A 230,686-nucleotide genomic window follows, 5' to 3' on the forward strand; every position below is an offset into this window, starting at 1 on the left:
AGGCATTATCGGGATTACCTCGTATGACTGAACGCATGCAGCGCCTGGCGCAGTTCTGCGTCGACACCCGTTTTGAAGACTTGCCGCCGGCCTTGGTGGCGCAAGCCAAGCGGCACGTTCTCGACACCTTCGGCGTGACCCTGGCCGGGGCCGACAGCGAAGTGGCGAAACAGGCACGTCAGATATTTGCAGGTGAAGCCGGCGACACCTTGGTCTGGGGCACCGACCTGCGCGTCGGTGCAGCTCAGGCGGCGATACTCAACGGCATCGCCGCCCATGCCCTGGAACTGGACGATACCGGTGGCTGCGATCACTCCGGCGCGGTGGTGCTGCCGGCGGTCATGGCCGCCGTTTCGATGCAGACGGAACCGGTCAACGGTCGCGAGTTGATTACTGCCGTGGTGATTGGCTACGAAGTCAGCCGTCGCGTGCTTGAAGCCTGCGGCGGTTACTCGGCGCACAACGGCGCTGGCTGGCATTCGACCGCGACCTGCGGGGTGTTCGGCGCCGCGGCGGCCAGTGCGCGAATTCTCGGACTGGACGCCGCGCAAACCGTGTCGGCGCTGGGCATCGCTGGAAGTTTCAGCGGTGGTTTGTGGGCCTTCATTCACGATGGCTCGCAGAGTAAAAAGCTGCACAGCGGTCGCGCGGCTGAAGGTGGATTGCTCGCGGCGCGGTTTGCGCAACAAGGCATCAGCGGTCCGAAGAAGTTGTTTGAGGATGTCTGGGGCGGTTTTCTCAGAACCCTGGCCGGCGTGGCTTCAGACCCGAGCGCGCTCGATGCGGATCTGGGCGTCGTGTGGAAGCTCGCCCGCTGTTCGATCAAGCCCTACGCCGCGTGCCGGGGGACGCATTCGGCGATCGATGCGTTGGGGTTGCTGCTGGATCAACTGCAGGTCGACACCGCTCAAGTTGAAGACATCGAAGTCTCGCTGTGCGGGTTTCTGCAAGACATGTGCGGCGGTCAGGATGTCAGCACACTGGCGGCGGCGCAGATGAGTTTGCCATATGCCCTCTCCGCCCGGCTGGTGCATGGTCATTGCCGGCTGGAGGCTTATGACGAGACACAACGGAGCGATCCGCGGATTGCTCACTGGATGTCGCGCATTCGTCTTGAAGTGGATCCGCAACTGTCAGAGGATGGCGAGCCCGTTATCAGCGTGCGGACCGTGGACGGTCGGCGCGTGAGCCTTTGTGTTGAGGTGCCTTTGGGCGCTCCGGGGAATCCGTTGAGTGATGAGGCGCTGGAGGCGAAGTTTTTCAGCCTGGCGATGCGGGTGATGCCGCGGGCGCAGGCTGGGGAATTGCTCGAACAGTTGTGGCGATTGGATGAGCTGGAGTCGGTTCGCTCTCTGGATCGGTGGCTGACTTGAAACCTGTATTTCCATTGACGCCCCCGTCGCGACTCGGTCCCGCGTCGAACACTACAACATCTAAATAAGGACATTTGCCCCACCGTGGCCACTTACTCGCTCGTAATCCGCCGGTTGATGATCGTCTCGCTGACCATCGTCGTCAGCCGCGCCATCACCAGCCCGTTGCTCACGTTGTTCCTGAGCAACAAGCTCGGCCTCAACCAACAGGATGTCGGTTTGCTGCTGGGCATCGCGGTGTTTATTGCCACCCTGCTCGCGCTCTATGGCGGTTACATCATCGACCGCCTCGAGAAGCGTCGGCTGCTGATCCTCGCCATGCTCTCCAGCGCCATCGGCTTCGTGCTGCTGACCTTCGCCGAAAACCTTTACCTGACCACCGCCACCCTGGTGATCACCGAAACCGCCTCGGCGCTGTTCCTGATCGGCTCGAAGGCGATCCTCAGCGAAAACCTGCCCATGGGCCAGCGCGCCAAAGCCTTTTCGCTGCGCTACACCCTGACCAACATCGGCTACGCCACCGGCCCGATGCTCGGCGTGGTGATTGCCGGTGTGTACCCGATTGCGCCGTTCCTGATTGCCGGCGGCATTGCGTTCTTCAGTATTTTCCTGATGATCGGGATCCCCAGGGACTCGGCTCCGACACCCGCGATCGGCCAGCCCCAGAGTTTTCTCAAGACACTGATCACCCTGAAAAACGACCGCACGCTGATCATGTTCACCTGCGGCTGCCTGCTCAGTACCGTGGTCCACGGCCGTTTCACCCTGTACCTGTCGCAATACCTGCTGGTGACTCACGATTCCAAGCGCGCCCTGGAAACCATGGCCGCCCTGCTCGCGTGCAACGCCATCAGTGTGATTCTGCTGCAATACCAGATCGGCCGTTTCCTCAAGCGCGAACAACTGCGTTACTGGATCGCGGGCGGCACCAGCCTGTTTATCGTCGGGCTGATCGGCTTCAGTCTGGCCGACAGCCTGGTGAGCTGGTGCGTGGCGATGTTCATCTTCACCCTCGGTGAAATGATCATTTACCCCGCCGAATTCCTCTTCGTCGACACCCTGGCGCCGGAAGAGCTGCGCGGCAGTTACTACGGCGCACAGAACCTCGCGGCCCTCGGCGGTGCACTAAGCCCGGTGATTTGCGGATTCCTGCTGATGCACACACCGGCGCCCACGATGTTTTATGCCCTGAGCGCGCTGACAGCCATGGGCGGGTTCCTGTGCTTCATGAGCGGTCGGAGAGTCGCCTTACAGCAAAAATAATGCACTCAAACTGCATTTATATGAATTTGTCAGTATCGGTAATGGACGGCACACTGTGCCCCGTTCCTCCCCCAATAGTTGGAACACCTTCAAGGGCTTTCTGGGTTTCCCAGCTAAGCCTTTTTTTTGCATCGCTTTTTGCTGACGGATCGTTTGCCTCATGTTCGCTCGCTGGTTTCCCGCCGCCATCAACACCCGTCCTTCAGAATGGAGCCGCGCCGCTATCGGCATGTCCTTGGGTACGATGCTCAGCGTCTGGATTTGCGCGCAGGTGTTCGGCATGGAAGTAGCCCAGCATTTGATCGGGCCGTTGGGTGCATCCGCCGTGTTGCTGTTCGCGGTCTCTTCCGGTGCACTCGCCCAACCGTGGTCGATTCTTGGCGGGTACTTGAGCGCCGGCGTCATTTCGCTGCTGATCGCCCACGTACTCGGACGAACCCTCGGCAGCGCCTGCCTGGCGGCCGGCATGGCGCTGGTTCTGATGTGCTGGTTGCGTTGCCTGCATCCGCCAGCCGGAGCACTGGCGCTGCTGTTAGTGTTGGCAGACCCGGCGACGATCGCGCTGGACTGGAAAGCCCTCGGCCCGGTGATGCTCGGCGCATCGACCATGCTGCTCAGCGCCCTGGCCTATAACAACCTGACACGCATTTGTTACCCCAAACGCGCCAGCGAACCGGTGACCAGGGTACCTGCCGATCTTCCGCCGATCGACATCCAGGCCATCACCGCCCAAGACCTGAAACTGGCCTTGGCAGATATGGAAGCGTTCTTCGATGTCACACCGGAAGACCTTGAACAACTGATCAAAATCAGTGAGTTGCACGCCAAACGTCGCAGTATTGGTGAAGTGTTGTCTCGTAGCGCATAGCATCAAAGGGACCGACCGACGGTCTGTGCAGCACCTTGTCTGTCGATAATCTGCGACTACAGTCTCCAATGTACCGCATAGAGTTGTCTGTCTTTCACTACGAAGTCTGGCCCGCCGTAACGTCCAGTAGCGATGACATGGAAGAAGTCTGGCTATGGAGAAACACTCGACAATGTCGAGTGGCGACGCTGCCTTCGCGCTTTGACAGAACCGCACCTCCCAGAAGAAACAACACCTTCGCGTATTTTGCTGTTCGTGATGCTCCGGGTACATGACTCGTACTTGAAGGATTCTGTTGTTCTCTGCTCTGCCAGCCCTCTGCTCTGGTGGTTTCGAAACCGTTTTTTTCGAAATCTACGAGAGGGAAGTCTCATGAGCGATCCACTGCTGAAAATGCTGCAAGGACCCGAGTTCGATCCGCGGATCCGCCATCAACTGCCATTACGCAAATACATGGACCTGACCATCAGGCGCATGCGGGAAATTGTCCAGTCCGGTCTGATCACCAATGACATGTGGTGCGGCCAAACCCGCCAGTCAGACTTCCGGCAAATGATTGAGCGCACCGCAACCGTTGGTGCTTTCGACTACGCGCTGTTTTCCTCGATCGTCGACCACATGATCGCCGGCAACGCGCTGTTTGCTCAGGGTGATGCACTGCAGCTCGCGCGCTACCGTCAGGAAGTCATCGAGATGAGCGCGGTCTATGCCTTTGGCTGTACCGAGATCAGCAGTGGCTCCGACGTGCGCAACCTGCAAACCACTGTCACCTTTGATCCCCTGAATAATTGCCTGACTCTGCACACACCCTCACCCGCCGCCTGCAAATTCTGGATCGGCAATGCGCTGCACGCGGCGCAGGTCGTCATGGTGTTGGCGCGCTTGATCATCAGTGGCAAGGACGAAGGACTGCACTGGTTCCGGGTGGTGATCCGCGAGCAAGAAAATGGCCCGCTGTTGTCCGGCGTCAAGGTCATGGCTTGCGACCCCAAAGGCGGGATCCACGCCAATCAAGTGGCCGGCATTCGCTTCTGTGAGATGAGATTACCGCTGGACGCGATGATGCAACGGCATGCCCGGTTCACCGCTGACGGCCAATTTATCAGCGATGTTCAAAGAGACCAGCGGGCGACCCGCGCCATGGAGACGTTCATTCAGGAGCGTTTGTTTCTGCTGGCGGCGGCTCGTGGCGGCGCGCAGCTGTGCGCTCATTTGGCGTACCGCTTTGTCTGCCATCGCGTGGTCAAAAACGCCGAAGCCAACGAACCCCTCCTGGCCAAACCGCTGATTCGGCAACGGCTGTACGTCGAACAGCTGAAGGCACTCGCGCTGAAGCTTTTGGAGCAAGCCATCCTGTCGCGGTTCGAAGCCATGTGGGATCAGCCGGACAAACGCAAAGAGCTGCATATTCTCGCGGCCATCGCCAAAAGTATCGGCACCTGGATGGGGCTGGACGTGATGCGCATGTGCCGAGAACTCTGCGGTTCTCAGGGATTTCACCATTACAACCAGATCGTCACGCTGTGCATGGATTGCGAAATCAGCATCACGTTTGCTGGCGACAACAGTGTCATGGCCTATCAAGTGGCCAGGGATGCGGTGACCCGACCGCGGTTTGCGTCCCGGCCCACCGCCAACATCGGCCAGCGCATTGAAATGAACATTGTCGAGCAGTGTTGCAGTCCGAGCGAAGTATCACATCGTCAGGCATTGGCCCTGACCTATGCCCGTGCCCTTGATCTGATCATCGCGGAGGTCGAGAGCAATCAGCTGGTCTCGCAGGAAATACTCGAAGACGTTATCAAGGTGTTTGCAACGCCGTTGAGCGAAGGAGGACTGGCCGCTGACAGCGCCGATCTGATTGCTCACGCCACAGAACCCCGGCTTTCCTTGCTGACCACGTTGCTGGAGCCGCCGCAGGAACTGATCAGCGCGCCGATCGATAATCCGCACTACCTCCAGCAATTCACCGCTGCTTTGTACGAGGAGCAGTGAAATGGACATTGAATTGCTGCTCGACTTCACCCGTCGCGAGACAGTCCGAAACCCCTACCCAGCCTATGCCTGGCTGCGCGAGCATCAGCCAGTGTATTGGTGTCCTCACTTCAAGGCTTGGTTCTTGACCCGCTACAGCGAGGTGTTCGCCGCGCAGGCAGACACCGAACGCTATTCCTCGAACCGCATGCAACAACTGGTCGATGCCCAGGTTCCACCGGAAAAGCGCGCGCAACTGGCAACGTTCGTCAGACTCGCGTCCGAATGGATGTACTCGCAGGATGGCAAGGCGCACAAGAGCAGTCGCCATCTGCTGGGCAAAGCGTTCACGCCGCGCGCCATGGAAGCCTTGCGTCAAACCATTCAGGAGATCACCGACGCAGAGCTGTCCCGGCTGGAACCCCAAACGGATCTGATGGCGAAGCTGTTCAACCGCGTTCCGGCGCTGATACTCGCCCATCTCTATGGCATCCCTCGTGAAGACGCGCTAAAGCTCAGGCGCTGGACAGATTGCATCCTGATCTTTCTGGTTGGCAGCCTGGACAACGACTTTGGGCCTGCACAGGCGCTGATAGGCGTTGAAGAGATGTACGCCTATTTCGCCGAGGTCATCGAGCAGCGTCGAAAGCTGCCTGAAGATGACCTGGTCAGCCGGGTACTCGAGGCCAGCATGGAGAGCGATTCGAGCACCAATCAGGTGCTGGCGCAGATCGTCTTCATCCTGGTCGCGGGCTACACCACCAGCGCGGATCAGTTGTGCATCGGCTTTTTGCACCTGCTTGAGCATCCCGATCAGTTTGCAGCCCTGATGGCAGACCTGAACCTGGTTAAACCAGCCATCGAAGAGATGCTGCGCTTCGATTCTGCCGGCTCGTTCAGCCATCGGGTGCTCAACGAAAATGTGTTGATCCATGGCGTTACGATGAAAAAAGGCGATCTGGTTTACCTGATGCGCGCCTCCGCCAATCGTGATCCCGCGAAATTCCCCGCCCCCGACCGTTTCGATATTCGCCGTGAACGCAACGATCACTTGGCGTTTGGTCGGGGGGAGCACTTCTGCATGGGGACCGCGTTGTTCCGCCTCGAAGCCGAAGTCGTTTTCACCTCGCTGTTCAAGCGCTTTCCCGAGTTGAGCCTGATTGCCGACAAACCTGCGATCTGGCGTGACAACAATTTGCAGTTTCGTGGACTGAAATCACTGCCCATTGATCTGGGCAAAGGAGATGGACAATGAAAATCCAACGTGTTTTTTCACAAGCGCCATGGGAGAAAATTGCCGGGTACTGCAGGGCAATTCGGGTCGGTGAGCGGATTTTGATGGGAGGCACCGTGGCGTTCGATGACAAAGGAAAACCCTATAAACCGGGCAATGCGTATAAGCAGACCCTGCGTTGCCTGGAGATCATTGAAGACTCCATCAAACAGCTTGGCGTCGATCGGCGAAGCATTATCGGGATCCGCATCTACACCACCAGCATGAAGTTCTGGCCGGACATTGCCAAAGCGCACAAGAAGTTTTTCAAGGGGCACCCGCCGACTTTGATGTGCCTGGCGGTCAGCGATTTGATCAGTAAAGAATATGTGGTTGAGCTCACCACCGAGGCAACAGCCTGCGAGATAGAGCTATGACGATCCAAAAGCAAGATTCCGCACCCGGCGTGGAAAGTGTCAGAACTGCGTTGCGGGAGTTAATGGTCGTCAGCGTTCGCAACCTATCGATCCAAAGCCACGGTCGAGCGCTCCCCCTGCGGCTGTACACCCCTGCTGGCTCTGGCTCCTTCCCGGTGCTGATGTTTTTCCATGGTGGCGGCTGGGTCACCGGTGATCTGGACACCCACGACGGCTTTTGCCGACACATGTGTGAATGGGCGGGTTGTGCCGTGGTCGCCGTGGACTACGCACGGCCACCGGAGCACGTGTTTCCTGCTGCAGTAGAAGATTGCTGCGCTGCGACCGAATGGGTTGTCGAACACGGCCCGGTCATGGGTCTGGATCCTTCGCGAATGGCGGTGGCCGGCGGCGGCTCAGGCGGTGGAATGGCGGCCGTCATTTGCCAGTGGGCCCTTGCTCGGGGCTCACCACGCATCGTGTTCCAATTGCTGCTTTACCCCTTGCTCGATTGCCTGACGAACAACCCTTCCCACACCGAATTCGCTGAAGGACACGGGCTGACGGCAGAAATGCTCGAATGGTATATCGCGCACTACGTGCCGCCAGACGTATCGCGCGCGGACACGAGGCTTTCGCCAGTGCGGCATGAAAACCTGCAAGACTTGCCGCGAGCGCTGATCATCACCTCTGAGTGTGACGTGTTGCGGGACGAAGGCCGGGAGTATGCGCGTCGACTGACGCAGGCTGATGTGCCGGTTCAGCACAAGGAGTACATCGGGATGCCTCATGGTTTCGTCAACTACCCGGCCCGTTACGATGACGCTAAACACGCGCTGTTGTTGTGCGCTCAAGTTCTGCAAACGCATTTGTTCGGAAAACAGGACTTGATGCGTTCATAAGGCAAAAACGCAAACTGAGCCTGCACATATCCCGGTTGTACATCACAAATTTGCACTGGTACGATCCGGGATCGCTCGCGCGCGAGCTTGTCTATAAAGAACAATAAAAGCAGGGAGTTAGTGATGACTGCTCAGGTTTCATCGAAGGGGACTTCGTCCATGGATGCCACGCAAAACGAAGTGCTGGCCGAGGTTCGCAACCACATCGGTCACCTGACCCTCAACCGCCCCGCCGGCCTCAACGCCATTACCCTCGACATGGTCCGCCTCCTTCAGCGTCAGCTCGACGTGTGGGCACAGGATCCGCAGGTTCACGCCGTGGTCTTGCGCGGTGCCGGTGAGAAAGCGTTCTGTGCCGGCGGCGATATTCGCTCGCTGTACGACAGCTTCAAAAGCGGCGACACGCTGCACAAAGATTTCTTCGTCGAGGAATACGCCCTCGACCTCGCCATTCACCATTACCGCAAACCGGTGCTGGCCTTGATGGACGGCTTTGTCCTGGGCGGCGGCATGGGTTTGGTGCAAGGCGCTGATTTGAGGGTGGTCACCGAGAAGAGCCGTCTGGCGATGCCGGAAGTGGCCATCGGTTATTTCCCGGACGTCGGTGGCAGTCACTTCCTGCCACGGGTTCCCGGTGAACTGGGGATTTATCTCGGCGTCAGCGGCGTGCAGATACGCGCGGCCGATGCGCTCTATTGCGGTCTGGCCGACTGGTATCTGGAAAGCGACAAACTGGGCTCCCTCGACGAGCAACTCGATCAGCTTGAATGGCGTGAAACGCCGCTCAAGGACCTTCAGGGCCTGCTGGCGAAATTCGCGGTGCAACAACTTCCCGATGCACCTTTGAAAGCCCTGCGCCCGGCCATCGATCACTTCTTCGCCCTGCCCGATGTGCCGAGTATTGTTGAGCAACTGCGTGAAGTAACAGTCGCCGACAGCCATGAATGGGCGACGGCCACGGCTGATCTGCTGGAGAGCCGTTCACCGCTGGCAATGGGTGTGACCCTGGAAATGCTGCGTCGCGGTCGGCACTTGAGTCTGGAGGACTGCTTCGCCCTTGAGCTGCACCTGGACCGTCAGTGGTTCGAGCGCGGCGACCTGATCGAAGGCGTGCGCGCCTTGCTGATCGATAAAGACAAGAAACCACGCTGGAACCCGCCGACCTTGCAGGCGCTGGACGCCGAGCACGTCGCAAGTTTCTTCAGCGGTTTTGACCAGAGCGGGAACTGAGCCATGCACGATATCGAATTGAGCGAAGAACAAGTCATGATCCGCGACATGGCCCGGGACTTTGCCCGCGGCGAAATCGCGCCCCATGCGCAAGCCTGGGAAAAGGCCGGCTGGATCGATGACGGTCTGGTGGCGAAGATGGGCGAACTGGGCCTGTTGGGCATGGTAGTGCCGGAAGAATGGGGCGGCACCTATGTCGACTACGTCGCCTACGCCCTGGCAGTGGAAGAGATTTCGGCCGGCGACGGCGCCACGGGTGCACTGATGAGCATCCACAACTCCGTGGGCTGCGGCCCGGTGCTCAATTACGGCACTGAAGAACAGAAACAAGCGTGGTTGCCGGACTTGGCCAGCGGCCAGGCAATCGGCTGCTTCTGCCTGACCGAACCGCAAGCCGGTTCCGAAGCGCACAACCTGCGCACCCGCGCCGAACTGCGCGACGGCCAATGGGTGATCAACGGCGCCAAGCAATTCGTCAGCAATGGCAAACGGGCGAAACTGGCAATTGTGTTTGCCGTGACCGATCCGGACTTGGGCAAGCGCGGCATCTCGGCGTTCCTCGTGCCGACTGATACTGCCGGTTTTATCGTCGACCGCACCGAACATAAGATGGGCATTCGTGCTTCCGACACCTGTGCGGTGACGTTGAGCAACTGCACGATTCCCGAAGCCAACCTGCTGGGTGATCGCGGCAAAGGTTTGGCCATCGCCCTGTCCAACCTCGAAGGCGGCCGCATCGGCATCGCCGCGCAGGCGCTGGGGATTGCACGGGCGGCGTTTGAAGCCGCACTGGCTTATTCGCGGGATCGGGTGCAGTTCGACAAGCCGATCATCGAACACCAGAGCATCGCCAATATGCTGGCCGACATGCACACCCGGCTTAACGCCGCGCGTTTGCTGATCTTGCACGCAGCGCGGTTACGCAGCGCCGGCAAGCCGTGTCTGTCAGAGGCTTCGCAAGCGAAGTTGTTTGCATCGGAGATGGCCGAGAAGGTCTGCTCGTCGGCGATGCAGATTCATGGCGGGTATGGGTATCTGGAGGATTACCCGGTGGAGCGCTACTACCGGGATGCGCGGATCACGCAGATTTATGAAGGGTCGAGCGAGATACAGCGGATGGTGATTGCTCGCGAGTTGAAAAACTATCTTGTGTGACCTTTAAAAGCATCGCGGGCAAGCCCGCTCCCACAGGGTTCTCGGTCGGTCACAAATATCATGTACACCCCGAAACCTGTGGGAGCGGGCTTGCCCGCGATGGCGTCATTGAAAACGCCGCGTTACTTCCCTTGAAACTCAGCTTCACGCTTGGCAATAAACGCCGCCATCCCTTCCTTCTGATCCTGCGTCGCAAACGCCGCATGGAACACCCGGCGCTCAAAGCGCACGCCTTCCGACAGGCTCACTTCAAACGCGCGGTTGACGCTTTCCTTGACCATCATCGCAATCGGCAGCGACTTCTTGGCGATCAACGCCGCGACTTTCAGCGCTTCTTCCAGCAGTTCATCCGCCGGAACGATCCGCGCGACAATCCCGCAGCGTTCTGCTTCTACCGCATCGATCAAACGCCCGCTCAGGCACATTTCCATGGCCTTGGCCTTGCCCACGGCACGTGTCAGGCGCTGGGTGCCGCCCATGCCCGGCAGCACGCCGAGGTTGATTTCCGGCTGACCGAATCGGGCGTTGTCGCCGGCCAGGATGAAATCGCACATCAGCGCCAGTTCACAGCCACCGCCCAGGGCGAAACCGTTGACCGCAGCGATGATCGGCTTGCGGCGGTTGGCCACGCGATCGCTGTCGCTGAACAGGTCGTCGAGGTAGATCTGCGGGTAGGTCAGCTCGGCCATTTCCTTGATGTCAGCGCCGGCGGCAAAGGCTTTTTTCGAGCCGGTCAGCACGATGCAGCCGATGTTCGAGTCAGCTTCCAGACCATCGAGGGCGTGGTTCAGTTCGCTGACGATCTGCGCATTCAACGCGTTCAGCGCTTGCGGACGGTTGAGTGTAATCAGGCCTACGCGGCCGTGGGTTTCCAGCAAAATCGTTTCATACGTCATAAAGATTTCCTTCTTAAAGATTGCGCGAAATAACCATGCGCTGAATATCGCTGGTGCCTTCGTAGATCTGGCAAACCCGCACGTCGCGGTAGATCCGCTCCAGCGGGAAGTCGTTCAGGTAACCGTAACCGCCGAGGGTTTGCAACGCTGAGGAGCAGACCTTCTCGGCCATTTCCGAGGCGAACAGTTTGGCCATGGAGGCTTCGACCAGGGCCGGTTTGCCGCTGTCACGCAGCGCGGCGGCGTAATGCACCATTTGCCGGGCGACGGCGATTTGGGTTGCCATGTCTGCCAGGCGGAACGCGACCGCCTGGTGTTCGATGATCGGCTCGCCGAAGCTCTCACGCTCACGGGCGTAGTCGCGGGCCGCTTCAAACGCGGCGCGGGCCATGCCCACCGACTGAGAGGCGATGCCGACACGGCCGCCTTCGAGGTTAGCCAGGGCGATGCGGTAACCTTCGCCCTCCTCGCCCAATCGATTGGCGACCGGGACTTTCACGTCTTCGAACAGGATCTGACAGGTGTCGGAGGCGTGCTGACCGAGTTTGTCTTCGACCCGCGCGACTTTGTAGCCCGGCGAATCGGTCGGCACGATCAGCGCCGTGATGCCACGCTTGCCGGCGCTCGGGTCGGTCACCGCAAATACGATCACCACTCCGGCGTTCTGCCCGGAGGTGATGAACTGCTTGCAGCCGTTGAGTACGTAGTGATCGCCTTCCAGGCGCGCGCGGGTTTTCAGGCCGCTCGCATCGGAGCCGGCTTGCGGCTCGGTCAGGGCAAAGGCACCGAGCATCGCGCCGCTGGCCAGGGGCTTGAGGAAGCGTTCTTTCTGATCGTCGTTGCCGTACTTGAGGATCGGCACGCAACCCACCGAGTTGTGCACGCTCATGATGGTCGAGCAGGCGCCGTCACCGGCCGCGATCTCTTCCAGGGCCATGGCGTAGGCCAGGTAGCCGGTGTCGCAACCGCCCCACTCTTCCGGCACCAGCATGCCGAAGAAGCCCAGTTCGGCCATCTCGCCGATGGCTTCCTTGGGAAAGCGATGCTCGCGGTCCCACTCGGCGGCGAACGGTTTCAGCCGTTCCTGGGCGAATTGCCGGGCCGCGTCGCTGATCTGAAGTTGTTCGTCATTGGGAATCATGACCAATCCTTAACTTGGTTGAAATACGGCCCCTGTGGGAGCGGGCTTGCCCGCGATGAGGCCGTGTCAGTAGACATCCATGTTGGATGACACACCGCAATCGCGGGCAAGCCCGCTCCCACAGTTATCGGTGGAGCCTTCAGTACAGGCATTCCACGGCCATGGCCGTGGCTTCACCGCCGCCGATGCAGATCGCTGCAACGCCGCGTTTCAGGCCTTTCTGGCGCAGGGCCGAGAGCAAGGTCACAAGGATCCGCGCGCCAGATGCACCAATCGGGTGGCCCAACGCGCAAGCGCCGCCGTGCACGTTGAGCTTCTCATGGGGAATTTCCAGGTGGGTCATCGCTGCCATGCCGACCACGGCGAACGCTTCGTTGACTTCGACCAGATCGACGTCGTTCAGCGACCAGCCGGTTTTCTTCATCAGCCGCTTGATCGCGCCGATCGGTGCCACCGGGAACAGGCCCGGCGTATCGGCGAATGCCGCGTGGCCATGGATCACCGCCAGCGGTTTGAGGCCGCGTTTGTCGGCTTCGGAACGACGCATCAACACCAATGCCGCCGCACCGTCGGAGATCGAACTGGAGTTGGCCGCTGTGACGGTACCGCCTTCTCGGAACGCCGGTTTCAGCGAGGCGATCTTGTCCAGTTTGGCCTTTGGCGGCTGTTCATCGTTGCTGATCAGTACCTGCTCTTTTCCGACAGTCACGGTGAGCGGCACGATCTCGTCTTTAAAGCTACCGTCGTTGATCGCTTGCTGCGCACGAGTGGTCGAGGCAATGGCAAACGCATCCTGGGCTTCGCGGCTGAAACCGTTGGTTTCGGCGCAATCCTCGGCAAAGGTACCCATCAGGCGGCCCTTGTCGTAGGCATCTTCCAGGCCATCGAGAAACATGGAATCGAGCACGCGGCCATGGCCCATGCGGTAACCGCTGCGGGCGCGGTCCAGCAGATACGGCGCGTTGGACATGCTTTCCATACCGCCCGCAACGACCACATCAGCGCTGCCGGCGACGAGCATGTCATGGGCCAGAATCGCCGCTTCCATGCCCGAACCACACATCTTGTTCAGGGTGGTGCAGCGGGTCGATTTATCCAGCCCCGCGCCCAACGCGGCTTGCCGCGCCGGTGCCTGGCCGAGGCCAGCGGGCAGTACGCAGCCAAACAGCACTTCTTCGACCGAATCAGGGGCGATACCGGCGCGTTCGACCGCCGCGCGAATCGCGGCAGCACCCAGTTGCGGTGCGGTCAGGCTTTTCAGTTCGCCCTGGAAAGCGCCCATCGGGGTGCGGACGGCGCTGACGATTACGATGGGATCGTTGGCAATTGTCATGACAAATCTCCTTACTTGGCGGCCATGCGCAAGGCACCGTCGAGACGGATCACCTCGCCATTGAGCATGCTGTTTTCAATGATATGCCTGACGAGCGCGGCATACTCGCCCGGTTTGCCCAGACGTGGCGGAAATGGCACGCCGGCCGCCAGGGATGCGCGGACTTCCGGGGTCATGCCGGCCATCATCGGGGTTTCGAAAATCCCGGGGGCGATGGTCATTACGCGGATACCGAAGCGCGCCAGTTCACGGGCGGCAGGCAAGGTCAGACTGACGATCGCGCCTTTGGACGCGGCGTACGCGGCCTGGCCGATCTGGCCATCGTACGCCGCCGCCGAAGCGGTGTTGATGATCACACCGCGCTCGCCGTCGGCATCCGCTTCGGTTTCGGCAATGGCCGCCGACGCCAGACGCAGCATATTGAAGCTGCCGATCAGGTTGACGTTGATCACCTGGCTGAAACTGGCCAGCGCGTGCGGGCCGGTCTTGCCGAGGATCTTCTCGCCACGCACGATGCCGGCGCAGTTGACCAGCCCGTTGAGGCCGCCGAAAGCTTTCACCGTCGCCTGTACGGCGGCTTCGGCTGCGGCTTCGTCACTGATGTCGGCCACCACGCTTTGCGCGCCGAGGCGTTCAGCCTGGGCCGCAACGGCTTCGGCGTTCATGTCCACCAGCATCACCTTGGCGCCGGCCGCGACCAGCATTTCAGCGGTGGCGGCACCGAGGCCCGACGCACCGCCGGTGATGAGAAAAACCTTGTTTTCGATCTGCATCATTGTTTCCTTGGATTCAAGCTGAAACGTTCTTCGCGGCGGCCTCTTGAGCCTTTGCGATTTCCTGGTTGCGCAAGATAAAGCGCTGCAATTTGCCGCTTGGGGTTTTCGGCAACTCGCTGACAAATTCGATTTCACGCGGGTATGAATGCGCCGCTAGACGCTTGCGCACGTGTTGGCGCAGTTCTTCAGCCAATTCCGGCGTCGGGCGATATTGCGAACCGATGACCACGAAGGCTTTCACCAGCTCGGTGCGCTCCGGATCTGGCTTGCCGACCACGGCGGCTTCTATTACCGCCGGGTGTTCGATCAGCGCGCTTTCCACGTCGAACGGACCCACGCGATAGCCGGAAGTGGTGATCACGTCATCGCTACGGCCGACGAAACTGATGCTGCCATCCGGGTTCCATTCGACGGTGTCGCCGCTCAGGTAATAGTTGCCGACGAAGGCCTTGGTCGGTGCGCCTTCATAACCGGCGAACCAGCACATCGGCGACTGGGTGCGGTCGATGGCCAGGATGCCCGGCTGGCCGACGCCGAGTTCTTTGTATTCGTCGTCGAGCACCACGATGCGATGGCCCGGCGAAGCAAACCCGGCGGCGCCCATGTGGATCGGGTGTTCAATGCCGTGGTGATTGCACAGGACCATGCCCAGTTCGGTCTGGCCATAATGGTCGTGAATGACCACGCCGAGGTTGTCGGCAAACCAGCGGATCACTTCCGGGTTCAGCGGCTCGCCGGCGCTGCTGACAATGCGCAGTTTGCCCTTGATCGAACGGGCGAATTCGTCACCCCCGGCAATCAACAGGCGGTAGGCCGTCGGTGATCCGGTGAGGTTGGTGATTCCGTACTTGTTGATGACCCGGCAGGTGCTTTCGAGGGTGAAAGGGCCGTCGTAAAAGGTGATCGGATGCCCCATCGCCATCGGACCGGTGACGCCGAAATAGATGCCGTAGGCCCAGCCCGGATCCGCTACGTTCCAGAATGCGTCTTCGGGGCGCAAGTCCACGGCATCGCGGGTGTAGCTCTGAAAGGCGACGATCGCCTTGAGCGGCACCGACAAGGCTTTCGACGGGCCGGTGGTGCCCGAGGTGAACATCAGCAGGAACGGGTCTTCGCCGGTCAGCAGCACCGGTTCGCACGCAGGGGAATAATTGGCCAGTTCGGCCCAGAAGCTGTTATCGCCGCGGACGATGCCTTGGCCTTTGGGGCCGGCAACGGTAACGATGGTCGGGCAGTCGGTAACTTCAGCCAGTTTTGAACGATTGACTGCGTCGGTGACCACCACTTTGGCACCGGAACAGCTCAATCGGTGTTCGATGGCTTTCGGGCCGAAGGCGGTGAACAGCGGCTGATAGACCGCGCCGATGCGCCAGGTTGCGAAGACGGTGATCAGCAACTCGATGTTCCGTGGCAAGAGACCGGCAACCTTGTCGCCCTTCTTCACGCCTTGGGCCAGGAGGAAATTGGCAAACCGCGCGGCTTTGTCCTGCAAGTCGCTGAAGGTGTACGTCGCGCTGGCGCCGTCGCGACCTTCCCAGAACAGCGCAATGCGCCCCGGCAAGGCGTGCCGGTCGCAACACTCGACGCAGGCGTTGAGGGCGGTCAAATCACCGGCAAGTGCGGCGTCGACGGTGTGCTGATAATTGAACTGTGACGTGGCAGACAAGTAATCGCGCATTGCCAGAATCCCTCTGTATTTTTATTAGGTTGGGGGAACCGTAAAAAACCACAGAAATACTCGCTCCGCGCGGGGATCGGGGCAATGGTCAAAGCTATCAAGTTGTTTGACTGGTTTGGCCAAGGTAGCCAATGATCGTTCCCACGCAGAGCGTGGGAACGATCGGTGTCTAGCTCGATTCGTTAAGGATCAGGCTACGGTAATGCCCAGGATTGGACCCCGACCACTTGCGAAACGCCTTATAAAACGAACTCGCATCAGCAAACCCCAACCGCGTAGCAATTTCGGCAAAGCTGATATGCGCCTCGGCCAGCCACACAATCGCCAATTCCTTGCGTACGCTGTCCTTGAGCCCTTGGTAAGTCTGCCCTTCTTCCGCCAGTCGCCGGCGCAAGGTCGAGGCCGACATGCACAGTTGCTGCGCCAGCGGTTCGGTCTCCGGCCACTGCTCAGCGGGCAACTGGCGCAAATCATGTTTGATCCGGCTCGCCAGGCTTTCAGGGTCGCGATACTTGACCAGAATATTCGCCGGCGCGTGGGCCAGGAACCGCTTGAGTTCTTCGGGGCTGCGCTTGATCGGCAAATCCAGGCAGTCCGCCGAGAAAATCATCCGCGTGCGTGGCCGGTCGAAACGCAGGTTCTCGGAAAACATCACCTGATAGTCATCGCAGAAATCCGGCTCTGAACAACGCAACTCGATGGCCAGAATCGGTATGCGCCGCCCCGCCAGCCAACAGGCAACGCCGTGAACGATCATCCAGTAGGTGAAATAGGTAAAGGCACGGTGCGGGTCCTGGTCGTCTTCCAGCAACACAATCTCCGCCAGGCTTTGCTGACGAACCAGCTGCGCGGGCATGCGTTCAAGCATCAACGACAGAAAGCTCAGGCCAGACGTCAGACCGGCCGCGAGACTCGGCTGGATCATCGAACTGCGACAGAGAAATTCAAGGCTTCCGGATTTGAGCTTGCGCGGGTCCATGCCAAAAAACTCATCGTCTCCGCGCCGGGCGAGCAAGCGCCATAACCGCGCATAGGCGGTGGCCGGAACCCGGGCATCGCTGGTTTGCAGCAATGCAGGGTCGATACCGACCTTATTCAACACCTCGTCGGTGGCGGCTCCGGGGGCGCAGCTTTGCAACAGTGCTTCGCGCACCAGTTGAATGGCGATGGTGTCTTTTTCCGACATTGAGCGAGGCAAGCCTTGTTCTTGTTTGAGTGCCGGCATCTTAGCGCAGCCGCCAGCCCAATGCAGATCCTCTGGGCAGCGAAAATCCATGTGGGAGCGGGCTTGCCCGCGATGGCGGAGTGTCAGTCGACATATATTTTGAATGGGCAGCCGTCATCGCGGGCAAGCCCGCTCCCACAGGGTTTAATGTGATATTCAGGGTTGTTCAGGTTAGGTTCAGGTAAATGTCAATGAATGCCATTTGGGAATGAGTGTCATTATGTTACAAATTAGCACCCTATCTAATCCCGAGACGGTGCTGAATGCTTGTCCCTTTTCTGATCATGCTGCGCGAAGGTATTGAAGCCGCGTTGATCGTTGGCATCATCGCCAGCTACCTCAAGCAGACCGGCCGTGGCCAGTGGATGCCGGCCGTGTGGATCGGCGTGTTCCTCGCCGTTGCGCTGGCCCTGCTGGTGGGTGGTGGTCTGGAACTGGTCAGCGCCGAGTTTCCGCAGAAACAACAGGAACTGTTTGAAGGCGTGGTCGGCCTGGTGGCTGTCGGCATTCTCAGCTCCATGGTGTTCTGGATGCGCAAAGTGGCGCGTTCGATCAAGCACTCGCTGCACGTCTCCCTCGATCACGCGCTGACCGGCTCCAGACACCAGGTGACCGCGTTGATCGCCATGGTGTTTTTCGCCGTCGCCCGTGAAGGCCTGGAAACGGTGTTCTTCCTGCTCGCCGTGTTCCAGCAGAGCGAAGGCCCGGCGGCACCGATTGGCGCCCTCCTCGGCCTGATCCTGGCGATCATCGTCGGCTTCCTGATCTACACCGGCAGCATGCGCTTGAACCTCGGCGCGTTCTTCCGCTGGACCGGTCTTTTCATCCTCGTGGTCGCTGCCGGCATTCTCGCCAACTCGGTGCAGGCCCTGCATGAAGCCGGGGTGTGGAATTACCTGCAAACCGTGCTCTTCGACTTCAGTGCGACCCTGCCGATGGACGGCCCGGTGGGCTCGGTGCTGGCCGGCATGTTCGGTTACCAGGACGCGCCGACGGTCAGCACCCTCGGGGCGTATCTGATTTACCTGGTGGTGGCGCTGGTGATGTTTTTTCTACCCACGCCGGCGCCGGCTAAACAACCTTCTTCCGTTTCCAGCCAGTAAGGGCACCCATGCCAAATCAAGCCCCTCCCCAGGCTTCGCCTCCCCGCGCCTTGCGCTGGGCGGTGGCCGGTTCGGTGATCGTGATGATCGCCGCCGGTGGCCTGTTCTACTACGCCTCGAAAATGGCCGCAGCCAAGCGTCAGACCAACCATGATGAGGTGGTGGTGACCATTCACTCGCACAGTTGCGAGCCGAATGCGCTGACCGTTCCAGCAGGCCGCGCCAGTTTCCGCATCGTCAATCGCTCGGACCGGGCCGTTGAATGGGAAATCCTCGACGGCGTGCTGGTGGTCGAAGAACGGGAAAACATCGCACCGGGCCTGAGTCAGGTGATCAATGCCAACCTGGTGCCCGGCGACTATGCGATCACCTGCGGACTGCTGAGCAACCCGCGCGGCACCTTGCACGTGACCCCGACGGCCGCTTCCGAAGCGGCGGCCAAGGCCAAACCGTCGATGGTCGCTTTCGTGGGGCCGTTGTCGGAATTCCGGGTGTACCTGAGCAGGCAGGGCAGCGCGCTGATCAAATCCGTCAACGCACTTGAACAGGCGATTGCTTCCGGCGACCTGAGCCAGGCACAAGCGCTGTATGTGCCCGCTCGCGAAGCCTATCAACGGATCGCCCCGGCCGCCCAGCGTCTGGCCGAACTGGACAACGCGATCAACGCCCGCGCCGATTACTTCGAGAAACGCGAACAGGATCCGGCCTTCAGCGGTTTTCACCGCATCGAGTACGCGCTGTTCCAGCAACGCAACCTCGACGGTCTGACACCGGTTGCCCAGCGCCTGAGCAGCGATGTCACCACGCTCAAACAGCAACTGCTCGCCCGGTCGCTGCCACCGGAGCAACTGGTGAGCATTGTCGCGCGCAATCTCCACAGCCTCGCCGATGTGCGCGCCAGCAGCGGTGAAGAGGAACGCTACAGCCACGCTGACCTCAACGGTTTCGCCGCCAACCTTTTTGCAGCCCGCAAAGTCGTCGACCTGTTGCGCCCGCTGCTGACCAAGTCTGCCGCCGAGTTGCTGCCGAACATCGACAGTGCAGTCACCGCCCTCGACGCCGAACTCAATGGCCTCAAGGTCAAGGACGGCTACGCGAGCTACGACACGGTGAGCGCCGAACAGCGCAAACAGATCGCCGACAAGGCCAAGGCGCTGGCCGACGCACTCGATGGAATCGATCCCGCCCTTGGCCTTTCCGGCCTTTAAGCAGAAGACTCAAAACCGATGAACGATTCAGAACACTTCAATCTCCAGCGTCGCCGCGTATTGATGGGCATGGGCGCCGCCGGTGTCGCGCTGGCAGGCTCCGCACTGAGCTGCCCGGCGATGGCCGCGAGCCCCGCGCAAGTCACCGAAGCGCCGAGCAGCGACAAGACCGAAGACCGCCACGCGTTCCACGGCAAACACCAGACCGGCATCGTCACCCCGCGCCCGGCGTCCGGCATGCTGGTGTCGTTTGATGTGCTGGCCAGTGATCGCGAAGACCTGGAGCGGCTGTTCCGCACCCTCAACGAGCGTATTGCGTTTCTGATGCAGGGCGGCCCGGTGGCTCAGGTCGATCCAAAGCTGCCGCCGGTGGATTCAGGAATCCTCGGCCCGGTGGTCACGCCGGACAACCTGACCATCACCGTATCGGTGGGCGAATCGCTGTTCGACGAGCGCTTCGGTCTGGCAGGTGCGAAACCGAAACGACTGATGCGCATGGTCGGTTTTCCCAACGACGCACTGGAAGCCGATTGCTGCCACGGCGACCTGAGCTTGCAGTTCTGCTCCAACACCACCGACACCAACATCCACGCCCTGCGCGACATCGTGAAAAACCTGCCGGACCTGCTGCTGGTGCGTTGGAAACAGGAAGGCAGCGTGCCGCCACAAGCCCCGACGAAACCCAGTGCGCCGGCACAGAGCGCACGCAATTTCCTCGGTTTTCGCGATGGCTCGGCGAACCCGGACTCCAACGACGCCAAGGCCATGGACAGCATCGTCTGGGTGCAACCGGGCAGCGACGAACCGACTTGGGCCGCCAATGGCAGCTACCAGGCGGTGCGGATCATCCGCAACTTCGTCGAGCGCTGGGACCGCACGCCATTGCAGGAACAGGAAAGCATTCTCGGCCGCCTCAAAAGCACCGGCGCGCCCATGGGCGGTGCCCATGAAACCCAGGTCCCGGACTACGCCAAGGACCCGGAAGGCAAGCTGACCAAACTCGACGCGCATATCCGTCTGGCCAACCCACGCACCGCCGCGACCCAGGCCAACCTGATCCTGCGCCGGCCGTTCAACTACTCCAACGGCGTGAATAAGAACGGTCAGCTGGACATGGGCTTGCTGTTCATCTGCTACCAGGCCGATCTGGAAAAAGGCTTTATCACCGTGCAGACCCGACTCAACGGCGAGCCGCTGGAGGAGTACCTCAAGCCGGTCGGCGGCGGTTACTTCTTCACCCTGCCGGGTGTGACGGGCGACAAGGACTTCATCGGTCGCTCGCTGCTTACCGCTACCTCACCCAAAACCAACGCCTGAACAACCCTCACACGGAACCGTCCCATGATAAAGTCGCCACTCGCGTTATTGCTGACCCTTGGCCTGCTCAATACCCCGCTTTCGGCTTTCGCGGCGACGGCGCCGCTGGAGCTGGTGCAGCCGATTTCGGATTACAAAATCTACGTCACCGAGCAACTGGATGAGCTCGCCAGCCATACCCAACAGTTCACCGACGCGGTGAAAAAAGGTGACCTGGCCACCGCCAAGAAACTCTATGCGCCGACCCGGGTTTACTACGAGTCGATTGAGCCGATTGCCGAGCTGTTCAGTGACCTGGACGCTTCCATCGATTCGCGGGTGGATGACCACGAAAAAGGCGTGAAAGCCGAAGACTTCACCGGTTTTCACCGCATCGAGTATTCGCTGTTCTCGGAAAACAGCACCAAGGGGCTTGATGAACTGGCTGATGGCTTGAACAAAGACGTCAAGGACCTGCAAACCCGCGTAGCCGGCCTGACCTTCCCGCCGGAGAAAGTAGTGGGCGGCGCTGCCGCGTTGCTGGAAGAAGTGGCGGCGACCAAGATCTCCGGTGAAGAAGATCGCTACAGCCACACCGACCTGTATGACTTCCAGGGCAACATCGATGGCGCGAAGAAAATCGTCGACCTGTTCCGTCCGCAGATCGAGAAGCAGGACGCGGCGTTTATTGCCAAGGTCGACAAGAACTTCGCCAGCGTGAACAAGATTCTGGCGAAGTACAAAACCAGGGATGGCGGTTTTGAGACGTATGACAAGGTGAAAGAGAACGACCGCAAGGCGTTGGTTGGGCCGGTGAATACGTTGGCTGAAGATTTGTCGACGTTGCGCGGGAAGCTGGGGTTGAACTGAGGCTTTTCTAGCGTCTGGGCTGTCCCCATCGCGGGCAAGCCCGCTCCCACAGGAGTTTTGTGTCGTACACAAATCCAATGTGGGAGCGGGCTTGCTCGCGAAGGCATTATCACAGTCACCAATAATCCATCCTGGTTCACACAAGCCGCGCTAACATCCCCCGCCAATAACAAAAGCTCACGGAAGACTCACCCATGACCACCCCAGCCTTCGACCTGCGCCCCCTCATGGTCGCCAACATGGCCTGTTCCATGTCGATGATGGCGTTCGTTTCCCTGATCGGGCCGATCGCCCGGGTGTTGGGCCTGGCCACCTGGCAGGCCGGCGCGGCGGTGACGGTGTCCGGGGTGATCTGGATGTTGCTCGCCCGCCCTTGGGGCCAGGCCAGTGATCGCTATGGCCGGCGACGGATTCTGCTGATCGCCACGGCCGGTTTCACCCTCGCCTACTGGGCTTTGTGCCTGTTCATCGACGCCTCGCTGCGGTTTCTGCCGTCAGCGCTTCTGGGCTTCATCGGATTGATGATCGGGCGCGGCCTGATCGGCGTGTTCTATGCGGCGATTCCGGTGGGTGGCAACGCGTTGATCGCCGACAACATCGAGCCGCAACACCGCGCCAAAGCCATGGCCGCCCTGGGCGCGGCCAACGCCTGCGGCCTGGTGATCGGCCCGGCAATCGCGGCGTTGTTGTCGCGCTTCAGCCTGAGCCTGCCGTTCTATGCCATGGCGATCTTGCCGCTGCTGGCGTTTGTGGTGCTGCGCTACAAGCTCAAAGGTCAGGAACTGCACCTGCGACAAGCACCGCGCAAGGTTCACCTGAACGATCCACGACTGCGTCGCCCTATGGCGGTCGCGTTCGTGGCGATGCTGTGCGTGTCGATTGCGCAGATCACCGTTGGCTTCTTCGCCCTCGACAGACTCGGCATGAGCCCGGCCGACGCCGCGCAAACCGCTGGCATCGCCTTGACCATGGTCGGTTTCGCATTGATCTGTTCGCAATTGGTGGTGCGACGGCTCGAATGGCCACCGCTGCGGCTGATCCGTGCGGGCGCACTGGTGGCGGCCGTGGGCTTTGCCGGCAGCATCCTGGCGGATACCGCGTGGGGGTTGTGGCTGTGCTTTTTCGTGTCGGCGGGCGGGATGGGGCTGATCTTTCCGTCGTTCGCCGCCCTGGCCGCCAACGCGGTCGATGCCTCGGAACAAGGCGCCACCGCCGGCTCCATTGGTGCCGCGCAGGGCTTTGGCGTGGTCATCGGACCGCTGGCGGCGACGTTGATCTACGACATCGAACCGCGCCTGCCCTATCTGGTGGCTGCCGGGTTGTTGCTGCTGGTGGCGGTGTGGCCACAGCCCAGGCAGCACTGAGCCTTACAGGATGCGATAGAGCAACCGCTCGATCCGTACCCGACTGACGCGCTTGAGGAACTTGGCCACTGCCGCCGGGTATTCCAGCAGCGTCTCCAGGTCCTGATAACGCTGGATGCGCGTGGTGTTCTGGAAAATCTCGCCCAGTTCTTTGCTGCGCGGTTCCAGCAGTTCGCCTTTCGGGTCGTCGATCAGCAGTGCGTTTTCCAGATCCAGACGGAACGCCCGTGGATTCAGGTTATTACCGGTCAGCAAGGTGTAGCGCTGGTCGATCCACATGCCTTTGAGGTGATAGGTGTTGTCGCCGTCCTTCCACAAATGCAGGTTCAGCTTGCCGCTGTCGATGCTGTGCTGATGGCGCTTGGCAAAGCGCCGCAGGCTGATCTCATAGAGATACGGCAGCGCGGCGATCACCTTGAACGGCTCGCTCGGCGGGATGAAGAAGTCATTGGCGGTCTTGTCGCCGATCACGATATCGATCTTCACACCACGGCCCAAAGCCCGGTTGATTTCCCGGGTCACCGCCAACGGCAGGTTGAAGTACGGCGTGCAGATGGTCAGCTGATGCTGCGCGCTGGCGATCAATTCGCAGATCACCCGGCTTAACGGGTTGTTTTTGCCGACGCCCAGCAATGGACTTACGGACAAACCGCCCTTCGCCGTGCTGCCGGCCGTGGTGTCATAGGCCGCGTGCTTGAGGCGGCTGCGCAAATCGCCGATGTCGTTGCGCAGGCTGCGGGTGGTCGGCAGGTTCGGCAGGTCGAGACGATGCACCGCTTTGGAGGCGACCAGGCCATGCTGGATCAGGTGCTGCATGGAATCGGCCAGCGCGTGGTTCTGCAGCAGGTGATAACGGTCGTAGCGGTATTTGTCGAACTTGTGCAGGTAAACGTTGTTCAGGCTCGCGCCGCTGTAGATCACGCAGTCGTCGATCACGAAGCCTTTCAAATGCAGCACGCCGAACAGCTCGCGGGTCTGCACCGGCACGCCATACACCGGCACAACACTTTCGTGAGTGCGAGTCGCTTCCTGATACCAGGCCGAGTTGCCCGGTTGTTTGCCGGCACCGATCAAACCGCGCTGGGCGCGCAGCCAGTCCACCACCACGACCACGTCCAGTTGCGGACGCGCCAGTTTGGCGGCGTGCAAGGCATCAAGGATTTCCTGACCGGCCTCGTCCTGTTGCAGGTACAGCGCGACGATATAGATGCGCTGGGTGGCACTGGCGATTTTTTCCAGCAGGCAACGACGGAACTCGGCGGCGCCGGAAAGAATGGTGACGGCATCGGCGGTCAGCGGAAAACTGCGCAGTTTAGGCAGCAGAGAGCGTTTGAAAAGCGACGGCATAGGGCTCGCAAAGGGTCAATTCCGAATAGCCCGAGAGCTTACACCATGGATGGGCTTGGGTCTTGCTGGCGTCTGTACTGCCCCCATCGCTAGCAGGCTAGCTCCCACAGTGGAATGCATTTCAAATGTGGGAGCTAGCCTGCTAGCAATGGCTTTCCAATCAACAAGAAAATATCCGCTTGACCAAGGAGAACGATCGTTCTACTGTTTGCCACATGAACGAAATCACTAGCAACGACACACGCGACATCATTCTGGATGTCACCGAAAAGTTGATCTACAAAAGTGGCATCGCTGCCACCGGCATGGATCTTCTGGTGAAAACTGCCGGCGTCTCCAGAAAAAGTATCTACCGCTACTTCGCCAACAAGGAGGAGCTGACCGTCGCCGCCCTGCAACGCCGCGACGTGCGCTGGATGCACTGGTACAAAAGCGAGGTCGATCAGGCTGAAACCCCGGCCGACCGCCTGCTCAACCTGTTTACCGTGCTCAAGGCCTGGTTCGCCTCCGAAGGCTTCCGCGGCTGCGCGTTCATTAACACCAGCGGTGAAACCGGCGACCCGCAAGACCCGGTTCGCCTAGTCGCCAAAGACCATAAACAAAAGCTGCTCGACTACGTGCGCGAGCTCTGCACCGAACATGGCGCTACCGAACCGGAGACGCTGGCCAAACAGCTGCTGATCCTGATCGATGGCGCCATTACCGTGGCGCTTGTCATGGGTGATCACAGTGCCGCCGATAATGCGCAATGCATGGCGCGAAAGTTATTGGACCTGTAACACTTACACCAAGCCCGACAACTTGCTTGAACTTTAAATTTAGAGGGAAACTTTAAATGTCCAACACCGAAGTTCGTCCGCCATTGCCGCCCTTCACCCGTGAATCGGCCATCGAAAAAGTTCGCCTGGCCGAAGACGGCTGGAACTCCCGCGACCCGGAACGCGTGTCGCTGGCCTACACCCTGGACACCCAGTGGCGTAACCGCGCCGAGTTCGCTTACAACCGTGAAGAGGCCAAAGGTTTCCTGACCCGTAAATGGGCCAAGGAGCTGGATTATCGTCTGATCAAGGAACTCTGGGCCTTTACCGACAACCGCATCGCTGTGCGTTACGCCTATGAGTGGCACGACGACTCGGGCAACTGGTTCCGTTCCTACGGCAACGAAAACTGGGAGTTCGCCGAGAACGGTCTGATGGCCAACCGGTTTGCCTGCATCAACGACATGCCGATCAAGGAAAGCGACCGCAAGTTCCACTGGCCGCTGGGTCGTCGTCCGGATGATCATCCAAGCCTGTCCGACCTGGGCCTGTAAACTCACCTAGACTGATCGTTCCCACGCTCTGCGTGGGAATGCCTCACAGGACGCTCCGCGTCCGCTTCAGGGACGCAGAGCGTCCCGGGCTGCATTCCCACGCGGGAGCGTGGGAACGATCAGTGGTGTTCAGGCGACTGCGGTTTGCGGCTTCACCTGCGCTTTTGCTTCGAGTTCGCGCACCAACGGCAACACCCGCTTGCCGAAATACTCCACCTCTTCCTGAAAGTGCAGAAACCCCGCCAACACCAAATCAACGCCCACCGCTTTCAACCCCACGATGCGCTCGGCAATCTGTTGCGGCGTGCCGATCAGGTTGGTCTTGAAGCCATCGTTGTACTGCACCAAGTCCTCAAATGTCGATTTGGCCCAGTTGCCCTCACCCTCTGGCGACGCCCTGCCCGCTTGCTTCGCCGCATCACCAAAGGCATTCACCGCTTCCGGATCGGCCTGATCGATGATTTGCGCCAACACTGCCCGCGCCTCTTCTTCCGTGTCCCGAGCGATGACAAACGCGTTCACCCCGATCTTCACCGAATGATTATTGGCCGCCGCCTTGACGCGGATGTCATCGACCTGGGCCTTGATGCCTTCAGGCGTGTTGCCATTGGTGAAGTACCAGTCCGAGACTCGCGCCGCCATGTCCCGGGCAGCGCGCGAACTGCCGCCCTGGAAGATTTCCGGCTGGCCCAGTGGCTTGGGCTTGAGGCTGTAGTTGTCGAAGCGGTAGAAGTCGCCGCGGAACGTGAAGTTGTCCTGACTCCAGATCCCTTTGAGCGAGCGGATGAACTCCTCTGAACGACGATAGCGTTCGTCGTGCTCCAGCCAGTGTTCACCAATCGCCTGGAATTCGCCCTTGAACCAGCCGCTGACGATGTTCACCGCCCCCCGACCATTAGTCAGTTGATCGATGGTCGCCAGTTGCTTGGCTGCCAACGCCGGTTGCCAAGGCCCCGGCAGGATCGCCGCGATCACTTTCAGTTTGGTCGTAGCGGCGAGCAATGCATGGCTGAAGGCGACCGATTCGTGTTGGAACTCGGCACCATAACCGGCGGTGAAACGAATCTGGGTCAGGGCGTATTCGAACCCGGCCTCTTCGGCCAGTTGCGCCAGTTTGCGGTTGTAGTCGATGCCCCAGTGGGTGCGTTGTTCGATCTTGCTGACCACCAGCCCGCCGCTGACGTTCGGTACCCAGTAGGCAAATTTGACGGCTTGCTGACTCATTGGCTTGTCCTCTGGACGTTGGGTAGTCCTTGGGGCAGAGCAGCAACCGTGCCAGTGCTGAATCGCGACCCGCGACACAACTGTCTCAAGCCAGGCGAAATCCCTGTGGGAGCGGGCTTGCTCGCGAAAGCGGTATGTCAGTTAACGATATGTTGAATGGCACACCGCATTCGCGAGCAAGCCCGCTCCCACAGGGATCTCGGTTTGTCTGGGGCAATTTGCGGATGCACTGTTGGCGCAGCAACAGTTGCGGCAGGGGAAAAACCGGGCAAGCCCGCAATGGCAGGGCTTCGAATTTCGGCATGGACCGTGCAATCCCCTTTGGCATCCACTGCCGTTCCAAGGAGCCATCCCATGTCCGAACACCAGGTAATCAATCCTCTGTCCATTGGCACTGACTATGAGGCACTGGCCTCAAGATTCCGCCCTATATTCCAGCGAATCGCCGCCGGTGCCGTTGAGCGCGAGCAAACCCGCAGCCTGCCCTTCGAGCCGGTTCAATGGCTCAAGGAAGCCGGGGTCGGCGCCGTGCGGGTTCCGGTGGAATATGGCGGTGGCGGCGCGTCCCTGCCGCAGTTGTTCGAGTTGCTGATCGAATTGGCCGAAGCCGATTCCAACGTGCCCCAGGCTTTGCGCGGGCATTTCGCCTTTGTCGAGGACCGCTTGAACTCACCGACGGGGCCGGGCCGAGATCTATGGTTCAAGCGCTTTGTCGACGGTGACATCGTCGGCAATGCCTGGACTGAAATCGGCAGCGTGGCGATCGGCGACGTGATCACCAAAGTTTCGCCCCACGCAGATCAGTGGCGGCTCAATGGCGAGAAGTTCTACAGCACCGGCAGCCTGTTTTCCGACTGGATCGACGTGTATGCCCAGCGCAGCGACACCGGCGGCGATGTGATTGCCGCGGTCCGCACCCGCCAGCCCGGGATCGTGCAGAGCGATGACTGGGACGGTTTCGGCCAGCGCACCACCGGCAGTGGCACCTCGCGGTTTATCGACGCTGAAGTCGACGCCGAGAACATCATCGACTTCGCTACCCGGTTCAAATACCAGACCGCGTTCTATCAGTTGGTGTTGCTGGCCGCCCTGGCCGGGATCGGTCGCGCGGCACTGCGCGACGTGGCTCATCAGGTCCGCGAGCGCAAACGCATTTACAGCCACGGCAATGCACAGCATGTCAGCCAGGATTCTCAGGTTCAGCAAGTGGTCGGTGACATTGCCGCGTGGGTGTATGCCGCCGAGGCAAGTGCGCTGAAGGCCGCAGAACCGGCGCAACGGGCGTATCTGGCGCGATTCTCGGGTGATGCGCAGCTGGAACGGGCGGCGAATGTCGTGGCGGAGATCGAATCGGCCAAGGCGCAGGTCGTGGTTTCCGAGTTGATCCTGCGAGCGACCACGCAGTTGTTCAATGCGCTGGGGGCCTCGGATGTGCGAGAGGGTAAATCGCTGGATCGGCATTGGCGCAATGCGCGGACGGTGTCGTCGCACAATCCGCTGATCTACAAGGCGCGGATAGTCGGGGACTGGACGATCAACGGGACGGAGCCGCCGTTTGTGTGGCAGATCGGGAATGGACCTGCCAGCAAGTGATGTAGTGCCCTTAAGTCAATCATCGCGAGCAGGCTCGCTCCCACACTGGATCTGTGGCGTCCATAAATCCCCTGTAGGAGCGAGCCTGAACTGGCCTAATAATTCCGGACACCTCTTAAGGGCGATATGATTTCGCCAATTTGGAGGTTCCATGAACGAAAGAAAGGTCTATTCCCGCGAATTCAAGCATCGTGCAGCCAGCATGGTAATTGACGATAATTGCCCCGTTCCAGATGTCTGCGCGTCTTTAGGTATTGGACCTACCGCCCTGCGGCGGTGGGTCGAGCAGGTTCGCAAGGAGCGCAAAGGGCAACCCGTTCAGGGCACCAAGGCAATTACTGAGGATCAGCGCCAGATTCAGGAATTGAAAGCCAAGATCAAACGCCTGGAACTGGAAGCCGAAATCTTAAAAAAGGCTACCGCTCTCTTGATGTCGGACCCCGATCGTTTTCGATGATCGCGGAGCTAAGAGAGTCATTTCCGACCGCCACCCTGTGTCGCGTTTTCGATGTGAAGCGCAGCAGCTTTTATGAATGGATGCAGCGGCGCGCCAAGCCAAAGATCAGACGCGAAGAACTCAAAGAGAAAGTGGTCGAGTTGCACAGCGAAAGTCGGGAAGCCCTGGGCTCCAGAGCGATCAGCAAAAACCTGAAGGCACTAGATATATCTGCCGGAAGAAGCCTTGTTAGAGCATTGATGAGAGAGGCCAACATTGTCAGTAAACAACGCCAGCCGCACCTATTCAGATCCAAAGGGGTTGAAGCATTCGTCGCACCCAATTTGCTCAAGCGCAATTTCAAACCGACCGCAGTCAATCAGGTCTGGTGTGGCGATGTTACAAGCCTGATGGTGGGTAAACGTTGGGTTCATCTGGCCATCGTGATCGACTTGTATGCACGCCGGGTCATCGGTTGGGCATTCTCTCTGGTCAACGACGCGAACCTGGTCAGCAAGGCGCTACGGATGGCGACAGAGCTTCGTAAATGCCCGTCAGGAGTAATGTTCCATTCGGATCAGGGTTGTCAGTACACCAGTCGCAAGTTTCAAGAAGAGCTGAGACGCCATGACATTTTGCAAAGCATGAGTCGTCGCGGGCAGTGCTGGGACAATGCGCCGACAGAACGCTTTTTCGGCACGCTAAAGTCAGAATGGGTCCCTCGTAACGGCTACAGCACGGTCAAGGAAGCCGAAACTGATATGACGCGTTTCTTCATGTACTACAACCGCACCAGGCTCCACAGCTACAACAACTACCTGTCGCCACTAGCTATGGAGCAAAAAGCGGCATAAGCACCGTAACCGGTGTCCGGATTTACTTGACCAGTTCAGCCTGCTCGCGAAGGGGTCGGACGGGTCGCCGCAAAGGGCGGATATGCGTAAGATGTCGGCCCTTCCCCGCACCCCGCCGAATAAGCCGATTTCCATGCCTTTCGAACTCAGCGTTGACCTCACCACCCTGGCCATTCTGGCCTTTGTTGCCTTCATTGCCGGTTTCATCGACGCCATTGCCGGCGGTGGTGGTCTGCTGACCACCCCGGCGCTATTGACCGCCGGCCTGCCGCCGCACCTGGTGCTGGGCACCAACAAACTGAGTTCGACCTTCGGCTCCGCCACCGCCAGTTTCACCTTCTACCGGCGCAAGCTGTTCCATCCAAGGCAGTGGGTGCACGCCATCGTCGGCACGCTGATTGGTGCGCTGACCGGTGCCGTCGTCGCGCATTACCTGCCAGCCGAATGGCTGAACAAGATGCTGCCGGTGATCGTCTTTGCCTGCGGCCTGTACCTGTTGTTCGGTGGCACGCCGAAAGCGCCGCTGGACAGCGACGCACCGATCAAGAAAAAGTGGCAATCGACCCAAGGCTTCAGCCTCGGTTTCTACGACGGTGTGGCCGGTCCGGGCACCGGCGCGTTTTGGACTGTCAGCAGTATGCTGATGTATCCCATTGACCTGGTGAAGGCCAGCGGCGTGGCGCGCAGCATGAACTTCGTCAGCAACATCGCGGCGTTGTCGGTGTTCGTGTTTTCCGGGCAAGTGGACTGGATCATCGGCCTGAGCATGGGCCTGTCGGTGATGGTCGGCGCGTTTTTCGGGGCTCGCACCGCCATCAGCGGCGGCGCGAAGTTCATTCGCCCGGTGTTCATCACCGTGGTGCTGGGCTTGACCGTGCGGTTAGCCTGGCAGCACTGGTTCAGCGTGGCCTAAGCGCCGCGCCACGTAGACATCGATGAGGTAACGGGCAATCGAGCGCGACGCCGGTAAGGGTGGCAACGCGTGAACGTTGAACCACTGGGCGTCTTCGATCTCGTCTTCCTGGCAGACAATCTCGCCACCGGCGTATTCGGCGTGAAAGCCGAGCATCATCGAATGCGGGAACGGCCAGCACTGGCTGCCCAGGTACTGGATATTTTTGACCTCGATCTGCACCTCCTCGCGCACCTCGCGAATCAGGCAGTCCTCGGCTGACTCACCCGGCTCGGCGAACCCCGCCAACGTGCTGTAGACCCCTGGCACAAAGCGCGGCGAACGCCCCAGCAGAATCTCGTCACCCCGGGTGACCAGCACAATCATGCTCGGCGAGATGCGCGGGTAATACCGCAAATCACACGGCTCGCAGTACATCGCCCGCTCACGCGGAACCTGATGGGTTGCCTGACCGCAATTGCCGCAGAAGCGGTGCTCGCGATACCACGTCCCGATCTGAGCGGCGTAGCCGAGCACCTTGTAGACCGTGTGATCGCCCTCGAGCATGAACGCCCGCAAGCCTTTCCAGTTGCAGCCCGGCACGTCGCTATGGCTGCGCAATTCCAGCAAGTAGACCGGTTCGCCATCCAGGTGACCGATGCCATGTTCGGCAAGGATCGACAGGTCCTGGCGCTTGAGCCATTCGCGAGGGAACAGCGCGCCATTGTCATCGAACAGAAAGCCTTCGGGGCTGCGAGCTACGGCCCAACCGCCGGGTTGATCGGTGTCCAGTACTGCGGTGGTCCAGCGTGAAATCATTTTTAATCAATCCAGAAATTCGGGTTTCTGTTTGCTCATATGGGCGGCCATGGCCACGCGCAAATCGGTGGATTGCAGCATGGCGGCGTTCCAGGTGGCGACGTATTCAAGGCCGTCGTCGATGCGGTGGTCGCGCATGTAGCTGATCATCTCTTTGGTGCCGGTGACCGCAATCGGCGACTTGCTGGCGATTTCGCGGGCAATGCCCATCACACCGTCCAGCAGGCTGGCATTGTCGCTGTAAACGCGATTGACCAGGCCGATGCTGCGCGCTTCCTCGGCGCCAAAGGTGCGACCAGTGTAAGCCAGTTCACGCAGCATGCCGTCACCGATGATCCGCGGCAAGCGTTGCAAAGTGCCAACGTCGGCGGCCATGCCGATGTCGATTTCCTTGATCGAAAATTGGGCGTCCTCGGCGGCGTAACGCATGTCACACGCGGCAATCAGGTCGATGGCGCCGCCCAGGCAATAGCCCTGAATCGCTGCCAGCACGGGCTTGCGGCAATTGTCGACAGCATTGAACGACGCTTGCAGGGCGAGGATCTTGCGGCGCAGCAGGCGGGCATTGCGGCCGACGTCTTTGCCCAGTTCATTGGCCACCCCGGCCAGCATCATCAGATCGATGCCGGAGGAAAAGTGCTTGCCGGCGCCGCTGAGGACCACCACCCGGGCTTCATCGGTGTCGTCGATCCACTGGAAAATCTCGATGATCTCGCTCCAGAACGCGGCGTTCATCGAATTGATCTTTTCCGGGCGGTTGATCTGCACGTGGGCGATTTTATCGACCAGTTCGACGGTGAACGCGGTGTACTGAGACATGGCAGTGATCCTTTACCGGGGTAGAAAATGAGGCCCGGACTATAACAAGGCATTGCCTGGGGGAGTAAGGCAGTGGTTCGGCCAAAAGCGGGACTGGTTTTTGGATCTCTAGTGCCTGGACGGGCCTCTTCGACTTGCCCGCGAAGGCCGCAACACCGATCTAACGGCCCTTCACCGCCACAAACGCCACATAGGTGTCGGCGCCGGCTTTATAGCCCGCCGCCGCAGAATGATGGACCTGATCTTTCATGGCAGTACTCCCACAACGAATGCTGTCGAGCATAGCGCCTGGATTTGAGCTTTCCCTGCAAAGACCGCCAGAAAGAAATGAATAATTGTTCACGCTACAGTGTTCTCTAATCAACGCCCCATGAGAATCGCCCGTGAACAACCTGCCCCCCCATTCACCTCTACGCGATGCTGCCGGGGCGTGGTTTAAACTGAAACGTATTAACCCGTGGAGCATTGTCCATGACTTTCCGTTTTGCTGTTTTCACTGCCCCACTGCTGCTCGCCTTTGCCTTGGCCAGTTCGCTGGCCCTGGCCAACGGCGACGATGACGCCCCGGCCAAACCTAACTGCCCCAAAGGTCAGGTGTTCGACACCAAATCGCAGAGGTGCGTCATGCGGACCAGCAGCCTGGTCCCGGACGCCGATCGCACCGATTACGCCTATCGCCTGGCCAAGAACGGACGTTACGAAGAAGCCTTGGCGCTGCTCGACACGCTAAAGAATCCGAACACTGCCAAGGCCCTTAACTATCGCGGCTACGCCACGCGTAAACTGGGTCGCACCGACGAAGGTATCGGTTATTACCTGCAATCGGTCAAACTCGATCCGCAGTATGCGCAAGTGCGTGAATACCTCGGCGAGGCCTACGTGGTCAAAGGCCGACTGGACTTGGCGCAAGAGCAGTTGCAGCAGATCAAATCGATCTGTGGAAGCACGTGCGAGGAATACCGGGACCTGGCCGAAGCCATCAACGATTCATCGAAAACCTGACACACCGAACAGACGGAGGTCGCTATCGCCAGCGATCAGGCAATACGAGCAGAGCTGGGCCAGCATTTGGCGCGTTTATGGCGTTACGGACTGCTGCTGTCCAGGCAACGGCATGTCGCCGAAGATCTGGTGCAAGCCACCTGCGTGCGGGCACTTGAGCGTGCCGGGCAGTTTGTCCCCGGCACCCGCATGGACCGCTGGCTGCTGAGCATTCTGCATTCGATCTGGCTCAACGAAGTGCGCGCCCGGCGGGTGCGCCAGGGTCAGGGCCTGGTCGATGCCGAGAGCCAGTTGTCGTTTGACGGAGAATCCGCGGCGCAGACCCATGTGCTCGCCGCCCAGGTCATCCGCCGCGTCGACGCCCTGCCCGAGGCGCAGCGTGAAACGGTGTACCTGGCTTACGTCGAAGGCTTGTCGTATCGCGAAGTCGCCGAGGTGCTGCAGGTGCCCATCGGCACCGTTATGAGCCGCCTAGCCGCCGCCCGGGTGAAACTGGCCGAATACCCGCCATTGCACACGGTACCGAACCCTTTCACGGGAGAACGTCGATGAACGAACACGCGACACCTTCGGATGAGCAACTGGTGGCGTACCTCGACGATCAACTCGATGTCGACCAGCGCACCCGCATCGACGCGGCCATTGCCGAAGACTCGACACTCAACCTGCGCCTGCAATGGCTGGCCCGCAGCAGCCTGCCGTTCAAAGAAGCCTACGACGAACTGGCCCAAAAAGCGCCCGTCGACCGCTTGCAATCGATGCTCGACACCTTGCCTTCGCCGGAACGCCCGGCCATGAATCGACGCTGGTTTCTCGCCGCTGCAGCAAGCCTGGTGGTGAGCGGTGTGGTGGCGGATCGATTGTTTATTGGCTGGCAATCGAGCCAGCAAAAGAGCAACTGGCGAGGCCTTGTCGCGGACTATATGTCGCTGTACGTGCCGCAAACCCTGGAACACCTGCCCGTCGATGAAGCTTCACAACGGGCGCAATTGCGCACCATCGACGCGCGTCTGGGCCTGAGCCTGACGCCTGCGCAATTGGCCCTGCCACGGTCCGAATTGAAGCGCGCGCAAATCCTTGAATATGACGGCATGCCCATCGCACAGATAACTTATCTGGACCCGGCACATGGTCCGATTGCCTTGTGCGCCAAGCGTTCCAACAGCGGCAGCCGGCATTTCGCCCATGAGATTCGCCACGAGATGAATGTGGTCTATTGGGCGGACATGGAACATGCGTGGATGCTGATCGGGCATAACCCGGCGGCTGAATTGGAGGGCATGGCGAAGTTGTTGCGCAGCCGACTCAGCGCGTGAGCGAACAGGAACATTGCGTAACCCGGACTTGCGAGGACTGCGGTCGAGCGCTACCCCGGCTCGAACGCAGCCTCGCTTCGGCCTGTACGCTAATCAGCCACCCTGAAATTATCCATGGAGAACCAGTCCGGCGTTGGGCAGTGAAAATCCAGGCGGCCAATTCCCTGCGCACTGAACGAGACATTCACGGGTCCGCCGTACGAGGTCCCCAGTTTCTGAGTCCCCAGTAACAATCCTGCGGCGGTGTAGTACGACACCGTGCTGTTGTCGTAATTGGAGCTGACATGCCAGAAGCTGATCCGGGAGCAGCTGTTCCTGAGTTTCAACTCGACGTTTACCGGCGCCGCGCCGGATGCTTCACGCCCGATGCTCAACACCTGTTCTTCCACCTGCCCGGGAAACGATTCACCAATTTCAGTGCGAGGGGTCACGGCGACTTCGCCTTCTCCCGATTTGAACGTGATCTGCATACTGGACAGATTGATGACACCGCCCTGCCGTACCGTTTGGCTGGGTACGCCGTCGAAATCTTCCAGTAGTTGAGCGGGCAGGTTCAGTACCGTGAGTTCTAGCGCGGGGAACACCACGGCAGTGCTTTCGTCGTCCTTGCCGTCGAACGCCACTTTCAACACCACCCGCAGTTGACTGCCGGGTTTGAATTTCAGCAGCAGATCCCGGGGCAGCGTATTGTCGAGGCCGCTGACTACCTCAACGGACGTGACAGGGGCGCTCTGAGCGATGGGGATCATGTACTCGGTGCCATTCACATCAACCCCGTGTACGCGAAACCATCGCAATTGCCCAACCGCTACCCCGGACCATGGCACACATTGCACCTGTCCTGGCCCCGTGAAAGAGCCGAGGTCCAGCACTTTATTGTCGGGGGCTTGAGGGATTGATGGTGTCGGCAGGCGCCGATCTGCGTCTGCTATTCGTTCGATCGTCACGGCTAGTGCATCGCTGGCTTGCGCCGGGGTAGCGCGCAGCAATTCCCAGGACAGGCTCATGACTTTGCCATGATTGGCCATCAAGACTTGCGGTTTGAGCAGGAAGTTCGCCCGCTGGTTTTTGTTGAAGGCTATCGCGCCAAACTCCGGCGAGCCGAGACCGGGTGTGCCCTCGACCTTCAGCCGGGCCCGATCGCCGGGAAGATGTTCGAGGAACTCCACACGAGCGGTTAAACCCTCGGGAAATCCCAGCGGGTCCAGTGTCGTGCCAGCCCCTACAAGAGTGGGCGGTTGCAGCAGGGAGGCGGCCTTACCTTTGACGTCGACCTTCAATGAAATGGAACGATCGAGCATGCTCCCCAGACTCATGCGGGTATAACTGAACACGGCAGTCCCGCCCGCTAGCCGGGCGAATCGTTCGTATGGAACGGCCAGCGAATACATGAACGGGACATTCTTGATTTTTTCAACGAGCGTCAACACGTCTTCCGGCACCGATGTGTCGGCGCTACGGAAGCGGCAAGTCAGGTGGATTTCGTCGTCTTTCAACCAACCGCGCGGCACGTAAATCTGTGCCGTGGCCGGTTTGCCCGCCAGTTTTTCAAGATCGATGGTATCGGGATCGTCCTCGGCATCGGCCGGGTCTTCGCTGACGATCGGTGGGTCATACCACGTGCCGTTCAGGTTGACGTACAGGTACAGGCTGGCCGAGTACGGGCTGTTGACATCCGGCCCGTTACCCACGCGGTCGATCACCGTGTACTGGATAGGGAAAAGGGGATCGTCGCCAGCCGCAACGAACGTCGCTTCATCGATTGCCATCTCGATCCGACCCTGATCGACTTCAGCCTGAGTCACCGTGTGGTTCAGCACAATGGAATGGCAATCGAGGCGGATCTGGTCAAACGCCCTCATCAATGGATAGGACAGCGTGACGGCAACGCCCAGACGCGCCCGCTCAGAATCCACGCCTTGATCCAGCACCTCAGTGTCGACTTCACGCGACAGCTCTGAATGCCCCTCCTCGCTGGGAAACAGGTCGACGAGACCCGGGCGCCGTGCGTGAAACAACACTCGCAACGGCGCCGAAGTGTCGATCTCGGTGCCTGCGCGATCAAGTACGTAGTCGAGCGTGTTGATTCCGTCCTTCCAGTGCCTGGTTTGCACATAAACCACCGCACGCTGGTCCTCTTCACCCGCCACGACAGGGTATGTGGCCACCACATCACCGTTCAGCCGCAACCGGAAGGTGTCACCTGCCTGCGCACTGGTCGACGGTTCGATGAACACTTTGACCCCTTCCGGATACAAGTAAGTCAGCGCCAGTGGCAGGCCTGCGTCGGCGCCGTCCGGCCCCGGAATCGGAGCTTTCATTCCCGGAATGAGGGGTCTATCGAGCGTCAACGCGGTCATCGTATTCATTGGAAAGTCCCTGTAAGACCGGGCTCCGGTGGCTGGATGGGAAAGGAGCACGCCCTTTTCATTCAACACCGCCCAACCAATGACCGCTACTGTCAGATCTGACAGGTAAAGCGACACAGCCAGCGTGAATGGCGACCGTTCGTCTGGAATGGCTGCAAACCTACATCAATTCGTTTGCGGGTGTCGGCAACCACAATTTGAACCGCGCACCACCGAGAGGCGACGCCTCGACAGTCAACGTGCCGCCCTGCGCTTCCAGCGCCCGACGGCTGATTGCCAACCCCAGACCAAACCCACCCGTGGCCCTATCTCGGCTGCGGTCCAGCCGATAGAACGGTTCAAAGATACGATCACGCTCATCCTCGGGAATGCCGATCCCGTCGTCATCGACCCAGATTTCGCAACCTTTGGGACAGACCTGAACGCCAATCTGAATGCGCTTTTCGCAATAGCGCATGGCATTGCGCAGCAAATTCTGAATGGCGCGAGCCGTCAGCCTTGGGTCCAACACAAAACGTTCAAGTTGCCCGTGCAGCAGCACGTCGATCACGATTTCTGGCGAATCGAGCTCTTCATCGACGCTGCCCAAAATGCTGTCGATGAACTCATCCAGCGACACTTCGACCTGTTCCGGCGACCGCGCCGGGTTTTGCAGGCGGCTATAAGACAGCAGCTCCAGGACCAATTCATCCAGTTCCCGGATGTGCGCGACCAGCCCTAGCAGACGCTCGCGGCTGGCGACCGGCAAGTCGTCGGACAGCGCCAGGGCCAGGCCGAAATCCAGACGCGTCAGCGGTGTGCGCAGTTCGTGGGACACGGCGTTGAGCAGGTCGCGCTGCTGGTTGAGCAGGTTTTCGATATCGCCGGCCATGGTGTCGAAGACGTTGGCCAGGCTGCCGATGTTGGAATGCGGGGAAATCTGCGTGCGCTCACCGAGGTGGCCTTTGCCGAAACGCTCGGCCGCGCCTTTGAGGCGCTCCAGATCGCGCCAGTGCGGGCGCAGCCAAAGCAACAGGCAGGCGAGCATAGTCGCACCGATCAGCACGTTGATGCTCCAGTACAACAGGCTGACGTCCATCGGGTCCGGCGGCACGACCATTTGCACCACCGTCGTGTTGTTCAACGGCGCCACAGCCAGAGTCCGCCAGCCCCAGTCGCCGATGCGCACGACCTTCTCGCCGCGCTGCAAACGCTCCTGCTCATCGAGGGTGAAATCGGGGTCGTCATTGCGGGTCAGGACGATGTGCAGCGGGGAGAATTCCTTGTCCATCTCACTCGCCAGCGCCGGCCATTGCGTTTCGGGCACGGCGTGGAACTGTTTGACGATGAGGGTTTGCAGCCCGCGCGAATAATCGAGGTTGTAGGTGACGAACCGCTCATGGAAAACCTTGATCACCAGGTCCGGCACCAGGTAAATCGCCGCGCTGTACGAGACGATCATCACCAGATACAGGCGAAAGAGGATTCTGAACATGGTTTCAGCATTCCCACTCGGAACGGCTGAACAGGTAGCCCTTGCCCCACACGGTCTTGATTTTGCGCGCCTCGCCCGCGTGGTCGTCGAACTTGCGCCGCAATTTGGAAATCGCCACGTCCACCGAGCGGTCGGTGCCGTTGAATTCGATACCGCGCAGGCGTTGCAGGATCTGGTCGCGGCTCAGCACTTCGCCGGCATGCCGGGCCAGCACCACCAGCAGGTTGTATTCACCGCTGGACAATTCCACCAATTGTTCGCGCCAGGTCACGGTGCGTTCCGACAGGTCGATGCACAGGTTGCCCATGAGGATGCGGTCGTTGGCGGTCTGCGGTTCGCTGAGGCTGCTGCGGCGCAACAGCGTGCGCACACGGGCCAGCAACACCCGGGGCTCGCAGGGTTTGGTGACGTAGTCGTCAGCGCCCATTTCCAGGCCCAGCACCTGGTCGTGGCTGTCGTCGCGGGCGGTTAGCATCAGGATCGGCAGCGTCGCCGAATCCGCCCGCAGCAAGCGGCAGACTTGCAGGCCATCGAGCCCCGGCAGCATCAGGTCGAGGATCACCAGGTCCGGCGGATTGACCCGCGCCCGCTCGCGCACGTGGTCGCCACGGCTGATCACACTGACGCAATAGCCATTGCGTTCCAGGTAGCTGGCAATCAGTTCGGAGAGCGCGGTGTCGTCTTCGACCAGGAGGATGTTGGGCATGGGGTGTTTCCAGAAAGTGCAGTGGCGACTGTCATGCCGCCATCGCTAGCAGGCTAGCTCCCACAGTAGATTGGGGATGTTCACAAAATCTGTGCTCACATCAAACCCCTGTGGGAGCTAGCCTGCTAGCGATGGCGGCCTGACCATCGCAAAAAGTTTCAAGCTGCGAAGGATATACGCCCACACACGCCCGTGAGTAAAACCCTTACACAATTTCACACAGCACCAACAAAGCTTCACCGCTACTCTCCTCGCCTCCCCGTAGGATGCGGGCAGTCATTATTGGGGTATTTACATGTCAAAGAACCTGCTTGCCAAGCTCAGCCTGGTGGCTCTGGCGTTGACGCTGAGCGCTTGTGACAAGTCCTCGAGCGCCGAGGAACAGGCGCCTCTGGCCACGGTTCGCGTCGAAACCGTCGAAGCACGGCCCCTGTCGATCACCAGCGAATTGAGCGGGCGGATTGCCGCGCCACGGATTGCCGAAGTCCGCGCCCGGGTTGCCGGCGTCGTGTTGCAACGCGCCTTTCGCGAAGGCAGCGACGTAAAAAAAGGCGATGTGCTGTTCCGTATCGACCCGGCGCCCTTCAAGGCCGACCTGGACAGTGCCGAAGCCGCGCTGCGCAAGGCTGAAGCCAACGCATTTCAAGCAAAGCTGCAAGAACAGCGTTACGCCCAGTTGATCGAAGGCAACGCCATCAGCGGCCAGGATTACGACAACGCCCGGGCCAGTGCCCGGCAAACCGCCGCCGATGTCGCCGCCAGCAAAGCCGCGGTGGACCGGGCGAAACTCAACCTCGGTTACGCCACCGTCACTGCGCCGATTTCCGGACGCATCGGCCGTGCGCTGGTGACCGAAGGTGCGCTGGTCGGGCAGAACGAAACCACGCCACTGGCACTGATTCAGCAACTCAACCCCATTCATGCCGACCTGACCCAATCGACCCGCGAGCTCAACGACCTGCGCCGTGCCTTCCGTTCCGGCCAGTTAAAGGAAGTGGGCCAAGGCCAGGCCAAGGCCACGCTGATTCAGGATGACGGCAGCCTCTACCCGCTGCCGGGCAAGTTGCTGTTCACCGACATCACCGTCGACCCGGGCACCGGCCAGATCATCGTGCGCAGCGAGTTTCCCAACCCGGACCTCGACTTGCTGCCGGGCAGCTTCGTGCGTGTACGCCTGGAGCAAGCGGTGAATCAGCAAGGCATCAGCGTGCCGCAGCGGGCCATTCAGCGTGACAGCGCCGGTGTTGCCCAAGTGCTGGTGCTCGACGCCGAGCAGCGCATCGGCCAGCAACCGGTAGAGCTGGGCGCCGTGCAGAACGATCGCTGGATCGTCATCGGAGGCCTGAAACCCGGCGACCGCATCGTCACCGAAGGCCTGCAACACGCCAAGCCCGGTGAAAAAGTCCAGATCGACAACACCCCTCTTCCACTTGCCCAGGTTTCTGGTCAGTAAGCAGGACGCTTTTTATGCCGCAGTTCTTTATCGATCGCCCGGTATTCGCTTGGGTGGTTGCCCTGTTCATCCTGCTGGCTGGCGCGTTGGCCATTCCACAGTTGCCGGTGGCGCAATACCCCGATGTCGCTCCGCCGCAGATCGAAATCTATGCCGTGTACCCCGGCGCCTCAGCGCAAACCATCGATGAAAGCGTGGTCAGCCTGATCGAGGAAGAGCTCAACGGCGCCGATCATCTGTTGTATTTCGAATCCCAAAGCAGCCTCGGCAGCGCCACCATCAAAGCCACTTTTCAGCCGGGCACCAACCCGGAGATGGCCCAGGTCGACGTGCAAAACCGCCTGAAAGTGGTGGAATCGCGCTTGCCCCAAGCGGTCAATCAGCAAGGTTTGCAGGTGGAGAAAGTCTCCGCCGGTTTCCTGTTGCTGATCACCCTGACCTCCAGCGACGGCAAGCTCGACGATGTGGCGCTCAGTGATTACCTGGCGCGCAACGTGATGAACGAGATCAAGCGTCTGGACGGTGTCGGCAAGGCCCAGTTATACGGCGCCGAACGGGCGATGCGCATCTGGATCGACCCGCAGAAGCTGATCGGTTTCAACCTGACCCCAGCCGACGTCAACGCCGCCATCGTCGCGCAGAACGCCCAGGTCTCGGCCGGCAGCATCGGCGATTTGCCGACGCGCACCACGCAGGAAATCACCGCGACGATTCTGGTGAAAGGCCAATTGTCGACGCCGGAAGAATTCGCCGACATCGTCCTCAAGGCCAATCCCGACGGTTCCACCGTGCGCATCAAGGACGTGGCGCGGGTCGAGATCGGCAGCCAGGAATACCAGTTTGGCACGCGCCTGAACGGCAAGCCTTCCACCGCCGTCAGCGTGCAGTTAGCGCCGGGCGCCAATGCGCTGAACACCGCAACCCTGGTGCGGGCGAAGATGGATGAATTGGCGCGTTACTTCCCGGCGGGCGTGGAATACAAGATCCCGTACGACACCTCGCCTTTCGTCAAAGTCTCGATCACCAAAGTGGTTTACACCCTTGGCGAAGCGATGCTGCTGGTGTTTGCGGTGATGTTCCTGTTTCTGCAGAACATCCGCTACACGCTGATTCCGACGCTGGTAGTGCCGGTGGCGCTGATGGGCACGTTTGCGACGATGCTCGCGCTGGGCTTCTCGATCAACGTGCTGACCATGTTTGGCATGGTGCTGGCCATCGGCATTCTGGTGGACGACGCCATCGTGGTGGTGGAAAACGTCGAGCGGATCATGGCCACCGAAGGCCTGTCGCCCAAAGAGGCGACACGCAAGGCGATGAAGCAGATTACCGGAGCGATCATCGGCATCACCCTGGTGCTGGTGGCGGTGTTTATTCCGATGGCGTTCATGCAGGGTTCGGTCGGGGTGATTTACCGCCAGTTCTCGCTGTCGATGGCCACTTCGATTCTGTTCTCGGCGTTCCTTGCGCTGACCTTGACACCGGCGTTGTGCGCGACGCTGCTCAAGCCGATTGCCAAGGGCGAGCATCACGAAAAGAGTGGTTTCTTTGGCTGGTTCAACCGTGGTTTCGAACGGTTGACCGAGCGTTATCAAGGCTGGGTCGCCTATGCGCTGAAGCGCACGGGCCGTTATCTGCTGATCTACGGCGTGCTGCTGATCGGTCTGGGCCTGTGTTTCAGTCGCCTGCCCTCCTCGTTCCTGCCGGTTGAGGATCAGGGCTACACCATCACCGATATTCAGCTACCACCGGGCGCGAGTAAAAACCGCACGGTGCAGGTCGTGGAGCAAATTGAAGCGCACAACGCCACTGAACCGGGTGTTGGCGACAGCACGGTGATTCTCGGTTTCAGCTTTTCCGGCAGTGGACAGAACGCAGCGCTGGCATTTACCACGCTGAAGGACTGGTCGGATCGGGGCAGCGACGACTCGGCGAGTTCGATTGCCGACCGTGCCAACATCGCGCTGAGCCAGATCAAGGAAGCCGTGGCCTTCTCGGTGCTGCCTCCACCGGTTGACGGTCTCGGCACGTCCAGCGGTTTCGAGTTCCGCCTGCAGGACCGTGGCGGCCTCGGTCATGCCACGCTGATGAAAGCGCGCAGCGATTTGCTCGCCGCCGCCGAGAAAAGCCCGATCCTGATGAACGTGCGCGAAAGCGCGCTGGCCGAAGCGCCGCAAGTGCAGCTGGAGGTCGACCGTAAACAAGCCAACGCACTGGGCGTGTCCTTTGCCGACATCGGCAACGTGCTGTCCACGGCGGTCGGTTCGGCCTACATCAACGACTTCCCCAATCAGGGGCGGATGCAGCGGGTGGTGGTTCAGGCTGAAGGCGATCAACGCAGTCAGGTCGCCGATCTGCTGAAGATCCACGTGCGTAATGATGCTGGAAAAATGGTGCCGTTGTCGGCCTTTGTCCAGGCGAAATGGACCCAAGGCCCGGCGCAGTTGACCCGTTACAACGGCTACCCGGCGATCAGCATTTCCGGCGAACCTTCGCCCGGTCACAGCACCGGGGAAGCCATGGCCGAAATCGAGCGGTTGGTTGCACTAGGACCTGCCGGGTTAGGCCAGGAGTGGACCGGGTTGTCGTTGCAGGAACGTTTATCCGGCAGCCAGGCGCCGATTCTGCTCGGGTTGTCGCTGCTGATTGTGTTCCTGTGCCTGGCGGCGCTGTATGAGAGTTGGTCGATACCGACCTCGGTGTTGCTGGTGGTGCCGCTGGGTGTGCTCGGTGCCGTGCTGGCGGTGACGTTCCGTGGAATGCCCAATGACGTGTTCTTCAAGGTCGGGCTGATCACCATCATCGGCCTGTCGGCGAAGAACGCGATCCTGATCATCGAGTTCGCCAAGAGCCTGTACGACGAAGGTCATGACCTGATCGACGCCACCCTGCAAGCCGCGCGCCTGCGACTGCGGCCGATTGTGATGACCTCGCTGGCGTTCATTCTGGGCGTGGTGCCGTTGGCAATTGCCACGGGCGCCAGCTCGGCCAGCCAGCAAGCGATCGGTACCGGGGTGATTGGCGGGATGATTACGGCGACGCTGGCGGTGGTGTTTGTGCCGGTGTTTTTTGTGGTGGTGATGAAGCTGGTCCGCAAACGCCATAAAGTCACCTAAACAACACACATCCCCTGTGGGAGCGGGCTTGCCCGCGATGACGGTGTAACAGCCGACGGTGATGTTGAATGTTATGCCCTCATCGCGGGCAAGCCCGCTCCCACAAGGGCCGTGTTGTTTTCTCTAGTGTGGTCACAGCGGACCGCGCTGGGCTAAGGTATTGGCATCACCTTGGCCCATCGAGCACTCATGCCTTTCCTCGCCCGCACCCACCCTCGCCTGTCCGCCGCCACCACCCTCGGTGTTGCGGCAGGCATTCTGGCTCCGGCCGATTCGGTCATCAGCAAAATCCTCATTGGCTGGAATGTCGGGGTCTGGACCTACCTGATCCTGATGATCTGGCTCGCCGCCCGCGCCAAGGCGACTGACGTGAAACGCATTGCCGAGGTCGAAGACGAAAACGCCGGGCTGGTGTTGTTCGTGGTGTGCATCGCCGCGATTGCCAGCCTCGCGACCATCACCTTCGAACTGGCTGGCAGCAAAGAGCTGGGAACCAATCTCAAGTTGCTGCATTACGGCTTTACCGCGCTGACCGTCATTGGGTCATGGTTGTTGATCGGGGTGATTTTCAGCGTCCACTACGCTCGCCTGTTCTACACCTGGGACGGCAAAGACTTGGCGTTGCGTTTCGCTGAAGGCCTGGAAACCCCCAATTACTGGGACTTCCTGTATTTTTCTTTCACCATCGGCGTGGCGGTGCAGACTTCGGATGTCGGCGTGGCAACACGGAGCATGCGCAAGATTGTGCTGGCGCAATCGTTGATCGGTTTTCTGTTCAATACGGCGATTCTCGGGTTCTCGATCAACATCGCGGCAGGGTTATTTGGCTGATTGCTGCACAAACGTTCTAGTCATTGTTCCTGGCGTTGGCGTTAAATGAGTTGGCAATTCGTCTCGCAGGTGCAGCATGTCTACTCACAACTGGCTCGATTTGGCCCAGGACGCCGACACCGGCATCGAGACCCTGCGCGCGCATTTCGAGGGCCACGCTTACGACCCGCACTGGCACGACAGTTTTCTGGTGGGTGTGACCGAGCAAGGCGTTCAGCAATTCAATTGCCGGCGGGCGAAGCATCAGAGCACGCCGGGCAAGGTGTTCCTGCTCGAACCGGGTGACATTCATGACGGTGAAGCACCCACCGAAGATGGATTCACCTACCGCATGCTCTACCTCGATCCGCAATGGCTGAAGCGTGAACTCAGCGCAGTGTTCGACAATGCGCCAGACAACAGCCAATTGAGTTTTGCCAACACGCTGGCCAGTGATACAAGACTGGCTCACGCCACCAGCCTCGCCTTTCAAGCCTTGCACGGTGGGGAACTGAAGATCGTGCGCCAGAGCGCTCTCGACAGTTTGCTCGAACGCCTGACCAGTCACTTGCACTGGCGCACCCGTTACGGCGAAGACCCGCGCCTGCCGCTGGTGGCGCAGAAAGCCCGGGAATACCTGCACGCCAACGCTCGACACGACATAGGTCTCGACCAACTGGCCGCCGTTACGGGCGTAGACCGCTTCCGTTTGACCCGCGCTTTCAAGGCCGCCTATGGCATGGCGCCTCATGCTTATCTGGTGCAATTACGCCTGGCCATGGCGCGTCGCCTGTTGGCCCGAGGCGAGCAACCGGCGAGCGTCGCCATGGAATTGGGATTCGCCGATCAAAGTCATCTGGGCCGCTGGTTTGTCCGGGCCTATGGCCTGACACCCGCGCTGTACCGCAAGCGCTGCTCAAATCTTCCAGACAGGTAACACGCCGATTGTGAAGATCGTCATCACCGATCTTCTCCGGAGTTTGCCTGCGATGCTGTCCTCTTTTCCGACGTTTCTGCCGTTCCTGTTGTTTGCTTTCGTGGCCTCGATCACGCCCGGGCCGACCAATATTCTGGTGCTGAGCAACAGCGCCCGATATGGATTCACTGCCGCCCTGCCGATCATCCTCGGTGCCTGTGCCAGCGCCGCCACCCTTGTTTTAGTGGTGGGCACCGGAGCCGGTTCGTCGTTGAGCGCGTTGCCCGCCGTGCAAACTGCCATGCAATGGATTGGAGTGACGTGGCTGAGCTACCTCGCGTGGCAAATTTTCAGCACCCCGGCCCAAGCCCTTGCCACTCAGGAAACCAAACCGCGACTTGGCTTGATGGGTGCCGCCGGCCTGCAATTGATCAACCCGAAAACCTGGATGATGGCGCTTGCGGTCGTCAGCGTGTTTGCCGGTTCCGGTGAACATCGGCTGGTGCATGTGGCGTATCTGTCGCTGGCATTTTTCCTGATTTCCCTGCCTTGCCTGGGCGTGTGGGCATTGCTCGGCGCAGGCTCGACGCGCTGGTTACGCTCGCCGCGGGCGATGCAACGGTTCAACCGCTGCATGGCCTTGTTGCTGCTGGCGTCGGCCTGGTTGAGTGTCTGGAGGTGACTTCCATCCGTCGGCGCTCATCGGCTCATCGCTTATTCACTACTTGACGGGGGATTCGTTTCTGGTGTCTTCTGAAACCGGTTTCAGTGCTTGGCACTTGACCGTATAAATCCAATAAGAAGGTTTCAGACCGTGAACGATTTTTCCGCCGCCCAGCGCAGCCGCGTCACCATGCTCGACGTGGCCGAACACGCGGGCGTCTCCAAGGCCAGCGTTTCGCGCTTCATCGGCGACGACCGCGCTCTGCTCTCCGATGCCATTGCCTTGCGCATCGAGCAAGCAATTGCGCAACTTGGCTATCGCCCCAACCAGATGGCCCGCGGCCTGAAGCGTGGGCGCACTCGCCTGATCGGCATGCTGGTGGCCGATATCCGTAACCCTTATTCGATTGCCGTGATGCACGGGGTGGAAACCGCCTGCCGTCAGCACGGTTACAGCCTGGTGGTGTGCAACACCGATCGCGATGACGAGCAGGAACGCCAGCATCTGGCGCTGCTGCGCTCGTACAACATCGAAGGCTTGATCGTGAACACCCTTGGCCACCACCGCGATGAGTTGCGAGAACTGCATCGGGAAATGCCTATGGTGCTGGTGGATCGCAAGGTCGAGCAGCTTGAGAGTGATCTGGTCGGTCTGGACAACCCGGCCGCGGTGGAAATGGCCATCGCCCATTTGCAGGAACGCGGTTATCGCGACGTGCTGATGGTGACGGAACCGTTTGACGGCACCAGTTCGCGGATTGAGCGGGTCAGCAGTTTCAAGGCGCAAATCGGGCAGCGTCCGACGCTGGCAGGTGCGGTGGTGGAAACCGGTAGTGAGCTGACTGCGCAGCTGAAAACCTTCCTGGACACCCCTGGCCCTGGTCCGAAAGCGTTGTTCTGTGCCAATGGCATCGCGGCGTTGGCCGCTACTCATTCCTTGCGTAAGTTGCAGTGCAATCTGTTTGAGGAGGTCGGGCTGATCGCTTTGGATGATCTGGATTGGTATCCGCTGGTGGGCAGTGGGATTACGGCGCTTGCCCAGCCGACGGCGGAGATTGGCGCGCGTGCGTTTGAGTGTTTGCTCAAGCGGTTGCGCGGGGATGACGGGCCGGTGCGGACGATGGATTTTGCGCCTGTACTGGTTGAGCGTGGTTCGACCTGGGGGCTTCGCGGTGACTGAACCGGCCTCTTCGCGAGCAAGCCCGCTCCCACAGTTTTTATGGCGTTCGCAGGTTTTATGTTCGACACGGACATTGTGGGAGCGGGCTTGCCCGCGAAGAGGCCTGAAAGAACAACACATCAACCACTGATATTTTTTTTTGAACAAAAATGAAACCGGTTTCAGAGGTGTAGAACAATGAATAAACCACCCGTTTCCATCAGCCTGTCGAGCTACGGCGCCGACCTGGTCCGCCAACGCGGCCAAGGCAGTTTTATCGCCGTGTTGGCTGCGGCCAGCGCCACGCACATTGAATGGCGCGAAGAGTTGCTGACCGACGAAGACCCGCTGCAACTGGCCGAAGCAACCCAATCCCAGGGACTGGAAAGCATCTATTCGTCGCCGATGGAGTTGTGGCTGGCCGGCCAATCGAAACCCAACCCTGAACTGCTCATCACCCTTCAGCGCGCCGAAACGTTCGGTGCCAAATGGCTGAAAGTCTCCCTGGGTTACTTCACCGATAACAACGATCTCCAGGCCCTGAGCCGAATCCTCGCGCAAAGCCCCGTGCGGTTGCTGGTGGAAAACGACCAGACCCTGCACGGCGGCCGTATCGAACCGTTTCAACGCTTCTTCGGCGAGGTCGAGCAACATCACCTGCCGATCAAAATGACCTTCGACATCGGCAACTGGCAATGGCAGGACCAGTCTGCCGCCAGCGCTGCGCGGTTGCTTGGCCGGCATGTTGGCTACGTGCATTGCAAAGCCGTTGCACGCCGGGCCGACGGCAAACTGGTCGCCATCCCGCCAGCTGCCAGCGACGTGCATCTGTGGGAACAACTGCTGCGGCACATGGCCCAAGGCGTTATGCGTGCGGCGGAATATCCGCTGCAAGGCGATGACCTGGTGCAGTTGACCACCGAACACGTCGCCACCCTCGTCCGCCTCGGCCAATCCCGCCTGGAGAGTGCTCATGCCTGAGTTCGATATCCTCTCGTTCGGCGAAACCATGGCGATGTTTGTCGCCGAGCAGAACGGTGATCTGGCGGCCGTCAGTCAATTCCACAAGCGCATTGCCGGGGCGGACAGCAACGTCGCGATCGGCCTGTCGCGGCTGGGTTTCAACGTGGCGTGGTTGAGCCGGGTGGGCGCCGATTCGCTGGGCCGGTTTGTCGTAGATACTTTGGAAAAAGAAGGCCTGGACTGCAGCCATGTCGCCATCGACCCGGCACACCCGACCGGGTTTCAGCTCAAGTCCCGCACCGAGGATGGCAGCGATCCGGCGGTCGAGTACTTCCGTCGCGGATCGGCGGCCAGTCTGTTGTCGGTGCAGTCGATTGACCCGCCATTGCTCAACGCTCGGCATTTGCACGCCACCGGTATACCTCCGGCGCTGTCGGCGTCTGCCCGGGAAATGTCGTTTGAACTCATGGCCCGCATGCGCAATGCCGGGCGCAGCGTGTCCTTCGACCCGAACCTGCGCCCGAGCCTGTGGGCCAATGAGCAACTGATGATCAGCGAAATCAATCGACTCGCCGCCCTCGCGCATTGGGTGCTTCCGGGGTTGAGTGAAGGCCGGTTACTGACTGGTTTTGAAGACCCGGCAGACATCGCGGCGTTTTATCTCGACCAAGGTGCAGAAGCGGTGGCCATCAAGCTCGGGCCGAATGGCGCGTATTACCGCACGCATCAGGATGAGGGGTTTGTCGCCGGTGTGCCGGTGGCAACCGTGGTCGACACGGTCGGGGCTGGCGATGGATTCGCCGTCGGCATGATCAGTGCCCTGCTGGAAAACTACAGCTTTGCCGAGGCCGTGCAGCGGGCCAACTGGATTGGCAGCCGCGCGGTGCAGAGTCGGGGGGATATGGAGGGGTTGCCGACCCGAGCCGAGATGTCTCTCCCACTCACTGATCGTTCCCACGCTCCAGCGTGGGAATGCAGCCCGTGACGCTCCGCGTCACAGGGGGCGCTCCGCGTCCCTAGAGGCATTCCCACGCGGAGCGTGGGAACGATCACCGTTACCTGCTGCGACAAAAACAACAAGCTCAGGAGCACCATCATGAAAACCGCATCACTCGCCGCCCGCCGCTGGTGGTACATCATGCCCATCGTCTTCATCACTTACAGCCTGGCGTATCTGGACCGCGCCAATTACGGGTTTGCCGCCGCCTCCGGGATGGCCGCCGACCTGATGATCACGCCCGGTTTGTCGTCGATGCTCGGCGCGCTGTTCTTCCTCGGCTATTTTTTCTTCCAGGTGCCGGGCGCGATCTATGCGCAGAAGCACAGCGTGAAGAAGCTGATTTTCGTCAGCCTGATCCTCTGGGGCGGTCTGGCGACCCTGACCGGCATCGTGTCCAACGCTTACTGGCTGATTGTGATCCGCTTCATGCTCGGCGTGGTCGAAGCCGCGGTGATGCCGGCGATGCTGGTGTACCTGTGCCACTGGTTCACCCGTGCCGAACGCTCGCGGGCCAATACCTTTCTGATCCTCGGCAACCCCGTGACCATGCTCTGGATGTCGGTGGTGTCGGGTTACCTGGTGCAGCATTACAGCTGGCGCTGGATGTTCATCATCGAAGGGTTGCCGGCGGTGCTGTGGGCGTTTATCTGGTGGCGTCTGGCCGACGACCGTCCGGCCCAGGCCAAGTGGCTGACTGACCAGGAGAAGCAGGATCTGGAAAGCGCCCTCGCCGCCGAACAGGTCGGCATCAAAGCAGTGAAGAATTACGCCGAAGCCTTCCGCTCGCCGAAAGTAATCATCCTGGCGTTGCAGTTTTTCTGCTGGAGCATTGGTGTCTACGGTTTCGTGTTGTGGCTGCCGTCGATCCTCAAGGCCGGCGCGCAGATGGACATGATCGAAGCCGGCTGGCTCTCGGCGCTGCCGTACCTGGCTGCGGTGATCGGCATGCTGTTGGTGTCCTGGGGCTCGGACAAATTGCAGAAGCGCAAACGCTTCGTCTGGCCGCCGCTGCTGATTGCCTCCATTGCGTTCTACGGCTCCTACGCCTTGGGCGCCGAACATTTCTGGTGGTCCTACACCCTGCTGGTAATCGCCGGTGCCTGCATGTATGCGCCGTATGGACCGTTTTTCGCCATCGTCCCGGAAATCCTCCCGGCCAACGTTGCCGGCGGTGCCATGGCGCTGATCAACAGCATGGGCGCGCTGGGTTCGTTTGGCGGTTCGTATCTGGTCGGTTACCTGAACAGCTCCACCGGGTCGCCCGGCGCTTCTTACCTCCTGATGAGCGGCGCGTTGATGCTCTCGGTGGTGCTGACGATTTTCCTCAAGCCCGGCGCCAGTGACCGGGTCGTGGCCAAGCCTGCAGCGCAACGGCCAGTGACGGCTCACCCTTGATTTGAAGTTGAGATGATGACGATGAAAAAGCAGGTCGTGCTGTACAAGAAACTCTCACCGCTGTTGATGGCTCGCCTGCATGAGCACACCGACGTGACACTGATCGACAACCTCAAGCCGGAGGGCATCGCACACCTGCGCGACGCCCTGCCCCGCGCCCATGGCTTGCTCGGCGCGAGCCTGAAACTGGACGCGGAGTTACTCGACCTGGCGCCGAATCTGCAGGCCATCGCCAGCGTCTCCGTGGGTGTCGACAACTACGACATCGACTACCTGACCGAGCGGCGCATCCTGCTCAGCAACACGCCCGACGTGCTGACCGAAACCACGGCTGACACGGGTTTTGCGCTGATTCTGGCAACGGCCCGGCGGGTTGTGGAACTGGCCAATTTGGTGCGTGCCGGTCAGTGGAACCGCAACATTGGCCCGGTGCATTTCGGCACCGATGTGCATGGCAAGACCTTGGGCATCATTGGTATGGGACGGATTGGCGAGGCGTTGGCACAGCGTGGGCATTTTGGCTTTGGCATGCCGGTGATCTATCACAGCCACTCGCCGAAACCGGCGGTTGAACAACGCTTTGATGCTCAGTACCGCAGCCTGACCGAGTTGTTGCAACAGGCCGATTTCATTTGCCTGACGTTGCCGCTGACGGCCGAAACCGAAGGCTTGATTGGCGCTGAAGAGTTCGCCTTGATGCGCCCGGAGAGCATTTTCATCAATATTTCCCGGGGGAAGGTCGTGAATGAGGCCGCGCTGATTGAAGCGTTGCGCACCGGGCAGATTCGTGCGGCCGGGCTGGATGTGTTTGAGCGTGAGCCGCTGAATCTGGATTCGCCGTTGTTGGCGTTGAACAACGTGGTGGCGACGCCGCACATGGGGTCGGCGACGCATGAAACGCGGGAGGCGATGGCGGAGTGTGCGGTGGAAAATCTGTTGATGGCGTTGGCTGGGGAGCGGCCGAAGAATCTGGTGAATGTCGGGGCGTGGCAGGCCTGACGACGATCGTTCCCACGCTCCGCGTGGGAATGCAGCCCGTGACGCTCTGCGTCACATGGGACGCGGAGCGTCCCCAGAGGCATTCCCACGCAGAGCGTGGGAACGATCTGTCTCTCTGGTCAGGCGCGCCGTGCTTCCAGCAAATCCGCCGCACACAACGCAATCCGCCGGCACGCATCTGCCAGTTTCACTTGGTCCACCACCAACCCGATCCGGATATGCCCCGCAGCACTCGGTCCAAACGCCTCCCCGGCAAGCACTGACACTCCGTACCCCTCTAGCAAGCGCTCGGCGAAGCCTTGGGCGCACAACCCGGTCAAACGCACATCCACCATCACAAACATCCCGCCATCCGGCCGGATCGGGCGAATACCTGCGCAACCGCTCAACCTGGCGCACACCAGATCGCGACGCTGGCGATATTCCTCACGCATCAGCGCCACTTCCGGCAGGTCTTCATCCAGCGCCACTTGCGCGGCTTTCTGCACAAAATCCGGGATGCCAAACAGCATGCACAACGACAAATGCACCAGGTGCTCGGCCAACATTTTCGGGCCGATCGACCAACCGACGCGCCAGCCGCTCATGGCGTGGGATTTGGACAGGCTGTTGATCGTCGCGGTGCGTTCGGCCATGCCCGGCAGACTCGCCGGGCTGATGTGTTCGCCCTCGAACAACAGATCGCTGTAGACCTCGTCGCTGATCAGCCACAGGTCATGGCGCACGCACAACGCGGCCAGCGCTTGCCAGGTCTTCAGAGACAGGCTGGCACCCGACGGATTGTTCGGACTGTTGAGCAACAGGACCCGGGTCTTCGGCGTGATCAGCGCCGCAACATCCGCCGGATCAACGCGAAAGCCGTTTTCCGGCCGCACCGCCACTGGCACCACTTTGGCGGAGCAGGCACCGAACACGCCTTCGTAGGTCACGTACATCGGCTCAGCGACGATCACCTCATCACCTGGATCGAGCAGGCATTGCGCAACCGAATACACCGCACACTGCGCCCCCGGAAACACGATCACATGATCGGCATCCACCGCCTGACCACAGCGCTGTCGATGGCGCCGGGCGATGCTGTTGCGCAATCCGCGACTGCCGCGCACCTCCGGGTAATGCGTGTCGCCAGCCCGCAAGCTGTCGATGGCCGCCTGGACGATGGACGGCGGCGTGTCGAAATCCGGATCACCGATAGACAACAGCAACACGTCGATTCCTTGTTCGCGCATTTCCAGCGCTCGGTCATGAATCTGCCAGGCTGCCGCTCCATCGCCGGCGATTCGTTCGGTCAAGGCTGAATAGCGCATGTGTTTCTCCTGTCGCGCGCGGACTCCCAGACTCAACCCTATCTCAAATCACGAAACGCGCCAGCTATTTGGCATCAGCCAGGACTCACTGAGTGAAACCCGTCAACTTGAACGCGTTTTTCGACCCTGTCTAGCTGATAACTCTGACAGTAGACGAACATTTTTTGAGGCCGCTAAATGAACGCAGGAATTTCGATTTCGATGCTGTTTCCTTTCATAACCATCCAGCTTTGGAGAATCGAAATGTCGAATTTTGATAAAACATCTCAGAAACAAATACCTGTATTACCAGTGTTACCAAAGGAAGTGTTGGATAACGGCCTCACTCAGAAATACCTCTCAGAAAACGGCAATCAATTGAAAGTCACTATAAAACCCTATGCTGATAAATCGTACGACATCGTCTCGTTAAAATTTGGTGAACCGCCCAGAAGTTTTACTGTTAATGCGGGCATTTCCAGCTCGGGCTCTGACACGGTTGTCATATTCACGGCTAACGAGATTCGCGAGGTAGGCGACGGTGATCATTTAATGGACTATGTATTGGTCAATGCGGCAGACAACAACACTTCACCGAGATCGCCCTCTCAAAAAATCACAGTGAAGGGCATGTAAATGCAAAAAGGCTATATAGGCATTTTTCAAACTTAGAACCGCACTACTAATTAAAGTTGGAGCACAAAACTGCTCCAACTTTATTACATCTGCTTCGACTCATACATTTCAAATCACAAACCGCGCCACCATCGCATTCAAATCCACCGCCAAACGCGACAGTTCATGCGTCGCGGCGCTGGTCTGATTGGCACCGGCGGCGGACTGGGTGGCGAGGTCGCGGATATTCACCAGGTTGCGGTCGACTTCACGGGACACCTGGGCCTGTTCTTCCGAAGCGCTGGCGATCACCAGGTTGCGTTCGTTGATCAAGTGGATCGACTGGGTGATTTGCTCCAACGCAACACCGGCGGCGCGGGCCATCTCCAGCGTGCTCTGGGTGCGTTGATTGCTTTGCTGCATCGACGAAACGGCTTCGCCCGTGCCGTTCTGAATGCCGGCGACCATTTTTTCGATTTCCTGGGTCGATTGCGCGGTGCGATGGGCCAGGGCCCGGACTTCGTCCGCGACCACGGCAAAACCTCGTCCGGCTTCACCGGCACGGGCCGCTTCAATCGCCGCGTTGAGGGCCAGCAGGTTGGTTTGCTCGGCGATGGCGCGGATCACGTCCAGCACTTTGCCAATGTCGCGCCCCTGAGCGGCCAGGCCTTCAATCATCAACGACGTATTTTGCACGTCGTGGGTCATGGTCTGGATCGCGTCGACGGTTTCCACCACGCGGTCGCGCCCTTCGCGCGCGGCCTGGGTCGACTGATTGGAGGCTTCGGAAGTCGACACGGCGTTGCGCGCGACTTCTTCCACGGCGGCGGTCATTTCGTTGACCGCTGTCGCAGCCTGTTCGATTTCGTTGTTCTGTTGCTGCAGGCCGCGAGACGCTTCCTGGGTGACGGTGCTCAACTCTTCAGCCGCCGCGCCCAGTTGCGTGGCGGAGCCGGCGATCTGTTCGATGGTTTTGCGCAGGTTGGCCTGCATGACGGACAAGGCGCCGAGCAACTTCGCCGGTTCGTCCTTGCCGTCGACTTCAATGGCTTTGGTCAGGTTGCCGCTGGCAATGGTTTCGGCTGCCTGCACGGCGCGATTGAGCGGCGTAACGATGCTGCGGGTCAACAGCCAGGCCAGCAGCACGGTCAAGAGAGAAGCCACCACCGACACCGCAATGATTCCGTTCACGGCGGTGTTGTAGTTTTCTTCAGCGACAATACCCGCCGCTTTGGCGCCATCATTGTTGTACGCCACCAGTTTATTGAGCTGTTCGCCCATCAGGTCGGTGCCTTCCTTGATCCGCGTGTTGATCAAGGTGCGCATCTCATCCACCTTGTTCTGGCGCGACAGGTCCATCATCTCGCGCTGCGCTTGCATGTAACTGTCCAGCGTCGCGCTGAACACCTTATACAGCGCCGCTTCGTCAGGGCCTGCCGGCAACTCGGCATAGCTGGCCTGGGCCTTGCGCGCCTTGTCGGTGAGCACGCCGATGCGGGTTTCAGCCTCTTGCAAGCTCGCCGGCTCGCGGTTAACCAAAATCCGGAACGACAAAATGCGCATGCGCAGGATATTTTCGGTGACATTGCCCAGGTAGCTGACGCTGGGCAGTTGGTTGCTGCCCATGTCGATCGAGGACTGGCGAATGATCGACATGCGATTCACCGCAAACACACCCAGTACGATGACGAGCAAGGCAATGAAGGCAAAACCCAGGAAAGCTCGAGGCGCGATATTCAGATTACGCAGGGACATAGGACGATACTCGGGTGATTGAGGCGGCGAGCGTCCTTGCGGGGATTGCTGAGTGGCGGGCGTTGGGGCGCGCAGGGTCAGCTTGGCGCCACTGTTGTAATAGGTTTGTGTGCGCCTATTGGGGGTATCGGCTGGGGATGAGGTTTTATGCGGGGAGTTGAGAAAAATATTTCACGGGGCTGCAATTGTTTCAGCCGTGAAACACCAGTGGCCCTGATGAACATTTGTGGCGAGGGAGCTTGCTCCCGTCCGGCTGCGCAGCGGCCGTAGATTTTGGGGCCGCTTCGCAGCCCAGCGGGAGCAAGCTCCCTCGCCACAAGATTCCTGTGTGCTGACAGTTTTGTTTAGGGCTTGCGGCTGGCGATTCGCCAAACCCGTGCGATATCACTGGCGCGATCTTGCAACAACCGCGGTGTCTCGGCACACGCCTGCTCCAGCGTCATCGGCCCACTGGCCAACGCAAACGCCGCATCGATGCCATGCGCATACAACTCCTGATACCCCTCGCCCAACGTCCCCGCGATCACAATCACCGGCACGCCTTGCTCTCGGGCAATACGCGCCACGCCGAACGGGGTCTTGCCGCGCAAGGTCTGCGCATCGAAACGCCCTTCGCCGGTGATCACCAGGTCGGCACCCTTTACCGCGTCAGCCAACCCGACCAACTCGGCGACGACTTCCACGCCTGCCTGAAATTGCGCATCCAGAAACGCCTTGGCCGCAAAGCCCAAACCGCCCGCAGCGCCGCTGCCCGGCTCGTCCTTGACGTCTTTGCCCAGTGCCTGGGCGCACAGTTCGGCAAAGTGGCCCAGCGCTGCATCCAACTGCTGAACTTGCTCGGGCGATGCACCTTTCTGCGGACCGAAAATCGCTGAAGCGCCGTGTGGACCGCACAGTGGATTGTTGACGTCGGCCGCGATGTCGAAGCGCACATTGGCCAGGCGCGGATCGATTTCACTCAGATCGATCCGAGCCAGTTGCGCCAACGCCAGACCGCCCGGTGCCAGCGTTTGCTCTTGGGCGTCCAGCAACTTCACGCCGAGCGCCTGCATCGCCCCGGCGCCGCCGTCGTTCGTGGCGCTGCCGCCAATGGCCAGGATCACCCGTTGCGCCCCGGCATCCAGCGCCGCGCGAATCAGCTCACCGGTGCCGAACGTGCTGCTGACGCACGCATTGCGTTGCCCCGGCGGCACCAGTTGCAAGCCGCTGGCTTCGGCCATTTCGATGATCGCGGTATGGCTTTGCGGCAACCAGCCCCACGCGGCATCGACGGTTACGCCGAGCGGTCCGCGAACTTGCGTCCTGCGTAATTGACCTTCGCACGCCGCCAGAATCGACTCGACCGTGCCTTCACCGCCGTCGGCCATCGGGCATTTGACCAGTTGTGCATCCGGCCAGACCTGCGCCAAACCGAGGGCAATGGCGTCGGCCACACCCTGGGCACTCAGGCTGTCCTTGAACGAATCGGGGGCGATGACGATTTTCATGCGAATTCTCCAGTTCCAATGCGTTCCATGCTGCCAGCAGCCCCGAACAATAACGCCGGTCCGCTGCACAAGCGGGTGTGGCGTTTATTGTTCATTTCCACAAAGTCCTGCCGACCTACACACTTGTTTTAGCAGCTGCGTTGTGGCGAGGGGATTGGGGAGCTCAGTCGGTTTGGGGCAGAAGCTGCACGCCAAGGTACAGCGCAAGCATCCCGTCCAGCTTCAGCGGATCAACCCCACTCAACTCGGCAATCCGCTCCATCCGGTAGCGCAAACTGTTGCGATGAATCCCCAACGCCTCCGCACACGCCTGGCTTTGTCCATCGTGGTCGCACCAACTGCGCAAGGTCGCCAGCAGTTGGCCGTTGCCGTCCTTGGCAATGACTTTGCGCAGTGGCTTGAGCAATTCATCCAGCGCGTCATCATTGCGGTGGCGCCACAGCATCACCGGCAGCCGATAACGGTTGAGCGTCAGCAAGCGCGAGCGCGGCAACACATCTCGCCCATAGGCCAGCAAGTCGCCGACCCGTCGATAGCAACGACGCAGCCCGGACAATCCATCCGCTTGCCCACCCACGGCAATGCGCAAAATATTCCAGCCCAGACCGTCGAGTTTTTCCAGCAGCCGATCATTCTCGATCGCCTGACTCGCCGGCCGGCACCACAGCAACGAAGACTTGGCCGAGCTCACGCACCAACTGTCCGGGTAACGCGAAGTCAGCCACGCACTCAGCGCATCCACCGTTTGCCCGGGACCGTGTTCCATGCCCAACTCGAACAGATAAGGCACCCGCGTCATCTGCGGTTTCAGGCCCAACTGCTGCGCTTCGTCCAGCAAGCGCGGGGAATCTCCGGCCTCGCTCAGCAGCAACGCCAGCAGATCATCGCAACGCTGCCGGCGCCATTGCTGCTCGGCCTGCTGATTGCGCTGGCCCACCAGCATTTCGGCGGTCATCCGCACCAGCTCGGCATAGGTGCGCAATTGCTCGGGTTCACCGGTAATCCCCAGCACGCCGATCAAGCGCTGATCGAGCAGCAACGGCAAGTTAATCCCCGGCTGCACGCCTTTGAGATGAATCGCGGTTTGCGCGTCGATTTCCACCACCCGCCCGTTGGCCAGCACCAGCTGCGCGCCTTCATGGCGAGTGTTGATCCGCTCCGGTTCGCCGCTGCCGAGAATCAATCCCTGGCTGTCCATGACGTTGACGTTGTACGGCAGGATGGCCATCGCCCGGTCGACGATGTCCTGGGCCAGGTCGTGATCGAGTTCGAACATATCGGGATCCTTGAAAGCGTGATGGGACGGGGTTGTTCACCCGCACAGGGCTGGGATGCAAACCCTGTGCTCAGGCACAAAGACAGCAACCCCGAGGGTGGCCGAGACTCTCTGGGCGATCAACGTTACCCTGCGCATCGCAAAAAATCATAATAAAGAGAGAGCCCGCCATGTCACAGAGCGCCGCCGCTACCCAGGCCATCGTTGACGACAAAAACGCCGTCTACAAGCGCATTACCCTGCGTTTGATCCCCTTCATCTTCATCTGCTACCTGTTCAACTACCTCGACCGGGTCAACGTTGGATTCGCCAAACTGCAGATGCTCGACGCGCTGAAATTCAGCGAAACCGTGTACGGCCTCGGGGCCGGGATCTTCTTTATCGGCTACGTGCTGTGCGGCGTGCCAAGCAACCTTGCCCTGACCAAATTCGGCCCACGGCGCTGGATCGCGCTGATGATGATCGTCTGGGGCACGCTGTCGACCTGCCTGCTGTTCGTCACCACCCCGACCGAGTTCTACACCTTGCGCCTGTTCACCGGCGCGGCCGAAGCCGGGTTCTTCCCGGGGGTGGTGCTCTACCTCTCGCAGTGGTTCCCGACCTTCCGCCGTGGCCGCATCATGGCGCTGTTCATGTCGGCGATCCCGGTGTCCGGCCTGCTCGGCAGCCCGTTCTCCGGCTGGATCCTCAACCACTTCGCCGCAGGTCAGGGCGGTTTGGCCGGCTGGCAGTGGATGTTTCTGTTGCAAGGCATTCCGACTGTGATCCTCGGCGCCCTCGCCTATTTCTTGCTGAGCGACAGTTACGCCAATGCCAAGTGGCTCACGCCGTTCGAGCGCTCGGTGCTGGAAGCCGACCACGCCGAAGACCTGGCCAACAAACCGAAAACCACCACCGACTCGCTGCTGGCCGTATTCAAGAATCCGGCGATCTGGGCGTTCGGCTTGATCTACTTCTGCATCCAGAGCGGCGTCTACGCGATCAACTTCTGGCTGCCGTCGATCATCAAGAACCTGGGTTTCAGCGATAACCTGGTGATCGGCTGGTTGAGTGCGATTCCGTACCTGCTGGCAGCCGTGTTCATGTTGATGGTCGGCCGCTCGGCGGACTTGCGCAAAGAACGCCGCTGGCACTTGGTGGTGCCGATGTTGATGGGCGCGGTCGGTCTGCTGATCGCCGTGAACTTTGCCACCACACCGGCCATTGCGATCCTCGGCCTGACCATCGCCACCATGGGCGCCCTCACCGGTTTGCCGATGTTCTGGCCAGTGCCGACAGCAATGCTGAGTGCGGGCGCAGCAGCGGGCGGTTTGGCGTTGATCAACTCCATGGGGCAGATGGCGGGTTTCCTGAGCCCGTACCTGGTGGGTTGGGTCAAGGACAGCACCGGCTCGACCGATGCCGCGCTGTATCTGCTGGCGGGTGTGATTGTGTGCGGGAGCATCTTGGCGCTACGCATGACACGCACGTTACGGGTGTAATGATCGTTCCCACGCTCCGCGTGGGAATGCCTCTAGGGACGCTCCGCGTTCCAGCTCTGGAATGGGACGCGGAGCGTCCCGGGCTGCATTCCTTTGCTGCGCGTGGGAACGATCAACAAAAAAATCGGCCCTTTCGGGCCGTTTCTCATTTTGCACATGCACACACGCTTATGTGGTCAGACACACTTTTGTGATCACACAGGCTTTTGTGGCGAGGGAGCTTGCTCCCGCTGGGCTGCGAAGCGGCCCCAAAAGCAGCAACCGCAAGCTTTCAGGCACATCGCGTAATCCGGTTTTACGACTGCTACGCAGCCGAGCGGGAGCAAGCTCCCTCGCCACAGGTCGTGCTCTCTACAGAAGTTGCTTTAGCCCTGCAGTCCGACATTATCCAACACCCGGTTCGCCGCAATCTCCGCCACCATGATGCTGTTGGAAATCCCCAAAAGCGCATAACGCGACTCACCCTCCAGATGATCCACCAACTGGTGCACCATCACATCAACCGAGGCCAGCGTCTCGACCAGATAAACCGCCAGGGTTTCGGTCGTAGCCTCTGGGTCCACGGAAAACAGGGTGCTGCGGGTTCGCGGGGTGGCTTTGATGTCGGCATTCGACGGGAAGTGGAAGTCGAGCGCGCGTTCGGCGGCCTCGTTGAGCTTTTTGGAATCGGCGGTTTCGTAGGGGGAAACGTCGTCCGCTTCTGGTGGATTGGGTGTTGGTTTGAACATTGATGGTGCTCCAGGTAATACATTAAGGAGCCATCACCCTCGCTACCAACGAAGGGTGGCGGCCATACGCAGGTTGGTAGACCGGTTACCTGGTGCAAAACCCGGCGCATCCGAGGATGCCCTACGCATGACAGCCATAAAACAGAGGACGAAAATGATCTCTGCATTACGTTGCGTTATGCGACAGGTAACCGGGCTACCAAACCCCATCGCTGTTCTTCAGCGACGGGGTAACGATAAAACCCAGGCCCAAGGCGCACAAGCCGGCGGATTCTGGCGCAGTCGTAGGCAACGGCGCAAGGATGTGTAGCCTGAGAGAGTGTCTGGAGATGTGTGTTAAACATCTCTGTTTAATTCTCCATTTCAGATCGGTTATGAAGGCAGAGGCGCGTAAATAGATCTGTCCCCTTAACTGATGCTTAACTGATGCTTAACTGATGGGAGATCGGACAGATAAATAGATGCCCCCCTTTTCCTCTCCGTACTAACCCTTGGCGCGGGTCAGGGTGCTGTGAGTGCAATGCATAGGTTTGCGTACCCAACGCTTTCCTCATACAGTCCGGAGACTTCGTGGAAGGTGTTACCGGGGGAGTTCCCAAAGAGGCCGTAAGGGTAAGGGTAGGGGGAGTCGGGGGACCGTTGGTTGGTGGTGCGGTAGAGTTGCTGTATTTTGGGATGGTATTTGGCGTTGAGTGCGTGGATGTGGGTTTGGATTTTGCTGTGGTCCAGGAAGGATCCGCTGACCCTTGTGACCCAGTCAAGGTACGCGCGATGATGCATTCCGGTGGGATTGTAAAGATAGGTAATCACATTGGAGGTGGTGACTTGATAGCTCTTGGTTTGATGTTGGTCGGATACATAAATCGTGGCTGATCCGTTTCCCTCGCTGCGCACCCGGCCATTGCTATCGACTGATGCGATGTTTGGGTGGGAGGACCGGTAGGTGAACGGCGGGTTGCCACCGGTAGGGACGCGGGTGTCAGCGGTGCCGTCTGGGTCATTTCCGGTGAGGACCCAATCGAGCCCGGTGCCCGCGATAGAAATGTTAAAGCCGTCGAGGACCATTGCGGACGGATCCAGGATCAACTCCAGCGCCTGGCCAACCACAAACTCCAACCCATTCGAATAACTCGTCTCATCCGTCGCCGCCCGCCAGATCCGGTAACTCACCGTCACCTGCTTGCCGCGGTTCGGTCCGATATGCTCGGCGACGAACGCGGCGCTTAGGGTGAAGCGCACATCCTTGTCCTTGGTCAGCGCATTGAGGAGGATGTCGTCTTCCTTGATGCCCGTCGCCTCGCCTACCCACTTGTAGAACACCTTGTCACCGGCCTGAGTCGGGTTGACGGTCGGTCTTGGTGCGGTCAGCCAGCCGACGCCGTTAGGCCAATCGTTGGGTTCCAGCGCCCCCTCCTGTTCACCCAGCACGATGGGCTTGACCAGTTCAAACTGCGGCTCGCCCACCTTCAGCTGCGTCGCATGCAGCGATTCGCGCCGCACGATCTCACCGTTCGGGCCTTCGCTGAGCAGGTAGTACGACAGATCCAGCGTGCCGCCCTCCAGGGTTTTCAGGTGCTTGCCGTCCACCGTGATGAAGAGGTCTTTCCCGGCCTCGATTTCTTCCTTGCTGAGAATGTGCCATTCCAGCTCAGGGGTATAACTGCTCTTGTCGGGGCGCATACCGGACCAGATCAGCTCGATGCCCATGCCCAGCAGCATGATCAGGTCGAACGGAATCCGCACGCGAGGGGACAGCAAGTTCGGGTCAATCGCGCCGTTTTGCTCAGCTTCGGCACTGGGGGCGGCCAGGCGTTTCGGTTCGCCGATGAAGCTGACGAATTGACCCTTGGACGGCAAAGGCTCGGGTATGCCGGGGCGTTCCACGTGGCAGGAAAAGGTCACCTGGGTTTTCGCCAGTTGGCGCACGTCGGCGTTGGACAGGCTGACTTCGTAGGTGTGCGGCAGGTTGTCCACCGTCTGGGGCGGCGTGGTGATTTCCACTGCCTCGCCCTCGACCGTGGTGCCGCGCATCTTCACAACAATATGGTCTCCCAGCTGGAACGCCGGCTTTTTGGCCCATACCTGGACCGTGAGGTTTTTTTCGCCCAGCGTATCGAGGTCAAGGACGTTGTTCACGGCCTCCTTGGCGATCGGCGCGTCCAGCAAATCGGTGCCGGTCATGACCACCAGCCGCGTGGCCTTGCACCAGTCTTCCGAGTAGTTGTGCACCACGTCGCGCACCCGGAAGGTGACCGCCAGCCCGTCGCCATCGGTGTCGCCGGCCTCAAGAATGATGGCTTTGTGGAAGAGTATCTCGGTCGGATGACTGACCGGGTCGCTGATCTGCTCGGCGGTCAACGGCGCGGACTCCACGTACACACCGCCCCAGCTGCACACGATGACATCACCCTCCGCCGCGTCCGGATAAGGCGCGCCGGTTCCGGCTTCGGCCCGCACGAGAATGGGCACCCCGTCCTCGGCGATATCCTTGTCGACGATGCCCTCGACGATGGCCGGGTCGATGAACATGTACAGGTTCGAGTGGCTGCCTTCTGCCTCGTCCGTGTCCTGGCCGGCGGGGATCTCGAGTTTGGCGTAGAGCTTGAGCGGCGGCGCGTAAGTCTCGGGGCCCTGATTGAAGCGGGTCACCCGATAGGCCAGCGTATGCGGCCCCGTCAGCCAATGCTTTGGCGCCACCCACAAGGTCACGCGCTCGCCGACTTCAGTGTCTGCGGTGAGGGTGTGCTGGTCGACCACCAGGCCGTTGAACAGCAGCTCGGCCTTGTCGCCTTTGCCCATGGCCGACCAGGCCGGGACATAGACTTTCAGCCCGTTGTCGGGAAAGTTGTCGAGTGCGGCCGCGCGGTTGATGCCCCATACGTCAGCGGAAGACTCCAGCTTGTGGGCACCAGGGATTTCCGGTGGACGCAGCAGCAAAGACACGGGCTGGCGAGTGGGTTGCACGAGCATGGTGAGGACTCCTGTCGGATGAGTTGGGCGACGGAGTCATTTAAGGCGTGAAGCAATCCTGGCGGCTACTGTCAGAAATAACAGGTAGGAACGTTTTTCCGACAAGCGGTAGCCCCAACAAAAAGCAACGCGCCACCTCGCCTTCTACTCAAATCCTTACCAATCAACAAAAAACCCCGGTAAAAACGCCAGATCTTTAAAGGATTTTTACCAATGAGCTCGATCCTCGACCTGGAGATCTTCGTCCGCACCGTCGACTCCGGCAGCATTTCCGCCGCCGCCCGCTCCCTGGAACTCACCCCCGCCGCCGCCAGCATTGCCCTAAAAAGCCTGGAAACCCGCCTCGGCAGCCGCTTGTTCGCCCGCTCGACGCGCAGCATGCGTCTGACCGAAGAAGGCCGGCGTTATCTGGAAAGCGTGCGTCTGGCCCTGGCCGCGCTGGCGGAAGGTGAGCAAGCGCTCAAGCATCAAACCCAAGGCTTGAGCGGCGTGTTGCAACTGGCCGCGCCTTCGGATTTCGGGCGCAATGTGTTGCTGCCGTGGCTGGATGATTTCAAGCGCCTACACCCGAATATCCAGCTGCAATTGCTGCTCAATGACCGCCACTCCGATCTCTTCCGCGAAACCATCGACGTCGCGTTGCGTTTCGGTGTGCCCAGCGATTCGACGCTGGTGGCGTTGCCGATTCTGCCCGGGCATCGTCGTGTGGCCTGCGCCAGTCCTGATTACCTCGCACGCAGCGGCGCGCCGAAGTCGCCGGCTGACCTCCGCGAACACAGCGCCCTGCTCTACCTGCGCAACGGCCGGCCTTATAACAGTTGGCGTTTCAGTCGCAACGATGAAGTGATGGACATCGAAGTACGCGGCGACTACCTCACCGACGACGGCGAAGTCGCGCGCCGCTGGGCGTTGGCCGGGCATGGCATCGCCTACAAAGCCTGGCTGGATGTCGCCGCCGATGTTCAGGCCGGGCGGCTGGTGACGCTGTTCGATGACTGGCAAGGCGAAAGCGTGCCGTTCAATTTGCTGTGCCCGCACCGGGTGCAGGTCTCGGAGCGGGTCAAGGTGTTGCAGGCGTTTCTGCAAGAACGTTGTCATGCACTGTGTCGATAATTTCACTTTTCTGCGCACAGGCGTTCTGGTATTTGATTGAAGCTTTCCCACCAGTAAAAGGATTTCGTCATGAGCTATCGCACGCTGGGTCATTCGGGTTTACAGGTGTCGACCCTGACACTGGGCACCATGATGTTCGGCGAACAGACCAGCACCGAAGATTCCCTGCGAATCATCGATAAGGCCTGGGACCAAGGCATCAATTTCATCGACACCGCGGACGTCTACACCGGCGGCCGTTCCGAAGAGATTGTCGGCGAAGCGATTGCCGGCAACCGTCACGAATGGGTATTGGCGACCAAGGTCGGTTTCGGCCCGGTGGACGGTGTGCCGAACCGCAGCGGTTTGAGCCGCAAGCATATTTTCAATGGCCTCGACGCCAGCCTGACGCGTCTGGGCACTGACTATCTCGACATCTATTACCTGCACCGCGAAGACCACAACACGCCGCTGGAAGTGACCGTGTCGGCGATTGGCGACCTGATTCGCCAGGGCAAGATTCGCTATTGGGGGTTGTCGAACTACCGTGGCTGGCGGATTGCCGAGGTGGTTCGTGTGGCGGACCAATTGGGTGTTGATCGACCGGTGATCAGTCAGCCGCTTTACAACATCGTTAATCGTCAGGCCGAGACCGAGCAGATTACCGCCGCGCAAAACTATGGTCTGGGCGTGGTGCCTTACAGTCCCCTGGCTCGCGGTGTGCTCAGCGGCAAGTACGCACCCGACGTGAAACCGGACGCCAACAGCCGCGCCGGTCGCGCTGACAAACGCATTCTGGAAACCGAGTGGCGGGTGGAGTCGTTGCGTATTGCCCAGCAGATTCAGCGGTACACCCAGGAACGCGGCGTGGGCATTGTCGAGTTCGCGATTGCCTGGGTGCTGAACAACGGCGCCGTGACGTCGGCGATTGTCGGGCCGCGCACCGAGGAACAGTGGGATGCGTACACCAAGGCGCAGGCCGTGAAGATTACGGTTGAAGATGAGGCGTTCATTGATTCGCTGGTCACGCCGGGGCATTCCTCGACGCAGGGGTTTAATGATGTGAGTCATTTTGTGTCAGGGCGTAAACCGCGTACGGCATGAGCATTTTCGCGAGCGGGCTCGCACGTTGGATCTGTGTCGTTTACACATCCCTGCGGCAGCGAGCCCACTTGCGAAGGCATCAGCCGTAATGACCAGGTAGAACCGGATCAATAAACGCTGGTCAGCAGAACCTGACGCAGGACTGAATTAAGACTAAACTCGGTCCTATTCAATCTCGCGAGGCTCACCCATGAAGCTTTCATCTCAAATCAAGCCGATCAGCTACCTGAAAAGTCACACTGCCGAAATCGTCAAGACACTCACAGAGAGCCGCGAGCCCTTGGTGATCACCCAAAACGGTGAAGCGAAGCTTGTGGTCATGGACGTAAAAAGTTTCGAAGAGCAGGAAGACACCATGGCCTTGCTTAAGCTCTTGGCGATGGGAAATCGTGAAGTAGAAGAAGGCAAGTTTCGCGATGCCGAAGATGTCTTTGCAGAAATGGACAGGGCTGACCATCAATGAGTTTAAAGGTCGTCATTCTTAAGTCTGCCGAGATGGACCTGAAAGAACTTCGTATTTATCTCATCCAACAGTGCTCTCCCCAAACCTGGCAAAGCACCTATGCCGACCTGAAGGCCGTCATCCGCAATTTGGGAATACAGCCCTATTCAGGATCGATTCCGGAGGAAATCAAGAAGCTTAATCTTAGTCAGTATCGACAAATCCTGTCAGGGATGAACCGAATCATCTATGAGATTCGAGAGCAGACGATCTATGTCCACATCATTGCTGATACCCGAAAGAGTCTGCCTGCACTGCTGATGAAGCGGCTGCTTCAAGGGTAGTCCCGCCACTCCTTCAAGCCTGAAAATACAAGCGAGCCCGCTCGCGAAGAAGCCCTCAAACCCAACATCTCTCGCACCGCAATGGTGCGCCAGCCTTCAATCCACGCCCATTTCAGTGACTCCCCAGTCCCGTTTTGACCCACCCTCAAAAATAAACCTGCCCTTCGTCGGTGCGTTTCCCCCTCAAAGCGCTGTGCCTTTACCCTCTTCTCACCGATTGTCGAACAATTTCGCCACTTGACCTGTCCCGCTCTAGGATCTGGCCTAGACTCATTTTCGCGAGGTAAAACCGGTCAGTCATCTGGTGGTAAGAAACTCGAAACTTTTGGTCCTGACAGGGGGTCAGGTTAAAGGTAGGGCCACAGCGACTGGTGCATTCCTTGCAACGGCCCCTCCACCCTTTCTGCATTTAGCGCATTGGGCAGCATTGCTCACCGATGCGAAGCGCGTTTGCGCCCGGCCACAGGATTTGGCCACGAACACCGTTTGTGCCTGACCTGGAATTAGATCAACAACACGGGAGATTCATATGATTAGTGCGGCTTTAGATATTCAGGGAGAGCGTGCTCATCAGCAGGTCGGCGAATCGAGCGTCGTGAATGCTCCGAGCGCCCAATCGATCAGCGTACCGGGCACCAAGACGCTGACACCGGCTGCCAGTCAGAATCCGAACAGAAAGAAAGTGTTGTTCGTCACCTCCGAGATCGCCGACCTGGTCAAGACCGGCGGTTTGGGTGACGTTTCCGCAGCGCTGCCCCGCGCAATGGCTCAATTGCACGATGTGCGGGTGCTGATCCCCGGTTACCCGCAAGTGCTGCACAGCGAAAACCCGATTCATATCATCGGTGAACTCGGTGGGCACGCCGCACTGCCGCCCTGCAAGATCGGGCGCATGGACATGCCGGACGGTCTGGTCATTTACGTGTTGATCTGCCCCGAGCTCTACGAGCGCGAAGGTTCGCCTTACGGCGCCAACAACGGCCGCGACTGGCCGGACAATCACATTCGTTTCGCTCGCTTGGGCCTTGCCGCCGCCGATATCGCCGCCAATCTTGCACAAATTCACTGGTGCCCGGATCTGGTGCATGCCCACGACTGGCCGGCCGGACTGGCGCCTGCCTACATGCACTGGCGTGGACAGCGCACCCCGACGCTGTTCACCATTCACAACCTGGCCTATCAGGGCGTCACCAGCCTTGGCTCCTGCCCGGAACTCGGTATTCCAAACCATGCCTTGCAACAGGAAGGCATGGAGTTCTACGGCAAGATGTCGTTCCTCAAGGCCGGCATGGCCTACTCGAGCCACATCACCACCGTCAGCGCCACCTACGCTCAGGAAATCACCACGCCGGCCTTCGGCTGTGGTCTCGACGGCTTTCTTGCCGCCAAGACCCAGCAAGGTCTGCTCAGCGGTATTCCCAACGGCATTGATGAAAGCTGGGACGCCGCCACCGACACGCACCTGTTTCGTCCATTCAGCATCGGCGACTGGGAAGGCAAAGCGGTCAACGCTGCCCATGTCCGTGAACTGTTCGGCCTGGAAGACTCCGAAGGCCCGCTGTTCGCCGTGGTCTCGCGTCTGGTCTATCAGAAAGGCCTGGACCTGACCGAAGGGGTTTCCGAATACATCGTCAAAAATAGCGGCCAGATCGCGATCATCGGTCGTGGCGAGCCTGAAGAAGAACAAGCCATGCGTGAACTGGCCCTGCGCTTCCCCGGGCAAATCGGTGTGCGCATCGGCTTCAATGAAACCGACGCCCGTCGCATGTTCGCCGGCAGTGATTTCCTGTTGATGCCGTCGCGTTACGAGCCGTGCGGCCTGAGCCAGATGTACGCCCAGCGCTTCGGTTCGTTGCCGGTGGCACGCAATACCGGCGGTCTGGCCGACACCATTGAAAACGGCGTGACCGGTTTCCTTTTCGACGAATCCACAGTCGAGAGTTACCAGGAAGCCCTGAGCCGTGCATTCAAGGTGTTCGCCTTCCCTGGCCTGCTCAACGCCATGCGTTGCCGCGCCATGGCCGCGCCTTTCAACTGGTGCAAGGCGGTAGAACCCTACGCCGAACTCTACGAACAACTTGTCGCCAAAGCCCTGGGTAAATCGGGCAAACAGTAAAAAGAGGTTTTCAAAGATGCCGTTACGGACCCTTGAGACCTGGCCCCACGGCGCAATCATGCTGGACGCAGAACACACGCGTTTTGCCTTGTGGGCGCCAGATGCGTTTTACGTCAGTGTCGAACTGGAAGATGGACAATCCTTGCCCCTCCTGCCTCAGGCAGATGGCTGGTTCGTGATCAAGACCCGCTGCCCGGCGGGTACGCGTTACCGCTACAACATTGATGGCGAGCTGGAGGTGCCGGACCCGGCCTCCCGCGCGCAGGCTGGCGATATCGGCGACCACAGCGTGGTCGTCGACCCCCTCGCCTATCAATGGCAAAACAGCGCCTGGACCGGCCGCCCCTGGAACGAGGCGGTCATCTACGAATTGCACGTCGGTGCACTCGGCGGCTTCCGTGACGTCGAACAGCACCTGGCGCGTCTGGTCGATTTGGGCATCACCGCAATCGAACTGATGCCGCTGGCGCAGTTCCCCGGCGATCGCAACTGGGGCTACGACGGGGTTCTGCCCTACGCGCCCCAAGCCTCCTACGGCACTCCCGAACAACTCAAGCACCTGATCGACACCGCCCACGGCCATGGCCTGGCGGTGATTCTCGACGTGGTTTACAACCACTTCGGCCCTGACGGCAATTACCTGCATCACTACGCCAAGGGTTTCTTTCGCGAAGACAAACACACGCCGTGGGGCGCCGCCATCGACTTCCGGCGGCGCGAGGTGCGGGACTTCTTCATCGACAACGCGCTGATGTGGTTGCTGGAATACCGCTTCGATGGCTTGCGCCTGGATGCCGTGCACGCCATTGAGAGCCCGGACTTTCTCCAGGAACTGGCGCTACGGGTTCGGCAACAGACCGATCCGGCGCGGCATGTCTGGCTGACGGTCGAGAACGAACACAATCAGGCCAGCTTGTTGGAAGAAGGCTTCGACGCGCAGTGGAACGATGACGGCCACAACGCTTTGCACGTTTTGCTGACCGGTGAAACCGACGCGTATTACGCCGACTATGCCGACAACCCCACCGAACAACTGGCGCGCTGCCTGAGTCAGGGATTCGTGTTTCAGGGCCATGTGACCCGCCACGGTACGACCCGGGGCGAGCCCAGCGGTCACTTGCCGCCCAGCGCGTTTGTTCTGTTTTTGCAGAACCACGACCAGATCGGCAACCGTGCCTTTGGCGAACGCCTGCATCAACTGGCCCACCTCGATGCCTTGAAAGCCGCGACCGCGCTGTTGCTGCTTTCACCGATGATCCCGCTGATGTTCATGGGCGATGAGTTCGCCGCCGAGGAGCCGTTCCTGTTCTTTACCAGCCACCACGGTGAACTGGCGGAGCTGGTGCGCGAAGGCCGACGTAACGAATTTGCAGCGTTCAGCGCGTTTACTGATCCTCATAAACGCGAACTGATCCCCGATCCCAACGCACAACAGACCTTTGAAGCGTCGCGGCCGAAACTGACCGCCACCCGGCAATCGGCCATGCAGGGCCTGTATCACCAGCTGTTGCAGATTCGCCATGACCACATCATCCCGAATCTGCCGGGTGCTCAAGCCCTGGGTGCCGAGGTGTTGGCCGAAGGTGCAGTGACGGCGCGCTGGTTGCTGGGCAATGGCCGACAGCTGCGCATTGACCTGAACCTCAGCGACACGCCAGTGGTCCACTCCCCACAGGCCGACGCCAGGTTGTTGTTTGAAACGCCGCCTCAGTCAGCCGGCCTGTTGGAACAGGGCACCCTCGCCCCGTATTGCGCGCTAGTCAGCCTCACGGCCGCAGCCCCTTTGCTACCCCTGGATGGAGAGCGCCAATGAGTGATGCGCAACTTGAAATACTGGCCAGCCGTGCCGGATTGGCAGTCGACTGGATCGACGCCAACGGCCGCCCGCAGAAAGTCGCCCCATCGGTCTTGCGCAATGTCCTGACCGGGCTCGGCCACCCTGCCGGCACCGCCCAGGAAATCGACGCCAGCCTCCTGCAATTGCAGCAAGTCCAACAGACCCGGCGTCTACCACCGCTGATCACCGCAGACTTCGGCGTCAGCCTCGATCTGGCCCATTTTTTCGAGCCAGAAACACCGTGCGAAATCCACCTTGAAGATGGCTCACGGCTCAACCTGAAACTGGATGCCGAGGCGATGCTGCCGGGCCTGGTCCCGGTCGGTTATCAGCACGTCAGCATCGATGGGCAATCTTTTACGCTGGCCGTGGCACCGACGCGTTGCTACAGCGTCGGCGATGCCGTCGACAGTCCGATTCCGCGCACTTGGGGCCTTAGCGTGCAGTTGTACTCTCTGCGTCGCCCCGGCGATGGCGGCTTCGGCGATACCCAGGCGTTGGAAGACCTCGCTCGTGTGGCCGGCGAACGCGGCGCCGAGGCGTTGGCGATCAGTCCGCTGCATGCGATGTTCGGCAGCGACACTCAGCGTTACAGCCCGTATTCACCGTCCAGCCGTTTGTTCCTCAACAGCCTCTATACCGCACCGGGCGCGATTCTCGGCGAGCGCGCGTGGCGTGCCGCGATTGACGCCACCGGCCTGGCCGCCGAACTGCAACAGCTGGAAGAACAGCCGCTGATTAACTGGCCCGTGGCCGCCGAAGCCAAGCATCGTTTGCTGCAAGCCTTGTACGAAGGCTTCGTCCAGGGCGAACACCCGTTGCATGCCGACTTCAGCAGCTACCGCCACGCGGCGGGTGAAGCGCTGGAAAACCACTGCCGCTTCGAAGCCATTCAAGAAGCCCGCGCCGCCAAGGGTGAAACCCTCGACTGGCGCGAGTGGCCGGAACAATGGCGCGACCCACGCAGTGCCGCCCTCGCCGAATTTGCCGAAGAGAACGCTGGCCGCATCGGCTTCTTCGCCTTCAGCCAATGGCTGATCACTCGCTGCCTGGAGCGTGCACAAACCGCCGCCCGTAGCGCGGGGATGAGCATCGGCCTGATCGCTGATTTGGCGGTGGGTGCCGACGGCGGTGGCAGTCAGGCCTGGAGTCGCCAGGACGAATTGCTCGCTTCGCTGACAGTGGGCGCGCCGCCGGACATTCTTAACCGCACCGGCCAAGGCTGGGGCATTTCCGCGTTTTCCCCTGAAGGTTTGGTGCGCAACGGCTTTCGCGCATTCATCGAAATGCTCCGGGCCAATTTCGCCCACGCCGGCGGCCTGCGCATTGACCACGTCATGGGCCTGCAACGGTTGTGGGTGATCCCCAATGGTTCGCCGCCCGCCGATGGCGCCTACCTCTATTACCCGGTGGACGACTTGCTGCGTTTGCTCAGCCTCGAATCCCATCGCCATCAGGCGATCGTCCTGGGTGAAGACCTCGGGACCGTGGCGGATGGCCTGCGGGAAAAACTTATCGCTCGCGCCATCCTCGGCATGCGGGTGTTGTTGTTTGAACAGGACAACGCGCACTTCAAATCGATTCTCGACTGGCCGGACAACGCCCTCGCGACCACCAGCACCCATGACCTGCCGACACTCAATGGCTGGTGGCATGGCCGCGATATCGACTGGAATGCCCGACTGGGCCTGGTCGACGCCACGAGTGAAATCGAATGGCGCCACCACCGTGAACGCGAGCGCGAAGGCCTGCGTCGGGTGTTGAGCGAGGACCCGCAGAACTTTCGCGAAGAGTCCCATGAAACCGATCAGGTGCTCGACGCCGCGATACGTTTTCTCGGGCATACCCGAGCGCCGCTGGTGTTGTTGCCGCTGGAAGATGCCCTTGGCATTGAACAGCAGGCGAACCTGCCGGGCACCATCGACACGCACCCCAACTGGTCGCGGCGCCTGCCCGGCGGCAGCGAAGCGCTGCTCGATGACCCGGACGCCGCCCGGCGCCTGGAATTGCTCGCCTGTGCGCGACTTCAGGCTGGCGAGCGTGACCAATGAATCACCCGTTTATACAACCGCTGCGTGCGACCCTGCGGCTGCAATTTCATAAAGGCTTCACGCTGGATCAAGCCGTGCCGCTGGTGCCGTACTTCGCCAGCCTGGGCATCAGCCACGTCTATGCCTCGCCACTGCTCGCCGCCCGTGCCGGATCCATGCATGGCTACGACGTGGTGGACCCGACCACGGTCAACCCTGAGCTGGGGGGCGAAGTAGCCCTGCGCCGATTGGTCGGTGCCCTGCGCGAACACAAGATGGGGATGATCCTCGACATCGTCTCCAACCATATGGCCGTTGGTGGCAGTGATAACCCGTGGTGGCTGGACTTGCTGGAATGGGGACGCCTGAGCCCTTACGGCGAGTTCTTCGACATTCAATGGCACTCGCCCGACCCGTTGATGGAGGGCCAGTTGCTGCTGCCTTTCCTTGGCAGCGATTACGGCATCGCGCTGCAGGACGGCACCCTGCCCTTACGCTTCGATGCCCAGCGCGGCGCGTTTTATGTCGAGCACTACGAGCATCATTTCCCGATTTGCCCGTCGAGCTACGGTGAACTGCTGCGGACCGACGACGAACCGCTCAAGTTTCTCGCCGACCGCTTCAGTGCCTTGAGCTACCAGACCGATGCGCACAGCCTGGCGCAACCGCTGAAGGCGGAGCTGCGTGAGCTGGCCAGCGACCCTGCGGTGCTCAAGTGCATCCAGCAGAATCTCAGCGCCTACGATTCGCTGACACCCGACGGTTTCCAGCGTCTGCACCACTTGCTCGAACGCCAGAGTTACCGCCTGGCCAGTTGGCGCACGGCGGCGGATGACATCAACTGGCGGCGTTTTTTCGATATCAACGAACTGGGCGGACTGCGCGTTGAACGGCCCGCGGTGTTCGAAGCGACCCACGCAAAAATATTCGAGCTGGTGGCTGAAGGCCTGGTCGACGGTTTGCGCATCGACCATATCGACGGCCTCGCCGACCCGCGTGGCTACTGCCGCAAACTGCGGCGTCGGGTCGATACGCTGTCGCCGGATCGGCACTTGCCGATCTACGTCGAGAAGATTCTCGGCGAAGGCGAAACCCTGCACCGCGACTGGTCGGTTGACGGCACCACCGGTTACGAATTCATGAATCAGCTGTCGTTGCTGCAACATGATCCCGACGGCGCCCAGCCCCTCGGCGAGCTGTGGAATCGCTACAGCGAACGACCCGCTGACTTCCGTCAGGAAGCGCAGCTGGCGCGCCAGCAGATTCTCAACGGCTCATTGGCCGGTGATTTCGAGAGTGTTGCCAAGGCGCTGTTGCAGGTGGCCCGGGACGACTTGATGACCCGCGACCTGACCCTGGGCGCGATCCGTCGGGCGTTGCAGGAACTGATTGTGCATTTCCCGGTGTACCGCACCTACATCAGCCCACGTGGCCGTTCTGCCGAAGACGATGTGTTTTTCCAGCAAGCCATGGACGGTGCCCGGCAAACCCTCGGCGAGGCCGATTGGCCAGTGCTCGATTGCCTGGCCGGTTGGCTTGGGGGTGAGCCGTGGCGCAAACGCCCGGTGGGTCGCCAGCGCAAGATTCTCAAACATGCCTGCGTACGCTTCCAGCAGCTGACGTCACCGGCCGCCGCCAAAGCTGTGGAAGACACCGCGTTCTATCGCTCGGCCGTGTTGCTGTCGCGCAATGACGTGGGGTTCAGCACCGAGCAATTCAGTGCGCCGGGTGCCGATTTCCATGCGGTCTGCCTCCAACGACTGGAACAGTTTCCGGACAACCTGCTGGCGACCGCCACCCACGACCACAAACGCGGCGAAGACACCCGCGCACGGTTGGCGGTGCTGAGCGAGCGCAGCGCCTGGTATGCCGAACAGGTTCCGTTATGGAGAACACTCGCCCGCCCCCTGCGTGACGACGATCAAATGCCCTCGGCAGGTGATGAATTGATCCTGTATCAGGCGATCCTCGGCAGTTGGCCGCTGGACCTGCGCGTTGACGATCAGTCGGCACTTGAGGACTACGCCAAACGCCTGTGGCAGTGGCAACAGAAAGCCCTGCGTGAAGCCAAGCTGCAAAGCAGCTGGAGCGCGGCGAACGAGCCTTACGAAAAAGCCATGCAGGTCTTTATCGAACGCCTGCTGCTAAGCCCGGAGGGCGAACTGTTGCGTGCAGCCCTCGGCAAAGCGGTGCAGACGATTACCGCTCCCGGCGCGCTTAACGGCTTGGCGCAAACCTTGCTGCGCATGACCGTACCGGGGATCCCGGACCTCTACCAGGGCAACGAGTATTGGGACTTCTCGCTGGTAGATCCTGACAACCGCCGGCCGGTGGATTACGCCAACCGCGAACAGGCGATGCGGGTGCAGTTGAATCTGCCCGATCTTTTGGCCAACTGGCGTGACGGGCGGATCAAGCAAACCCTGATCAAGCAGGTGTTGAACCGGCGGGCCGAGCATGCCGATCTGTTTCGGCGAGGATCGTATCAAGCCCTTGAGGTCGTCGGCAGTCAGGCTCTGCGGGTGCTGGCGTTTGCTCGCGAACATGAAGGAACACGGGCCATCGTGATCGTCCCGATCCGTTGTGCCCCACTGCTGGAAAACAGTGCCGAACCCCGGGTTGACGCGCTGCGTTGGGGCGATACGCGGGTCAAACTGCCGTTCACCGCCTCTGAGGAAAATCTGAAGGGACTTTTCTCGAGCACAGCAGTCACACCCCACAGGGAGCTGAACATCAGCGCCGCGCTGGGGGATTTCCCGGTCAATCTCTTTATTCAAACGTTTACCCAAGCTTGAGTTCAGTTCAGGAGTATTGCGATGAGTACCGACGATAAACGCGTTCGCGAATTTGCCTACCAAATCTGGGAGTCGGAAGGGAAACCCGAAGGCCAGGAAGCCCGACACTGGGAGATGGCTCGCAAACTGGCTGAAGCCGAAGCGCTGCCCCCCAAAAAATCGCCGAAGGCTACCGGCGGTAAAACCGCTGTCAAACCTGCGGTGCCCAAAGCTGCCAATGGCAAGGTTCCCGAGCTGAAAGCCAAATCCAAGCCTGCGGCCTCGAAGGTGATTCCGCCCGGCGAAAAAACTGCAGAGAAGAAGCCTCGCGCCGCGAAAAAACCTCCGGCAGTCTGACGCTTCACTATCGCTTCCTGATTGACCTCGTGGCCAACCCCCTGGCCACCGTGGGCTCGCTCGCCCGCGAAAACCCTGTAGGAGCGAGGCTTGCCCACGAAGGCGGCATGTCAGTCGATTCAAATGTGACTGAAACACCGCCTTCGCGGGCAAGCCTCGCTCCTACAAAGAATCCCCTTTTTGCAGGAGCATCTATGACCAGTCCAAAGAAAGCCGCGCCAGAACCTCACGCCGAGGCCTCTCGAATCCGTGAAGGCCTGCCCTTCCCGCTGGGCGCGACCTGGGATGGCCTGGGGGTCAACTTTGCCTTGTTTTCCGCCAACGCCACCAAGGTCGAACTGTGCATCTTCGACGATGCCGGCGAGGTCGAACTCGAGCGGATCGAACTGCCGGAATACACCGACGAGATCTACCACGGCTACTTGCCCGACGCCCATCCAGGGTTGATCTACGGCTACCGCGTCTATGGCGCGTACGACCCGGCCAACGGTCATCGCTTCAACCACAACAAACTGCTGATCGACCCCTACGCCAAGCAATTGGTCGGCCAGCTGAAATGGTCCGAAGCGCTGTTCGGCTACACCATCGGGCATCCCGATGCCGATTTGAGTTTCGATGAGCGTGACAGCGCGCCCTTCGTGCCCAAGTGCAAAGTCATCGACCCGGCTCACACCTGGGGCAATGATCAACGGGTCAGCATCCCGTGGGACAAGACAATCATTTATGAAACCCACCTGCGTGGCATCAGCATGCGTCACCCCTCCGTCCCCGAGAATGTGCGCGGCACCTGCGCCGGGTTGATGGTCGATGACGTGCTGGAACACATTCGTAAACTCGGGGTGTCGTCGGTGGAGTTGCTGCCGATCCACGCCTTCGTCAATGACCAGCATCTGCTGCACAAAGGCATGACCAATTACTGGGGCTACAACAGCATCGCCTTCTTCGCCCCGGACCCGCGCTACCTCGCCAGCGGCAAGATCGCCGAGTTCAAGGAGATGGTCGCGCACCTGCACGAGGCCAATCTGGAAGTGATCCTCGACGTGGTCTACAACCACACCGCAGAGGGCAACGAGCAAGGCCCGACCCTGTCCATGCGCGGCATCGACAACGCCTCGTACTACCGCTTGATGCCCGATGACAAGCGCTACTACATCAACGATTCCGGCACCGGCAACACCCTCGACCTCAGTCACCCGTGCGTGCTGCAAATGGTCACCGACTCCCTGCGTTACTGGGCCACGGAAATGCACGTCGACGGTTTCCGCTTCGACCTGGCGACCATTCTCGGCCGCTACCACGAGGGCTTCGACGAACGTCACAGCTTCCTCGTCGCCTGCCGCCAGGACCCGGTGCTGCGTCAGGTGAAAATGATCGCCGAGCCTTGGGATTGTGGCCCCGGCGGCTATCAGGTCGGTGGGTTTCCGCCGGGCTGGGTCGAGTGGAACGATAAATTCCGCGACACCGTGCGTGCGTTCTGGAAAGGCGATGACGGCCAACTGGCCGACTTCGCCAGCCGCATGACAGCGTCCGGCGAGATGTTCAACCAGCGCGGTCGTCGTCCTTATGCTTCGTTGAACTTCATCACGGCCCATGACGGTTTCACCCTCAATGACCTGGTGTCGTACAACGACAAGCACAACGAAGCCAACGACGAGAACAATCAGGACGGCAGCAACAACAACCTGTCCTGGAACCACGGCGTCGAGGGCCCGACCGACGACCCGGAAATCAACGAACTACGTCAGCGGCAAATGCGCAATTTCTTCGCAACGTTGCTGCTGTCCCAAGGCACGCCGATGCTGGTGGCCGGCGACGAATTCGCCCGCACCCAGGAAGGCAACAACAACGCCTATTGCCAGGACAGCGAGATCGGTTGGGTCAACTGGGATCTGAGCGAAGACGGCAAGGCCCTGCTCAAGTTCGTCAAACGCCTGATCAAGTTGCGCCTGGCCTATCCGATCCTGCGTCGCGGACGCTTCCTGGTGGGCAATTACAACGAGGACATCGGCGTCAAGGACGTGACCTGGCTCGCCCCGGATGGCAGCGAAATGTCCACCGAACAATGGGAAGAAGGCCATGGCCGCTGCCTCGGCATGCTGCTCGATGGTCGCGCACAGGAAACCGGTATCCGCCGCAAGGGGGGTGACGCGACTCTGTTGCTGGTGGTCAACGCGCACCACGACATCGTTAACTTCACGTTGCCGGAAGTGCCGGACGGCTATCACTGGACGTGCATGATCGACACCAATCAACCGAAGATTCGCGGGCAGGAGCTTTTCGAGTTCGGTCACGAATATTCCGTCACCGGTCGTTCGCTGCTGCTGTTCGAATTGCAGCATGAGGAAGAAGAGTGAAATGGACCTTCAGGCGTTTCTCACTCGCCAGCCACCGGACTACGCCGATACTCAGGCGCTAGGCCGGTGCCTGCGGGCGCTGGTGGAGGCTGGACTCGATCAGCTTCCGCTGCCGGGCAGCGGCCAGACGCTGGAGCGATTCCAGCGGCTGGCCGAGGTCGGTGGCCATGACCTCGGGTTGTGCAAATTGTACGAAGGCCATACCGATGCGCTGGCGATCATCCAGCAACTCGGCGGCTCGCCAACCCCCGGCAGCACGTGGGGCATGTGGGCGGCCGAACCGCCACAGGCGCGGGTGCGCGTCCGTCCGCAAGGCCATATGGTCGTGTTGAGCGGGCGCAAGGCTTGGTGCTCGGGCGCGGCGGTGTTGAGTCATGCGTTGCTCACGGCCTGGGATCATCAGGATTGCCAGCAATTGGTCGCGGTGGCGCTGGATCAACCCGGTGTGACCGTGACCGATCAGGGCTGGCAAGCGGTCGGCATGGGCGCCACCGGCAGTGTCGAAGTGCTGTTCGAAGGCGCTGAAGCACAAGCCATCGGCTACCGCGGCGATTACCTGAATCGGCCCGGTTTCTGGCAAGGCGGCATCGGCATTGCGGCCTGCTGGTACGGCGCGGCACAGAGCATCGCCGAACGCCTGCGCGACCATTGCGCCCAACGCGAAGAACCCCATGCCCTTGCTCACCTGGGCGCTGTCGACAGTGCGCTGCACGCTGCCGCCGAAGTGCTGCGGGTTAGCGCATTGATGATCGACGCCGCACCGCTGGACGACACCGAACTGCTGGCCCGGCGTGCCCGGGCGGCGGTGGAACATGCCGCCGAACACGTCATGCTGCACGTCGGCCACGCCCTCGGTGCGGGTCCCTATTGCAGGGATCGGCAGTTCGCCCGATTGATCGCCGACCTCCCGGTATTCCTGCGCCAAAGCCACGCCGAGCGGGACCTCGCCGCCCTCGGACAGCAAGTCATCACCGGGACATGGACGTTATGAAAACCAACCCAATTGTCGGCCAGGGTACGCCGCTTCATGTCTGGCAGACTTCCAGTCACCTGGCGCAGTTGCCGGTCATCGACATCCTGAACCTCGTGCCTGAAGGCGCCCGCGCGGTGATTATTGCCCCGCATCCGGATGACGAAGTGCTGGGCTGCGGCGGCTTCCTGCAACTGCTGGCCGCCGCCGGCCGCCCTTTGCAACTGATTTCGGTCACTGACGGCAGCGCCAGCCACCCCGGTTCCAAGCGCTGGCCGGTGGAGCGTTTGAGTGCGGTCCGGCCTCAGGAATCGGTCGAAGCCTTGCGTCGTCTCGGCCTGCCACTGCACAGCCTGAAATGGCTGCGCGGCGGTTTCAAGGACAGTCAGGTCGCGGCGCGGGAAACCGAATTGAGCGAGTTCATCGAACGTCATCTGCGCCCCAGCGACGTGGTGTTCACCACGTGGAGCGAAGACGGCCATTGCGATCACGAAGCCGTGGGCCGGGCCAGTGCCATAGCGGCGAAACGCGCCGGTGCAACCGTGCATGAATTGCCCGTGTGGACCTGGCACTGGGCAGCACCTGAAGACAGTTTCGTACCCTGGCACCGGGCGCGAAAAATCCTCCTGGCGCCGCATCTGGTAGCCCGCAAGCGCCACGCGATCCACGCCTTTGCCAGCCAGTTGGAAGGTGACCCGCAAATCGGCTTGCCGCCGGTGCTGGCGCCCTATGTGCTGGAGCGGCTTCTGCAACCGTTCGAAGTGGTGTTTCTATGAGCGTCGAGGATCGCTATTTCGACGGTTTATTTGCCGGCAACGACGATCCCTGGTCCTTTCGCCAGCGCTGGTATGAGCAGCGCAAACGCGCGATCACCCTCGCCGCTTTGCCGCGTCCACATTACCGGGCGATCTTCGAACCCGGCTGTGCCAACGGCGAACTGAGCTTTGACCTGGCCAGCCGTTGCGATCGTCTGCTGTGTTGCGACACCGCCGCCGCGGCCGTCACCCTGGCCCGCACCCGACTCGGTCCGTTTGACCACGCCGAAGTTCGCCAAAGCCGTTTGCCGGCCGATTGGCCGGACGAAAAATTCGACCTGATCGTGCTCAGCGAAATCGGCTATTACCTCGACACCGACGACCTGAAGCGCCTGATCGAACAGGCCGGACAGTCGCTGACCGCCGACGGCCAACTCCTGGCCTGCCACTGGCGCCCGCCCATCGACGGTTGCCCGCTGAATGCCCGGCAAGTCCATGATTTGCTCCACGAACATTTGCATTTGCCGCGCCTGGTCCTGCATCAGGAGGCGGATTTTCTGCTGGAACTCTGGAGTCGTGAACCACGCTCCGTGGCGGCTCTGGAGGGCTTGCGATGATTGGAATTCTGATCCCCGCGCATAACGAAGAAGACTTGCTCGGAGATTGCCTCGAAGCGGCCCTGCTCGCCGCGCAACACGAACTGCTGGACGGTGAGACCGTCGAGGTGCTGGTGGTCCTCGACAGTTGCACCGACCGATCCTCGGAGGTCGTCAGTGCTTACCCTGTGCACAGTCTGGCGATCGAGGCGCGTAACGTCGGCCAGGCCCGCGCGGCCGGTGCGCGGTTTCTGCTGGAGCGCGGGGTGCGCTGGATTTCCTGTTCCGATGCCGATAGCCGTGTGGCGCAGGATTGGCTGGTGGCGCAATTGGCCCTCGACGTCGATGCCGTGTGCGGCACAGTCACGGTGGACGAATGGCACGAGTCAATCGATGAGTCGGCACAGATTCGTTTTCACCAGAATTATCAGGCCCGTGACGGCCATCGGCACATTCACGGCGCCAATCTGGGCATCAGTGCTGACGCCTATCAGCGCGCGGGCGGTTTCGAACCGCTGGCCTGTGATGAAGACGTGCAACTGGTGCGACAACTCGAACGCTGCGGCGCCAACATTGCCTGGAGCCATCGCCCGCAAGTGCTCACCAGTGCTCGGCTGGACAGTCGGGCGCGCGGTGGTTTCGGCGATTATTTGCGAGGTCTGGCACAGCTCGGTTAAAAAAAGCCGGATCAGATGTCACCACCACGCGACGAATAGCCTTACTTGAGCAATACTCTGCTCGCGGCAATCCAGGGTACGGAGCGCTGCACATTGCTATCAAACAGAACAAGGACGTAGCCCGATGAAATCCGTTTCCATCCTCGAAAGCAGCCCGCCAGGACAGATCTGGAACAGCGCCCGGCAACTGGACAACATCCCCGTCATCAACACCCAGACCCTGGTCCCCTTCGGCGCGCGCGCCGTGGTGATCGCGCCGCATCCCGGCGATGAAGTGGTCACCTGCGGCGGTTTGCTGCAGCTGCTGTCCACCCTCGGTCATCCCCTGCAACTGATCTCGATCACCGATGGCAGCGCCAGCCATCCGGGCTCGCAACAATGGTCAGAGAAGCGCCTGAGTGTGTTTCGCGGGCAGGAAAGCGTCGAAGCCTTGCGCCGGCTGGGATTGCCGATGCACAGCCTGAAGTGGATTCGCGGCGGCTTCACCGACAACGCCCTGGCCGAACGTGAAACGCAACTGACCCAATTCATCGCCCGATATTTGCGCCCCGGCGACGTGGTGTTCAGCACCTGGCGCGAAGACGGTACCTCCGATCATGACGCCGTCGGCCGTGCCAGCGCCAATGCGGCGAGCATGGTCGGGGCAACGCTCAACGAACTGCCGGTCTGGGCCTGGCACTGGCCGATGCGCGATCAAGGACTCTTTCCCTGGCATCGTGCACGCAAAATCCGCCTCGACACCTGGACCGTCGCCCGCAAAAGCCACGCCACCCACGCCTACGCCAGCCAGCTCGACGGCGAACCGGCCATCGGCATCGCGCCGCTGCTGCCCCGGGTGATTCTGGAGCGCATGCGCCTGCCGTATGAAGTCGTGTTCGTCTGACCCGATTCCCTCATCCAACCCAAATCCCCTGTGGGAGTGAGCCTAGGGCAATGCATGGCGTTTGCGCTATGAAATTGTCTTCGCCTGACTGACCAGCCTTGTAGCAGCTGTCGAGCCTGCGAGGCTGCGTCCGGCTGCGCAGCAGTCGTAAATCCTGAATGCACGGTTTATCTGAAGAACCGCGTTGCCTGATTTTACGACTGCTGCGCAGCCGGACGCAGCCTCGCAAGCTCGACAGCTGCTACATTTTTTGTGTGAAGGCTGCTGGCGACGAATCACTCTGAACTGCCTGCCGCTGAATCAGTCGCATACATAAGCAGCCCAGATTCAGAGGAGTGAATGTGACCAGCGATTCCGAGCAGCGAGCCGTCGAATCAGTGCCCTTGAATACGCCCCCGGCGGTTCATCGTTTGAGAGTGCTGACGGTCAACACCCACAAGGGGTTTACCGCCTTCAACCGGCGTTTCATCCTCCCGGAGCTGCGTGAAGCGGTGCGCAGTACGTCGGCCGATATTGTCTTCCTGCAAGAGGTGGTCGGCGAACATGATCGGCATTCTTCCCGCTACAACGACTGGCCGCAGACTTCGCAATACGAGTTCCTGGCCGACAGTATGTGGAGCGATTTCGCCTACGGCCGTAACGCCGTTTACCCCGACGGTCATCACGGCAACGCGTTGCTGTCGAAATACCCGATTCGCGAACACCGCAACCTCGACGTCTCGATCACCGGTCCCGAACGGCGTGGGCTGCTGCACTGCGTACTGGACGTGCCGGGGCACGCTGAAGTCCACGCGATCTGCGTGCACCTGAGCCTGCTGGAAAGCCATCGCCAGTTGCAGCTTCAACTGCTCTGCCAACTGCTCGAATCCTTGCCCGACGATGCGCCGGTGATCATCGCCGGTGACTTCAACGACTGGCAGTTGCAAGGCAACGCCGCCCTCGCCCGTCGCGATTATTTGCACGAAGCCTTCGAACGCCACAATGGCAGACCCGCGAAAACCTACCCCGCGCGGTTTCCACTGCTGCGCCTGGACCGGGTCTACCTGCGCAACGCCAGCAGCCACAACCCGCGCATTCTCGGCAACAAACCCTGGACGCATCTATCGGATCATTTGCCGTTGGCGGTGGAAGTGCGCCTCTGAGCACAGCCCGACGAATGACCGTGTAAACCGCGTTCTAAAGCCTGTCACCTTGAAAAACCCTACTAGGCTTCCACATTAGCCTTGAATAGTGCATGGGAATTCCTATTCAGAAGTTAGCTGGTTTCCAGAACTGTCCAGGCTCGTCGTTGGGTGGTCCCTCACAAGATCCTTATTGTTTTGCACGTGTTGTGTTGAGTCGTGAGCAGCAAGGATCGACTTTCGAGAAAGGAAACCGGGTATGAAAAGGCTCTCGCACCGCTCCAGGTTTTACGTTGCGTGTTCATTTCTGATGGCACTCAACGGTGTTGCCCAAGCCGCACAAACAGAAAAACCCAATATTCTTTTTATTGTCTCTGACGATACTGGCTACGGTGATTTGGGGCCGTATGGTGGGGGCGTGGGTCGAGGCATGCCGACGCCGAGCATTGATGAGTTGGCCGCAGAAGGCACAACGTTTTACTCGTTTTATGCCCAACCCAGCTGCACGCCGGGCCGCGCTGCCATGCAAACCGGACGTATCCCGAACCGCAGCGGCATGACCACCGTCGCCTTCCAGGGTCAGGGTGGCGGCCTGCCGGCTGCCGAATGGACGCTGGCTTCGGTGCTCAAGACCGGCGGTTATGAAACCTATTTCACCGGTAAATGGCACCTGGGCGAAGACGATTACGCACTGCCCAATGCCCAAGGCTACGACGTGATGAAGTACGTCGGGCTGTATCACCTGAACGCCTACACCTACGCAGATCCGGAGTGGTTCCCGGACATGGATGCTGACACCCGTGCGATGTTTACCAAAGTGACTCGCGGCGCGTTATCCGCCAAAGCCGGCGAAAAACCGGTCGAAGAGTTCAAGATCAACGGTCAGTACGTCGACACCCCGGTGGTTGATGGCAAACCCGGTGTGGTCGGTATTCCGTTCTTCGATAACTATGTCGAAAAAGCCACGATGGAGTTTCTCGACACCGCATCAAAATCCAGCAAGCCCTTCTTTATCAACGTCAACTTCATGAAAGTGCACCAGCCGAACATGCCGGCACCGGAGTTCATTCACAAGTCGATCTCCAAGTCCAAATACGCCGACTCCGTGGTTGAACTCGATACCCGTATCGGGCGCATCATGGATAAGCTCAAGGCATTGGGCCTGGATAAAAACACCCTGGTCGTCTACACCACCGATAACGGCGCCTGGCAGGATGTTTACCCCGACGCGGGCTACACGCCTTTCCGTGGCACCAAAGGCACCGTGCGTGAAGGCGGTAACCGGGTGCCGGCGATCATGGCCTGGCCGGGCAAAATCAAACCCAACACCAAGAACCACGACATTATTGGTGGCCTCGACCTGATGGCGACGTTCGCCTCCGTAGCCGGCATCAAACTGCCGGATAAAGACCGCGAAGGTAAGCCGATCATCTTCGACAGTTACGACATGACTCCCGTGCTTCTTGGAACCGGCCCTGACCCACGCAAAGAATGGTTCTACTTTACCGAGAACGAACTCTCGCCTGGTGCCGCTCGCGTCGGCAACTACAAGGCAGTGTTCAATCTGCGTGGCGACAATGGTGCCCCGACTGGCGGTCTGGCCGTCGACACCAACCAAGGCTGGAAGGGCCCGACGAAATACGTGGCGACCGTACCGCAAATCTTCGACCTGCTGCAGGACCCGCAAGAGCGTTACGACATCTTCATGAACAATTACACCGAGCACACCTGGACACTCGTGCCCATCAGCGCGTCAATCGCCGCACTGATGAAAACCTACGTTCAGTACCCTCCACGCAAAGTGCAAAGCATGACGTACGACGGCCCGATCGAGCTGTCCAAATACCAGAAATTCCAGTCGGTCCGCGAAGATCTGGAGAAAGAAGGCGTCACCATCCCAATGCCTAACTAAAACGGTATCCCGGAATACTTCGGCGTCTACCTGAAACTTCGACAGGCTGCGCAGGTAGTCGCCCATATCAATCAACTTGTCGACCACCTGAGGGTTGATCGTCGGGGTAACGTCCGCGTTCATTTCAACGCCGCATTACTGACAGAATCGAGACACCCGACCAGCAAGACAACTGTGCATTGAACCTCGCGTTGGCAGACCGATAGCCCGATATCCAAAGGCTCTGGCACGCGGGTTTTTTGACGATTTTTCGTACAAACAATAACTTAGATGCGCGGCGTAAATCAGTCACTTGCGAGCACTAAAATACCACTACCACTTATCGGCCATTTTCTTGACGCAATGTCAAGGGTCTTCTTAGCTACACGTACTACCCCCGGAAATTCCACCAGGGGCAAACCCTCAAGACACCCGCGAAATCGGGCGGTCAGCGGCTTGCCTCAATCCATTCGGTCGCCCCTCATTCGGGGTAGGAGAGACGCCAAAGCGAGATTCGGCATGCGATTGCAAGGTAGACCCCCATGAAAACTTCATTCACCCAACAAGAGATCAAAGTCACTTTTTGCACTGTCTCGAGTTCGCTGCTGCTGTGTTCTTCCATGGAGGTGCAGGCAGGGCCCGCAGAGGATGAAACCGCCCCATGGTATCGCCAGGATGTTCCGGTAATGACCTTGCCCACGGTCAACATTACCGCCCCCTACCCCGGCCACTTCAGCGCCGGCTCCGATACCCGAAGTTCACACCTGACCATTGAAGACGCCGCGCCTTCAGCCTGGGATCAGCTGTACGGGCAGGCTTCTCGACAAGCACAGACTGATGTGATGGCGCAGGGTTTTTCCAGCCCTGTCAGCACCGAATTCAAAGGCCCGGCGATCCTGACCCTGCAGAGCGGTAGCGGCCATACCCAGCGGGTCGGCCTGATCGGCGGGATGACTCAGTTACAAGGCAACAGCAACGGCCTGGTGACCAGTCGCGCACTCGCCGACCCTGCCAACGACACCCTCAACCTCCAAGGCCAGAGCCTCGGCGCCTACTGGAGCCTGACCGGCCCCCAAGGCTGGCACGTGGATTTGACGGCCAGTGGCGGTCGGGTCAACGGTTACAGCCGCAACGACCAGGGCGCGCGGATGGCGACCGAAGGTAGTGCGGTGACGTTGTCGGTGGAAGGTGGATTTCCGATTGGCCTGAGCGATAACTGGGTCGTCGAACCGCAAGCGCAGTTGATCAATCAGCGCATCACGCTGGACACGCCTTATGCCGGCTCAGGCAATGCATCGTCCAGCGACGTGACATCCTGGAGCGGCCGGGTCGGTGCACGGTTGAAAGGTAGTTACGACATCAACGGCCTGGGAGTTGAACCCTATGTGCGGACCAACTTGTGGCACACCGTGTATACCGGCAATACGGTGACCCTCGATCAGGTCGACAAGATCAGCAGCAGTCGCAATTCATCGACGGTCGAAGTGGGTTTGGGGCTGGTGGCCAGAGTTACGCCCGCAGTGAGTTTTTACGTCAGTGCCGATTACAGCAGTGATGTGGATGACAATGATTTGAACGGGTTGATCGGGAGTCTGGGTGTGCGGATGCGGTGGTGAGCTTTTCGGCTGATCGTATGATCGTTCCCACGCTCTGCGTGGGAATGCAGCCAGGGACGCTCCGCGTCCCAGAGGCGGACGCGGAGCGTCCGTTGAGGCATTCCCACGCGGAGCGTGGGAACGATCATGTGGGAGCGAGCCTGCTCGCGATGGGGGCAACTCGGTTTTAGATCAACCCTCGGGCCTCAGGATCAACACCGCCAGCGGTGGCAGGTTCAACACCAGCGAAAGCGCCTGCCCATGGCTTGGCTCTTCCTCGGTAAACGCCCCGCCGCTGTTGCCGTAGTTGGACCCGGCATACATCGCCGCATCGCTGTTGACCGCCTCGCTCCAGCGCCCGGCGACCGGCACGCCGATGCGATAGGCCTGACGCGGCACCGGCGTGAAGTTGGCCACCACCAACACCGGACGCCCTTCCTTGCTCCAGCGCAAGAACGCGTAAACGCTGTTGATCGCATCATCGCCGATCAGCCACTGGAAGCCCTGCGGCGCGTCGTCCTGGTCATGCATCGCCGGCTCTTCGCGGTAGAACCGATTAAGGTCGCCGACGAGTTTCTGCACACCCTTGTGTTCCGAGTATTGCAGCAGGTACCAGTCCAGTTGCTGATCGTGATTCCACTCGCGCCACTGGCCGAATTCGCAGCCCATGAACAACAGTTTCTTGCCGGGATGCGCCCACATGAAGCTCAAATAGGCCCGCAGGTTGGCAAATTTCTGCCAGCGGTCGCCGGGCATCTTGTCTATCAGAGAGTGCTTGCCGTGCACCACTTCATCGTGGGAGATCGGCAGGATGAAACGCTCGGACCAGGCATACACCAGGCCGAAACTCAGCTCGTTGTGGTGGTGCGCGCGGTACACCGGATCCTGCTGAATGTAATGCAGCGAATCGTGCATCCAGCCCATGTTCCACTTGTAGTCGAAGCCCAATCCACCCTGTTGGGTGCTTTGGCTGACACCCGGCCATGCGGTGGATTCCTCAGCGATCACCAGCGCACCCGGCGCTTCCAGGTCGACCACGTCGTTGAGGTGGCGCAGGAAGTCGATGGCTTCGAGGTTCTCGCGCCCGCCATGGCGGTTCGGTACCCACTCCCCAGCCTTGCGCGAGTAATCGCGATAGAGCATCGATGCCACGGCATCGACCCGCAGGCCATCGACGTGGAAATGCTTGAGCCAGTGCAGTGCCGAGGCCAGCATGTAGCCGTGCACCTCGGTGCGACCCAGGTTGTAGATCAGCGTGTCCCAGTCCTGATGGAAACCTTCCTGCGGGTTGCCGTATTCGTACAGCGCGGTGCCGTCGAACTGTGCGAGGCCGTGGGTATCGGTGGGGAAATGCGCCGGCACCCAGTCGAGGATCACGCCGATGTCCGCCTGGTGGCAGGCATTGACGAAGGCCGCGAAGTCTTCCGGCGAACCGTAGCGGGCGCTCGGGGCGAATTGCGACAGCAGCTGATAACCCCAGGAACCGCCGAACGGGTGTTCCATGATCGGCATCAGTTCAATGTGGGTAAACCCCAGCTCCTTCACATAAGGAATCAGCCGCTCGCCCAGTTCGTGCCACGTGTACTGGCGCGCCACTTCACCCAGATCGTCCAGCTCGCATTGCCAGGAGCCAGCGTGCAATTCGTAGATCGACAGCGGCGCACTCGGCAGATGCCGGTCGCCACGGGTTTCCATCCAGGCCTGATCCTGCCAATCGATATTCAGCGGCGAAGCAACTTTTGACGCCGTGTCCGGCGGCAGCGAGGTGGCCAGCGCCATCGGGTCAGCCTTGAGCGGCAGAATGCCGTGGGCGCCGAGGATTTCGTATTTGTACGTTTCCCCCGCCTGCAGGCGCGGAATGAACACTTCCCAGACCCCGGTAGGATGGCGCAGGCGCATCGGGTGCCGACGACCGTCCCAGTTGTTGAAGTCACCGACCACCGACACCCGCTTGGCGTTCGGCGCCCACACGGCGAAACGCACGCCGTCGACACCGTCCACTGATTTCAACTGCGCGCCGAGGCAGGCGCTGAGGTCGCGGTGATTGCCTTCGGCGAACAGGTACAAGTCCATCTCGCCGAGCAACGGGCCGAAGCTGTAAGGGTCTTCGGACACCTGTTCGCCGCCGGCCCACCGGGTGCGCAGCAGATAAGGCTGCGCCCGATCGAAGTGGCCGACAAACAGCCCCGGCGTCTGGGTGGCTTCAAGGTTGCCGAGTTCTTCCCCGGAGTCCCTGGCCAATACCTGCACGCTCAGCGCGTCCGGCAGATAAGCCCGAATGAATTGCCCACCGACACCATCGTCGTGGGGGCCAAGAATTGCAAAAGGGTCGTGGTGTTCGGCGCGAACCAGCGCGTCGATGTCCCGCGATCTGGGCATCAGCGCCTCTTTAGCGTGACCCTGTTCCTTGTTCGAGAAACTCATAACTACTCTCCACCAAGATCGGAAAAGGGTTTAAGCCCACTCAATAATCCAAACAAACCATGCAATGGCACCGGCAGCCACGTGGGGCGATTTTCAGCCTCATACGCCACCTCATACGCCGCCTTCTCCAGACCGAACAACGCCAGCGCGGCGTCCTCGCCTTCCGGATCTTGCCACGCATGAGCAAGACTAGCTGCCGCCAGCCGATAAGCGTCGACAAATGCCTGTTTTGCTTCATTCAGATAACGGTCGGCTACCCGTTGCCGTGCCGCTTGGGCATCGGCGGTGTTGTCGACGTTGTGCACGTTGATCGCCATCGCTGCGGCGTAATCGAAGGAGCGCAACACGCCACTGACATCTTTGTACGGGCTGTGCTTGCCGCGTCGTTCGCTCAACGGCCGCGCCGGCTCACCCTCGAAGTCGATCAGGTAAGCGTCGCCCTTGATCACCAGCACCTGCCCCAGATGTAAGTCACCGTGGACGCGAATGCGTAATCCGCCAACGGCTTTTTTGCCCAGGTCCTGGACATGGCTGAGGATGGCTTTTTTGTTGTCCAGTAAACGAGTGACCAGCGCTTTGTCCGCCGGGTTCAGTTCACTTTGATGCTGTTTGAGCAACTTCAGCGAGTGCTCCAGCTGCGCCGCGATGTCCTTGGCCGAGGCCAGGGCATCTTTCTGCGTGGTGACCTGCGGGGCGAAGTCCGGGTCATCGGTCGGGGCCGCCAGCACCTGGTGCATTTCACCCAGACGCTGGCCGAGCATGCCGGCGAAGTCCCTCAGTTCACCCAAGGCGTTGTAGTGCTGCTCCTGCTCGGACATGGCGTCGGCCAGTTCGTCGCGCAGCGCCCGTTCGAGGTTGTTCTGCGTCCATTCCCAGGCGTCGCCCTGATTGCTCAGATAGCCTTGGGCGATCATCAACAGATTGTCTTCGCCCTTGGCATCGCGGCGAACCACCGAACCCAGCAGCGGCGAGATATTGCTGAAACCGGCATTGGTCAGGTAAGCGCTCATTTCCAGTTCCGGGTGCACGCCCGAGGCGACTTTGCGGATCAGCTTGAGCACCAGGCTGCTGCCGATCACCACCGAACTGTTGGATTGCTCGGCGGACAGGTAGCGCACTTCCGATTCCGCCGTCAGGCCCAGTTTGGCCAGCTCGGGGGTCGGTTCGAAACGAATCTCGCCGCCGTCCGAAGGCAATACTTTGTTTTCCTGCATGCCTTGCAGCACCGCACGGATAAAGTTTTCCAGGCTGAACGCATCGGTGATCAAACCCACCTGAGGGCCACGCCGTACCCGAGACAGCGCCAGTTGCTGCGGCAACGCCGGGCCGACCTGATCATCGGCAATGAAGCCGAACGGTAACTGGTAACGGCTGGTCTGGCCACCGCTGGTGACTTCGATTTCACTCAGCAACACCGGATGCTGTGCATCGCCGAAGCGTACGCCGTAGGCCAGGTTGACCTTCTCGATAGCCGCGTCTTTGCCGGCGAACCAGCGGCGGTTCTGCAACCAGTTCGGCAAGATGCCCTGCTCCAGCGTGCCGCGGGACGGCGCTTCGAGCAGTTCTTCCATGCGTTTTTTCAGCACCAGGGTGGTGAAGTCCGGCAGGCTTTGCGCCGGTTCTACGTGCCAGCTAGGCATTTGATTCTCCGCGGCGAGTCCGAACCAATAAAAGCCGTACGGCGCCAGGGTCAGGAGGAAATTCAATTGGCCGATCGGCGGAAAAGCGTTACCGCCGAGCATCTCCACCGGCACCATGCCGACGTAGGCCGACAGGTCCAGCTCGGCCGCTTGCGCACTGCGCGATACGTTGGCGACACACAGGATGGTTTCGTATTTGCCATCCGGCCCGGTGTATTCACGGATATAGGCAAGAATCCGCCGATTGCTCGGAGACAGCATTTTCAGCGTGCCACGACCGAAGGCCTTGGATTGCTTGCGCACCGCGAGCATCCGGCGGGTCCAGTTCAGCAGCGAATGCGGGTCGCCGGCCTGGGTTTCGACGTTGACCGACAGGTAACCGTATTGCGGGTCCATGATCGGTGGCAGCACCAGGCTCGCCGGGTCGGCGCGGGAGAAGCCGCCGTTACGGTCGATTGACCACTGCATCGGCGTGCGCACGCCGTCGCGGTCGCCGAGGTAGATGTTGTCGCCCATGCCGATTTCATCGCCGTAATACATCGTCGGCGTGCCCGGCATCGACAGCAGCAGACTGTTGAGCAGTTCTACGCGACGACGATCGCGCTCCATCAACGGCGCCAGACGGCGACGAATACCCAGGTTGATCCGCGCCCGACGGTCGGCCGCGTAGTAATTCCACAGGTAATCGCGCTCCTTGTCGGTGACCATCTCCAGGGTCAGCTCATCGTGGTTGCGCAGGAAAATCGCCCACTGACAGTTGGCCGGGATTTCCGGGGTCTGACGCAGGATGTCGGTGATCGGGAAGCGATCTTCCTGGGCCAGCGCCATGTACATGCGCGGCATCAACGGGAAGTGGAACGCCATGTGGCATTCGTCGCCGTTGAGGCCTTTTTTATCGGTATCACCAAAATACAGCTGCGTGTCTTCCGGCCATTGATTGGCTTCGGCCAGCAGCATGCGGTCCGGGTAGTTGGCGTCGATCTCGGCACGGATCTGCTTGAGGACGTCGTGGGTCTCGGGCAGGTTTTCGTTGTTGGTGCCGTCGCGCTCGATCAGGTACGGAATCGCGTCCAGCCGCAGGCCGTCGATGCCCATGTCGAGCCAGTAGCGCATTACCGACAGCACGGCTTTCATGACCTGCGGGTTGTCGAAGTTCAGGTCTGGCTGGTGAGAATAGAACCGGTGCCAGAAGTATTGGCCGGCGACCGGGTCCCAGGTCCAGTTGGATTTCTCGGTGTCGAGAAAGATGATGCGGGTGCCGTCGTACTTGTGATCATCATCGGACCAGACGTAAAAGTCCCGCGCCGCCGAACCGGGTTTGGCTTTACGTGCGCGCTGGAACCAGGCGTGCTGGTCGGAGGTGTGGTTGATGACCAGCTCGGTAATCACCCGCAGGCCACGTTTGTGGGCCTCGGAGATGAAACGCTTGGCGTCGGCCATGGTGCCGTAGTCGGGGTGGACGCCACGGTACTCGGCAATGTCATAGCCATCGTCGCGCCGTGGCGACGGATAGAAGGGCAAGAGCCAGATGGTGTTGACGCCGAGGTCGGCAATGTAATCGAGTTTGGCGATAAGACCGGGAAAGTCGCCGATCCCGTCATTGTTGGAGTCGAAAAAAGATTTGACGTGAACCTGGTAGATCACCGCATCCTTGTACCAGAGCGGGTCCTTGATGAAGGTGGCTGCCTTGGGTTTCTTCGCCATTTGAAACTCCTGTTGAATTCAGAGCAGCCCTGAGCCGAACGCCTACCTGTGGCGAGGGAGCTTGCTCCCGCTCGGCTGCGAAGCAGTCGCAAAACCTGTAAATCAGATGAACCTGGAGAAAATAGGGCCGCTTCGCAGCCCAGCGGGAGCAAGCTCCCTCGCCACAGGGGTCGCGGTGCCTTCAGGAAGCGGTGATTCGCCAGATCCCGAACGGTTGATGCGCCGGGTCGATCCGCATGGACTGGTACTTGCCGTGCCAGGTCCAGCGATGGCCGCTCATCAAGTCTTCGCCCTGGGTGCTGGCGTCGTCGGGCAAGCCCATTTCCCACAGCGGCAATTCGAAGTTCGCTTCCTGGACGTTATGCGGGTCGAGGCTGACGGCCACCAGAATGAAGTTGCTGCCATCCGCGCTGCGCTTGCCGAAGTACAGAATGTTGTCATTCCACGCGTTATAGACCTTCAAGCCCAGGTGCGTGTGCAGCGCCGGGTTTTGTCGGCGGATGCGGTTGAGCTGGGCGATCTCGGCAATGATGTTGCCCGGCGCATTGAAGTCCCGCGGGCGGATCTCGTACTTCTCGGAATTGAGGTATTCCTCCCTGCCCGGCACCGGCGCGGCTTCACAGAGTTCGAAGCCCGAATACATGCCCCACAGACCCGAGCCCATGGTCGCCAAAGCAGCGCGGATGAGAAAACCGGCGCGTCCGGATTCATGCAAAAACGCCGGGTTGATGTCCGGTGTGTTAACGAAGAAATTCGGCCGGTAGCATTCGCGCCACGGCGACTCATTCAGCTCGGTGAAATAGGTCGCCAGTTCTGTTTTGCTATTGCGCCAAGTGAAGTAGGTGTAGCTCTGGGAGTAACCGACCTTGCCCAGCCGCGCCATCATCGCCGGCGTGGTAAAGGCTTCCGCGAGGAACATCACCTCGGGGTACAACGCCCGCACATCGGCGATCAGCCATTGCCAGAACGGCAGCGGCTTGGTGTGAGGGTTGTCGACGCGAAAGATCTTCACGCCCTCTTCGACCCAGCCGACCACGATGTCTCGCAACTCGACCCACAAACTGGGAATCGCATCGCTGGCGTAGAAATCGACGTTGACGATGTCCTGGTATTTTTTCGGCGGGTTCTCGGCGTATTTGATCGTGCCGTCGGGGCGCCAGTTGAACCAACCCGGATGCTGTTTGAGCCACGGGTGATCCTGGGAGCACTGGATCGCGAAATCGAGGGCAATTTCCAGCCCGTGATCCGCCGCCGCTGACACCAGTCGACGGAAATCTTCGCGAGTGCCGAGTTCCGAATGAATCGCCTCGTGCCCGCCCTCTTCGCTGCCGATGGCATACGGGCTGCCCGGGTCGTCGGGGCCGGCGGTCAATGAATTGTTCGGGCCTTTGCGGAAGCTGCGGCCGATCGGGTGGATCGGCGGGAAGTACAGCACATCGAAACCCATGTCCTGAATCGTCGCCAGACGCGAGTGCACGTCGTTAAACGTACCGTGACGGGCCGGATCGTCGGTGATCGAGCGCGGAAACAACTCATACCAACTGGCGAACTGGGCGAGCTCTCGCTCGACGTCCAGTGGGAACTCGGGGCTGAGACTCAAGTAAGCGCGGTGATCGGCCTGGGCCATCAAATCGGCGCTACGTTGGTGCAGAAACAGGGCGACCTGCTCGGTTTCGAGCAGACCGGACAGCTCATGGTGCAACGCCGCCAGTTCTTCGCTCAACGGCCCTTCCGAGCGTTCGGCCGCTTGTTGCACCTGGTTGCGCCCTTCCTGCAATTCCAGACTGACGGGCACACCCGCGAGGTTCTTTTTCTCAATTTCATAACAGAAGCTGGCGAACTGATCGATCCAGGCCTCGATGCAAAAGACGTAGCGGCCCTGCTCCTCGACACGGAACTGGCCCTGCCAGCCGTTGTTGCCAAGGTCGGTCATGACCTCGCTCTGCCAGGCGTCGTCGCCGTCGGCACGCCAGCGTATGCGCACAGCCAGTTTGTCGTGACCGTCGGCGAACACTTTGGCGGTGACCACCACATCCTGACCCACCACGGCCTTGGCAGCAAACTGCCCGCCATCGAGGGTGGGCATGATGTTTTCAATGGCGATGCGCGGCAGCAGTAGCGCCTGCGACAGCGGCATATGAGGGTTGTAGTTCAGCTCTGTCGGTTTTTCAGCAGTCATCGAGCATCTCTCCTTTACGCCCCATGGACGCTCTTGTGCCTGGTCGTCGTTCACGCGGAACCGTCTGCCCCGAAATGAACTCACTTAGGTTCCGAGCGACAAGCGCAGGGAAAAGTTCACGCCCATTTGCCGGGAATCAAATCCCTTGCGCGACGGTCAACCTACTTAAGCACGACTTACGCCATGTGCCACTGGAGGCTTCAACGATGAGTATTCCAATCCCGGCCGAGACACCCGACCCGAACATCGACAACCCGACGATTCCGCCGACCGAGCCGGAACCAGTGCCCGAGCAAGAGCCGCCGGGCACCACTGCGCCGCCCAGGGAAGAGCCACCGGCCACCCTGCCGCCGGTGATCCTGACGCCAGAGTGAAGGCTACGGCCGCTCTTGCTCGTCTTTATCCCTGTCGATCATTCTCACGATCCTCGGCATCACGCTGAAGATCGCCAATGCCAGCAACGTACTGAACACCGCCGTCGCCTCGCGACCCAGTCCGGCCGAGACACCGATGGCGGCGGTCATCCACAAGCCGGCGGCGGTGGTCAGGCCTTTAACATGGCCATCATCGCCTTCCTGGTTTTTCAGGATGGTGCCGGCGCAAAGGAAACCGATCCCGGCGATCACGCCCTGCACCACTCGGCTCATGGCATCGGCCTGGGAGCCGGACATCTGCGGCACCAGCACAAACAGCGCCGCGCCCAGCGCCACCAACATGTGCGTGCGAACCCCGGCAGCCTTGCCCTTTTGCTCCCGTTCGAAACCGAGAATGCCGCCCAATATCGCTGCGATCAGCAATCTCACGGTTATACGTGTCAATTGTGACGCGTCGCCGATGTCGGCGAACTCCGCTTGCAGCGTTACCCAAACCTCATGCCACCAAGCGTTCATGGTGCAATCCTTGTGATTGATTGTTATTGGAGGATGGACCGCGCCGACCATTAATCGGTTGCACAGAACGATGACCGTCGGATGCGCCCTAACAGTTTAGAACCCGCAAAAAAAGGACACCGCCATGACTGTGCGCATCGAAAACCAGACCTGCTTTTTCACCCTCGAGAACGGCGAAGAAATCCGTCTGTGTCCAGACGTCACCATCATTACCGACTCGGAAAAAGCCATGTCGGCGGTGGAGATCAACGGCCAGCGTGTCTACATTACCGAAGCAGAAGCGGACGCATTGACCGTAGCAGGCGCGGTGGACGGTCGCAGGCATTTGAAGGCTACCGACAGTGATTCGGTGATTTGACTGACCCGGATCAACAACCCCCGCAAGCGCCTGATATAGGCGCCTGCGTCCCGCTGTGACGGGGTGCATCAAGTTGTCGCAGGCAGCGGATCAAACCCCATCTGATCCGCTTTTTATTGCAATAACTGAGTCTGTTATGCAAACAGATCGCTGGTCATAGTGCTCATGCCTGATGGAGGCTGATGAGCGAAAGACCATGAGCGAAAGAATCCCCGTCCGAACCGTAGAACCTGCCTCATTTATAAAAAGCGAGCCTTTGCGTCCAAAGATAAAGGCCAAATCCAGCGACAACCTGATCCACACCCGCAGCTTCACCGGCCTGTTCCGCACCCTGCGCTTGAGCGGCGCGGGCGTATTGTTCTTGCTGTTCTTCGGCACCGTGTGGCTGAACTGGGGTGACCGTCAGGCGGTGCTCTGGGACCTTTCCGAAAGCAAATTCCACATCTTCGGCGCAACCTTCTGGCCACAGGACTTCATCCTGCTCTCGGCGCTGCTGATCATCGCGGCGTTCGGCTTGTTCGCGATCACCGTGTTTGCCGGCCGGGTCTGGTGCGGTTACACCTGCCCACAGAGTTCCTGGACCTGGATCTTCATGTGGTGCGAGAAGATCACCGAAGGCGAACGCAACCAGCGGATCAAGCTGCAAGCCGCGCCGTGGGGCTTGAACAAACTGATCCGTCGCTCGGCCAAGCACACCCTGTGGCTGGCCATCAGCCTGCTCACCGGGCTGACCTTTGTCGGTTATTTCACGCCGATCCGGCCCTTGGCTGAAGAGCTGCTGACCCTGCAAATGGGCGGTGTCAGCCTGTTCTGGGTGCTGTTTTTCACCGGCGCGACGTACATCAACGCCGGTTGGCTGCGTGAAGCGGTGTGCATGCACATGTGCCCGTATGCGCGGTTCCAGAGCGTGATGTTCGACAAAGACACCTTGACCATTTCCTACGACGCGGCCCGTGGTGAAAACCGTGGCCCGCGCAAACGTGAGTTGAAACCGGCCGAGGTGGGCCTGGGTGATTGCATCGATTGTCAGGTGTGCGTGCAGGTCTGCCCGACCGGGATCGACATTCGCGACGGCTTGCAGATGGAGTGCATCGGCTGCGCGGCGTGTATCGACGCCTGTGATTCGATCATGGACAAAATGGGCTATGCCCGTGGCCTGATCAGTTATACCTCGGAGCATGAGCTGCAAGGTGGCAAGACCCACTTGTTGCGGCCGCGGCTGATCGGTTACACCGCGGTGCTGCTGGTGATGATCGGCGCCCTCGCCCTCGCCCTGGTCGAACGGCCGATGGTGTCGCTGGACGTGAGCAAGGACCGTGGACTGTTCCGCGAGAACAGTCAGGGCCAGATCGAAAACATCTACAGCCTGAAGGTCATCAACAAGACTCAGCTGCGTCAGGATTACCAACTGAGCCTGGTGGATGGCGAAGGCTTCCAGCTGCAAGGCAAGACCGAACTGAGCCTGGCGCCGGGTGAAATTGTGGATGTGCCGGTGTCGGTGGCAATGCTGGCGGACCGGCCGAGCAGCAGCTCGCAGACGATCAGCTTCAAGATTGTCGACAGTGACGAGCCGGACATCTATAGCGTGGCCAACAGCCGGTTTGTTGCGCCGATGAACCGTTGATCCCTTAGACTGCGGTGCCTGTGGCGAGGGAGCTTGCTCCCGCTGGGGTGCGAAACGCCCCTGAAATTTACGACTGCTACGCAGCCGAACGGGAGCAAGCTCCCTCGCCACAACAGCGTACCCATTGAATTACTTCAATCCAGGCACTCGATGAAACGCTACGAAAAATTCGCCGACGACATCGCTGAACTGATCCGCTCCGGCGTCCTCGGCCCCGGCCAGCGCGTGCCGTCGGTGCGCTACGCCAGCCAGACTTACGGGGTCAGCCCGTCCACCGTGTTCCAGGCCTATTACCTGCTCGAACGTCGTGGCCTGATCCGCGCACGCCCGCGCTCCGGCTACTTCGTCAACACGCACGCGCCGAGCCCGTTCTCGGAGCCGGTGATCAGCAGCCAAGTCAACGAATCCACCGAAGTCGACGTCAGCGAACTGGTGTTCTCGGTCCTCGACTCGATCAAGGACCCGACCACCGTGCCCTTCGGCTCGGCCTTTCCCAGCCCGACCCTGTTCCCGTTACAGCGCCTGTCCCGCTCCCTGGCCAGCGCTGCCCGGGACATGGACCCGCGCATGGTCGTCACCGACATGTCGCCGGGCAATCCGCAGCTGCGTCGTCAGATTGCCCTGCGCTACATGGTCGGCGGGCTGATGCTGCCGATGGAAGAACTGCTGATCACCAACGGCGCGCTGGAAGCGCTGAACCTGTGCCTGCAAGCGGTCACTGAACCCGGCGACCTGGTGGCCATTGAAGCGCCGGCGTTCTATGCCTGCCTGCAAATACTGGAACGGCTGAAGCTCAAAGCCGTCGAGATTCCGGTGCACCCGCGCGACGGTATCGACCTGGGCGTGCTAGCCCAAACCCTGGAACGCCACCCGATCAAGGCGTGCTGGTGCATGACCAGTTTCCAGAACCCGATGGGCGCAACCATGCCCGAGGCCAAGAAGCAGGAGCTGGTCGAATTGTTGCGCAGCCACCAGGTGCCGCTGATTGAGGACGACGTCTACGCCGAACTCTATTACGGCCAGCAGGCACCGAAACCGGCCAAGGCGTTTGATACCGAAGGGCTGGTGATGCATTGCGGTTCCTTCGCCAAGAGCCTGGCCCCGGGCTACCGCATCGGCTGGGTCGCCGCCGGGCGTTATGCGCAGAAGATAGAACGCCTGAAACTCATGACCTCGCTGTGCGCCTCGATGCCGGCCCAGGCCGCCATTGCCGACTACCTGCAACACGGCGGCTACGACCGGCACCTGCGCAAATTACGTTACGCCCTGGAAGAACAGCAAAGCGCCATGCTCGCCGCCATCGCCCGCTACTTCCCGGTGCAGACGCGCGTCAGCCAGCCAGCTGGCGGCTACTTCTTGTGGCTGGAACTGCCGCCGCAGATGGATTCGTTGAAGTTGTTTCAGATGGCGTTGGCGCAGGGCATCAGCATCGCGCCGGGACCGATCTTTTCACCGACGCAGCGGTTCAGGAATTGTATTCGGTTGAATTACGGCAGCCCGTGGAATGAGGCGGCCGAGAAGGCGATGGAGACGTTGGGGCGGATTGTGCGGTCGCTCGCGTTATGAGTAGAGGAAAACCTCAGCAAACAAAAGTCCTGCCGACGGAGGCCAGCAGGACTTTTTCTGGTATATCGCTTGCTACCTGCACAACTATTGCACGGTAAAGTCACAAGATTAATAAATAGTGATCTATAGATTAAAATGCTTCATCAAGCCGATTCTTTAATTCAAAGCCTTCAACCGATGTCGCTCAATTCCAGAATCCCAGCGCCCTTGATCTGAATAGTCAACACCACGGGAATCGGATCGAAAATTACGTGTTCTTGATACTTGCGCACGTCAGAAAAATATTGCTGAGGATCATTTGCGAGATGCCCTGGATTGCTATAACGGTAGGTAGGCCCGAGTATTTTATTGTGAGCCAACTCCACCGCACCTATAATACTGCCCGTTAAAAAATCATCACCCGACAAATCCGAACTGAAGATATATTTTCGATCAACATTCATCAACCGCACAACCCCCGGAGATACATTGTCTAAATAGAATCGCGTGGGATTGGCTTTTTCCAGCACAACCAGATTTCGATCTTCAAGCTCCTCTCCATAGGCACCCAGCATTTTCTCCATGCTCAGATAATACCCATAAAACTTTCCAGGCGTTGCAACACGCAATGTATAGCGATCATTTTCCGATCGAAAGTGAATCAATAAAGGCTCAGCCTTTTCATTGTCGGCAACTGTCAGGAAGCCTGCCTCATCCTTTAGCTGACGGCTGTATTCTGACCTCTGAGAGGGAGTCAACCGTGGCCGCTTCAGCCTGGATTCCATCAGCTGATAATTCAGCACCAATGGTTTCCCTTTCAGAAACAGATGGGCAATCACTGACTTGTTTTCTTCGGTATTCATTTAAATATTTCCATATATAAAAATAACATCACAACTGACAATCTATCTGCAACACCCAGGAACTCTTACAACTAAAACAATCACTCAATGACGTTGCGCTTTCGCCGTTCCAGAATCATCTTATCCGCACAGTCGGCAGCGTCTATCAAGTATTGAAAAGGCGCGCCTATACTAAAGTTTTTATGCATGTAACGCAGCACGAAGTCATCCCAGAAAGCAACTTCATCTTTATAAATATCCATCTTAAAACTCCGTCATTCAGTTTAATTGCTCCGCACCCTTGCGGAACAAGCAAAATAATAGCCACGCTCATTTAAAAGTTCAATGCTCACACACTGCGAACCCAATACAGAGGATGTCAGAAACGTAAACGTCTATTGATACAACGCAGTTGCGCCTTGAAGTACAAGGCGCGTTTTTCATTATGCAACTAATGGCGGGATTGCTTAAAATTAAACCAGTCTTCTATCTTTGATACTGGTTAACGCGATGCTAACGGCGAAATACCAACGTCGGGCTCAGCGCCCACCGCCCAGATCAACAAAAGTCCCCGTCGCATAAGAAGCCTTATCCGACAGCAACCAGACAATCGCCTCAGCCACTTCATCCGGCCGCCCACCCCGAGCCATTGGAATCGCCGATTCCAGCTTGCTGACCCGATCCGGATCACCGCTCAGCGCATGGAAGTCGGTGTAGATAAACCCCGGCCGCACCGCGTTGACGCGAATCCCCTCGCCCGCCACTTCCTTGGACAGGCCGATGGTGAAGCTGTCCAATGCGCCTTTTGAGGCGGCGTAATCCACGTATTCGTTGGGTGAGCCTAAACGCGAGGCCACCGAGGACACGTTGACGATGCTGCCGCCCTGCCCGCCATGTTTGGGCGACATGCGCAGGATCGCATGCTTGGCGCAGAGGATCGGCGCCAGGACGTTGGTCTTGAGGATTTTGAGAATGCGGAATTCGGACATTTCGTCGACACGGGATTTGTGGCCGACGGTGCCGGCGTTGTTGACCAGCGCCGTGACCCGGCCCAGTTCAGTGTCCACCCGGTGGAACAGACTGATCACTTCGTCTTCGATGCTGACGTCGGCGCGCACCGCAATGGCTTGAGCGCCCAGCGCGCGAACTTGAGCCAAAACGCTATGCGCAGCCGATTCGTCGGACTGATAGTTGATACAGATCCGATAACCAAGCCCTGCGGCCAACAGCGCGGTTGCAGCGCCGATGCCACGCCCGCCGCCGGTGATGACAATGACTTTGTCCATGCTGAGTTTCCCCCTTCACGCGTAAGCAGTCGGGGCCAAGAATAACCGCCATTGCCGGTTTTTGCATGGGCTCACATCAACTGTCTCACCAATGCTGTGCGCATTGGTGTTCCCTGTGGCGGCTAGCTGCATCCTTCTGTAGCAGCTGTCGAGCCTGCGAGGCTGCGTTCGGCGACGCAGTCGTCGAAAAACTTGCGCATGAGATCTTACTGAAACACCGCGCCGTCTGATTTCACGACAGCTTCGCTGCCGGACGCAGCCTCGCAGGCTCGACAGCTGCTACAGGCACAACGCCCGGCGTCAATCGCTCCCCACGAACAATGTCCGCCATGAAGCGATCCGCCGGCAGCGGGTGCCCCAGCAGGTAGCCCTGCAATGAATCGCACCCCAGTTTGGTCAGGAAGTCTTGCTGGACGCCGGTCTCCACGCCTTCGGCCACAATGCGCAAGCCCAACGCCTGGCCAAGGGCGACGATGGCCGAAACGATGGCGGCGTCGTCACCATCGTGCTCCAGATCGCGGACGAAACCGCGGTCGATCTTCAGTTCGTTGGCCGGCAGACGCTTGAGGTACATCAAACTCGAATAGCCTGTGCCGAAGTCATCAATGGACAGGTCAACGCCCATTTCCGAGAGTTCCTGAAGCACCGTCATGCTCGCATCGGCATCGCTCATGGCGGTGGTTTCGGTGATTTCCAGGGTCAGGCTGTTGGCCGGCAACTGATGCGTGGCCAAAGCTTTGGAGACACTCTTGACCAGGCCCACATGGCAGAACTGCAACGCCGAGAGGTTCACAGCGATGCGCCAGTCGGTGTAGCCGAGCACGTACCACTCGCGCATCTGGCGACAGGCTTCGTTGAGGACCCATTCACCAATGGGAATGATCAGCCCGGTCCTTTCCGCGAGGTCGATAAACTTGTCCGGCAGCAGCATGCCCTGGGTCGGATGCTCCCAACGCAGCAGCGCCTCGGCACCCACCGGGCGACCATTGCTGGCGTCGAACTTGGGTTGGTAATAGAGGCTGAACTGCTGCTGATCGAGGGCGTTGCGCAAATCCTGCAGCAGTTGCAACTGTTTGCGCGCGTTACTGTTCATCGAGGCGTCGAAGAAGCTGTAGCCGTTTTTCCCGGCGCCCTTGGCGTGGTACATCGCCGCGTCGGCGTTCATCAGCAATTCCTGGGCAGTCTGTCCGTTGCCTGGATACAGCGCGATGCCGAGGCTGGCGGAAATCTGCAGCTCATGTTCGGCGACCCGGAACGAACTGCCGATCAGCCCGACCTGACGCGCCGCCACGTTCAACGCGTCGTTTGGCTCGCTGAGCCGCACCAGCAACACGAACTCATCGCCACCAATTCGCGCCAACGTGTCCTGACTGCGCATGTCCTCGCGCAGGCGCAAACCGACCTCGCGCAACAATTGATCGCCCATGTGATGGCCGAAGGCATCATTGACCGGTTTGAAACCGTCCAGGTCGATGAACATCAGCGCAAAACAACCGCCCTGCTCCTGAACCTTGGACATGGCCTGCTCGATGCGGTCGGCCAGCAACATGCGATTAGGCAACCCGGTCAGGGTGTCGTGCAGGGCCAGTTGGGTCAGTTCGCGGTTGGCTTCTGTCAGCGAGCGCGCCAGGTCAGCGGTGCGGGCCTCAAGACGTGCATCGAGTACAGAGGTCAATAAGGCGATGCTCAATACCGCAAGCGTGGTGATCAGCACCAGGTTGTCGAGGCCTTTGCCGTTCAAGCCGCTGATGGCGGCGCCGCAGAAACTGCCGTCCGGGAATCGCGCCGCGGCCATGGCGGTGTAGTGCATGCCGACGATGGCCAGGCCCATGATCACCGCGGCACCGGCGCGAAACAGCCCCACATATGGCGTGTGCTGACGCAGGCGGAAGGCGATCCATAGCGCTGCGCCGGAGGCGCCAACGGCAATGAGCAGCGACGCACCGAACAACGTCGGGTCGTAATCGATACCCGGCTGCATGCGCATGGCGGCCATGCCGGTGTAATGCATGGCACTGATCCCGGCCCCCATGACCAGCGCGCCGAACGCCAGTTGCCAGGACGGCAGCCGCGGCTGGCTGACCAGCCACAGGGCGAAGCCGCAGGACAGGATCGCGGTCAGCAGCGAGAGTGCCGTGAGGGTGAAGTCGTAACCCAGATCGATGGGCAATGTGAACGCGAGCATGCCGATAAAGTGCATCGACCAGACGCCAACACCCATGGCAAAGGCGCCGCCCGCCGTCCATAGAAACACGGCACGGCCTTTGGCCGTGGAAATGCGTTCGGTCAGGTCTAGCGCGGTATAGGAGGCGAGAATCGCTACGCAGAGCGAAATGATAACCAGCGTGGGTGAATAGCTACCGATGAGCATGTGACTTCTCGCGATCGCCCCACCGTACTGCTTCCGTTCTCGGGAGGGCAAATCGGGCGATTGTACTGATTGCGTAAAAGAACGCACTGACAAAAGTAATCAGATGGCCATCAAACCGATGAAACGCTTGTTTGATACTCCGATGATTCACGCACTCGCTGGTAGCAGCTGTCGAGCCTGCGAGGCTGCGTTCGGCGACGCAGTCGTCGTAAAACCTATGCATGAGGTCTTCCTGAAACACCGCGCCACCTGGTTTCACGACAGCTTCGCTGCCGAACGCAGCCTCGCGTTGCTCGACAGCTGCTACAAGGGTTTGGGGTGTCAGGGCTGTTTGTTTTCGCTCACTTCAAGCGCCCCGTCCCAGCCACCACCCAGCGCCGCAATCAGCTGCACACTGGCGATCAAGCGGCTCTGCAACAGGCTCAACACGCTGCGTTCGTTATTCAATGCGGTGGCCTGGACCACCACTACTCCAAGGTAAGCAATTACCCCGGCCTTGTATTGGTTTTGCGTCAACCGAAGGGATTCACGCGCCGCGTCCAGAGCTTCCTGGCGCACGCCGGCTTCATCTTCCAGCACCTTGAGCTGCACCAGATAGTTTTCCACTTCGCGGAAACCATCGAGCACCGTCTGGCGGTACTTGGCGACGGTTTCGTCGTAGGCCGCTTCGCTGCGATCGACCTCGGCGGAACGCTGGCCTCCATCAAACAGGGTCATGGCCAGTTGCGGTCCCACTGACCAGAAGCGGTTCGGCACACTGATCCAGTTGGCATAGGTGCTGCTGCTGTAACCGCCGTTCAGGCTCAGGGTGAAATCCGGATAATACGCAGCCTTGGCCACGCCGATGTTGGCGTTGGCCGCCATCACCGAACGTTCAGCAGAAGCAATGTCCGGGCGACGTTCAAGCAACTGTGACGGCAGACTCAGCGGTATTTCGGGTAGCGTCGGGATGTTTTGGGTTTCGGCCAGACTGAATTCGGCTGGCGGCAGCCCGATCAATACGGCGATGGCGTTCTCGAACTGGGCGCGTTGCCAGATCAAGTCGACCATGTCCGCCTGGGTGCTTTTGAGTTGAGTCTGGGCCTGTGCCACCGCGTCCTTGCCGGAGACACCGGCGCGGTACTGGTTTTCGGTCATTTTCAGCGAGCGCTGATAGGCCTCGACGGTCGCTTCCAGCAGGCGTTTCTGTTCGTCGATCACCCGCAGTTGCAGGTAGTTCTGCACCAGTTCCGATTGCTGGCTGAGGCGCATCGCTGCCAGATCGGCAAAGCTGGCCTCGGCGTTGGCGGTGTCGGCTTCCAGGCCTCGGCGCAACTTGCCCCAGATATCGGCTTCCCAACTGACCCCAGCCTGTGCGGTGTAGGTGTCGCGTATACCGCTGGAGGAACTGGTCAGGCTCGAACTGCTGCTACCAGTGCCTTGGCTGGAGCGGTTTTTCCCGACGGTCAGGTCCACGGTCGGAAAAAACGCACCCCGGGCGCTACGCACCAAGGCCTGGGCCTGACGGTACTGGGCTTCGGACTGGGCAACAGTCTGGTTGGAACTGTTGAGTTTCTCGATCAGGCCATTGAGCTGCTGATCGCCATACAACTCCCACCAGGCGCCACGGGCCAGGGAATCACTCGGGCTGGCCTGACGCCAGCCAGCCGCTTCCTTGTATTGCACCGGCGCAGCGGCTTGCGGGCGCTGGTAGTCCGGGCCGACAGCGCAAGCGCTGAGCATCGCCACGCACAGCGCCAGGCTCAGCAAACGCGAGCCCCGGGCCGTCGCCAACGGCGTAGCCAGATTGATAAGCGAACGGTCAGTCATAACGGAGTTTCCAGAGCAGCATCGGTACGCACTCCACGCCATTTGTTGAAGCGATGGCGCAGTTTATCGAGATAGAGGTAAACCACCGGGGTGGTGTAAAGGGTCAGCACCTGGCTGAAGATCAGCCCGCCGATGATGGTCAGGCCCAGCGGCTGACGCATTTCCGCCCCTTCGGCGCGGCTCAGCAGCAACGGCAACGCACCGAGGATCGCTGCCAGGGTGGTCATCAGAATCGGTCGCAGACGTTGCAGGCAGGCGCTGCGAATCGACTCCAGTGGCTCAAGGCCCTGATGCCGCTCCAGTTGCAGCGCCAGGTCGATCATCAGAATGGCGTTTTTCTTCACCACGCCGATGAGCAGGAATAACCCGAGCAAGGAAATCAGGCTGAACTCACCGCCCAACGCATAGATCGACAGCAGCGCGCCGACCCCGGCCGACGGCAACGTCGACAAAATGGTCAGCGGATGAATGTAGCTTTCATACAGCACGCCCAGCACCAGATACACCGCCACCAGCGCGCCGAGAATCATCCACGGCTGGCTCTTCTGGGTCGCGGCGAAGGCATCGGCGGTGCCGGCCATTTTCGCAATCACGCTTTCCGGCAGGCCGACCTTGGCGATGGCCCGCTCGATCGCCGCCGTGCCCTGCTCCACCGTCACCCCGTCGGCCATGTCGAAAGACAGGCTTTCGGACGCGAACTGGCCTTCGTGGCTGACCCGGTCGTCTTCCAGGCTGTTTTCGTAGTGGGCAATGGTCGACAGCGGAATCCGTGCGCCGTCGGCGGTGATCACCTGGACCTGATTGAGCGTGATCGGGTCCTGGGCATACTTCGGATTGACCTCCATCACCACTTGGTACTGGTTGAGGCTGTCGTAAATCGTCGAGATCTGCCGCTGGCTGTAGGCGTTGTTCAACACCGAGGTGACCATGTCCATATCGACACCCAGGCGCTTGGCCTGATCGCGATCGACGATCAGGGTCACTTGCTGAGCCCCCCGACCTTCACGGGCATCGATCGCCGTCAGTTCCGGCAACGCTTTCAACGCGGTGACGACTTTCGGGTACCACTCACGTAAATCACTCAAATCACCGCTTTGCAGGATGTAGGAGTACTGCGAGGTGGTCTGTTCGCGACCGCCACCGAATTGCAGGTCCTGATCCGCCATCAGCATCAGCTGTGCGCCGGAAACCTTGGGCATTTCCTTGCGCAGCCGTTCGATAACCTTTTGCGCGGAAATGTTGCGTTCCTTAATCGGCTTCAAGCGCACCAGCATGAAGGCGTTGTTGGTGCCGTTGGTGCCGCCGATGAAACCGGCAACGCTTTGCACCGCCTCGTCCTTGAGCACGGCACGGCGGAAGATTTCCATTTTCGGTTGCATGACGCTGAACGACAGCCCGTCGTCGCCACGCACGAAACCTATCAGCTGGCCAGTGTCCTGCTGCGGCATAAAGGTTTTAGGAACAACAACATATAGCGCAATGTTAACGCCAACTGTCACGAATAGACTGAGTAAGGTCAGCCGGCGGTGACGCAACACCCAGTCGAGGCTGGTCGCGTATTTGCCGACCATCCACTCGTTGGCCCGCTGACTCCAGCGCTGCAAGCGGTTTTCCTGCCCCGGCGTGTGCGGCTTGAGCCAGCGGGCGCAGAGCATCGGCGTCAGCGTCAGCGAAACCACCAACGAGACCACGATGGACGCCGCCAACGTGATGGAAAACTCGCGGAACAGGCTCTCGACAATCCCGCCCATGAACAGGATCGACAGGAACACCGCCACCAGCGAGACGTTCATCGACAGCAACGTAAAACCGACTTCCTGAGCCCCCAGGTACGCAGCCTTCATCGGCGGCACACCTTTGTCGATGTGCCGGGAAATGTTCTCCAGCACCACGATGGCGTCGTCCACCACCAGCCCGGTGGCCAGAATCAGCGCCATCAGCGACAGGTTGTTCAGGGAAAACCCGTAGAGGTACATCACCGCAAACGTACCGACCAGCGACACTGGCACCGCCAAAGTCGGAATCAGCGAGGCACGGAAGTTACCGAGAAACAGGAACACCACCAGAATCACCAGCGCCACGGCGATCAGCAGGGTCATTTCCGCTTCATGCAACGTTGCCTTGATTACCGGTGAGCGGTCCATCGCCAGGTTCAGCTTGACGCTGGCCGGCAGCACGGCCTGCAACGCCGGCAGTTGCGCCTTGATCTCGTTGACCGTCTCGATGATGTTGGCGCCGGCCTGGCGGTTGATCACCAGCAACACCGCCGCGTCATTGTTGAAGAATCCGCTGTTGTAGCGGTCCTCGACGCCGTCGCTGACCTTGGCCACATCCTTCAGGCGCAGTGCCGCGCCGTCCGCGTAGTGAATGATCAGCGACTCGTAATCCTTGGCTTTTTCCAGTTGATCGTTGGCCTGCACCTGCCACAGCCGCTGGCCGTCTTCGACCGAGCCTTTCGGCCGGCGCACGTTGGCGTTGGCGATGGTGTTGCGCACATCGTCCAGGGCTACGCCGTACTGGTTGAGCGCCTGGGGTTCGAGCTCGATGCGCACCGCCGGCAACGAGCTGCCGCCGATCTGCACTTCGCCCACGCCCTGCACCTGGGACAGGCTCTGGGAAAGAATTGTCGAGGCCAAATCGTATAGCTGGCCTTTTTCCAGTACGTCGGAAGTCAGCGACAGCACCATGATCGGCGCCTGGGACGGGTTGACCTTCTTGTAGGTCGGCATGCTGCGCATCCCGCTCGGCAGCAAATTGCGCGAGGCGTTGATCGCCGCTTGCACTTCCCGGGCCGCGCCGTTGATGTCGCGGTCCAGGTCGAACTGCAAAATCACCCGGGTCGAGCCCTGGCTGGAACGGCTACTCATGGTGTTGACGCCGGCAATAGCGCCGAAGGAGCGCTCCAGCGGCGTGGCCACGGTCGAGGCCATCACCTCAGGGCTGGCGCCGGGAAGGCTGGCCTGCACCACGATCACCGGGAAGTCCATCTGCGGCAACGGCGCCACCGGCAACAGGCCGAAGCTCACGCCGCCCAGCAGCATGATCGCCAGGCTCAGCAACATGGTCGCGACCGGGCGCTTGATGAAAGGTCCGGACAGGTTCATGGCTGCTCGACCGCTTCCACGGCTTCAGACTTGCGGCCCCAGCGCCGACCGAGTCGGTCGAAATACAGATAGATCACCGGCGTGGTGAACAGCGTCAACACCTGACTCAGCAACAAACCGCCGACCATCACCAGGCCCAACGGCTGGCGCAATTCAGCGCCGGAACCGGTCGCCAGCATCAGCGGCACCGCACCGAACAAGGCGGCCAGCGTGGTCATCAGAATCGGTCGAAAACGCAGTAATGCGGCCTGATAGATCGCTGTTTCCGGGTCCATGCCCTGATTGCGTTCAGCGTCGAGGGCGAAGTCGATCATCATGATCGCGTTCTTTTTCACGATACCGATCAGCAAAATGATGCCGATGATCGCGATCATCCCCAGGTCATTACCGCTCAACAGCAGCGCCAGCAAGGCGCCGACCGCCGCCGAGGGCAAGGTCGAGAGGATGGTGATCGGGTGGATGTAGCTCTCGTAGAGCACGCCAAGCACGATGTACATGGTCACCACCGCCGCCAGAATCAGCAGCAAGGTGCTCGACAACGAGGCCTGGAAGGCCTCGGCTGCGCCCTGGAACTGAGTTTGCACGCCAATCGGCATGCCGATGTCTTTCTGCACCTGATCGATGATTTCCACCGCATGCCCCAGCGCCACGCCGGGTGCCAGGTTGAAGGACATCATCACCGCCGGGAACTGGCCGATGTGGGTGATCGCCAGTTGCGCCTGACGCTCCTCGATGTGTGCCAGGCTGGACAGGCGCACTTGCCCGCCGTCGGTGGTCTTGACGTGAATCTGGTTCAACGCATCCGGGCCGATCTTCTCCCCGGACTGCGATTGCAGCACCACGCGGTACTGGCTGGCCTGGGTGTAAATGGTTGAAATCTGACGTTGGCCGAAGGCGTCGTACAGCGCATCGGTGATATTCGACACCGACACCCCGACCCGTGACGCCGCATCGCGGTCGATCACCAGATAGACCTGCAACCCTTTGTCCTGCAGGTCACTGGCAACGTCGGTCAATTCCGGACGTTGCGCCAGTGCTTCTACCAGACGCCCGCTCCACAGGCTGAGCAGCTCGGAATCCGGCGACGACATGCTGAACTGGTACTGCGTGCGGCTGACCCGGTCTTCGATGGTCAGGTCCTGCACCGGCTGCATGAACAGGCGAATGCCGACCAGTTTGTCCAGTTCCGGTTGCAGACGGGCAATGACCTCGGTGGCGCTCAGGTCGCGGTTGCTGTGGGATTTGAGGTTGATCAGCAGGCGGCCGCTGTTCAGTGTCGAGTTGTCACCGTCGACGCCGATGTAGGACGACAGGCTTTCCACCGCCGGATCGGCGAGGATCACCTTGGCCAGTTCCTGCTGACGCTCGCTCATCGCCGCAAAGGAAATCGACTGCGGCGCCTCGGAAATGCCCTGGATCACGCCCGTGTCCTGCACCGGGAAGAAGCCCTTGGGCACGACCATGTAAAGAACCACGGTCAGCGCCAAAGTGCCGATAGCCACCAGCAACGTCAGTGGTTGATGCTTGAGAACCCACTTTAACTTGCGCCCGTAAGCCGCGATCATCCAATCAATTGTCGCGCCGCTGGCCCGGTAGAAACGGCCCTGTTCTTCTTCCTTGGGTTCACGCTTGAGCAACCGTGCGCACATCATCGGCGTCAGGGTCAGGGACACCACCAGGGAAATCAGGATCGCCACCGCCAGGGTGATGGCGAACTCGCGGAACAGGCGCCCCACCACGTCCGCCATGAACAGCAGCGGAATCAGTACTGCAATCAGCGACAGGGTCAGGGAAATCAGGGTGAAACCGATCTGCTTGGCGCCTTTGAGCGCGGCATTGAGGGGACTGTCCCCTTCTTCGATATACCGGGAAATGTTCTCCAGCATCACGATTGCATCGTCCACCACGAAACCGGTGGCGATGGTCAGGGCCATCAAGGTCAGGTTATTGACCGAGAAACCCGCGAGGTACATCACGCCGAAGGTGCCGATCAGCGACAGCGGCACGGCCACCGACGGAATGATCGTGGCGCTGGCCCTACGCAGGAACAGGAACGTCACCATGACTACCAGCGCGATGGCGATCAGCAATTCGTGCTGCACGTCGGTGACGGAGGCGCGGATTGTCTGGGTGCGGTCGGTGAGGACCGTGACGTCGAGGCCGGCCGGCAGGTTGTCGGTAATGCTCGGCAGCAAGGCCTTGATCCGGTCGACCACTTCGATGACGTTGGCGCCCGGCTGACGCTGAATGTTCAGCAGCACTGCCTGGTTTTCATTGGCCCACGCCGCCAGCCGTTCGTTCTCGGCGCCGTCGACAATCTCGGCCACGTCCTTGAGGCGCAACGGCGCGCCGTTGGCGTAGGCCAGAATCAGGTTGGCGTAATCCTTGGGCGAGGTCAGTTGATCGTTGGCATCGAGCATCGACACCCGGGTCGGGCCGTCGAAGTTACCCTTGGGCTGGTTGACGTTTGACGCGCCGATCAAGGTGCGCACATCCGACAGGTTCAAGCCATTAGCCGCCAAGGCCTCCGGGTTGACCTTGATCCGCACTGCCTGACGCTGGCCGCCAGCAATGCTGACCATGCCGACGCCGCTGATCTGGGCAATTTTCTGCGCCATGCGCGTGTCGACCAGGTCATTGAGCTTGGGCAACAGCATGGTCTTGGAGGTGATGGCCAGGGTCAGCACCGGGGTGTCCGCCGGGTTGACCTTGTTGTACACCGGCGGCGCCGGCAGGTCCTTGGGCAGCAGATTGGTCGCGGCGTTGATCGCGGCCTGCACCTGCTGCTCGGCGACGTCCATGTTGATGTCGAGGCTGAAACGCAGGGTCAGCACCGAAGCGCCGCCGGAGCTGGTCGACGCCATCTGGGTCAGGCCGGGCATCTGCCCGAACTGACGCTCCAGCGGCGCGGTCACGGCGCTGGTCATGACATCCGGGCTGGCGCCGGGATACAGCGTCATGACGCGAATGGTCGGGTAATCCACCTGAGGCAATGCCGACACCGGCAGCAGCCGATAGGCGATCACGCCGGCCAGGATAATGGCCAGCATGCTCAGCGTGGTGGCGACCGGGCGAAGGATGAACAGCCGCGAGATGTTCATGCGCCGCCCTTTTTCGCCTTGTCGGCGGCGGCCGGCTCAGTCGAGCTGGCTGCCGATTTACCTTGCAGGTGCCCGGTCGGGCTGGTCGGTACGTCCTTGGTGTCGTTGACCACTTCCACTTCGCTGCCTTCCTTCAGGCGGTCGGTGCCTTCCAGGACGACGCGATCGCCGGGGGCCAGGCCTTCGGTAACCACGGTGTTTTCGCCGTCACTGGCGCCGACTTTCAATTGACGGATCGCGACTTTCTTGTCGCCGTCCAGGGCATAGACGAAGGTGCCGTTGGTGCCGAACTGAATCGCCGCCGAAGGTGCGAGCACTACGTCTTTGAGGGTGTCGGCCAGCAGGTGGACGTTGACGAACTGGTTGGGGAACAGCGCTTGATCACGGTTCTCGTAGCGAGCCTTGAATTTCAGGGTGCCGGTGGTCACGTCGATCTGGTTGTCCAGGCTCTGCAACACGCCGGTGGCCTGCAATTTGGTGTCGCCACGGTCCCAGGCTTCGGCGGGCAGTTTGGCGCCAGTGCGGTAGCGCGCCAGCACGACGTCGAGGCTGTTTTCCGGCAAGGTGAAGGCAACGCTGATCGGTTGGGTCTGGGTGATGATCGCCAGTGCCGTGGTGTCGTTGGCGGCCACCAGGTTGCCGACGTCCAGCTGCCGCAGGCCCACACGCCCCGCAATCGGCGCGCGGATCTTGGTGAATTCGAGGTTCAACTTGGCGTCATTGACTGCTGCCTGATTGGTCTTGACCGTGCCCAGGTACTGACCGACCAGTGCTTCAGCGGTGTCCAGGGTTTGCTTGGCGATACTGTCTTCCTTGAACAGACCACGATAACGCTCGACATCGACCTGAGCGTTTTTCAGCTGCGCCTGATTCTGCAGCAAGGTGCCTTCGGCCTGGAGCAAGGCGTTCTGGTAAGGGCGCGGGTCGATTTCAGCCAGCAGGTCGCCAGCCTTGACCATCTGCCCTTCTTCGAAGGAGATCTTCATCAGTTCGCCGCCAACGCGGCTGCGCACATTGATGGTGTTCAGCGCGGTCACCGTGCCCAGCGCCTTGTAGTACAGCGGGAAATCACCCTTGACCGCCGCAGCCACGCGCACAGGAATCGGCCCGGTCGCCCCGCCGAAACCCGGACGCATCCCCCCCGACTTGCCGGTGTGCCCCGCCACGGCTTTGGGCGCAGCACCGTCCTTATGGGCAGTGCTGGCGGGCCAGAACTTCCAGCACAGACCAGCGATGACCAACAGGACAAGCAGGCCGAACAGCCAGCGACGAGGATTACGGGAAGCGGAGGATTGCATGGAATGATCAACCATTGGGCGCGTGAGCTTCTTTCTACAGGAGGCTGAACGATAAGCACTGGTGGGTATTAAGCAAAGCGCCTTTACCGGCAATTTACCTTCGGCTTACGTAACAGGAGGTTTATCTAAGACACTGAAGCACAAATGAAAACGGCCTGGACAGGGCCAGGCCGTTAACAATTGTAATGCTTTACTTATTTCAGAACGGCAAGGGCTGCTTCGTAGTTCGGTTCTTCAGCGATTTCCTTGACCAGTTCGCTGTGCAGAACGTTGTCGTTTTCGTCCAGAACCACGACGGCACGAGCGGTCAGGCCTTTGAGTGGGCCGTCAGCGATGGCAACGCCGTAGTTCTCGATGAACTCGGCACCGCGTAGGGTCGACAGGTTCTGTACGTTTTCCAGACCTTCGGCGCCGCAGAAACGTGCTTGAGCGAACGGCAGGTCAGCGGAGATGCACAGCACCACGGTGTTGGCGATGTCGTTGGCCTGGGCGTTGAACTTGCGCACCGAAGTGGCGCAGGTCGGGGTGTCGACGCTTGGGAAGATGTTCAGCACTTTGCGTTTGCCGGCGAAGTTCGCCAGGGTCACGTCGGACAGATTGCCGGCAACCAGGGAAAAGGCTGGCGCCTTGGAACCGGCTTGTGGCAGTTGGCCGTTGACTTGAACCGGGGAGCCTTTAAGAGTGACTTGAGCCATGAACGGAGTCCTTCTGACGTTGTTGTGGAGAATTTTGAAGAGGCCGAAGTTAACCACGAAATGGTCCGACGACCTATGCCCGGATACAAATTGTGAAGTGTCGCCCCCCTGAATTGGATACAACTCTCCCAAACGACACAAAAACCTGTGGGAGCGAGCCTGCTCGCGATAGCGGACGAACATCCAAAATTGATATCGACTGGTACACCGCAATCGCGAGCAGGCTCGCTCCGACAGGGTCTGATGCGTACAGACTATCTCAACAACCGCAGCATATTACGGTGCCGTGCCTCGAAGATCCGGCGCATGTACGCATTCACCAGCAGCGCTTCTGTCAACGCGCCACCGATAGCCGAATACGTCACACGGTCGGTATACAGCGTACCGCCCTCTCCCGCCTCCACCCGGTGTTCATGACGAAAGGCAGCCGTCGCCACTGCATTTCACACATCACCTGTCGATTCAGGACACGGTTATTCGACTACACAGTGAATCACCCACCCTCCAACGGAGATAAGACCATGCGATTCATGATCATTGTAAAAGCCAGCCAGGAATCCGAGGCCGGCGTGATGCCCAGCGAAGAACTGATGGCCGCGATGGGCAATTACAACGAGGAACTCACCAAGGCCGGCATCCTCATCGACTGCGACGGCCTGCACCCCAGCAGCAAAGGCGCCCGGGTGCGTTTCTCGGGTGAAAAGCGCACGGTCATCGACGGCCCGTTCGCCGAAACCAAGGAGCTGATCGCCGGTTTTTGGCTATGGGAAGTGAAGTCGAAAGAGGAAGCGATCGAATGGGTCAAGCGCTGCCCCAATCCGATGCCGGGCAACGACGCTGAGATCGAGATCCGCCCGATATACAGCGCGGAAGATTTCGCGGCGCTGTTGACTCCGGAACTGCGCGAGCAGGAAGAACGGGTGCGCGAGCAGATGAAAAAGCGCTGAACATTTCAGGAGTATTAATCGGTCAGCATCACCCCATTATCGTTCTTCGCGGGCAAGCTTCGCTCCTACAGGAATGAGGCGTGTCCGCGATGGCTTTTCTGCCGTGTATCCCCCAAACCTCTGATTCGTATTAACTTTTTAGTACACAAAAAACACCGAAAACTTATACAAAAATCCAAAGATCCCCCCTTCCGACTGGCGAACCCGACGTTAGCTGCTAACTTCAACAAACGTGTCCTACAGGCTTGATAGGAAAAAGCTTACGCAGTAACGGCCGTCAAGTGCCGAGTCGTCCAATGAGCCACGAAGGAACGGGGGAATCATGTCGATAAGAGCAGGAACACGCGCCGTGTTGTTGGCGGCATGGTTTGCGCCTGTCGTTTGTGCCTTGGCGGACAACGCCGAGACGGCCAACAAAAGTAACAACCCGCTGAACCTGGCCCCCGGTGCCAACCTTCAGGACTACTACACGCCCAAGCTTTACGACACCAATGCCCACACCAACGATGCCCTGCTTCGCGGCACGCTGCCGATTGCCCCCGGCGACTTCATCGGTGTGCCGCAGTTGCTGCGCGCCACGGTGCCGATCAGTACGCGCCCCGACCCGCATGGCGGCTACAGCACCGGCGAAGGTGATCTGAACGTCTTCGATATCTTCTTGCTCAAGACCGAGGGTGTGCAACTGGGCATCGGCCCGCAAATTACTGCACCCACTGCCGATCAGGACGAGCTCGGGACCGGCAAATGGCAGGCGGGCCTGGCCGCTGTTGCGATTGATGCATCGCCACGGGGTTTGCTCGGCGCGCTGGTGCAGTATCAAAGCTCCTTCGCCGGCGATCATGACCGTGCCCACGTCGAAACCGCGACGCTGCAGCCCTTCATCATGCATAACCTGGACAAGGGCTGGTACCTGCGTTCGACCGGTACCTGGACCTTCGACCTGAAGAACGACACCCATTACATCCCACTCGGTTTGGGTGGCGGCAAGGTCTGGAAATCCGGGTCCAATATCCTCAACGCCTTCATCGAACCGCAGTGGACCGTGGAGCGCAAAGGCGATGGCCTGCCGCAGTTCACGCTGTTCGCCGGGATCAACGTCACGTTCGGTAAATAAGGACTTTTCTATGCACGTTGCAATTCGCGCAGCCGGTTTCAGTCTGATGACCCTGTTCGTCAGTTGCGGCGTTGGCGCACAGGACGTCGAGACGCGGATCGGCAAGATTGCGATGGAAGGCGAGCTGCCAGCCCATGATTCAATCCCCAGGCTCTATGCCGAACTGGATTTCCAACAGGCCACCCAGAGTTATCTGTGGGCGTTGCCGTTGGTGTCCTACGCCCAGTGGCAGGAAGAGTTTCGTGACAAGCTCGGCGCCCACAGCGGCGACCTGATGGTACTCAACAGTTACGAAGACAAGCTGGGCGTGATCACTGCCAATGCGACCACACCGTACATCCTCGGCTTCGTCGACCTGAATGAAACCGGTCCGCTGGTGATCGAACTGCCGCCCGGCCCCACTGCGGGCGGCGTGGGTGATTTCTGGCAGCGCGCGATTATCGACATGGGGCAGACCGGCCCCGACAAAGGCAAGGGTGGCAAATACCTGGTCCTGCCACCCGGCGCCGAACCTCCGGCCGATGCGGGCAAGTATTACCTGGCCAAATCGGAAACCATGAACGTGCTGGTGGGTTTTCGTGTACTGGATCCGGACCCGGCCAAAGGCAAGGCGTTGGTCGAGCAGTTCAAGATGTACCCGTACGCCAATCGCACCAATCCTGCCAAAACCAGACTGCTCTCCCCCGACGGCAAAGCCTGGTCCGGCACCCAACCGCGTGGCCTGGCCTACTGGGAGCGCTTGCACCAGATCATCCAGAAAGAACCGGTCAACGAACGTGATCGGTTCTACATGGCCATGCTCGCCAGCCTCGGCATCGAGAAGGACAAGCCCTTCAACCCCAACGACAACCAGCGAAAGGCACTGGAGCAAGGCGCGCAAGTCGGCGAACTGATCGCCACAGCAAATACTTTCGCCAAGCGTTTCCCGGACGCCCAGTACTGGAAGGACCGTCAGTGGGACACGGTGCTCAACATCGCCGAGCCGTCGCAGCGTGTCGCTTACTACGACCAGTTATGGGAGCGCAGTGCCTGGTTCTACGAAGCGGTCACCAACACCAAAGGCATGGTCTCCAAAACCCCGGGCCTGGGCCAGACCTACCTCGGCGCCTATACCGACGCCAAGGGCAACTGGCTCGACGGTGGCAAAAACTATCGCCTGCACGTCGACGCCAATCCGCCGGCAAAGCAGTTCTGGTCGATGACCGTTTACGACATCGACAGCCGTTGCCTGATCGACAACCCGCAGCGCAAGGCAGATCTGTCGTCCCGTCAGGACCTGAAGAAAAACGCCGACGGTTCGGTGGACTTGTACTTCGGCCCGACCGCGCCCGCCGGCTTCGAGACCAACTGGGTGCAAACCGTGCCGGGCAAGCACTGGTTCAGCTATTTCCGCTTGTACGCGCCCACCGAAGCCTATTTCGACAAAAGCTGGAAACTCGACGACATCACGGCCGTGGAATGACGCCCAGGATTCAATAAGGAAGCGCTATGAATAATCGCCTGTTGCTCACCGTTCTCACGCTCGCCCTGAATACCAGCGCCTGGGCCGACTTCACCGCCACACCCGAGGAAGCCCGCGGCATCGCCAAGGAGGCCTACCTGTACGGCTTCCCGGTGGTGGAAATGTACAAGACTCTCTACACCCAGGCCGTCGACAAAAAGAGCGCGAACTTCAAGGCGCCGTTCAACCGGATCGGCAACACCGCGAAGGCCTTCACCGCCAAGGACACCGCGTTCGTCACACCGAACGCCGACACACCCTACTCGTTCGTCTGGATGGACCTGCGCGCCGAACCAGTGGTGCTGACCTTGCCGCCCATCGACGAGCACCGTTACTACTCCGTGCAATTGATCGACGCCTACACGCAGAATTTTGCGTACCTGGGTACCCGCAGTACAGGCAATAACGGCGGGCATTTCATGATTGCCGGCCCGAACTGGCAGGGCCAGCAACCGGTGGACATCGACCGGTTGCTGCGCAGTGAAACCAACATCGCCTACGCCCTGTATCGCACGCAGCTGTTCGACGAAAAGGATCTGGGCAAGGTCAAGGAAATCCAGAAGGGTTACAAGGTCGAGACGTTGAGCCACTACGTCAAACAGAAGGCCCCGCCAGCGGCGCCGAAGGTCGCCTGGCCGAAACCCACACCGACCATGAGCGATACCCCGGACCTGTTCCGCTACCTGAACTTCATGCTGGCCTTCGCCCCGGCGCAGGACGCGGAAAAGGATCTGCTCGCGCGCTTCAAGAAAATCGGTATCGAAGCCGGCAAGCCTTTCAAGCTGCACGACTTCACAGCTGAACAGCGTCAGGCCCTGGAAGACGGTATCAGCGATGCCAAGGCCGAATTCGCCCAATTCAAGAAAGACAAAGTCGATACCCACGAGGTCAGCAGCGGCGATCTCTTCGGCACCCGCGATCACCTCAAGGGCAATTACCTGTACCGCTACGCCGGGGCCAACATGGGGATTTTCGGCAACTCCGCCGAAGAAGCGAATTACATCGGCTATTTCGTCGACAAGGACGGCCAGCCGGTCGACGCCTCGAAACACGATTACACCCTGCATTTCGATAAAGGCGCCCTGCCCCCGGCCGATGCGTTCTGGTCGCTGACGATGTACGACGGCAAGAACAAGCTGCTGGTGGCCAACCCGCTCAATCGCTACCTGATCAACTCGCGGATGTTGCCCGATCTCAAGCTCGACGCCGACGGTGGCCTGACCCTTTACGTGCAGAACAAGGCACCGGCCAAGGACTTGCAGAGCAACTGGCTGCCAGCGCCGAACGGCCCGTTCTATGGAGTCTTGCGCCTCTACCTGCCAAAACCTGAAGTCACCAGCGGCCAGTGGCAAATGCCGCTGCTGACCCCCGTCAATTCACAAAAACAATAAGCGGAGTCAGTCATGGTCAGGCCCTTTGTAGTGCGTCCTTTACTGGCCCTGTGCGTAATCGGCGCAAGCCCCTTGGGCTTCGCGGCCGAGGGCGGTGTCGGGCGTCCGATCACCGGGCAACAGGTGTTTTCCAACGCTGGGGTCGTGCCGCCGGCACCAGGCTGGGTCATGTCCTTTACCAGTATCTGGTATGACGGCGATATCAAGGGCGGCAAGGGTGTGCCGATTGTCGGTGAGGTGGGTGCCGACCTCGACATGAAAGTCTCCTACACCATGGCCAACTTCACCCATGTCTGGGACACCGGCAAGGGGCGCTGGAACTATGCCTCGGCCATCGGCGTACCGGTGCAATACACCGACATCAACATCTCGATTACCGGGCCGCGTGGGCGGACGCTGGGCACCAGTGATTCCGGCACACAGTTTGCCGACATGCTGATCACGCCGATCGCCGCCGGTTATCACTTCGACGAGGTCAACCACATCTCGTTCTCCCTGCCGATCTACGTGCCGTCCGGTGCCTACAACGACGACCGCCTGGCCAACCCCGGCCAGAACACTTACACCTTCATGCCCACCGTGTCGTTCACCCATCTGGACGGCAAAGGTGGCGAGTTCACGCTGTCGGGCGGTCTGGAGTTCTACACCGAGAACGACGCCACGGATTATCGCAACGGCAATATTTTCACCCTCGATGCGATGTGGACCCACGGCTTCGGCAACGGCTGGAGCGCCGGCCTGGTCGGCGGTTATGTCCAGCAAGTCACTGACGACAAAGGCCAGACGGCTGACGCCCTCAATGGCTTTCGCGGTCGCTCGGTCGGCGCCGGTCCGGTGATCGGCTGGGCCGGCAAGTTCAACGATGCCCAGGCCAGCGTCAGCGCACGTTGGGTGCCCGAGTTCGACACCAAGAACCGCCCGGAAGGCAACGGTGTGGCGGTTAACCTGACGTTGGCGTTTTTCTAGGGGTTAACAAGAATGGTCAGGTACCGGTCTGCACAGCGATCAGACACTCGGCGATCCACCCGGACGACCTGATCAGCAGCCGCTGGAATTTTCGCTTGTCGTTCATCCCCATCATTCCGACTTTCATGTTTTGAGCCAGGGATTCTCATGACCGCACTCAATGACCTCAACGCCCTGCAAGCCAGCATCGCCGAAGCGGTGCTCGGTCAGGACCAGGTAATCCGGCAGATTCTCCTCGGCCTGCTGGCCAACGGGCACTTGTTGCTCGAAAGCTTGCCGGGGCTGGCCAAGACCCGCACGGTGAAGGCGCTGGCCAAACACCTGGACGCGAAGATGAGCCGTATCCAGTTCACCCCCGACCTTTTGCCGTCGGACATCACCGGCGCCGAGGTCCTGCACCAGATCGATGGCAAGAACGAGATCCAGTTCCAGCCCGGCCCGCTGTTCGGCAACCTGATTCTGGCGGATGAAATCAACCGCGCCCCGGCCAAGGTTCAGGCGGCATTGCTGGAGGCGATGGAAGAACGCCAGATCACCGTGGCCGGTAACAGTCACGTGCTGCCGGAGTTGTTCATTGTGGTGGCGACGCAAAACCCGATCGAACAGGAAGGCACCTATCCGCTGCCGGAAGCGCAGATGGACCGCTTTCTGATGAAGGTTTTGCTCGATTACCCCAGTGCCGAAAACGAGAGCCAGGTGCTGCGCCTATTGCGCGAAGAAGAATTTGCGCTGGGCGCCAAGACCGCAACGGTGCAGGGCTTCGCGCTGTCTCAAGAGGTGATCTTCGCGGCGCGTCGAGAGGTCAGTGCCATTCACGTGTCCCCGGCCATCGACCGTTACCTGATCGACCTGATCAATGCCACTCGCCATCCCGTTGACTACGACGCCGATCTGGGCCGCTGGATCGCCATCGGCGCCAGTCCTCGGGGCGGTATCGGCCTGGACCGTTGCGCCCGGGCCGATGCCTGGTTGCAGGGGCAGGATTTCGTCTCGCCCGATAACGTCCGCGCCGTGGTGCATCCGGTGCTGCGGCATCGATTGCAACTGAGCTATGACGCGGTAGCGGACGGTGTGACGGCCGATCAGGTGCTTGATCGCCTGCTCGACAAAGTGGCGATTCCGGCATGAATACCGACGGTCTGGTCTATGTCTCTCTGGCGCAGTTGATGGCGCTGGAGTTCAAGGCGCGTGACCTGAGTTTTGTGGCGCGTCAGCCGCAGGGCAGCATTCTGGCCGGCAACCATGCTTCGCGCCTGCGCGGCCGTGGTTTGAACTTTGATGAGCTGCGTCGCTATCAGCCGGGAGACGACCTGCGTCATCTGGACTGGCGCGCCTCGCTGCGCACCGGCAAACCGGTGGTGCGCACGTTTACCGAAGAGCGCGACCGGCCGGCCTTGATCCTGGTGGATCAGCGCATGTCGATGTTCTTCGGCTCGCAACGCAGCTTCAAATCGGCCATCGCTGCGGAGCTGGGCGCGCTGGCGGCATGGATGGTGTTCAACGCCGGGGATCGGGTCGGCGGCCTGGTGTTCAACGACCAGCGCATCGACAGCATCGCCCCGTTGCGCAGCCGTAAACGCATTGAAGCCTTTTGCAGCCGCATTGCCGAGCAGAACCAGCAACTGAACGCCGCCAACCCGGACGCCGAAGGCGAAGACCAGCTCGACAAGGTGTTGCAGCATTGCCTGGCGGTGGCAGGGCACGATCATTTGATTTGCATCGTCAGCGACTTTGCCGGTGCCGGTGAGCGCACGTTGCAGTTGATGCGCCAATTGGCCGCGCACAACGATGTGGTCGCCATGCAGGTGTATGACCCGTTGGCGCTGAACCTGCCGAAAAACGGGCGTTTGCTGATTACCCAAGGCCAATTGCAGGTGGAACTGGCCGTCGAACAACGCAGCGTACATCAGCCGTTGGGGGATTTTCTCAGCGGTCGGCTCAAGGATGTCGCCACCCTGCTGCGGCGCAGTCAGGTGCCGCTGATGATGTTCAGTACCGCGACCGATGCTCAGGAACAATTGCGCACCGAACTCGGCAGAGGTCGGCGATGAACCCGAATATCCCGAGTATCGAGCAGCTGAAAGAGATCGGTTTGCCCGCCCCGGTCAGTTATGCGCCGCAGACGTGGGGCTGGTGGGTGTTGCTCGGGGTGTTGGTGATTGCCGTTTTGCTGGTCGGTGCACGGCGGTATTGGCAATGGCGGCGGGATCGTTATCGGCGGGAGGCGTTGGTGCGGTTGGCTGATTTGCAAAGCAGCAACGATCAACTTGGCGCTCTGCGAGAACTCCCGGAGTTGCTCAAACGTGTAGCTCTCTCCATGCCCTCCCCTTGGAATAAAAAACCTGTGGGAGCGAGCCTGCTCGCGATGGCGGCCCAACACTCAACATCAACGGTGACTGACCCACCGCTATCGCGAGCAGGCTCGCTCCCACAAGGGGATGTTGGTGCGCTTGGGGGTGAGGATTGGCAGGCGTTTCTGGTGCGGCACAGTTCGCAGCCATTGCCCGCTGATTTCAGCCAGCAACTGGCGCAACTGGCCTATACGTCCGATGCGGCATTGCTGACCTTGCCCGGCGATAAACGCCAGCAACTGTTCGACACCTGCAAACACTGGGTGGAGCATCATCATGTGGCAGCTTGATTACCCCTGGCTGCTGATCCTTTTGCCGCTGCCGTGGCTGGGCTACCGCTACCTGCCCGATTACCGCGAAGCCCGCAGCGCCGTGCGTGTGCCGTTTTTCGGCGCGATGAGCCGCGCGGTCGGTCAGGCACCGAGCCAGGCCGGAACCCGCAGCAATCGCTGGCAGCTGGCCCTGAATCTGCTGGTGTGGGCACTGGTGCTGCTGGCCGCAGCGCGACCGGTGTTCGTCGAAAAACCGATCGAACGCCAGCAACCGGTGCGCGACCTGATGCTGGCCATCGACATTTCCCAATCCATGGAAACCACCGATTTCACCGACGCCAATGGCCAGAAGATCAATCGTCTGGCGGCGGTCAAGGAAGTGGTGCATGGCTTTATCGACAAACGCAAAGAAGATCGCCTGGGCTTGATCGTGTTCGGCAGCGGCGCGTATCCCCAGGCGCCGCTGACGCTCGATCACGCCAGTCTGTCGCTGTTGCTCGACGACACCGGCATCGGCATGGCCGGCCCGAACACCGCGATTGGCGATGCAATAGGCCTGAGCCTGAAGCTACTCGATCAGGCCCACGAGCAAGAGAAAGTGCTGATCCTGCTCACCGATGGCAATGACACCAGCAGCGCGATCACCCCGGATCACGCGGCGACCATGGCCGCCGCCAAAGGCGTGGTGATTCACACCATCGGCATCGGCGACCCGACCGCGGAGGGTGAAGCCAAAGTCAACCTGCTGGGCTTGCAACAGATCGCCGATGCCACTGGCGGCAAGTTCTTCCGCGCGGAGGACCGCACGGCACTGGATCAGGTCTACAGCACCCTCGACAAGCTCACCCCGCATCAGGTGAAAACCCTCAGCCATCAGCCGAAAAAAGACCTGTTCTGGTGGCCGCTGGGCGCCGCAATCGGTGTGCTCGCGCTCTACCATCTGGGCGCCCTGCTCCGTCCGCACCTGACACTCGCACGTCAGCGGCAGGAGGCTTGAGATGGAGATCAATCTCAGTGACTTCCATTTCCTGCGTCCGCTGTGGCTGCTATTAGTGCCCTTCGCCGCGTTGTTGCCGATGCTTTGGCGGCGCAGCCGTGATCTGCAACGGCGCTTGCGCAGCAACATTGCCGAGCACCTGCTGCCGCATTTGTTGATTACGCCGCAGGATCAACAGCGCTTTCGACCCGTGCATCTGGTGTGCGCGGTGTTGATTCTGGGCGCCCTCGCGGCCGCTGGCCCGACCTGGGAACAGGACCGCCCGGATTTCCTGGAAAACCGTGCGCCGCTGATCATCGCCATCGACCTCTCACCTTCGATGGATGCCAGCGACGTGCCACCGAGTCGGCTGGAGGCGGCTAAACACAAGCTGCACGACCTGATCCAGCGCCGTGCCGGTGCCCGCAGTGGCTTGATCGCCTACGCCGGCAGCGCCCACCTGGTGTTGCCGCCGACCGACGACCCGGCCCTGCTCGACACCTTCATCCAGGCATTGAGCACCGACCTGATCGCCAAACAGGGGAAAAACGTGGGTGCGGTCATCGATCAAGCCAAACGCCTGCTGCTTGCCGAGAAAACCCCGGGGACGCTGCTGTTGATCACCGACGGTGCCGACACCTCGCAACTCACCGGACTCGACAAGCAACTCGACGACAGCGCACTGCAAGTGCTGATACTGGCGGTCGGCAGCGAGGACGGCGGAATCATCCGCGACGCCAATGGCCAGCCGCGCACCGACAGCAACGGTCGCCCGGCGCTCGGCAGTTTCGACCAGGCCGCGCTCAAGCAGCTGGCTTCAGCCGTGGATGCGCCGTTGGGCAGCCTGACCCTCAATGACGACGATCTGCAATGGGTCGAGTTGCACGCCCAGCAGCATTTCCAGAGCGCCAGCGATGAACAGCGAGAATTGCACTGGAAAGACGCCGGTTACTGGCTTTGCTGGCCGTTGCTGCTGCTCACCTTCCTTGGCGTGCGCAAGGGCTGGAGCCTGAACTGGATGGCCGGTGTGTTGCTGGCGCTGGGCATCGGCTTTCAACCGGCACCGGCCGAAGCCAACGCGTTGACCGATGCGTTTTTCACCCCCGACCAGCAAGGTCGCTGGGCCTTCGAACACGAGCACTTGCCCCAGGCCGCCGCGCATTTTGTCGACCCGTACTGGAAAGGCATCGCCGCCTACAACGCGGCCGATTTCGACCTGGCGCTGGCCAGTTTTGCGCGACTGGAAACGCCGCAGGCGTATTTCTATCTGGGCAATATCTATGTGCGTCGCTTCAAGTTTGATCAGGCCATTGCGGCGTATCAGCAAGCGTTGAAGTTGCAGCCGCAGTTCCCGGAAGCCACGGCCAATCTGGCGCTGGCGGTTGCCTTGCAGAAGGACACGGAAAGCGCCGAGCAGAATACGCCCGAGGTCAAACCGGACGAAATCAAAATGGACAAGGCACCGGGCAAGGGACAGAGCAAAGCGGTCGAGACCGAGCAGGCGGCTTCGGATGAGCAGTGGTTGCAGAATCTGAGCACTTCGCCGGCGAAGTTCTTGAAGCAGAAATTCAGTTTGCAGGATCAGGTGGGGGGCAAGCCATGAACCGAGTCGAGGCCATCGCCAGCAGGCTGGCTCCCACAGTTGATCTGTGTGCGCCGCAAATCCCCTGTGGGAGCCAGCCTGCTGGCGATGGCGATAGACCATTCACCAAAAAACTCACCGCCTTACTCCTTTGTCTGTTCACCACCGCAGCCCTGGCCGCAGAACCCGACCTACGCGTCCAGACCCGCCTGCAACCCACCAACTCAGTCATGGTCGGCGGCATGCTCGAACTGCAACTCGATGTCCTCACCGACAGCTGGTTTACCGACGCCCCCGCCCTGCCCGACCTGAAGCTGCCGGGTGCGCTGGTCCTGCCACCGGACGGTCATGCCGAGCACATTACCCAGACGCTGGACGGCAAATCTTTCAACGGCATGCGTTACAGCTACCGGATCACACCGAACCTGGCCCAGGGTTTCGACATCCCGGCATTGACCGTTCACGCCACGCCTGGCCAGGCCAGCGCCCCGCTGAGCGCCCAAAGCCAGCCACTGCACTTCACCGCAGCACAACCGCCAGGGTTCCAGCCCGGTGAGCCGGTGCTTGTCGCGCAAGGGCTGCGCTTTACGCAAAAAATCGTCAACTCGGCAACGCCGCTGAAGGTCGGCGATAGCATCACCCGACAACTGACCTTGCAGGCCGACGATGCCATGGCCATGTCGCTGCCGGCACCGTCGATGGGCGATGTGAACGGTCTGAGCCGTTACCCCAAGAGCCCGCAAATCAGCAATCTCGACGATGGCCGTGGCAACTTCAACGGCGGCCAGCGCATCGATACCGTGACTTACCGCATCGACACCGAAGGCCGCCACAACCTGCCGGCCATCGAGCTGAAATGGTGGGACGCCAGCAGCCGACAAACCCGCACGGCCCAAGTCCCGGCCGTGAGCTTCGACGCCGCGACTAACAGCGCTTACAAGCCCGTGTTCTCGATCACCGAAGACCTGAAAAAACTTGGTCAGCAAAGTCGCGTGCATCTCTCCGGCCACTGGCTGGTGCTGTTTGCGCTGCTGCTGGCCGTGGTGTTGCTCGGTTGGTTTGCGCGTCCTTTCGTCCAGCGTGCCTACCTTGCCGGGCAAGCCAGGCGCCGCGCGCAACACGCCGCCTGGCTCGAGTCCGCTGACTACGCCTGGCGGCAAATCCCGGCGCAGATCGATGGCAAACCTGCCCAACTGAGCGCCCTTTACCTGTGGGCCAGGCGCAGCCGCCTGGGCCTGAAACTGAGCAACCTCGGCCCGCGCCTGCAAGATTTGCTGCGCGCCTGTTACAGCCAGCAATCAAGCGAAGACGAGGCGCTGCGCCAACTGAAGAAATCCTTGGCTACGCTGCATAGTCAGGCCGAACACAAACCGTCCCCTGCGGCTCACGCCTTACGCCCACTCAACCCCGTTCACGAGAAGGACTTCCCATGACGAACCCGATATCGATCCGCCAACGCCACGGGCTGAAGCTGTTGATTGCTCTGGCCTTGAGCATGCCGCTGCTCGCCTTGGCAGCGGAACCCTTGCCCTCGTGGAACGACGGGCCATCGAAGAAAACCATCATCGAGTTCGTCCAGGCCGTCACCGACCAGTCCAGCAAGGACTTCGTCAAACCCGAGGACCGCATCGCCGTCTTCGACAATGACGGCACGTTGTGGAGCGAACAGCCGATGTACTTCGAGTTGCTGTTTGCGCTGGATGAGGTCAAGCGTACTGCACCGCAGCACCCGGAATGGAAAACCACCCAGCCATTCAAGGCCGTACTGGAAAACGATCACAAGGCCCTGGCCGCCACGGGCATGGAAGGCCTCCTGAAAATCGTCGGTGCCACCCACACCGGCATGACCACCGAAGCCTTCGATGACTACGCCAAGACCTGGCTGAGCCAGGCCAAACATCCCAAAACCGGCAAGCCATACACCGAAATGATCTTCCAGCCGATGCTGGAAATGCTCGACTACCTGCGCAGTCAAGACTTCAAGACCTATATCGTTTCCGGGGGGGACACCGGGTTCATGCGCGCCTTTGCCGAGAAGGTCTACGGCATTCCACCCGAACAAGTGATTGGCACCACCTTTGTCACCGCGTTCGAGTTCAAGGACGGTAAAGCCTCGATCGTGCGCACGCCGAAACTCGCCCACAACGACGACGGCCCGGGCAAACCGGAAAGCATCGACGCAGTGATCGGGCGCAGGCCGATCCTCGCGTTCGGCAACTCCGATGGCGATCTGCAGATGCTGCAGTGGACCGCTGCCGGACCGGGCAAACGATTCATGGGCCTGGTGCATCACACCGACACCAAACGCGAATGGGCCTATGACCGTCAATCGCAGATCGGTCGCCTGGACAAGGCCCTGGACGAAGCAAAAACCCGTGGCTGGACTATCGTGGACATGGCATCCGAATGGCGCAGGGTCTATCCGTTCGATGCCGCCACTCCCGAGCAAGTGCAATAAAAAGCGTAACGCAGGACTGCAAAAAACGTTGTCGCGCTTGAGCGACGCAAGTGAGCAAAAGGAGCAAGTCAGATGACTCGCATACGCAAGTGGCTACCGAAACTCGCCCTGGTGGCAGCCTCGGTCATGGCGATTTCGGCAACAGCCGGGGCCGCGGAAAAACCCAACATTCTGGTGATCTTCGGCGATGACATCGGCCAGACCAACATCAGCGCCTATTCGATGGGTGTGGTCGGCTACAAGACTCCGAACATCGACCGGATTGCCAAGGAAGGCATGATGTTCACCGACTATTACGCGGAGAACAGCTGCACGGCCGGACGCTCCTCGTTCATTACCGGGCAGACGCCGCTGCGTACCGGCCTGTCGAAAGTCGGCGCACCCGGCGCCACGGTCGGTCTGCAAAAACGCGACATCACCATTGCCCAGGCACTCAAGTCCCAGGGCTACGCCACCGGCCAGTTCGGTAAAAACCACCTGGGCGACAAAGACGAGTATCTGCCGACCAACCACGGTTTCGACGAGTTCTTCGGCAACCTCTACCACCTCAACGCCGAGGAAGAACCCGAGCGCCCGTACTGGCCCAAGGATGACCCAGAGTTCGTCAAGGCCAACTCCCCGCGCGGGGTGATTCACAGCTTCGCCGACGGCAAGATCGAAGACACCGGCGCGCTGACCACCAAGCGCATGGAGACCATCGACGACGAAACAACGGCCGCCGCGCAAGCGTTCATCGAGAAACAGGCCAAGGCGGACAAACCGTTCTTCGTCTGGATGAACACAACCCGCATGCACTTGTTCACCCACGTGCGCGAATCGATGAAGGGCCAGAGCGGCATGCCCGGCAACGAGTACGCGGACGGCATGCTGGAACACGACGGCGACGTCGGCAAACTGCTGAAAACCCTCGATGACCTGAAAATCACTGACAACACCATCGTCGTCTACACCACCGACAACGGCCCGAACCAGTTCTCCTGGCCGGACGCGGCGACCACGCCGTTCCGCAATGAGAAGAACTCCAACTGGGAAGGCGCTTATCGGGTACCGGCGATGATCCGCTGGCCGGGCAAGGTCAAGCCCGGTGAAGTCTCCAACGAAATGTTCTCGGGCATGGACTGGTTCCCGACCCTGCTCGCGGCGGCTGGCGATGAGCAAGTCAAAGACAAGCTGCTCAAAGGCTGGGCGCCGACTTCTGGCGGCAGCAACTTCAAAGTGCACCTGGACGGTTACAACCAACTGCCTTACCTGACTGGCCAACAGCCTAAAGGCGAGCGCAAGGAGTTCTTCTACTTCAACGATGACGGCGTGCTGGTGTCGATGCGTTTCGACAACTGGAAAGCGGTGTTCTGCGAACAGCGGGCACCGGGCGGCTTCAAGGTCTGGAGCGAACCGTTCGTTTGCCTGCGGGTGCCGAAAATCCTCAACCTGAGGATGGACCCGTATGAACGCGCCGACATAGTGTCCGATCAGTATTACGACTGGACCACCAAAAACGTGTATCTGGTCGCGCAAGCGGTGACCAAGTCTGCGCAGTTCCTGCAGACGTTCATCGAGTATCCGCCAAGCCAGAAACCGGCGAGCTTCAGCGTTGACCAGATCCGTGCTGCGGTGGATGCGAAGATCGCGGAAAAAATGAAAAACCAGCCTGCACAGTAAGCCCGTTTGACTGCCGCTCGCCTTTATCGGCGAGCGGCCTTATTTTCTAGATCGTTCCCACGCTCTGCGTGGGAATGCAGCCCGTGACGCTCCGCGTCACATGCCGAAGCGGACGCGGAGCGTCCAATGAGGCATTCCCACGCAGACGGTTCGACGCCTCGACGTGGGAACGATCATCTTCAAGCCACTGCACAAGGCAATCCGCAATGTCCTCACGTGTCGCCAGCAAGTCGTCGGCCCTACCCGCTCCCCATACCGCCGCTTCCCCGGCGCTGCTGATCCCCGCCCTGTTGCTGTTCGTCTCTGGCGCTGCGGCGCTGGTGTATCAAGTGCTGTGGATCAAGCAGTTGTCGCTGGTGGTCGGCGTTGAGGTGTATGCGATCACCACCGGGATCAGCGCGTTTTTTGCCGGGCTGGCCTTGGGCGGGTTGCTGTTCGGGCGTTGGGCGGATCGCTTGCAGCGGCCGCTGTTGCTGTATGCCGGGCTGGAAGTGTTGGTGGCCGTGCTGGGTGTCGGTGCGACCTTCGCCATGAGCCTCGCCGCCAGCCCGTTCGCCTGGCTGGAACAGCACGTTGGCCTGGCCGCGTGGGTATTACCGTTTGCGCTGGTCGGCATTCCGGCGCTGCTGATGGGCGGCACCCTGCCGGTGCTGGTTCGCTCATTGGCGGCTGACCCGCGACAATCGGGCAAGGCTGGCGGCCAACTCTATGCCGCGAATACTGCCGGGGCGATTGCCGGCACCCTGCTCGCCGCGTTCGTGCTGATCGCCACCCTCGGCGTGCGCGGCAGTGCTTTGGCGGCGGCGATGCTGAACTTGCTGGCCGCCGCGGGCGCGCTGTGGTTTCAACGCCAGCGCGTGGCACTGAGCGATGCCCCGGTGAAACACCCGGCAGAGAAAGCCCCGGATCGCCTGGCGCTGTGGCTGTATTCAATCGCCGGCGGTGTGGCGCTGGGTTACGAAGTGGTCTGGTCGCAGTCCATCGTGCAATTTATGAGCACCCGCACCTATGCATTTGCCGTGGTGCTGGCGACGTACCTCACCGGGCTGTTCCTCGGCAGCGCATTGCTGGCCCGACGGGTTGATCGCATTCGCGATCCCTGGGGCGTGTTCGGCTTGTTGATTGCCGGTGCCGGCCTGATTGCCCTGCTGGAAGTCGCGTTTCTCGGGCGCTGGTTGGTATTTTTGCAATCCCAGGCCGAAACCATCGCGCTGGCCATCGGCGGCAGCGACCTGCAGGGGATGAGCGCACGGTTTGCCGTGGCAGCGCTGAGCATCGTGTTTGTGCCGACACTGCTGCTGGGCGCCGCCTTTCCGCTGGCCTTGCGCTTGAGTGTGGGCCGTGAGCAGGTTGGCCGGGATGTCGGCGCCGTGGTTGCATTCAACACCTTGGGCGGGATCATCGGCGTGATGCTCTGCGGATTCCTGCTTATCCCGCTGCTGGGGCTGGTGCGCACCTTGGGCCTGTTGGCGATTGTCGCCGCCGGGATTGGTTATTTCGCGGTACGCAAAGGGCATCACGTCAAGAAAGGCCGGCGCCAGGCTGTGATTGCCATCGGCCTGTTGGCGATTGTGGTGGCGGTTTTTACCCCGGTGAGCAAACTCGCCAACCTGCTGCCCGGTGCACGCAACGGTACGCTGGCGTTCTACGAAGAAGGACGCGGCGGGACCGTGGCCGTGGTCACTCAGGGCAAGGGGCGGAAGATGTTCCAGCGCCTGTATATCCAGGGTGTTTCCAACACCGGTGACGCCATGCCATCGCTGCGCTACATGCGCATCCAGGCTTTGTTGCCGCTGCTGATCCATAACGGTGAACCACGCTCGGCGCTGGTCATCGGTTTTGGCACAGGCATTACCGCTGGCGCCCTGACCCGCTATCCGGGGCTTGAACATCGCGTCGTCGCGGAATTGCTGCCCTCGGTGGTGAAAGCCGCGCCGCTGTTCAAGGGTAACTTCAATGCCGCTAGCGATCCGGCAGTCGACGTCCGTCTGCGTGACGGTCGTCAGGAACTGCTGCGCAGCCCGCAGCATTACGACCTGATCACCCTCGAACCGCCTCCGCCCTCCGCTGCCGGCGTGGTGAATCTGTATTCGCGCGACTTCTACCAATTGGCCGCCAGCCGTCTTGAGAAAAAAGGTCTGGTCGCCCAATGGCTGCCGTTGCCGACCCAGAACATCGACGATTCGCGCTCGCTGGTGCGCAGCTTCCTCGATGTCTTTCCCTACGCGACGCTGTGGACCAGCGAATTCCACGAAATGCTGCTGGTGGGCTCGATGGAACCGATCGAACTGGATGCCGGGAAAATCAGCCAGCGCTACCAGCAAGACACCGTGCGCAGCACCCTGCAGGACGTCGGCATCGGCTCGGCCGCTGCCTTGTTGGCAACCTGGGTGACCGACCGCGCCGGGTTGGAGCGTTTCGCCGCCGATGCGCTGCCTGTCACCGACGATCAACCGCGCATCGAGTACGCACCGTGGGTGCGCGCCAAGGAAATCAGCCGCGTGTTGCCGGCCCTGCTCGACTTGCGTCAGCCGCCGTTGCTGCTGAATGCCGACGCAGCGTTCATCGAGCGCATGACCGTTCATCAGCAGCGGCTGATGCAGTTCTATCGGGCCAGCCTGCACGCCTATGACGGTGACCGGGACGCCTGGGCCAGGGACATCCGCGAAGTGATGCGTGGCGATGGCGGCAATCCGTATTACCGCTGGTTTGTCGGCGACTGAGGGTAAGACCAGGGGACTTTTCGACGCGAAACCGGTAGGGTGCGCAAAATCAAATTGCCACCACCCCCCCCGGTTTCAGGGAAGTTGTCGCGTCGCAGGTTTTCATGGAGTTGCACACGCAATGAGTTGCTGGACCATCCTTGGCCTCCCGGCCGATGCCGATACGCGCAGTATCAAACGCCAATACGCGAGCCTGCTCAAACAAACGCGCCCGGATGAAGACCCCGAGGGCTTTCAGCGTTTGCGTGAGGCGTATGAACACGCGCTGAGCATCAAGGAATGGGAGCACTTGCGCGAGGATGACTCAAGCGATGATGCCCCGTGGGACCTGACCGGACTGTCGGTCGTTGAAGTCGACACGCTGCAACTGGTCACCCGTTCGCTGGACGGTGTCAGCCGTGTCGAGCTCGAACGACGTCATGCCATCGCCGTCGAACATGGCGCGGTGGATGTCATGGAAGATGCCGTGCTCAGGCATTGCGTCGAACACTTCGAGACGTCTGAACCACTGCTCGAATGGGCGATGGAAACCTTTCACTGGTTCAGTCTCTGGCAACGACTGGAACTGGACGAAGACCTGATCGAACAGTTGTCGCAACAGCGCAAGCGCTTGGCCGAGCGTCGTGAAGCACCGATATTTCTGGCCCGGCAACAGCGCCTCGTCGGCGAACCCGCCGCCACGCCGCAGCATCGCGCTGCCCATTTGCTGTTGGCTCCGGGCCCTTTCAGTCAGCGCCGTGCCCTTGCCCGACGTTTGCGCGAAGACGATTGGGTGCAATGCCGCAACCTGAGTTCTGCGTTGTACGCCAACCACCCGGACATCTGCGCCAATCTGCCCGGCGGCACGCCGTTCTTCTGGCGTGACTGGGAACACGCCTACGACAGTTGGCCGATGTACTTGGGCATCGTCCTCGCCTGCCTGATCGGCACCTTTGTTCAATACGCGCCGGACGGCGCCCGGCTGGGGAGCTTGATCAGTGTCGCGGTGTTCTGGTCGGTGATTTACGCCGTGGGTGGTTGGGTACTCAACTGGCTGATGCATCAACTCGCCCATCGATTCTGGCTCTTGGATGATCGACTCAGCGCACGCCTGTTGCCCCGGTGCAATCCGCCGCCGCTGGGTGTGCTGCGCGACCTGGTGCCTTGCGCGGCCATGTCTACCGGACTCGGTTATGTCTACGGTCCGCTGGCGAGTGCCGTTTACGCCAGCACGTTGCTCGGTGTCGGCCTGATACGCCGGCGCCAGATCAAACCCCGTGTCTCCTGGGAACAGGCCAGCCCGATTTTCAAGTACGGCCTGATGGGCGTTGGCGTTCTGGTGCTGGTCGTCCTGCTTGGTGTGTTCAAAGTCATCTCCAACCAAGGCACAGTCAACCGCAATCAGGGCCTGCAACAATGGAGCGAACGTTTGTGCAGCCGCATGCCGGCCAGCGCTGCCGAATGCAATGCTCCAGCCAACCATGAGCAGTGGTATGGCAAGGAGGCCGGGCGATGAATCGGGAATGGATGTTCCCCCTGGGGATTTTCTGGGGGCTGATTGCCTTGGGGATGTTCGGGATCGGAAAACCCCTGACAACGTTCGACTTGTGGCTGGACAAGCACGATGCATCCGTCACCGCGCAGGCCAATGCGTTGAGCCCGGTGATCAATTGTCTCAATCGGGTCGACGTACCTTGGCGGGTTGCTTATGAGCGCTACACATCGTCGGAGCATCCGGTGGAGCCGGTGCGTGACTGGATGGCCAACAAACATGATTTCGACGATGGCGGCTTCAGTGATGCGTCGTTTTCCCAAAGGGATGTCTGTTCGCAGAAAATCAGCGAGAAACTCAACATCCTTGAGTACGACAGCCCCTTGGCGCTGATGGCTGACCGTTACGTGCAGGTGCTGGAGGGGGTGACGCCCCTGACGCTGAACATCGGCGTTTTCCAGCAAACCACCTATTTACCGACCAACTACGCATTGCCGCCCGATTTTGCCGAGCAATTTCAGCCCAGGGCTGACCAGTACCTCGCGGCCTCAACGGCGCTGAGACAACACGTCGAATCGCTCGACCTTGAACAGCGACAGGCTCAGCTCAAGCTGATTGAAACGCGTCTGGGCAAGGACATTCATTGGCATCTGCTGACCTACATGATCCAGGCCAGGGACACCTTGAACCTGGTCAGCGAAGGGGTGAAAAACCAGACCCTGACGCCGCAGGGACTGGCGAAAACCACCGCGGATCTGCAACGGGCGTGGGACAACGGACAGCCATTCATGAGCACGCAGTTACCTGAGACGGGACGCAACAAAGTACCGCGCTATCTCTGGTCAGACATTGCCGCGCCGACGCAGAAGTACCTGAATGCGCTGAACACCTTGCACAGGGATTGGCAGAACAAGGCTGAGCCGCAGCGATTGAGCGATGATTTTTACGATGTTACTCGCGGGTATGACTCGCTGATCAGCCGCTACAACCGGCTGGCGCGCGCTGAGTATTGAGAGGTGCGGAGCTTGTCAGGCCGCCTTCGCGAGCAAGTTCGCTCCCACAGGTTTACGCAGTCCCCTGTGGGAGCGAGCTTGCTCGCGATGGGGCCATCAGCTCCAACACATCACTTGGACTTAAGCTTCAGATACGACTGATGCAAATCCGCCGCCCAGCCATCAATCACGCCTTTCACGTCATCCGCCTTCATTACCTGCGAATCGTTTTCCAGCGGCTTGCCGATGCCCTTGCGCACGACCTGGGCTAACACGTGATTGTCGCCACCATCGAGGAACACCGCCTCGGTAGATAGATCGGTCTCCTGATCACGAATACCACTGGCGGTGCTGACCGCCGCGGCCACCAGCGCAATCGGGATCACCTCATAAGGCTTCAGCCCTTCCGTCTTGCTGCTGACTGCCGTAATCGCGGCACGCACCACAATCACACCGGGGCCTGGACCTGCGGCCAGGGGCAAGGATTTACCGATTTCACGTTTCAGCGCCTGATCGTAGTAACCGGTGATGCCGTTGAGGGTCGCCTGGGGGATTTTCACAGTCGGTTGCGGCTTGGGATAGAGCTGGGTCGGCTCAATGTAGACACTGGTGTATTTACCGATGTCGAGTTTGGGATCGATCCAGCGCATCACCGTCGCGCCCGATGGCGACTTGGCTTCCTTGAGCTGGCTGTAGTCCTTGAGGAAACCTGAATACTGGTCCGGCTCAACGACTTTGCTGGCGCAACCCACCACCCCGATCGAGGCGATGCACAACGTGCCCATCATTAACGCTAGCTTCATGCTGTAACTCCTGTCAGAAGGCCGACAACGGTATTGCATACGGGAATTACAGGTATAGCCAATGCACAGCGGTTCGTGATCAAAAAGCACAATATTCATCTATCGCGCGGGCTCGCTCACAACGGTCATTTGACAGACGCCGATCATCCGGCAAAGCTGCACCGAGCTTGAACGCGCGCCTGACGGCAAACGCACCTGGACTACGGAAGTCGCAATGCCGAACCATAAAAATAAAGCAGCCACCCCCAACCCTGATTCGCCACCGACCCTGATTCACCGTTACCTGTTTCCCGTCACCATCGGCGTATTGCTGGTGGCCGTGGCGGCGATCGGCTGGTTTCTAATCAGCAGCACACCCGCGCCGATCAAACCCGTGCCCGTCAGCACGCCGGCCGTTCAGCCGGCCAAACCGCAACCGGTCGTTGTGGCGCCGGCGAAGATGGTCGACGAGCAACAATGCCAGGGCTGCCACAGCGAACAAATGAGGGACTGGCAAGGCTCCCATCACCAATTGGCGATGCAGGAAGCCACCGCCGAGACGATGCTGGGCGACTTCAATAACGTCACCTTCAAAGCGGAAAACGAAACCACCCGTTTCTCGCGCAAGGACGACGGGTTCTGGGTCAACACGCCCGGCATTGACGGCAAGAATGCCGACTTCAAAGTGGCCTACACCTTTGGCATCGCGCCATTGCAGCAATACCTGATCGAGGTCGGCGAAGGTCGTTTGCAAGCGCTGGGCGTCGCCTGGGATACCGAGAAAAACCGCTGGTTCCACCTCTATCCAGGCCAGGGCGTGAACTTCAAGAACCCGTTGCACTGGAGCAAGCCGAGCCAAAACGCCAACTTCATGTGCGTCGAGTGCCACACCACCGGCTACAAGCGCAATTTCGACGCGGCAAAAAACGCCTTCGACAGTCAATGGAACAGCCTCGGTGTCGGTTGTCAGGCGTGTCACGGCCCCGCGTCCAGTCACCTGGAATGGACCGCGAAAAAAGGCGATCTGATCCATGCCGGTTTTGCGGTCGACCTCAAGGACAAGGACGCCACGGTCGAGATCGAAACCTGTGCCCGCTGCCATTCGCGCCGCGCACCGCTGGGCGACGGCTTCACCGTTGGCAAACGCTTGATGGACGATTACCTGCCGAGCCCCCTGACCCGCGAGTTGTATGCGCTGGACGGCAAGATCAAGGATGAAGTGTTCGAGCACGGCTCTTTCGCCCAAAGCAAAATGTTCGACAAGGGCGTGCGTTGCAGCAACTGCCACAACCCCCACAGCACCGAACTCAAGGCCCCGGGCAACGGCGTCTGCCTGCAATGCCACAACACCGCCGGCAAGACCCCGGTGGCAGGCGTCGACGGCAAGGGTTTGCAAGCGAAGAACTACGATTCCATCGAACACACCCGGCACACCATGGGCCAACCCGGCTCGCAATGCGTGGATTGCCACATGCCCGGCAAGTTCTACATGGGCAACGACTTCCGGCATGACCACAGTTTCAGCATTCCCAATCCGCAGCGAGCACAGAAACTCGGCACACCAGACGCCTGTTTGACCTGTCATCAGGGCAAGGCCGGCGACAAGATCACCGAGCAATTCAAGCTGTGGAATACCGCCAACACCGCGCAAGCGCCACGCTATGACGAAAGCCTGTGGCTGATTCGCAACGGTCAGCCCGGTGCCGCGCAAGCCTTGTATGAGCAGCTGCAGCGCAGCAATCTGCCGGCGATCCAGCGCGCCACCTTGCTGGCAGAGTTGCCGCTGTACCCGAGTGAGCAGGCGCTGAAACTCGCGACCAAGGACTTGAGCCACCCGGCACCGCAAGTGCGTGAAAGCGCGGTTCGGGCGATCAGCGCGTTCCTGCCGTCGCCGGAGCGCGCGCCGCTGCTGACGCCGTTGCTGGGCGACCCGGTGAAGGCTGTGCGGATCGTTGCGGCCAGGGACCTGCTGAGCGTCGCTCGCAACGGATTGGGCAACGCCCAGGCGAACTGGAATGCGGCGATTGCCGAGTACGAAGCGGTGCAGATCAGCCTGGCCGAGCGCGCCGAGGCCAACCTCAACCTGGCGATGCTCTATCAGGCCAGCGGTCGCAATGGCGAAGTCGAATCGCTGCTGCGTACTGCGCTCAAGCGTGATCCCGATTTCTACCCGGCGCTGGTGACGCTGGTGCAATGGCTGGAAGCCAATGGACGCGCTCAAGAGGCGCAGACGCTGTTGGCGCAGAGCCTGAAAGAACACCCGGACGCCGCCCTGTTGCAACACACCCAAGGCTTGTCGCTGGTGCGCGCGGGCAAATCCGCCCAGGCCATGCCGGCCCTGCGCAAAGCCGCGCAACTGGAACCACAGAACGCCCAATACGGCTACGTGCTGGCCGTGGCGTTGCACGACAGCGGCAAGGTCGATGAAGCCTGCGAAGAGCTGGAGCGCTTGTTGAAAGTGCAGCCAGCCAATCGCAATGCGCGGTTGTCGCTGATCCAGTACTACCTGGAAAACGGACAGGAACCGAAGGCGCAGGTGCTGTTGCAAGGCTGGAAGAAAATGAACATGGGCGATCCGGCGTTGAAATGATCGGAGGTTGATCCGATGGCCCCTTCGCGGGCAAGCCACGCTCCCACAGGTTCTGCGTAATCCTTGTGGGAGCGTGGCTTGCCCGCGAAGGCGTCACCACGGTCTCAGATCAGCCTCACCACGAAGAACCACTCTTCAACGCCAACTCCCGCCGACTGTTCGCCCGCATCGCCTTGATCAACGACACCGTGCCCACCAGGATAATCACCCCGGCGAACAGGAAGTCGATGGTGTACAGCTGGAAGTCCTTCATCGGCCCCACCAGCAACACTCGAATCGCGCCGATCCCCACCAGCGTGGCGAGAAAATCGATCCCCGGTTCATCGCGATAGAACACGTGCAGCAGCGGCAGGCACAGCACCAGTAGCGACAGCAGCACGATCACCTTGAACGAGCCTTTGCGCTCGACGCTGAACGCGCACTCGTGGACGCCGTAGGCCTTGTAGTCTTCATCGCGGATCATCGAGTTGCGTTCGTTGATGTAGTCGACGCGGTTGTACTTCTGGATCGGCGTGAAGGTGTTCGACATCTCCATCAGCGTGGTGATGTTTTTGAACCTCAGGTCGATGCGCTCGTTGCCCTTGAGGTAATACAGCACCGGTTTGTAGCCATAGCGGTAGGTATCGAAGGGAAAATCCGTGGCCCGGCCCTGCACCCCGATGGGGCGTGGCTCGAGTTCGGCGTAGGCGCTTTTGCTGGCCGATGCGAGGTTGCGGCTCAGCGGCTGGATCTTGACCTGCTCAAGGAAAATCGGCGTGACGCCGTACGACCACTGCAAGGGTTCCAGACGCAGGCGCAATTCGTTGCGGCCCAGGTCGTAGCGGTTGAAGGTACGCTCGGACACCACTACGGCACCGCTGAGCATGAACTCGCCGCGCACCGTGTTGGTGATGCGCAGCGTCAGTTGATCCTTGCCCAGCGCGGCGGCATCGCTGGCCGGTGGCGTGCCGCACCAGGCCGTACTGTCGAAGGCGCCGCCCAACTGGCCGTCGCGGTTTTCCTTGAACACATAAAAGTAACTGGCCCACAGCGCCACAATCAGCAACAGCGCAATCAGCCCCAAAATCTTCTTGCCCACACTCAAACCAGACTCCTTTCTTGACTGACTCCCTTTCGAGTGCGGACTCTACCAAAATGCCATCATCGCCCCAAGCAAAAATACAAGGACATGCCATGTAGCAGCTGTCGAGCCTGCGAGGCTGCGTTCGGCGACGAAGTCGTCGCAAACCCTGCAAACGCGGTTTTCCTGTAATCCGCATCGCCTGATTTCACGACGACTTCGTCGCCGAACGCTGCCTCGCGCTGCTCGACAGCTGCTACAGAAAGCAGTGTTGGGCTTGTGTATTAGCGGCGTCTGAACAACGGCCGCGGTTCAATCACTGAACGACCGTATAACACGCTCATCCCGGCCAGTCCCTTCAGCGCGTCCTCAGCGGATTTGTCCTCGCGCACTGCAAAGCTGTCGAAACCGCATTGGCGCATGTGGCTGAGTTGATCGCGCAACACATCGCCGACCGCGCGCAACTCTCCCGTCCAGCCCAACCGAGTGCGCAGCAGGTACGCCTGGCTGTAACCGCGACCGTCGCGAAAACTCGGGAAGTCCAGGGCAATCAACGGCAATGAGTCAAACCATGGTTTGAGACTTTCTACCTCATCATCCGGCCCCAGCCAGACCGCATGCTGCGCCGGCTCTGGAAGCCAGCGACTCAACGGCAATATCAGCGGCCCGGTCGGTAACTCACCCTCCAACTCCCGGACCAGCACCCACGGATCGTCAGCCACAACCCGCGGCACACCCTCCTCCAGTCGCAGCAGATTGTTCATGCCGAGACCTCCAGCATCTTCGGATAAACCTGCTCCTTGAACGGCTCAAGACCGATGCGCTGCAAGGTGTCGACGAACAGTTCTTCGCTCTCGCGGTAACTGACGAACGTGGCGATGATCCGCTCGATCACCTCGGGCACCTCAGCCGCGCTGAACGATGGGCCGATGACCTTGCCCAGGGCGCTGTTCTTGCCCTGGCTGCCGCCGAGGGTGATCTGGTACCACTCGCTGCCGTTCTTATCGACCCCCAGAATGCCGATGTTGCCGATGTGGTGGTGACCGCAGGCGTTCATGCAGCCGGAGATGTTCAGGCTGATGTCACCCAGGTCGTGGAGGTAATCCAGGTCCTCGAAACGGCCTTGAATCGCCTGGGCAATCGGAATGGATTTGGCGTTGGCCAGCGCGCAGAAGTCGCCGCCGGGGCACGCGATGATGTCGGTCAGCAAGCCTATGTTGGCGCAGCCCAGGCCCTGTTCGCAGGCCAGGCACCACAACGTGTAGAGATCAGCCTTTGGCACATCCGGCAGCACGATGTTCTGTTCATGGGCGATGCGAATCTCGCCGAAACCGAACTGCTCGGACCACTCGGCCACGGCCATCATCTGCGCGGTCGTCACGTCCCCCGGCGGTGAGTCGAAGCCCGGTTTGGTCGACAGCACGACGCTGGTGTAACCCGCGACCTTGTGCGGCTGGACGTTGCGCGTGACCCAGCGCGCGAAGGCCGGGTTCTCGGCCATTCGCGTGCCGAAATCCAGGTCAGTGCCGGCCAGTGAACGGTAGTCGGGGGACACGAAGGCACTGGCGACACGCTCATACTCGACGTCGGTCAACTGCGCCGGACCGTCCTTGAGGTACTGCCACTCCTCATCCACTTCCCTGGCGAACGCTTCGATACCCAGGGCTTTGACTAGAATCTTGATCCGCGCCTTGTACTTGTTGTCGCGTCGACCGTGGCGGTTGTAGACCCGCAGCACCGCCTCGACGTAGGACAGCAAATGCTGCCACGGCAAGCCCTCGCGGATCTGCAGGCCGAGAATCGGCGTACGCCCCAACCCGCCGCCAACGATGACCCGCAACAGCATCTGCCCGTTGTCATCGCGATAAAGGTAGAGCCCGATGTCATGCATCATGATCGCGGCGCGGTCCTGCTCCGCCGAGCAGATGGCGATCTTGAACTTGCGTGGCAGGAACAGGAATTCCGGGTTGATGGTCGACCACTGGCGCAGGATCTCGGCCAGCGGTCGCGGGTCCATCAGTTCGTCGGCCGCCACACCGGCAAACGCTTCGGTGGTGATGTTGCGCACGCAGTTGCCGGAGGTCTGGATTGCGTGCATCTCGACCTGGGCCAGCCGTTCGAGAATGTCCGGCACCTGCGCCAGTTCGATCCAGTTGAACTGCATGTTTTGCCGGGTGGTGAAGTGGCCGTAGCCGCGATCATAGTCCCGGGCGATGCTCGCCAGCGTACGCATTTGCCTGGCGCTCAGGGTCCCGTAAGGAATCGCCACGCGCAACATGTAGGCGTGCTTTTGCATGTACAGGCCGTTCTGCAAACGCAACGGCAGGAACTCTTCTTCGCTCAACTCGCCCGTCATGAAACGCTCGACCTGATCGCGAAACTGCGCAACGCGTTCGAAGACCAGGGCCCGGTCATAGTCATCGTACTGATACATGTGGCTACCTCATCAGGGTGAATCGCACGCTCTGCATCCCCTGTAGCAGCTGTCGAGCACCGCGAGGCAGCGTTCGGCTGCGAAGCAGTCGTCAAACCAGGCGGCTCGGTCTGTCAGATGAACCGTGTGCACAGGGTTTACGGCTGCTTCGCAGCCGAACGCTGCCTCGCGGTGCTCGACAGCTGCTACAGGGTGGCGGTGCTTGTGATGGGGACTATGAACCTGCGGTGCAGTGCATTACAGATTCACCTGAATACTAAAAAACCGTATCAGACTGCGTCAGATCAGCGCAGGCAGGCCTTGCATCTGATCCGCATAAACTCAACTTTTCTGAGTCTGTTTTGTTTCCGGCAGGGTTTCTACAGTTGACAGCATGCCAGTCCGGGTGGCCTGGCAAGACTTTGCAACCGTGGAAGCATTGACCATGAGCACAGCAACAATCGGACAGGCCTATAACTACAAGGTCGTCCGCCAATTTGTCGTGGCGACCATCGTATGGGGCGTCGTGGGGATGGCGATGGGGGTGTGGATCGCCTCGCAACTGGTGTGGCCCGAGATGAACCTCGACCTGCCGTGGACCACCTTCGGCCGCTTGCGCCCGCTGCACACCAGCCTGGTGATTTTCGGCTTTGCCGGCAGCGCACAATTCGCCGCCAGTTACTACGCGGTGCAGCGCACCTGTCAGGTGCGGCTGTACTCCGACAAACTCGCCGCGTTCACCTTCTGGGGCTGGCAATCGGTGATTGTGGTGATGCTGATCACCTTGCCGCTCGGCTACACCACCACCAAGGAATACGCCGAGATCGAGTTCTCCGGCGCGGTGTGGATGACCGTGGTGTGGGTCGCGTACGCCATCGTCTTCTTCACCACCGTGGTGCAACGCAAGACCAAGCATATCTACGTCGGCAACTGGTTCTTCGGCGCGTTCATCGTGGTAATCGCGATGCTGCACGTGGTCAATCACCTGTCGATTCCGGTGGACTGGTTCAAGTCCTACCCGGTGTATTCCGGGGCCACTGACGCGATGGTTCAGTGGTGGTACGGGCACAACGCGGTGGGGTTCTTCCTGACCACCGGGTTCCTCGGGATGATGTATTACTTCGTGCCGAAACAGGTGGGGCGGCCGGTGTATTCCTATCGTCTGTCGATCGTGCATTTCTGGGCGCTGATCACCCTGTACATCTGGGCCGGGCCGCACCACTTGCACTACACCGCGTTGCCGGACTGGGCGCAGTCACTGGGCATGGCGATGTCGCTGATCCTCTTGGCGCCGAGCTGGGGCGGGATGATCAACGGCATGATGACGCTCTCGGGCGCCTGGCATAAATTGCGCACCGACCCGATCCTGCGCTTTCTGGTGCTGTCGCTGGCCTTCTACGGGATGTCGACGTTCGAAGGGCCGATGATGGCGATCAAAACGGTCAACGCCCTCTCCCACTACACCGACTGGACCATCGGCCACGTCCACGCCGGCGCCCTCGGTTGGGTGGCGATGATCACGTTTGGCGCCATTTACCACATGGTCCCGAAAGTCTTCGGCCGCGAGCAGATGTTCAGCACACCGTTGATCAACCTGCACTTCTGGCTGGCGACCATCGGCACGGTGTTGTACATCGCCTCGATGTGGGTCAACGGCATCACCCAAGGGTTGATGTGGCGTGCGATCAACGACGACGGCACCCTGACTTATTCGTTCGTCGAGGCGTTACAGGCCAGCCATCCGGGGTTCGTGGTGCGCTTTGCTGGTGGCGTGTTCTTCCTCAGCGGGATGTTGCTGATGGCGTACAACACCTGGCGCACGGTGCGGGTCGCGGACGTGGCAATGGCCGAACGTGAAGCGCAGATTGCCTGAGGCGAGGAGCTTGAGATGACCGAGATTGTGCTGAATCTGTTTGGGGTCGTGGGGTTTTGGCTGGTGATCGAGTATTGCTTGAAACACCAAACGGCTGAGGGCCTGGAGGATGCCAGCATGATGCCGTTTGCCGATGACCCTGAGGTGGCGCGGCGGGTGGAATTGGCGACGGGGAAGACTGTGAAGGCCGTTGCGCCGGAAGAGGCAAAACCAGGCTGGGGCAACCTGAAAATCTGACACACCACAAATCACTGTGGGAGCGGGCTTGCCCGCGATTGCGGCGTCACATTCAACACATTAGCTGACTGTCATTCCGCCATCGCGGGCAAGCCCGCTCCCACAGGTTATATGTCAGCCTCAGAGATCAGCCGCGCTCGCGGGGGATAAGGCTCTGCAACTGCTGCGCCAGGAAGTTCGCATCGAACGCAAACGTATCCGGGTCCTTCAAACCATTGGTCTTGCGCCATTGCCAGCTCGTGGACGGCGGCAGGCACACCAGCGAAATGCTGCCATAGCGCGCGGCCGTCAACCCCATCACCGCCAACGAAATCTGGCCGCCAGCGCCCATCACATCCGGCACGAATTCCACCGGTTTTCCGGCAATGACAATGCCCAGTTTCTCGGTCTTGAACGTCGAGGTCTCGACCGGGACGCTCGGCCCTGAAGCGACATACGCCTCGCGACTCACCTCCAGCAGATTCGGCGCCTGGACCGGTTCCAGCCACTGCTGGATCTGATCGAACAGTTCACCGATGCGCGTCGCCCACACGGCTGATTGCGACTCAAACACTTGCTTCTTGTGCGCTTCGCTTTCTGCGTAGTGCCGAAGCATCTCGCCCAGTTGCTGTACGTCGTCCATTGCGGTGTTCCTTTGGTTGAAGCGGTGCTGCGGAAATCAATCATGGCAGATGCAAGCCACCGGCGTATCACAAAGCTGACGTGTGAGCGTCTTTTAACGGTGGATGATGGCGACGAGTGGTTACTTTCAGGGGATTACCCCTTGCCTTAAACAGCACCATGACACTTCAACGCAATATGAGCATTACAGTTGATTTGTCGCTGGTGCCCGCCATCGAACATATGGAGACTCCCTCTCAGGCCTGATCTGTCAGCACAGGCCATAGCCTGAGGAAATCCAATGCGCTCCATCGGCCTTATCGGCGGCATGAGCTGGGAGTCCAGCGCCGAGTATTACCGCCTCATCAACCAACAGGTTCGCGACCGGCTCGGGCCGTTGCGTTCGGCGAAATTGCTCATGTACAGCGTCGACTTCGGCCCTGTCGAACAGGCTCAGCATGCCGGACGCTGGGACGACGCTGCAGCGATTCTGGTGGATGCTGCGCGGCGACTGGAGGCTGGCGGCGCCGAATGCGTGGTGCTGTGTACCAACACCATGCACAAGGTGGCCGGGCAGATTCAGGCCGCGATCAGCATTCCGTTTTTGCACATCGCCGACCCGACCGGTCAGGCCGCCGTGGATGCCGGTGCACTGAAAGTCGGTTTGCTCGGGACTGCCTTCACCATGGAACAGGATTTTCTAAAGGATCGACTGAGCGCGATGGGTTTGACGGTGCTGGTGCCGGATGCCGAGGAACGCAACGCCGTGCACCGGATCATCTATGACGAGTTGTGCGTCGGGGTGATCAGCGAGGCGTCGCGCAAGGTGTATCAGCAGGTCATCGAGTCGCTGACGGCGAGAGGCGCTCAGGCGATTATTCTCGGCTGCACCGAAATCGGCATGTTGATCAAATCTGTGCACAGCGCCCTGCCCTTGCTCGACACCACCGAACTGCATGCGCAGGCGGCGGTGGCGTTCGCATTGGGCGACTGAGTCAGTCTGACCTGGGCGTGCGACGCAGGCGCGCCATGCTCAAGGTATTGACCAGGCGGCCGTCCCGTACGGCGTAGTCGCGGAACAGGCCTTCGGTCTCGAAGCCGAACTTGCGGTAGAGCCCGATGGCCGCTTCGTTGTCGGCGTACACCGAAAGCTCGACCCGTTGCAGGTTCATCCAGTTGTCGGCGACGTCCAGCGCCGCCGCCAGCAGTTTTGAACCCACACCTTTGCCCTGCCACGCCACCGCAACAGCCATGCCGAGATTGCCGGCGTGGCTGCGGCGGATCCGCGAGAATTGCTCCAGGCCAATGTTGCCGATGACCGCGCCCTGATGCAGCGCCACCAGTTGCACCGCGCGTTCGTTATCCGGTGCCAGGCGTTGGCGCCAGACCTCGGTGGATTGAAACGGCATTTGCAGCACCTGACGGGTAATGGCCGGCTCGTTGTAGAGCGCGGTGATGCCGTCGATGTGGGATTCTCTGAAGCGTTCGAGGGTGATAGCAGGTTCGGTGGCGGGCATGGGTGACTCATCCTTGATGCAGACATGGCCGCCCACTCTACAACGCAGGCTTGCGGCATGGCGAGATGCAATGTGAAGCCCCCATGTGGGAGCGAGCTTGCTCGCGATTGGGCCTTAGGATTCAACATCAATGTCGACTGTCCAGCCCCCATCGCGAGCAAGCTCGCACCCACAATGGGACAGCGATCAGGCTTCAAACCACTCCCGCCGTTCATTGAAGGTGTTTTGGATCAGCTCGACAATCATCTGCACCTCTGCCTGCCCCGTGGACTCGGCATTGACCGCCATCCACACCTGGCGCTGCATCGGCTGGTCGAACAGCCCCGACAGCGCAATCAGCCCGCGATCAAACCGGCTCATGTAATTGGGCAGCAAACCAATGCAGGCGCTGCAACGGATCATCTCCAGCAACAGTTCATAAGAATGCAACTGCACCACGCCGGCCAGGCGCTGATCGACCACGCCGTTCCACGGCCGAAAACTCTCGACCTGACGATCAGGCTGCCATTGCACCAACATGAAGTCGGCCAGGTCATCGAGATTGTCAGGGCGGGCCGCAACCCGCGAATAGCGTTTGGCGATGTGCGGCAGATAGTCCAGTCGCGCCAGACGCTGAGGTTCGCTGATGGCGAAGCTCGGCCCCGGCAGTGGTGAATCGGTACCGGCCAGCCACAGCACCACGTCGGCACTGATCGCTTGCAGCGACAGTTCGCTGTCCAGCGTAATGATGTCCAGGCGCACGCTGGCATTACGTCGCAACAGCGCGACCAGATCGCGCCCCAGAATGTCGTGCAGAATCGACTCGGCCACGGCCAATCGAATCAGCGGCTGCTCGATCACCGGCACGTCGTGCTCATGGGCCAGGGCGATCAATTGCGCCTGAAGCTGTAACCCTTCATGACTCAAGGCCAGGCCATTGTCCTGATGATTGAACAGCGAACACTGCAATTGCGTTTCAAGCAGCGCGAGGTGTTTGCGCAACTGGGTTGATTTGATGTTGAGGCTGCGCGCCGCCTGCATGAAACAGCCGCAACGGGCACTGACCCGGAAAGACTGCGCCAGCACCGGATCGATACCGGCGGCGCGGGTGGATTCCATGAATGACATCAATGACTCCTTGTCGATCTATCCTTGAAAACCTCATCCTGCGCAGCGTTTATGAACCTGACGTGACACCCTGCGCGGAAAATCGATTCAGCTGCTGGGGCTTTGCCGAAAACTCACCGCCAGCCGATTCCAGCTGTTGATGGTGGTGACGGCGATGGTCAAGTCGACCATTTCGTTTTCGTTGAACTGCTCCCGGGCCAAGGCGTAGACGTCGTCCGGCACATGGTTTTCAGAGAGCAAGGTCACCGCTTCGGTCCAGGCCAGCGCCGCACGCTCGCGAGGGTTGAAGAAGCCGCTGTCGCGCCACACCACAATCGAATACAAACGCCGATCCGTCTCACCGAGGCGCCGTGCGTCCACTGAATGCATGTCGGTGCAGAAGGCGCAGCCATTGAGTTGCGAGGCGCGGATCTTGATCAAATGCAGCAAGGCCGGCTCGATGCTGAGGTTGCTGGTCAAGGCCTCCATGGCAATCATCGCTTTCATCGCTTTGGGCGATGCGCTGTAGTAATCCAGACGGGCATTCATGGAGCGACCTCTTGGATCAAATAGAGACTTCCAAGGTAGGCGCTGGCGCACGGACGTTACAGATCCAATTCAGCGAAAAAGCCGTGGACCATTCGCCGGCAGACCAATACGGGGTTTTTCGCCCACGCAACTTCTGCGCGACGGCTCATGCGGGTACTCTGGCGCGACGCACACGCGCCTCAATCGCCCCAGGAGCCTCGCCGGTATGGAACTTCATGTTGTCATCAACGGCCGCAAGGACCTGGCAGGCCAGTTGTACAACCAACTGCGCAGCGCTATTGAATCCGGCCGCCTGGCAGCCGGGTCGCAGCTGCCGCCCAGCCGTTTGCTGGCCGAACAGCTGGGCATTTCTCGCAAGACCATTTCCGACACCTATGCGCAACTGACCTACGAAAACTTCCTCACCGGGGTGATCGGCAAAGGCACTTTCGTCAATGCCCGCACAGCCAAAGCCGTGCCCAAGCAAAGCCATTCCGAGTTGGCGAGCTTTGAGGTGATCGAGTCCTGGCGCAAGCTGCCGGTGTTTCTGCGTCACCCGACCCTGGAAGGCTCGTTACGCTACGACTTCATCGGTGGCGCGACCAGCAAAGGTCAGTTTCCGCAGGACGATTGGCGGCGCTGCACCTCCCACGCATTGCGCCAGATCGCCGCGTCGAAGGGCTTCTACAGCCTGCCCGAAGGCCTGCCGGCACTGCGCAACGCGATCGCCCGGCACATCGCGTTTTCTCGCGGGGTCAATTGCCAGGACGAAGACGTGGTGGTGTGCAACGGCGCGCAGCAGGCGCTGGACCTGATCTCCCGGGTGCTGATGCGTCCAGGCAGCATTGTCGCCATGGAAGACCCCGGCTATCCGCCGGCACGCTTATTGTTTGGCACCCACGGGGCCACGGTGATCGGGGTGCCGGTGGATGCTGAAGGGATTGAGGTGGATAAAATCCCCCTCGGCACCCGGCTGATTTACGTCACGCCCTCCCACCAGTTCCCGCTGGGCATGCCGATGAGCCAGGCACGCCGGGTGGCGCTGCTGGAACGGGCCCACGAGTTGGGCGCGATCATCATCGAGGACGACTACGACAGCGAGTTCCGCTACGAAGGTCGCCCCACCGATTCACTGCAAAGCATGGATGAGCGCGGCATCGTCGCCTATGTCGGGACCTTTTCGAAAACCATGTTGCCGGAGCTACGCCTCGGTTACGCGGTGTTGCCGCCGGCGATTCTTGAAGCCGTCATCCGCGCCAAGCAGCTCACCGACCTGCACACCTCCACCCTGCCCCAATGGGCGCTGGCCAAATTCATCGCCGAAGGTTGCCTGCTCAAGCACATCCGGCGCTGCCATACGATCTATGCCGGGCGCCGCGAGCGGATCCTGACACGCATGGCGGGCGACCTTTCACCCTGGCTCGAACCTGTGCCCACCACGGCCGGCTTCCACATGGTGGTTATGTGCAAAGTGCCTATCGATATTCCATTGGTGATCGAACTGGCCAAAAAAGTCGAAGTCGGGCTTTACGCCATCGACAGTTTTTTCTATCAGCAAGCGCCACGGGCCGGACTTTTCCTCGGTTTTGGCGCCATCGAAACCCTGGACATCGACATCGCCCTGGACCGCTTGCGCGACATTCTCCAGCAAGTGGCCTGATCGATTGGTCTGCGGCTTTATCCGGCGATTGGCTATTGGCGACCCACCGGTGCAGGCCTATCCTGCATAAGCGTTATCCCTCAGTGAGCAGGATTCGTCCGGCCTGATTCAGGAGTGTGAGCAATGTCCAACGAAGTGATCAATACCGTACAGGTGCAGGCCGCCGCCGGCCGCTCGGAAGAACTGGGTAAGCAACTGCAAAAGATTGTCGACACCCTGCGTCAACAACCGGGCTGTGATTCCTATATGGTCGACCGCTGCCCAGAGGACAGCAACCGCTGGAACGTCAGCGCCCGCTGGCAATCGGAAGCGGCCATGCAGATGCATTTCAACTGCCCTGAAGTACAAGGCTTCATCGGCCTGATCGACAACCAATTGGCGAGCTCCGTGGATTTCAACAGCTTCCCCATCCGCTGACCCCCTGTAGCAGCTGCCGAGCAGCGCGAGGCTGCGTTCGGCGGCGAAGCCGTCGTAAACCCGGCCGCACGGTCCTCCTGAAATCCCGAGGTGTCTGTTCTTACGACTGCTCCGCAGCCGAACGCAGCCTCGCGCTGCTCGGCAGCTGCTACAAAAACCGGGGCGCCGATTGGTCCCCTCACCTTCCCGAATATTGGCTGTTTGATTGGCCCACCCTGCGAACTATCGTTGGTTCTGACAACTAACCACCGCAGGTAAAGAACCATGAAAGCTTTGCGTTTCCTTGCTGCTCCGCTGGCCGCCCTTGCCCTGACCGTTTCCACGGCCGCCATTGCTCACGAAGGCCCTTCAGAGAAAGTCACGGTTTTGCAGGATGAAGCGCTGAAAAATGTGCCCGGCAAAAAAGCCATGATGATCGAAGTCGACTACAAGCCCGGCCAATCTTCGATTGCCCATAAGCATGAAGGCACCGCCATGGCCTACGTCCTTTCAGGCTCGATCGTTTCTCAAGTGAAGGGCGAGAAAGCGGTCACCTACAAGACCGGACAGTATTGGTACGAACCGGCTGGCTCGGAACACTTGGTCTCGAAAAACGCCAGTGCAACCAAGCCTGCCAAACTGTTGGTGTTCATGGTTTTGTCCCCGGACGAGAAAGTGTTGATCCCCTTGGAAAACTGATAGCTGAAGGGACAGCCATAAATAATAAGGCTCGAATTAACATTTCGGGCCTTATTATTTCCCGACGTCATTACCTGGCATCGTTTAAACCCAATTAAACTATTGGCCACCCAACAAGTGCTGTTATTGGCTATTTCATTCAGTGGCGACAGGTTTAGTCTGGAACCACCCCGGACAGCCCGGCACTACAACTTTTCGACTCAAGTTGTTTCACTGGAGAAACACCATGAAACTTGTGCTTGTCAGTACATTAACAATGACCGTTCTTTTGACGGGCTGTTCGGTTCCCACTGCCCCCAAAGCGGTGTCTTCGCTGGACGGCCTCTTCACCGCGCCGGTCGGCCGCAGCAGTGCCACGCAGGTTCCCAATGGTAGCCATGTTTCGTTGGGTATCGTCTACAGCCGCAACACCCAGGCCAACCGCGCCTACCTGCAGCACTATCAGGCCAACGCCGGCACCGGTTTCGGCCAGAGCCTGCTGGTTCGGCCAATCCACGACGCCTACGTGGCCACCTCCAGACCGGACCATGCGGTGGACTGGGTCAAGGCATCCTTGCAACGGCAGTTTGGCTCGGTAACCGTGTACCCGGATATGCAAAGCCTCAGAGCGGCGAAGCCGGACGTGGTCGCCATCGTCGACACCCGCAGCCAATTGATGACGTCGCGCAGTTCCGATATCAAGGCGGATGTGAGCGCAGATTTTTATGATTCAAACTTCAATTACATGGGTACCGCTCAAGGGCATGACGCCAAAGCGCTGAGTCCGGTGTGGGCGGATTACAAACGTAGCGAAGAGATAGTGGCGGATATTAACGAACAACAGAATGTGCAAGTTCGGGCACTAGAGAAGTTTGACCAGTCGCTCAGTAATTTATTGACCAGACCGACAGATAAAGTGTCGATGATTGATAACCCAACAGGTCAAAAGTTGTAGTGAAGTTAATGGCCCCATCGCGGGCAAGCCCGCTCCCACAGGTATTTGTATCGTTTGCACATAGTGCATTCAACCCAAATACCTGTGGGAGCCGGGCTTGCCCGCGATGGGGCCCGACCAGACAACACAAAATTATCAGACAAAAAAAGCCCCGCATCTCTCAATGCGGGGCTTTTTCATTCAACGCCTGATCAGGCAGCCGGTTCCAGCTCGGCAGCTGCAGTGACAGGTGCAGGCACTACCGCTTGCCCACTCAACGCCAGGTCCAGCAACTCACGGTTGGCCACCGCATACATCGCGTAGTCAGTACCGCTCGCCGCACGGATCTCAACCAGCATGGCGCGCCAGCGTTCGATCATGCCTTCGTGCTCTTCCATCCACAGCGCCAGGCGTGTTTCCACGTCCTGAGTGCCGTCGCCCTGTTGCAGGACGGAGATGGTGATCGCACGCTGTTGCCAGTCGACGTCATCACGGAACGCTTCACGGGCCAGGGCCTGCCAGTTGTTTTCAACCGGCAGAGCGCTGATCTGTTGCAGGTACCAGGTGATGTCCAGCGCGCTGCCCACGGCGAAGTAAGCCTTCGCCACGTCTGCAGGGTTCTGGCCGGTCACGTCGGAGGCCTCGATGATCGGCAGCAGCGTGTACAGGTGCGAAGTACCAGCCACCATGCGCGCGAGCAACTCCGGCACACCGGCTTCGACGTACGCCTCGTAGCGGGCCTGCCAGTTCTCGTGGATCTCGCCGCTGAGCAGTTCGTCGAGCTTGAGACCCAACTCCTTCAGATGCGGACCGAAATGCGCAACGTCACGGGCAGCGTTCTGCTCGTTGCGACGGGCACGCAGGAACCAGCGCGTAGCGCGGCGGCCCAGGCGCATCAGCTCGTCCATCAGCTCCAGTTGTACGTCGGCCGAAACCTGGTAATCCAGGGCTTCAATCTGACGGAACCAGTGCGGGAGATGGAAGATGTCACGCACGATCACATAAGCACCGGCCACGTTCGCCGGGCTCATGCCGGTCGACTCTTTGAGTCGTTGAACGAAGGTGATGCCCATGTGGTTGACCAGATCGTTGGCGATCTGGGTGCTGACGATTTCGCGCTTCAGACGGTGACGGCGCATGGCTGCGGAGAACTTGCTCACCAGGCTCGGCGGGAAAGCGGTTTCCATGTCGCGCGTCAGGTAGTCGTCGTCCGGCACCTGGGAGTTGAGCAGCGCTTCCTTGAGGTCGATCTTGCTGTAGGAGATCAGCACCGACAGTTCGGCACGGGTCAGGCCGTGGCCTTCCGCGAGACGTTCGTTGATCGCCTCTTCAGCCGGCAGGAACTCGATGGCGCGATCCAGCTTGCCGCGGCCTTCCAGGTCGTTCATCAGGCGCTTGTACTCGGCGATCCGCACGAAAGCACGGCGTGCCGCCAGGGACAGAGCCTGAGTCTGCTTGTAGTTGTTGCCCAGCACCAGGTTGCCGACTTCGTCGGTCATGCTCGCCAGCAACTCATTGCGTTGCTTGGCAGTCATGTCACCGGCCTGAACCACTTCGTTCAGCAGGATCTTGATGTTCACTTCGTGGTCGGAGCAGTCCACACCACCGGCGTTGTCGATGAAGTCGGTGTTGGAACCGCCGCCATTGAGACCGAATTCGACACGACCCAGTTGGGTCATACCGAGGTTACCGCCCTCGCCCACGACTTTGCAGCGCAGTTCGTTACCGTTCACGCGCAGTGCATCGTTCGCCTTGTCGCCGACATCGGCGTGGCTTTCGCTGCTGGCTTTGACGTAAGTACCGATACCGCCGTTCCACAACAGGTCTACCGGCGCCTTGAGCAAGGCATTCAGCAGTTCGGTCGGGGTCAGCTTGTCAGCCTGGATGTCGAAACGCTCTTTCATCTGCGGGGAAATCGCGATGCTTTTCGCGCTACGGGAGAAGATCCCGCCGCCTTCGGACATGATGCTGGTGTCGTAATCCGACCAGGCCGAACGTGGCAGGTCGAACAGGCGCTGACGCTCGGCGAAGCTGTTTGCTGGCGTTGGGTTCGGGTCGATGAAGATGTGCAGGTGGTTGAACGCGGCAACCAGTTGCAGCGTCTCGGACATCAACAGGCCGTTACCGAATACGTCACCGGCCATGTCGCCGACACCGACCACGGTGATGCTGTCTTTCTGGACATTGATGCCGCGTTCGCGGAAGTGACGTTGAACGCCAACCCACGCGCCCTTGGCGGTGATGCCCATCTTCTTGTGGTCGTAACCGGCCGAGCCGCCCGATGCGAAGGCATCGCCGAGCCAGAAGCCGTAGTCGATGGCGATACCGTTGGCGATGTCGGAGAAGGTTGCAGTGCCCTTGTCCGCAGCGACCACCAGGTACGGGTCATCGTCGTCATGACGCACAACGTTGGCCGGCGGAACCAGCGCGCCGTCCTTCAGGTTGTCGGTGATGTCCAACAGGCCCGAAATGAAGATGCGGTAGCAGGCGATGCCCTCGGCCGCGATCTCGTCACGGTTGCCGCCCAGTGGCAGGCGACGCGGCAGGAAGCCGCCCTTCGCGCCGACCGGCACGATGACCGAGTTCTTCACTTGCTGGGCTTTTACCAGGCCCAGCACTTCGGTGCGGTAGTCTTCTTCACGGTCAGACCAGCGCAGCCCACCGCGAGCAACGTTGCCGAAGCGCAGGTGCACGCCTTCGACGCGTGGCGAGTAAACGAAGATTTCGAACTTCGGTACTGGCTTCGGCAGCTCGGGAATCTGGTGCGGGTTGAACTTGAAGCTGAAGTAGGACTTGTTCTTGCCGTTCGCATCGGTCTGGTAGAAGTTGGTCCGCAGCGTGGCCTTGATCAGGTCCAGGTAGCGACGCAGGATACGGTCTTCGTTGAGCACCTGGACTTCGTCCAGAGCGGCAATGATCGCGTGTTCCAGGCGTTGCTGCTTGTCCTCCAGATCGTCGCCGGTCAGCTTGCGCGCCAGGTAGAAACGGGTTTTGAACAACCGGGTCAACTCGCGAGCGATGTCGGTGTGATTGTTCAGGGTGCTGGCGATGTAACCCAGGTCGAAGCCCAGACGGATCTGCTTCATGTAACGGGCGTAGGCGCGCAGCAGCGCCACATCACGCCATGGCAGGCCGGCGGTCAGCACCAGACGGTTGAATGCATCGTTTTCGGCATCGCCACGCACGATGTGGACGAAGGCGTCCTGCAAGGTGTCGTTGAGTTGCTGGATGTCGAGTTCCAGGCCTTCAGCGGCGGTGAACGCGAAATCGTGAATCCAGAACTCGCGGCCGTTGTTGTGACGCAGGCGATACGGGAATTCACCCAACACGCGCAGACCGAGGTTTTCCAGGATCGGCAACACATCGGACAGTGCCAGCGGCGTATCAGCGTGATACAGCTTGCAGTGCAGTTCGCGTTGACCGGACACCTGACCCAATGGCTGATAGAAGCTCATCACCAGTGGATTTTTTTCGGTCAGGCTCAGCAGGTGCTGCATGTCGACCACCGCCGAATGCGCGGCGAAGCGCTCGCGGTACCCGGCAGGGAAGCCTTTCGGGAAATCGGCCAGCACGTTGGTGCCGCTCGCCTCACCGAAGCTTTCAACCGTCAGGCTCGCGTAATCGTCCTGCCAGCTGCGGCAGGCTTGAACCACTTCTTTTTCCAGCAGAACCGGATCGATGTCGAGACGGTTCTTCGGATCGACGCGCAGGATCAGTTGCACGCGAGCCAGCACGGACTCGGAGAAGAAGGTCCAGAACTCGCAATCCGAGGCTTTCAGGCGATCCATCAGCACTTGCTGGATCTTCTGGCGCACTTCGGTGGAGTAGATGTCACGCGGCACGTAGGCCAGGCAGTAGCAGAAACGGCCGTACGGGTCTTTGCGCAGGAACACGCGAATCTTGTTGCGCTCCTGGATCTGCACGATCGACATCACGGTGCTGAACAGCTCGTCCACCGGGGTCTGGAACAGATCGTCACGCGGCAGCACTTCGACCACCTGTGCCAGTTCCTTGCCCAGGTGAGCCTTGGGCTGGAAGCCGGAACGGCGTTCGATTTCTTCGACCTTGCGGCGGATGTACGGAATGACCCGCACGCTCTCGCCATACACCGAAGAGGTGTACAGGCCCATGAAACGGCATTCCTTGATGACTTTGCCGTCGGCGTCGATTTCACGGATCGACACGTAATCCGGGTAGGCCGGACGGTGTACACGGCTTGGGTGTGCAGCCTTGGCGAACGACAACAGGGTCGGTTCGCGCAGGTAGTTCACGGCGTAGTCTTCGATGCGCAGGTCATCGTAGGTCAGCCCGGTACGCAGCAGCTTGGTCAGACCGAGGAAAGAATCCTGGTCGTAGACGATGTGACCACCGTCGACTTCATCGCGAACCACGAATTCTTCATAGCCCAGGAACGTGAAGTGGTTGCCCACCAGCCATTCCAGGAAACTTTTGATTTCGGCTTTTTCTTCAGGGTCGACAGCGAATTGGCTGCTGTCCAGGTGGGCCAGGATTTCCTGGACCTTGGCTTTCATCGGTTCGAAATCGGTGACCGCGACGCGGACTTCACCGAGAACCTGCTCCAGCTCTTTGGTCAGGACATTGAGCTCGGCCGCGTTGGCGCAACGGTCGATTTCCAGGTACATCAGCGATTCTTGCAGAATGCCTTCACCCTGGGTGCCCTTCGGCAGGATTTCCAGCAGCTCGCCCTTGCTGCCGCGACGCACGCTCAGCACAGTGGTTTGCAGGGTATGAATGCTGTAGCCGCGACGGTTCAGCTCGGTACGCACCGAGTCCACCAAGAATGGCAGGTCGTGGTGCAGCACTTCGACCGCGGTGTGGGTCGACTGCCAGCCGTGGCGTTCGTAATCCGGGTTGTAGACGCGCACTTGCGGTTGCGCGTGATCGAAGCGCTCAAGCAGGCGCCACGCAGAAAGGGTGCAGCCGGCGAGGTCGGACAACCGACGCTGAGTCAGCTCGTCCAGGGAAATGATGCCGAAAAATTGTTCAGCGAACAGCGCCACTTGTGGCAGTGCCTGTTCACTGATGTGCTGGGCCAGTGCCGCTTGCAGTTGGTGCTGGAAGTCGGCTTTGCTGGCTGCGGTGAAGAACGCCATCTGTGGTACTCCGCTTGGGCTTGTTATTGATGGAAGCGTCGCGTGCAAAACCCCTTTCGGGGCGATCCGTCACCCTGTTCCTGATTCTCGGGCAGAGGAAACAGGATGACAGGTGGGTGAAGCTGGACGAGACACTCAGGTCACATTCACCTTCCATGAAGGGTTATCGGCAAAAACGCCTGTGCGATGAATTGCACAATGTCATTACAGATATCCACTCGATGCGCAGCTTAACGAGTGCGGCAAGGCCTGTGCTTGCGGTGCTGCGACATATTCGGTCATCGGTACGCAGCTCGCGTCATATGCCTCGAACAACACTAGCAGTCGCGCGGGAAAACGGGCGTTTTATCCCCGGTTTTACGGCACATCCGTACCAGAAATGACCAGCAACACTCCAAGTGTTCACGACACATCCTCTGACACTCAGACAAGCAGAAATTCCCGAGGGCTGGCAGAATCGCCTTTTATTGCGTTCACAACGCTCGCCGAGCCAGGATTTCCCCATGCAAATGACCACCCCACTCTTGATCGTCAACCCGTGCGATGACGAAGAAGACAACATGGCCATGCTCTGCTGCCACAGCGAACAGGGCGACATGTTCCTGATGACCCGCTACCCGGACGAAGACGAGCTGGAAATCACCCTCGACGGCGAGCCTTCGACGCTTGACGGCGTGAAAGTGACCTTGACCCCTACCCGATTGCTGATTGAAATCGGCGCGGCGGATGCGGATGCGCTGAATGGGGATGATTCGCTGGAGATCATTCACAGCACGGATGCCGGTGATCTGGCTGAGGTGGAAGAAACCTTGCAGAACATCCTCAAAGGCACTGGCACCTATATAAGCGAGATTTGATTTTCGGCAGCTGTGCCGGCCTCATCGCGAGCAAGCTCGCTCCCACAGTGGATCGCATGTATCTGAAGGAACGCGGCCACCTGTGGGAGCGAGCTTGCTCGCGATGAGGCCCGAAAGAACACCTCCAGCCTTGGAACCTCACAAAACTCCAACAATTCCCCCAACCTTTTCCCACACTTTGCTCAAAATGCCGTTAGTCGCCGCCCCCCGCGATGGATTAAAGTAACGGCCCCAGCCCTGGCGTTATTCGAACGTCTTCGGTCACCCTTTCCAGGAACAGTCATCGATGGAACATCGTGAAGCGCTGCTAGCGCTGCGAACCTTTCTTTCAACGCAGATTCTCGGCCAGGAAAAACTCATCGAGCGCTTGCTCATCGCCTTGCTCGCCGACGGCCACATGCTGGTCGAGGGCGCCCCGGGGCTTGCCAAAACCAAAGCCATCAAAGAACTCGCCGAAGGCATCGAAGCCCAGTTCCACCGCATCCAGTTCACCCCCGACCTGCTGCCGGCCGACATCACCGGCACGGAAATCTATCGCCCGGAAACCGGCAGCTTCGTGTTCCAGCAAGGGCCGATCTTCCATAACCTGGTGCTGGCGGACGAAATCAACCGCGCCCCGGCCAAGGTTCAGTCCGCCCTGCTCGAAGCCATGGGCGAACGCCAGGTCAGCGTCGGGCGCAGCACGTACGAGTTGTCGCCGCTGTTTCTGGTGATGGCCACGCAAAACCCGATCGAACAGGAAGGCACCTACCCGCTGCCTGAAGCCCAGCTCGACCGCTTCCTGATGCACGTGAAAATCGGTTTCCCGGACGCCGCCGTTGAACGCCGGATCCTGCAACAAGCCCGTGGCGAAGCCCTGAACGGCGAAACCAAGCCAGAGCGCCGGGTCAGCCAGCAGGCGATTTTTGCCGCACGTAAGGAAATCCTCGGTCTGTACATGGCCGACGCCGTGGAGGAATACCTGGTGCAACTGGTCATGGCCACGCGCACCCCGGCCAAGTTTGACCCGGAGATGGCCGAATGGATCGCCTACGGCGCCAGCCCCCGTGGCTCGATTGCGCTCGATCGCTGCGCCCGGGCCCATGCCTGGCTGGCCGGTCGCGACTTCGTCAGCCCGGAAGACATTCAGGCGGTGTTGTTCGACGTGTTGCGCCACCGCATCATTCTTTCCTTTGAAGCCGAAGCCGCTGGCATCGATCAGGACCGGGTGGTCCAGCGGATTCTCGACGTCGTAGCCGTCGCTTGACCCCGATGAACGCCCTCCTGCCGCCCGAGCCGGGCATCCGCGTCAGCCTCGCCGAGCTGATCGAGATGCGCCATCGCGTGCGCGAAGTGCAGCTGTTTTCCACGCCGAGCCAGCGCAGCCCGCTGATCGGCCTGCACCACTCCAAGCTGCGCGGCCGTGGCGTGGACTTCGATCAGGTGCGGGTCTATCAGGCTGGCGATGACGTGCGAAGCATCGACTGGCGGGTCACCGCCCGCACCCAGGAACCCCACACCAAGCTGTTTCACGAAGAACGCGAGCGACCGATTTTCATTATGGTCGAGCAAAGCCGCCGGCTGTTTTTCGGCTCCGGGCTGATGTTCAAATCGGTACTCGCCGCCCAGGCTGCGAGCCTGATTGGCTGGGCAGCTCTCGGCCATAACGACCGGGTCGGCGGACTGGTGTTCGGCGACAACGAGCACTACGAAATCAAACCTCGACGCAGCAAACAAAGCCTGCTGCAACTGCTCAATCGTCTGGTGCGGGTCAATCAGTCGCTGCACACCGAAAGCGAACAGAACCGCGACTCCCTCAATATGGCGTTGCGTCGTGCACGGGAAGTGCTGCGCCCCGGTAGTCTGGTGATCGTGATCTGTGATGAGCGCGCCTTGACCGAAGGTTCCGAACAGCAGTTGAGCCTGTTGTCGCGCCATTGCGATTTGCTGCTGTTGCCGTTGTCCGACCCGCTGGACCACGCCCTGCCCGCCGCCGGGCTGCTGCGCTTCGCCGAGCGCGGCGCGCAACTGGAACTGGACACGCTGAATTTCGACCTGCGCCAGACTTACCGCGCCCAGGCCGAAGCGCGCATCGCCCGCTGGGAATTGCTCGCGCAAAAACTGCGCGTATTGCTGATGCCCTTGAGCACTCAAAGCGAGATGGTCGAACAACTACGCGAGTACCTGAACCCACAGAAACCGGGGAAAGGTCGATGAGCAGCCTCGATCAACTGCAACCGCTGATCTCCCCGCCGCCCATCGAGTTCTGGCCACCCGCGCCGGGCTGGTGGCTGTTGCTGTTGTTGCTGCCGCTGATCGGTTTCGGGCTGTGGAAGGCGCGGCGATTCATTCCGGACAAACGCCCGATCGTGCGCGCCGAACAACCGCTGGACCCGGTGCGCATCGCCGCACTCGCCGAACTGGCGCGGTTGCCAAAACCCTACGACGGCGCACCGGCCGGCGCCTGGTTGCAGCAACTCAACGGCCTGCTCAAACGCCTGTGCCGCAACCATTACCCCTACAGCCAGAGCCATACCCTCAACGGGCGCAAATGGCTGGCGTTCCTCGACAACCGCTGCCCGGCCGCCGGCCTGACTCGCTGGATGGTGTTGGTCGAAGGCGCCTACAAACCCGAATGCAAACTCGACGACAAGGCCATCGCCGGTCTCACCCAGGCCGTCGACACCTGGATTCGCAAACATGTTTGAGTTCGCCTGGCCGTGGATCTTTGCCCTGCTGCCGCTGCCCTGGCTGATGCGCATCCTGCTGCCGGTGGCCGACAGCGGCGAACCGGCGCTCAAAGTCAGTTTCCTCAACGACCTCGAAGGCCTGGCCCGCCGCCGCGCTCGCGCCAACCTGCCGGCCTGGCGCCAGCAAGCGCCGTTCATTTTGTTGTGGTTGTTGTTGTTGATGGCTGCGGCGCGTCCGCAATGGCTGGGCGAACCGCTGCCGATTGCCGCCAGTGGTCGCGATCTGCTGGTGGCGGTGGACGTGTCCGGCTCCATGGATTTCCCCGACATGCAGTGGCAGGACGAAGACGTCAGCCGCCTGTCGCTGGTTCAGCATTTGCTCGGTGATTTCCTTGAAAGTCGCGACGGTGATCGCGTCGGCCTGATCCTGTTCGGCAGCCAGGCTTACCTGCAAGCGCCGCTGACCTTCGACCGGCACACCGTGCGCGTGTGGCTCGACGAAGCGCGCATCGGCATTGCTGGCAAGAACACCGCCATTGGCGATGCCATAGGCCTGGCCCTTAAACGGCTGCGGATGCGTCCGGCCCAGAGCCGCGTGCTGATTCTGGTCACGGACGGCGCCAACAACGGCGGTGAAATCGACCCGCTCACGGCCGCTCGACTGGCGGCTAAAGAAGGCGTGAAAATCTACCCGATCGGCATCGGCGCCGACCCGGAGCAAAGTGGCACCTTGGGCTTCCTTGGGATCAATCCGAGCCTGGACCTGGACGAGCCGGCCTTGAAAGCAATCGCCCAAGCCACCGGCGGCCAATACTTCCGCGCCCACGATGGCAAAGAGCTGCAGACGATCAAGGACACACTCGACAAACTGGAGCCGGTGACTCAGCAACCGACCCAGGCCCGCCCGGCGCAGGCGTTGTATCACTGGCCTTTGGCGATGGCGCTGCTGCTGAGCATGTTGCTGGTGGTGCGCGAGCGTTGGCCGGACAACGCGCTGCAACGGCTGTTCACCAAGGATCTTTTTTTGCAAACGCAACTGCCTGACTGGCGCCAGCGGCTTAAACGCCTGCGTCTGCGGAGGCGCCGATGACTGCGCTGTGGCCGTACTGGTTCCGCCCCTGGTGGCTGCTGTTGTTGCCGTTGCTGGGCTGGCTGCTCTGGCAACTCTGGCATCGGCAAAAACGCGCCGGGCGCTGGCAGATGATCCTGCCACCGGCCTTTCACGCCGCCTTGTTGAGCGGTGGAAACGGTCGCGACAGTAAGCTGCCGTGGGTGGTTCTCGGCGTGGCGTGGGTGCTGACCGTCCTGGCCTTGTTGGGGCCGAGTTGGGAGCGCGTCGAACAAATCAGTCAGAAACCCGCCGACCCGCTGGTGGTCGTGCTTGAGCTGACCCCGGAAATGCTCGCCACCGACGTTGCGCCGAACCGACTCGAACAGGCCCGACGCAAACTGTTGGACCTGCTGCAAATCCGCAGCGATGCCCAGACTGCAATCGTCGTCTACGCCGGCAGCGCCCACACCTTGGTGCCCCTGTCGGATGACCTTTCGACCAGCCGCAATCTGCTGGACGCGCTCAAGCCTTCGCTGATGCCCGCGGCCGGCCATCGCGCTGATCTTGGGGTGACCAAGGCCCTGGCCCTGCTGAATCAAGGCGCTTTGGGTGAAGGCCGGATCCTGTTGATCGGTTCAACCCTGACGGAGTTGGAGCGTGAAGGCATTCGCCAGGCGCTGGACAGAAAATCGACACAGTTCCTGATGCTCGGAATCGGCACCGCCGAAGGCGCACCGGTCGCCCAAGAGGACGGCAGTTTCCTCAAGGACGATCAGGGCGCGATTCTGGTGCCACACCTGGACAGTCCCAGCCTGAAAGCCTTTGCCAACGAACTCGGCGGACGCTATCGCCCGGCGCGCCTGGGCGATACCGACCTGCGTGGGCTCGGCCTGCTTGACGGTCCACGCTCGCTGCGCAACGACGGCCAGACCTTGCGCCTCGACACCTGGGCCGATCAGGGTTACTGGTTGCTGCTGCCGCTCCTGCTGCTGGCGGCGTGCGCCGGTCGCCGTGGCTGGTTGTTCTGTCTGCCTTTACTGTTCCTGGTGCCGCAGCCGAGTTATGCCTTCGACTTCGAAGACTTGTGGCTGCGCCCCGATCAACGGGGCCTGCATTTGCTCAGGCAAGGCCATCCGGCCAAGGCGTCGCAGCATTTTGAAGATCCACAGTGGCAAGGTGTGGCGCTCTACGAGGCCGGCGACTACAGCGGCGCCGCCCAGCGGTTCGCCGAGGGCAACGACGCCCACGCCCACTACAATCGTGGCAACGCCCTGGCCAAAAGCGGTGAGCTGGAAGCGGCGCTCGATGCTTACGATCAGGCCCTGGAGCGACAACCGGATTTGCGCCCGGCACAAACCAACAAGGCACTGGTGGAAAATCTGCTGAAGCAGAAAAACGCACCGCCGCCAGTTGAGCCGCAGAAAACCGCCGATGACGACGCCGAGACCAGTGCGCAGGAACCGCCACCGGGTGCCGCCACGCAACCGGCGGACATTGACCACCCGAAATCCGACGCCGGGCAGACCACACCGGACGCCGGACAGCAGGCCACAACACCGCCGAAACCGGGCGCCAATGAAGTCCCGGGTAGTGAACTGGGCGATGAGCAAACCACCACGCCACCGCTGCGTCCGGCCAGCGACAATATCGATGGCGAACAGCGTCAGGCGCTGGAGCAATGGCTGCGCAAGATCCCGGATGACCCGGGTGAATTGCTCAGGCGCAAATTCTGGTACGAACAGCAACAACATCAGGATCAGGAAAAAACTCGATGACCCGCTTCACCCTTCTCATGCTCGCCTTGCTGTTCTGCACCGTTCAGGCCCAGGCAGCAGCGCTGGTCGCCAGCGTGGATCGCAGTCGCCTGAACTCCGGCGAGACGGTCGAACTGACCCTGGAATCCAACGACGTGACGCAGTTCGGCAAGCCTGACCTGGCGCCGCTTGAACCGCTTTTCGAAGTGCGTGGCACCCGCCAGGTCAACCAACTGACGACGTTGAACGGCGACAATCGCGCCACCACGCGCTGGATCATCACCTTGCTGCCGAAGGAAAACGGCAGCGTGACAATTCCACCGCTGCAGCTGGGCGAGGTGCAGAGCCAGCCGATCACCGTGCAAGTGGTCGAAAGCGAAACCCAGGACACCAAAAACAAACTGGCCCCAGTGTTCATTGATGCCAGCCTCGACCAGACCAGCGTGTATGTGCAGGCCCAGGCCATCCTGACGTTGCGCATCTACCATTCGGTGTCTCTGTACGACGACAGCAGCCTGACTCCGTTGCAGATTCCCGATGCGCGCATCGAACAACTGGGCGAGACGCGCACCTACGAGAAAGTCATCAATAACTTGCGTCATGGCGTGATCGAAATGCGCTATGCGATCTACCCGCAACACAGCGGTGAACTGACCATTCCGGCACAGATGTTCAGCGCAACGCTCGTCGACGCGCAGCCCACCCAGGACGCCGCAACCCAAGTGCCGAAATCCGGAAAACTGATGCGCGTCAGCTCCTCCCCGATTCTGCTGACGGTCAAGGCCAAACCCATTACTTACCCTGCCGACCTGCCATGGCTGCCGGCCCGCAGCCTGAGCCTGAGCGAAAGCTGGAACCCGGAGCCAGACCACGCGCAGGTGGGTGACTCGCTGACCCGCAGCCTGACTTTGAAGGCCGAAGGCCTGGCCAGCTCACAATTGCCGCCGCTGCCCGCCACTGACGCCAACGGCCTGCGGCGCTACCCGGATCAACCGGTGCTGAGTAACCAAAGTACCGAGCGCGGCCTGATTGGCAGTCGTGAGGATCGCGAAGCGCTGGTGCCGGGCCGCAGTGGTGCAATCGAATTGCCCGCGGTGGAAGTGGTCTGGTGGAACACTTTCGAAGATCACCTGGAGCACAGCAGCCTGCCGGCCCGAAGCCTGCAAGTGGCGAGCAATCCGAGCATGGTGGTCGATACACCGGCGAACACCGCGCAGGTGAATGCCGGCGTCGACAGCGAAATCCTTTGGCGCTGGAAACTCAGCACCCTGATCCTGGCCTGCACCACCCTGCTCGGCTTCGGTCTCTGGTGGCGCGGTCGCTGGCAACCGGCTGTCCTGCGTGCCACTCAGACCGGCCCGAGCCCGCGCACCGTCCTCGACGACCTCAAGCGTGCCTGTCAGGCCAACGACTCCCACGCCACCCGCCAGGCCCTCGACGCCTGGGCCCGACAACAACCGGAAACCCTCGCCGACATGGCCGCCCGATTCGTGCCGCTGTCCGATGCGCTGGACGGCTTGAACGGCGCGCTCTACAGCGAAACCGGCCAGCACTGGCAAGGCGAAGACTTGTGGCGGGCAATCAAGGCAATCCCGATTGCCGAGCGGATTCAGGATCCGGTGGGTGACAGCGGCCTTCCGCCGCTTTATCCGAAGTAATACTGGCCCCTGTGGCGAGGGAGCTTGCTCCCGCTGGGGTGCGAAGCAGCCCCTTCAATCTTTCTGACACACCGAGTCGCCCGATTTACGACTGCTGCGCAGCCGAGCGGGAGCAAGCTCCCTCGCCACAGGTCGGCAGTTTGATCAGATCCATCGGGCGATCCAGCGTGTTTGCCAGTAAACTCTCTCCCCTTTCGCCGCCATCATTTTCCTCGCGGCCATTACCTTATTTCCTACGGAGTTCGCCTTGCGTCTGTTTCACACCTCCGACTGGCACCTTGGGCAGAACCTGCACGGCCAGGAACGCGATTTCGAGCACGCCTGCTTTCTTGAATGGCTGCTGCGCCAGCTGAAGCTGGACCAGCCCGATGTGCTGTTGATCGCCGGCGACATCTTCGACACGGTCAACCCACCGGTCAAAGCCCAGGAACGCCTCTACGAATTCATCGTCAGCGCCCACGAGCAGCAACCGTTGCTGACCATCGTGATCATCGCCGGCAACCACGACTCCGGCTCGCGGATCGAACTGCCTGCGCCATTGATGCGCCGTTTGCGCACCCACGCGCTCGGGCGTGTGCTGTGGCTGGATGACGGCCAGCTGGACGCCGAACGGCTGTTGCTGCCATTGCCGGATGCCAGCGGTGAAATTGCTGGCTGGTGCCTGGCGCTGCCGTTTTTGCGGCCCGCCGAAGTGACCGGCGCGCAGTTGGGCGACAACTACCTGCGCGGTATCGGTCAGGTTCACGAATGGCTGATCGAAGCAGCCAACGCCAAACGCAAGCCGGGTCAGGCGCTGATTGCCATCAGCCATGCGCACATGGCCGGCGGTTCCGTTTCGGAAGACTCCGAGCGCAGCCTGATCATCGGCAACGCTGAAGCCCTGCCTGCCAGCCTGTTCGGGCCGAGCATCAGCTACGTCGCGCTGGGGCATTTGCACAAGCCGCAGAAGGTCAACGGTGAAGAACGCATCCGCTACAGCGGCTCGCCGATTCCGTTGTCGTTCTCCGAAATCGGTTATCAGCATCAGATTCTCGACGTCACGCTCGACGGCGAAACCCTGGTCAGCGTCGAACCGAAACTGGTCCCCCGCGCGGTCAACCTGCAACGCATCGGCCCGGCGCCCCTGGCCGAAATCCTCTTGCAACTGGCCGAGCTGCCGAACATCGACTTGCTGGCCGACATCCAGCGCCAGCCATGGCTGGAAGTGCGTGTGCGTCTCGACGAGCCGCAACCCGATCTACGTCATCAAGTAGAAACCGCCCTGCAAGGCAAAGCCGTGCGCCTGGTGCGCATCGCTGCCGAGTACGCCGGCAACGGCAGTCGCGAGGGCCTCGATGACGGCACCACGTTGATCGAGCTGGACCAGCTCACGCCTCAGGAATTGTTCAGTCGCGCCTGGCAGGACAGCTACGGCAGTGAGGTCGATGAGCAAACGCTGAAGGACTTTGCCGAGCTGTTGCAGGATGTGCAGATGGAGAGCGAACAACCATGAAGATCCTCGCGATCCGCCTGAAAAACCTCGCCTCGCTGGCTGGGCCATTCGAAATCGATTTCACCGCTGAACCGCTGGCGAGCGCCGGTCTGTTCGCGATCACCGGGCCGACCGGCGCCGGTAAAAGCACCTTGCTCGACGCCTTGTGCCTCGCCCTGTTTGGCGCCGTGCCGCGATTGAGCAACGCCCAGGTGTCGGCCAAGGCGCCGGATGCCGACGGAGAAATCAGCACCGGCGACCCGCGCACCTTGCTGCGTCGTGGCACCGGCGAAGGCTATGCCGAAGTGGATTTCGTCGGCATCGACGGCCGTCGTTACCGTGCGCGCTGGGAAGCCAATCGTGCTCGCGAAAAGGCTGGCGGCAAGCTGCAAGCCAGCCGTCAGAGTCTGCGCGACATCGATCAGGATCAGCTGCTGGCCAGTCAGAAAGTCGAGTTCAAAACCCAGCTCGAAGCCGTTCTGGGCCTGAACTTCGAACAGTTCACCCGCGCCGTGCTGCTGGCCCAGAGCGAGTTCAGTGCCTTCCTCAAGGCTAACGACAACGAACGCAGCGAACTGCTGGAGAAACTCACCGACACGGCGCTTTACACCCGTCTCGGTCGCCGCGCTTTCGACAAAGCCAAGGATGCCCGCGAAGCGCACAAGCTGTTGCAGGATCAGGCCACGGGCGTGACGCCGCTGTCACCCGAAGCCCGGGCCGAGCTTGACCAGCGCTTCAACGAGGCGCAGCAGCTACTCAAGGCCCAGCAAGCGCAGCTCAAACAGCTTGAGTTGCAGCACACCTGGCTTAAGGACCTGCGTCAATTACAGGACGAACAACAGAGCGCCACCGAACAATTGACCAGCGACCGGCAGCACTGGGAAAGCCTGGCTGGCGAACGGTTGAAGCTGACGCGCCTGGAACAACTGGCCCCGCAACGGCACCAGTTCGCCCGCAAGACCGAACTCATCGCCCAGCTCACTCCGCTGGCGGCGCAGATTCAGCAGCACACCCAGCAGCATGCCGAACTGAACGAGCGTCAGGCGCAACTCGAACAGAGTTTGAGTGCTGCGCACACTGCGCTGGTTGAAGCCCAAAGCCAACACACCACGAAGGCGCCGCTGCTGCGACAGGCCTTTGAAGCGCAAAGCACCCTCGCCCGGCTGGTCAAAGACGCCAGTGCAAGTGCAGACCTCAAGCAACAAGCGGAACTGGCCAGTACGCAAGGGCAGAACACGATTCAAGGCCTGCTCGAGCAACAAAAGCAGGTGGCTGCACGTCTGGAGCGGATTGCCGGGGAGCTTGAGCAAAGCACGCACTTGGCGCCGTTGAGCGAAGCGTGGAACGCTTACCGTGATCGCCTGCAACAGCTGATGCTGATCGGTAATCGCTTGAACAAAGGCCAAGCGGAACTGGCCGCCCTGGAGCAAAGCGCCGCCCGCACGGGCGAAGAACTGACTGCGCAAAAGCAGAATCTGGAAGTGCTCTACAAAGAGGCCGGTGCCGAGCCCGAGGCCGTGGCCGAACAGATCCAGCTGCTCGGCAACCTGTTGCAGGACAACCGCAAACAGCTGCGAGCGTTTGAAGAACTGACGCGGCTGTGGGCCAGCCAGCAGGAGATCGACAAACGCGGCGCCGAGCTTTCGCAACGCCAGCTCAGCGCTCAGCAGGAACGTGATCGCCTGACCCAGGACGGCGTGAAAACCAAGAACGATCTGGTCGTCGCCGAACAGACCCTGACCGTCACTCGCGAATTACTGGAGCGTCAGCGTCTGGCCCGCAGCGCCAGCGTCGAAGAGCTGCGCGCACAGTTGCAGGACGATCAACCGTGCCCGGTCTGCGGCAGCCCCGACCATCCTTATCATCAACCCGAAGCGTTGCTGCAAAGCCTCGGTCGCCACGATGAGAGCGAGCAGGCCAACGCGCAGAAAGCGGTTGATCTACTGAAAGAAAAACTCACGGATTTGCGTGGCGAAGTCGGCGGCTTGATCGCTCAGCAAAAAGAGTTGTTGCAGCAACAAGACCAACTCACCACCCAGCAACAAGGCCTGACGCCGAGCCTCGAAGCGCATCCGCTGTCCACGCAATTGCTGGCTCAGGACGCGAGCAAACGCGACAACTGGCTGGTGCAGCAAAATAGCCAGTTGAGCCAGAGCATCGCCCAGGATGAACAACGGCAAACCGCCCTGCTCACGCTGCAACACGACGCGGCTCGCCTTCAGCAGCAACTGCGCAGTGCCGAAGCGGCGAGTCAGCAAGCGACTCAACACCTGAGCAATCAGCAACGTGAGCTGAGCAGTGATCGCCAGCGTCTGGACGAAGAGTTGAGCGCCTTCAGCACCCTGCTCCCGGCCGAAACGCTCGAGGCCTTGCGCAACGAACCTGCCGCGACCTTCATGCAGCTCGACCGGCAGATCGCCCAGCGTCTGGAGCAACTCGACCAGCAACGTGATGAACTCGGCGAACAGCAACAGCGTCAGCAGACGCTGGAAAAAGAACAGGACCGCCAACTGGCCCGCGTCCAGGCACTGGAAGCCGCCCAGCAACAGTTCACCGTTCTCGCCGAGCAACAACAGGCTTGCCAGCAACAACTGACGCAACTGCTCGGCGAACACAGCAGCGCTGAACAATGGCAGCAGCAACTGGATCAAGCCGTCGAACAGGCGCGCAATGCCCAGGCAACGGCCAATCAGGAGCTGCAAACCGTGCGCACCCGGTTAGTCGAACTGGCCGCCGAACTCAAAGCCAAACAAGAGCGTTTGATGGCCCTGGAAACCGAGGACCGTGAGCTGAGCGCGAAGATCGCCGACTGGCGCGCCTTGCATCCAGAGCTGGATGATGAGGGCCTGGAAGCACTGCTGAGCATCGACGATCAGCAAGTCAGCGAACTGCGGCAGCAATTGCAGCACAGCGAAAAAGCCATCGAACAGGCCAACGTGCGCTTGCAGGAACGCGATCAGCGCCTGCTCAATCATCAGGCGCAACACAACGGCAACCTCGACGCCGAGCAACTCGCCACGGCCCTGACAGATCTGCAAAACCTGTTCGCCGCCAGCGAACACCGTTGCGCCGAACTGCGTGCCGAACAGGCCGAGGATCAGCGTCGGCAGAACGCCAATCAGGCCCTGGCGCAGCAGATCGCCGACGCCTACAGCGAGTACCAGCGCTGGGCCCGTTTGAATGCGCTGATCGGCTCCGCCACCGGTGACACCTTCCGCAAGATCGCCCAGGCCTACAACCTCGATTTGCTGGTGCATCACGCCAACGTTCAGTTGCGGCAACTGGTGCGGCGCTATCGCCTGAAACGCGGTGGCAGCATGCTCGGCTTGTTGGTGATGGACACCGAGATGGGCGACGAGCTGCGCTCAGTGCATTCGTTGTCGGGCGGCGAGACGTTCCTGGTGTCGCTGGCCCTGGCGCTCGGCCTGGCTTCCATGGCCTCCAGCACACTAAAAATCGAATCGCTGTTCATCGACGAAGGCTTCGGTAGCCTCGATCCGGAATCCCTGCAACTGGCCATGGACGCGCTCGATGGCCTGCAAGCGCAGGGCCGCAAGGTCGCGGTGATTTCCCACGTGCAGGAAATGCATGAGCGGATTCCGGTGCAGATTCAGGTCCACCGCCAGGGCAATGGCCTGAGCACCCTGGAGGTGAAATGAATACGCTGTACTCGTTCCGCCGCTGCCCTTACGCCATGCGAGCGCGCATGGCCCTGCGGTATTCGGGCGTTGCGGTGCAGATTGTCGAGGTCAGCCTGAAGGCCAAGCCCGCCGAGATGCTCGCGCTATCGGCCAAGGGCACGGTCCCGGTGTTGAGTGTCGACGGTCAGGTCATCGATGAAAGCCTGGCGATCATGCACTGGGCCTTGGCGCAGAACGATCCGCAGGATTGGTTGCTCACGGATGATCCCGCCGCACAGGCGCAAATCGCCGTGCTGATTGAAGAGAATGATCAGGCGTTCAAGGTGCAGCTGAATCGCTACAAGTACGCCGAGCGTTACTCCGAGCAGCCGATGGAAACCTATCGCGCTGCGGGTGAGGTGTTCTTGCGCAAGCTGGATGAGTTGCTGGAGGGGCGCGACTACTTGCTGGCCGAGCATCCAAGCCTGGCGGATGTGGCGTTGATGCCGTTCATACGGCAATTCGCCCATGTTGATCGCGAGTGGTTCGGGCAGACGCCTTATGTGCGGTTGCAGGTTTGGTTGCAGCGGTTTTTGGAGTCTGAGTTGTTTGTAGGCGTGATGCAGAAGTAAGTACACAACCCTGTGGCGAGGGAGCTTGCTCCCGCTCGGCTGCGCAGCAGTCGTAAACCGGCTGACGCGATCTCTCTGTAGTTACAGGCTTTGGGGCTGCTTCGCAGCCCAGCGGGAGCAAGCTCCCTCGCCACAAAAGGTTGCTTTGCCTACGCGAACACTTCACACATTTCCAGTACCGAGCAATCAACCTGGAACGGCCCGAAAAAATCGTCCTGGCGTTTGATCGGCGGATTGCCTGCCAGCAGTCCCAAGGCCTTCGCCGTTTCAATGTCTCGCGCAAGGTTGTGATTGGCTTCGATGGACCGTGCGACGGAACCTGCCGAGCCCTGCCCTATCCCTAACAGGGAAGAGCCATTGGTCATGAACGCCAGGAAGGCGATGACCCAGAGTTTGCCCCCTTTCATGCCCCTGCCACTCCCGCCAAGTCTGCGTGTTCAACCACCACGTTTTGAGCACGGTGTTCGAACTGGATGGCGGGATAAGCGACCTGAATCGGTGCTTCAACGGTGTGTTGCAATTGAGCCGAAAGGCTGACGACCAACACCAGGGCCACGTAAAGACCTATGGCCAGGTAGGCGCCGTATTTGGCAGAAGTGAGGATTGAGCTGGCCATGGTGTTCTCCGTGGGCATGTTTCAGAGCCCACAGAATCGATCAAAAAAGCTGTGATAACCACTCGGGGTTATCCATAGTAACCATCAGCTTCGTTAATCATTAAGCCAGTCTATTTCAGTCTTCAATAAAACTCATCAAGCGCTCGCGGGCCGCATCCGGCTCGTCTGGAACGGGCTGGGCAGCCGAAAGAATGGGGGTGGAATAGAGAAAAAGAAGAACCACTGCCAGACGCATCGCCATGCTGTCGATCCTTGTTATTAGATAAGGAGTCAAAAACTCAGCGCCAAATCTAAACGCATGGCTATGTGATATCAAGCGCTTGATTAGTGGCTATGTGATGCTGTCGTAAACGCGTTATGCAGGAGCGACATCACTCAGGTTTCTCGATGCGTTTCAGCTCGATCGGCGCAAGTGACTTCGCTCCTGCATAAAAGATGCAGGGTTGGAATTTCAGGCTTGGGTCTTGTGATCCAGCGCCGCGTAGAAGTTGGCGCTCTGTTGCAAGTATTTCTGGGTGTAGCTCTGGGCGTGGGATTTTTTGTCGCTGATTTCAACGTTGGCGCTGGCTGGCAGAGCAACGGTGGCAGAGATGGCAGAAGCGGCGATGATGGAGAAGAGATTGAAGTTCATGGCGGTATTCCTCGGATTCAGTTGGCTTGCTTGCCCGGTGGGGCCGTGAAGCAAACTTAACCTTCGAGGTTGGCGCCTTGAAATCTTTTGTAGCATTAGCAGATATCAGTCTCATTAATACAAGGATGCAGGCCCCATCAACCGGGGCCTGCGGCCTATTGACGCACCAGGAACTTGAGGTCGCTCGGGGCATCCATCGGCAGCTTTTGCACGGTTTTACCCAGCAGACCGCTCTTGGCATCGCGTTCGACCACGACAATCTGGTTGCTCTTCTGATTGGCAATTAGCAAGAACTTGCCGCTCGGGTCGAGGCTGAACTCGCGCGGGTGATCACCTTCCACCGAACGACGCTGCAGCTCCTTGAGGTGGCCGGTCTCAGGATCAATGGCAAACACCAGCAACTGATTGGCAGTGCCACGGTTGCTGACGTAAAGGAACTTGCCATCGGCCGACGTATGCAGCGCAGCGGCGGCCTTGTCGGAGACAGGCTGACCCGCCGCCAGATCCACCATCTGCGTTTGCTCAAGCTTGCCGTTCTGGTAATCGAACACCGCGACCTGCGCGCTCATTTCCATGGTCAGCCAGGCGTGTTTGCCATCGGTGCTGAACAGCAAATGACGCGGCCCGCTACCGGCTGGCAACTGGACGGATGCGGGTGTGGCGGCAACCAGCGGCAGCTCCGGATTCGCCTTGGGATCGAAGCGGTAGACAAAGACCTTGTCTGCGCCCAGGTCGTTGGAGAACACGTACTTGCCGTCCGGCGACGAAACCGTCGAATGCACATGCGCCGACATCTGCCGCTCGGGATTGACCCTGCTCGACGGATGACTGCTCATCTGCACCACGTTTTTGAGTTTGCCATCAGTGCTAACCGGCAACACCGCCAGCGTGCCACCCGGGTCTTCAGCCACCGAATAGTTGCTGACGAACAAGTGACTGGCATTACCGCTGAGGCTCGAATGTGTTGGCTCGTTGCCCAGGCTCTGCACCTGATTGATCAGCCTTAGCTCGAGGGTCGAGGGGTCGATCGCATAGCTGCTGACGCGCCCTACCGGATCTTTCTGTCCCGGGCCGTTTTCGTTGACCACGAACAGGCGGTGCTGATCTTTGGAAACCGTCAGCCAGGACGGGTTTTCACTGGTGACCACTTGCAGCGGCTTGGGGTTGATCTGCCCGGTGGCGCTGTCGAAATTCAGGCGATAAATGCCCTGGCTCTGCCCCGCCGTGTAGGAACCGACGAGCAACTGATAGTCGTCGGCGGATGCCGCCTCAATGCCCATCGCGCCGATGCTGCCGGCGATCAACAGCGGCCAAAGCTTATGCATCCAGATTCCCTTCTTCTTCCTCGTCGTCATCACCGCGGAACGCGGTCATGCACACCAAGCGGTGCTCGCCGGAATCACCGGTGATCAGCCAGCTTTGCAGAGTCGGATCGAAGGTCGCGGCCTCGACTTCGGCCGGGGTGAACTCCCAGTGTTTGGACACGCGGCCGTCGAGGCATTCGATGTGCAGATTGTCGTCTTCATCGAGGGAGAATTCGAAGGCGTGCAGCCCGTCGATTTCCACCATATCGCAGTGTTCGAGGGTGGCGAGCAAGGTGTCGGTTGCGGCAGTCATGGCAGTCAATCTTTGAATGGGAAAGACGCAATGATAGCTCAATGTGAGGGCGGGCTGATCGTTCCCACGCTCTGCGTGGGAATGCCTCTTCGGACGCTCTGCGTTCGGCTTTGAAGGGACGCGGAGCGTCCCGGGCTGCATTCCCACGCAGAGCGTGGGAACGATCAGTCACAGGGATTTGCTCGGCCGTTAGAGGGCGTCGCGGGAGGGTTTGCCGTCCACCAGGCGCTGGATTCGCAGCGGATTAGCGTTCTTCAACGCCTCCGGCAGCAGGCTGTCCGGATAATTCTGGAAGCACACCGGACGCAGGAAACGATCAATCGCCAACGTGCCGACCGACGTGCCGCGTGCATCGGAAGTCGCCGGATACGGCCCGCCGTGGACCATCGAATCACAGACTTCAACACCCGTCGGATAGCCATTGAGCAGGATCCGTCCGACCTTTTGCTCCAGCAGCGCCGTCAGCTCGCCGAACTGTTCGAAGTCCGCCGGTTCGCCAATGATCGTCGCCGTCAGCTGCCCGTGCAGGCCGTTCAACGCGGCATTGAGTTGCGCCTGATCTGCGACTTCGACGAACACCGTGGTCGGACCGAAGACTTCTTCCTGCAGCACTTCATCGCCATTGATCAACAAGCTGACATCAGCCTTGAACAACTGCGGTTGCGCCTGATTGCCTTGCTGCGGGCTGCCAGCCAGATGCTCGATACCCGGGTGAGCAAGGAGTTTTTGCAAGCCTTTGCCATAGCTGCTCAAAGTCCCGGCATTGAGCATCGTTTGCGCTGGCTGATCGCCGATCAGCCCCGCCACCTGTTGCACAAACGCGGTGAAGTGCGCCGAGCGAATACCGATGACCAGACCGGGATTGGTGCAGAACTGGCCGCAACCCTGCACCACCGAAGCGGTCAGGTCGCGGGCAATGGTGTCTGCGCGAACGTCCAGGGCCTGCGGCAACACGATCACCGGGTTGATGCTCGACATCTCGGCGAACACCGGGATGGGTTGCGCACGGGCTGCGGCCATGTCACACAACGCACGGCCACCCTTCAGCGAACCGGTAAAACCCACCGCTTGGATCGCAGGATGCTTGACCAGCGCTTCGCCGACTCCGCCGCCGTAGATCATGTTGAACACACCGGCCGGCATGCCGGTTTTTTCCGCCGCCCGAATCAGCGCGTCAGCCACCTGTTCAGCAGTGGCCATGTGGCCGCCGTGAGCCTTGAACACCACCGGGCAACCAGCGGCCAACGCCGACGCGGTGTCACCGCCCGCCGTGGAGAATGCCAACGGAAAGTTGCTCGCACCAAACACGGCGACTGGCCCGAGGCCGATGCGGTATTGGCGCAGGTCCGGACGGGGCAGCGGTTGGCGATCCGGCAATGCCAGATCGATCCGCGCGCCATAGAAATCACCGCGACGCAGCACTTTGGCGAACAGGCGCATCTGGCCGCTGGTGCGCCCGCGCTCGCCTTGAATACGCCCGGCAGGCAATGCCGTTTCGCGGCAGACCACCGCGACAAAGTCATCGCCCAATGCATCAAGTTCATCGGCAACCGCATCGAGGAACTGCGCGCGACGTTCGGCGCTCAGGCTGCGGTAAGCCGGGTAAGCGGCTGCGGCTGCCTTGGCGGCGGCATCGACCTCTTCAGGCGTGGCCTGGAAGAAATCGTGAGGCAAGGCTTCGCCGGTGCTGGCATCGACGCTTTGCAGTTTGACGGTGCCGACAGCGCTGCGCTGGCCGGCGATGTAGTTGTGACCAAGAATCTGGGTCATGCATTTCTCCTCAAAGGGTGCCGACGGTGCCGGGCTCGAACGCTGCTTCAACCGGTGCAATCCCGTTGATCAATGGCGCGCCGAACTCGGCCTGACTGATCTCGAACACGTCACCCGGTCGGGTGCGAATGCCGTCGGCAAAGGACAGGGTCGCGGTGCCGAAGAAATGAATGTGTACGTCCCCCGGACGCAGGAACTGGCTGTACTTGAAATGGTGGTACTCAAGGTTTTCCAGGCTGTGGCACATGTTGGCCTCGCCGCTGAGGAACTCGTTCTGCCACAGCACTTCGCCGTCACGCAGGATGCGGCTGGTACCGGCCAGATGTTGAGGCAGTTCACCGACGCGAAGTTCCGGGCCATAGCTGCAACTGCGCAGTTTCGAATGCGCAAGGTAGAGGTAATTCTTGCGCTCCATCACATGGTCGGAGAACTCGTTGCCCACTGCGAAACCGAGGCGATACGGCTTGCCATCGTGGCCGATGACGTAGAGGCCACTGAGTTCAGGCTCTTCACCCGCGTCCTCGGCAAAGGGCGGCAGCGGGAACGGTTGGCCCGGACGCACGACGATGCTGCCGTCTCCCTTGTAGAACCATTCCGGTTGCACGCCGGCCTGCCCGGCCGCCGGTTTACCGCCCTCCACGCCCCATTTGAAAATGCGCATGGTGTCGGTCATCGCGGCTTCGTCGCCGACCTGCTGGTGCATTTTGTCCCGGGCCGACGCGCTGCCGAGATGGGTAAGGCCGGTGCCGCTGACCAGCATGTGCGCCGGGTCAGGGTGATCCAGCGGTGGGAGGATTCGCAACTGCGCCAGCAACTCTGCGTAGTCATGGCTAATGCCGAGGCCAAGGGTTTTCACCTGCTGCTCCAGATTGACGCCCGCCTCGATCGCCGCCAGGGCCAGGTCGCGAACAGTGCGCGCGTCCTGGACTTCGCGGATCAACCCCTCCTCGACCACGCCCACCCGACGCTCGCCGTTACTCAGTTCGAACTGCACTAAACGCATGGATTTTCTCCTGTGTTTTCGGAACACCACCGCCCCCTGTGGGAGCGGGCTTGCCCGCGATAGCGATCTGCCTGACACATCAATTGTGAATGTGCCGCCGTCATCGCGGGCAAGCCCGCTCCCACAGGATCGATGGTGATTGTCTGTTTTGTATCAGGTACGGCTCGCGCCTCGGGCACTCGCCGCAAACTGGTCCGCCGCCAGCACATGTTTGCGCTCCAGCAACCGATACACCACGCCGGTCAACACCAGCCCGAACACCATCACACCCGACAGGAAGTACAGGCCCGAGGCCAGGTTGCCGGTGTATTCCTTCAGCGCACCGATCACGAACGGACCGATGTAACCACCGAGGTTGCCCACCGAGTTGATCAACGCGATCCCCGCCGCTGCACTGGCGCCGGCGAAGAAACGACCCGGCAAGGTCCAGAACACTGCGGTGCAGGAAAACAGCGCAAATGCCACCAGGCACAACGCCGCGAGTTGCAGCACCGGCACGGTCAGCCAGGCGCTAAGGAACAGGCCGATGGCGCCCAACACATAAAGCACCGCCAAGTGGCCGTAACGATCATTCAAGCGGTCGGAACTGCGCGGAATGATCAGCAAACCAATGATCCCGAAGATGTACGGCACTGATGACACAAAACCAGTCACCAGATCAGTGCCGCCAAACTGTTTGATCAACGTGGGCAGCCACAGGCCCAGGCCATAAATGCTCAAGGTCACCGGCAGATAAAACAGCGCCAGCAACAACACGCGCTTGTCTTTCAGAGCGTGCAGCGGATTGCCGTGCCGGGTCTGGCCGTAGGCCTCAAGGTCTTTTTTCAGCTCGCCGGTTAGCCAGTCTTTCTCGGCCTGGTCCATCCATTTCACTTGTTGCGGGCCGTCCGGTAGGTAACGCAGTACCGGCCAGGTCAGCAGGATCGCCGGGGTGCCGATGACGATGAACAGCCACTGCCAGCCATGCAGACCGAGAATCCCATCCATCCCGAGCAAGCCGCCGGACACCGGGCCGGTGATCATCATCGCGATGGGTTGGGAAAGGATGAACAGCCCGAGGATCTTGCCGCGATGGCGAATCGGGAACCATTGGGTGATGTAGTAGAGAACGCCCGGGAAGAACCCGGCTTCGGCCGCGCCGAGCAGAAAACGCATGACATAGAAGCTGTGCGCCCCCTGGACGAAGGCCATGCCGATGGTGATGGCGCCCCAGGTGACCATGATCCGCGCGAACCAGCGCCGGGCGCCGAAGCGGTCGAGCATCAGGTTGCTGGGGATTTCCAGCAGGAAGTAACCAATAAAGAACAACCCTGCACCGAGGCCATAGGCCGCGTCGCCCAGGCCAATGTCGGCGCCCATGTGCAGCTTGGCGAATCCTACGGCGGAGCGATCCACATAGGCGATCAGGTACAGCAGGATCAGGAAGGGAATCAGTTTCAGCGTGATGCGACGAATAAGCCGCAGTTCCTGGCTCATGAGATCGGTCTCCGATTGTTGTTGTTATAGAACCTCGGGGGACGCCTCTCGCTGAAAACTGCCAGGGCAATCCCTCCGTTGAAAGCGACTATATAGTAATACTAATTACCCAACAACACTTCCAAACCGGCGAAATTGCGCTTATGTTACGCCGTAGCTCGAACAATATAGTCATACAATAAGAGAATCGATCATGTCTGATAAGAAACCCAACCTGCGCTCCGCCCAATGGTTTGGCACCGCCGACAAGAACGGCTTCATGTACCGCAGCTGGATGAAGAATCAGGGCATCGCCGACCACCAGTTCCACGGCAAGCCGATCATCGGCATCTGCAATACCTGGTCGGAACTGACCCCGTGCAACGCGCATTTCCGCCAGATCGCGGAGCACGTCAAACGCGGGGTGATCGAGGCCGGTGGTTTTCCTGTGGAATTCCCGGTGTTCTCCAACGGCGAATCAAACCTGCGCCCCACCGCCATGCTCACCCGCAACCTGGCGAGCATGGACGTGGAAGAAGCGATTCGCGGCAACCCGATTGATGGCGTCGTCCTGCTGACCGGTTGCGACAAAACCACCCCGGCACTGTTGATGGGCGCCGCCAGTTGCGACGTGCCGGCCATCGTCGTCACCGGTGGGCCGATGCTCAACGGCAAGCACAAAGGCCAGGACATTGGCTCCGGCACCGTGGTCTGGCAGCTCAGCGAACAAGTCAAAGCCGGCACCATCACCATCGACGATTTCCTCGCGGCCGAGGGCGGCATGTCCCGTTCGGCCGGTACTTGCAACACCATGGGCACCGCTTCGACCATGGCCTGCATGGCTGAAGCACTGGGCACGTCCCTGCCCCACAACGCGGCGATTCCTGCGGTGGATGCACGCCGTTATGTGTTGGCGCACATGTCCGGCATGCGCGCAGTGGAAATGGTTCGCGAGGACTTGAAGCTGTCGAAGATCCTGACCAAGGAAGCCTTCGAAAACGCCATCCGTGTAAACGCCGCCATCGGTGGTTCGACCAACGCCGTGATCCACTTGAAAGCCATCGCCGGTCGCATCGGCGTCGAATTGGACCTGGATGACTGGACGCGCATGGGTCGCGGCATGCCGACCATCGTCGACCTGCAACCGTCCGGGCGTTTCCTGATGGAAGAGTTCTACTACGCCGGCGGCCTGCCAGCGGTATTGCGCCGCCTCGGTGAAGCCAATCTGATTCCCCATCCGAACGCCATGACCGTCAACGGCAAGACCCTCGGCGAAAACACCAAGGACGCGCCGATCTACGGCCAGGACGAAGTGATCCGCCCCCTCGACAACCCGATCCGCGCCGACGGAGGCATTTGCGTGTTGCGCGGCAACCTCGCGCCGCTGGGTGCGGTGCTCAAGCCATCCGCAGCCAGCGCCGAATTGATGCAGCACCGTGGGCGTGCCGTAGTGTTCGAAAACTTCGACATGTACAAGGCACGGATCAACGATCCGGAACTGGACGTCGATGCCAACTCGATTCTGGTGATGAAGAACTGCGGGCCGAAGGGTTATCCAGGCATGGCCGAAGTCGGCAACATGGGCCTGCCAGCCAAGCTGCTGGCTCAGGGCGTGACGGACATGGTGCGCATTTCCGATGCACGCATGAGCGGCACGGCGTATGGCACGGTGGTTTTGCACGTTGCCCCGGAAGCGGCGGCCGGCGGGCCTTTGGCGACAGTGAAGGAAGGCGACTGGATCGAGCTTGATTGCGCCAATGGGCGTTTGCATCTGGACATTCCGGATGCGGAACTCGCGGCGCGCATGGCGGACCTGCAACCGCCGCAGCAATTGATCGTGGGCGGTTATCGTCAGTTGTACATCGACCATGTGCTGCAAGCGGATCAGGGTTGCGATTTCGACTTCCTGGTCGGTTGCCGCGGCTCAGAAGTGCCCCGCCACTCTCACTAATACCCCTACCTATCGATCGTTCCCACGCTCCGCGTGGGAATGCAGCCCGTGACGCTCTGCGTCACTTCCCGCGTGGGACGCAGAGCGTCCCTTGATGCATTCCCACGCAGAGCGTGGGAACGATCATCAACGCAGAGCATGGGAACGATCATCGCGCGCCTGCTATCATGCGCAACATCTCCATCGCACAGGATCGCGCCGCGCCCCATGGATTACCGCAAACCCTCCGACCGCAAAAGCATGCACTCGCGCATCGTCCAGGAATTGGGCATGCAGATCGTTTCCGGACGCTTCAAACCGTGTGACAAACTGCCCGCCGAAGCCCTGCTGTGCGAGGAGTACGCGGTCAGCCGCCCGGTGCTGCGCGAAGCCACCCGCGTGCTGGTTGCCAAAGGCCTGGTGTATTCCCGTCCGCGTGTCGGCACCGTGGTCAAGCAGCGCAAGGAATGGCACATGCTTGATCCGGATGTGCTGCACTGGCTGATGCAAAGCAGCCCGCAGAATCAATTCTTCGATTTGCTGACCAGCGTGCGCAGCATCATCGAACCCGCTGCCGCCGCCCTCGCCGCGCAATTCGCGACCGACGCGGACATCGCCTCCATCGGTGAAGCCTACCAGCGCATGGAAGCCGCACCGACGCCTGAAGCCTTGTTGCAGCCGGACCTGGACTTTCACAGCCGGATCGCCGATGCGACCCACAACGACCTGCTGGCGAACCTGTGCAACATGCTGTCGGTGGCGATTGCCGAAGCGCTGAAGCATTCCAACCAGCGGCCGAATCTGCATGAACTGGCGTTGCCTCGGCACAAGGCGATTCTGACGGCGATCGAGAATCGTGATGCGCTGGGTGCACGGCATGCCACCCTCGTACAGCTGGACGATGCGCGCAGTGCGTTGAACGTCGTGCTCGGCACTGATCCCTCTTAACCACCACTGAAACCCTGTGGGAGCGGGCTTGCCCGCGATGGCGGCGGCACATTCAACATATGTATCGACTGACAGTACGTAATCGCGGGCAAGCCCGCTCCCACAGGGGTTAATGTGAAATTTTGGATGTAAAAAAGCCGCAACTCAGGTTGCGGCTTTTTTGTTTCAGCCAGGGATCAGTGAGCGAACAACGAGTTGCCCTTCTGCCCCGCCAGTTTCTCCGGTTTGATCAGGAACCGTGCCAGCGCTGGCAACAGCCACAGCGCACCGAACATGTTCCAGAGCAGCATGAAGGTCAGCATCAGGCCCATGTCGGCCTGGAACTTGATGGCCGAGAAGATCCAGGTGCACACGCCGATCGCCAGGCACAGGCCGGTGAACAGCACGGCTTTACCGGTGGACTTCAGCGTCTGGTAGTACGCCTCTTGCAGCGGCAGGCCCGCACGCAGGAAGCTTTCCAGACGGCTATAGATGTAGATGCCGTAGTCCACGCCAATCCCCACACCCAACGCCACCACCGGCAGGGTCGCGACTTTCACGCCGATGCCCATGAAGGCCATCAGGGCGTTGCCGAGTACCGACGTCAGCACCAGCGGCAGCACGATGCACAAGGTCGCCGCCCAGGAACGGAAGGTGATCATGCACATGGTCGCGACGCAGATGTAGACGAGGATCAGGATGGTCAGTTCGGATTCCTTGATCACCTCGTTGGTGGCCGCCTCGATACCCGCGTTACCTGCTGCGAGGATGAACTCCAGGCCGTCCTTGTTGTTTTCCTTGGCGAAGTCCTGAACCGCATGCACCGCGCGATCCAGGGTGGCGGCCTTGTGGTCGTTGAGGAACACCAGCACCGGCGCCAGGGAGCAACTGTTGTTGTACAAGCCATCGGCACGGGCGATGGAGTTGTTCAGTACGTCAGGGTTGCGCGACAGGGTTTCCCATTTCAGGTTGCCCTCGTTCATGCCCTTGATCATCTGCTTGGACACGGTCACCAGGGAGATCGCCGACTGCACGCCCTCGGTGTTTTGCATCTTCCACATCAGCTCGTCGATCGGCGCCATGGCTTCGTAGCGCGAGCAGCCTTCGGACTTGGTCTTGACCATCACCACCAACACGTCGGAACTGGTGGAATAGTTGCTGATGATGAAGTTGTTGTCCTTGTTGTAACGAGAGTCTGGACGCAACTCGGGAGCACCCTGGTCGAGGTCACCGATCTTCAGGTTCTGGCTGTACCAGAGGCCGCCACCGAAGGCCAGCAAGGCCAGGATGATCGACACCGGTGCGACTTTCGGGCTGGCAAAGCTCGACAGCAGGCGCCAGAACGGGTGTTCACGGTGTGCGTCTTTCTTGCTGCGTTCGACGGCACGCTTGCTGATACCGACGTAGGAGATCGCCACCGGCAGCAGGATCAGGTTGGTGAACACGATTACTGCCACACCAATGGATGCGCCAATGGCCAGTTCACGAATCACACCAATGTCGATGATCAACAGCGTGATGAAGCCCACCGCGTCCGCCAGGATCGCGATCATCCCCGGCAGGAACAATTGACGGAACGTGCGTCGTGCGGCGGTCAAGGCGTTGTCGGCTTCGCTGGACTGCAGGGCGATCCCGTTGATCTTCTGCACGCCGTGGGAAATACCGATGGCGAAGATCAGGAACGGCACCAGCATCGAATACGGATCGAGTCCGAAGCCAAAGAAGTGCATCAACCCCAGCTGCCAGACCACCGCCACCAGCGTGGTACTCAACACCGCCACGGTACTGCGCATGCAGTTGGTGAACCAGTACAGCAGGATCAGAGTGATGATGAAGGCGACGCCGAAGAACATCACCACCATGACCAGGCCATCGATCAGGTCGCCGACTTTCTTGGCGAAACCGACGATGTGGATCTGCACGTTAGGGTTCTGCGCTTCAAACTTGTCGCGGATCTTTTCTTCAAGTTCGTGGGAGAACTTGCGGTAGTCCAGCGCCAGCAACTTGCCCTGGTCCTGCGGATCCGGGTAGGACTCCAGCAGCGGGATATCGACGATGCTCGACTTGAAGTCGTTGGCCACCAGACGCCCGACCTGACCGGACTTGAGCACGTTGTTGCGCAGCAGGTCGAGGCTTTGTTGGGAGCCGTTATAGCTCTGAGGGATCACTTCGCCACCGGCGAAACCCTCCTCTGTCACCTCGGTCCAGCGTACGCTCGGGCTCCACAACGACTTGAGGCCGGAACGATCGACACCGGAAATGTAGAACACCTCGTCGTTGATCTGACGCAGGGTCTCCATGTATTCCTTGGAGAAGATGTCGCCATCGGTGGCTTCCACCGAAATGCGCACCGTATTGCCCAGGTTCGCCAGATCGTTACGGTGCTCCATCATCTTCTGGATGAATGGATGCTCCAGGGGGATCATTTTTTCGAAACTGGTGGACGGCCGGATCAGCGTCGCCTGCCAGAACAGGAAGATGCTGACCAGCAGGCAGATGACGATCACCGCCGGGCGGTTGTTGAAAATCAGGCGCTCAAGAAACGTCGCCTTGTCTTGGTGATGACTGCTCAAGGATGTCATAGACCCGCCTTCTTATTATTTGCCCGGCTCATTTGGACGACCCGTTTTTTCCATTCTCTGCGCCGGCGCCGGTTGGCGAGGTGACGCGAACGCCGCCCTGTCCCGCCAGAATCAGATTACCGTCGCCTGCTGCAGTCACCGCCGAAACGGAAATGCGATCCGAACGGTTGAACACGCTGAAGGTTTCGCCGTTGTCGTTGCTGCGGATCACCGAGCCGCCGTTGCCGACGATCACGATGGAGCCGTCATCAAGCAAGGTTGCGCCAGACAGACCGAACTCCAGCGCACCGCGGGCAGCCTTGAGCTCGACCGGCTCCCAGGTTGTACCGAAATCGGTGGAGCGGAACAGATTGCCGCGCAACCCGTAGGCCAGCAGCGTGTTGGCCTGAGCGGTGCCGATCACGCCGAACAGCGAACCTTCGTATGGGCCTTCAAGCTTTTCCCAGGTCTGGCCCCAGTCGGCAGAGCGGAACATGCTGCCCTGCTCGCCGACGATGAACAGCCCGGCATCCTTGACCGCCGCAATGCCGTTGAGGTGGTACTGGTCTTCGTTGTCTAGGCGATCACTGGCATCTTCCCAGTGCTTGCCACCGTCGGTGGTGGCCAGCAACGCACCGTACGCACCCACGGCAAAGCCGCTGTTGACGTCCTGGAACCAGACGTCGAGCAGCGGTGATTCGCGTTTCAAATCTTCGAATTGCTTGGTCCAGGTAGCGCCACCGTCCTCGCTGGCGAGGATCTGTGCGTCATGGCCGACGGCCCAGCCGTGTTTGTAATCGGCGAAAAACACCGAGGTCAACAATTGCCGGGTAGGCACCTTGGCCTGGGTCCAGGTGGCACCCTGGTCATCGGAATACAGAATGTGCCCGCGATCACCAACGGCCACCAGGCGCTTGCCGGCGTGCACCACGTCGAGCATCAGGCTCTTGCTGGCTTTGGCAGATTCAACGGCATAAACAATGTCGGACGCTGGCGCCGCAGCGGCCAACGCAGGTGCCGACAGCACCGCACAACCCAACAGCGAGAGCGCTGTAGCCAGCAACGCGAACTTGCGTAATGCCGGCGGGCGGCAAATACCCACACCCATGACAGGCTCACTCATAGACCTTCCCCCATTCTTATTGTTAGGTCGTTCAACCTTTCAGGGCGCCGTAAGGGGTGCTCATCAGGATTGCCTGTTCTGGAGCATAGTCCTGAAATGCGCAATCTAGAGCCCCTTCGGAAGCTGGCTTATCCTATCGGGGTTTGGAAAGGTCTGACAATCGACGCCACGTTATGTTTTGTTAACTGGGGCGGAATGCGGTTTGGGTGAATGATTGGGTATCAGGTGGGGTGATTGGGGTTTCTGGGTTTGTTTGGGGCTCGGGGTTCGGGGTTCGGGGTTCGGGGTTCGGGGTTCGGGGTTCGGAGTACATATCCGTTTCTGCGGTCACGGCTACTTATGGTTTCGCTCTTACAGCGACTCACTTTTCCAAACGCCGAAAAGTAAGCAAAAGGCTTCGCCCCGGCGTACGGCGCCTCGCTGAGGCTCCGCGTTCCCTCGCTACGGTGTCCATCAGGGGGCATCGCCTACGGTCTGCTTCGCGACGACCTCCTCTCGATGTGTGCGGCTTCGCCGCACGGCGCTTCGCGCCTAACCCCCTGATGAACACCTACGCTCGGCCTGCCGAAGGGGCGAGAGATCAAGATCAAGATCAAGATCAAGATCAACGTCAAAAGCCACGGCCGCAGCCGCAGCCGCAACATCCTCACACCTGTGGAGCGAGCCTGCTCGCGATATAGGTAGTCCGATCAACATTGCTTTGCCTGACACACCGCCATCACGCCCTGAGCCTTTCCGTCAACGCGATTTTGCTGTGTTCAGCTCGCTGGTCAACGGCGAGCCGTGCCGGAGCAAGGCCTGTAAATAAACCTTTTCGTCGTACACGGTGCTGGTCTTCCAGCACCGATAAACGATCCGGATCCACTTGAACGCCAAGGCCCTGAGGGCGGCTTGGTAAGAGCAGCCTTTGGCCCTTTGCTGGCGATAATAAGCTTCTGCCCACACCGATTGATTGATGCTGTGTGCAGCCCACTCAACAAAGGTCTGGCGCAAAAAAGTTGCGCATTGATAGCGCCAATGAACGACTTTTTTCTTGCCGCTACGTTCGGTAACCGGTGCGATCCCGGCGTATCGCTGCATCGAACTGGCATCCTTGAAGCGATCTCGCTGCTCACCAAAAGCCACCATCAACCGTGGCGCAAGCTGCTGCCCCGCGCCGGGCAAGGCCTGGAAGAGGCGGTAGTCGGCCAGGGTATTGGCGGTTTTTTCGATCTCCCGATCAAAGTCTTTGATCGCCGTGATGACCCCTTTCAGTTGCGAGACCAGGGCCAGCACATACAGCGCTGAAGGACTGACCACGCCTGGATCTTCAGTCAACGGCATGGCTTTGGTGATCAACGCCAAACGCTGCTGATTGAGTTCAGCATGGCGAACATTATGCGCGTGAAGGAACTTCAAAACGCTGGCCGGCCGAGCGCGCTTAAGCACTTCAAATGTCGACCAGCGCGCCAAAAACTCACAGAAAACCAGCGTGTCATGGTCATGAAACAGCTCAAGAGCCAACGGATAATACTGTTTGAGCATGCAGACCAGACGGTTGCTGATCTTGACCCGGTCATCGACCAGCCCACGGCGATGTTCGGTCAGACTGGCGAGCGAACGCATGGCGGAGCTTTGCTGGACCAGTTGAGGAAACCGTTCTGGGTGATTCAGCAACAGCTCAAGCGCCCATTGAGCATCCGTTGGATCATCCTTGGCGCCACTGGGGACGAAGGTTTTACGGTGCCGGGCCAAGGTGCTCGGATTGATCGGAAAGATACAAAAAAACTCATATTTTTGCAGAGCCGCTATCAGTGGCCCTTTGTTCAGCTCCACGGCGACCGCGATCGGGCCACCGTAACGTTGATGCAGCGACTTGGCCCAGCGATCAATCGACTCGGGCTTGTGGTCGATGACCTCGAAACTCCGCTGAGCCTCTCCAGTTATCTGCAAACAGATGTCGTGCTTGGCATCTGCCCAATCAATTCCGATATAAGCAGTGAACCTCTGAGACAGGAGCGTTTGCATGGAACACCTCCACAGGCGCTAAAGTACATGCAGGGACATGCATGCTTGCGTCCAGCGAAGGCGATATAGAGAGCCGTGTCGGGCTTTCCCTGAGAATTCGTTAGAGGGCGCAAGCGCACCTGTGGGCTCGAAGGTGATGGCGTAATCATCGAGTGCTTCGCGAGCATATTCGTAGCCCGCAGGTGCATGTTCCTTCCTCGCCGACAGCGAACTTCCAGCGAAGTCAGTATGGAAGAGAAAGGAACGGACTACCTATATCGCGAGCAGGCTCACTCCCACAGTGGATTGATGTACACCTGCAAGAAATTGGTCAGCTGTCAGGCCGCCTTCGCGAGCAAGCCCGCTCCCACATAAAGCAGAGCAACGTACGGCTTTTGCTCTTCACCACTCATCAGGCCGAGCGTTAGCTCGCCTTCAGCTTTTGATCTTGATCCACCCGCCCCCTCGGGAGGCTGAGTGGAGGTGTTCATCCGGGGAGTGGCGCGTAGCGCCGTTCGACGCAGTCGAACACGCTGCATGTAGGTGCAGCGAAGCCAACCGGAGGGCAGTGTCCCCGGATGGATACCGGAGCGAAGGTACGCCGAGCCCAGGCGAGGGGCCGGACGCTTGGGGCGAGCGTTTTTTTGCTTACTTTTTTTAGGCGCTTGTAAAAAAAGTGAGTCGCCGTAAGGGCGAAACCCTAAGCCGCCGTTACCGCAGAAACGGATATGTACTCAATCAACAACAGCATGGTCGGCCCGAAGGCCGCCATTACAGCCAAGCCAGCTCCCACAGGGCCCAAGTGAACCCTGAGGGAGTAAAGCCAAACTCAGGCCAGGCTCTTGCTGACCACTTCAAACACATCACTGGACAACTGACCCGAAGCACGAATCCGCTCCAGTTCACCTTTCATCAACGCCTGACGCGCGTCGTCATACTTGCGCCAGCGAGTCAGCGGTGCCAGTTGGCGAGAAGCGATCTGAGGATTAAACCCGTTCAACTCGATCACCAGGTCCGCCAGGAAGCGATACCCGGAACCATCGGCCGCATGGAAGTTGATCAGGTTCTGCCCGGCAAACGCGCCGACCAGTGCCCGCACCTTGTTCGGGTTCTTGATGTTGAACGCCGGATGCTCCATCAATTGACGAACACGCTCCAGACCACCCGGCAACGTGCTGCCCGCCTGGACACTGAACCACTGATCCATGACCAGCGGATTGTCCTTGAAGTGCTCGGCAAAACTCGCCAGCGTCCGGGCTTTATCTTCTTCATATGGCGAGTTGACCAACACCGCCAACGCCGTCAGGCGCTCAGTCATGTTGTCGCTGCTCTCGAATTGTTCAAGCGTCGCCGCCAACACCTCCGGCTTGCCGCTGAGCATCAGGTACGACAGCGCAATGTTTTGCAACGCGCGACGTGCGAAGTGCTCGGCCTCGGCCACATACGGGGTTTTCTTCGACAGATCGCGGTTGGCCTGATAACGCAGCCACAACGCTTCGAACAAACCTTCGGCCAATTGCTTGCGGGCAAACTCGCGAGCGATATGGATGGCATCGACGTCAGCCACTTCGCTGATTTCAGTCAGATACGCCTCGCCCGGCAGCGATAGCATTTCCGCGACCATCGCCTGGTCCAGCGTTTCGTCGGACAGCACGGTGCGCAAGGCAGAAATCAGGCGCTGATCCAGCACCAGTTTCTCGCCCTTCTGCTGCTGGGCAATCAACTCCTGCAGCACCTGAACCGACAGTTGCTGACCGGCATCCCAGCGGTTGAAACCGTCGCTGTCGTGCTGCATCAGGAACATCAGTTGATCGCGGTTGTACGGGAAGCTCAGTTTCACCGGTGCCGAAAAACCGCGCAGCAACGAAGGCAGCGGCTGTTCAGCAATGTCGACGAAGGTGAAGGTCTGCTCGGCTTCGGTCACCGAAATGACCCGCGAAGTGCCCTGGGCACGGTCTTCACCGGAAAGACGCAACGCAATCGCCGCACCCTTCGAATCCAGCAGGCCCAATTCCACAGGAATCACGAACGGCAGTTTTTCAACCTTGTCCGGAGTCGCCGGGCAGCTCTGGCGGAAGGTCAGGCTGTAGGTTTTCGCTGCCGCGTCGTAAAACTCGCTCACCGCCAGACGCGGCGTACCGGCCTGACTGTACCAGCGTTTGAACTGGGTCAGGTCGACGCCGTTGGCATCTTCCATGGCCTTGATGAAGTCATCGCAGGTCACGGCCTGGCCGTCATGACGTTCGAAGTACAGGTCGCTGCCTTTACGGAAGCCTTCGGCGCCGAGCAAGGTGTGGATCATGCCGACCACTTCCGAACCCTTTTCGTACACGGTCAGGGTATAGAAGTTGGAAATCTCGATGAAGCTGTCCGGGCGCACGGCGTGAGCCATGGGACCTGCGTCTTCGGCGAACTGATGGGTGCGCAGATAGGCCACGTCCTGGATGCGCTTCACGGTCGCCGAGTTCATGTCGGCGGAGAAGCCCGAATCGCGGAACACGGTGAAGCCTTCCTTGAGCGACAACTGGAACCAGTCGCGGCAGGTCACGCGGTTGCCCGACCAGTTGTGGAAGTACTCGTGGGCGACGATCGCTTCGACACGCTGGTGCGCGGCGTCGGTCGCGGTTTCGGCGCGGGCCAGCACGGCGCTGGAGTTGAAGATGTTGAGGCCCTTGTTCTCCATGGCGCCCATGTTGAAGTCGTTGACCGCGACGATCATGAAGATGTCCAGATCGTACTCGCGACCGTAGACCTCTTCGTCCCAGCGCATGGACTTCTTCAGGCTGTTCATCGCGTGCTGGCATTTGTCGATGTTTTCCGGCTCGACGTAAATGCGCAGCGCCACGGAGCGCTCGCTCATGGTGGTGAAGGTATCTTCGACACACCACAAGTCACCGGCCACCAGTGCGAACAGGTACGCCGGTTTCTTGAACGGGTCTTCCCAGGTCGCCCAGTGCCGGCCATCTTCGCCGGGACCAGAGGCAATCGGGTTGCCGTTGGACAGCAACACCGGATAGCTGTGCTGCTCGGCGACGACCGTGGTGGTGAACGTGCTCATCACGTCCGGACGGTCAAGGTAGTAGGTGATCTTACGGAACCCTTCCGCCTCGCACTGGGTGCAGAACATCGTTCCGGATTTGTAGAGGCCTTCCAGGGCGGTGTTGGTTTCCGGGTGGATCTTGACGCTGGTATCGACCGTGAACGTGGTGCTGGTCGGGTGCAGGGTCAGATGGTTTTCGGTCAATTGATAATCAGCGTCGCTCAACTCGTTGTCGGCCAGGGTGACCGACAGCAGTTCAAGTTGCTGGCCATCCAGCACCAGCGGCGGCAGGCCCGGGCCTCGCTCTGGATTGCGGCGCATCACCAGTTGCGCATGGACCAGGCTGTGGTCCTCGAACAACTCGAAGGTCAGGTGCGTCTCGTCGATCAGGTATTCGGGCGCCTGATAGTCCTTCAGGTAGATCATCTTCGGTTGTTCGGTGCGCATGCTGGAGTCCTTACTGATGCACGGCGAGCTGATAAGCCGTGTATTTACGAATATTGATCACGCCGGTGTCGAAAATCAGGTATTGGCCCTTGATCCCCAACAGCGTGCCTTCGGCAATCGGATTCTTGTCCAGGTTGAAGCTGACGATTTTGGCCGGGTATTGCTCGACCGGATAGCGGATTTCGAGGACGTCTACATCGGCAATAGTCTGGATTGCTTGTAGGCCGAATCGTTCCTGCAAACCTTGCAAACCTTCGGCGCAACTATCAAATAGCTGATCGCGAACCTCGGCCAGGTTCACCGACACCGCGTCGCCCTTGAGTAAAGCACGCCAATTGGTCTTGTCTGCTACCTGACTGCGGAACAGGTCTTCGACGAAACCCGATTGCTGGCGGGTCGAGACACGCATGATTGGCAACGCCTGACGGGCGCCCTGATCGATCCAGCGAGTCGGCAGCTGGGTGGCGCGGGTAATCCCGACCTTCACCCCGGAAGAGTTCGACAGATACACAATGTGATCGGTCATGCAGAACTTCTCGCCCCACTCCGGCTCCCGGCACGTACCAGCATCGTAGTGGCAACGCTCCGGGCTCATGATGCAGAGATCGCACTGCGCCAGTTTGGTCATGCACGGGTAGCAATAACCCTGGCTGAAACTGGTTTTGGTCTTGCGCCCGCAATGGGAGCAATGGATCGCCCCCAAATACTCGAGGCGCACCGTGGAGCCGATCAATGGATTGACCGGCACCTCGACGTCATCCAGACGAAACGCGTACTGCACGTTCGGCCCGTCAAGGCGCGCCGACATTTTGCTGATTGCACCGCGGCCAATCTCAATCAATGGACGGCATCCGACTTGAACAGGATGTTCGGCACTTCAATCGACTTCGAACCGCACTCCTGCACGCCCATGTAACCGGTACGCTGGTCTTCGGGCAGATTCTTGATTTCCCAGGCGATCATCGCTTGCAGCGACAGTTCGCGTTGTTCGGCAGTGAGTTTTCCACCGTCGGACCATTTGCCGATTTCCACCGCCAGTTTCAGGCTCTGGTAGATATCGGGGGTGATGTTTTGGATCATTTCGTTAAAAGAGGACATCAAGGTCTCCGCTCTTTAATACATAACTGTTTAGACGGCCAGTTTACGGCGGTTGTACAAACCACCCAACAAACCGGTCAAGCATCCGACGAGCAACCCGCTGACGTGGGCAGCGTTAGCTATTTCACCGAAACCAATCATCGAGACCAGCCCCGACAGGCACAGCACCAGCCACACCAGCATCATCACCAGCACGCCACGCGGCAGGCGATAAGCCGGGTTCGGCGACAATATCTGGAAAATCCAGCAATGCCCGAGCAGGCCGTACAGCACGCCGGACAACCCGCCAAACAAGGTCGGGCCGCTGAAAACAAACTGGGCGTAGTTGGACACCAGGCTGAAGAGCAAGGTCAGGCCAATCAGGTTGATGCTGCCCTGACGCGACTCGATGCGCCGCCCCAGCTCCCAGTACCACATACCGTTCATGGCCAGGTGCAGAATGCCGAAGTGGATCAGCATCGGCGTCACCAGACGCCACCACTGCCCCGCCGCCAGGCTGTCCGCCAAGGGCACAAAATGGATGTACTCGCCGACGATACGAAAATCGAGGAAGGTCAACCAGCGCATCGTGTCGAGGTTTTCGCCCAACAGCGTCACCGCACCGACAATCAGGCTCAGCAGTAACACCAGCCCTGTCGCCTTGGCATGACGCAGTTGCTCGACGAAACCGGGGCGCCTGATAGTTTGCGCGACCGGAATGTCCAGTTGCTGGTCCGGGTCGCCCGCCGGAAAACGTTCATATAAGGAACGGACGTCTTCGCTGATATTGGCCGGCACCCACAACACCTGTTCGCCCGACTCTTCGCTGACCCGATGCGGCACCTGCATGCGTTGCAGCAGTTTGACGAACCCACTCAAATCCACCGCCAGCGGCAGACGTAAAACGGCAACGGTACTCATTGCAGCACCTCCGGCCGCTCGACATCGACCCAGACAAATTTGTGCGGGTCGAGACGGGTTTCCTGATCCAGGCGATAGGCGACCAGTTTGCCGTAGAGCACCGCGCTGTAATCCAGGCAGGCCAGGTTCGGACGGATCGGCGCCGGTTTTCCGCTGCGCCAGTAGTGGCCAACAAACAACAGCGGCTCATCGACACCGTACCGCAGCAAGGTATTTTTTTCGGTGGACGACAGCGGCGTCTGGGCCACCGGTTCGGGCAAGGCATCAGGCTGGAACACAATGTCTCCGTAGGTTTGCGGGTCGTCTTCCCAGAATTTGGTGCGGAAGAACGAACGCGTCAGGCCATCGCCGCTGGTCATGGTCAAGCCGTGCGGCAAACGCATGTCGGTGCCGCGCAGCAAGCGATCGAACACGGTGCAGGCGAAACTGCCTGGCACAGCAGAGGCCTGGAGGAAATGCTCGTCGACGCAACCATCGTGGAACAACGCGCGCAACGGTTCGATCAGGCCGGAGTCCCAGCAGGCGTGCACCACGCGGAAACGCCCGGCATCCACGAACAATGGCAATTCGTAGAACCATTGCTGGAAGTCATGCCAGTCGCCGGGATGATCTTGAAATTGAGTCAGGGTTTCACCGAGCAGGCGCGCATGGCGTGGCGTGTGTTCGCGCACAAACTGTTTGCCACTGCCCGGCGGCGCCGGTGTGGCCCAGCCGAGGGCGTTGAATTCATGGTTGCCCATGATGCACAGCGCCTGACCGGCCTCGACCATGTCGTGGACGATGTGCAGCGCCTCGCGAATCCGCGGGCCGCGGTCGATGATGTCACCGACGAACACCGCCATGCGCGATGGATGCCGCCAGACGCCACCTTGTTTGTGATAACCGAGCCGGTCGAGCAAGTGCTCAAGGGTCAGAGCGCAACCGTGCACGTCACCGATCAGGTCGTAGCTACGCGCGGGATCGAGCATCAGTCGCCTCCACCACCCAACCGGCTGCCCCAGCCAAGCTTGGTCCGGCAGACCTCATAGTAGTTGTGGTCGAGTGGGTGAATCAGCCGCAGCTTCTGGGCTTTTTTACTGATGGTGATGGTGTCGCCCGGCGCGCAGGTGAAATGGTTCTGCCCGTCACAGGAGACTTGCGGGTAAATCTGCATATCTTTGGACACGACGATTTTCAGCTCACTGTTGCCATCGACCACAATCGGCCTGCCCGACAAGGTATGGGGGTACATTGGCACAATCACAATAGCGTCGAGCTTGGGATGCATGATCGGCCCGCCCGCCGACAGCGCGTAGGCGGTCGAACCGGTGGGCGTGGCGACGATCAGGCCATCGGCCTTCTGACTGCAGACGAACTGGCCGTCGATGTACAGTTCGAACTCGATCATCCGCGTCGATTTGCCAGGGTGCAGCACCACATCGTTCAGCGCGTCGCCCTGGCCAATGGCTTCAGCGTGGCGGCGTACTTCGGCTTGCAGCAGGAAACGGTTTTCCACCAGATAGTGGCCATCGAGAACTTCGGCGACTTTGACTTCCAGTTCATCAGGGCGGATATCGGTCAGGAAACCGAGGCTGCCTCGGTTGATGCCGAGCACCGGAATATTGTGTCGGGCCAAGGCACGCGCGGCGCCAAGCAGGCTGCCGTCACCGCCGACCACAATCACCATGTCACATACTTCGCCGAGCATCTTGCGGGACGAGGTTTGCAGGCCATGACCCGGCAGGACTTCGGCGATGGTGTCTTCGAGGATCACGTGCAGGTGACGATCGAGCAGAAACCGTTTCAGTCGGCGGACGGTATCCAGCACCTGCGAACTGCCGAGGCGACCGATGATGCCGATATTACGAAATTGCTCCATGGGGCCCCTGAGGTCTGTGACGGCGAAAAACACGATTATGGGCGAAAGCGCGGGATAGACAAAATCCTTTCAGCCACAAGGGTGTACTCATGTTTAGGGCTATGCTCGCAAGATGATCCTATTTCCCGATTTGCTCCAGTTACCCCACCAGTTGCGCCACCCCGAAGTGCGCGACCTGGCCTGGGTCATCCTCGCGCCGCCGATGCTCGACATTACCCCGTGGCCGCAACGACATCCGCTGACCGGCAGCGACTGGGTGCAGGCACCGGAGCGGCTGGAACAGTGGCTGAGACAACTCGATCGTGACAGTTATGACTTGCTGCACTGGCTGGCACAGGCCAGGACCCGGCGCCTGGGCCTGTATTACGAACGGCTGTGGCAATACGCCGTGCGCCATGCCCCGGGCATCGAGTTGATTGCCGCCAACATGCCGATCCGCCGCGAAGGCCACACGCTGGGTGAGCTGGACATGTTGCTGCGCGACCGCGATGGCATGCATCACCTGGAACTGGCAATCAAACTTTATCTGGGCCCGCAGAATGGCGACGGACACGACACAGCGCAGTGGCTCGGGCCGGGTTGTCATGATCGGCTGGACCGCAAACTGGCGCACCTGTCGCAGCATCAGTTACCGATTTCCGCCCGACCTGAGAGCCGCGAGGTGCTGGCGGCGCTGGATATCCAGCAGTTCAGCGCGCATCTGTGGCTGGGCGGCTATCTGTTGTATCCGTGGCCTGGGCAAGCCAGACCACCCAACGGCGCGCATCCACAGCATTTGCGCGGAAGCTGGCTGCATCAGAAGGACTGGGCGGATTTTGTCGTGCAGCGCCCGTTCGGCCGCTGGCAACCCCTGCCCCGCCATGCCTGGCTGGCGCCGGCGCATTATTCTGTGGAACAGACCTGGAATACCGAGCAGTTGAATGCGTGGCTCAGCGATCTGGAGCCTTTGGCCCCGGCGCAACTGATGGTGCGGCTGATCGAGAATGCCGACGGTGATTGGGAGGAAGCTGAGCGGTTGTTTCTGGTGGCGGATCTTTGGCCGAATGTGCCGGGTAGTGGCTGAGAATTGTAGTGTCTGGTCTGCCCCCTTCGCGGGCACGCCTCGCTCCTACAAAAGCACCCTACACCCTGTGTAGGAGCAAGGCTTGCCCGCGAAGGGGCCGCCTCGGTCTAGATGGACAACCGCAACGCCAAAGCCGCCAACGTCACCAACAAAACCGGCAACGTCAACACAATCCCGACCTTGAAGTAATACCCCCAGCCAATCTGAATATTCTTGCGTTGCAACACATGCAACCACAACAACGTCGCCAGGCTACCAATCGGGGTAATTTTCGGCCCCAGATCGCTGCCAATAACGTTGGCATAAATCATCGCCTCCTTCACTGCCCCTGTGGCCTGGCTTGCATCGATTGACAGCAAACCAATCAACACTGTCGGCATGTTGTTCATCATCGACGACAACAGCGCCGTCAGCACGCCCGTGCCCATGGCCGCGCCCCAAACGCCGTAATTCGCAAACCCGTCCAGCCACCCGGCCAGATACCCGGTAAGCCCGGCATTGCGCAGGCCATACACCACCAGATACATGCCCAGCGAGAAAATCACGATCTGCCACGGTGCTTCTTTAATCACCTTACGCGTGGAAATCTTATGGCCACGGGCGGCAATGACCAGCAGCAACGCCGCGCACACGGCCGAAATGGCGCTGATCGGAATGCCCAGCGGTTCAAGGGCAAAGCAGCCGAGCAGAAGAATCACCAGCACCACCCAACCGGCATAAAACGTGGTCTTGTCATGGATCGCGGTCGACGGATGCTCCAGTTGTTCGGGGTCGTAATCCTTGGGAATGTCACGACGGAAAAACCACATCAGCATCGCCAGCGTGGCGGCGACACTGACAAAGTTGACCGGAATCATGACCGCCGCATATCGGTTGAAGGTGATGTGGAAGAAGTCCGCCGAAACGATGTTCACCAGGTTCGACACCACCAGCGGCAGGCTTGCGGTGTCGGCGATGAAGCCAGCGCCCATCACGAACGCCAGGGTGGCGGCCGGAGAAAAGCGCAACGCCAACAGCATGGAAATCACGATGGGCGTAAGAATCAGCGCCGCACCGTCATTGGCGAACAACGCCGACACCAGCGCGCCGAGCAGCACCATATAAGCGAAAAGTTTACGTCCGCTGCCCCGCCCCCAACGGGCCACGTGCAAGGCAGCCCAGGCAAAGAACCCCGCCTCGTCCAGCAACAGGCTGATGATGATCAACGCCACGAAGGTGCCGGTGGCGTTCCAGATGATTTGCCACACAATCGGGATGTCACCCAGGTGCACCACCCCGAAAATCAGCGCCAGCACTGCGCCGAATACCGCACTCCAGCCAACACCCAGGCCTTTGGGTTGCCAGATCACCAAAGTGATGGTCAGTAGAAAAATCAGTGACGCGATGAGCATGCGGAGCAGCCTTCAAAGAAAAATCGGGGATTAGCAGCAGCGAACCGGGCGATCAGCCATTGTTTGCAAACGGTCGACATCAGCGGCCAGCCACTCAGCGTGATCGGCCAGTGCACCTTGCAACAGCGTGATGACCCACGGCGACAATTGCGGGTGCAGGCGATAAAAAACCCACTGGCCCTGACGCCGGTCTGCCAGCAGACCATTGCTGCGCAACTGCGCCAGATGACGGGAGATCTTTGGCTGGCTGAGGTCCAACCCGGCCGTCAGTTCACACACGCACAACTCGCCTTCGCGGGCGATCAACAGTGCGATACGACTGCGGGTGTCATCGGCCAGGGCCTTGAAAATATCGACGGGACTGCGGGAGCTGGACATGAGGGAACACGCCTCTGGACAAACGAGGCGTGAATATATGGAATTTCGAATATGCAGTAAAGCAAAGACTTAAAACACGGTCCGTGTAGCAGCTGCTACGGGGGATTTCCAGTCACTCTTTTTTGTGTTGCTCAACCCACTTCCCATAAGCATCGATAAACTTCTGCAAGAACGGCCTCACCGATTCGGACAATTTTCCCGCCTCATCAAACGCCGACCCGGCACCGTTCAGATAGGCCTCCGGTTGCTGCATGCACGGCACATCCAGAAACACCATGGACTGCCGCAAATGATGGTTGGCCCCGAAACCACCGACAGCGCCCGGCGAAACGCTGATCACCGCACCCGGTTTGCCGCTCCATGCACTCTTGCCATACGGGCGCGACCCCACGTCGATCGCATTCTTCATTGGCGCCGGCACCGAGCGATTGTATTCGGGGGTGACGAACAGCACTGCGTCGGATGAGCTCACTTGTTGTCGGAAAGTGCTGTAGGCTGCCGGCGGTGAAGCTCCATCGATGTCTTCGTTGTAGAGCGGCAGATCGCCGATTTCGACGATAGTGAGCTTGAGATTGGCAGGCGCCAGGTCGGCCAGGGCCAGCGCAACCTTGCGGTTGATCGATTCCTTTCTCAAGCTGCCGACCAGTACGGCGATCGTGTAGACGTTGCTCATGGAAGATTCTCGACTGTTCGATGGAAAGACTTGTAGTTATAGATGACGAATCACCCAGAGGGCTGTTGAATTCGCCGCCCCTGACTATTTTTTTCCTGTAGGAAAACTTACCTCGCCCAAGCACGGTCTACAGAACCGCAAATTGAGTGATTTATCTCCAGAGGTTCTAAGCAGATGGCAGCAGTACTCGTCGGTCAGTTCCATGCAAGAGACGCGGAAGGCCGCGTTTATTCCGTGCATGAGTTCCAGGAATCCACCCCGTCGGCAGACGGCCTGGGCGGCACGGAGCCTGTCACCACCTACAAACTGGCCATTGGCGATCGCGTCCGCAAGCTCGATGACAACCAGTTTCTGCTGGTGCAATCGGACGTCACCATCGTGCGCGAACCCGACACCTATGTCGGCAGCCTGCCGGAAACCAACGTCGCCTCATAACCCCGCGTTATGAGCAGAAGTCATATGCGCGCACTTGAGTTAGGATTCAGTCACTGACTCCCTCACCTGCTGAACATGGACTTCACGCATGCGTTTACGTCATATCGAAGTGATCCACGCGCTCCTGCAGACCGGTCACCTGGGCACCGCCGCCGAATGGCTGCAGTTGCCGGTGGCCGAGGTCGAAGGCATTTTGCGCGACGCCGAGGATCAGTTGGGATTCATGCTGTTTTCCAGCGTGCGTGGACGTTTGCAGGCAACACGCGAGGCGCGGGAGTTACAGGTTGAAATCGCCCACGTCTACGACGCGCTAGAGCCGGTCCAGCGACTGGCCAGCAGCCTCAAGCAATATCAGGCGCACCCGCTGCGCATCATCTGCACCCCGCCGTTGGCGCAACAGTTGTTGCCCCACAGCATCGCGGCCCTGCGCCGACGTCTTCCCGATGCGCCTTGCACCCTGCTGAGCCAGCCCACTCGCGAAATCGTCAGAAGCCTGTTGCTGCGTGAAAGCGATCTTGGACTGAGCCTGCATGATCCCGACCACGCCGACATTCATTGCCAAGTGATTGCCCAAGGCAAACTCCAGTTATTGGCGCCCCATGGCTGGCTGCAACCCAAACAGAAGTACATTTCGTTGCAGGATCTGGCCGGCCAATCGATGGTTGGCCTGGAAGGTCATGACCCATTGAGCCCCGCGCTCGACAACAAACTACATGCCTTGCGCCCTGCCCCGGTCATCCAGACCCGGGTGCAGACTCATCAGATGATGCGCAGCATGGTCGAGGCCGGTGAAGGCCTGGCGATCGTCGACCCGTTCACCGCCCTCGGTGCCAAGTCGAGCGGGCTGGATGCTTGCCCACTGGCGCCTGCGGTGCCGATCAGCCTGTATGCCCTGACCCTGAAGAACGGCGAGCCAGTGCCGGCCGTTCAGGTGCTGCTGGAGATCATCACGGAACAAGCCGCGGCGATGTTGTCGAGCTGAGCGGGTTTTCCAGCGAATTATCGAACAAGCGATACCAGAACAGCGCCACTTCGGCGGTGTTCGGGTCGATGCCGCGATAACGCAGATGATCGATCCCGCCAATCACGAAACCACAGCGCTCATACAGTCGACAGGCTCCCAGATTGTTGTTCTGGGTTTCGAGCATGATGCCCGGCAGCTTCTTCTTGCGACTCCAGAACTGCGCCACATCCAGCAACGCCTTGGCCACACCGTGCCGGCGCGCCGGCGCATGCACGGCCAACTCGTCGATATGAGCGAAGCCGTTCCAGTTGGTGCTGACCACCAGATGGCCGACGGGCTCGTCATCGAGATAGGCCATGAAAATCGCACTGTCGGCGGCATCGCGAAAGCTGCTGAACTCTTCGGGATCAATGCCGTAGCACTTTCGATAAGGGGTGATCGGCATTACCGGCCACTGCTCCACCGGTTTGCCGATTTCGGCTGCGCCATAGGCCGCGACTTCAAAACTGAAGTCGCTGCCCCAGATATAGGGCGCGAAACCCTCGTCGGCGACACGCACCGAGAGGCCTGGGTATTTGGGATTCATGATCGGTTGCATACTCGGAAAGGTCCTCATTCCTTGATGCAATCAACGGTGTAAAGCCGTCCATTGCCCTCGTCTTCGTTTTGCAGTCCGTGCACATCAGCGACAAACCCGGGGAAACTGCTGTCGAACGTGCGAGCAAACGACAGGTAATCGATGATCGACCGAGTCGACTCGGTAAACCGCTCGCCCGGCATGATCAACGGGATGCCTGGCGGATACGGCACCAGCATCACCGCGGCAATTCGCCCTTCCAGGGCATCGATCGACACCGCCTCCACTTCACCACGCACCAAATGATCATAGGCGTCAGCCGGTTTCATGGCGATTTCCGGCAGCACGGTGTACATGCGCTTGAGGTGTTTGGCCGTGGCATTGCTGCGATAACAGGTGTGCAATTGATCGCACAAATCCCGCAAACCCATGCCCTGATAACGCGCGACGTTCTGTTGCGCCACGCACGGCAGGCAGGTGGCCAGACTGACGTTGGCGTCGTAACTGCGCTTGAACTCCAGTAACTCGGTGAGCAGCGTGCTCCATTTGCCCTTGGTGATGCCCATCGAGAACAGCACCAGGAATGAATACAGTCCGGTCTTCTCGACCACCAGCCCGCGCTCCCACAGGAACTTGCTGACCACTGCCGCCGGAATCCCGCGCTCGCTCAGAGCGCCGCCCGCGGTCAGGCCGGGCATGACCAGGGTGACCTTGATCGGATCGAGCAACACGTAATCGTCGGTAACACCACCAAAGCCGTGCCAGTCGGCATCGGGTTGCAGCAGCCAGTCTTCGGTGACAACACGGTCGATGCCTTCCACCGAAGGCGGCTGCCAGATGGAAAACCACCAGTCATCCGCCGCGATGTGCTGACGCAGATTGGCCAGGGCCCGGCGAAAGCTCAGCGCCTCGTCGAACATTTCCTGCAGCAGCGAACGCCCGGCCGGGCCTTCCATCATCGCCGATGCCACATCCAGCGAGGCGATGATGCTGTACTGCGGCGACGTCGAGATATGCATCATGAACGCTTCGTTGAAGCGGTCGCGGTCCAATTGCCGTGCACCGCCGTCCTGGACATGAATCATCGAAGCCTGGCTGAACGCGGCCAACAGTTTGTGTGTGGAATGCGTGGTGAACACCAGCGGGCTGTCTTCAGTACGGGACGTGCCCATGCCGTAACGGCCGGCGAAAAACTCGTGGAACGCCGCGTAGGCATACCAGGCCTCATCGAAATGCAGGACCTCGACGCTGTTGCCCAGGCTCTGCTTGATCAGCTCGGCGTTGTAGCAGAGTCCGTCGTAGGTCGAATTGGTCACCACGGCCAACTTGACCTTGGGCTCACGGCCCTTCGTCAGCGGGCTGGCGTCGATTTTCGCCTTGATCGATTCTCGGCTGAATTCGCTCAGCGGGATCGGGCCGATGATTCCCAGTTCATTACGCTCCGGGCACAGGTACAGCGGAATCGCGCCAGTCATGATGATCGAGTGCAGCACCGACTTGTGGCAGTTGCGGTCCACCAGCACCAGGTCGTCGCGAGCGACCATCGAATGCCAGACGATTTTGTTGGCGGTCGAGGTGCCATTGATCACGAAAAAGGTGTGATCGGCGCCGAAATTACGCGCCGCCCTGGCTTCCGCCTCGGCCAGCGGGCCTGTGTGATCGAGCAAGGAGCCCAATTCCGGTACCGAGACCGACAGGTCCGAACGCAGGGTGTTCTCCCCAAAAAACTGGTGAAAGGCCTGCCCCACCGGGCTCTTGTGATAGGCCACACCGCCGCCGTGACCGGGCGTGTGCCAGGAATAGTTGGAATCGGCCGTGTGTTGCACCAGCGCCTTGAAAAAGGGCGGGAGCAAACCATCAAGGTATTTGCGGGCCGCCCGGGCCACTTGCCGAGCCAGGAAGGGCACAGTGTCTTCGAACAGATAGAGAATGCCGCGCAGCTGATTGAGCTCGGCCATGGCGTCGGCCGGAGCGTTTTCCAGCGTGACTTGTTCGCCCAGCGCGAAGATCGGCAAGTCCGGCGCACGCACCCGCGCCAGGCCGATCAGCTCAGCCATATTGTGTAACAAATGAGAGTGCGCGCTGGCGTCTTCAGCGGCAATCAACATGCAGGAGAGGCCGTGATGGGTCGAAGCAACCAGACGCCCTTCGGTGTAATCCACCGCCGAAACAATGCTGAAGCCTTCCTGCTCCAGCTCCCGGGCGATGCCCCGCACGCGGTCACCGGCGACGGTGTCGGCCTTGATGTCGCGATGGACGATCAACACCGGGAATTTCAAATCTTTATACATGAGGCTCAGTGTCCTGAGGCTGCAGACCTTGGCCTGCCAATCACCTCAGGGTAGAGGGTTCAAGCGCATGTGGCGAGCGTCGATGCCCCGAAGCGGGTCAATGAGTGCACCATCATGTGGCCATCTACTCCAACATGCAGCAGGACTATTTGTGGCGAGGGAGCTTGCTCCCGTTCGGCTGCGAAGCAGTCGTCAATCCTGCGAACTCTGTGCTTCTGAAGGAATGCGGGGGCCGCTTCGCAGCCCAACGGGAGCAAGCTCCCTCGCCACAGAATGTCTCAACGCCTCAACATCTGACAGATCAGGCCTGCGCCTTGGCCTCGACCAGTTGCTGCCACAGCGACGGGGCGCCGGCGGACTTGGCGATGGCTTCCAGACGCGCCACGTGCCGGGCCAGGTCGTCTTCGCTGGCGGGAATGATTCGGGTTGGCTGGCGATCGGCCGGCAAGCGGCGGATTTCGGTGGCAGAGTTGTCTGCGCCTTCGCCGGAACCGTTACCGTCGGAGGCATTACCGGCCAAAGACAGGCTGGTCTGGCCGCCGGTCATGGTCAGGTAAACGTCAGCGAGGATCTCGGAGTCGAGCAAGGCGCCGTGGAGTTCACGGCCCGAGTTGTCGACGCCATAACGTTTGCACAACGCATCGAGGCTGTTGCGCTGCCCCGGGTGACGTTCCCGGGCCATCATCAGGGTGTCGAGGATCGAGCAGTGCTGCGTGATGTCCGCACGATCGTGCTGGCCCATCAAGGCGAATTCGTTGTTGATGAAGCCAACGTCGAACGCCGCGTTATGGATGATCAGCTGCGCGCCCTTGATGAATTCGAAAAACTCATCGGCCACTTCAGTGAAACGCGGTTTGCCCACCAGGAATTCGTTGGTGATGCCGTGAACGCCGATGGCGCCTTCGTCACTCTCGCGATCCGGTTGCAGGTAAACGTGGAAATGCCGGCCGGTCAGGCGCCGACCGATCAACTCGACACAACCGATTTCGATAATCCGGTGGCCGTCGGTCACCGGCATGCCGGTGGTTTCGGTATCGAGTACAACGGATCTGGTGGCCATCAGTGCTCAGCTCTCAACGGGTCAATCGTGCAAAAGCGGCGATGTTAACACGCTCGCGGGATCCGGCGCGCGCACAGCCAGGTGACCGGCGCTCATGCAGTTTTTAACAATCATTAGCAATGTTCATAAAGTCTGGAACACAACGGATTGTTAGCGTGCGCGGCTTGTTTCCAAGGGATTGAGTCCGCCATGAAGACCGCACGATTTCTATTATTGAGTATTAGCCTGTGGGGCACGGGAGCCCAGGCCACCAGCTTCGTGATCAGCACTGACGTGACTTTGAGTCTGACGCTGAGCTCGAGCAAAGGCACCAGCGGGTCATTCAGCGACGACAAGATTGTGCTGGCGGCGAAGGATGATGCGGCGGCGTTTGTGGCGAGCGAGGGAACGATACACGGGGCGCGAATCGAGGCGGCGTTTTTGCGGATTCGCGGTGCTGTAGCCGAGGAGTACTCAGATCAACAATTAGCCACCGCTATTTTGATGCTGTGAACCCGTCACATGATCGTTCCCACGCTCTGCGTGGGAATGCCTCAAGGGACGCTCCGCGTTCCAACTAGGACGCAGAGCGTCCCGGGCTGCATTCCCACGCAGAGCATGGGAACGATCAGAGTGAGGCTCAGGCCTGCTTGTACCCGCGCACTTCATCCACGCCACGGTTGGCCAGTTGGTCGGCCCGTTCGTTGCCGTGGTGGCCGATGTGCCCGCGCACCCATTTCCAGGTGACGTTGTGGCGGTTGACCTGCTCATCCAGCAGCTTCCACAAATCAGCGTTTTTGACCGGTTCCTTGGCCGCCGTTTTCCAGCCGCGTTTCTTCCAGTTGTCCATCCATTCGTTGATGCCTTTCATCACGTACTGGGAGTCGGTCACCAGCAGCACGTCACAGGAGCGCTTGAGTTCTTCCAGGCCGCGGATCGCGCCCATCAGCTCCATGCGGTTGTTGGTGGTATTGGCTTCGCCGCCCCACAGTTCCTTTTCCACGCCTTTGCACACCAGCAATGCGCCCCAGCCGCCAGGGCCAGGGTTGCCTTTGCAGGCGCCGTCGGTGAAGAGTTCTACGCTATCGCTCATGCCAATCTATCCAGAAAATGCGGTGGCTCGCCGATCAGTGACCGACGATGCCCGAGGCCGGGGCAAACCCGGCCGGGAAATAAAGAGTGTATTACGGCTCGATGTTGCGACGGTTGACCTTGGCCATCGGCAATGGAATCAACTTGCCCATTGGTTCGCGCCGTTCCTGGCGGACTGGCCGCAAGCCCACCACGATCTTGCGCGCAACCAATAAATAGAAGCCGCCACCCGACAGTTGCCAGTCACCGGCCTTGCGTTCCCAACCGGCCAGACGAGCCTGCCAGGCAGGTGATGCAAGCGGCGGACGATAGCACCCGAAGCGGCGTTTCTCCAGCGCGAAGCCCAGCAGGTTGAGCCAGTCGCCGACCCGCGACGGCGAGATGCAGCGAGCCTTGCGCAAGCCGTCATGGGCGAACACATGGCGCAAGCCCCAGCTGCTCCAGGGATTGATTCCGATGATCAGCAGATGCCCGCCGGGCCGCACGCTGCTCGCGGCTTCACGCAGCAAACCGTGGGGCGACAGGCAGAAATCCAGACCGTGCTGCATCACCACCACATCAGCGGCATGCTCGCTCAACGGCCAAGCCTGCTCTTCGCAGACGATCTCGACACCCGGCAACGGCGCACCGAGCCGCACATTGCGCTGAACTTGGGGTGCCGACGGTGGCGTCTGGGCCGACGGACCGTAATGCACCAGGTAGCCACCGAAGAAGCGGCCCAGCTCGTCTTCGAGCATGCGTCGTTCTTCGTCCAGCAAAAATTGCCCGATCGGGCCGGACAGCCATTCACGGGCTGCGCTGATCAATGCCAGCCAGTCAGGATCGGCCTGAGCGAACGCTTTATCAGTCATTGCATTCTCCAACGCGCCAGGAAGTTCTAAGATGCGCCATTGTTTTCCGCTTGGCGAATCCGACGATGATACAGATCAGTGCCCTGCCCGCCTTCACCGACAACTACATCTGGTTGTTACAAGACCACCGCACCCAGCGCTGCGCCGTGGTCGATCCGGGTGATGCCGCGCCCGTGCAAGCCTGGCTGGCAGCACATCCGGGTTGGGTATTGAGCGATATCTTGGTCACTCATCACCATCATGATCATGTCGGCGGCGTCGAGCAGCTGAAAAAAGCGACGGACGCGAAAGTCTACGGCCCGGCCAGCGAATCCATCCCGGCACGGGACGTGGCGCTCAAAGATAACGACCGCGTCAGCGTGCTGGGCTGGGAGTTCGATGTCTTCGCCGTGCCCGGACACACCTTGGGACATATTGCCTATTACCATCACGGCCTGCTGTTCTGCGGCGACACCCTCTTTGCCGCGGGTTGCGGGCGTTTGTTCGAAGGCACGCCTGAGCAAATGCACACCTCGCTGAGCCGCCTCGCTGCGCTGCCTGAAGATACGCTGGTCTACTGCACCCACGAATACACCCTGAGCAACCTGAAGTTTGCCGCAGCGGTCGAACCGGGCAATCCGGACACCACCGCACGTCTGGAAAAAGTCACCGCGCAACGTGCAGCCGGAATCATGACGCTGCCCTCTACTTTGGCGCTTGAGAAGCTGACTAACCCGTTTTTGCGTGTCGACGAAACATCCGTTAAAGAAAAAGTGGACGAACGGAATGGAACCCAAAACCGGGCTCCGAGTGCGGTCTTTGCTGCTCTTCGGGCTTGGAAAGATAAGTTCTAAGTAGCCAGCCCGTTGGTACAAAAATTCTGAATGGTTGACCGCAAGGGGTGCGCTTTCTAGAATCGCCCGACATTTTTGCCCGGAACATACTTCCAGCCAATGTCGTCATCTATTCGTAAAGCCATCAATTCAGACGCATTGACCCGCTTGGCTCAAGCCATAGCGGTGGCTGTGTCCGCCACTCTGGCGGGCTGTTCCAGCCATGTGCCGCAGACCGAAGCGACACACACTCCGAATATCGCCGCTCGTGCCAAGCAAAAACCTATCTGGCTCAGCGAAAAACCGACTCCGCAAATTCCACAAGATGTCTGGGAGCGCATGCGCCAAGGCTTCCAGTTGCAGGACAGCCTGGGCGTCAACCCGCGCATCGAGCAACAGCGCCTATGGTTCGCCAGTAACCCATCCTTCCTCGAAAACGCCGGCGAACGCGGCAGCCTCTACATTCATTACATTGTCGAACGTCTTGAAGAACGCAACATGCCGCTGGAACTGGCGCTGTTGCCGGTGATTGAAAGCGCCTACAACCCGATGGCCTATTCCCGGGCCAACGCGGTTGGCTTGTGGCAATTCATCCCCTCCACCGGGCGTTACTTCAACCTGCGTCAGACCCGTTTTTATGATGGCCGTCGCGACATCACCGCCTCGACCACCGCAGCCATGGATTACCTGACCCGCCTGCACGACATGTTCAACGGTGACTGGTTGCTGGCCCTGGCGGCCTACAACGCGGGTGAAGGCACGGTCAGCCGCGCCATCGAGCGCAACGAAAAGCTTGGCCTGCCAACCGATTACTGGAACCTGCCGCTACCCGCCGAAACCCAAGCCTACGTGCCCAAGTTGCTGGCCTTGTCCCAGGTCGTGCTGGCCCCCGAAGCGTATGGCGTCAACCTCAACCCGATCGCCAACGAACCGTACTTCCAGGTCGTCGAAATCAACCAGCGCATGGACCTGTCCAAGGTTGCCGCGGTGGCCAACATCGACGAAGACGAGCTGTTCCAGCTCAACCCGGCCTTCAAACAGCGCACCACCATCGACGGCCCCCAGCATTTGCTGGTGCCAACGTCCAAGGCGCAACTGCTGACAGCCAGCCTCTCGACCATGCGTCCTGAAGAGTTGATCAGCAAGAAGTCGCTCAAGCCGGTCTTCGAAGGTGCTGATGAATCCGAAATCGCCAGCCTCAAACGTGCCTACCGCGTAAAACGCGGCGACAACCTCGCCGCTATCGCCAAGGCCAACAAGGTCGATGTCAAGGACCTGCAGCGCTGGAACAAGATGACCGGCAAGAACCTCAAGGTCGGCCAGACTCTGGTGATGCAAGACACCAACAAGCGCAGCAGCAGCGGTCGCGTCAACACCGTCGTGGCGGCGAACAGCAAGACAAACAGCAAAGCCGCCAAGGAAAAGCCGCAGACCCAATACAAGGTCCAGCAAGGCGATTCGCTGTACATGGTTGCCAAACGTTTTAATGTCGAGATGCAGCACCTCAAGCGCTGGAACCCGCGTGTTGGTCAGGCGCTCAAGCCTGGGCAGATGTTGACGGTTTCTTCCCCGCGCTAAAAATGAGCCCCTGATTCCAGGGGTTTTTTTTTGCCTGCGATTTGAGGTCAGCAGAAATCGGGGGTCCGCAAGATTCCCTGTGGCGAGGGAGCTTGCTCCCGCTCGGCTGCGGAGCAGTCGCAAACCATGAACATGTGGCGTGTCAGAAATTATAGAGATGTCAGGTATTGGGGCCGCTGCGCAGCCCAGCGGGAGCAAGCTCCCTCGCCACAGGTTCTGCGGCTGGCAGGAGTAGCGCGCCAACAATTAACAACGCATTAACCGCCTGTCTTTTTCCTGTCGATACAAGCTGTTACTGTACGGGCCACAAAGCCCAAGCCGCCTGGATCGGATCTCTGACTTGAAGCGTCCCCTCCTCCTCTTCCTGATCAGCCTGGCCTTGAGCTCCCCCGCAAGCGCGACGATCAGCGAAAGCCATGGTTATGCGCAGTTCGGCACGCTCAAGTACCCGGCCAGATTTACCCACTTCGACTGGGTCAACCCGCAAGCGCCCAAGGGCGGTACGTTGCGGGTGATGGCGTTTGGCACCTTCGATACGCTCAACCCCTACACCTTCAAGGGTTCAAGCCCGGTTTCCACCCCCAACTTCCTGCAGTACGGCATCAACGAGCTCAACGAACCGTTGATGGTCGGCACTGGCCAGTACGCGCCGTCAGGTGATGAGCCGACCTCCAGTTATGGCCTGATCGCCCAATCGGTGGAATACAGCGAAGACCGCAGCTGGGTCGTGTTCAACCTGCGCCCTGAAGCGCGGTTCCACGATGGCACGCCGATTACCGCCTACGACGTAGCGTTTTCCTATCGTTTGCTGCTCAAGGAAGGTCATCCGCAATACCGCACCAGCCTTCAGGAAGTGTTACGTGTGGACATCCTCAACCCGCAGCGCATTCGATTTGTCTTCAAGCGCGCCGGCAATCCATTGCAGATCCTGCGCCTGGGCGAATTGCCGGTGCTGCCGCAGCATTACTGGAAAGGTCGTGATTTCAAGGCCACCACCTTCGAACCGCCACTGGGCAGCGGGCCGTACCGCATCACGTCGGTAACGCCAGGACGCCAGATCATTTTCGAACGGGTCAAGGACTACTGGGGCAAGGACCTGCCGGTCAATCGCGGCAAGTACAACGTCGATCGCATGGAAGTCGAGTTCTACCGCGACAGCGATGTGGCCTTCGAAGCCTTCAAAGCCGGCGAATTCGACATCTACATCGAGCACCAGGCGAAGAACTGGGACAACGGTTACAACTTCCCGGCCGTGCGCCGCGGCGACGTGATCAAGGCGCAGATCCCGCACCAGATTCCGACCCAGACCCAGGGCCTGTTCATGAACAGCCGGCGCCCGACCTTCTCCGAGACCAACGTCCGTGAAGCGCTGGGGCTGATGTTCGACTTCGAGTGGACCAACCGCACCCTGTTCAGCGGCGCTTACAAACGCGCCATGAGTTGCTACCCCAATAGCGAGTTCTCCGCCACGGGCCTGCCGGTCGGGCACGAATGGCTGATGCTCAAGCCGTATCGCGAGCAGTTGCCCGCCAAGCTCTTCACCGAGCCGTTCAGCCTGCCCAAGACCGACGGACGCGGCATTCCCCGGGAAACCATGCGAAAAGCCCTGGCGCTGCTTGCCGAGGCCGGCTGGAAGCTCAATGGGCAACGGCTCGAGAACGCCAAAGGCCAGCCACTCAAGCTCGAGATCCTGCTGGTCAACCCGAACCTGGAACGTATCCTTCAGCCTTACGTCGAGAATCTCGCCAGCATTGGCATTGACGCGCGGCTGCGCACGGTCGATCGCGCCCAGTACAAACAACGTCTGGATCAGTTCGATTTCGACATGATCCTGATGACCCAAAACCAGACCCTCAGCCCGGGCCTGGAGCAGTGGCAGTACTTCCATTCCAGCCAGGTCGGGGTCAAGGGCAGTAAAAACTACGCCGGCATCGCCAACCCGGTGGTCGACCACCTGCTCGAACAATTGCTCGCCGCGCAAACCCGCGACGAACAAGTCGCCGCCGGCAAAGCCCTCGACCGGGTCTTGCTGTGGCAGCACTACATCATTCCCAACTGGTACCTTAATTATCACCGCCTGGCCTACCGCAACCGGTTCGCCTTTGTCACCACGCCGCCCTACACCCTGGGCCTCTCCGCGTGGTGGCTGAAATCTTCGGAGAAAGATCGATGAAACCCGTACGCGCCCTGCTGCTGCAGGCCAGCGGTCTGCTGTTCGCCGGGCTGGCCTGCGCCGCCCCGCAACATGCCGTGACCCTGTACAACGAGCCGCCTAAATACCCGGCCGACTTCAAGCATTTCGACTACGTGAACCCCGACGCACCCAAGGGTGGAATCTTTCGCCAGGCCGGGTTCGGTGGCTTCGACAGCCTCAACCCGTTCATCAGCAAAGGCGTGCCGGCCGACGACATCGGGATGATCTACGACACCCTGGCCAAACAGGGTCTGGACGAGCCGTTCACCGAATACGGGCTGGTCGCCGGCAAGATCGAGAAAGCCCCGGACAACAGTTGGGTGCGTTTCTACCTGCGTCCTGAAGGTCGCTTCCACGACGGTCATCCGATTCGCGCCGAAGACGTGGTGTTCAGCTTCCAGACGCTGACCAAGGACGGCGCCCCGCTCTACCGCGGTTACTACAGCGACGTCGAGGAAGCGGTCGCCGAAGACCCACTCACCGTGCTGTTCAAATTCAAGCACACCAACAACCGCGAACTGCCGCTGATCCTCGGCCAGTTGCCGGTGTTGCCAAAGCACTGGTGGGCGAACCGCGATTTCAACAAGGGTAACCTTGAAATCCCGCTGGGCAGCGGCCCCTACAAGGTGACCGAAGTGAAGGCCGGGCGCTCGATACGCTATGAGCGGGTCAAGGATTACTGGGGCAAGGACCTGCCGGCCAACCGTGGCTTCTACAATTTCGACGTGATGACCACCGACTATTACCGCGACAACACCGTGGCACTGGAAGCCCTCAAGGCCGGGCAGTTCGATTACTGGCTGGAAATGGCCGCGAAGAACTGGGCCAATGCCTACAACATTCCAGCAGTCACCGAAGGCCGCTTGATCAAGGAACAGATCCCCAACGCCAACCCGACCGGCATGCAGGGCTTTGTGTTCAACCTGCGCCGCCCAGTGTTCCACGACGTACGCGTGCGTCAGGCGCTGACGTTGCTGCTGGATTTCGAGTGGACCAACAAACAGCTGTTCAACGGTGCCTATGTGCGCACCCGCAGCTTCTTCGAAAACTCGGAAATGGCCGCGACCGGCCTGCCCGACGCCGAACAACTGGCGATCCTCGACCCGTTCCGCGGCAAGATCCCCGAGCAGGTGTTCAGCGAAGCGTTCCAGAACCCGATGACCGACGCCAGCGGCATGATCCGCACCCAGCAGCGCAAGGCCTACCAACTGCTGCAAGAGGCTGGCTGGCGGATCGTTGACGACAAGATGGTCGACACCAACGGCAAACCGGTGACCATCGAGTTCCTGCTGGCCCAGACCGAATTCGAACGCGTGCTGCTGCCGTTCAAGCGCAACCTCAGCGACCTGGGCATTGACCTGGTAATCCGCCGGGTCGATGTCTCGCAATACATCAACCGCGTGCGGTCACGGGACTTCGACATGATCGTCGGCAGCTTCCCGCAGTCCAACTCGCCGGGCAATGAACAGCGCGAATTCTGGATGTCCGCCGCAGCCGACAAACCCGGCAGCCGCAATTCCATGGGCCTCAAGGATCCGGTGGTCGATCAACTGGTCGAGCAACTGATCAATGCCGATTCGCGCAAAAGCCTGGTCGCTTACGCCCGGGCACTGGACCGCGTGCTGCAATGGGGTTATTACGTGATCCCCAACTGGCACATCAAAACCTGGCGCGTCGCTTACTGGAACCACATCGGTCACCCGAAAGTCTCTCCCAAGTACGACATCGGCACGAACACCTGGTGGGTCAAGCCTGACGCGACACCGGCGATAGAAGTCGAAACCAAACTGCAAGCCGACCCTGCGGGCACGGAGTAATCAGATGCTGGCGTATATTTTTCGGCGACTGCTGCTGATCATCCCGACCTTGCTCGGCATTTTGCTGATCAACTTCGTGATCATCCAGGCCGCCCCCGGCGGGCCGGTAGAGCAGATGATCGCCAAGCTCGAAGGCTTCGAAGGCGCCACCAGCCGCATTGCCGGCGGTGGTGCCGAAGTGTCGGTGGCCGGCTCCGCCTATCGCGGCGCGCAGGGCCTGGACCCGATGCTGGTCAAGGAAATCGAACACATGTACGGCTTCGATAAATCGGCGCCGGAACGCTTGTGGATCATGATCAAGAACTACGCCACCCTGGACTTCGGCGATAGCTTCTTCCGCGACGCCAAGGTCATCGACCTGATCAAGGAAAAGATGCCGGTGTCGATCTCGCTCGGGTTGTGGAGCACGCTGATCATGTACCTGGTGTCGATCCCGCTGGGGATCGCCAAGGCGACGCGACACGGCAGCCACTTCGACGTCTGGACCAGTTCACTGATCATCGTCGGTTACGCGATCCCGGCGTTCCTGTTTGCGATCCTGCTGATCGTGGTGTTCGCCGGCGGCAGCTATCTGGACTGGTTCCCGCTCAGGGGACTGACCTCGAACAACTTCGATGAACTGAGCACCGGCGGCAAGATCCTTGACTACTTCTGGCACTTGGCATTGCCCGTGACCGCGCTGGTGATCGGTAACTTCGCGACCATGACCCTGCTGACCAAAAACAGCTTCCTCGACGAAATCAACAAACAGTACGTGGTCACCGCCAAGGCCAAGGGCCTGACCAATCACCGCGTGCTTTACGGTCATGTGTTCCGCAACGCCATGCTGCTGGTGATCGCCGGTTTCCCATCGGCGTTTATCGGGATCTTCTTCACTGGCTCGCTGCTGGTAGAAGTGATCTTCTCCCTGGATGGCCTCGGTTTGATGAGTTTCGAAGCGGCGATCAATCGCGATTACCCGGTGGTGTTCGGCACGCTGTTTATCTTTACCTTGCTCGGTCTGGTGGTGAAATTGATCGGTGACCTGACCTACACCTTTGTCGATCCGCGCATCGACTTCGAAAGCCGGGAGCATTGAGATGAATCTGTCCCCACTCAATCGCCGACGTTTCGAACTGTTCAAGGCCAACAAGCGTGGCTGGTGGTCGCTGTGGCTGTTTCTGGTGCTGTTCGGCCTGAGCCTCGGCGCCGAGCTGATTGCCAACGACAAACCGCTGGTGGTGCATTACGACAACGGCTGGTACTTCCCGGCACTCAAGCGCTACCCGGAAACTGCGTTCGGCGGCGAATTCCCGCTGGAGGCCAACTACAAGAGCCCCTATATCCGCGAACTGCTCAAGGCCAAAGACGCCTGGGTGCTGTGGGCGCCGATCCCCTACAGCTACCAAAGCATCAATTACGACCTGAAGGTCCCGGCGCCCGCGCCACCTTCAGCCGACAACCTCCTGGGTACTGACGATCAGGGCCGCGATGTGTTGGCGCGGGTGATTTACGGGTTCCGTATTTCGGTGCTGTTTGCGCTGACGCTGACCATTCTCAGCTCGATCATCGGCGTGATTGCCGGGGCCTTGCAGGGGTTCTATGGCGGCTGGGTGGATCTGGCCGGGCAGCGTTTCCTGGAGATCTGGTCCGGGCTGCCGGTGCTGTATCTGCTGATCATCCTCGCCAGTTTCGTGCAGCCGAACTTCTGGTGGCTGTTGGGGATCATGCTGCTGTTCTCGTGGATGAGCCTGGTGGACGTGGTGCGCGCCGAGTTCTTGCGCGGGCGCAACCTCGAATACGTGCGCGCGGCCCGGGCGCTGGGGATGCAGAATGGTGCGATCATGTTCCGCCACATTTTGCCCAACGCCATGGTCTCGACCATGACCTTCATGCCGTTCATTTTGACCGGCGCCATCGGCACTCTGACCGCCCTCGACTTCCTGGGCTTTGGTTTGCCGCCGGGCGCGCCGTCGTTGGGTGAACTGGTGGCCCAGGGCAAATCCAACCTGCAAGCGCCGTGGCTCGGTATGAGTGCGTTTGCCGTGCTGGCATTGATGTTGAGTTTGCTGGTGTTCATCGGCGAGTCCGCTCGCGATGCCTTCGACCCGAGGAAGTGAAATGAATCAGGACAATCTGATCGAAGTGCGCGACCTGGCCGTCGAATTCGTCGTCGGCGATCACTACCAGCGGGTGGTGGAAGGCGTCAGTTTCGATATCAAGCGTGGCGAAACCCTGGCGCTGGTCGGCGAAAGCGGTTCCGGCAAATCGGTGACGGCGCACTCGATCCTGCGGCTGCTGCCCTACCCGCTCGCCCGGCATCCGTCGGGGACCATCGAGTATTCCGGGCAAAACCTGCTGAGCCTGAAAGAGAAAACCATCCGCCACATCCGCGGCAACCGGATTGCGATGATCTTCCAGGAGCCGATGACCTCGCTCAATCCGCTGCACTCGATCGAGAAGCAGATCAACGAAGTGTTGAGCATTCACAAAGGCTTGATCGGCAAAGTCGCGACCAAGCGCACGCTGGAGTTGCTGGAGATGGTTGGCATTCCAGAGCCGGAGAAACGTCTCAAGGCCCTGCCCCATGAATTGTCCGGTGGTCAGCGCCAGCGGGTGATGATCGCAATGGCCCTGGCCAACGAGCCCGAGTTGCTGATTGCCGACGAACCGACCACCGCACTGGACGTGACCGTTCAGCTGAAAATCCTCGAATTGCTCAAGGAATTGCAGGCCCGCCTGGGCATGGCCTTGCTACTGATCAGTCACGATTTGAACCTTGTGCGAAGAATTGCGCATCGCGTATGTGTCATGCAGCGCGGTTGCATCGTCGAACAGGCATCGTGCGAAGAGTTGTTCCGCGCGCCGCAGCATCCGTACACTCGGGAACTGCTGGCAGCGGAGCCCAGCGGCAAGCCGGCAACCAACGTGATTGGCCCGCCGCTGCTGCAGGTCGAGGACCTGAAAGTCTGGTTCCCGATCAAGAAAGGCTTTCTGAAAAAGACCGTCGACCACATCAAAGCGGTGGACGGGATCAATTTCAGCCTGCCTCAGGGCCAGACCCTGGGGATTGTGGGAGAAAGCGGTTCGGGCAAGTCGACGCTCGGTCTGGCGATTTTGCGGCTGATCGGCAGCAAAGGCGCCATCCGTTTTGAAGGCAAGCAGCTAGACTGCCTGACGCAGGGGGAGGTTCGACCCTTGCGTCGGGAGATGCAGGTGGTATTTCAGGATCCGTTCGGCAGCCTGAGCCCGCGGATGTGCGTGAGCCAGATCGTCGGCGAAGGCCTGCGGATCCACAAGATGGGCACCGAGGCAGAACAGGAACAAGCGATTATTGCGGCATTGAAGGAGGTAGGTCTGGACCCGGAAACCCGGAACCGCTACCCCCACGAATTTTCCGGTGGGCAGCGGCAGAGAATCGCCATTGCCCGGGCGTTAGTGCTAAAACCGGCGTTGATTTTGCTGGACGAGCCGACTTCGGCCCTCGACCGCACCGTGCAACGCCAAGTGGTGGAGCTTTTGCGTTCACTGCAAACCAAGTACAACCTGACGTATCTGTTTATCAGCCATGACCTGGCTGTCGTCAAGGCGCTGAGCCACCAGTTGATGGTGGTCAAGCAGGGCCAAGTGGTCGAACAGGGAGACGCGCAAAGTATCTTTGCCGCCCCCCAACATCCGTATACACAGCAGTTGCTGGAAGCCGCTTTCCTGGCTCCAGCCACTGCGCAATAACCTGAAAGAGAGGAGCAACACATGGGTTTTCTCGCCGGTAAGCGCGTACTGATCGTCGGTGTCGCCAGCAAGCTGTCCATCGCATCCGGCATCGCTGCCGCCATGCATCGCGAGGGCGCTGAGCTTGCCTTCACTTATCAGAACGACAAACTCAAGGGTCGTGTCGAAGAGTTCGCACAGAGCTGGGGCTCCAACCCTGACCTGTGCTTCCCGTGCGACGTGGCCAGCGATGAAGAAATCGCCAAAGTCTTCGTTGAACTGGGCAAGAAGTGGGACGGCCTGGATTGCATCGTGCACTCCGTCGGCTTCGCCCCGGGCGACCAACTGGACGGCGACTTCACCGAAGCCACCACCCGTGAAGGTTTCCGCATTGCTCACGACATCAGCGCCTACAGCTTCGTGGCCCTGGCCAAGGCTGGCCGCGAAATGATGAAAGGCCGCAATGGCAGCCTGCTGACCCTGTCGTACCTGGGTGCCGAGCGCACCATGCCGAACTACAACGTGATGGGCATGGCCAAGGCTTCGCTGGAAGCTGGCGTACGTTACCTGGCCGGCTCCCTGGGCCCGGACGGCACCCGCGTCAACTGCGTATCGGCTGGCCCGATCCGCACCCTCGCCGCTTCCGGCATCAAGAACTTCCGCAAGATGCTGGCCGCCAACGAAGCGCAAACCCCGCTGCGTCGTAACGTCACCATCGACGAAGTCGGCAACGCTGGCGCCTTCCTGTGCTCGGACCTGGCGTCCGGCATCAGCGGCGAAATCATGTATGTAGACGGTGGCTTCAACACCACTGCGATGGGTAGCTTGGAAGAGTGATCTTTCGCTAGCCCATAAAAAAACCCGCCTCTTCAGGCGGGTTTTTTTATGCCTGAGATTTCTGGCGTGATGCAAAAATCCCATGTGGGAGTGAGCCTGCTCGCGATAGCGGTGTATCAGTCGATATCATTTTTGAATGTTAGTCCGCTATCGCGAGCAGGCTCGCTCCCACAGGGGGCGGATTGTGGTTAGTTTTCGATTTGGGTGAGGCACCGGGCAAACAGCTGCTGAATCGGCTGCATCCGCTGGCTATAACGCTGCAACAGCACAATCTCCCGATAAAACGTCAACTCGCCCAACGGGATAATCCTGACCTTCGCCCCATGCTCAAGCCATAACCCGGCCTCGGGCAGCAGTGAAACGCCGAACCCGCATTCAACCATCTTGACGATGGCTTCCAGCTCATCCAGCTCCATCGCCACGTGCACTTCAATCTGTTGTTCACGCAAAAAACGCGTCACCAGGCGACCGCCAAATGAATTGCGGTCGTAACGCACGTGCCCGTGGCTGGCAAGGATTTGCAACGGTTCATTGCCTTCAAGGTCCATCGGCACAATCAATACAAACGGCTCGCGTCGGATAACCTGTACGGAAAGCTCTTTGGGTAGCTCGTACGGCGGCTTGATCAGAATCGCCAGATCCACCTCACCCGTATCGACCTGACTGAGCAGGCTCAACGACACGCCCGGCACCAATTTCGGCTCCAGTAGCGGAGCCTGCTCCCTCAACCGTAAAAATGCCTGGGGCAACAACCCGGTCTGGACCGTGGACACTGCGCCAATTTTCAGCTCACCGCGATACTCGCTCACATTGTCACTGGCGGCCATACGGCTGAACGTCTCGAGAATTTCCCGTGCCATCGGCAACGCCCGTTGCCCGGCGGCATTGAGAATCGCCTGACGTCCGGTGCGATCGAACAGACGAATGCCCAGCGCCTGTTCCAGATTGCGTATCTGCGCGCTGACCGCCGACTGCGTGAGGCCGATGTGCATCCCGGCGGCGGCGAATGTGCCGTAGCGCGTCACGGCGATGAAGGTTTTCAACTCGCGCAGCATAGGTGCTCTCGATTGATCGAAATAATTTGTGCTCGACGCAAAAACTATCGTCTTTTAATCAAAAAGCATAGCGCTAAACTCAGCCTCGTCCCCTAACAACAAGAAGGCGAACCCCATGCAACTCTCCCCTTTTCACTTGGCGATTCCGGTTTACGATTTGGTCGCTGCCCGGCGTTTCTATGGCGAAGTGTTTGGCCTGGAAGAGGGCCGCTCCAGCGACCACTGGGTCGACTTCAACTTCTTCGGCCATCAACTGGTGATTCACTTGGCACCGAAAAACGCCTCTCAGGAAGCCGCACACACCAATGCTGTGGACGGTCATAACGTGCCGGTGCCGCATTTCGGTGTGATTTTGGGAATGGAGGAATGGGAGGCGCTGGCGGAGCGTTTGAAAGACCTCGGTACACGCTTTGTGATCGAGCCCGGCATCCGCTTTCAAGGTTTAGTGGGTGAACAAGCCACGATGTTTCTCTTCGACCCCTGCGGCAACGCTTTGGAGTTCAAGGCGTTCAAGGACATCTCTCAGGTGTTCGCCAAATGATCCGCCCGGACTTTGACGCCACTACCCTCAGTGAAGCGGTGGTCGATGGCGACACGACCGCTGCCGCCATCGCTGAGGCCTTCCTTGAGCGCATCCAGGCGCAGGAGCCGGATATCCAGGCCTTCGTCTCGTTCGACGCCCGGCAGGTACGTGCCGATGCGGCGCAAAACAACGGTCGTGGCCTGCTGGCTGGCATACCCGTGGGCATCAAGGACATCTTCGACACCGCGGCCTACCCCACGCAATTCTTCTCGCCCATCTACACCGACCATCAACCGTCCCGGGACGCCCACGTAGTCACCCTGCTACGCCAGGCCGGCGCGCTGATCATGGGCAAGACCCACACCACCGAGTTTGCCTACATGCACACCGGTCCGACGCGCAATCCCCACGACCTCACTCGCACGCCGGGCAGCTCCAGCGCGGGTTCGGCGGCCGGGATGGCGGCGGGTTTCTTTGCCTTGGCGCTGGGCACCCAGACCGCAGGCTCATTGCTCAAGCCGGCATCCTATTGCGGCCTCTTCGCTTACAAACCATCGCTGGGATTGGTGTCGCTGGAAGGTGTGAAACCGCTGGCGCCGAGCTTCGACACCGTGGGTTGGTACGGAAGATCGGTACGCGATCTGCACCTCGTGGCGCGCGTGTTGATTCCCGGCTTCGTGGTACCTGACGTCGAGCGCCGTCCTCTACGACTGGGTTTCTGCCGTACGTCGCGCTGGGATCAAGTGGAACCCGAGGTGGCCCACGCTCTGGAGCAGGCGGCGGATCAGTTGAGCCACGCTGACCATCACGTGAGCGAACTGGAACTGCCCGACGAGTTTGCCGGTGTATTCGACGACCATCAGCTGATTAACGATTGCGAAGGTGCCCGTTCGCTGGCGAAGGAGTTTCAACGACACCGGACCCAATTGAGTTCGTCGACACTGGCCATGTTCGAGCGTGCGGCAGCGACAACATGGGAACAGGAATCCGCTGCCAAGGCGCGCCTGGCCACCCTCGCCCCACGCTTGAACGAGCTTTGCCAACCCTTCGACGCCATGCTTGGTGCCTCGTGCGGGATGGTTGCGCCCATGGGTCTGGAAAGCACCGGACCGTCGGATTTCATCAAGTTCTGGGGGGCTTTCGGCTGGCCGCAGGTCAATATCCCGCTGAAACGCGCGCAAGGCAATCTACCAATCGGATTACAGCTGATCGGTAAGTTCAGGGATGACGGCCGGTTGTTGAGAACCGCCGGGCACGTTGCATCGGTTTTGCACTGCGTCACTCAAGAATGATGAGTGTCGTGCATTGCCTTATCGGCCAAGGCCAGCAAGTCTTCCGCTGTCTGGTTTAGTAAAAAGCCCGTCAGTTTACGGCGGGTTTTTCATTTGTGTTGTTTTACAGCGGATTGCTCAACACTGAATCCCGAATACATGCGGTGTTCGTTCAGGACTCATTAGATCGACGGCGGCGAGGATACGCTGGTCATTCGTTTGTGCCATCAATTCAAAAACCAAACTCGGTTGCTGATAGTTGAAGACCCCATTTCTTCCAAAGCCCGCATCAGGATTTCCATCAGGCAGAAGGCGCAGCCAGAACCCGCGCTCAACGTTACCTGCTTCGCCAGCCGCTACAATGCATCCATCTGCCTGCACCACAACAGCGCGGCAACCTACAAAGAAAGCAGGAATATCAGCCTCAATGTTTACAACAACGGTTTGACCGTTATTAAACGTTGGGTCATATGCACCTTCCTGCGTCACTTTGGATACGCAGGCAAAATATCCGCCAGCCATATTTAACCCAACACAAATAATACTGTTCTCATGGACGATCATTTTTTGCATTTTGTTGCTATTTTCTGACTCCCAGCATCCGGACTGCCCGAATGATGAATCAAGAACGCCATCTGGAAGAAATCGGGCAACCGCCTTTGCTATTTCTCCGCTCCCGCTCGGCCCACTAACGGTTCCTCCAACCACAATGTTCCCATCGTCCATGACCGCCATACTGACGCCTTGCGAACTTTGATCATTGAACTGGAATTCGATAAATCCTTTGTTTCCAAACTCTAGATCGGTTTCACCATTCGACTGAAGACGAAATAGCACTACTTTTCTCTCGTCACTGCTGCCAGATCCATAAGGTAGTACCAGAATTTTTCCGTCCGTTTGCAAACATATCGAAGAAGTCATCAGATCAGCAGAGGAAAATATTTTGTTCCCAAAAATCAAGTCCGGACTGCCATTTCTGTTAAATCTCGTAAGGGCGGTTTGCCGTTTAAAAACATCCTCCCCGACTTTACCAATCAAAAGGAATTTGCCGTCTGACTGCCGTAGCAGTTGCTCTGGCAACGAATCCAGCCCTGGAGAGAAAGACCATTTGGCGACACCGTTTTGTCCAAACTGCAGGTCCTGCGTTCCGTTTGAAAAAACGCGATATAGCCAGCATTCCTTGTTTACCCATGCAGCTAGGACAAACGCGTCATCACCATCAGCTATGATCGATCGGATTGATCCAGGTCCGCTTGGAACATTGAAGATGCCCTCCAGCGCGAATGCAGGATCAAGTTCGCCAGCATTTACGAAAGAGTTGGAGTTGCTCTGACTGGTCATTTTTTCTTCCTTTAAAAAGTTAACCCCTATCTCTCCCGACAAACCGCTGCAATGAAGTGTGTTGACTGCCAAGAAGAGTCTGTGACTTTGCGCAATCCACTATTGCGCATTCCAGATTCCGCTGGCACCTGTAACAAATGACAGTTCTTATGTCTTTAGAAGCCAGATTAATGACCTTCGGGCGCTTTCGACTTCGAAACGGCGCATGAATGCGAGTGCATGATTTGGGCGGCCTCACGGGCAAGCCCGCCCCCATAGGATTATGGATGGCTGCAGTTTTGAGGGTGTGTGTCCAGGGGAGACTAAATCACGGCCACTTCAGTGTTTGCTTGTGCACCTACATCGTCCCGTCGTCTTTTTCCAGCAAGCGGTCGATGGTGTCATGGCGCAGCGGATCGTATTCGATCTGCCCGATACTGAAGCGAATGTCATAGCTGCGATGTACCGTCGCGTTGCGCTCGTCGAGCATTTCCTCAAGGCGGGACTTGATCGCGGCGATGTCCATCCAGCATGAGCCAGTCAGCAGAGCGACGAATTCATCGCCACCCAGGCGGCCGATCACATCGCTTTCGCGAAAGGCGATACGCAGCACATCAGCAAAGGTTTTCAGGGCGTTGTCGCCCTCCGTTCGACCGTACAGGTAGTTGATTCGCTTGAAATTATCGAGGTCAAAAAACAGCAGTGTTGCCGGTAGTCCCAGCTGCTGGCAGGCGTCCAGCCCGTGTTGGGCCAGCGCTGTAAACCCGTGACGGTTGGGCAGCAACGTCAACTCGTCCATGCTCGCCATCTGCACGCCCATCAGTTCTTGCTCGGCCTTGCGGGCCAGATCGCGCAGCAATTCACGTTCCTTAAGTGGCGAACGCATCGGGTCTGTGCAAGCCCCTCGCTTGACCGGTTTGCCTCGGATCAGCATTACTCACTCCATTGGCGGATATGCACTTTAGAGTCGTGCGTACGCGGTTGACTCCCTGTTAACGGACCGCCGGTCAACTGCCCTCCACCGGACACGGCCCACCTGCGTCAGCCCACAGCTTGAATTGGCTGACGAAAATGTCGTGGGGCACCGGCACCGGCGCCCTTCCCTCGCCGGGATTCCAGCCCCACAGCACCAGCTTGTCCTCGCTGACGTGCTTGATCAGTGCCGCAAAATCACGGTCACCATTGCTGGAACGGTCCTTGATCATCGCGCACAACCTATCGGCCGGCAGACCGATCCAGGCCATCTTGTGCGCGGCTGGCGGCAAGCTCCAATGCGGCGCCCCCGGTGGTGTATGCGACCCGTAACTGGCGGGCGGATTAGTCTCGGCGTGACAGGTCGCGCAGGGCAAACCGGCAGCGCCCTTGCCGTCCATGCCCCGTACCACACTCATCGCGTGTGGAATTCCAGCATCGAACTGCAACGGCGAATCGCCCGGGATATGACAGTTCTGGCAACGTGGGTTCTGGAAAACCTTCTGCACGGTATCAAACGCCTTGATGGCTTCCTTGTCGTCAGCAAGCACGTGCTCGGCATAGACGGCCAGGCCGACCAACACCACCGTGCCAAGAATCAGATGTCGTTTCATCTCACACCCCCGACAGTTGCAACGGCAGTTCCCGCAAGCGCTGCCCGGTCAGGGCGAACACCGCGTTAGCCACTGCCGGCGCCGTCGGTGGGACACCGGCCTCGCCGATACCGCCGGACCTTTCGGTGCTCGGCACGATATGCACTTCGACCACCGGCATTTCGTTCAGCCGCAGCACTTGGTAGTCGTGGTAGTTGGATTGCACCACCTGGCCGTCCTTGAACGTCAGTTTGCTGTGCAAGGTAAAGCCGAGGCCGAAGGTGATGCAGGACTCCATTTGCGCAGCGATGCTCATCGGGTTGACCGCAATCCCGCAGTCCACCGCGCACACTACCCGGTGCACACGGATTTTCAGGTTGTCCTGGGACACTTCAGCAACCTGGGCCACGTAACTGCCGAAGGATTCATGCACCGCCACACCCAGCGCGTGGCCGTCCGGCAGTGGCGCCTTCCAGTTGGCTTTCTCGACGGCGAGGTTCAGCACACCCAAATGCCGCGGATGCGCCTTGAGCAGGGTTCGTCGGTATTCCACCGGGTCCTTGCCCGCCGCCTCTGCCAGTTCGTCGATCAACGACTCCATGACAAACGCCGTGTGGCTGTGCCCCACCGAACGCAGCCACAACACGCTGATGCCGGTTGTCGGTGAGTGCAGTTCCACTTGGTGATTGGCCATGCCTTCAAGGTAAGGGCTGTCGGCAACGCCTTCGACCGACGTCTTGTCGACACCGTCCTTGACCATCGTTGCTTCGAGCATGGTGCCGGCCATGATCGACTGACCGACCATCACATGCTTCCAGGCCATGGGCATGCCGCCCGCGTCCAGCCCGATGCGTGCCTGATGCAGGAACGCCGAGCGGTAGTAACCGCCGCGCACGTCGTCCTCCCGGGACCAGACGGTTTTCACCGGCGCGCCTGCCGCCTTGGCCACCTGCACGGCTTCAGCGACAAAATCCGAGGTGGGATTGGCCCGCCGCCCGAAGCCGCCGCCGAGAAACTCAGTGTGTATTTCAACCTGTTCGGGCTTGAGCCCGGTGATCTTGCCCGCAATCATTTGGTCCAGGGTCTGGAACTGCGTGCCGGTCCAGATCTCGCACTTCTCCTTGGAGATTTTCACCGTGCAATTGAGCGGCTCCATCGGCGCGTGGGCCAGGTACGGCACGCTGTATTCGACGTCGATGGTCATGGCGGCTTTGCCCAGCGCAGCGTTGGTATCGCCGGCCTTACTGGCCGAGGTGCCGGGGGTGGCCGCGAGCTTGCGGAAACTTTCCAGCAACTTCTGACTGTCGAGGCCGACGTTCGGCCCCAGGTCCCACTCGACTTTCAGCGCATCGCGCCCAAGCTTCGCCGCCCAGTAATGGTCGGCAATCACCGCTACGCCGGTGGGCACCTGCACCACTTTGTGCACACCCGGCACGGCCAGCGCCTTGGCGCCTTCGAAGGATTTGACGCTGCCGCCGAAGACCGGGGAGCGAGCAACCATGGCGGTCATCAAACCCTCGAATTGCACGTCCATGCCGAACTTGGCCCGGCCGGTGATTTTCTCCGGGGTGTCCAGGCGCTTGGTGGGTTTGCCGATGAGCCGCCAGTCCTTGGCCTCCTTGAACGTGATCGAGGCCGGATCCGGTACCGGCAGCTTGCCGGCGTCGTCCGCCAGTTCGCCGTAGGTCGCGCGCTTGTCGCCGGCAATGACCACGCCTGACTCGGTGTGAATCGCCGAGGGTGCGACGTTGAAGCGCTTGGCCGCCGCATCGATCAGCATCAAGCGCGCTGCCGCACCGGCCTGGCGATAGCGATCGAACTCCATCCAGGTCGAGGTCGAGCCGCCGGTGATCTGCATTCCGCCGAACCCCGCCATACCGTAATCCGCCGCCGACGCGGGTGAATGTTCGACGCGGATTTTCGACCAGTCGGCATCCAGCTCTTCGGCAATCAACATGGTCAGGCCGGTCCAGATGCCCTGGCCCATTTCCGAGTGGCCGAGCAGCACGGTGACGACGTTGTCGTTGCCGATCCGCAAAAACGCATTGGGCGCGAAAATATTGCCTTCATTCTCTGCCCCCACGGCAAAGCGATGAGCGCCGGGGATGACGAACGCCACCACCAGACCACCGCCCAACAGTGCGCTGCCCTTGAGAAAACCTCGACGTGATACAGGGTTGATGCTGTTCATGGTTCAGACTCCCGTCAACGTGGCATCAACCGATCTCGGCGGCGCGTTTGACCGCGGCACGGATCCTTGGGTAGGTGCCGCAGCGGCAGATATTGCCGGAGAGCGCCTGATCGATGTCGTTGTCGGTGGGCTTGGGGATCTTCGCCAGCAACGCGGCGGCGGACATGATCTGCCCGGACTGGCAGTAACCGCACTGCACCACGTCGAGTTCGGCCCAGGCTTGCTGCACCGGGTGCGAGCCGTCGGTGGACAGGCCTTCGATGGTGAGGATTTTTTGCCCGTGGGCCACTGCGGTGGCGGGCGTGATGCAGGAACGCAGCGGCGCGCCGTCGACGTGCACGGTGCAGGCCCCGCACTGGGCCATGCCGCAACCGAACTTGGTGCCCGTCAGGTGCGCGACATCGCGCAGGACCCAGAGCAGCGGCATGTCCGCGGGGACATCCAGCTCCTGATCCTTGCCATTGATGTTCAGGGTCAGCATTGCGAATATCCTCAGACTCAAGGTGTTCTGAAGGGGCGTCGCTGTGACAACGGAATGCCTACGCGCGCCTCGGGTTATCCCTTCAGCTAAGCGCAAATTGCCGGGGGAGACCGGTTCATCGACCACCGGTCACACAAGGGAGGTGAACTGGATTGCTTTGTAGCAGCTGTCGAGCCTGCGAGGCTGCGTCCGGCGACGGAGTCGTCGTAAACCCTGCGGGCGCGATTTTCCTGACGCACCGCGGGGGCTGATTTCACGACGACTGCGTCGCCGGACGCAGCCTCGCAGGCTCGACAGCTGCTACGGACCGTATTGGGGCTTAGAAATCGGTGGAGACCGACACTTCACGCCATGTCTGCAACTCATCGGCAACGAAGGCGTTCTTGGCTTCGATCGCCGCGACGCAGTCACTGCCCAGCGGCAAGCGCAGCGGTGCTTTTTTTGCTTCTACCAGGGTGATCATGGTCTGGGCGAGCTTTTCCGGGTCGCCCGGCTGATTCAGGGTCACGGCCTTGGCAATTTTGCGCACTTCACCCGCGGTGCTGTCGTAATCGGCAATCGTGGACGGGGATTCGACCAGGGAATTGCCTTCGAGGAATTCGGTGCGGAAGTAGCCTGGCTCGACAACAGTGACTTTGATACCCACCGGGGCCAACTCGGCATGCAGCGCCTCGCTCAGGCCTTCGACGGCAAATTTGGTCGAGCAATAGACGCCGAAGCCCGGTCCCGACGCGTAACCGCCCACCGATGACAGGTTGATCACATGCCCGCTGCGAGCGGCGCGCATGTATGGCAGGACGGCACGAGTGACGTTCAGCAAGCCGAAGACGTTGGTTTCGTACACGCGCCGCACCTCATCGGCGCTGGCTTCTTCCACCGCGCCCAACAAACCGAAGCCGGCGTTGTTGACCAGCACGTCGATGCGCCCGAAGTGGTCGATGGCCGCCTTGGCGACCGCAACGCCTTGCGTTTCATTGGTGACGTCAAGGGACACGGCGAGCAACGCGGATTGAGTGCCAAAACGCTGGGTGACGCTGCTGGCATCACGAGCGGTAGCCACCACTGCGTCGCCATTGGCCAGTGCCGCGGCGGCAATCTTTGCGCCGATACCACGGGAAGCGCCAGTGATGAGCCAGACACGTTTGAAATTGTGGGAAGTGGTCATGATCGAGTTCCTTGTTTGGGTTGGGGTGAGCACAAGGTACGCAGGATGATTGGTCGGAAAAATGCCCTCGTGTTACAAGCACTATGAAACTGTCTTTCATAATGGCGCCGATATGAACCACGACCCATTCGACGGCTTGACCGAGTTTCTGGCGGTGGCCGAGCATAAAAGCTTCACCCTCGCCGCCACCCGGCTGGCGGTGACGCCCACGGCGGTCAGCCACGCGATCAAGTTGCTGGAGCGGCGCACCGGCGTGTTGCTGTTCCAGCGCACCACACGCCGCGTGGCGCTGACCGAGGCCGGTGCCAGCCTGTTCGCCCGTTTGCGCCCGGCGGCCAGTGAGATAGATGAAGCCTTGGCGGTGCTCAGCGGTTATCGCGATCAACCGATGGGCACGCTGCGCATCACCGCGCCGCGCCTGTCCGGCGCCTTGTTGATCGAGCCGCTGATGCCGCTGTTCCGCCAGGCATATCCGCAGGTCAGCCTCGACATCTCCCTGGACGACGCCACGGTCGACCTGATGGAGAACGGTTTCGATGCCGGGATCCGGCTGGGAGAGTCCATCGAGAAAGACATGATCGCTGTGCGCCTGACACCGGACCTGCAATGGTCAGTGGTGGGTTCGCCGGCTTACTTCGCCAAGGTCGGCAAACCGCTCAGCCCGGAAGAGCTGACAAGGCATGAGTGCATCGGCTTTCGCTTCGCCAACTCCGGCAGTGCGCATCGCTGGGAGTTTCGCCGCGACGGGCGAGACTTCACGGTGGGCGTCGAGAGTGGCGTGATGGTCAATGATCGCAAGCTACTGATCTCCGCAGCCCGAAACGGACTCGGACTGGCTTACGCCTGCGATCTGGAGATCATTGACGAGCTGGCGAACGGTCAACTGGAGCGAGTGCTGCAGCCGTTTGTGCCGCTGAGTTCGGCGTTGTACCTGTACTTCCCCAGCCGCACCCAGACTCAACCGAAACTGCGCGCGTTCATCGATATGGCCACGCAGTGGATCGCTGATCGCGGTGGACTGGGGCGTTAGAGTCTGCGCATCAGGCCACCGCTCTTACCAGACTTTTACCCAAGCGATGCTGGGCCAACAGGCGCATGACGTAGCCGATCTTGATCAAGGTCGGCCCGATAATGGTCATGGCATGCATCGTCACCAGGGCGACAATCGGCAAATGACCGTCGTAGAGATAGGCGCCGTAGCTACCCACCAAGAGCAGCGCCAGGCCAGCGCCAAGCACGCGACTCGACAGGTGCAGAACGTTCTGAGGATTGCTGAAGAAATCGAACATTTTTCCGTACTCCTGAAGCAGTTCAGTTGTACGTTTTACTTATCAAGTCCCGTGCCAGCTTTCTAATCCATATAAATCAGCTACCTGAAGTAAATGGTGTCATTTCGACCAATTACAAAAATAGTCGATATGACTCAAATAATTGTCATTTCGACTCCATTTCAGAATTACCTGCGGGCAATTGTCGATCTACGGTCCAGCCAATCGACAACAAGCTGGCTACGCTGATAATCCAGCATGAGTAACCCGTAGAGGAGCATCACCATGCAGCGCGTACAAAAACTGACTCCCTGCCTCTGGTTTGATAATCAGGCCGAAGAAGCGGCGAAGTTTTACTGTTCGATCTTCGATCATTCAAAAATCACCGCCCTCACTCACTACGGCAAGGCCGGTCAGGAGGTTCATGGCATGCCTGAAGGCTCGGTGCTGACGGTCAGTTTCGAACTCGACGGACAGCCGATGACAGGACTCAATGGCGGCCCGGTTTTCACATTCAGCGAAGCGGTTTCATTTCAGGTCAATTGCCAGAGCCAGGAGGAAGTCGACCATTTCTGGGGCGCCCTTTCCGCCCATCCAGAGAACGAGCAGTGCGGTTGGGTCAAGGACAAATTCGGCCTGTCCTGGCAGATCGTGCCGGTCGCCATGATGGACATGCTCAAAGACCCCGACACCAAGAAATCGCAACGCGCCATGCAAGCCATGATGCAGATGAAAAAGCTCGACATTGCCGAACTGCAGCGAGCCTTTAATGGCGAGAGCTAATACACTCCGTTGCTGGCCTGCCGAGGACACTGACGATGAAGCACACCGTTGCCAAAGACGCTGACAAAGCACCGCGCTTCTGGCGCGACGATGCCCTGCCCTTCATCGAAGCCCGATCCATCGCCGACGGCCGCGAGGTCTGCTACACCCGGCATGCCCACGAGCACTTTTCCATCGGTGCGATCACTGCCGGGCGCAGTACTTACCTTCATGAGCAAGCGCAGTTCCAGGTCAGCGCCGGCACCGTGGTGTTGATGAACCCTGATGATGTCCACGCCTGCAATCCGATCGACGACCAGCCGTGGTCGTACCTGATGCTGTACGTCGAGACGCCCTGGCTGACCGACTTGCAACATCAGCTAGGCTTCAGTCAGGATTTGGCGTTTCGGCGGTTTTCCATCACCCACATCCGCGATGGCAGCCTGTTCGCCGGCCTCAATGGCTTGTACGAAATACTGGTTGATCCGCTGCAGGACGTGTTGTGCAAACACAGTGCGGCGGTGGAGTTTTTTACCGATGTGCAACAGCGGCTCAACCCGATCGATCAACCGCTGCGTGAGCCCAATTTCAAGCTGGAACGGGCCGCCGACTACATCCGCGACAACTGCACACGCCAGCTCAAGCTTGAGGACATCTGCGAGGCGGCTCAACTGTCGCCGTCCTACCTGATTCGCGCCTTCAAACACCATTACGGCATGACGCCCCACGCCTTCCTGGTCAACCGGCGCATCCAGTTCGCCCGTGATCAATTGCGCAACGGCAAGTTGATTGCCGATGTAGCGCTGGAAGCGGGATTTGCCGATCAGGCGCATTTTCAGCGGGTATTCAAACAGCATCTGGCGGCCACACCGGGGCAATATCGAGGCTGATCAGGGTAACAACAGGTACGCCGCACACACCGTCAACAGCAACGCCATGATCCGGTTGAACAGACGCATGCCCGCAGGATTGCTCAAGTAACCTCGCAAAAAGGTGCCAGCGTAAGCCCAGCAACCTACGGATACGTAGCAGATCACCAGGTACACCGCCGCAAACTGCCAGACCAACCGCGCCTCGCCGTCCGCGACGAAGGCGCCCATCCCCGCCACACTCGCCAGCCAGGCTTTCGGGTTGAGCCATTGCATCACCGCGCCGTACAACATCGACGGTGCCCGGCGTGACTCTTTTGCATCGATGCGACCATCGTCCGCCGCCAGTTTCCAGGCCATGAACAGCAAAAACGCCACGCCTGCCAGTTGCACCACTCGCGTCAGCGCCGGCCACAGCCGCAACACCTCATGCAAGCCCAGGCCCATCAACACCAGCAATAAAACGAACCCCAGCGTGGCCCCGGCGACATGCCGCTGACTGGCGCGAAAACCGAATTGCGCCCCCGAACTCAACGCAACAATGTTCACCGGGCCCGGCGTTATCGACGCCACCAGGGCAAATGTCGCCATGGAAATAATCAGACTCATCGCACACCTTCTTCAATTCAGGGAAATCAGCGCTCAAGGTACTGAGCGCCCTGCCCTGCGTATTGAAGAAAACTGCCCAAACGCTGCGACACAGTCTATGTAGCAGCTGCCGAGCTGCGCGAGGCTGCGTCCGGCGACGCAGACGTCGTGAAATCAGCCCCCGCAGTGCCTCAGGAAAACTGCATTTGCAGGGTTTACGACGACTTCGTCGCCGAACGCAGGCTTCGCCAGCTGCTACACGGTTCGTGGTGTGCTTTGAATGATCAATCATCCTCATGCAACTTGATGCCTCGCGCATGCAGCAGATGAGGCACGATCAACACCAGCAGCGTCAGTGCGAGAAACGTCGCGGCGATGGGTTGCGTCAGAAATATCATCCAGTCTCCCTCGCTGATGGACAACGCGTTGCGCAACTGCTTTTCAGCCATCGGCCCCAGCAGCATGCCCACGATCACCGGCGCGACGGGGAAATCGAAACGCCGCATCAGCACCCCGCCCCAACCGATGCCCAGCATCAGCAACAGGTCGAACGAAGAATGGCGCATGCCGTACACGCCGATGGTGGCAAACACCAGAATGCCGGCATTGAGGTACGGTCGGGGTATCTGCAATAGCTTGACCCACAACCCCACCAGCGGCAGGTTCAACACCAGCAGGATGACGTTGCCAATGTACAACGAAGCGACAAGGGTCCAGACCAGATCGCCCGATGTCTGGAACAGCAACGGCCCCGGTTGCAGGTTGTAGTTCTGGAACGCCGCCAACAGGATCGCCGCCGTGGCGGACGTCGGGATACCGAGCGTCAGCAGCGGCACCAGAGAACCGGTGGCGCTAGCATTGTTGGCCGCCTCGGGGCCGGCCACCCCTTCAATGGCGCCCTCACCCTTGCTGCCCGCGAACTCCTTCGGAAACTTGCTCAATTTGCGTTCGGCGGAATAAGACAAAAACGTCGGAATTTCAGCGCCACCCGCCGGAATCGAGCCGAAAGGAAAACCGATCAGCGTGCCCCGCAACCAGGCGGGAATCGAGCGTTTCCAGTCAGAGCGCGTCATCCACAACGACGTCAGCCGATGCCGACTGGACGCTTCTTCTTTTTGATAAAGCAGGCTGTACAACGCCTCGCCCACGGCAAACAAGCCGACCGCCACCAGCACCACTTCGATGCCATCCACCAACTCCGGCACACCCAAGGTGTAACGGGCAATGCCCGAGGTCGAGTCCAGGCCGATCAAGCCGATGGTCAGGCCGATCCCGAGCGAGGCGAAACCCCGCAGCATCGAGGCGCCGAGCACTGCCGACACGGTCGTGAAGGACAGCACCAGAATCGCAAAATACTCCGCAGGGCCAAAATTGAGCGCCAGCGTGGCAACGATCGGGGCAAACAGTGTGAGCAGAACCGTCGCGATGGTGCCGGCGACGAACGAACCGATTGCCGCCGTCGCCAGGGCCGGCCCTGCCCGTCCGTTACGGGCCATGAGGTTGCCTTCCAGGGCCGTGACCATGGACGATGATTCGCCGGGCGTATTGAGCAGGATGGAGGTGGTCGAGCCGCCAAATTGCGCGCCGTAGTAGATGCCGGCGAACATGATCAGCGCGCCGGTGGGATCGACCTTGGCGGTGATCGGCAACAGCAGCGCAACCGTCAGCGCTGGTCCGATCCCCGGCAAGACACCAATGGCCGTGCCGAGCAAGCAGCCGATAAATCCCCACATCAAATTGATCGGTGTCAGCGCGGCGGCAAAACCGACGGCCAGGCTTGAGAGAATATCCACCGAGTTTATCTCCTTGGGCCGGGGTCAGAGCCAGGCGTTGATGAGGGGCGGAAGGGAAACCCCGAGCCCGGCGTTGAACAGCCAGTAAATCGGCAGCGTCAGGGCAATGCCGATGGCCAGGTCCCGTACCGGACGACGACTGCCAAACCCCCGGGCCGAACAGGCAAACAGCAACCCCGCCGACAGGACGAAGCCGATGAGGTTAATCAGCACAGACACGGCCACGAGACCCGCGGTGACCCAGGCGGCCCCGAGCTTGCCGCCGGGCAGCGGTTTGGCAGACTCATCATCGTGGTCCGCCAACTCGCGGAAACCACCGGTGACGGCCTGATAGCACAGCAACAGGCCGACAACGCCCAGGAACACCGCTAGCGCGTAGGGATAGACATGAGCGCCGAGGATGACGAACCCCATCTCCTCGGGAAAGCGGTAGGCACCGAACGCCAACACAGCACTGATGGCGACCACACCGAGGCCGATCGCCAGTTGTACCGGCACTACTGCGCGAGACGGGTTCATTTAATCAGCCCGACCTCGACCAGCATTCCATGCAGCCGCACGTGCTCTGCATCGACGAATGTGCCGAACTCCTCACCGGTCAAGACGTTGGGTGCCCATTTATTGGTCTCGACATTGGCTTTCCAGCCGTTGCTTGCGGCAGCGGCCAAGACGGCGTCCGTCACTTCCTTGCGCTGCTCGGGTGTAAGGCCCGCCGCACCGTAAACACCCCGCCAATTGCCGATGATCACGTCGTAGCCACTCTCTTTCAGCGTCGGCGCATCGATACCGGCAATACGCTCGGGCGCACCGATGGCGAGCACACGGAACTGGCCATTCCTGATGTATTGGCCCAGTTCGGCATAACCACCCGTGATCACTTTGATCTGGCCACCCAGTACCTGAGCCACTACTTCGCCCCCACCCGCGAACGCCACGTAGTTCACCTTGTTGACGGGGATATCCATTTTGCTGGCCAGATCGGCGATACCAATGTGATCAATCGAGCCCTTGGAGCCCCCGCCCCAAGTGATGCTGGAGGGTTTGTCCTTGAAGGCTTTGAGCAAGTCGTCGAGGGTTTTGAACTCGGACTCCTTGCGCACGGCAATCACGTTGTATTCAGTAAACAGCCGGGCAATCGGCGTCACGTCCTTCAAGGTAATTTGCGGTTTGTTCTGTTCGATACCCGCGACCATGATCGCGCCGACCACCAGCAGCGCATTCGGATCGCCCTTTGTGCTGTTGGCGAATTGCGCCAGCCCCAACGTGCCGCCTGCCCCGCCCTTGTTCTCGAAGGTGACGGATTTTGCCGCTTTGGCCTCGACCAGGGCTTTGCCCAGATCCCGTGCAGTCTGGTCATAGCCGCCACCGACCGAGCCGGGGGCCATGAACTTGACCGTGTCCAGCGCAAAGGCCGGCGTAGTGAGCGCGGCAGCGGTAATGGCAACTGCAATGGGGTGGCTGAATCGACGGAACAAGGCGAGCATATGGAGTCTCCCGATATTATTTTTGTGGGTGCCGATTGAATCTCGCTCAGGAGCAAACCCTGCTCACTGAACATGCGTCTGTGAACAAGCGTAGGTCATGGTTGTGTTTGGTGACGCCCTTCGCTCAGGTGAATGCTTTACCAGATCCTTCGGCGGGCAACTCGGGCGGATGTGAAGCTGCGGGAAGAACCGTCTGTGGGCGAGTTTGCAGATGGATCTTGCGGGTGAGGTCCACAAACGGCGTGACGATCAGGCTGTAGATCGTCAGGTAACGCTGGTGGTCCTGCTCACCGGTGCCGAAGCGGATGGCTTCCGGCTTCGAGGTGGTGACGTAGAGCGTTCCGAACATCCAGTCCCAGAGTGACAGGTTGACTCCGAAGTTCTTGTTGAAGTGTCGGGCCGCGTCACTGTGGTGAATCTGGTGCTGGGCCGGACTGTTCAACACATGCTCGAACACGGGCCCGAACGACAGCCAGACATGGGTGTGACGCAGGTTTGCGGCAAAACCGTTGAAGATCAGTACCAGCCAGGTCACGCCAAACAACGTGTAACGGCTGATCTCGCCACCGCAGGCGTACCAGAAGACGCCGGCAAAGGCAGCGATGCAGACGGTATTCGTCAGCTTTTCAACAATTTTTTCCACGAAGTGAGCCCGGCTTGCAGTGGCGGGGACCAGAACGGGTGCCGAATGATGGACCTTGTGGAATTCCCACAGCCATCGGGAATGAAAGGCCCGGTGGACCCAATAGTTGGCAAAATCCTTGACCAGAAACACCCCCAATCCAAACAGCAGCGAAAGT

General features: G+C 60.0%; 191 protein-coding genes and 1 pseudogene (2 of these 192 running past the window's edge). 111 read left to right on the forward strand and 81 right to left on the reverse strand.

What is annotated here, in order from left to right:
• The 10 genes from ACYZT8_RS15000 to ACYZT8_RS15045 form a co-directional block, all read left to right on the forward strand.
• Window positions 1-27 carry the 3' end of a polysaccharide deacetylase family protein gene (locus ACYZT8_RS15000; RefSeq protein ID WP_461982325.1) on the forward strand. Its footprint begins 861 nt before the window's first position, so 27 of the gene's 888 nt are visible here — the last part of the coding sequence; its start codon lies off the left edge, out of view; the stop codon is at window positions 25-27.
• Window positions 24-1,373: an MmgE/PrpD family protein gene (locus tag ACYZT8_RS15005; protein ID WP_461982327.1), complete on the forward strand. Its 1,350-nt coding sequence runs from the start codon at window positions 24-26 to the stop codon at window positions 1,371-1,373. Before ACYZT8_RS15000 ends, ACYZT8_RS15005 begins: the two co-directional genes overlap by 4 nt.
• 84 nt (window positions 1,374-1,457) lie before the next feature.
• On the forward strand, window positions 1,458-2,636 hold the full coding sequence (locus ACYZT8_RS15010) for an MFS transporter (RefSeq protein ID WP_461973735.1): 1,179 nt from the start codon (window positions 1,458-1,460) through the stop codon (window positions 2,634-2,636).
• 160 nt (window positions 2,637-2,796) lie between these two features.
• Complete coding sequence (locus ACYZT8_RS15015) at window positions 2,797-3,504, forward strand: HPP family protein (protein ID WP_461973737.1); 708 nt, start codon at window positions 2,797-2,799, stop codon at window positions 3,502-3,504.
• 372 nt (window positions 3,505-3,876) lie between these two features.
• Window positions 3,877-5,499, forward strand: a complete 1,623-nt coding sequence (locus tag ACYZT8_RS15020) for an acyl-CoA dehydrogenase family protein (protein WP_461973739.1) — start codon at window positions 3,877-3,879, stop codon at window positions 5,497-5,499.
• 1 nt (window position 5,500) lies between these two features.
• Complete coding sequence (locus tag ACYZT8_RS15025) at window positions 5,501-6,733, forward strand: cytochrome P450 (protein ID WP_461973741.1); 1,233 nt, start codon at window positions 5,501-5,503, stop codon at window positions 6,731-6,733.
• A complete protein-coding gene (locus ACYZT8_RS15030) occupies window positions 6,730-7,128 on the forward strand; it encodes a Rid family hydrolase (RefSeq protein WP_461973743.1) in 399 nt (132 codons plus the stop codon). The genes ACYZT8_RS15025 and ACYZT8_RS15030 overlap by 4 nt, the downstream gene beginning before the upstream one ends.
• On the forward strand, window positions 7,125-8,009 hold the full coding sequence (locus tag ACYZT8_RS15035; protein ID WP_461973745.1) for an alpha/beta hydrolase: 885 nt from the start codon (window positions 7,125-7,127) through the stop codon (window positions 8,007-8,009). The genes ACYZT8_RS15030 and ACYZT8_RS15035 overlap by 4 nt, the downstream gene beginning before the upstream one ends.
• A 123-nt stretch (window positions 8,010-8,132) precedes the next feature.
• On the forward strand, window positions 8,133-9,239 hold the full coding sequence (locus tag ACYZT8_RS15040) for an enoyl-CoA hydratase/isomerase family protein (RefSeq protein ID WP_461973747.1): 1,107 nt from the start codon (window positions 8,133-8,135) through the stop codon (window positions 9,237-9,239).
• Between the two features lie 3 nt (window positions 9,240-9,242).
• Window positions 9,243-10,394: an acyl-CoA dehydrogenase family protein gene (locus ACYZT8_RS15045; protein ID WP_461958984.1), complete on the forward strand. Its 1,152-nt coding sequence runs from the start codon at window positions 9,243-9,245 to the stop codon at window positions 10,392-10,394.
• Window positions 10,395-10,516: 122 nt separating this feature from the next.
• On the opposite strand, the gene ACYZT8_RS15050 is transcribed toward ACYZT8_RS15045, so the two are convergent.
• From ACYZT8_RS15050 to ACYZT8_RS15075, 6 genes are all read right to left on the reverse strand, one after another.
• Entirely contained in the window at window positions 10,517-11,290 is a 774-nt protein-coding gene (locus ACYZT8_RS15050) for an enoyl-CoA hydratase (RefSeq protein ID WP_461973749.1), read from the reverse strand.
• 13 nt (window positions 11,291-11,303) lie between these two features.
• A complete protein-coding gene (locus ACYZT8_RS15055) occupies window positions 11,304-12,431 on the reverse strand; it encodes an acyl-CoA dehydrogenase (RefSeq protein WP_461973751.1) in 1,128 nt (375 codons plus the stop codon).
• A 139-nt stretch (window positions 12,432-12,570) separates the two neighbouring features.
• Window positions 12,571-13,764, reverse strand: coding sequence for an acetyl-CoA C-acyltransferase (locus ACYZT8_RS15060; protein WP_461973753.1), 1,194 nt, complete (start codon window positions 13,762-13,764; stop codon window positions 12,571-12,573).
• Window positions 13,765-13,775: 11 nt separating this feature from the next.
• Window positions 13,776-14,537: an SDR family NAD(P)-dependent oxidoreductase gene (locus tag ACYZT8_RS15065; protein ID WP_461973755.1), complete on the reverse strand. Its 762-nt coding sequence runs from the start codon at window positions 14,535-14,537 to the stop codon at window positions 13,776-13,778.
• 16 nt (window positions 14,538-14,553) lie between these two features.
• The gene (locus tag ACYZT8_RS15070; RefSeq protein ID WP_461973757.1) at window positions 14,554-16,218 is read right to left on the reverse strand and encodes an AMP-binding protein; all 1,665 of its coding nucleotides are present in this window, start codon (window positions 16,216-16,218) and stop codon (window positions 14,554-14,556) included.
• A 169-nt stretch (window positions 16,219-16,387) separates the two neighbouring features.
• Window positions 16,388-17,404, reverse strand: coding sequence for an AraC family transcriptional regulator (locus ACYZT8_RS15075; protein ID WP_461982478.1), 1,017 nt, complete (start codon window positions 17,402-17,404; stop codon window positions 16,388-16,390).
• Window positions 17,405-17,706: 302 nt separating this feature from the next.
• On the opposite strand from ACYZT8_RS15075, the gene efeU reads away from it, so the two are divergent.
• From efeU to ACYZT8_RS15100, 5 genes are all read left to right on the forward strand, one after another.
• On the forward strand, window positions 17,707-18,546 hold the full coding sequence (gene efeU / locus ACYZT8_RS15080) for an iron uptake transporter permease EfeU (protein WP_461973759.1): 840 nt from the start codon (window positions 17,707-17,709) through the stop codon (window positions 18,544-18,546).
• 8 nt (window positions 18,547-18,554) lie between these two features.
• Complete coding sequence (gene efeO, locus ACYZT8_RS15085) at window positions 18,555-19,754, forward strand: iron uptake system protein EfeO (protein ID WP_461973761.1); 1,200 nt, start codon at window positions 18,555-18,557, stop codon at window positions 19,752-19,754.
• Window positions 19,755-19,772: 18 nt separating this feature from the next.
• Window positions 19,773-21,071 carry an iron uptake transporter deferrochelatase/peroxidase subunit gene (efeB, locus tag ACYZT8_RS15090; protein WP_461973763.1) on the forward strand — a complete coding sequence of 433 codons (1,299 nt, stop codon included), beginning with the start codon at window positions 19,773-19,775 and terminating at the stop codon, window positions 21,069-21,071.
• A gap of 24 nt (window positions 21,072-21,095) precedes the next feature.
• Window positions 21,096-21,920 carry an iron uptake system protein EfeO gene (gene efeO, locus ACYZT8_RS15095; protein WP_461973765.1) on the forward strand — a complete coding sequence of 275 codons (825 nt, stop codon included), beginning with the start codon at window positions 21,096-21,098 and terminating at the stop codon, window positions 21,918-21,920.
• Between the two features lie 194 nt (window positions 21,921-22,114).
• Entirely contained in the window at window positions 22,115-23,284 is a 1,170-nt protein-coding gene (locus ACYZT8_RS15100; protein WP_461973767.1) for an MFS transporter, read from the forward strand.
• Window positions 23,285-23,287: 3 nt separating this feature from the next.
• Here ACYZT8_RS15100 and pssA read toward each other — a convergent pair whose 3' ends face one another.
• Window positions 23,288-24,631 carry a CDP-diacylglycerol--serine O-phosphatidyltransferase gene (gene pssA / locus ACYZT8_RS15105; RefSeq protein ID WP_461973769.1) on the reverse strand — a complete coding sequence of 448 codons (1,344 nt, stop codon included), beginning with the start codon at window positions 24,629-24,631 and terminating at the stop codon, window positions 23,288-23,290.
• A 215-nt stretch (window positions 24,632-24,846) separates the two neighbouring features.
• Here pssA and ACYZT8_RS15110 point away from each other — a divergent pair, with 215 nt between their 5' ends.
• Window positions 24,847-25,410: a TetR/AcrR family transcriptional regulator gene (locus ACYZT8_RS15110; RefSeq protein ID WP_461973771.1), complete on the forward strand. Its 564-nt coding sequence runs from the start codon at window positions 24,847-24,849 to the stop codon at window positions 25,408-25,410.
• Between the two features lie 56 nt (window positions 25,411-25,466).
• Entirely contained in the window at window positions 25,467-25,943 is a 477-nt protein-coding gene (locus ACYZT8_RS15115; RefSeq protein ID WP_461958997.1) for a nuclear transport factor 2 family protein, read from the forward strand.
• A 129-nt stretch (window positions 25,944-26,072) separates the two neighbouring features.
• On the opposite strand, the gene sfnG is transcribed toward ACYZT8_RS15115, so the two are convergent.
• A complete protein-coding gene (gene sfnG / locus ACYZT8_RS15120; RefSeq protein ID WP_461973773.1) occupies window positions 26,073-27,167 on the reverse strand; it encodes a dimethylsulfone monooxygenase SfnG in 1,095 nt (364 codons plus the stop codon).
• A gap of 354 nt (window positions 27,168-27,521) precedes the next feature.
• On the opposite strand from sfnG, the gene ACYZT8_RS15125 reads away from it, so the two are divergent.
• The 4 genes from ACYZT8_RS15125 (at window position 27,522) to ACYZT8_RS15140 (ending at window position 30,963) form a co-directional block, all read left to right on the forward strand.
• Window positions 27,522-28,760 carry an acyl-CoA dehydrogenase family protein gene (locus tag ACYZT8_RS15125; protein ID WP_461973775.1) on the forward strand — a complete coding sequence of 413 codons (1,239 nt, stop codon included), beginning with the start codon at window positions 27,522-27,524 and terminating at the stop codon, window positions 28,758-28,760.
• Window positions 28,761-28,911: 151 nt separating this feature from the next.
• Window positions 28,912-29,217, forward strand: coding sequence for a transposase (locus tag ACYZT8_RS15130; RefSeq protein WP_461973777.1), 306 nt, complete (start codon window positions 28,912-28,914; stop codon window positions 29,215-29,217).
• Entirely contained in the window at window positions 29,214-30,050 is an 837-nt protein-coding gene (locus ACYZT8_RS15135; RefSeq protein WP_461973779.1) for an IS3 family transposase, read from the forward strand. The genes ACYZT8_RS15130 and ACYZT8_RS15135 overlap by 4 nt, the downstream gene beginning before the upstream one ends.
• Before the next feature lie 133 nt (window positions 30,051-30,183).
• Window positions 30,184-30,963, forward strand: coding sequence for a TSUP family transporter (locus tag ACYZT8_RS15140; protein ID WP_461982480.1), 780 nt, complete (start codon window positions 30,184-30,186; stop codon window positions 30,961-30,963).
• Here ACYZT8_RS15140 and nudC read toward each other — a convergent pair.
• Entirely contained in the window at window positions 30,931-31,761 is an 831-nt protein-coding gene (nudC, locus tag ACYZT8_RS15145) for an NAD(+) diphosphatase (RefSeq protein ID WP_461973781.1), read from the reverse strand. The two genes, ACYZT8_RS15140 and nudC, sit on opposite strands and share 33 nt — an antisense overlap.
• Window positions 31,762-31,767: 6 nt before the next feature.
• Window positions 31,768-32,580: a crotonase/enoyl-CoA hydratase family protein gene (locus tag ACYZT8_RS15150; RefSeq protein WP_461973782.1), complete on the reverse strand. Its 813-nt coding sequence runs from the start codon at window positions 32,578-32,580 to the stop codon at window positions 31,768-31,770.
• Window positions 32,581-33,051: 471 nt separating this feature from the next.
• On the opposite strand from ACYZT8_RS15150, the gene ACYZT8_RS15155 reads away from it, so the two are divergent.
• The 3 genes from ACYZT8_RS15155 (at window position 33,052) to ACYZT8_RS15165 (ending at window position 34,898) form a co-directional block, all read left to right on the forward strand.
• Window positions 33,052-33,582, forward strand: a complete 531-nt coding sequence (locus ACYZT8_RS15155; RefSeq protein ID WP_461973784.1) for a tetratricopeptide repeat protein — start codon at window positions 33,052-33,054, stop codon at window positions 33,580-33,582.
• 66 nt (window positions 33,583-33,648) lie between these two features.
• Entirely contained in the window at window positions 33,649-34,134 is a 486-nt protein-coding gene (locus ACYZT8_RS15160) for an RNA polymerase sigma factor (RefSeq protein WP_461973786.1), read from the forward strand.
• Complete coding sequence (locus ACYZT8_RS15165; RefSeq protein WP_461973788.1) at window positions 34,131-34,898, forward strand: anti-sigma factor family protein; 768 nt, start codon at window positions 34,131-34,133, stop codon at window positions 34,896-34,898. Before ACYZT8_RS15160 ends, ACYZT8_RS15165 begins: the two co-directional genes overlap by 4 nt.
• A gap of 89 nt (window positions 34,899-34,987) precedes the next feature.
• Here ACYZT8_RS15165 and ACYZT8_RS15170 read toward each other — a convergent pair whose 3' ends face one another.
• The 3 genes from ACYZT8_RS15170 to ACYZT8_RS15180 form a co-directional block, all read right to left on the reverse strand.
• Window positions 34,988-37,267, reverse strand: coding sequence for a hypothetical protein (locus ACYZT8_RS15170; RefSeq protein ID WP_461973790.1), 2,280 nt, complete (start codon window positions 37,265-37,267; stop codon window positions 34,988-34,990).
• A gap of 160 nt (window positions 37,268-37,427) precedes the next feature.
• A complete protein-coding gene (locus tag ACYZT8_RS15175; RefSeq protein ID WP_461973791.1) occupies window positions 37,428-38,741 on the reverse strand; it encodes an ATP-binding protein in 1,314 nt (437 codons plus the stop codon).
• Window positions 38,742-38,745: 4 nt separating this feature from the next.
• The gene (locus ACYZT8_RS15180) at window positions 38,746-39,447 is read right to left on the reverse strand and encodes a response regulator (RefSeq protein WP_109631796.1); all 702 of its coding nucleotides are present in this window, start codon (window positions 39,445-39,447) and stop codon (window positions 38,746-38,748) included.
• A gap of 295 nt (window positions 39,448-39,742) precedes the next feature.
• On the opposite strand from ACYZT8_RS15180, the gene ACYZT8_RS15185 reads away from it, so the two are divergent.
• The 10 genes from ACYZT8_RS15185 to ACYZT8_RS15230 all read left to right on the forward strand — a co-directional run bounded on the left by ACYZT8_RS15185 (window position 39,743) and on the right by ACYZT8_RS15230 (window position 51,918).
• Window positions 39,743-40,900, forward strand: a complete 1,158-nt coding sequence (locus ACYZT8_RS15185; protein WP_461973793.1) for an efflux RND transporter periplasmic adaptor subunit — start codon at window positions 39,743-39,745, stop codon at window positions 40,898-40,900.
• A 14-nt stretch (window positions 40,901-40,914) separates the two neighbouring features.
• Complete coding sequence (locus tag ACYZT8_RS15190) at window positions 40,915-44,013, forward strand: multidrug efflux RND transporter permease subunit (RefSeq protein WP_461973795.1); 3,099 nt, start codon at window positions 40,915-40,917, stop codon at window positions 44,011-44,013.
• Between the two features lie 189 nt (window positions 44,014-44,202).
• Window positions 44,203-44,844 carry a DUF1345 domain-containing protein gene (locus ACYZT8_RS15195; RefSeq protein WP_461973797.1) on the forward strand — a complete coding sequence of 214 codons (642 nt, stop codon included), beginning with the start codon at window positions 44,203-44,205 and terminating at the stop codon, window positions 44,842-44,844.
• 76 nt (window positions 44,845-44,920) lie between these two features.
• Window positions 44,921-45,760: an AraC family ligand binding domain-containing protein gene (locus ACYZT8_RS15200; protein WP_461973799.1), complete on the forward strand. Its 840-nt coding sequence runs from the start codon at window positions 44,921-44,923 to the stop codon at window positions 45,758-45,760.
• Window positions 45,761-45,812: 52 nt separating this feature from the next.
• The gene (locus tag ACYZT8_RS15205) at window positions 45,813-46,421 is read left to right on the forward strand and encodes a LysE family translocator (RefSeq protein ID WP_461973801.1); all 609 of its coding nucleotides are present in this window, start codon (window positions 45,813-45,815) and stop codon (window positions 46,419-46,421) included.
• Window positions 46,422-46,553: 132 nt separating this feature from the next.
• On the forward strand, window positions 46,554-47,582 hold the full coding sequence (locus ACYZT8_RS15210; RefSeq protein ID WP_461973803.1) for a LacI family DNA-binding transcriptional regulator: 1,029 nt from the start codon (window positions 46,554-46,556) through the stop codon (window positions 47,580-47,582).
• Between the two features lie 177 nt (window positions 47,583-47,759).
• A complete protein-coding gene (locus ACYZT8_RS15215) occupies window positions 47,760-48,542 on the forward strand; it encodes a sugar phosphate isomerase/epimerase family protein (protein WP_461973805.1) in 783 nt (260 codons plus the stop codon).
• Complete coding sequence (locus ACYZT8_RS15220) at window positions 48,535-49,509, forward strand: sugar kinase (RefSeq protein ID WP_461973807.1); 975 nt, start codon at window positions 48,535-48,537, stop codon at window positions 49,507-49,509. The genes ACYZT8_RS15215 and ACYZT8_RS15220 overlap by 8 nt, the downstream gene beginning before the upstream one ends.
• A gap of 111 nt (window positions 49,510-49,620) precedes the next feature.
• Complete coding sequence (locus tag ACYZT8_RS15225; RefSeq protein ID WP_461973809.1) at window positions 49,621-50,919, forward strand: MFS transporter; 1,299 nt, start codon at window positions 49,621-49,623, stop codon at window positions 50,917-50,919.
• A gap of 21 nt (window positions 50,920-50,940) precedes the next feature.
• On the forward strand, window positions 50,941-51,918 hold the full coding sequence (locus ACYZT8_RS15230) for an NAD(P)-dependent oxidoreductase (protein ID WP_461973811.1): 978 nt from the start codon (window positions 50,941-50,943) through the stop codon (window positions 51,916-51,918).
• A gap of 119 nt (window positions 51,919-52,037) precedes the next feature.
• Here the strand turns inward: ACYZT8_RS15230 and ACYZT8_RS15235 are convergent, their stop codons facing one another.
• Window positions 52,038-53,225, reverse strand: coding sequence for a pyridoxal phosphate-dependent aminotransferase (locus tag ACYZT8_RS15235; protein WP_461973813.1), 1,188 nt, complete (start codon window positions 53,223-53,225; stop codon window positions 52,038-52,040).
• 177 nt (window positions 53,226-53,402) lie between these two features.
• Between ACYZT8_RS15235 and ACYZT8_RS15240 the strand changes: the two genes are divergently transcribed.
• The gene (locus ACYZT8_RS15240; RefSeq protein ID WP_461973815.1) at window positions 53,403-53,840 is read left to right on the forward strand and encodes a hypothetical protein; all 438 of its coding nucleotides are present in this window, start codon (window positions 53,403-53,405) and stop codon (window positions 53,838-53,840) included.
• 108 nt (window positions 53,841-53,948) lie between these two features.
• Here ACYZT8_RS15240 and ACYZT8_RS15245 read toward each other — a convergent pair whose 3' ends face one another.
• From ACYZT8_RS15245 to ACYZT8_RS15255, 3 genes are all read right to left on the reverse strand, one after another.
• Entirely contained in the window at window positions 53,949-55,574 is a 1,626-nt protein-coding gene (locus ACYZT8_RS15245; protein WP_461973817.1) for a methyl-accepting chemotaxis protein, read from the reverse strand.
• A 344-nt stretch (window positions 55,575-55,918) separates the two neighbouring features.
• Window positions 55,919-57,061, reverse strand: coding sequence for a glycerate kinase (locus tag ACYZT8_RS15250; RefSeq protein ID WP_461973819.1), 1,143 nt, complete (start codon window positions 57,059-57,061; stop codon window positions 55,919-55,921).
• 163 nt (window positions 57,062-57,224) lie between these two features.
• Window positions 57,225-58,337 (reverse strand): sugar diacid recognition domain-containing protein, encoded by a 1,113-nt coding sequence (locus tag ACYZT8_RS15255; RefSeq protein ID WP_461973821.1) that lies wholly within the window; start codon window positions 58,335-58,337, stop codon window positions 57,225-57,227.
• 170 nt (window positions 58,338-58,507) lie between these two features.
• Here ACYZT8_RS15255 and ACYZT8_RS15260 point away from each other — a divergent pair, with 170 nt between their 5' ends.
• Window positions 58,508-59,818, forward strand: coding sequence for an MFS transporter (locus ACYZT8_RS15260; RefSeq protein ID WP_461973823.1), 1,311 nt, complete (start codon window positions 58,508-58,510; stop codon window positions 59,816-59,818).
• A gap of 365 nt (window positions 59,819-60,183) precedes the next feature.
• Here ACYZT8_RS15260 and ACYZT8_RS15265 read toward each other — a convergent pair whose 3' ends face one another.
• Window positions 60,184-60,546 carry a DUF6124 family protein gene (locus ACYZT8_RS15265; protein WP_461973825.1) on the reverse strand — a complete coding sequence of 121 codons (363 nt, stop codon included), beginning with the start codon at window positions 60,544-60,546 and terminating at the stop codon, window positions 60,184-60,186.
• A gap of 501 nt (window positions 60,547-61,047) precedes the next feature.
• Window positions 61,048-63,516, reverse strand: coding sequence for an Ig-like domain-containing protein (locus ACYZT8_RS15270; protein ID WP_461973827.1), 2,469 nt, complete (start codon window positions 63,514-63,516; stop codon window positions 61,048-61,050).
• Between the two features lie 213 nt (window positions 63,517-63,729).
• On the opposite strand from ACYZT8_RS15270, the gene ACYZT8_RS15275 reads away from it, so the two are divergent.
• The 18 genes from ACYZT8_RS15275 (at window position 63,730) to ACYZT8_RS15360 (ending at window position 86,475) form a co-directional block, all read left to right on the forward strand.
• Window positions 63,730-64,629 carry a LysR family transcriptional regulator gene (locus ACYZT8_RS15275; RefSeq protein WP_461973829.1) on the forward strand — a complete coding sequence of 300 codons (900 nt, stop codon included), beginning with the start codon at window positions 63,730-63,732 and terminating at the stop codon, window positions 64,627-64,629.
• 69 nt (window positions 64,630-64,698) lie between these two features.
• A complete protein-coding gene (locus tag ACYZT8_RS15280) occupies window positions 64,699-65,712 on the forward strand; it encodes an aldo/keto reductase (RefSeq protein WP_461973831.1) in 1,014 nt (337 codons plus the stop codon).
• Window positions 65,713-65,902: 190 nt separating this feature from the next.
• Window positions 65,903-66,175, forward strand: coding sequence for a type II toxin-antitoxin system Phd/YefM family antitoxin (locus ACYZT8_RS15285; RefSeq protein WP_461973833.1), 273 nt, complete (start codon window positions 65,903-65,905; stop codon window positions 66,173-66,175).
• Complete coding sequence (locus tag ACYZT8_RS15290; RefSeq protein WP_461973835.1) at window positions 66,172-66,498, forward strand: type II toxin-antitoxin system RelE/ParE family toxin; 327 nt, start codon at window positions 66,172-66,174, stop codon at window positions 66,496-66,498. The genes ACYZT8_RS15285 and ACYZT8_RS15290 overlap by 4 nt, the downstream gene beginning before the upstream one ends.
• 529 nt (window positions 66,499-67,027) lie before the next feature.
• On the forward strand, window positions 67,028-68,614 hold the full coding sequence (gene glgA / locus ACYZT8_RS15295) for a glycogen synthase GlgA (protein ID WP_461973837.1): 1,587 nt from the start codon (window positions 67,028-67,030) through the stop codon (window positions 68,612-68,614).
• A gap of 16 nt (window positions 68,615-68,630) precedes the next feature.
• The gene (treZ, locus tag ACYZT8_RS15300; RefSeq protein WP_461973839.1) at window positions 68,631-70,427 is read left to right on the forward strand and encodes a malto-oligosyltrehalose trehalohydrolase; all 1,797 of its coding nucleotides are present in this window, start codon (window positions 68,631-68,633) and stop codon (window positions 70,425-70,427) included.
• Window positions 70,424-72,502: a 4-alpha-glucanotransferase gene (gene malQ / locus ACYZT8_RS15305; RefSeq protein WP_461973840.1), complete on the forward strand. Its 2,079-nt coding sequence runs from the start codon at window positions 70,424-70,426 to the stop codon at window positions 72,500-72,502. The genes treZ and malQ overlap by 4 nt, the downstream gene beginning before the upstream one ends.
• Entirely contained in the window at window positions 72,499-75,276 is a 2,778-nt protein-coding gene (locus ACYZT8_RS15310) for a malto-oligosyltrehalose synthase (protein WP_461973842.1), read from the forward strand. The genes malQ and ACYZT8_RS15310 overlap by 4 nt, the downstream gene beginning before the upstream one ends.
• 21 nt (window positions 75,277-75,297) lie before the next feature.
• The gene (locus tag ACYZT8_RS15315) at window positions 75,298-75,612 is read left to right on the forward strand and encodes a DUF2934 domain-containing protein (RefSeq protein ID WP_461973844.1); all 315 of its coding nucleotides are present in this window, start codon (window positions 75,298-75,300) and stop codon (window positions 75,610-75,612) included.
• Window positions 75,613-75,806: 194 nt separating this feature from the next.
• On the forward strand, window positions 75,807-77,966 hold the full coding sequence (gene glgX, locus ACYZT8_RS15320) for a glycogen debranching protein GlgX (RefSeq protein WP_461959034.1): 2,160 nt from the start codon (window positions 75,807-75,809) through the stop codon (window positions 77,964-77,966).
• Between the two features lies 1 nt (window position 77,967).
• Window positions 77,968-78,957, forward strand: coding sequence for an acyl-CoA dehydrogenase (locus tag ACYZT8_RS15325; protein WP_461982482.1), 990 nt, complete (start codon window positions 77,968-77,970; stop codon window positions 78,955-78,957).
• Window positions 78,954-79,712, forward strand: coding sequence for a PIG-L deacetylase family protein (locus ACYZT8_RS15330; protein WP_461973846.1), 759 nt, complete (start codon window positions 78,954-78,956; stop codon window positions 79,710-79,712). Before ACYZT8_RS15325 ends, ACYZT8_RS15330 begins: the two co-directional genes overlap by 4 nt.
• A complete protein-coding gene (locus ACYZT8_RS15335; protein WP_461973848.1) occupies window positions 79,709-80,308 on the forward strand; it encodes an SAM-dependent methyltransferase in 600 nt (199 codons plus the stop codon). The genes ACYZT8_RS15330 and ACYZT8_RS15335 overlap by 4 nt, the downstream gene beginning before the upstream one ends.
• A complete protein-coding gene (locus ACYZT8_RS15340; RefSeq protein WP_461973850.1) occupies window positions 80,305-80,964 on the forward strand; it encodes a glycosyltransferase family 2 protein in 660 nt (219 codons plus the stop codon). The genes ACYZT8_RS15335 and ACYZT8_RS15340 overlap by 4 nt, the downstream gene beginning before the upstream one ends.
• Before the next feature lie 124 nt (window positions 80,965-81,088).
• Window positions 81,089-81,847, forward strand: coding sequence for a PIG-L deacetylase family protein (locus tag ACYZT8_RS15345; protein WP_461973852.1), 759 nt, complete (start codon window positions 81,089-81,091; stop codon window positions 81,845-81,847).
• Between the two features lie 341 nt (window positions 81,848-82,188).
• Window positions 82,189-82,989 carry an endonuclease/exonuclease/phosphatase family protein gene (locus ACYZT8_RS15350; RefSeq protein WP_461973854.1) on the forward strand — a complete coding sequence of 267 codons (801 nt, stop codon included), beginning with the start codon at window positions 82,189-82,191 and terminating at the stop codon, window positions 82,987-82,989.
• A 238-nt stretch (window positions 82,990-83,227) separates the two neighbouring features.
• Window positions 83,228-84,880 (forward strand): arylsulfatase, encoded by a 1,653-nt coding sequence (locus ACYZT8_RS15355; RefSeq protein WP_461973856.1) that lies wholly within the window; start codon window positions 83,228-83,230, stop codon window positions 84,878-84,880.
• 521 nt (window positions 84,881-85,401) lie between these two features.
• On the forward strand, window positions 85,402-86,475 hold the full coding sequence (locus ACYZT8_RS15360; protein ID WP_461973858.1) for an autotransporter domain-containing protein: 1,074 nt from the start codon (window positions 85,402-85,404) through the stop codon (window positions 86,473-86,475).
• A gap of 171 nt (window positions 86,476-86,646) precedes the next feature.
• Here ACYZT8_RS15360 and glgB read toward each other — a convergent pair whose 3' ends face one another.
• From glgB to ACYZT8_RS15375, 3 genes are all read right to left on the reverse strand, one after another.
• Window positions 86,647-88,878, reverse strand: coding sequence for a 1,4-alpha-glucan branching protein GlgB (gene glgB, locus ACYZT8_RS15365; RefSeq protein WP_461973860.1), 2,232 nt, complete (start codon window positions 88,876-88,878; stop codon window positions 86,647-86,649).
• Window positions 88,879-88,880: 2 nt separating this feature from the next.
• Window positions 88,881-92,222, reverse strand: coding sequence for a maltose alpha-D-glucosyltransferase (gene treS, locus ACYZT8_RS15370; protein ID WP_461973862.1), 3,342 nt, complete (start codon window positions 92,220-92,222; stop codon window positions 88,881-88,883).
• Window positions 92,223-92,403: 181 nt separating this feature from the next.
• On the reverse strand, window positions 92,404-94,401 hold the full coding sequence (locus ACYZT8_RS15375) for an alpha-1,4-glucan--maltose-1-phosphate maltosyltransferase (RefSeq protein ID WP_461973864.1): 1,998 nt from the start codon (window positions 94,399-94,401) through the stop codon (window positions 92,404-92,406).
• Between the two features lie 206 nt (window positions 94,402-94,607).
• Between ACYZT8_RS15375 and ACYZT8_RS15380 the strand changes: the two genes are divergently transcribed.
• Window positions 94,608-94,775, forward strand: coding sequence for a hypothetical protein (locus ACYZT8_RS15380; RefSeq protein ID WP_461973866.1), 168 nt, complete (start codon window positions 94,608-94,610; stop codon window positions 94,773-94,775).
• 3 nt (window positions 94,776-94,778) lie between these two features.
• On the opposite strand, the gene ACYZT8_RS15385 is transcribed toward ACYZT8_RS15380, so the two are convergent.
• Window positions 94,779-95,291, reverse strand: coding sequence for an MgtC/SapB family protein (locus ACYZT8_RS15385; RefSeq protein ID WP_461973868.1), 513 nt, complete (start codon window positions 95,289-95,291; stop codon window positions 94,779-94,781).
• A 124-nt stretch (window positions 95,292-95,415) separates the two neighbouring features.
• Here ACYZT8_RS15385 and ACYZT8_RS15390 point away from each other — a divergent pair, with 124 nt between their 5' ends.
• The 3 genes from ACYZT8_RS15390 (at window position 95,416) to mapR (ending at window position 98,839) form a co-directional block, all read left to right on the forward strand.
• The gene (locus ACYZT8_RS15390; RefSeq protein WP_461973870.1) at window positions 95,416-95,649 is read left to right on the forward strand and encodes a DUF3203 family protein; all 234 of its coding nucleotides are present in this window, start codon (window positions 95,416-95,418) and stop codon (window positions 95,647-95,649) included.
• Between the two features lie 196 nt (window positions 95,650-95,845).
• Window positions 95,846-97,273 carry a cytochrome c oxidase accessory protein CcoG gene (gene ccoG / locus ACYZT8_RS15395; RefSeq protein WP_461973872.1) on the forward strand — a complete coding sequence of 476 codons (1,428 nt, stop codon included), beginning with the start codon at window positions 95,846-95,848 and terminating at the stop codon, window positions 97,271-97,273.
• A 150-nt stretch (window positions 97,274-97,423) separates the two neighbouring features.
• Window positions 97,424-98,839 carry a GntR family transcriptional regulator MpaR gene (gene mapR, locus ACYZT8_RS15400; protein ID WP_461973874.1) on the forward strand — a complete coding sequence of 472 codons (1,416 nt, stop codon included), beginning with the start codon at window positions 97,424-97,426 and terminating at the stop codon, window positions 98,837-98,839.
• A 170-nt stretch (window positions 98,840-99,009) separates the two neighbouring features.
• On the opposite strand, the gene ACYZT8_RS15405 is transcribed toward mapR, so the two are convergent.
• The 10 genes and pseudogenes from ACYZT8_RS15405 to ACYZT8_RS15450 form a co-directional block, all read right to left on the reverse strand.
• On the reverse strand, window positions 99,010-99,681 hold the full coding sequence (locus tag ACYZT8_RS15405) for a hypothetical protein (protein WP_461973876.1): 672 nt from the start codon (window positions 99,679-99,681) through the stop codon (window positions 99,010-99,012).
• 80 nt (window positions 99,682-99,761) lie between these two features.
• Entirely contained in the window at window positions 99,762-99,923 is a 162-nt protein-coding gene (locus ACYZT8_RS15410) for a hypothetical protein (RefSeq protein ID WP_461973878.1), read from the reverse strand.
• Between the two features lie 276 nt (window positions 99,924-100,199).
• A complete protein-coding gene (locus tag ACYZT8_RS15415) occupies window positions 100,200-100,946 on the reverse strand; it encodes an SDR family oxidoreductase (protein ID WP_461973880.1) in 747 nt (248 codons plus the stop codon).
• 232 nt (window positions 100,947-101,178) lie between these two features.
• Window positions 101,179-103,317: a putative bifunctional diguanylate cyclase/phosphodiesterase gene (locus ACYZT8_RS15420; RefSeq protein WP_461973881.1), complete on the reverse strand. Its 2,139-nt coding sequence runs from the start codon at window positions 103,315-103,317 to the stop codon at window positions 101,179-101,181.
• 321 nt (window positions 103,318-103,638) lie between these two features.
• Window positions 103,639-105,126, reverse strand: coding sequence for an efflux transporter outer membrane subunit (locus tag ACYZT8_RS15425; RefSeq protein WP_461973883.1), 1,488 nt, complete (start codon window positions 105,124-105,126; stop codon window positions 103,639-103,641).
• Window positions 105,123-108,230 carry an efflux RND transporter permease subunit gene (locus ACYZT8_RS15430; protein WP_461973885.1) on the reverse strand — a complete coding sequence of 1,036 codons (3,108 nt, stop codon included), beginning with the start codon at window positions 108,228-108,230 and terminating at the stop codon, window positions 105,123-105,125. Before ACYZT8_RS15430 ends, ACYZT8_RS15425 begins: the two co-directional genes overlap by 4 nt.
• The gene (locus tag ACYZT8_RS15435; RefSeq protein WP_461973887.1) at window positions 108,227-111,331 is read right to left on the reverse strand and encodes an MdtB/MuxB family multidrug efflux RND transporter permease subunit; all 3,105 of its coding nucleotides are present in this window, start codon (window positions 111,329-111,331) and stop codon (window positions 108,227-108,229) included. The genes ACYZT8_RS15430 and ACYZT8_RS15435 overlap by 4 nt, the downstream gene beginning before the upstream one ends.
• A complete protein-coding gene (locus tag ACYZT8_RS15440; RefSeq protein WP_461973889.1) occupies window positions 111,328-112,644 on the reverse strand; it encodes an MdtA/MuxA family multidrug efflux RND transporter periplasmic adaptor subunit in 1,317 nt (438 codons plus the stop codon). The genes ACYZT8_RS15435 and ACYZT8_RS15440 overlap by 4 nt, the downstream gene beginning before the upstream one ends.
• A 179-nt stretch (window positions 112,645-112,823) precedes the next feature.
• Window positions 112,824-113,324, reverse strand: coding sequence for a thiol peroxidase (gene tpx / locus ACYZT8_RS15445; protein ID WP_010459910.1), 501 nt, complete (start codon window positions 113,322-113,324; stop codon window positions 112,824-112,826).
• Window positions 113,325-113,578: 254 nt separating this feature from the next.
• Window positions 113,579-113,749 (reverse strand): annotated as a pseudogene (locus tag ACYZT8_RS15450) (polyketide cyclase); the annotation flags it as partial.
• Between the two features lie 96 nt (window positions 113,750-113,845).
• Between ACYZT8_RS15450 and ACYZT8_RS15455 the strand changes: the two are divergent.
• The 16 genes from ACYZT8_RS15455 to ACYZT8_RS15530 all read left to right on the forward strand — a co-directional run bounded on the left by ACYZT8_RS15455 (window position 113,846) and on the right by ACYZT8_RS15530 (window position 133,748).
• Window positions 113,846-114,271, forward strand: a complete 426-nt coding sequence (locus tag ACYZT8_RS15455; protein ID WP_461973891.1) for a YciI family protein — start codon at window positions 113,846-113,848, stop codon at window positions 114,269-114,271.
• Between the two features lie 322 nt (window positions 114,272-114,593).
• The gene (locus ACYZT8_RS15460) at window positions 114,594-115,385 is read left to right on the forward strand and encodes a hypothetical protein (protein WP_461973893.1); all 792 of its coding nucleotides are present in this window, start codon (window positions 114,594-114,596) and stop codon (window positions 115,383-115,385) included.
• 10 nt (window positions 115,386-115,395) lie between these two features.
• Window positions 115,396-116,847 carry a DUF1254 domain-containing protein gene (locus ACYZT8_RS15465; RefSeq protein ID WP_461973895.1) on the forward strand — a complete coding sequence of 484 codons (1,452 nt, stop codon included), beginning with the start codon at window positions 115,396-115,398 and terminating at the stop codon, window positions 116,845-116,847.
• 26 nt (window positions 116,848-116,873) lie between these two features.
• Entirely contained in the window at window positions 116,874-118,277 is a 1,404-nt protein-coding gene (locus tag ACYZT8_RS15470) for a DUF1254 domain-containing protein (RefSeq protein ID WP_461973897.1), read from the forward strand.
• Between the two features lie 12 nt (window positions 118,278-118,289).
• On the forward strand, window positions 118,290-119,243 hold the full coding sequence (locus tag ACYZT8_RS15475) for a SphA family protein (RefSeq protein WP_461973899.1): 954 nt from the start codon (window positions 118,290-118,292) through the stop codon (window positions 119,241-119,243).
• A gap of 147 nt (window positions 119,244-119,390) precedes the next feature.
• Window positions 119,391-120,371, forward strand: coding sequence for an AAA family ATPase (locus ACYZT8_RS15480; RefSeq protein ID WP_461973901.1), 981 nt, complete (start codon window positions 119,391-119,393; stop codon window positions 120,369-120,371).
• A complete protein-coding gene (locus ACYZT8_RS15485) occupies window positions 120,368-121,294 on the forward strand; it encodes a DUF58 domain-containing protein (protein ID WP_461973903.1) in 927 nt (308 codons plus the stop codon). Before ACYZT8_RS15480 ends, ACYZT8_RS15485 begins: the two co-directional genes overlap by 4 nt.
• Entirely contained in the window at window positions 121,291-121,884 is a 594-nt protein-coding gene (locus ACYZT8_RS15490) for a DUF4381 domain-containing protein (protein ID WP_461973905.1), read from the forward strand. The genes ACYZT8_RS15485 and ACYZT8_RS15490 overlap by 4 nt, the downstream gene beginning before the upstream one ends.
• A complete protein-coding gene (locus ACYZT8_RS15495) occupies window positions 121,871-122,863 on the forward strand; it encodes a vWA domain-containing protein (protein ID WP_461973907.1) in 993 nt (330 codons plus the stop codon). The genes ACYZT8_RS15490 and ACYZT8_RS15495 overlap by 14 nt, the downstream gene beginning before the upstream one ends.
• 1 nt (window position 122,864) lies before the next feature.
• On the forward strand, window positions 122,865-124,445 hold the full coding sequence (locus tag ACYZT8_RS15500) for a vWA domain-containing protein (protein WP_461973909.1): 1,581 nt from the start codon (window positions 122,865-122,867) through the stop codon (window positions 124,443-124,445).
• Window positions 124,442-125,857 (forward strand): hypothetical protein, encoded by a 1,416-nt coding sequence (locus ACYZT8_RS15505; protein WP_461973911.1) that lies wholly within the window; start codon window positions 124,442-124,444, stop codon window positions 125,855-125,857. Before ACYZT8_RS15500 ends, ACYZT8_RS15505 begins: the two co-directional genes overlap by 4 nt.
• Window positions 125,854-126,882, forward strand: coding sequence for an HAD family hydrolase (locus tag ACYZT8_RS15510; RefSeq protein WP_461973912.1), 1,029 nt, complete (start codon window positions 125,854-125,856; stop codon window positions 126,880-126,882). Before ACYZT8_RS15505 ends, ACYZT8_RS15510 begins: the two co-directional genes overlap by 4 nt.
• A 72-nt stretch (window positions 126,883-126,954) precedes the next feature.
• Window positions 126,955-128,541 (forward strand): arylsulfatase, encoded by a 1,587-nt coding sequence (locus ACYZT8_RS15515; RefSeq protein ID WP_461973914.1) that lies wholly within the window; start codon window positions 126,955-126,957, stop codon window positions 128,539-128,541.
• Between the two features lie 206 nt (window positions 128,542-128,747).
• On the forward strand, window positions 128,748-131,264 hold the full coding sequence (locus ACYZT8_RS15520) for a spermidine synthase (protein ID WP_461973916.1): 2,517 nt from the start codon (window positions 128,748-128,750) through the stop codon (window positions 131,262-131,264).
• A gap of 121 nt (window positions 131,265-131,385) precedes the next feature.
• On the forward strand, window positions 131,386-132,759 hold the full coding sequence (locus ACYZT8_RS15525; protein WP_461973918.1) for a J domain-containing protein: 1,374 nt from the start codon (window positions 131,386-131,388) through the stop codon (window positions 132,757-132,759).
• The gene (locus tag ACYZT8_RS15530) at window positions 132,756-133,748 is read left to right on the forward strand and encodes a DUF3829 domain-containing protein (protein WP_461973920.1); all 993 of its coding nucleotides are present in this window, start codon (window positions 132,756-132,758) and stop codon (window positions 133,746-133,748) included. The genes ACYZT8_RS15525 and ACYZT8_RS15530 overlap by 4 nt, the downstream gene beginning before the upstream one ends.
• 110 nt (window positions 133,749-133,858) lie before the next feature.
• Here ACYZT8_RS15530 and ACYZT8_RS15535 read toward each other — a convergent pair whose 3' ends face one another.
• Window positions 133,859-134,530, reverse strand: a complete 672-nt coding sequence (locus tag ACYZT8_RS15535; protein WP_461973922.1) for a DUF3313 domain-containing protein — start codon at window positions 134,528-134,530, stop codon at window positions 133,859-133,861.
• 214 nt (window positions 134,531-134,744) lie between these two features.
• On the opposite strand from ACYZT8_RS15535, the gene ACYZT8_RS15540 reads away from it, so the two are divergent.
• Entirely contained in the window at window positions 134,745-137,099 is a 2,355-nt protein-coding gene (locus ACYZT8_RS15540; protein WP_461973924.1) for a tetratricopeptide repeat protein, read from the forward strand.
• 115 nt (window positions 137,100-137,214) lie between these two features.
• Here ACYZT8_RS15540 and ACYZT8_RS15545 read toward each other — a convergent pair whose 3' ends face one another.
• From ACYZT8_RS15545 to ACYZT8_RS15555, 3 genes are all read right to left on the reverse strand, one after another.
• On the reverse strand, window positions 137,215-138,183 hold the full coding sequence (locus tag ACYZT8_RS15545; RefSeq protein ID WP_461973926.1) for a hypothetical protein: 969 nt from the start codon (window positions 138,181-138,183) through the stop codon (window positions 137,215-137,217).
• Between the two features lie 260 nt (window positions 138,184-138,443).
• Window positions 138,444-138,923: a DUF934 domain-containing protein gene (locus tag ACYZT8_RS15550; protein ID WP_461973929.1), complete on the reverse strand. Its 480-nt coding sequence runs from the start codon at window positions 138,921-138,923 to the stop codon at window positions 138,444-138,446.
• Window positions 138,920-140,593 carry a nitrite/sulfite reductase gene (locus tag ACYZT8_RS15555; protein ID WP_461973931.1) on the reverse strand — a complete coding sequence of 558 codons (1,674 nt, stop codon included), beginning with the start codon at window positions 140,591-140,593 and terminating at the stop codon, window positions 138,920-138,922. The genes ACYZT8_RS15550 and ACYZT8_RS15555 overlap by 4 nt, the downstream gene beginning before the upstream one ends.
• 424 nt (window positions 140,594-141,017) lie before the next feature.
• On the opposite strand from ACYZT8_RS15555, the gene ccoN reads away from it, so the two are divergent.
• Window positions 141,018-142,445 (forward strand): cytochrome-c oxidase, cbb3-type subunit I, encoded by a 1,428-nt coding sequence (gene ccoN, locus ACYZT8_RS15560; RefSeq protein ID WP_461973933.1) that lies wholly within the window; start codon window positions 141,018-141,020, stop codon window positions 142,443-142,445.
• Window positions 142,446-142,460: 15 nt separating this feature from the next.
• The gene (locus ACYZT8_RS15565) at window positions 142,461-142,682 is read left to right on the forward strand and encodes a cbb3-type cytochrome c oxidase subunit 3 (RefSeq protein ID WP_461973935.1); all 222 of its coding nucleotides are present in this window, start codon (window positions 142,461-142,463) and stop codon (window positions 142,680-142,682) included.
• 127 nt (window positions 142,683-142,809) lie between these two features.
• On the opposite strand, the gene ACYZT8_RS15570 is transcribed toward ACYZT8_RS15565, so the two are convergent.
• Window positions 142,810-143,304, reverse strand: a complete 495-nt coding sequence (locus ACYZT8_RS15570) for a hypothetical protein (protein ID WP_461973937.1) — start codon at window positions 143,302-143,304, stop codon at window positions 142,810-142,812.
• Window positions 143,305-143,583: 279 nt separating this feature from the next.
• Here ACYZT8_RS15570 and ACYZT8_RS15575 point away from each other — a divergent pair, with 279 nt between their 5' ends.
• Complete coding sequence (locus ACYZT8_RS15575) at window positions 143,584-144,276, forward strand: aspartate/glutamate racemase family protein (RefSeq protein ID WP_461973939.1); 693 nt, start codon at window positions 143,584-143,586, stop codon at window positions 144,274-144,276.
• 1 nt (window position 144,277) lies between these two features.
• Here ACYZT8_RS15575 and ACYZT8_RS15580 read toward each other — a convergent pair whose 3' ends face one another.
• The 3 genes from ACYZT8_RS15580 to ACYZT8_RS15590 all read right to left on the reverse strand — a co-directional run bounded on the left by ACYZT8_RS15580 (window position 144,278) and on the right by ACYZT8_RS15590 (window position 146,434).
• Window positions 144,278-144,799: a GNAT family N-acetyltransferase gene (locus tag ACYZT8_RS15580; protein WP_461973941.1), complete on the reverse strand. Its 522-nt coding sequence runs from the start codon at window positions 144,797-144,799 to the stop codon at window positions 144,278-144,280.
• 186 nt (window positions 144,800-144,985) lie between these two features.
• The gene (locus ACYZT8_RS15585) at window positions 144,986-145,906 is read right to left on the reverse strand and encodes a LysR substrate-binding domain-containing protein (protein WP_461973943.1); all 921 of its coding nucleotides are present in this window, start codon (window positions 145,904-145,906) and stop codon (window positions 144,986-144,988) included.
• An 87-nt stretch (window positions 145,907-145,993) separates the two neighbouring features.
• Window positions 145,994-146,434, reverse strand: a complete 441-nt coding sequence (locus ACYZT8_RS15590; protein ID WP_131062888.1) for a carboxymuconolactone decarboxylase family protein — start codon at window positions 146,432-146,434, stop codon at window positions 145,994-145,996.
• Between the two features lie 205 nt (window positions 146,435-146,639).
• Between ACYZT8_RS15590 and pdxR the strand changes: the two genes are divergently transcribed.
• The 4 genes from pdxR to ACYZT8_RS15610 all read left to right on the forward strand — a co-directional run bounded on the left by pdxR (window position 146,640) and on the right by ACYZT8_RS15610 (window position 150,102).
• Entirely contained in the window at window positions 146,640-148,073 is a 1,434-nt protein-coding gene (pdxR, locus tag ACYZT8_RS15595) for a MocR-like pyridoxine biosynthesis transcription factor PdxR (protein WP_461973945.1), read from the forward strand.
• A gap of 123 nt (window positions 148,074-148,196) precedes the next feature.
• On the forward strand, window positions 148,197-148,490 hold the full coding sequence (locus tag ACYZT8_RS15600) for a putative quinol monooxygenase (protein ID WP_461973947.1): 294 nt from the start codon (window positions 148,197-148,199) through the stop codon (window positions 148,488-148,490).
• Window positions 148,491-148,754: 264 nt separating this feature from the next.
• Window positions 148,755-149,168, forward strand: a complete 414-nt coding sequence (locus ACYZT8_RS15605) for a cupin domain-containing protein (RefSeq protein ID WP_461973949.1) — start codon at window positions 148,755-148,757, stop codon at window positions 149,166-149,168.
• A 226-nt stretch (window positions 149,169-149,394) separates the two neighbouring features.
• Window positions 149,395-150,102, forward strand: coding sequence for an ATPase (locus ACYZT8_RS15610; protein WP_461973951.1), 708 nt, complete (start codon window positions 149,395-149,397; stop codon window positions 150,100-150,102).
• Between the two features lie 191 nt (window positions 150,103-150,293).
• On the opposite strand, the gene ACYZT8_RS15615 is transcribed toward ACYZT8_RS15610, so the two are convergent.
• Window positions 150,294-155,195, reverse strand: a complete 4,902-nt coding sequence (locus ACYZT8_RS15615) for an NAD-glutamate dehydrogenase (RefSeq protein WP_461973953.1) — start codon at window positions 155,193-155,195, stop codon at window positions 150,294-150,296.
• Window positions 155,196-155,698: 503 nt separating this feature from the next.
• Between ACYZT8_RS15615 and ACYZT8_RS15620 the strand changes: the two genes are divergently transcribed.
• From ACYZT8_RS15620 to ACYZT8_RS15665, 10 genes are all read left to right on the forward strand, one after another.
• A complete protein-coding gene (locus ACYZT8_RS15620; RefSeq protein ID WP_461973955.1) occupies window positions 155,699-156,052 on the forward strand; it encodes a hypothetical protein in 354 nt (117 codons plus the stop codon).
• A 286-nt stretch (window positions 156,053-156,338) separates the two neighbouring features.
• Window positions 156,339-157,298 carry an AAA family ATPase gene (locus ACYZT8_RS15625; RefSeq protein ID WP_008150800.1) on the forward strand — a complete coding sequence of 320 codons (960 nt, stop codon included), beginning with the start codon at window positions 156,339-156,341 and terminating at the stop codon, window positions 157,296-157,298.
• Window positions 157,299-157,303: 5 nt separating this feature from the next.
• On the forward strand, window positions 157,304-158,248 hold the full coding sequence (locus tag ACYZT8_RS15630; RefSeq protein ID WP_461973957.1) for a DUF58 domain-containing protein: 945 nt from the start codon (window positions 157,304-157,306) through the stop codon (window positions 158,246-158,248).
• Complete coding sequence (locus ACYZT8_RS15635; protein ID WP_461973959.1) at window positions 158,245-158,739, forward strand: DUF4381 domain-containing protein; 495 nt, start codon at window positions 158,245-158,247, stop codon at window positions 158,737-158,739. The genes ACYZT8_RS15630 and ACYZT8_RS15635 overlap by 4 nt, the downstream gene beginning before the upstream one ends.
• Window positions 158,732-159,811, forward strand: a complete 1,080-nt coding sequence (locus tag ACYZT8_RS15640; RefSeq protein ID WP_461973961.1) for a vWA domain-containing protein — start codon at window positions 158,732-158,734, stop codon at window positions 159,809-159,811. The genes ACYZT8_RS15635 and ACYZT8_RS15640 overlap by 8 nt, the downstream gene beginning before the upstream one ends.
• A complete protein-coding gene (locus ACYZT8_RS15645; RefSeq protein ID WP_461973963.1) occupies window positions 159,808-161,547 on the forward strand; it encodes a tetratricopeptide repeat protein in 1,740 nt (579 codons plus the stop codon). Before ACYZT8_RS15640 ends, ACYZT8_RS15645 begins: the two co-directional genes overlap by 4 nt.
• Window positions 161,544-163,184 (forward strand): BatD family protein, encoded by a 1,641-nt coding sequence (locus ACYZT8_RS15650; RefSeq protein ID WP_461973965.1) that lies wholly within the window; start codon window positions 161,544-161,546, stop codon window positions 163,182-163,184. Before ACYZT8_RS15645 ends, ACYZT8_RS15650 begins: the two co-directional genes overlap by 4 nt.
• Window positions 163,185-163,431: 247 nt before the next feature.
• Window positions 163,432-164,676, forward strand: coding sequence for an exonuclease SbcCD subunit D C-terminal domain-containing protein (locus ACYZT8_RS15655; protein ID WP_461973967.1), 1,245 nt, complete (start codon window positions 163,432-163,434; stop codon window positions 164,674-164,676).
• Window positions 164,673-168,314: an AAA family ATPase gene (locus ACYZT8_RS15660; RefSeq protein ID WP_461973969.1), complete on the forward strand. Its 3,642-nt coding sequence runs from the start codon at window positions 164,673-164,675 to the stop codon at window positions 168,312-168,314. The genes ACYZT8_RS15655 and ACYZT8_RS15660 overlap by 4 nt, the downstream gene beginning before the upstream one ends.
• Window positions 168,311-168,907 (forward strand): glutathione S-transferase, encoded by a 597-nt coding sequence (locus tag ACYZT8_RS15665; RefSeq protein ID WP_461973971.1) that lies wholly within the window; start codon window positions 168,311-168,313, stop codon window positions 168,905-168,907. The genes ACYZT8_RS15660 and ACYZT8_RS15665 overlap by 4 nt, the downstream gene beginning before the upstream one ends.
• Window positions 168,908-169,056: 149 nt before the next feature.
• Here ACYZT8_RS15665 and ACYZT8_RS15670 read toward each other — a convergent pair whose 3' ends face one another.
• The 9 genes from ACYZT8_RS15670 to ACYZT8_RS15710 all read right to left on the reverse strand — a co-directional run bounded on the left by ACYZT8_RS15670 (window position 169,057) and on the right by ACYZT8_RS15710 (window position 176,020).
• On the reverse strand, window positions 169,057-169,314 hold the full coding sequence (locus ACYZT8_RS15670; protein WP_461959129.1) for a hypothetical protein: 258 nt from the start codon (window positions 169,312-169,314) through the stop codon (window positions 169,057-169,059).
• The gene (locus tag ACYZT8_RS15675; RefSeq protein ID WP_461973973.1) at window positions 169,311-169,523 is read right to left on the reverse strand and encodes a hypothetical protein; all 213 of its coding nucleotides are present in this window, start codon (window positions 169,521-169,523) and stop codon (window positions 169,311-169,313) included. The genes ACYZT8_RS15670 and ACYZT8_RS15675 overlap by 4 nt, the downstream gene beginning before the upstream one ends.
• A gap of 115 nt (window positions 169,524-169,638) precedes the next feature.
• Window positions 169,639-169,764, reverse strand: coding sequence for a hypothetical protein (locus tag ACYZT8_RS15680; protein ID WP_255141673.1), 126 nt, complete (start codon window positions 169,762-169,764; stop codon window positions 169,639-169,641).
• 210 nt (window positions 169,765-169,974) lie between these two features.
• The gene (locus ACYZT8_RS15685) at window positions 169,975-170,154 is read right to left on the reverse strand and encodes a hypothetical protein (protein WP_010459844.1); all 180 of its coding nucleotides are present in this window, start codon (window positions 170,152-170,154) and stop codon (window positions 169,975-169,977) included.
• A 155-nt stretch (window positions 170,155-170,309) separates the two neighbouring features.
• Window positions 170,310-171,479 (reverse strand): lactonase family protein, encoded by a 1,170-nt coding sequence (locus ACYZT8_RS15690; RefSeq protein WP_461973975.1) that lies wholly within the window; start codon window positions 171,477-171,479, stop codon window positions 170,310-170,312.
• A complete protein-coding gene (locus ACYZT8_RS15695) occupies window positions 171,472-171,771 on the reverse strand; it encodes a DUF5629 family protein (RefSeq protein WP_461973977.1) in 300 nt (99 codons plus the stop codon). Before ACYZT8_RS15695 ends, ACYZT8_RS15690 begins: the two co-directional genes overlap by 8 nt.
• Window positions 171,772-171,960: 189 nt before the next feature.
• Window positions 171,961-173,541, reverse strand: a complete 1,581-nt coding sequence (locus ACYZT8_RS15700) for an aldehyde dehydrogenase (NADP(+)) (protein ID WP_461973979.1) — start codon at window positions 173,539-173,541, stop codon at window positions 171,961-171,963.
• 10 nt (window positions 173,542-173,551) lie between these two features.
• Entirely contained in the window at window positions 173,552-174,544 is a 993-nt protein-coding gene (gene araD1 / locus ACYZT8_RS15705; RefSeq protein WP_461973981.1) for an AraD1 family protein, read from the reverse strand.
• Between the two features lie 153 nt (window positions 174,545-174,697).
• Window positions 174,698-176,020 (reverse strand): MFS transporter, encoded by a 1,323-nt coding sequence (locus tag ACYZT8_RS15710; protein ID WP_461973983.1) that lies wholly within the window; start codon window positions 176,018-176,020, stop codon window positions 174,698-174,700.
• A gap of 193 nt (window positions 176,021-176,213) precedes the next feature.
• Here ACYZT8_RS15710 and ACYZT8_RS15715 point away from each other — a divergent pair, with 193 nt between their 5' ends.
• Together ACYZT8_RS15715 and ACYZT8_RS15720 are read left to right on the forward strand one after the other, a co-directional pair.
• Window positions 176,214-177,950, forward strand: a complete 1,737-nt coding sequence (locus ACYZT8_RS15715) for an IlvD/Edd family dehydratase (RefSeq protein ID WP_461973985.1) — start codon at window positions 176,214-176,216, stop codon at window positions 177,948-177,950.
• A gap of 207 nt (window positions 177,951-178,157) precedes the next feature.
• On the forward strand, window positions 178,158-178,877 hold the full coding sequence (locus ACYZT8_RS15720; protein ID WP_461959136.1) for a FadR/GntR family transcriptional regulator: 720 nt from the start codon (window positions 178,158-178,160) through the stop codon (window positions 178,875-178,877).
• A 176-nt stretch (window positions 178,878-179,053) separates the two neighbouring features.
• On the opposite strand, the gene ACYZT8_RS15725 is transcribed toward ACYZT8_RS15720, so the two are convergent.
• From ACYZT8_RS15725 to ACYZT8_RS15765, 9 genes are all read right to left on the reverse strand, one after another.
• Window positions 179,054-181,438, reverse strand: a complete 2,385-nt coding sequence (locus ACYZT8_RS15725; protein ID WP_131062059.1) for an efflux RND transporter permease subunit — start codon at window positions 181,436-181,438, stop codon at window positions 179,054-179,056.
• Window positions 181,439-181,466: 28 nt separating this feature from the next.
• Entirely contained in the window at window positions 181,467-182,540 is a 1,074-nt protein-coding gene (locus ACYZT8_RS15730) for a WD40/YVTN/BNR-like repeat-containing protein (protein ID WP_461973987.1), read from the reverse strand.
• A 738-nt stretch (window positions 182,541-183,278) separates the two neighbouring features.
• Window positions 183,279-184,547 carry an IS110 family RNA-guided transposase gene (locus tag ACYZT8_RS15735; RefSeq protein ID WP_461973989.1) on the reverse strand — a complete coding sequence of 423 codons (1,269 nt, stop codon included), beginning with the start codon at window positions 184,545-184,547 and terminating at the stop codon, window positions 183,279-183,281.
• An 808-nt stretch (window positions 184,548-185,355) separates the two neighbouring features.
• Entirely contained in the window at window positions 185,356-188,013 is a 2,658-nt protein-coding gene (pepN, locus tag ACYZT8_RS15740; protein ID WP_461973991.1) for an aminopeptidase N, read from the reverse strand.
• A 10-nt stretch (window positions 188,014-188,023) separates the two neighbouring features.
• On the reverse strand, window positions 188,024-188,854 hold the full coding sequence (locus ACYZT8_RS15745) for a DUF2797 domain-containing protein (protein ID WP_461973993.1): 831 nt from the start codon (window positions 188,852-188,854) through the stop codon (window positions 188,024-188,026).
• Window positions 188,851-189,111, reverse strand: a complete 261-nt coding sequence (locus ACYZT8_RS15750) for a YeaC family protein (RefSeq protein ID WP_461973995.1) — start codon at window positions 189,109-189,111, stop codon at window positions 188,851-188,853. The genes ACYZT8_RS15745 and ACYZT8_RS15750 overlap by 4 nt, the downstream gene beginning before the upstream one ends.
• Before the next feature lie 30 nt (window positions 189,112-189,141).
• Window positions 189,142-190,011 carry a rhomboid family intramembrane serine protease gene (locus ACYZT8_RS15755; RefSeq protein ID WP_461973997.1) on the reverse strand — a complete coding sequence of 290 codons (870 nt, stop codon included), beginning with the start codon at window positions 190,009-190,011 and terminating at the stop codon, window positions 189,142-189,144.
• Window positions 190,008-190,979, reverse strand: coding sequence for a metallophosphoesterase (locus ACYZT8_RS15760; protein ID WP_461973999.1), 972 nt, complete (start codon window positions 190,977-190,979; stop codon window positions 190,008-190,010). Before ACYZT8_RS15760 ends, ACYZT8_RS15755 begins: the two co-directional genes overlap by 4 nt.
• Window positions 190,979-191,869, reverse strand: a complete 891-nt coding sequence (locus ACYZT8_RS15765) for an NAD(+) kinase (protein WP_010459816.1) — start codon at window positions 191,867-191,869, stop codon at window positions 190,979-190,981. Before ACYZT8_RS15765 ends, ACYZT8_RS15760 begins: the two co-directional genes overlap by 1 nt.
• 112 nt (window positions 191,870-191,981) lie before the next feature.
• Here ACYZT8_RS15765 and ACYZT8_RS15770 point away from each other — a divergent pair, with 112 nt between their 5' ends.
• Window positions 191,982-192,932 carry a DUF1853 family protein gene (locus ACYZT8_RS15770; RefSeq protein ID WP_461974001.1) on the forward strand — a complete coding sequence of 317 codons (951 nt, stop codon included), beginning with the start codon at window positions 191,982-191,984 and terminating at the stop codon, window positions 192,930-192,932.
• 107 nt (window positions 192,933-193,039) lie between these two features.
• Here ACYZT8_RS15770 and ACYZT8_RS15775 read toward each other — a convergent pair whose 3' ends face one another.
• The 3 genes from ACYZT8_RS15775 to ACYZT8_RS15785 all read right to left on the reverse strand — a co-directional run bounded on the left by ACYZT8_RS15775 (window position 193,040) and on the right by ACYZT8_RS15785 (window position 195,374).
• Window positions 193,040-194,323, reverse strand: coding sequence for an arsenic transporter (locus tag ACYZT8_RS15775; RefSeq protein WP_461974003.1), 1,284 nt, complete (start codon window positions 194,321-194,323; stop codon window positions 193,040-193,042).
• Between the two features lie 30 nt (window positions 194,324-194,353).
• Window positions 194,354-194,701, reverse strand: a complete 348-nt coding sequence (locus tag ACYZT8_RS15780; protein WP_461974005.1) for a metalloregulator ArsR/SmtB family transcription factor — start codon at window positions 194,699-194,701, stop codon at window positions 194,354-194,356.
• A 112-nt stretch (window positions 194,702-194,813) separates the two neighbouring features.
• Complete coding sequence (locus ACYZT8_RS15785; RefSeq protein WP_461974007.1) at window positions 194,814-195,374, reverse strand: NADPH-dependent FMN reductase; 561 nt, start codon at window positions 195,372-195,374, stop codon at window positions 194,814-194,816.
• Window positions 195,375-195,548: 174 nt separating this feature from the next.
• Between ACYZT8_RS15785 and ACYZT8_RS15790 the strand changes: the two genes are divergently transcribed.
• Both ACYZT8_RS15790 and ACYZT8_RS15795 read left to right on the forward strand, forming a co-directional pair.
• Window positions 195,549-195,809, forward strand: coding sequence for a hypothetical protein (locus tag ACYZT8_RS15790; RefSeq protein WP_461974009.1), 261 nt, complete (start codon window positions 195,549-195,551; stop codon window positions 195,807-195,809).
• 88 nt (window positions 195,810-195,897) lie between these two features.
• The gene (locus tag ACYZT8_RS15795) at window positions 195,898-196,791 is read left to right on the forward strand and encodes a LysR family transcriptional regulator (RefSeq protein ID WP_461974010.1); all 894 of its coding nucleotides are present in this window, start codon (window positions 195,898-195,900) and stop codon (window positions 196,789-196,791) included.
• Here ACYZT8_RS15795 and ACYZT8_RS15800 read toward each other — a convergent pair.
• From ACYZT8_RS15800 to dnaQ, 3 genes are all read right to left on the reverse strand, one after another.
• Window positions 196,757-197,371 carry a GNAT family N-acetyltransferase gene (locus tag ACYZT8_RS15800; protein WP_461974012.1) on the reverse strand — a complete coding sequence of 205 codons (615 nt, stop codon included), beginning with the start codon at window positions 197,369-197,371 and terminating at the stop codon, window positions 196,757-196,759. The two genes, ACYZT8_RS15795 and ACYZT8_RS15800, sit on opposite strands and share 35 nt — an antisense overlap.
• A 14-nt stretch (window positions 197,372-197,385) precedes the next feature.
• The gene (locus tag ACYZT8_RS15805) at window positions 197,386-199,641 is read right to left on the reverse strand and encodes an Orn/Lys/Arg family decarboxylase (protein ID WP_461974014.1); all 2,256 of its coding nucleotides are present in this window, start codon (window positions 199,639-199,641) and stop codon (window positions 197,386-197,388) included.
• 301 nt (window positions 199,642-199,942) lie between these two features.
• The gene (gene dnaQ, locus ACYZT8_RS15810) at window positions 199,943-200,701 is read right to left on the reverse strand and encodes a DNA polymerase III subunit epsilon (RefSeq protein ID WP_010459800.1); all 759 of its coding nucleotides are present in this window, start codon (window positions 200,699-200,701) and stop codon (window positions 199,943-199,945) included.
• Window positions 200,702-200,890: 189 nt separating this feature from the next.
• Here dnaQ and ACYZT8_RS15815 point away from each other — a divergent pair, with 189 nt between their 5' ends.
• The gene (locus tag ACYZT8_RS15815) at window positions 200,891-201,193 is read left to right on the forward strand and encodes a DUF2388 domain-containing protein (RefSeq protein ID WP_461974016.1); all 303 of its coding nucleotides are present in this window, start codon (window positions 200,891-200,893) and stop codon (window positions 201,191-201,193) included.
• A 127-nt stretch (window positions 201,194-201,320) separates the two neighbouring features.
• Here the strand turns inward: ACYZT8_RS15815 and rnhA are convergent, their stop codons facing one another.
• Together rnhA and ACYZT8_RS15825 are read right to left on the reverse strand one after the other, a co-directional pair.
• Entirely contained in the window at window positions 201,321-201,773 is a 453-nt protein-coding gene (gene rnhA, locus ACYZT8_RS15820; RefSeq protein ID WP_008028618.1) for a ribonuclease HI, read from the reverse strand.
• Between the two features lie 91 nt (window positions 201,774-201,864).
• Window positions 201,865-202,623 (reverse strand): class I SAM-dependent methyltransferase, encoded by a 759-nt coding sequence (locus tag ACYZT8_RS15825; protein ID WP_131062911.1) that lies wholly within the window; start codon window positions 202,621-202,623, stop codon window positions 201,865-201,867.
• Window positions 202,624-202,688: 65 nt separating this feature from the next.
• Between ACYZT8_RS15825 and gloB the strand changes: the two genes are divergently transcribed.
• From gloB to fabI, 8 genes are all read left to right on the forward strand, one after another.
• A complete protein-coding gene (gene gloB, locus ACYZT8_RS15830; RefSeq protein ID WP_461974018.1) occupies window positions 202,689-203,456 on the forward strand; it encodes a hydroxyacylglutathione hydrolase in 768 nt (255 codons plus the stop codon).
• Window positions 203,457-203,555: 99 nt separating this feature from the next.
• On the forward strand, window positions 203,556-205,013 hold the full coding sequence (locus ACYZT8_RS15835; RefSeq protein ID WP_461974020.1) for a transglycosylase SLT domain-containing protein: 1,458 nt from the start codon (window positions 203,556-203,558) through the stop codon (window positions 205,011-205,013).
• Between the two features lie 340 nt (window positions 205,014-205,353).
• A complete protein-coding gene (locus tag ACYZT8_RS15840) occupies window positions 205,354-207,186 on the forward strand; it encodes an extracellular solute-binding protein (protein WP_461974022.1) in 1,833 nt (610 codons plus the stop codon).
• Complete coding sequence (locus ACYZT8_RS15845) at window positions 207,183-209,024, forward strand: extracellular solute-binding protein (protein WP_461974024.1); 1,842 nt, start codon at window positions 207,183-207,185, stop codon at window positions 209,022-209,024. The genes ACYZT8_RS15840 and ACYZT8_RS15845 overlap by 4 nt, the downstream gene beginning before the upstream one ends.
• A gap of 4 nt (window positions 209,025-209,028) precedes the next feature.
• Window positions 209,029-210,102, forward strand: a complete 1,074-nt coding sequence (locus tag ACYZT8_RS15850; protein ID WP_010459785.1) for a microcin C ABC transporter permease YejB — start codon at window positions 209,029-209,031, stop codon at window positions 210,100-210,102.
• Between the two features lies 1 nt (window position 210,103).
• Entirely contained in the window at window positions 210,104-211,123 is a 1,020-nt protein-coding gene (locus ACYZT8_RS15855; RefSeq protein WP_010459784.1) for an ABC transporter permease, read from the forward strand.
• A 1-nt stretch (window position 211,124) separates the two neighbouring features.
• Entirely contained in the window at window positions 211,125-212,735 is a 1,611-nt protein-coding gene (locus ACYZT8_RS15860; protein ID WP_461974026.1) for an ABC transporter ATP-binding protein, read from the forward strand.
• A gap of 21 nt (window positions 212,736-212,756) precedes the next feature.
• The gene (gene fabI, locus ACYZT8_RS15865) at window positions 212,757-213,551 is read left to right on the forward strand and encodes an enoyl-ACP reductase FabI (RefSeq protein ID WP_008152082.1); all 795 of its coding nucleotides are present in this window, start codon (window positions 212,757-212,759) and stop codon (window positions 213,549-213,551) included.
• A gap of 188 nt (window positions 213,552-213,739) precedes the next feature.
• On the opposite strand, the gene ACYZT8_RS15870 is transcribed toward fabI, so the two are convergent.
• Window positions 213,740-214,606 carry a LysR family transcriptional regulator gene (locus tag ACYZT8_RS15870; protein ID WP_461974028.1) on the reverse strand — a complete coding sequence of 289 codons (867 nt, stop codon included), beginning with the start codon at window positions 214,604-214,606 and terminating at the stop codon, window positions 213,740-213,742.
• 115 nt (window positions 214,607-214,721) lie between these two features.
• Between ACYZT8_RS15870 and ACYZT8_RS15875 the strand changes: the two genes are divergently transcribed.
• Window positions 214,722-215,147 (forward strand): VOC family protein, encoded by a 426-nt coding sequence (locus ACYZT8_RS15875; RefSeq protein ID WP_461974030.1) that lies wholly within the window; start codon window positions 214,722-214,724, stop codon window positions 215,145-215,147.
• Entirely contained in the window at window positions 215,144-216,421 is a 1,278-nt protein-coding gene (locus ACYZT8_RS15880) for an amidase (RefSeq protein ID WP_461974032.1), read from the forward strand. Before ACYZT8_RS15875 ends, ACYZT8_RS15880 begins: the two co-directional genes overlap by 4 nt.
• 117 nt (window positions 216,422-216,538) lie before the next feature.
• Here the strand turns inward: ACYZT8_RS15880 and ACYZT8_RS15885 are convergent, their stop codons facing one another.
• From ACYZT8_RS15885 to ACYZT8_RS15910, 6 genes are all read right to left on the reverse strand, one after another.
• Window positions 216,539-217,741 carry an NHL repeat-containing protein gene (locus ACYZT8_RS15885; RefSeq protein ID WP_461974034.1) on the reverse strand — a complete coding sequence of 401 codons (1,203 nt, stop codon included), beginning with the start codon at window positions 217,739-217,741 and terminating at the stop codon, window positions 216,539-216,541.
• Between the two features lie 337 nt (window positions 217,742-218,078).
• Window positions 218,079-218,654 (reverse strand): GGDEF domain-containing protein, encoded by a 576-nt coding sequence (locus ACYZT8_RS15890; RefSeq protein WP_461974036.1) that lies wholly within the window; start codon window positions 218,652-218,654, stop codon window positions 218,079-218,081.
• A gap of 73 nt (window positions 218,655-218,727) precedes the next feature.
• On the reverse strand, window positions 218,728-219,306 hold the full coding sequence (locus tag ACYZT8_RS15895) for a hypothetical protein (protein WP_461974038.1): 579 nt from the start codon (window positions 219,304-219,306) through the stop codon (window positions 218,728-218,730).
• Window position 219,307: 1 nt separating this feature from the next.
• The gene (locus ACYZT8_RS15900) at window positions 219,308-221,476 is read right to left on the reverse strand and encodes a xanthine dehydrogenase family protein molybdopterin-binding subunit (protein ID WP_461974040.1); all 2,169 of its coding nucleotides are present in this window, start codon (window positions 221,474-221,476) and stop codon (window positions 219,308-219,310) included.
• 25 nt (window positions 221,477-221,501) lie between these two features.
• Complete coding sequence (locus ACYZT8_RS15905; RefSeq protein WP_461974042.1) at window positions 221,502-221,957, reverse strand: (2Fe-2S)-binding protein; 456 nt, start codon at window positions 221,955-221,957, stop codon at window positions 221,502-221,504.
• Between the two features lie 319 nt (window positions 221,958-222,276).
• On the reverse strand, window positions 222,277-223,122 hold the full coding sequence (locus tag ACYZT8_RS15910; RefSeq protein WP_461974044.1) for an oxidoreductase: 846 nt from the start codon (window positions 223,120-223,122) through the stop codon (window positions 222,277-222,279).
• A gap of 112 nt (window positions 223,123-223,234) precedes the next feature.
• Here ACYZT8_RS15910 and ACYZT8_RS15915 point away from each other — a divergent pair, with 112 nt between their 5' ends.
• Window positions 223,235-224,152, forward strand: a complete 918-nt coding sequence (locus ACYZT8_RS15915) for a LysR family transcriptional regulator (RefSeq protein ID WP_461974046.1) — start codon at window positions 223,235-223,237, stop codon at window positions 224,150-224,152.
• A gap of 10 nt (window positions 224,153-224,162) precedes the next feature.
• On the opposite strand, the gene ACYZT8_RS15920 is transcribed toward ACYZT8_RS15915, so the two are convergent.
• Window positions 224,163-224,411: a transmembrane sensor/regulator PpyR gene (locus tag ACYZT8_RS15920; RefSeq protein WP_461974048.1), complete on the reverse strand. Its 249-nt coding sequence runs from the start codon at window positions 224,409-224,411 to the stop codon at window positions 224,163-224,165.
• Window positions 224,412-224,675: 264 nt separating this feature from the next.
• Between ACYZT8_RS15920 and ACYZT8_RS15925 the strand changes: the two genes are divergently transcribed.
• Window positions 224,676-225,173 (forward strand): VOC family protein, encoded by a 498-nt coding sequence (locus ACYZT8_RS15925; RefSeq protein ID WP_461974050.1) that lies wholly within the window; start codon window positions 224,676-224,678, stop codon window positions 225,171-225,173.
• 35 nt (window positions 225,174-225,208) lie between these two features.
• A complete protein-coding gene (locus tag ACYZT8_RS15930) occupies window positions 225,209-226,042 on the forward strand; it encodes an AraC family transcriptional regulator (protein WP_461974052.1) in 834 nt (277 codons plus the stop codon).
• Here ACYZT8_RS15930 and ACYZT8_RS15935 read toward each other — a convergent pair whose 3' ends face one another.
• The 5 genes from ACYZT8_RS15935 to ACYZT8_RS15955 form a co-directional block, all read right to left on the reverse strand.
• Complete coding sequence (locus ACYZT8_RS15935; RefSeq protein WP_461974054.1) at window positions 226,043-226,630, reverse strand: LysE family translocator; 588 nt, start codon at window positions 226,628-226,630, stop codon at window positions 226,043-226,045. It abuts the gene before it with no gap.
• Window positions 226,631-226,893: 263 nt separating this feature from the next.
• Window positions 226,894-228,402: a tripartite tricarboxylate transporter permease gene (locus ACYZT8_RS15940; RefSeq protein WP_461974056.1), complete on the reverse strand. Its 1,509-nt coding sequence runs from the start codon at window positions 228,400-228,402 to the stop codon at window positions 226,894-226,896.
• A gap of 24 nt (window positions 228,403-228,426) precedes the next feature.
• Complete coding sequence (locus ACYZT8_RS15945; protein WP_461974058.1) at window positions 228,427-228,921, reverse strand: tripartite tricarboxylate transporter TctB family protein; 495 nt, start codon at window positions 228,919-228,921, stop codon at window positions 228,427-228,429.
• A complete protein-coding gene (locus ACYZT8_RS15950) occupies window positions 228,918-229,886 on the reverse strand; it encodes a Bug family tripartite tricarboxylate transporter substrate binding protein (RefSeq protein ID WP_461974060.1) in 969 nt (322 codons plus the stop codon). The genes ACYZT8_RS15945 and ACYZT8_RS15950 overlap by 4 nt, the downstream gene beginning before the upstream one ends.
• Window positions 229,887-230,010: 124 nt before the next feature.
• On the reverse strand, window positions 230,011-230,686 hold the 3' portion of the coding sequence (locus ACYZT8_RS15955; protein ID WP_461974061.1) for a sterol desaturase family protein. 395 nt of this gene lie beyond the right edge of the window; 676 of the gene's 1,071 nt are visible here — the last part of the coding sequence; its start codon lies beyond the right edge, outside the window — the gene reads right to left on this strand; it ends in the stop codon at window positions 230,011-230,013.

It is taken from the genome of Pseudomonas sp. LB3P93 (assembly GCF_054898025.1).

Coding starts and splice junctions, on each gene's coding strand:
- ACYZT8_RS15005 (WP_461982327.1), top strand. CDS start 24: ATGACTGAACGCATGCAGCGCCTGGCGCAGTTCTGCGTCGACACCCGT.
- ACYZT8_RS15015 (WP_461973737.1), top strand. CDS start 2,797: ATGTTCGCTCGCTGGTTTCCCGCCGCCATCAACACCCGTCCTTCAGAA.
- ACYZT8_RS15020 (WP_461973739.1), top strand. CDS start 3,877: ATGAGCGATCCACTGCTGAAAATGCTGCAAGGACCCGAGTTCGATCCG.
- ACYZT8_RS15025 (WP_461973741.1), top strand. CDS start 5,501: ATGGACATTGAATTGCTGCTCGACTTCACCCGTCGCGAGACAGTCCGA.
- ACYZT8_RS15030 (WP_461973743.1), top strand. CDS start 6,730: ATGAAAATCCAACGTGTTTTTTCACAAGCGCCATGGGAGAAAATTGCC.
- ACYZT8_RS15035 (WP_461973745.1), top strand. CDS start 7,125: ATGACGATCCAAAAGCAAGATTCCGCACCCGGCGTGGAAAGTGTCAGA.
- ACYZT8_RS15040 (WP_461973747.1), top strand. CDS start 8,133: ATGACTGCTCAGGTTTCATCGAAGGGGACTTCGTCCATGGATGCCACG.
- ACYZT8_RS15045 (WP_461958984.1), top strand. CDS start 9,243: ATGCACGATATCGAATTGAGCGAAGAACAAGTCATGATCCGCGACATG.
- ACYZT8_RS15050 (WP_461973749.1), bottom strand. CDS start 11,290: ATGACGTATGAAACGATTTTGCTGGAAACCCACGGCCGCGTAGGCCTG.
- ACYZT8_RS15055 (WP_461973751.1), bottom strand. CDS start 12,431: ATGATTCCCAATGACGAACAACTTCAGATCAGCGACGCGGCCCGGCAA.
- ACYZT8_RS15060 (WP_461973753.1), bottom strand. CDS start 13,764: ATGACAATTGCCAACGATCCCATCGTAATCGTCAGCGCCGTCCGCACC.
- ACYZT8_RS15065 (WP_461973755.1), bottom strand. CDS start 14,537: ATGCAGATCGAAAACAAGGTTTTTCTCATCACCGGCGGTGCGTCGGGC.
- ACYZT8_RS15070 (WP_461973757.1), bottom strand. CDS start 16,218: ATGCGCGATTACTTGTCTGCCACGTCACAGTTCAATTATCAGCACACC.
- ACYZT8_RS15075 (WP_461982478.1), bottom strand. CDS start 17,404: ATGTCGGAAAAAGACACCATCGCCATTCAACTGGTGCGCGAAGCACTG.
- efeU (WP_461973759.1), top strand. CDS start 17,707: ATGCTTGTCCCTTTTCTGATCATGCTGCGCGAAGGTATTGAAGCCGCG.
- efeO (WP_461973761.1), top strand. CDS start 18,555: ATGCCAAATCAAGCCCCTCCCCAGGCTTCGCCTCCCCGCGCCTTGCGC.
- efeB (WP_461973763.1), top strand. CDS start 19,773: ATGAACGATTCAGAACACTTCAATCTCCAGCGTCGCCGCGTATTGATG.
- efeO (WP_461973765.1), top strand. CDS start 21,096: ATGATAAAGTCGCCACTCGCGTTATTGCTGACCCTTGGCCTGCTCAAT.
- ACYZT8_RS15100 (WP_461973767.1), top strand. CDS start 22,115: ATGACCACCCCAGCCTTCGACCTGCGCCCCCTCATGGTCGCCAACATG.
- pssA (WP_461973769.1), bottom strand. CDS start 24,631: ATGCCGTCGCTTTTCAAACGCTCTCTGCTGCCTAAACTGCGCAGTTTT.
- ACYZT8_RS15110 (WP_461973771.1), top strand. CDS start 24,847: ATGAACGAAATCACTAGCAACGACACACGCGACATCATTCTGGATGTC.
- ACYZT8_RS15115 (WP_461958997.1), top strand. CDS start 25,467: ATGTCCAACACCGAAGTTCGTCCGCCATTGCCGCCCTTCACCCGTGAA.
- sfnG (WP_461973773.1), bottom strand. CDS start 27,167: ATGAGTCAGCAAGCCGTCAAATTTGCCTACTGGGTACCGAACGTCAGC.
- ACYZT8_RS15125 (WP_461973775.1), top strand. CDS start 27,522: ATGTCCGAACACCAGGTAATCAATCCTCTGTCCATTGGCACTGACTAT.
- ACYZT8_RS15130 (WP_461973777.1), top strand. CDS start 28,912: ATGAACGAAAGAAAGGTCTATTCCCGCGAATTCAAGCATCGTGCAGCC.
- ACYZT8_RS15135 (WP_461973779.1), top strand. CDS start 29,214: ATGATCGCGGAGCTAAGAGAGTCATTTCCGACCGCCACCCTGTGTCGC.
- ACYZT8_RS15140 (WP_461982480.1), top strand. CDS start 30,184: ATGCCTTTCGAACTCAGCGTTGACCTCACCACCCTGGCCATTCTGGCC.
- nudC (WP_461973781.1), bottom strand. CDS start 31,761: ATGATTTCACGCTGGACCACCGCAGTACTGGACACCGATCAACCCGGC.
- ACYZT8_RS15150 (WP_461973782.1), bottom strand. CDS start 32,580: ATGTCTCAGTACACCGCGTTCACCGTCGAACTGGTCGATAAAATCGCC.
- ACYZT8_RS15155 (WP_461973784.1), top strand. CDS start 33,052: ATGACTTTCCGTTTTGCTGTTTTCACTGCCCCACTGCTGCTCGCCTTT.
- ACYZT8_RS15165 (WP_461973788.1), top strand. CDS start 34,131: ATGAACGAACACGCGACACCTTCGGATGAGCAACTGGTGGCGTACCTC.
- ACYZT8_RS15170 (WP_461973790.1), bottom strand. CDS start 37,267: ATGAATACGATGACCGCGTTGACGCTCGATAGACCCCTCATTCCGGGA.
- ACYZT8_RS15175 (WP_461973791.1), bottom strand. CDS start 38,741: ATGTTCAGAATCCTCTTTCGCCTGTATCTGGTGATGATCGTCTCGTAC.
- ACYZT8_RS15180 (WP_109631796.1), bottom strand. CDS start 39,447: ATGCCCAACATCCTCCTGGTCGAAGACGACACCGCGCTCTCCGAACTG.
- ACYZT8_RS15185 (WP_461973793.1), top strand. CDS start 39,743: ATGTCAAAGAACCTGCTTGCCAAGCTCAGCCTGGTGGCTCTGGCGTTG.
- ACYZT8_RS15190 (WP_461973795.1), top strand. CDS start 40,915: ATGCCGCAGTTCTTTATCGATCGCCCGGTATTCGCTTGGGTGGTTGCC.
- ACYZT8_RS15195 (WP_461973797.1), top strand. CDS start 44,203: ATGCCTTTCCTCGCCCGCACCCACCCTCGCCTGTCCGCCGCCACCACC.
- ACYZT8_RS15200 (WP_461973799.1), top strand. CDS start 44,921: ATGTCTACTCACAACTGGCTCGATTTGGCCCAGGACGCCGACACCGGC.
- ACYZT8_RS15205 (WP_461973801.1), top strand. CDS start 45,813: ATGCTGTCCTCTTTTCCGACGTTTCTGCCGTTCCTGTTGTTTGCTTTC.
- ACYZT8_RS15215 (WP_461973805.1), top strand. CDS start 47,760: ATGAATAAACCACCCGTTTCCATCAGCCTGTCGAGCTACGGCGCCGAC.
- ACYZT8_RS15220 (WP_461973807.1), top strand. CDS start 48,535: ATGCCTGAGTTCGATATCCTCTCGTTCGGCGAAACCATGGCGATGTTT.
- ACYZT8_RS15225 (WP_461973809.1), top strand. CDS start 49,621: ATGAAAACCGCATCACTCGCCGCCCGCCGCTGGTGGTACATCATGCCC.
- ACYZT8_RS15230 (WP_461973811.1), top strand. CDS start 50,941: ATGAAAAAGCAGGTCGTGCTGTACAAGAAACTCTCACCGCTGTTGATG.
- ACYZT8_RS15235 (WP_461973813.1), bottom strand. CDS start 53,225: ATGCGCTATTCAGCCTTGACCGAACGAATCGCCGGCGATGGAGCGGCA.
- ACYZT8_RS15240 (WP_461973815.1), top strand. CDS start 53,403: ATGAACGCAGGAATTTCGATTTCGATGCTGTTTCCTTTCATAACCATC.
- ACYZT8_RS15245 (WP_461973817.1), bottom strand. CDS start 55,574: ATGTCCCTGCGTAATCTGAATATCGCGCCTCGAGCTTTCCTGGGTTTT.
- ACYZT8_RS15250 (WP_461973819.1), bottom strand. CDS start 57,061: ATGAAAATCGTCATCGCCCCCGATTCGTTCAAGGACAGCCTGAGTGCC.
- ACYZT8_RS15255 (WP_461973821.1), bottom strand. CDS start 58,337: ATGTTCGAACTCGATCACGACCTGGCCCAGGACATCGTCGACCGGGCG.
- ACYZT8_RS15260 (WP_461973823.1), top strand. CDS start 58,508: ATGTCACAGAGCGCCGCCGCTACCCAGGCCATCGTTGACGACAAAAAC.
- ACYZT8_RS15265 (WP_461973825.1), bottom strand. CDS start 60,546: ATGTTCAAACCAACACCCAATCCACCAGAAGCGGACGACGTTTCCCCC.
- ACYZT8_RS15270 (WP_461973827.1), bottom strand. CDS start 63,516: ATGCTCGTGCAACCCACTCGCCAGCCCGTGTCTTTGCTGCTGCGTCCA.
- ACYZT8_RS15275 (WP_461973829.1), top strand. CDS start 63,730: ATGAGCTCGATCCTCGACCTGGAGATCTTCGTCCGCACCGTCGACTCC.
- ACYZT8_RS15280 (WP_461973831.1), top strand. CDS start 64,699: ATGAGCTATCGCACGCTGGGTCATTCGGGTTTACAGGTGTCGACCCTG.
- ACYZT8_RS15285 (WP_461973833.1), top strand. CDS start 65,903: ATGAAGCTTTCATCTCAAATCAAGCCGATCAGCTACCTGAAAAGTCAC.
- ACYZT8_RS15290 (WP_461973835.1), top strand. CDS start 66,172: ATGAGTTTAAAGGTCGTCATTCTTAAGTCTGCCGAGATGGACCTGAAA.
- glgA (WP_461973837.1), top strand. CDS start 67,028: ATGATTAGTGCGGCTTTAGATATTCAGGGAGAGCGTGCTCATCAGCAG.
- treZ (WP_461973839.1), top strand. CDS start 68,631: ATGCCGTTACGGACCCTTGAGACCTGGCCCCACGGCGCAATCATGCTG.
- malQ (WP_461973840.1), top strand. CDS start 70,424: ATGAGTGATGCGCAACTTGAAATACTGGCCAGCCGTGCCGGATTGGCA.
- ACYZT8_RS15310 (WP_461973842.1), top strand. CDS start 72,499: ATGAATCACCCGTTTATACAACCGCTGCGTGCGACCCTGCGGCTGCAA.
- ACYZT8_RS15315 (WP_461973844.1), top strand. CDS start 75,298: ATGAGTACCGACGATAAACGCGTTCGCGAATTTGCCTACCAAATCTGG.
- glgX (WP_461959034.1), top strand. CDS start 75,807: ATGACCAGTCCAAAGAAAGCCGCGCCAGAACCTCACGCCGAGGCCTCT.
- ACYZT8_RS15325 (WP_461982482.1), top strand. CDS start 77,968: ATGGACCTTCAGGCGTTTCTCACTCGCCAGCCACCGGACTACGCCGAT.
- ACYZT8_RS15330 (WP_461973846.1), top strand. CDS start 78,954: ATGAAAACCAACCCAATTGTCGGCCAGGGTACGCCGCTTCATGTCTGG.
- ACYZT8_RS15335 (WP_461973848.1), top strand. CDS start 79,709: ATGAGCGTCGAGGATCGCTATTTCGACGGTTTATTTGCCGGCAACGAC.
- ACYZT8_RS15340 (WP_461973850.1), top strand. CDS start 80,305: ATGATTGGAATTCTGATCCCCGCGCATAACGAAGAAGACTTGCTCGGA.
- ACYZT8_RS15345 (WP_461973852.1), top strand. CDS start 81,089: ATGAAATCCGTTTCCATCCTCGAAAGCAGCCCGCCAGGACAGATCTGG.
- ACYZT8_RS15355 (WP_461973856.1), top strand. CDS start 83,228: ATGAAAAGGCTCTCGCACCGCTCCAGGTTTTACGTTGCGTGTTCATTT.
- ACYZT8_RS15360 (WP_461973858.1), top strand. CDS start 85,402: ATGAAAACTTCATTCACCCAACAAGAGATCAAAGTCACTTTTTGCACT.
- glgB (WP_461973860.1), bottom strand. CDS start 88,878: ATGAGTTTCTCGAACAAGGAACAGGGTCACGCTAAAGAGGCGCTGATG.
- treS (WP_461973862.1), bottom strand. CDS start 92,222: ATGGCGAAGAAACCCAAGGCAGCCACCTTCATCAAGGACCCGCTCTGG.
- ACYZT8_RS15375 (WP_461973864.1), bottom strand. CDS start 94,401: ATGACTGCTGAAAAACCGACAGAGCTGAACTACAACCCTCATATGCCG.
- ACYZT8_RS15380 (WP_461973866.1), top strand. CDS start 94,608: ATGAGTATTCCAATCCCGGCCGAGACACCCGACCCGAACATCGACAAC.
- ACYZT8_RS15385 (WP_461973868.1), bottom strand. CDS start 95,291: ATGAACGCTTGGTGGCATGAGGTTTGGGTAACGCTGCAAGCGGAGTTC.
- ACYZT8_RS15390 (WP_461973870.1), top strand. CDS start 95,416: ATGACTGTGCGCATCGAAAACCAGACCTGCTTTTTCACCCTCGAGAAC.
- ccoG (WP_461973872.1), top strand. CDS start 95,846: ATGAGCGAAAGAATCCCCGTCCGAACCGTAGAACCTGCCTCATTTATA.
- mapR (WP_461973874.1), top strand. CDS start 97,424: ATGAAACGCTACGAAAAATTCGCCGACGACATCGCTGAACTGATCCGC.
- ACYZT8_RS15405 (WP_461973876.1), bottom strand. CDS start 99,681: ATGAATACCGAAGAAAACAAGTCAGTGATTGCCCATCTGTTTCTGAAA.
- ACYZT8_RS15410 (WP_461973878.1), bottom strand. CDS start 99,923: ATGGATATTTATAAAGATGAAGTTGCTTTCTGGGATGACTTCGTGCTG.
- ACYZT8_RS15415 (WP_461973880.1), bottom strand. CDS start 100,946: ATGGACAAAGTCATTGTCATCACCGGCGGCGGGCGTGGCATCGGCGCT.
- ACYZT8_RS15420 (WP_461973881.1), bottom strand. CDS start 103,317: ATGCTCATCGGTAGCTATTCACCCACGCTGGTTATCATTTCGCTCTGC.
- ACYZT8_RS15425 (WP_461973883.1), bottom strand. CDS start 105,126: ATGACTGACCGTTCGCTTATCAATCTGGCTACGCCGTTGGCGACGGCC.
- ACYZT8_RS15430 (WP_461973885.1), bottom strand. CDS start 108,230: ATGAACCTGTCCGGACCTTTCATCAAGCGCCCGGTCGCGACCATGTTG.
- ACYZT8_RS15435 (WP_461973887.1), bottom strand. CDS start 111,331: ATGAACATCTCGCGGCTGTTCATCCTTCGCCCGGTCGCCACCACGCTG.
- ACYZT8_RS15440 (WP_461973889.1), bottom strand. CDS start 112,644: ATGGTTGATCATTCCATGCAATCCTCCGCTTCCCGTAATCCTCGTCGC.
- tpx (WP_010459910.1), bottom strand. CDS start 113,324: ATGGCTCAAGTCACTCTTAAAGGCTCCCCGGTTCAAGTCAACGGCCAA.
- ACYZT8_RS15455 (WP_461973891.1), top strand. CDS start 113,846: ATGCGATTCATGATCATTGTAAAAGCCAGCCAGGAATCCGAGGCCGGC.
- ACYZT8_RS15460 (WP_461973893.1), top strand. CDS start 114,594: ATGTCGATAAGAGCAGGAACACGCGCCGTGTTGTTGGCGGCATGGTTT.
- ACYZT8_RS15465 (WP_461973895.1), top strand. CDS start 115,396: ATGCACGTTGCAATTCGCGCAGCCGGTTTCAGTCTGATGACCCTGTTC.
- ACYZT8_RS15470 (WP_461973897.1), top strand. CDS start 116,874: ATGAATAATCGCCTGTTGCTCACCGTTCTCACGCTCGCCCTGAATACC.
- ACYZT8_RS15475 (WP_461973899.1), top strand. CDS start 118,290: ATGGTCAGGCCCTTTGTAGTGCGTCCTTTACTGGCCCTGTGCGTAATC.
- ACYZT8_RS15480 (WP_461973901.1), top strand. CDS start 119,391: ATGACCGCACTCAATGACCTCAACGCCCTGCAAGCCAGCATCGCCGAA.
- ACYZT8_RS15485 (WP_461973903.1), top strand. CDS start 120,368: ATGAATACCGACGGTCTGGTCTATGTCTCTCTGGCGCAGTTGATGGCG.
- ACYZT8_RS15490 (WP_461973905.1), top strand. CDS start 121,291: ATGAACCCGAATATCCCGAGTATCGAGCAGCTGAAAGAGATCGGTTTG.
- ACYZT8_RS15495 (WP_461973907.1), top strand. CDS start 121,871: ATGTGGCAGCTTGATTACCCCTGGCTGCTGATCCTTTTGCCGCTGCCG.
- ACYZT8_RS15500 (WP_461973909.1), top strand. CDS start 122,865: ATGGAGATCAATCTCAGTGACTTCCATTTCCTGCGTCCGCTGTGGCTG.
- ACYZT8_RS15505 (WP_461973911.1), top strand. CDS start 124,442: ATGAACCGAGTCGAGGCCATCGCCAGCAGGCTGGCTCCCACAGTTGAT.
- ACYZT8_RS15510 (WP_461973912.1), top strand. CDS start 125,854: ATGACGAACCCGATATCGATCCGCCAACGCCACGGGCTGAAGCTGTTG.
- ACYZT8_RS15515 (WP_461973914.1), top strand. CDS start 126,955: ATGACTCGCATACGCAAGTGGCTACCGAAACTCGCCCTGGTGGCAGCC.
- ACYZT8_RS15520 (WP_461973916.1), top strand. CDS start 128,748: ATGTCCTCACGTGTCGCCAGCAAGTCGTCGGCCCTACCCGCTCCCCAT.
- ACYZT8_RS15525 (WP_461973918.1), top strand. CDS start 131,386: ATGAGTTGCTGGACCATCCTTGGCCTCCCGGCCGATGCCGATACGCGC.
- ACYZT8_RS15530 (WP_461973920.1), top strand. CDS start 132,756: ATGAATCGGGAATGGATGTTCCCCCTGGGGATTTTCTGGGGGCTGATT.
- ACYZT8_RS15535 (WP_461973922.1), bottom strand. CDS start 134,530: ATGAAGCTAGCGTTAATGATGGGCACGTTGTGCATCGCCTCGATCGGG.
- ACYZT8_RS15540 (WP_461973924.1), top strand. CDS start 134,745: ATGCCGAACCATAAAAATAAAGCAGCCACCCCCAACCCTGATTCGCCA.
- ACYZT8_RS15550 (WP_461973929.1), bottom strand. CDS start 138,923: ATGAACAATCTGCTGCGACTGGAGGAGGGTGTGCCGCGGGTTGTGGCT.
- ACYZT8_RS15555 (WP_461973931.1), bottom strand. CDS start 140,593: ATGTATCAGTACGATGACTATGACCGGGCCCTGGTCTTCGAACGCGTT.
- ccoN (WP_461973933.1), top strand. CDS start 141,018: ATGAGCACAGCAACAATCGGACAGGCCTATAACTACAAGGTCGTCCGC.
- ACYZT8_RS15565 (WP_461973935.1), top strand. CDS start 142,461: ATGACCGAGATTGTGCTGAATCTGTTTGGGGTCGTGGGGTTTTGGCTG.
- ACYZT8_RS15570 (WP_461973937.1), bottom strand. CDS start 143,304: ATGGACGACGTACAGCAACTGGGCGAGATGCTTCGGCACTACGCAGAA.
- ACYZT8_RS15575 (WP_461973939.1), top strand. CDS start 143,584: ATGCGCTCCATCGGCCTTATCGGCGGCATGAGCTGGGAGTCCAGCGCC.
- ACYZT8_RS15580 (WP_461973941.1), bottom strand. CDS start 144,799: ATGCCCGCCACCGAACCTGCTATCACCCTCGAACGCTTCAGAGAATCC.
- ACYZT8_RS15585 (WP_461973943.1), bottom strand. CDS start 145,906: ATGTCATTCATGGAATCCACCCGCGCCGCCGGTATCGATCCGGTGCTG.
- ACYZT8_RS15590 (WP_131062888.1), bottom strand. CDS start 146,434: ATGAATGCCCGTCTGGATTACTACAGCGCATCGCCCAAAGCGATGAAA.
- pdxR (WP_461973945.1), top strand. CDS start 146,640: ATGGAACTTCATGTTGTCATCAACGGCCGCAAGGACCTGGCAGGCCAG.
- ACYZT8_RS15600 (WP_461973947.1), top strand. CDS start 148,197: ATGTCCAACGAAGTGATCAATACCGTACAGGTGCAGGCCGCCGCCGGC.
- ACYZT8_RS15605 (WP_461973949.1), top strand. CDS start 148,755: ATGAAAGCTTTGCGTTTCCTTGCTGCTCCGCTGGCCGCCCTTGCCCTG.
- ACYZT8_RS15610 (WP_461973951.1), top strand. CDS start 149,395: ATGAAACTTGTGCTTGTCAGTACATTAACAATGACCGTTCTTTTGACG.
- ACYZT8_RS15615 (WP_461973953.1), bottom strand. CDS start 155,195: ATGGCGTTCTTCACCGCAGCCAGCAAAGCCGACTTCCAGCACCAACTG.
- ACYZT8_RS15620 (WP_461973955.1), top strand. CDS start 155,699: ATGCAAATGACCACCCCACTCTTGATCGTCAACCCGTGCGATGACGAA.
- ACYZT8_RS15625 (WP_008150800.1), top strand. CDS start 156,339: ATGGAACATCGTGAAGCGCTGCTAGCGCTGCGAACCTTTCTTTCAACG.
- ACYZT8_RS15630 (WP_461973957.1), top strand. CDS start 157,304: ATGAACGCCCTCCTGCCGCCCGAGCCGGGCATCCGCGTCAGCCTCGCC.
- ACYZT8_RS15635 (WP_461973959.1), top strand. CDS start 158,245: ATGAGCAGCCTCGATCAACTGCAACCGCTGATCTCCCCGCCGCCCATC.
- ACYZT8_RS15640 (WP_461973961.1), top strand. CDS start 158,732: ATGTTTGAGTTCGCCTGGCCGTGGATCTTTGCCCTGCTGCCGCTGCCC.
- ACYZT8_RS15645 (WP_461973963.1), top strand. CDS start 159,808: ATGACTGCGCTGTGGCCGTACTGGTTCCGCCCCTGGTGGCTGCTGTTG.
- ACYZT8_RS15650 (WP_461973965.1), top strand. CDS start 161,544: ATGACCCGCTTCACCCTTCTCATGCTCGCCTTGCTGTTCTGCACCGTT.
- ACYZT8_RS15660 (WP_461973969.1), top strand. CDS start 164,673: ATGAAGATCCTCGCGATCCGCCTGAAAAACCTCGCCTCGCTGGCTGGG.
- ACYZT8_RS15665 (WP_461973971.1), top strand. CDS start 168,311: ATGAATACGCTGTACTCGTTCCGCCGCTGCCCTTACGCCATGCGAGCG.
- ACYZT8_RS15670 (WP_461959129.1), bottom strand. CDS start 169,314: ATGAAAGGGGGCAAACTCTGGGTCATCGCCTTCCTGGCGTTCATGACC.
- ACYZT8_RS15675 (WP_461973973.1), bottom strand. CDS start 169,523: ATGGCCAGCTCAATCCTCACTTCTGCCAAATACGGCGCCTACCTGGCC.
- ACYZT8_RS15680 (WP_255141673.1), bottom strand. CDS start 169,764: ATGGCGATGCGTCTGGCAGTGGTTCTTCTTTTTCTCTATTCCACCCCC.
- ACYZT8_RS15685 (WP_010459844.1), bottom strand. CDS start 170,154: ATGAACTTCAATCTCTTCTCCATCATCGCCGCTTCTGCCATCTCTGCC.
- ACYZT8_RS15690 (WP_461973975.1), bottom strand. CDS start 171,479: ATGCATAAGCTTTGGCCGCTGTTGATCGCCGGCAGCATCGGCGCGATG.
- ACYZT8_RS15695 (WP_461973977.1), bottom strand. CDS start 171,771: ATGACTGCCGCAACCGACACCTTGCTCGCCACCCTCGAACACTGCGAT.
- ACYZT8_RS15700 (WP_461973979.1), bottom strand. CDS start 173,541: ATGACCCAGATTCTTGGTCACAACTACATCGCCGGCCAGCGCAGCGCT.
- araD1 (WP_461973981.1), bottom strand. CDS start 174,544: ATGCGTTTAGTGCAGTTCGAACTGAGTAACGGCGAGCGTCGGGTGGGC.
- ACYZT8_RS15710 (WP_461973983.1), bottom strand. CDS start 176,020: ATGAGCCAGGAACTGCGGCTTATTCGTCGCATCACGCTGAAACTGATT.
- ACYZT8_RS15715 (WP_461973985.1), top strand. CDS start 176,214: ATGTCTGATAAGAAACCCAACCTGCGCTCCGCCCAATGGTTTGGCACC.
- ACYZT8_RS15720 (WP_461959136.1), top strand. CDS start 178,158: ATGGATTACCGCAAACCCTCCGACCGCAAAAGCATGCACTCGCGCATC.
- ACYZT8_RS15725 (WP_131062059.1), bottom strand. CDS start 181,438: ATGACATCCTTGAGCAGTCATCACCAAGACAAGGCGACGTTTCTTGAG.
- ACYZT8_RS15730 (WP_461973987.1), bottom strand. CDS start 182,540: ATGAGTGAGCCTGTCATGGGTGTGGGTATTTGCCGCCCGCCGGCATTA.
- ACYZT8_RS15735 (WP_461973989.1), bottom strand. CDS start 184,547: ATGCAAACGCTCCTGTCTCAGAGGTTCACTGCTTATATCGGAATTGAT.
- pepN (WP_461973991.1), bottom strand. CDS start 188,013: ATGCGCACCGAACAACCGAAGATGATCTACCTGAAGGACTATCAGGCG.
- ACYZT8_RS15750 (WP_461973995.1), bottom strand. CDS start 189,111: ATGTCCTCTTTTAACGAAATGATCCAAAACATCACCCCCGATATCTAC.
- ACYZT8_RS15755 (WP_461973997.1), bottom strand. CDS start 190,011: ATGAGTACCGTTGCCGTTTTACGTCTGCCGCTGGCGGTGGATTTGAGT.
- ACYZT8_RS15760 (WP_461973999.1), bottom strand. CDS start 190,979: ATGCTCGATCCCGCGCGTAGCTACGACCTGATCGGTGACGTGCACGGT.
- ACYZT8_RS15765 (WP_010459816.1), bottom strand. CDS start 191,869: ATGGAGCAATTTCGTAATATCGGCATCATCGGTCGCCTCGGCAGTTCG.
- ACYZT8_RS15770 (WP_461974001.1), top strand. CDS start 191,982: ATGATCCTATTTCCCGATTTGCTCCAGTTACCCCACCAGTTGCGCCAC.
- ACYZT8_RS15775 (WP_461974003.1), bottom strand. CDS start 194,323: ATGCTCATCGCGTCACTGATTTTTCTACTGACCATCACTTTGGTGATC.
- ACYZT8_RS15780 (WP_461974005.1), bottom strand. CDS start 194,701: ATGTCCAGCTCCCGCAGTCCCGTCGATATTTTCAAGGCCCTGGCCGAT.
- ACYZT8_RS15785 (WP_461974007.1), bottom strand. CDS start 195,374: ATGAGCAACGTCTACACGATCGCCGTACTGGTCGGCAGCTTGAGAAAG.
- ACYZT8_RS15790 (WP_461974009.1), top strand. CDS start 195,549: ATGGCAGCAGTACTCGTCGGTCAGTTCCATGCAAGAGACGCGGAAGGC.
- ACYZT8_RS15795 (WP_461974010.1), top strand. CDS start 195,898: ATGCGTTTACGTCATATCGAAGTGATCCACGCGCTCCTGCAGACCGGT.
- ACYZT8_RS15800 (WP_461974012.1), bottom strand. CDS start 197,371: ATGCAACCGATCATGAATCCCAAATACCCAGGCCTCTCGGTGCGTGTC.
- ACYZT8_RS15805 (WP_461974014.1), bottom strand. CDS start 199,641: ATGTATAAAGATTTGAAATTCCCGGTGTTGATCGTCCATCGCGACATC.
- dnaQ (WP_010459800.1), bottom strand. CDS start 200,701: ATGGCCACCAGATCCGTTGTACTCGATACCGAAACCACCGGCATGCCG.
- ACYZT8_RS15815 (WP_461974016.1), top strand. CDS start 200,891: ATGAAGACCGCACGATTTCTATTATTGAGTATTAGCCTGTGGGGCACG.
- rnhA (WP_008028618.1), bottom strand. CDS start 201,773: ATGAGCGATAGCGTAGAACTCTTCACCGACGGCGCCTGCAAAGGCAAC.
- ACYZT8_RS15825 (WP_131062911.1), bottom strand. CDS start 202,623: ATGACTGATAAAGCGTTCGCTCAGGCCGATCCTGACTGGCTGGCATTG.
- gloB (WP_461974018.1), top strand. CDS start 202,689: ATGATACAGATCAGTGCCCTGCCCGCCTTCACCGACAACTACATCTGG.
- ACYZT8_RS15835 (WP_461974020.1), top strand. CDS start 203,556: ATGTCGTCATCTATTCGTAAAGCCATCAATTCAGACGCATTGACCCGC.
- ACYZT8_RS15845 (WP_461974024.1), top strand. CDS start 207,183: ATGAAACCCGTACGCGCCCTGCTGCTGCAGGCCAGCGGTCTGCTGTTC.
- ACYZT8_RS15850 (WP_010459785.1), top strand. CDS start 209,029: ATGCTGGCGTATATTTTTCGGCGACTGCTGCTGATCATCCCGACCTTG.
- ACYZT8_RS15855 (WP_010459784.1), top strand. CDS start 210,104: ATGAATCTGTCCCCACTCAATCGCCGACGTTTCGAACTGTTCAAGGCC.
- ACYZT8_RS15860 (WP_461974026.1), top strand. CDS start 211,125: ATGAATCAGGACAATCTGATCGAAGTGCGCGACCTGGCCGTCGAATTC.
- fabI (WP_008152082.1), top strand. CDS start 212,757: ATGGGTTTTCTCGCCGGTAAGCGCGTACTGATCGTCGGTGTCGCCAGC.
- ACYZT8_RS15870 (WP_461974028.1), bottom strand. CDS start 214,606: ATGCTGCGCGAGTTGAAAACCTTCATCGCCGTGACGCGCTACGGCACA.
- ACYZT8_RS15875 (WP_461974030.1), top strand. CDS start 214,722: ATGCAACTCTCCCCTTTTCACTTGGCGATTCCGGTTTACGATTTGGTC.
- ACYZT8_RS15880 (WP_461974032.1), top strand. CDS start 215,144: ATGATCCGCCCGGACTTTGACGCCACTACCCTCAGTGAAGCGGTGGTC.
- ACYZT8_RS15885 (WP_461974034.1), bottom strand. CDS start 217,741: ATGACCAGTCAGAGCAACTCCAACTCTTTCGTAAATGCTGGCGAACTT.
- ACYZT8_RS15890 (WP_461974036.1), bottom strand. CDS start 218,654: ATGCTGATCCGAGGCAAACCGGTCAAGCGAGGGGCTTGCACAGACCCG.
- ACYZT8_RS15895 (WP_461974038.1), bottom strand. CDS start 219,306: ATGAAACGACATCTGATTCTTGGCACGGTGGTGTTGGTCGGCCTGGCC.
- ACYZT8_RS15900 (WP_461974040.1), bottom strand. CDS start 221,476: ATGAACAGCATCAACCCTGTATCACGTCGAGGTTTTCTCAAGGGCAGC.
- ACYZT8_RS15905 (WP_461974042.1), bottom strand. CDS start 221,957: ATGCTGACCCTGAACATCAATGGCAAGGATCAGGAGCTGGATGTCCCC.
- ACYZT8_RS15910 (WP_461974044.1), bottom strand. CDS start 223,122: ATGACCACTTCCCACAATTTCAAACGTGTCTGGCTCATCACTGGCGCT.
- ACYZT8_RS15915 (WP_461974046.1), top strand. CDS start 223,235: ATGAACCACGACCCATTCGACGGCTTGACCGAGTTTCTGGCGGTGGCC.
- ACYZT8_RS15920 (WP_461974048.1), bottom strand. CDS start 224,411: ATGTTCGATTTCTTCAGCAATCCTCAGAACGTTCTGCACCTGTCGAGT.
- ACYZT8_RS15925 (WP_461974050.1), top strand. CDS start 224,676: ATGCAGCGCGTACAAAAACTGACTCCCTGCCTCTGGTTTGATAATCAG.
- ACYZT8_RS15930 (WP_461974052.1), top strand. CDS start 225,209: ATGAAGCACACCGTTGCCAAAGACGCTGACAAAGCACCGCGCTTCTGG.
- ACYZT8_RS15935 (WP_461974054.1), bottom strand. CDS start 226,630: ATGAGTCTGATTATTTCCATGGCGACATTTGCCCTGGTGGCGTCGATA.
- ACYZT8_RS15945 (WP_461974058.1), bottom strand. CDS start 228,921: ATGAACCCGTCTCGCGCAGTAGTGCCGGTACAACTGGCGATCGGCCTC.
- ACYZT8_RS15950 (WP_461974060.1), bottom strand. CDS start 229,886: ATGCTCGCCTTGTTCCGTCGATTCAGCCACCCCATTGCAGTTGCCATT.